The following is a 225278-nucleotide window of genomic DNA, read 5'->3' as shown; positions in this document are numbered from 1 at the left end:
GGCGATCGTGGCGATCGAGGACTTCCGCTTCTACCAGCACGGGGCGATCGACATCGAGGGCACGCTGCGCGCGCTCGCCACGAACCTGCGCTCCGGCGGGGTGAGTCAGGGCGGGTCCAGCATCACTCAGCAGTACGTCAAGCAGGTGCTGTTCAACGCGGCCACCACGGACGAGGATCGCCACGCGGCCCTGGAGGCGAGCTACGCGCGCAAGCTGAACGAGCTGCGGTACGCGATGGGCATCGAGGAGAAGTACACCAAGGACCAGATTCTTGCGAAATATCTGAACATCGCGTACTTCGGCGCGAGCGCGTACGGGGTGGAGGCGGCGGCCAAGCGCTTCTTCGGCACGCACGCGGCCGACCTGACCCTGCCGCAGGCGGCCACGCTGGCCGGCGCCGTCCAGGACCCGAACGCCACGGACCCCAACCTGGGCCGGGCGCAGCGCGACCGCCTGCTCAAGCGGCGCAACGTCGTCCTGGACCGGATGGCCGAGCTGGGCGAGATCACCGCGGATCAGGCGGCCGAGGCCAAGGCGGCCAAGCTCGGGTACAAGGGCACTCGCCTGCCCGGCGGCTGCGAGTCCAGCAAATATCCGTATTTTTGTCTTTATGTCCGCCAGGAGATTCTCCGCAATCCCGACTTCGGCCCCACCGCCGAGGCTCGGCTGGCCAGGCTCAACCGCGGCGGCCTGACGATCACGACCACCCTCGACCCCGGCATGCAGGCGGCCGCCGAGCAGGCCGTCGCCCGTTACGTGCACCCCTCCGACTCGCCGGTCGCGGCCCAGGCCCTGGTCCAGCCCGGTACGGGGGCGATCAGGGCGATGGCGGCCAGCCGGCGGTACGGGACGAAGGCGGCCAGGAACGAGATCTCGTACAACGTGGTCGCCGACACCGCGCACGGGGGCGGCATCGGGTTCCAGTCCGGCTCGACCATGAAGACGTTCACCCTGATTACCGCGCTGAAGCAGGGCATGAAGCTGGACGACGGGCTGGCAGCGGGGGCGGGTTACCGGGCGCCGTCGTACGCGACGTTCAAGAACTGCGCCGGACAGAGCATCGGCGACCCCGGCCACACCGTCACCAACGACGAGGGCTCCCCCGGCTGGAAGACGCTGCGCAGCGGCACCTGGAACTCGGTGAACACGTTCTTCATGGAACTGGAGGAGCGGGTCGGGCTCTGCGAGACGGTCAAGACGGCCAAGTCCCTGGGCGTGCGGCGGGCCGACGGGAAGAAACTGCAGGAGTACGAGACATTCACGCTCGGCATCAACGAGAGCGACCCGGTCACCATCGCGACCGCGTACGCGGCCATCGCGGCGCGGGGCGAGTACTGCGCGCCCATGGCCGTCACCCGGATCACCGGCCGCGACGGCGAGAGCACCCGTTACCGGCCCAAGTGCCGCCAGGCCCTCGACCCGGCCGTCGCGGACGCCACCGCCGAGGTCCTGTCGGGCGTGTTCACCAAGGGCACCATGCGCGGGGTCGGCGGCCTGGGCCGGGACGCGGCCGGCAAGACGGGCACCACGGACGACTACGCCTCGGCCTGGTTCGCCGGCTTCACCCCCGACCTGGCCGGCGCGGTGAGCCTCGGCGACCCCCGGGGCTCGCAGCGGTACAAGCTGACCGGGGTGACGATCGGCGGGCGGTACTACGGGTCGGTGCAGGGGGCGAGCATCCCCGGCCCGATCTGGCGGGACACGATGCTGTCGGCGCTGCGCGGGGTGCCTCCCACGGCGTTCACCCCGGTGGATCAGGCCCGCTTCGGGGGCTGCGCCGAGAGCTGCCGCCCGGAGAAGCAGGACCCTGAACCGACCCCTCTGGGGACCGCCACGCCCGAAACGCCCACCACGGGGGCACCCGTCACGGAGACGACCGCCCCGGCGGCGGAGACCCCGGAGATGACTCTGGACCCCGGCGACATCCTCAACTGACCGCCGACCGCGTCGGGGCGGGGCAGGCGATCAACGCGGCCGGCGTGCCGCCCGCGCCGGGGCGGGCGACCGACCCGCCTCGGCCCGGCGCCCTCCGGCTCGCGTCGTGTGGCGGCGTTCTCCGGCGCGCGGGGTGAGCGGGGGTCGGCCGGGGGCGCGTATCGTACAGCGTGACCTGCATCCTGCTCGTCGAGGACGACGACGTCATCCGCAAGACCGTCTCCATGGCGCTCGGACGCTACGGTTACCAGCTCGACACCGCCGCCGACGGGCTGAGCGGGCTGGAGGCGTTTCGCGGTGGCGGGCACGATCTGCTCGTGCTCGACGTGATGCTGCCCGAGCTGGACGGCATCAGCCTGTGCCGCCGGGTCAGGGAGTCCAGCCAGGTGCCGATCCTGATGATGTCGGCGCGGGGCGACTCGCTGGACGTGGTGTCCGGGCTGGAGGCGGGAGCCGACGACTATGTGGTCAAACCGGTCGACATCCCGGTGCTGGTGGCCCGGATCAGGTCGGTGCTGCGCCGCGCCGCCGCCCCGGCGGAACCGTCCGGCGGGCCGTCGTCCGGCGGGGCCTCGTCGGGTGGGGCCTCGTCCGGCGAGGCATCGTCCGGTGTGCTGAGGTTCGGCGAGCTGAGCGTGGATCCGGCCGCGCTGGAGGTGCGGCTCAGCGGGCGACTGGTCGAGCTGGCCCCGACCGAGATGCGGCTGCTGCTGGAGTTCGCCGCGCATCCGGGCATCGTGCTGGAGCGGGCCACGCTGCTGCGCGAGGTGTGGGACTACGGCTGGGACGGTGACAGCCGTGTCGTCGACCTGTGCGTGCAACGGCTGAGGAAGAAGATCGGCGCGGACCTGATCGAGACCGTGCGCGGATTCGGCTACAAGCTGCGCAGGTCATGAGACGGCGAACTGAGCGGGTCGTGAGACCGGGGTCGTTGCCAGGGCCGTCGTGGTGGACGGTGGCGGGGTCGTTGCCGGGATCGGCGCCATGGAAGGTGGCGGGGTAGGTGCCAGGGTCATTGCGGTGGAAGGTGGCGGCGCTGATCACGGTGGCCTGTTGCGCCGTCGCTGCCGTGGTCGGGGTGCTGGTGCACCGGATGACGTTGGAGCGCACGATGCGGCTGGGCGAAGGCCGGGCGCTGACGGACGTGGCCACGGTCGCGGCGCAGTACCGGACGGGCGCCGCCCCCGAGCAGCCCGTCCCGTGGACCGACTGGATCCGGGATCCGGCCGAGCTGCCCGCGGCCTTGCGCGCGCGGCTCCCCGCCGAGTCCCCCACCGAGTCCTCCACCGGGTCTCCCACCCGATCGCCCACCGACTCGCCGGCCTGGACGCCCGACGGGTCAGCCGTCACCTGGTACGACGACCAGAAGCCGGATCAGCCGTGGATGTGGGCGGCGCTGCGGGTGCAAGGCGGGTTCGTCGCCACGTCCAAGATCGACATGAGCTCGGACCTCGCGGGCCTGCGCGCACTCGACCGCGCCATGGTACTGGCCGCGCTGACCGCGCTCGCCGTGGTGGTACCGCTCTCGGCCCTCCTCGCCGAGCCGGCCAATCGGCGACTACGCCGGGTCGCCGTCACCGCCCGCCGGATCGCAGCCGGCGACCTGGACGCCCGCGTCGCCACAGCGAAGAGGGACGATTCGGAAGACCCGGACGAGATCGCCACGGTCAAGGGGCGGGGGCCCGGTCGGCGGGACGGGGTAGGCGCGACGAAGCGGCCCGGCCGGGGGGACGAGATCGCTGACATCGCCGTCGCCGTGGACTCGATGGCGGCGAGCCTGCAGCACCGCCTGCTGGCCGAGCAGCGGTTCACCGCCGACGTCGCGCACGACCTGCGCACCCCCATCATGGGCCTGGTCGCCGCCGTCGAGTTGCTGGACGAGGGTGAGGCGGCCGACCTGGTACGCGACCGCGTACAGGTACTGCGCTCCCTGGTCGAGGACCTGCTCGAAGTGTCCAGGCTGGACGCGGGCGCCGAGGTGGCCGATCACGTACGGGTGCCGCTGGCCGAGCTGGCGGCGCAGTCCGCGGCCCGGGTGGGCGTCGAGGCACGGGTGGTGATCCCGGACGGCGGCGAGCCGGTCGCCGTGACCGATCCGCGCCGTCTGGACCGGATCGTGGCCAACCTCGTGCTGAACGCCCGCCGCCACGGCGAGCCCCCGGTGCTGATCACCGTACGGGACCACCTGGTCGAGATCCGCGACCACGGCCCGGGTTACCCGCAGGAACTGCTGGCCGAGGGCCCGCGCCGCTTCCGCACCGGCGCCGCCGAACGCGGCCGGGGACACGGTCTCGGGCTCACGATCGCGCTGGGCCAGGCGGGTGTCATCGGCACGGAGCTGTCCCTGGCCAACGCCGAGGACGGCGGCGCGCTGGCCACCCTCCGTCTCCCCCGCCGGGATCCGGGCACCTCCTGATACAGGGTTGATACACGATCAAGCCGGTCCGGAGACACGGTCACGACGGGACGAACACATGGGCGGCGCAGCATGGCCGCCATGTCACGTTCATCCGCGTTCAAGCTGCCGGTCCGGCTGCCGCGCCTGCTGCCGGTCCTGACCGTCGTCCTGCTCGCGGTGAGCGGCCTGGCCGGCTGCGGAGCCGTGCCGCACGTCGCCGGCGCGACCGTCTCCGGCGTGTCCCTGCCATGGCCGGGCGAGGGGCAGGCGGCGGTCGAGGTGGAGGGGCTGGGCAGCCTGGGCGTCAGCGGCGAGGCGGAGCCGGTGCCGATCGCCAGCGTGACGAAGGTCATGACCGCGTACGTGATCCTGCGCCGCCACCCGCTGAAGCCCGGCGAGGACGGCCCGCTGGTCGAGGTGGACCGGACGGCCGCGGACGAGTCGTACTCGGGGCAGGAGTCCACCGTGCCGCTCCTTGAGGGGCGGCGGATCCGGCTGCGCCGCCTGCTGGAGCTGATGCTGGTGCCGTCGGGCAACAACGTGGCCCGCCTGCTGGCCCGCTGGGACGCCGGTTCGGAGGAACGCTTCGTCTCGCGGATGAACGCCGCCGCCCGCCGCCTGGGCATGGCCGCCACCATGTACACGGGAGCCAGCGGCAACGAGGACAGCACCGTCAGCACCGCCGCCGACCAGCTCGTGCTGGCCGGGGCGGCGATGCGCGACCCGGTGTTCCGTGCGGTGGTGGCGCAGGGCGACGCCGCCGTGCCGGGCGACGTCAGAAGGCTGCCCAACACGAACGCGCTGCTGAACCGGCACGGCGTCGTCGGCATCAAGACCGGCTCGGGCACGGCCGCAGGGGGCAACCTGATGTGGGCGTCCCGGGTGCGGGGCCGCCTGGTGCTGGGGGTGATCCTGGGTCAGGCGGCTGGAAGTGACCCGGTCACCGGCAAGACGGCCGCGCTGGAGGCGGGGGCGAGGATGAGCGCGGCGGTCGAGCGGTGGCTGCTCGAAACGACGACGGCCCAGGCCCACCCCGGCTCAGGGGCGGGCGCGGCGGCGGGCGATCCGGCTCACAAGTGAGCGCGGCGGCGGCTCACCCGTCTCGCGGGCGAGCGCGCCACCGCACAGCGCCACCGCACAGCGCCACAGCCCAGCGCCACCGCCCGGCAAGCGCCGCCGAGCGGCTACAGCTTGGTGTAGCAGGGCCCGTCGAACGTGTACGCCTGCGCCGTCGGCCCCACGAAGAAGTCCTTGGCGATCGTCACCCCCGTCGTCGCCTTGTCGTCCACCTTGTTGATCAACGTCTGCCGGAACACGGACGCCCCGCTGGCGTCGGCGTAGTTCCCCGCCTCGGGCGGCAGCATGCCCTCGTAGTCCACGCTGGTGAGCGTCTTCACCGCGGCGAGCAGCCCCTTCCTGCTGATGTCCCCGCCGGCGACCATCTTGTCCAGGGCGGCCTTCATCGGGTACGCCCACGCCCACCCCGAGGTGTAGCCGTCGTTCGGGGTCACGCCAGGCAGGGCATCGCGCATCGCCTTGTGGCCGGGGGTGTCGGCGTCCCAGGGCTTACCGGGGGCCGACTGCTCGTACAAGGCCTTCAGCGCGGGCGCGGCCGGCGACTGGAGAAGGGCGGGGTTCCAGGTGGGGCCGGTGCCGATGAAGCGGCCCTTGTAGCCGGCCGCCGCCGTCTGTCCGACGATCGTGGCGGCGTCCGCCGGGCCGGTGGTCAGGATGACCAGGTCGGGCTTGTTCTTGGTGATCTCGGTGATGGCCCGGCCCTGCTCGGTCGCGCCGGACGGCGTCTCGACGCTGGTGAACGTCAGCTTGTTGCGCTCGGCGGCCACCTTGGCGCCGGCCGCGGCGTCCGCGCCGTAGTCGCCGGCCAGGTGCACGGCCATGACCGACTTCGGCTTGTACGTCTCCACCGCGTAGTCCACCGAGTTCATCGCCTCCACGCAGTAGTTGGAGCCGGTCTCGATGATGACGTCCTCGAACTCCCAGGCCGAGGTCCAGGAGGCGGGGGCCGCGACGATGGAGTTCGCCTTGAGGTCGCCGATGATGGCGGCCGTGGTGGGCGAGCCGAGCGTCTGGGCCAGGCCCAGCACCTGGTCCTTGATCTCGTTGTAGACCTGCCGGTGCACCTCCGGGTTGTACTTGTTGTCCTTGACGTACCGGGTGACGTCCACCTCGTACCGGCCGCCGATGCCGCCCGCCTTGTTGACCCGGGCCCAGAACGCCTTCTGGGCGTCGGTGATCGGCACGGCCAGCGCGGCGAAGGGGCCGGAGGTGAGGTCGGAGACCGTGCCGAGGTAGATGCAGCCCTTCTTGGTGTCGACGGCGGACGGGCACGGTTCGGTGGTGACGCCCGGAGCCTGGGCGCCGCCCTTGCTGCCCTCGTCGTCCCCCCGGATGACGCCGCACGCGGACAGAAGGGCCACTATGGCGATACTCACCAGCACATAGCGACTCTTCATCAGGAATCCCTTCTGATCAGTACGAGAAAGGCCAGGACTTCCAGTAGTTGCGGACCCGGATCCACAGGCCGAACAGGCCCCGGGGCTCGAAGATGAGGAACAGCACGATCAGCAGCCCGTACAGGACGGTCTCGACCTGGAACACGTTCGGCGTCTGCGTGGTGTCGCCGCTGATGAACGGCACCAGCGCCGGCAGCGACCTGGTCACCGGCTGCAGCAGCGAGATGAACAGCGCGCCCGCGATGGCCCCCGACACCGTCGCCACCCCGCCGATCAGCACCATCGCGATGAACTGCACCGACAGCAGCAGGTTGAACGAGCCCGGCTCGACGTAGCCGGAGATCGTGTAGAGCAGGCCGCCCGCGCAGCCCGCGTAGAAGGAGGAGATGCCGAAGGCGAGCACCTTATACCTGGTCAGCGGCACTCCGATCACCGCGGCCGCGATGTCCCGGTCGCGGATGGCGGCGAAGGCGCGGCCGACGCGGGAGCGGGCCAGGTTGCGGGCGGCCACGGCGAAGACGATCAGCAGCGCCAGCATGAGTGTGTAGAGGACCTGCTCCTTGGTGCCGAACGGCCCGTCCTGGTCGAGGCGGACGCCGAGCAGCTCGGGCACCGCCGCCTCCCGGCCGACGCCTGGGCCGCCGGTCAGTTCCTGCCACTCCTTGAAGACGTGCTCGCCGAGGAAGACCAGCCCGAGCGTGACGACGGCCAGGTAGAGGCCGCGCAACCGGCCGGCCAGCGGCGCCACCAGCACCCCGGCCGCGGCGGCGACCAGGCCGGCGGCGGGCAGCCAGATCCAGACCTCCGCGATCCCGAAGCCGATGTTCTCGCCGTCCACCGGGCCGGAGAGCGCGGCGGCGGTGTACGCGCCGATGGCCACGAAGAACGCGTGCCCGAGCGAGACCTGACCCGCGTACCCGGTGACGATGTTGAGCCCGATCGCGCCGATGGCCAGCACGTACGCCCCGGCCAGCACCTCCAGCGACCGGTCCTGCAGCAGCACCGACAGCCCGAACGCCAGCGCCACCAGCAGCAGCGTCCACAGCCGCTTGGCGGGGGTGTCGAGCAGGGCCATGTCCTGGGCGTAGGAGGTGTAGAGCAGCGGCCGGCCGCGCACCCTCCGAGACCGGCCGGTCGGTATGTCTGGGGCGACGGATGCCGCCTCTTCCCGCGTCTCGGTCATACCCGTTCGACCTCCCGGGTCCCGAACAGCCCGTACGGTTTCACCAGCAGGACGATCAGCATCACCACGTACGGCGACACGATCGCGAAGTTCTGCCCCAGCCACGGCGCGAACTCCCCCTGGTACGACTGGAACAGCGACTCCACCACCCCCACGACGAGCCCGCCGGCCACCGCGCCGCCGAGCGAGTCGAGCCCGCCCACGATGATCGCCGGCAGCGCCTTCAGCGCGATCACCCAGGTCATCTGCTCGATCCCCTGGCCGGTGCCGACGAACATGCCGGCGATGGCGGCCAGGAATCCGGCCAGGCCCCACGACAGCGCGAAGACCGCGCCCACGGAGACCCCCTGCGCCAGCGCGGTCTCCTGGTCGAAGGCCGCCGCCCGCATGGCCAGCCCGTAGCGGGTGTGGCGGAAGAAGGCGAACAGCAGCGTGACGAGCACGGCGGTGACCACCATCATGGCCAGCCAGCGCGACTGCACGACCAGCGGGCCGAGCGACACCTGGGTGAACCCCCACGGGTCGCCGACCTGGCGCACGTCCCTGCCGATGAAGCCGTTGACCACCACCCGCACGACCACGTCGATCCCGAGCGTGATGATCGCCACGACGAAGACCGGCCGGCCCACCATCGGCCTGATCGCCACCCGTTCGATCGCCAGCGCGACACCGGCGATGAGCAGCGCCGACAGCAGCACGGCCAGGTAGAAGCCGGTCACCTCGGCCAGGTAGCTGACGGCGACCGCGCCGGCCAGCATGAGGGCGGGCTGGGCGAAGCTGATCACCCGCGTGGCCTTGTAAATGATCACGAAGCCGAGCGCGAGTAACGCGTAGACCGAGCCGTTGCCCAGCCCCCTGATCACCGTCTCCAGCAGGCCCTTCACCGGGCGTACATCCCTTCGACCAGGTCCTCGAAGAGCTTGGCCACGGCCGAGCGCTTGACCTTCTGGGTGGCGGTCAGCTCACCGTCCTCGTGGTCGAGCTCCTTCGGCAGGAACGCGAACCGCTTGATCTGCTCGACGTAGGCGAAGCGGGCGTTCACCTCGGTCACGACCCCCTGGACGAGCTCCCGCACCTCCGGTTTCTCCGACAGGTCCCGATACGTCGTGTACGGCAGCCCGCGCCGCCGCGCCCACTCCCCCACCGTGTCCGCCTCGATGCCGATCAGCGCCACCAGGTACGGCCGCTGGTCCCCGACGACCACGGCCTCCTTCAGGTACGGCGACGCCTTCAGGACGTTCTCGATCTCGCTCGGCGCGATGTTCTTGCCGCCGGCCGTGATGATGATGTCCTTCATCCGGTCGGTGATCCTGATGTGCGTGCCCTCGGCCCATTCGCCCACGTCGCCGGTGTGCAGCCAGCCGTCCTCGTCCAGCACGTCCGCCGTGGCGCGCGGGTTGCGCCAGTAGCCGGCGAAGTTGCCCGGATGCCGGGTCATGATCTCGCCGGTGGCCTCGTCGATCTTCACCTCGGCGCCGGGGTGCGGCTCGCCGACCGTGCCCAGGCGAACCCGTCCTGGACGGTTGGCGGTGGCGATGGCGGTGTTCTCGCTCATGCCGTACACCTCGTGCATGGGCAGGCCGATCCCCATGTAGAACTTGAGCACGTCCGGCGCGATCGGCGCGGCTCCGGAGGCGGCGTAACGCACGCGCCGCATGCCGAGCCGCTCGCGCAGCGCGCGGTAGCAGAGCAGCCAGCCCGCCCCGTACGCGGCCCGCGTCCAGAACGTGTGCCTGCCGCCGGTGCGCACCAGCGCGGTGCCGATGCGGTCGGCCACGCGCAGCCAGAACCGGGTCAGCGCCCGCTTGACCGGCGAGGCCGACTCCAGCCTGATGTCCACCTGGGCCAGCACCTTCTCCCAGATGCGCGGCACCCCGAACAGGATCGTCGGCTGCACCTCGCGCAGGTTGGCCTGGACGGTGTCGATGGACTCGGCGAAGTTCACCTGCACGCCGGCCGCCGCGTTGAACCAGACCGTGAACGCCCGCTCGGCCACGTGGCACAGCGGCAGGTACGACAGGATGAGATCGCGTTCCGACGGCGGCGGCGAGGCGAAACCGCCGCCCTCGACCAGGACGCGTACGGCGAACTCGACGTTCGCGACGGTCAGCATCACGCCTTTGGGCGGCCCGGTGGTGCCGGAGGTGTAGATGAGCGTCATCACGTCCGACGGGCGCGCCTCAGTCATCCGGCGCTCGACGGCGCCGGGGTGCGCGGCGCGGTGCCCGGCCCCGAGGGCGAGCAGCTCGGGCCAGGACATCAGGACGTCGTCGTCGTAGCGCCCGCGGATGCCGCGCGGCTCCAGATAGACGATCCGCCGCAGCTCGGGGCACTCGCCGAGGACGGACAGCGCCTTGTCCACCTGCTCCTGGTCCTCGGCGACGAGGATCTTCGCGCCCGAGTCGGCCAGCAGGTAGGCGACCTCGGCGGACGGGTTGGTCGGGTAGAGGCCGACCGTGATGGCCCGCACGGCGACCGCGCCCAGATCGGCGTACAGCCATTCGGGGCGGTTCTCCGCGTGCACGGCCACCCGGTCGCCCGGCTCGACGCCGAGCGCGAGCAGGGCGTGCGCGACCAGCTCCACCTGCGTCCAGTACGCGCCCCAGGTGACCTCCTGCCAGATGCCGAGGTCCTTGTGCCGCATGGCGACGGCCCCGGGATCGCGCGCGGCGCGCTCGCGCACCCTCGTGACGATGGTCGCCGTGGCCTGGGCCTCGGTCCGCACGCTCATGCCGTTCCTCCCAGGTACGCCTCGATGACCGCCGGGTCCCGCTGCACCTCCACCGGGGCGCCGAGCGCGACCTGGCGGCCGAAGTCGAGCACGAGCACCCGGTCGGCCAGGTCCATGACCAGCCCCATGTCGTGGTCCACGAGCACGACGGGGATGCCCAGCTCGTCTCGGATGTCCATGACGAACCTGGCCATGTCCTCGGTCTCCTCCAGGTTCATGCCGGCCACCGGCTCGTCCAGCAGGAGCAGCTTCGGCTCCATCGCCAGCGCGCGGCCCAGCTCCACCCGTTTCTGCACCCCGTACGGGAGCAGCCGCACGGGGTGACGGCGCCACGGCTCCAGTTCGAGGAAGTCGATGATGTCCTCGACCTTGGCGCGGGCGGCCAGCTCGGCCCGGCGGGCGCGGCCGTACCAGAGCAGGGCCGACAGCGCGCCGTAGCGGAAGTGGTGGTGGCGGCCGAGCATCAGGTTGTCCAGGACCGTCAGGTTGTGGAACAGCTCCACGTTCTGGAACGTCCTGGCCATCCCCATGGCGGCGATCTCGTGCGGGCGGCGGGCCAGCAGGTCCTCGCCGAGGAACGTGACCCGGCCGCTCTGGGGCCGGTAGACGCCGGACAGCACGTTGAAGATCGAGGTCTTGCCGGCGCCGTTCGGCCCGATGATGGCCAGCAGCTCCGCCTGGCGCACCTCGAAGGAGACCCCGTCCACGGCCTTGACCCCGGCGAAGCTCAGGTGCACGTCCTCGAAGGTCAGGAGAGCCATCGCTTCCTCCGCTTGTAGTGCTTGACCTCGCGGAAGGACCGGACGGCCCCCAGGTAGAACTCCTTGATGTCCTCGTCGGCGAGCAGTTCGCCGGCCGGCTTGTCCATGACGATCTTGCCGGTCTCCATGACGTAGCCGTGGGAGGCGATGGACAGGGCCATGGTGGCGTTCTGCTCGACCAGCAGGACCGTGGTGCCCTGGCGGTTGATCTCGACGATGAGGTCGCGGACCTGGCCGACCAGTGACGGCGCCAGGCCGAGACTGGGCTCGTCCAGCAGCAGGTACTTCGGGCCCGCCATGAGCGCGCGGCCGACGGCCAGCATCTGCTGCTCGCCGCCCGACAGGTAGCCCGAGACGCTTCTGCGCCGCTCGCGCAGCAGCGGGAAGAGGCCGTAGACGCGGTCCAGGTGGGACTCGCCCGCGGTGTGGCCGCCGACTTTGAGGTTCTCCTCGACGGTCAGCTCGGCCAGGATGCGGCGGCCCTCCATCACCTGGCTCACCCCGCGGCGGACGATCTGCGCCGGCCGCAGGTGGTGGATGGGCTCGCCCTCCAGCGTGACGCCGCCCTTGGTGATCTCGCCGTCGTGCACGCCGAGCAGGCCCGAAAGGGCTCGCAGCAGGGTGGTCTTGCCGGCGCCGTTCGCGCCGAGCAGGGCCACGATCGAGCCAGGCGGGACGCGGATGCTCACGCCGCGCAGCACGAGCATCACGTCGTCGTAGACGACCTCGAGGTTGCGTACCTCAAGCACGCGCGGCTCCTCGGGATTGTGTGGCCTGTGTCACTCCCCCCGATGACCTCAATGTCCACGTTCGCCCGCCCAGCGACAAGGGCCCCGGCCGAAATTCGAACGCGACTCTCGGCCTAGGATTTCGAGTATGGCAATTTGTGAGCATCTTTCTCAGGCCGCCGACCCCGCCGCCAGGACGCCCGACGGGTGCGAGGAGTGCCTGGCCCACGACGGCCGGTGGGTCCATCTGCGCCGGTGCCTGGAGTGCGGGCACATCGGGTGCTGCGACTCCTCGCCGGCCAAGCACGCCACGGCCCACTTCCACGAGAGCGGCCATCCGGTCGTGCAGTCCTACGAGCGCGGCGAGAACTGGCGGTGGTGCTTCGTCGACAGCCAGATGGGCTGACGCGCTGGGCCGGGGGCTCCTCCGGCCGCGTGTGTCAGCGTTCGAGGATGGCCTCTTCGAAGTCGAGCTGGGCCATCACTTCCCGCAGCACCTCGTCGTCGAGGCGGCGCTCGTCGCGCAGCCGGACGAAGACCTGGCGCTCGGCCTGCAGCATGTCGCGGCGCAGGCGGCGGTAGAGCGCGCTCGGTGTCTCCGCGCCGCCGGGGCCGGTGCCGCCGCCGAGGCGCTCCCACGCCGACAGGGAGCGCCGCCACGACTTCTCCCTGAGCTGGTCGATGACCTGTTTCTGGATCTGGTCGGGCTCGCCCTCCTGCTCGCCGACCAGCCGGTCGAGCTCCGCGAGCCCCGCTTCGAGCGCCGCCTGCTGGGCCGCCGCCTCCGCCAGGCGGTCGTCGTAGCGCTCCTGCTCGCTCGACACGCGCAGCCGCCTGATCAGCGCGGGGAACGTGGTGCCCTGGATGAGCAGCGTGCCGATGACCGTGGTGAACGTCAGGAACAGCAGCAGCGCCCGGTCCCTGGCCGGCACCGTGGGCGGGATGGCGAAGGCCGCCGCCAGCGACACCACGCCGCGCATGCCCGCCCAGCCGAGTATCACCGTCTCCGCCGCCGTCGGCCGCGTACGGCCGAGGAGCTTGAGCAGGTAGGTGTGGCCGAACATCCAGGCGAACCTGGCCACAATTGCGACCGCCAGCACCGCCCCGGCGTAACCCGCCACCTCCCAGGCCCCGTAGCCGGTGATGCCCTTGATCACGGTCACGAGCTGCAGCCCGATCAGCGCGAACACCACCGCTTCGAGGAAGAAGTCGGTGACCTTCCACACGGCATCGGACACCAGCCGGGTGCCGAACCCGCGCAGATGCATGCGATTGCCCAGGTAGAGGCCGACGATCACCACCGCGATCACGCCCGAGGCGTGCACGGACTCCGCCGCCAGGTAGGCGGCGAACGGGATCAGCAGCATCAGCGTGTTCTCCACCAGCGAGTCGCGCGTCCGCTGGAACAGCCACGCCAGCGCGAACGCCAGCACCAGCCCGATCACCACCCCGCCGGCGGCGGCGAACACGAACTCGCCCAGCCCTTCCCACACGCTGACCGCGCCGCCCAGCGCCGCCCCGATGGCCACCCGGTAGAGGGTGAGCGCGGTGGCGTCATTGAACAGGCTCTCGCCGATGAGGATCGTCAGCGCCCGGCGCGGCAGCCCCAGCCGCCGGCCGACCGCGACGGCGGCCACCGCGTCGGGCGGGGCGATGATGGCGCCGAGCGCGAACGCCAGCGCCAGCGGCAGGTCCGGCAGCATGAAGTTGACCAGCATCCCGACCACCGCCGTGGTGAACAGCACCAGCCCGACCGACAGCAGCCCCACCGACCGCCTGACGTCACGCAGGCGCAGGTAGGAGCTGTCGAGCGCGGCGGAGTAGAGCAGCGGCGGCAGGAACACGTAGAGCACCAGCTCGGGCTGCAGCGGCACCGCCGGCACCATGGGCGAGACCAGCAGCCCCGCGGCCACCAGCAGCAGCGGGGCCGGCCAGCCCATGCGCCTGGCGACGGCCGCCACGGCGATGGCGCCGGCGGCCACCAGCAGCAGTTGCAGGCCCATGGTCGATGTCAACGCCGCGCCCCTCCCACGCCCAGCCCGATGGGGTCGGGACCGCCCTTCGGAGCCACGGCTCCGCGGGGCTCGCTCCACGACTCGTGATCGGCCGCCGGGGCCAGCCCTGGCCCGATCGTCTCGCGGTGAGCGTACCCGGTGGGACGGGGTGAGCCGTCACCACTCCCTGCGGTCGCTTCTCTCGTGATAGTCGGGCTGGTCAGGACGCAGGCGCTCGCCCGTGGAGAACATGGGGTCCCCGACGTAGGGGCGGGACATGTCGTCGGGATGCTGCCCGGACGCGGGCGGGTACTGCTGGTCCGGCCGGCCGAGGGTCATCAGCGGGTCGACCGGGTTCGGCTGCTGAGGGCTCTGGTAGGAGCCGTAGTCGTCGTGGACCGGCGCCGGCTGCGGCGGCTGCGGGGCGGTGTGGCGGCGGCCCGCGCCGGGGATGCCGTGCATGGGCGTGCCCAGGCCCGCCGTGCTCTGCTGCGGCTGTGCCTGAGTCTGGGGCTGGGGGTGGGCCTGGGGGTGGGGCTGCTGGTAGGCGTCGGGGCGGCGGCCGCCGTACGGGTCGGAGGGATAGTCGGCGGCCGCGGGCGCCTGGTAGCGGTCGGCCGCCTGCGAGGGGAAGCCGAGCGGGTCGGTGCTCAGCGGGGCCTGGCGGCGCTGGTCGGAGCCGGGCATCTGGTAGACGGGCTCGTTGTCCACGTACTGAGGGCCGGTGAACGGCTCGGGCTGGACCTGCTGGGCGTAGGGGTGGGGGCCGCTGAGCGGGTCCTGGCCGTACTGGTGGGGTCCGCTGAGCGGATCGGAGGTGTACTGCGGGCCGCTGAAGGAGTCGCCGGCGTACTTCTGCTGGGGGCCGGTGGAGTCGACGTACTGGGGGCCGGTGAAGAGGTTGCGCGGCTCGCCGTACGCGGGGGTGCTGTCCCTGGAGGGGTCGGCGTAGCCGGTGTCGCGGGGGGCCGTCGTCTCGCCGTAGGAGGCCACCAGCTTGTCCTGGTGTGCCGCAGGGGTGCCCCTGGCCACGAGGACGTCGCTGGGCGACAGCGCCGCCGTGGGCCGCTCGTCGAGCTGCGGCTGCCGGGGCGGCTGCTGCCCGGGCTGCTGGCCCGGTTGCTGTCCGTGCTGGCCGGGGCGGTGGTAGGTGCCGGTGCCCGGCATGACCTCGGTGCCGGGTTCGGGCGCGGGCACGGCGGGCTGCTCGCCCGTGGCCTCCGCAAAGCCCTCGTCGAGGGTGTCGAGCAGCCGCCCGACGTCCTCCATCGGCATGCGGAAGCTCGCGGTGCACATCTCGCCGCGCCACAGGCTGAGGACCAGCGTGCCCTCATGCCACGTGACCCGGAGGCACCGCTCCTGACCTCGTGCATCGAAGAAGACTTCGCCGAACGACGGCAACGGGACAACTTCCGACATGGCAGACATACTGCTTTAACCAGCCTTTATTCGTCCACTCAACCCCGGAAAACCCTGTGTAACCGGCCTTCCCATCTACTCCCGGAACCCCTGTGGTCACAACCCGTGAAGACACTACGTCACCGGCTGGAGTTCCGATCGCCCAGTGTGCCACGCAACCCGGCGGGAGTTTTCGCGAACGCCAGGATGCGTCTGGCCGATCACACGGCGTTCGGCGCGGCGGCGCCGGAGAGCGGGTAGCGTTTACTGCCGTGCCGGACTCCCATCTCCCGTCAGTGGACGAACTGCTCAGCATCGTGGTCAAAGCTCTCGGAGGGAGCGAACGTCAGGGCCAGATCACCATGGTCCAGGCGGTGCAGAAGGCCATCGATACCGAGGAGCACCTGGCCGTCCAGGCCGGCACGGGCACCGGCAAGTCGCTGGCCTACCTGGTGCCCTCCATCCGCCACGCGATGGACAGCGACACCCCCGTGGTGATCTCCACGGCCACCATCGCGCTGCAGCGCCAGCTCGTCGACCGCGACCTGCCCCGGCTGTCGGAGGCGCTGGCCAAGGAGCTGCCGCACGAGCCGACGTTCGCCATTCTCAAGGGCCGCCGCAACTACCTGTGCCGCTACAAGGCCACGGCCGGCTGGCCCGAGGAGGACGAGCAGGACCAGCTGTTCGACCCGCGCGAGGTGAGCGCGACCGGCCGCATGGTGCAGCGCATCCAGGAGTGGGCCGAGGAGACCGAGACCGGCGACCGCGACGAGCTGGTGCCCGGCGTGAGCGAGCAGGCCTGGCGGCAGTTCTCCGTGAGCGCCCAGGAGTGCCTCGGCGCCAGCCGCTGCCCCTCGGGGGCCGAGTGCTTCGCCGAGCTGGCCAGGGCGCGGGCCGGCGAGGTCGACGTGGTGGTGACCAACCACGCGCTGATGGCCATCGACGCCATGGGCGAGCTGCCGGTGCTGCCCGAGCACGAGGTCGTGGTGGTCGACGAGGCCCACGAGCTGGTCGACCGGGTGACCTCCGTGGTGACCGGCGAGTTGTCGGAGTCGTCGGTGATGCTGGCGGTGCGCCGGGTCGGCCGGCTGATCGACCAGCCCCTCGCCGACCAGCTCATGGAGGCCGGCGAAGACCTCAAGGCACTGCTGGCCGCCGCGCCGCCCGGCCGCATCGACGAGCTGCCCCAGGTGCTCGGGCTGACGCTGCAGCTCATCCGCGACACCTCCTGGCGCTGCGTCACCGCCATGGGGCCGCGTAACGCCGACAAGGACGACCCCGACAAGGCCGGGCAGCGCAAGGCCGCGTTCAACGCCCTGGACGAGGTGCACGACACGGCGGTGCGCATGCTGGAGGCGTACGGCCACGACTCCGAGTCCGACCGCGCCGAGGTGGTCTGGCTCGACGCCGGCACCGACCGGCGCCCGCCGGCGCTGCGCGTCGCGCCGCTGAGCGTGAGCGGCATGCTGCGCGACAAGCTCTTCGGCGAGCGCACGGTCGTGCTCACCTCGGCCACGCTGGCGCTCGGCGGCACGTTCGACGCGCTGGCGGCGCAGTGGGGGCTCGGCGACGGCAAGGGCTGGCAGGGCCTCGACGTCGGCTCGCCGTTCGACCACCCGCGCGCGGGCATCCTGTACGTCGCCAAGCACCTGCCCCAGCCGGGCCGCGACGGGCTGCCGCAGCAGTACCTCGACGAGATCACCGAGCTGATCGAGGCGGCCGGGGGGCGCACGCTGGGTCTGTTCTCCTCGATGCGCGCGGCCAAGGCGGCCACCGAGGCGCTGCGCGACCGGCTGGACGTGCCGCTGCTGTGCCAGGGCGACGACTCGACGATGCTGCTGGTCAAGCAGTTCGCCGAGGACGAGCCGACCTGCCTGTTCGGCACGCTGTCGCTGTGGCAGGGCGTGGACGTGCCCGGGCCCTCGCTGCGGTTGGTCATCATCGACCGGGTGCCGTTCCCGCGCCCCGACGACCCGCTCACCTCGGCCAGGCAGCGGCACGTGGCGGCCAGGGGCGGCAACGGCTTCATGGCGGTGGCCGCCAATCACGCGGCGCTGCTGCTGGCCCAGGGGGTCGGGCGGCTGCTGCGCTCCCAGGACGACAAGGGCGTGATCGCGGTCCTGGATCCCCGGCTGGCGACCGCCCGCTACAGCGGCTTCCTGCTGGGCTCGCTGCCGCCGTTCTGGCGCACGACCGACCCGGCGGTCCCCCGGGCCGCACTCAAGCGCCTGGCCACCGAACCCGCCTGACCCGCGTCCCCGGGCCGTACCTGCGGCCCGGGAAAGGTGCCGGTCAGGACCAGGGGGCGAGGTCGGGGCGTTTGGGCAGGATGCCGTCGCCCGACGACACGCCGCGCAGGCGGCGCGACATCCACGGCACCAGGTGCTCGCGCATCCACTGGGCGTCCTCGCGCCGCCGGGCCCGAGGATCGACGGAACGCTCGGGCCAGTCCTTGCGCCAGTCCTCGAACGGCACGCCCAGCACGTCGAGCACCCGGGCCGCGACGAGCCGGTGACCGTCCTCGTTCATGTGCAGCCGGTCGGCGCTCCAGGCCCGCCAGTCGCGCAGCCCCTGCATGGACCACTGGTCGACGAGGCGGCACCCGTACAGGTCGGCGATGGAGCGCAGGTGCAGGTAGTAGATGGCGAATCGGCCGCGCAGGCGCCGCATCAGCGGCGTGTCACGCGGATCGACGCCGGTGAACAGCAGCACGTCGGCCCCGCCCGCGCGCAGGTCGCGCACGGCCCGCGCGAGGGTCTTGGCCATCACGTCGGGGTCGCTGCCCGGCCTGAGCAGGTCGTTGCCCCCGGCGCAGAAGCTGACCAGGTCGGCCCCCATCTCCACGGCCACCGGCACCTGCTCGGCCGCGACCTGGTCGAGGAGCTTGCCCCTGACGGCCAGGTTGGCGTAGCGGAAGGAGGGGTCGTCGGCGGCGAGCCGCTCGGCCACCCGGTCGGCCCAGCCCCGGTAGTGGCCGTCGGGACCGGGATCGTTCAGCCCTTCCGTGAAGCTGTCGCCGAGGGCGACGAAGGACTTGTAGTGCCTCATGAGGTGGTGTTCATCTCCGCGATAGCGTGCAGCGCAAGGACGTACGACTGTAGTCCGAAGCCCGCGATCGTGCCCGTCGCCACCCCGGCCACGACGGAGGTATGACGAAACTCTTCCCTGGCCGCGGGATTGGAGATGTGCACCTCGATGAGCGGGGCGGTGCGCTGGGCCACGGCGTCGCGCACGGCGTAGGAGTAGTGGGTGAAGGCGGCCGGGTTGAGCACCACCGGGATGCGCCCGTCGCACGCCTCGTGGATCCAGCCGATGAGCTCGGCCTCGGAGTCGGTCTGGCGCACGTCCACGTCGTGGCCGAGCTTGCCCGCGGTCTCGCGGCAGAGCTGGACGAGGTCCTCGTAGGTGGAGGCGCCGTAGACGCCGGGCTCGCGCTTGCCGAGCCGGCCGAGGTTGGGCCCGTTGAGTACGAGGATCATTCGGCGATCTCCTTGTAGGCGGCTTCGAGCAGCTCTTCCGCGGGGCCTTCGAGGCGGCCGGGCTCGGCCAGGCCGTCGAGCACGACGAAGCGCTGCTTGGCGCCGCGGCTCTTCTTGTCCAGGCGCATGTGGTCGCGCAGGCGCGGCCAGGCCTCGGCGCGGTAGGAGACGGGCAGGCCGACGCCGGTCAGGATGGCACGCGTGCGTTCGACGAGGTCGGCGCGGCCCGCCAGCCTGGACAGCTCGGCGGCGTAGACCATGCCGATGGCCACGGCCTCGCCGTGGCGGATGCCGTAGTGCTCGTCGCGCTCGATGGCGTGGCCGAGCGTGTGGCCGTAGTTGAGTATCTCGCGCAGCCCGGCCTCGTGCAGGTCGGCGCCCACGACGTCGGCCTTCACCCGGATCTTGCGCTCGATCAGCTCGCGGGTGTGGGGGCCGCCGGGGCGGGTGGCCGCCTCGGGGTCGGACTCGACCAGCCGCAGGATCTCCGGGTCGGCGATGAAGCCGCCCTTGATCACCTCGGCCAGGCCCGCCACGTAGTCGCGCCTCGGCATGCTGTCGAGCGTGGACAGCTCGCACAGCACGCCGGCGGGCGGCAGGAACGTGCCCACGAGGTTTTTGCCCTCGGCCGTGTCGATGCCGTTCTTGCCGCCGACCGCCGCGTCGACCATGGCCAGCAGCGTCGTCGGCACCAGCACGACCTGCACGCCGCGCAGCCACGTGGCCGCCACGAACCCGGCCAGGTCGGTCGTCGCTCCGCCGCCCACGCCGACCACGGCGTCGGACCTGGTGACGCCGTGGCGGCCCAGCTCGGACCAGAGCCGCGCGGCCACCTCGACGCTCTTGGCCCGCTCGCCGTCGGGCACGGTCAGCTCGACCACCTGGTAGCCGGCCTCGGACAGCGCCGCGCGGACCGGCCGGGAGATCTCCGGCAGCGTCTCGGGGCTGACCACCGCTACGGTGCGCACGCCGGGCTTGAAGAGCGTGGCCAGCTCGGCCAGCACGCCGGTGCCGACGACGACGTCGTAGGGGCTGTCGCCGCGCACGTGGATCCGCGTCGCGGTCACGAGGCCACCACCTTCACGCTCGCGATCACCCTGGCCTTCGCGGCGGGGCCCGCGCACGGACTCGTCATGCGCCCAGGCCCTTCACGATCTCGTCGGCCAGGTCGGCCGGCTCGCGCTTGTCGGTGACCACCGTCATGACGGCCAGCCGCTCGTAGATCGGGCGCCGCTCCTCCATCAGCTTCTTCAGCTGGCTGCGCGGGTTGAGCACCAGCAGCGGCCTGGCGGAGGCGAGCCCGACCCGCTGGATCGCGTCGGAGAGCCCGACCTGGAGGTAGACCACGTGCTGGCCCTGGAGCAGCGTCTGTGTCTCCGCGTGCAGCACGGCGCCGCCGCCGAGCGACAGGACGCCGTCGTGCTCGGCCAGCGCCCGGCGCACGGCGTCGTGCTCCAGCTCGCGGAAGCGCTCCTCGCCGTCCTCGACGAAGATGTCGGAGACGGGCTTGCCCGCCACGGCCTCGATGTCGGCGTCGGTGTCGCGGAACCCGACGCCGAGCCGCTCGGCCAGCAGCCGCCCGAGCGTGGTCTTGCCGGATCCGGGCGGCCCGATCAGCACAACCCTGCTCATATGTCGCTCACCATTCTCATCCGCACCGTGCTCAGTCGTCTCACCCGCACTGGCTCACTTGGCGCATCCGCGCCGGGCTTACTTGATCACCATGGAGGAGAGGTAGCCGGACAGGTTGCGGGCGACCTCCTCCACGGAGTCGCCGCCGAACTTCTCGATCGCCGCGTCGGCCAGCACCAGCGCCACCATCGCCTCGGCCACGATGCCGGCCGCGGGGACGGCGCACACGTCGGAGCGCTCGTGGTGGGCCTTGGCCGCCTCGCCGGTCTTGACGTCGATCGTGGCCAGCGCCCTCGGCACCGTCGAGATGGGCTTCATGGCGGCGCTGACCCGCAGGACCTCGCCGTTGCTCATGCCGCCCTCGACGCCGCCCGCGCGGTTGGTGATGCGGCGCACGCCGTCGTCGGTGGTGTATTCGATCTCGTCGTGGGCCTGGGAGCCGGGACGCCGTGCCGTCTCGAAGCCGTCGCCGACCGCCACGCCCTTGATCGCCTGGATGCCCATGAGCGCGCCGGCCAGCCTGGAGTCGAGCCTGCGGTCCCAGTGGGTGTAGCTGCCGAGGCCCGGCGGCAGGCCGTAGGCGAGCACCTCGACGACGCCGCCGAGCGTGTCGCCGTCCTTGTGCGCCTTGTCGATCACGGCGACCATCGCGGCGCTGCCCTCGGCGTCGGAGCAGCGCACCGGGTCGGCGTCGATCCTGGCCAGGTCGCCGGGGCCGGGCAGCACCGGGGACGGCGTGCGCGCGCCGCCGATCTCGGTCACGTGGCTGACGATGTCGACGCCGAGCGCCTGCTTGAGGAAGCGCCTGGCGACCTCGCCGAGCGCCACTCTGGCGGCGGTCTCGCGGGCGCTGGCCCGGTCGAGCACGTTGCGGGCGTCGTCGAAGCCGTATTTCTGCATGCCCGCCAGGTCGGCGTGGCCGGGGCGGGGGCGCGACCTGGGCGCGTTGCGGGCCAGGCCCTCCAGCTCGGCCGGGTCGACCGGGTCGGCCGACATGACCTTCTCCCACTTGGGCCACTCGGTGTTGCCGACGCGGACGGCGACCGGGCTGCCCATGGTGCGGCCGTGGCGGACGCCACCGGCGATCGTCACCTGGTCCTGCTCGAACTTCATCCGCGCCCCGCGACCGTAGCCGAGCCTGCGGCGGCGCAGGGCCTCGTCGATGGCGGACGTGGTCACCTCAACCCCGGCCGGCAGGCCTTCGAGGATGGCGACGAGTTCGGGGCCGTGGGACTCTCCGGCGGTCAACCAGCGCAACATGCGTACAAGTCTTCCACGTACCGCCTAGTGAGATGTCCCTCCGGTCACCATGCGAGACAGAGTGTCGTGAGCGCCCCCAGCAGCATGAAGGGGCCGAAGGGGAACTGCGTGTCCCGCGTGCCGCGGCCGGTCAGCAGCAGGGCCAGGCCGTAGAGGGCGGCGAGCAGCTGCCCGCAGAAGGCGGCCAGCACCACGGCCTGCCAGCCGAGCGCGCCGGCGGCCATGCCGATGAGCCCGGCCAGCTTGACGTCGCCGAACCCCATGGCCTGCGGCCTGACGAGCCAGAGCAGCCCGTACGCGGCCACCAGCGCCGCCCCGCCGGCCAGCGCCCTGGGCAGCTCGCCGGTCGGCAGCAGCGCGAGCGCGGTGATCGGGTACGCCGGCAGCGTGATCGCGTCGGGCAGCGTGCTGGTACGCCAGTCGATCACCGCCAGGGCGAGGCCGATGACGGCGAAGCACACGTAAGGGAGCCCCGCCCGCCACGCGACCAGCGCGGCCACCCCGGCGCACACCGGCTCCAAAGCGGGCCAGGACGGGGCGGGCGCGGGGAGGTCGTCGTAGGAGCGGGCCAGCGCCCTGATGCGGTCTCCGCAGAACAGGCCGATCAGCGCCATGAGTGCGACCACGCCGCCGACCATAACCCGCACACCCACCCACCCGCAGGCCACCCCGCAGAGTGAGCATGACCGCTCCGCTCCGCGAGTCCGGCCGCGCATCCCGCCCGGCCCAGAACCCGGGCCCGCCCCGCTCCGCCGGGAGCCCTGACACGGTCCCGCTCCGGCGCGTGTCGCACCGCATCGCCCGTCATCACACCCCGCCGGACACCGGCCTTGCCGATATCTGGACTTATCCGTTCTTGCGGGAGAACCAGCGGCGCCGGCGCGGGGCGGCGGGCGTCACCTTGGCCACTGTCACCCCGCTGAGCTCGCCCACGGTGCCGGACTCGACCGCGGCCAGCGCCGCCAGCACCTCGCCCTCGATCACGAACTGCACAGGCCCGGCCACGTCCACCACGACCGCCGCCGCCCGCTCCTGCACGGCGGCCTGGCAGACCTGCAGCGCGGTGGCCTGGATCGGCCGGGCGTCGGGCCGCCACCTGGTCAGCGCGTCGGTGCCGGTGAAGGCGAGCACCGCCTGCCTGCCGTCCTGCCCGACGAGCTTGGGCAGGGCCATCTCGCTCTCCTTCTCCTGCTTCAGGCCGTGCGCGCCGACCTCGGTCTCGGTCAGGAGCGCGACCACGGGCACGAGCAGCCGCGCGCCGGAGAGGGCGTTGAGGACCTCGGCGGGACCGGCCGTGCCCGCTTCGTACGCGGACAGGGCGGCGGCCACGGCGGGCGCCGCGGCGCCGTCGTCGTGGGGATCGAGGGGCTGCGGGATGCTCGGCACAACCTCCGAGACTACCGCTGCCCCAGGTCGGCGATGGCCGCGACCGGCCCGCCGCCGGATGGCCCCTGGTGCACGGCGGCCACCGAGACGAACACCGCCGGGTCGCCCGTGACCGAGGCCGCCACGCCGCCCACCGCCGCCTTGATCTGCCGGTGCCAGTGCACGTCGGAGTCGTCCAGCATGATGTTGCGCCGGCCGCGCACCCGCCCCGACGGGTCGGCCTCGCACTTCATGAACACGTTGACCAGCCGCCCGTCGAGGTCCGACGGGTGCGGGCGGTCGGGCAGCGCGAGCCCCGCGTCCCTGATGGCCTCCCAGATGCCGTCGGCGTCGAGTGCGTCCTTCATGACGCTGTGCCCGATGCGGTAGCGTCCGCCGATCCCGCGGACGTTCCCCACCAGCACGATCTGCGCCCGGTCCAGCTCGACGCCCGACGAGCACGAGGCGACGGAGGAGTAGAGCGACAGGTCCTTGTGGATCTGGTCGGCGCTCGGCGTCTCGATCTCGCCGAGCGCGACGGCGATGCCGAGCGCGGTGGTGGAGTTGGACAGGTCCATGGAGGGGCCGGTCTCCTCGATGGCGGTGTCCTGGCCACGGTTCTTGGCGTCGGTGATGGTGGCGAGGGTGAGCAGGGGCGTCTTGGTCTGTACGTAGTGCACGTCGCGCGGGTCGTCGATGCCGGCGATCTTCATGGCCTCGCGGACGCCCGCGGCGACCTTCTCCACCATGGCGGGCCTGCCGATGTCCTCGGGCAGGATGACCTCGCTCATCGCCACCCCGACCGACAGCCGCGGCTCGTCGGTGGCGGGGGCGTCGGCGGTGGTGGCGAAGATGGTGGCGTGGGGGCTCAGGATGCCGTCGGTGCCGCCCGACCACACCAGCGGCACGCTCTCCGGCGCCGGATGCCCGTGCTCGGCCAGCACCTCGCGGAAGGCGCGGTCGGCCAGGATGCGGGTGTAGTCGTTGACGCCGCCGTTGCCCTCGGTCTTGCCGACCACGGCCAGCACCCGCTCGGCCTCGATCACCCCGTCGGCGATGAGCCGCGACAGCCCCGAGGCGTCGGTGACGCTCTCGATCGGCACTTTGCGCACTTCGATGGGGTCCGGCATGCGTAGCCCTTTCTCCTGGCGGCGGTCCCCCACGCTACCGAGCCCGGTCGGCGGGGTTCATGGTCAATGTGTGCCCACGTAGTCCGCCGGTGATGTCAAGGTGCGCTCAGCGTCCGGCTCCGGGGGCGCGACGCCGGCCCGGGGGCCCTTGGGGCCCGGGGGTCCAGGGGTAGGGTCGCGGACGTGATTCGCGACGCGCACGTCAACGGGATCAAGCTCGTCTACCGGGAGGAAGGCGACCCCGCTGCTCCCCCGCTCCTGCTGCTCCACGGCCGGACCGCCGACCACAACGACTGGAACGGCATCACGCAGCGGTTCGCGGCCCGGCGCCATGTCTTCGTGCCCGACCTGAGGGGCCACGGGGCCAGCGACCGGCCGGGCTCGTACCCGCTGCCCGAGATGGCCGAGGACATCGCGGCGCTGCTCGACCACGTCGGCGCCGCGCGGGCGGCGGTGGTCGGGCACTCGCTCGGCGGCGTGGTCGCCTACCACCTCGCCATGCGCCATCCGGACCGGGTCGCGCGGCTCGTCCTGGAGGACCCGCCGCCCGCCCACCCTCTCACCGGGCGCGAGCCGATCGTGGAGGACGGGTCCACCGGGTTCGACTGGCGGATGATGCACGACACGGAACGGCAGATGCTGAACCCCGATCCGGCGTGGGCCGAGGGCCTGACCGGGATCACGGCGCCGACGCTGGTGCTGTCGGGGACGCTGAGCCCGTTCGAGCCCGACGTGGCGGCCCGCATCCCGGGCGCGCGGCTGGTCAGGATCGAGGCCGGGCACCTGATCCACATGGACGCCCGCAAGGAGTTCCTGAGCGTGGTGGAGGCGTTCCTCGACGAGTGAACGCGATCGGACGAAAAGGGACCAAAAGGGTGATGATGTGACCTTACCGTCACAATGATCAGGCATCGTGGAATGGTGCGAACCCGGCTCAGCGATCTCGTCAAGGACCGGCTGGGCACGTTCGGCCTGATGGCTCCCTCCATCGCGCAGTGCGCGGTCGGCGCCGCCCTGGCCTGGATCATCGCCACCCAGCTGCTCGGCCACTCCCATCCGTTCTTCGCCCCCATCTCCGTGCTGATCTGCGTGGGCGTCGGCCTCGGCCGGCGGCTGCGCCGGCTCGTCGAGCTGGTCGTCGGGGTCAGCCTGGGCGTCGGCGTGGGCGACCTGCTGGTGTCGTGGATCGGCTCGGGCGCCTGGCAGCTCGGGCTCGTGGTGGCGCTGGCCATGGCGGTGGCGGTGGTGCTGAACAGCGGCGCGCTGTTCGTCGCCCAGGCGGGCTCGTCGGCCGTGCTGGTGGCCGCCCTGGTGCCCGGCGAGGACGCGGGCGGCCTGGACCGGATGGCCGACGCGCTCACCGGCGGCGTCATCGGCATCGTGGCGGTGGCGCTGCTGCCCGCGAGCCCGTTCGCGATCGCGGCCAAGCACCTGTCGGGGGTGCTCGACGCGCTGTCTACAGTGATGGAACGGGCGGCGGAGGCGATCGAGAAGCGGGACGCGGACCTGGCGGCCGAGGCGCTGGACGAGGCGCGGGCCACGCAGGCGGCGGTGGAGGAGTTCGAGGAGGCGCTGGCGACCAGCAAGGAGATCGCGATGATCTCCCCGCTGCACTGGCACCGGCGCGCCCGCCTGGCCCGCTACGAGACCGCCGCGCTGCCGGTGGACCTGGCGCTGCGCAACGCGCGGGTGCTGAGCCGGCGCACCCTGGCCTCGCTCGGCGAGGCGAGCCCGCCGCCTGCCGCGCTGGCGGAGGCGATGCGCGAGGTCTCGGAGGCGGCGCTGCTGCTGCAGCTCGAACTCGGAGCCGGCCGGGAGCCGACGCTGGCCCAGCAGGCGCTGCTGGCCGTGGCGGCGCGAGAACGGCCTGACGGGCTGGGCTTCTCGGCGCACGTCATCATCGCGCAGCTGCGGTCGGTGGTCGTGGATCTGTTGCAGGCGACGGGGATGGGGCACGAGGAGGCGACGGCGGCGCTGACCCCCCTCGACGAGCCGAACGGCGCGACCGACGAGGCGGCCCAGCGGCGCTGAGCGTCACCCGGGAGGGGCCCCACCGGGTGAGCGAGGGCCCTCACGTGGCTGAGCGTCGTCCGCGGGCGGCCTCAGACGAAGGTGCGCAGCACGTCGGCGATCTCGTCCAGGTCGGTCATCTTGCCCGATGCGACCGCGATGACCAGGTCATACGCGGAGTCGTCGTCGACAGGATCGAGCTCTACTCCGTTCCTGGCCAGGAAGACGTAGGTCAGCAGCCAGCCCGCTCGCTTGTTGCCGTCGACGAACGGATGGTTGGTGACCACCGAGTGGAGCAGCGCGGCGGCCTTGACCATGAGGTCGGGATAGGCGTCCCGGCCGAACAAGGAGGTCTGGGGCCGCAGCAGAGCCGCATCGAAGAGCCCCAGGTCCCGGACTTCGATAGGCCCTCCGACGGCTCTGCGGGCGACGCGCAGCCCTTGCTCCAGGCTGATGTAGCTGGTCACTCGCCGAGCCTCCGCAATAGGTCGGCGAATCGCTGGGCGCCCTTCTCCGCCAGGGCGTCAGTGAGCTCGTCTTCCGAGACCCGCTGAAGGTAGTCGTCAATGGCCCGCAGGGCTATCTGCTGCATGCTCCGCCCTTCAGCCTCCGCGCGCTTGCGGAGGGCTTCGGTCTGCTCGTCGCTCAAGCGAAGGGTCATAGCCATGCCCCCATCGTAGACACGAGGTGGTATCACCGCGATACCATGACAGAGAGTTTATCTTCCGTCACGATGAGTCAAGACCGTCGCGGGCCGTTCAGGAGGACAGGCGCTTCAGCCGGGTGACCGCCTCGTCGATGACCTCGTCCTTCTTGCAGAAGGCGAACCGCACGAAATGCCGCCCCCGTTCCTGACGGTCGTAGAAGACCTGCGTCGGGATGGCCACCACCCCAGCCAGCTCGGGCAGCCGCCGGCTGAGCTCCAGCCCGTCGGAGAAGCCCAGCGGCCGGATGTCGGTCTGCACGAAGTACGTCCCCGCCGGCCGCAGCACCGAGAAGCCCGCCGCCGACAGCCCCTCCATCAGCCGGTCCCGTTTGTCCTGCAGCCCGGCCCTGAGCGCGGCCACCCACTCCAGCTCGTGCCGCAGCCCGTAGGCGACGGCGAGCTGCCACGGCGCGTTCGCGGTGAACGTGAGGAACTGCTTGACCGTCTGCACCGCGGTGACCAGCTCGGGAGGCGCGCACACCCAGCCCGTCTTCCAGCCGGTGACGGAGAACGTCTTGCCGGCCGAGGAGATCATCACCGTGCGCTCCCGCATGCCGGGCAGCGTGGCCATCGGGATGTGCTCGACCCCGTCGAAGGTCAGGTGCTCGTACACCTCGTCGGTGATGGCGATCAGCCCGTGCTCCTGGCAGAGCTCCGCGATGGCGGTCAGCTCGTCGCGGGTGAAGACGGTGCCGGTCGGGTTGTGCGGCGAGTTGACGAGCACGGCCCTGGTGCGCGGGGTGACGGCGGCGCGCAGCTCGGCCGGGTCGAAGGTGAAGCGGCCCTCGGAGGGGCGCAGCGTCACCGGCACCAGCCGGGCCTGGGCCAGCGCGATCGAGGCGGCGTAGGAGTCGTAGTAGGGCTCGAACGCGATCACCTCGTCGCCCGGCTCGCACAGCGCCAGGACGGTGGCCGCCACGGCCTCGGTGGCGCCCACCGTGACCAGGATCTCGCCCACGGGATCGTAGGAGAGCCCGTAGTGGGCGACCCGGTGCTCCGAGACCGCCTGCCGCAGCTCCAGCACCCCGGGGCCCGGCGGATACTGGTTCGCGCCCGCGCCGATGGCCTGGACGGCGCGGTCGAGCATCGCCGCGGGACCGTCGGTGTCGGGGAAACCCTGGCCGAGGTTGATCGATCCGGTCTGGACGGCGAGCGCGCTCATCTCCGCGAAAATCGTCGTGCCGAAGGCGCGCATCCTGGTAACAAGTGGTTCGGTCACGGCTCCACACTATTAGTCTCGTCGCGTGATCATTCGGGTCGTGCTCGCCCTCGCTCTGTCCGCGCCCCCCGTCATGACTCCTTCGGGACCCGCTCCGAGTGCCTGCCCGGTGCCCGTGCCCGCCCGTACGAGCTGCGCCTTCCTGGAGGTTCCCGAGCGCAGGGACGCCCCCCAACGCGAGATCCAGGTCGGGTACGCCGTGCACATGTCGGACGCGCCGGGCCGCAGACCCGACCCGATCGTCTACATGAGCGGCGGCCCCGGCTCGGCGTCCACGCAGCTCATCGGCTTCCTCTCACAGATGTTCCCCGACCGCGACGTGGTGACGATCGAGCAGCGCGGGAGCCGGTTCTCGCGGCCCGTGCTGGCCTGCCCCGAGACCGCGCAGGCGCTGCTCGGGAGGCTGCGCCGGCCGCCCGCGGACGTCGGCGCCGCCGCCGTCCGGTGCCGGGAGCGGCTGAGTGAGCAGGGCGTCGACCTGCGCGGCTACAACACGAAGGAGATCGCCGCCGACGTGGCCGCGCTGCGGCGGGAGCTGGGGTACGACACGTGGAACCTGTTCGGCGTCAGCTACTCCACCAGGGTCATGCTGGCCGCGGCCGCGGCCGACCCCGAGGGCGTGCGCTCACTGGTGCTCGACTCCTTCCTGCCCGAGGGCGTCGCCTGGTACGACGACCGTGACGGGAACCTGACCGACACCATGCGCCGCCTGGGCGTCGAGGACCGCTTCGCCGCCGTGCGCGAGCGGCTGAACCGTTCGCCCGCCCTGGTCCCGACGACGGATCCGCTGCTCGGCAGGGAGTTCACGGCGCGGATGAGCGGTGACGACGTGGCCGCGATCCTGGCCGAGGCGGTGCAGGAGAGCGACGTGGCGGCGGTGGCGCCCGCGCTGGTGAACGCGCTGGCGCGGGGCCGCGACGAGCTGCTTGCGCCGCTGGCCGACGCGGCGGGCGAGGGGCTGGTGTCGCACGAGTTCGGGCTGTATCACGCGGTGCAGTGCCAGGACGAGGTCCCGTTCAACACCTTCACCCCCGCGTCCCGGTTTTTCACGCTGAACGCCGACAAAGCGGTATGTGACGCCTGGCAGCTCCCCAAGGCCGCACCCGTGAACGCCACCACCAGGGCCCCCGTCTACGTACTCGGCGGCGCCGACGACCCGACCACCCCGCCCAGGACCGCGCGGCCCGCCGCCGAGGCCCTGCCCGCGGCCCGGTTCCAGGAGTTCGGCGGCGTCTCCCACGCCGTCTTCCTGACCAGCGCGTGCGCCCGCGCCAGGATCGTGGCGTTCGTCGCCGACCCCGCGTCGTACGCCGTCACCGCCTGCCCTGACGACCCGCGGGCCGCGCGGACGGGCGACCTGCACGTGACCGCGGCCCCGTACCTGATCTCGCGCTCGCCGTGGTTGGCCGCGCCCTTCGTCCTGTTCGCGCTCGTCTCCCTGGCTCAGCTCGTCTCGGGCGCGCTCAGGGGCAGGGCGGTGCGGGCCTTCGGGGGCCTGGCGGGCGTGGCGTTCACCGGGCTGATCACCGACTCGGTGCTGACCCTGGTGGCACGGAACGAGACCGCGCTCGCCGTCGGGCTCCCCGGCCTGGCCTGGCCGTACACGTGGATCGCCGTCGCCTCGGTGGTCCTGGGCGCCGCCGCGTTCCTCCACGAGCGCAAGCTGCGACTCCTCGCGGCGGCGGTCACCGGTGCCGGATTCCTCGTATGGTGGTTCACCTGGGTCCTGTGACGCGCATCCGTGAGCTCGACGCCCTCCGCGGTTTCGCGGTGGGTGGCATCATGCTGGTCAACACCTGGCAGCACACCGAGAAGAAGCCGCCCGTCCCGCTCGACTGGACGATCGAGGCGCTGTTCCAGAGCCGCTTCTACCCGATCTTCTCGATGCTGTTCGGCATCAGCTTCCTGCTGTTCCTGCGCGGCCACAGCCGCTGGACGCTGCTGAGCAGGCTGTTCTGGCTTTTCTGCATCGGCAAGTTGCAGCACCTGTTCTACGAGGGCGAGGTGCTGACCGACTACGCCTTCTACGGGGCGCTGGTGCTGCTGCCGGCCTCGTTCCTGCCGGGAGCCCTGCCGGTGCTGCTGCTGGGCGGGGTGGTGACGACGTGGGCGCTACTGCCTCCCGTGGGCGGCGGGGTGCTGCTGATCCCCGGGCTGTTCCTGCTCGGCATGGGGCTGTGGCGCCTGCGGCCGTCCAGAACGCTGCTGCTGCCGGGTTTCGCGACGGCAGCGGTGACCTCGGCGCTGCTGAGCGTGGGGTGGGTGCTGACGGACGAGTGGACCGTCTACAGCCTCGCGGCCCTGACGGGCGCGGCGGCGTACTGCCTGGGGCTGCTGCTCGCGCTGGGCCCGCGCCTGTCGGCGGTGCTGGAGCCGCTGGGCCGGATGGCGCTGACCAACTACGTCTCGGGCACGGCGGTGATCGTGCTGGCGAAACCGCTGCTGAACGCCGATCCGACCCGATGGGCGGTGGTCGCGCTGGCGGCGGTCACGATCGCCGCGCAGATCCTGTTCAGCCGATGGTGGCTCGGACGTCACAGGTACGGCCCCCTGGAGTGGGTGTGGCGGTGCCTGACCTTGTTCCGGCCGATGCCCAACCGGCTAGAGTCGAGCCGTGACCAGAATCGCCCTCTGCCAGATCCCGGTGTCCCCTGACCCGTCGGCCAACCTCAAGAGGGCCAGAGAGGCGCTGGCCGCGGCCGGTGACGCCGAGCTGGCGATCTTTCCAGAAGCCACGCTGACCCGTTACGGCAGGCGCATCACCGACCTGGCCGAGCCGCTGGACGGGCCGTTCGTGACGGGGCTGGCCGAGGCCGCCCGCGAGCACGGCACCGCGGTGATCGCCGGCGTGTTCGAGCCGGGCGACGGGCGGGTGCACAACACGGCCGTGGCCATCGACGCCCAGGGCGAGGTGCGGGCCGCGTACCGGAAGATCCACCTGTTCGACTCGTTCGGCGCGAAGGAGTCCGACCTGGTCGCGCCCGGCGCGGGGCCGGTCGTGGTGGAGCTGGCCGGGGTCAAGGTGGGGCTGGTCATCTGCTACGACATCCGCTTCCCCGAGCTGACCAGGGCGCTGGTCGACCAGGGGGCCGAGCTGTTCGCGGTGATCGCGGCGTGGGGCTCGGGCCCGCTCAAGGAGGACCACTGGGTGACCCTGGTCAGGGCCAGGGCGCTGGAGAACACCATGTGGACCGCGGCCGTCGGCCAGGCGCCCAATCCGGCCGAGTCGTCCGACGGGTTCGGGGTGGGCCGCAGCATGCTGGTCGACCCGATGGGCGTGGTCCGCGCCGACCTCGGCACCGGCCCCGGCGTGCGGGTCGTGGAGGTCGACCACGAGTGGACGGCGACCGCCCGCGCGACGCTTCCGTGCCTGGAACACCGCGTGCTGTAGGCCCTGGCGGTCCACCGGGGGGTAAAGCGATCGTAAAGTAGTAGCGTGAGCGGAACGCAGATGCAGAAGGTGGTCCCGCCGCGTCTGCTCGTGCCATATCTGTCGGGCAAGCGCACGGTCATCTCAGGCTACGTCTACCGGGTGCAGGACTGCGTCCGGCTGACCACCCCTGAGGCCCTCTACCACGGGCTCGACCTGTCCTTCGATGGATCGGAGCTGTTCCCCGAGGTGCCGGAGATCTATCTCATGCGCTGGCAGGCCCGCGACGTCGACACCTACGCGGTGCCGTACGGACCCCACATGGGGGGTGACTGGAGCGACGCGCCGCCCTTCGCCGGCAACGGGTTCACCACCTCGTCCGAGCACGTGGTGCCGCAGTTCCACACCGTCCCGATGCCGATCCCTGCGGGGGCCGAGATCATCCATGTCACCGAAGACGGCGAGCGGCCGTTCGCCGGCTACGACGGGCTGACCTGGCGGCCGTCCGCATGAGCGACGAGATCACGCCGGTCGCCTCCGGCTTCGTGGCCCGCTTCGGCGAGCGCACCCTGCCCGCCGCCCTCGGCCCCGGCAACGACGTGGTGCTGTTCAGCGAGGAAGAGCTCGACGGCTTCGAGCCCGCCTCCGGCTACTGGCGCCGGGTCGTGCCCAGGGCGCAGGTCGAGTGGCTGGTGCTGATCCGCACCGTGGGCGCGTTCGGCGGCGAGCCGTGCATCGTCCTCGACGAGGACGACGACGGGCTGCACATCGCCTACACCGGCCACAGCGGCATGAAGGCCGAGGCGCTCGGCTACTGGATGGTCGACCACGGCGCCTACGAGGTCGTGGTGCCCCGCGAGGAGGTCTTCTCGATCCGGGTCGAACGGATTCCGGTCCCCTAGTCAACCGGCCGCCGCCGCGGGTGTCTCTAGGGTGTGATCGAGACTGCGACCATGACGCAGCCGTCGTCCGCCGAGTTGTTCGCGGCCCACTACCACTCGCTGGTACGGCTGGCCGGGCTGCTCGGCGCGGATGACCCCGAGGACATCGCCCAGGAGGCGTTCTCCCGGCTGCACACCAGACGGCTGCGCGACGACGGGGCCGCCCTGGCCTACCTGCGCTCGACCGTCTGCAACCTGACCCGTAACCGCCTGCGCCACCTGCGCCTCGTCCGGCTGCGCCGCCCCGACCCGCCGGAGCCCGTACGCAGCAGCGAGCAAGCCGTCCTGGTCTCCGAGGAGCACAGGGAACTGCTCGCGGCCGTGGACCGCCTGCCGCGCCGCCAGCGCGAGGCGCTCGTCCTGCGTTACTGGCTGGACCTGTCGGAACGCGAGATCGCCGATGCCATGGGCGTCTCGCCGGGATCGGTGAAGACCCACGCCAGCCGGGCGCTGGCGGCCCTGGGCCGGGCGCTGAAGGAGGATGACCGGTGAACGAGCTGGAAGAGCGGCTGCGGGCCGCGTTCGACGCCCGGGCGCAGACCTTCGAGACCCGGCCGGACGCCTGGGCCCGCATGCGGGAGCGCCGCCCGTGGCGGCGCCTGGCCGGCCGCACGCTGGTCGCCGCGGTGCCGGTGACGCTGCTGGCAGCGCTGGTGACAGCGCTGGTGACGGGGCTCGTGCCTGTATGGCTCGGCGGAGGACGGGACGGGGACGCGGCGTCCGACGCCGACGCCGTGCACGAACGGCTCATGCAGGACAGGACCGCGGCCGGCGAAGAGGTCACCGTGGACAACCCGACGGAGGACCGGCCGCTGCGGCTCTGGTTCGCCACGGCGAAGGCGGGCTACCGCGAGCTGTGCTTCGTCGTGGAGGGGGCCGACCTGGACCCGTACGGCGGCTGTTCGCCCATCACGGACGAGGTGATCACCGAGGGCTGGTTCGTCGGCAGCACCCTGCGGGACGGAGCCGAGACCGCCATGGACTGGGGGGTGGCACTGCCGGGCGTGGGAGGCGTCACCGGCGTCGCCGCCGACGGCGAGAAGTTCTCCGGGACGGTGCTGCGGCCCGAGGGCGCGCCGTACCGGCTCTGGACCGTGACCTACCCGGCCCGGCACGCGATGGCGAAGATCGAACTCGTGGACGACCAGGGCCGGGCCCTGGGCGAGGAGTCACGCGAGCGGCTCACAGGGCAGCAGCTCGGCACGGCCGCCGGCGCGCCCGTGGACCTGCCCGCCGGGGTCACGGCGCGGCCGTACCGGCAGGGCCGGGACACCGAGGTGACCTGGTCACGGCACGGCGCGCACCTGGCGTCGGCGCCGGTGAAAGCGCTGGCACGGAACGCGGTCATCCCGGGCATGGAGGAGAACGTGATCACGGGCATCGCCCGCGCGGATGTCGCCAGGGTCACGATCACCTTCCCCGGCGGCGCCTCGAACGATTTCGTGACCCGGCCCGATCCTTGGGGCCTCGGCGTGGCGCTGTTCGCCGGGGAGAACCCCGTGGGCGCCTGGCGGGAGGGCTCCGAGGTGGTCGCCTTCGACGCGGGCGGGGCCGAGCTCTGGCGCCAGACCGACAAGGAGGGCGCCGTGGCGGACGCCATCCCCGCCGCCGGTGAGGTGATGACGCTCCCGGGCGGCCTGCGTACCTGGTTCAGCGATGCCGTGGGCCCGGGCAGGACGACGATCTGCCTGTCAGGAGACTCCTCGCCAGGGGGCGGTGTGAGGTGCCAGGGCGGCGCCACGAAGAACTCGCCGCATCCGCTGAAGGCGGTCACCTACCTGCCGGCGCCGGGCTCCACCACGTACATCGGAGTGGCCGGCGAGAGCTGGGAGTCGGTGCGGGCGGTGCTGTCCGACGGGCGCCGGCTCGACGCGGCCTTCCTGCGCGGCAAGGGCACACCGGCCCGGATCTGGCACGTCACGGTCCCGAACGGCGACGCGGTGCTCGTCGGCTTCACGGTGCGGACGAAGGACGGGCGCGTCGACCGGTATCCGGAGACGAACCCCTCCTGCGGGCGCAAGGCCGTGGGGACGGAGGCCGGCCGCCAGAGCCTGGCCGCGGGGGTGACGGTCCTGGTCGCCGAGCCGAGCTGCCTGGCCTTCTTCGAGCACGGCGAGCCGTCGCCGTCGCTGCCCGGGCCGCTGCCCGGCGAGAGGCTGAGCGACCTGCTCACCGCCGAACGGCCGGTGCGCTGGTCCTACGGCGCCACCGCCTGGTACGGCTACGGCCCCGCCGGCACGGCCAGGGTCGAGCTGCGCACCTCCAACGGCCTCACCGTGACCATGGACGCCGTGCCCGACCAGTGGGACCAGGGCGTCACGCTGTTCGCGGCGCCGATCCCGAAGGGCGCCCAGTTCGCGGCCGGCATGTCCATCACGGGCTACGACGCCGCCGGCACGAAGCTGTGGCAGGACGGGCCCATGACGCAGGACAAGCCCTCCTAGCCGAGGTTGCGGAAGCGGGCCTGGCGGGCCGTGAAACGGTCCGCCGGGCTCACCCGCAGCAGTTGCGCGATCTCGTACTCCAGCGCCCGCCCCACCCGCTCACAGAACTGCCTGGGCTCGTAGGCGGCGTCGGGCACCTCGGGGATGACCCGGTCCACGATGCCGTCGCGGCGCAGGTCGGTGGCGCGGATGCGCTGCGCCTGGGCGATCTCGGGGGCGAAGTCGACCGAGCGGTAGAGGATGGCCGAGGCGCCCTCGGGCGGCAGCGGCGACAGCCAGGCGTGCTGCGCGCACAGCACCCGGTCGGCGGGCAGCAGCGCCAGCGCGGCGCCGCCCGCGCCCTCGCCGAGCAGCAGGCAGACGGTCGGCGCGTCGAGCATGACCAGCTCGGCCAGGCAGCGGGCGATCTCGGCGGCCAGCCCGCCCTCCTCGGCCGCCTTCGACAGGTCGGCCCCCGCCGTGTCGACCACGGTGACCAGGGGCAGCCCGAGCTCGGCGGCCAGCCGCATGCCGCGCCTGGCCACGCGCAGCCCGGCGGGGCCGAGCGGCGAGTTGGTGCGCTGGAGCCGCCGGTCCTGGCCGAGCACCACGGCCGGCGCGGTGCCGAACCTGGCCAGCGCCAGCAGCAACCCTGGCTCGTTCTCGCCCTCCCCCGTGCCGCTGAGCGGGGTCACGTCGGAGGCGGCGAGCTTGAGCAGCGTACGGACGCCCGGCCGGTCGTCGCGGCGGGAACGGGTGATCGCCTCCCACGCTTCCACCGGCCGCAGGTCCTCCTCTGGCGGCTCGCCCGCGACGATGCCGGACTTGTCGGCGGCGAGCACGGCCAGCGCCCTGATGGCGATCTCCCGCGCGTCGCCGGCCGAGACGACCGCGTCGAGCAGGCCCTTGCGGTGCAGGTTCTCCGAGACCTGGACGCCCTCGGGGAACGGGTAGCCGTGCAGCGACTCGAACACCCTCGGCCCCATGAACCCGATCAGCGCCTCAGGCTCGGCCGCCGTGACGTGCCCGAGCGAGCCCCAGGACGCGAACACCCCGCCCGTCGTCGGATGGCGCAGGTAGACGAGGTAGGGCAGGCCGACCGCCCGGTGCGCCTGGATCACCGCGGTGATCTTCACCATCTGGACGAACGCGAGCGCGCCCTCCTGCATGCGGGTCCCGCCCGAGGCCGGCGCGGCCAGCATGGGCAGCCCCTCGCGGGTGGCCCGCTCGACGGCCGCGGTGAACCGCTCGGCCGCGGCGACCCCGATCGAGCCCGCCATGAAGGAGAACTCGCACGCGGCGACGGCCACCCTGCGGCCGTCGAGCAGCCCCTCACCGGTGATCACGGCCTCGTCGTAGCCGGACTTGACGCGGGCCGCGGCCAGCTCGTCGGCGTAGGAGGAGCCGGGCTCGGCCGGATCGGCGGGCGGCACGTCCCACGACTTCCACGACCCCCGGTCGAGGACCGTGTCGATCAGTGTGCGCGCGTCCGGACGGCTCACTATCGCTCCCTAGTTGTCGGTCAACGCTGAAATGTTGACGCACGAGCGCCCTCGACGGTGCCGCCGATTTCCGATCATCGTTCACGTTCTTCCAGCCAGGCGAGCACCGCGTCGCCGTCCTGGCCGAGCATGGGCGGCGCGGTGTGCTCGATCCCGGTCAGCCCGTCGAACCGCAGCGGCGGCCCTGGCAGCTCGATCTTGCCCAGTACGGGGTGCTCCACCTCGACGACCAGGCCCTGCGAGCGGGTTTGGTCCCAGGTGTAGACCTCGTCCAGCGACCTGATCGCGCCCGCCGGCACGCCCGCCTCGCCGAGCCTGGCCAGCCAGTGGGCGCGGTCGTGGGCTCCGAGGGCCTTCTCCATGTCGGCGGCGAGTTCGTCGCGGTGCTCGAACCGGTCCCTGTTGGTGGCGTAGCGCGCCTGGGCCGGGTCGATGCCGAGCAGCGCGGCCACCTTGCGCCACTGGCCCTCGTTCGCGGCGGCGATCTGCAGCATGCCGTCGGCGCAGCGGAAGGCGCCGTAGGGGGTGATGGAGGCGTGGTGGTTGCCGCTCGCGGCGGGCACCTTGCCGCCGACCGTCCAGGCGGTGCCGTGGTAGGAGTGGACGCCGGTGATCGCGGCGAGCAGCGAGGTGCGCACCACCCTGCCCCTGCCGGTGCGCTCGCGCTCGTAGAGGGCGCCGGCCACGCCGTACGCGCCGTGGATGCCGGCCAGCAGGTCGGCGATGGAGGCGCCGACGCGGTAGGGCTCGTCGGCCGATGGCCCGGTCAGCGACATCAGGCCGCCCTCCCCCTGGGCGATCTGGTCGTAGCCGGGGCGGCCCCCTTCCGGGCCGTCGTGGCCGAAGCCGGTGATCGACAGGATGACCAGGCGCGGGTTGAGCTCGTGCAGGCGCTCGACGGAGAAGCCGAGGCGGTCGAGCACACCGGTACGGAAGTTCTCGACGAGCACGTCGCTCTGGCGCACGAGGCGTTCGATGAGCTCTTTGCCCTCGGCGGACTTCAGATCGACGGCGATGGACTGCTTGTTGCGGTTGGCTGCCAGGAAATAAGTGGAAATTTCGCTATCAGGCCCGACGAAGGGCGGCCCCCAGCCGCGTGACTCGTCGCCCCCGTCCGGATGCTCTACCTTGATCACCCGAGCGCCCAGGTCACCGAGCATCTGCGCGGCGTGCGGGCCGGCCAGGGCCCTGGACAGATCGAGCACGACGATGTCACCGAGGGGTCCGAGCAAGATCCAGCCTCCTCCTTGCGTTCGGGGTGAAAGAACATTCTCTCAGGAGGCCGCCCCGCGTCACCTACCCTGGGTCGATGATTGAGCCGGCCGAGCGCATCAGGCGCCTGCGGCCCTCGTGCGGTCCCGTGCGCCTCGTCGCCGTGGACGGGCCTGCGGGGGCGGGCAAGACGACGTTCGCGAATCGGCTGGCGGCCGACCTGGGCTGCCAGGTCGTGCACAGCGACGACTTCCCCGTGCCGTGGGAGGAGGGGCCTGGCGCCTGGTTCCACGCCCTGGAGGCCCAGGTGCTGGAGCCGCTGCGGAACGGCCTGCCCGGCGGTTTCCGCAGGTACGACTGGGTGCGCGGGACGTACGCCGAGGAGGTCGCCGTGCCCGTGGCGCCCGTTCTGGTCGTCGAGGGCGTCGGCACGGCGCGGGCGTCGGTGGCGGAGCTGCTGGCCTACGTCGTGTGGGTGGAGGCCGGTGAGACGGTACGGCTGCGGCGCGTGCTGGAGCGGGACGGGCCGGAGCTGGAGCCCCGGTGGCGGGAATGGTTCAAGGCCGAACAGGCATGGTTCGCCGCCGATCGCACCCGCGAACGCGCCGATCTCGTCGTCGAAACGTGATGTGTCCTCAAGGCCAAGGGGCGAGGTGGGTGATGTCGTTGAAGCTGACGAGCTCGAACCCGGCGCCGCCGGTGTGCCAGATCGAGACGGACGCGTTCAGCACGGGCGCGAAGTCCAGCACCGCCGCGAGCTCCGCGTCGGGACCCCCGGCGATGACGTGGCGCAGCCCGAGCACCACCGAGTCGTGCGCGACGATCAGCACCCGCCGCCCGTCCGCGCGCCCGTCCAGGTCGTGCACGAAGGCGCGGAGCCTGAGCACGACGTCGGCGAGCGACTCGCCGCCTGGCGGCCGGTAGGAGTATTCGCCCTCGGATCGCCTGCGGGCCAGCTCCTCGGGGAACCGTTCGCCGATCGCGGCCAGGTTGTAGGGCGCGAGCAGCCCCGCCTCCTGGTCCCTGAGCCGTTCGTCCACGGTGACGGGCGGCGGCGGGCCGCCCCACGACGCCAGGGCCAGCTCCCAGGTGTCGAGCGCGCGCCGGTAGGGCGAGCACCAGACCAGCTCGGGCACCTCTCCGGGAGGCAGGGCGGCGAGCAGCCGGCCGAGCGCCGCCGCCTGGGCCCGGCCCAGCCCGGTCAGGCCCACCTCGTCGTCGCCGCGTTCGTAGACGAGCGGCGTGTCGCCGGCCCGCTGGTAGGCCAGGTTGGCCTCGCTCTCCCCGTGTCGTACCGCCATGATCCGCGCGACGCCCATGCTCTCATCCTCACACGCCGCCGTTCACCCCCGGCCGAGCGAGCCGGACCGCCCGGCATATCGTGATCCCATGAGTGTTGTCGCGGTTCTCGGAGCCGGGCTCATGGGGCTGCCCATGGCCCGCAATCTGGCCGGGGCGGGCCTGCGCGTGCGCGCGTGGAACCGTACCAGGGACAAGGCCCTGCCGCTGGAGGCCGACGGCGTGGTGGTCGCGGACTCGCCGGCCGGGGCGGTCGAGGGCGCCGACGTCATCGTCACCATGCTGAGCGACGGTGACGCCGTGCACGACGCGATCTCCGCCGCCGCGCCGGGGCTGCGGCCCGGGCAGGTGTGGGCGCAGATGAGCACGGTCGGCGTCGACGCGGTCGGGCGGCTGGCCGCGCTGGCCGGGGCGCACGGGCTGACGTTCGTGGACGCGCCGGTGCAGGGCACCAGGCAACCGGCGGAGCAGGGCAAGCTGGTCATCCTGGCGGCGGGTCCGCAGGCGGCCAGGCAGGCGCTGGAGCCGGTGTTCGCGGCGGTCGGGCAGCGGACGCTCTGGCTCGGCGAGGACGGCTCCGGCGGCGCGGGCACCAAGCTGAAGATGGCCACGGTCAGCGTCGGCATCTCGATGACCGCCGTCATCGCCGAGGCGCTCTCCCTGGCAGAGGGGCTCGGGCTCGATCCCGACCTGGTGCGGCAGGTGATCGCCGGCGGGCCGATGGACAGCGCGTACTTCCAGGCCAAGTCGAAGGCCCTCCTGGAGGGCGACTTCACGCCGTCCTTCTCGGTGCGCAACGCCGAGAAGGACACCCGCCTCATCACCAGGGCGGGCGAGACGGCCGGGGTCAGGCTCGACCTGGTGGCCGCCGCCGGCGAGCGCTTCCGCCGGGCCGAGGCGGCCGGGCACGGCGACGAGGACATGGCGGCGACGTACTTCGCCGCCTTCGACCCCGAGCGGGACACGCGACCGGACGGGCCGTGAGGGGCGGGCCCGCGCGGCTCGGGCACGCCCCTTAGAGCTCGTCCACGTCCGCGTGCGGCCGGCCGCCGGAGAGCTTGGCGTAGCCGGGGCCCCGGTCGAAGAAGCGGTCGGCCGGGGGCCGCAGGCGGGCGCGGAGCTCGGCCGTGCCCTGCTCGTCGATGCGGTCGCCGTCGAGCACCACGCCGTAGTCGCCGAGGGCCCCGGCGATCGACACCTTCCCGTCGCGCACGTCTGCCGCCACCGCGCGGGGGTCGCGGTCGTACGGGGAGCCCCAGCCGCCGCCACCGGTGGTGCGGATCCTGATCAGCTCGCCCGCCTGCACCTGGTGGTCGTCGACCAGCCCCTCCATCTCCTTGCCCGCGATCTCGACGCGGAACGGCCGCCCGGCCAGGCCGCCGTTGACGCCCCAGCAGGACAGGATCGAGCGGTCGGCGATCGACATGTACGACGCGTCGCGCAACATCCGGATGTGCTTGTCGTAGCCGAGCCCGCCCCGGTACATCCCCGGCCCGCCGGAGTCGCAGGCCAGCGCCAGCCGCTCGACCCGGAACGGCCACCTGGCCTCGGCGAACTCGACCGGGATGTTGCGCGAGTCGGGCACCACGTGGATGGTGTCCTCGCCGTCGGCGTACCAGCGCCCGCCCGAGCCGCCGCCCAGGACCTCCCGCATCAGGTACGGGGCCCCTTCCGCGTCGACGCCGTGGACGCCGGTGTAGCGGATGGTCTCCTGGTCGGCCGGCATGCGCCCGCCGGTCGCCTTGGCCAGCACGCCCGCCAGCACGCCGAGCAGGCGCAGGATGACGAACGTGCGGGCGTTGGTGGGCGCGGGGAAGACCGGGGTGAGCAGCGTGCCCTTCTCCGGGAAGATCATCTTGATCAGCGGCACGACGCCCTCGTTGACGTCCAGCTCCGCCATGCGCTCCGGCGTGTCGGCCAGGTTGCGCAGCACCGGGGCCAGCCACTTCTTCAGGAACACCCCGTCGGCGTAGTCGCCCGCGTGGTTGATCGGCCCCTTGGCCTGCGGCGAGGTGCCGGTGAAGTCGATGGTCAGCGGCGAGTCGGCGGCGTGGTCGACGGTGAGCGTGATGCGCTGGGCGTGCAGGCGGGGCTCGTCCACGCCGTCGTGCTCGGCGTAGTCCTCCCACACGTACGTGCCCTCGGGGATCTTGGCCAGCAGCTCCCTGCGGAACGTCTCGGTCGTCTTGTCGATGATGGCGTCGAAGCACTCCTGCACGGCCTGCTTGCCGTAGCGTTCGAACAGCTCACCGAGCCGCCGCGCGCCCATCAGGCAGGCCGAGCACTCCGCGTCCAGGTCGCCCGCCAGCGAGTCGGGCATGCGCGAGTTGCGCGTCATGATGCGCAGCGCGGCCTCGTTGGGCTCGCCGGCGTCCCACAGCTTGATCGGCGGGACCATCAGGCCCTCTTCGTAGACCGAACGGGCATGGGAGGGCATGGAGCCGGGGACCGCGCCGCCGATGTCGTCGTGGTGGCCGAACGCCTGCACGAACGCGACCACCTCGTCCTCGTGGAAGACGGGCACGGTGACGCACAGGTCGGGCAGGTGACCGATGCCGCCTTCCGACAGGTAGACGTCGTTGTGGAAGTAGACGTCGCCCGGCTTCATCGTCTCGATCGGGAAGTCGCGCACGACGGGCTGGACGAGCGCGCTGTAGGAGCGGCCGGTGAGCTTGCGCAGGCGGGCGTCGTGGATGCCCGCGCGGAAGTCGTGGGCGTCGCGGATCATCGGCGAGCGGGCCGTACGCGCGATGGCGGTCTCGACCTCCTTCTCGACGGAGGCCAGCGTGCCTTCCACGATCTCCACCAGGATGGGATCAGTCACGACTTATCTCCACATTTCCGTATTCGTCCACCTTTGCCGTGAAGCCCGGATGGATCGGAATCGTCGAGCCGTACTCCTCGATCACCGCGGGCCCCTGCACCGTGGCGCCGGGCCCGAGCGCGGAGCGCTGGTGGATCGGGGTGTCGCGAGTCTCGTCGAAGTGCACGGGACGGACCGAGGTGGCCCCGTCGCCGGCCTTCTCCAGCCGCCTGATGACCGGGCGGGTGATGGGGCCGATGCCGGAGACGCGCAGGTTGACCCATTCGACGCCGTGGCGCGGGTCGTCGCGGTAGGCGTAGCCGTAGAGCTTCTCGTGGGCCTCGTGGAAGCGGGAGACCACCTCGGCCTGCCACTCGTCGTCGATCTCGCCGGCGGGGGCGGGCACGCGGACCTCGTACGCCTGGCCGTAGTACCGCAGATCGGCGCTGCGCTGGTAGACCGGGTCGGCGAAGCCCTCGCGGTCGAGGGCCTCGCCCGCCTGATGCTCCAGGTCGTGGAAGATCTCGACGGCCTTGCCGAGCGAGAGGTCGCGGGTGACGTACGTACGGACGTAGTCGTTCTTGACGTCCACCGTGAGCAGCCCGAACGCCGAGACGTTGCCCGGGTCGCGCGGGACGATCACGGACGGCAGGCCCAGGATGTCGATCAGCCGGCACGCCAGCAGCGGCCCGGAACCGCCGAAGGTCACCAGCGGGAAGTCCCGCACGTCCAGCCCGCGCTTGACGGTGAGCTGCCTGATGGCGTTGCTCTGGTTGAACGCGCTGATCTCCAGGATCCCGGTCGCCGTGCGCTCGGGGGTGAGGCCGAGCTTGTCGGCCAGCGCCTTGACGCCGGTGCGCGCGGCCTCGACGTCCAGCGGGATCTCCCCGCCGAGCAGGTGGGGCGGGACCCGGCCGAGGAACACGTGCGCGTCCGTCACCGTCACCTCGGTCCCGCCCTTGCCGTAGCAGAGCGGGCCGGGGTCGGCGCCCGCGGACTTGGGCCCGACCTTGAGCGTGCCCTCGGGCGAGATCCAGGCGATCGAGCCGCCGCCGGCGCCGACCGTGATGATGTCGATCATCGGGATCTTGCACGGGTAGCGGCCGACGGAGCCCTCGGTGGTGATGGACGGCTCGCCGTCGATCACCACGGCCACGTCGGTCGAGGTGCCGCCGCCGTCGAGGGTGATCACCGACTCGTGCCCGGCCGTCGAGGCGATGAGCGCCGCGCCGAGCGCGCCGGCCGCCGGGCCCGACAGGACCGTGGTGATGGGCTGGTTGACGACCTCGCGGGCGGACAGGATGCCGCCGTTGGACTTCATCACCGAGAACGGCTTGCCGAGCCGGGTGGACAGGTTGGCGATGTAGCCGCGCATGGCCGGCTTGACGGCGGCGTCGACCAGGGTGGTGACCGAGCGCTCGTACTCGCGGTATTCGCGCAGCACGTCGCTCGACAACGAGATCACCGCCTCCGGGTGCTCGCGCCACAGCACCTCGCGCATGCGGCGCTCGTGCTCGGGGTTGGCGTAGGAGTGCAGGAAGCAGACCCCGATCGCGGTGATGCCCTTGGCGCGGAACCAGCGGGCCACCTCCACGGCCTGCTCCTCGGAGAACGGCCACACCTCGTCGCCCCGGTGGTCGAGCCGCCCGCCGACGGTCCTGACCAGGTGCACGGGAACGATCCTCGGCGGTTTGACCCAGAAGTAGGAGTTGCCGTAGCCGTCGGGCACGCTCTGCCTGGCGATCTCCAGGATGAACTCGAACCCCTCGGTCGTGATGAACCCGAGGCTTTCGATCCGGTCTTCCAGCAGGCGGTTCGTGGCCACGGTGGTGCCGTGCACGATGGCGCCGGCGTCGAGCCGGCCCAGCTTCTCGATGCCCGCGAGAAACCCGTCGGCCGGGTTCGCGGGGGTCGAGGGGGTCTTCGTGGTGAGGATCTCACCGGTCTCCTCGTCCACCGCCACAATGTCGGTGAACGTTCCTCCGGTGTCGACACCGATACGGACGCTACGCATGACTCCTCAGCTTCGGCGCCGGCCGAGCACTTCGTCGATGACTCGGGGCGCGTTCTGTGTGCCGACGTAGGCCGCCAGCCTGACCACCATCTCCTGGGAACGGGCCAGCTCGGCCTCCACCCTCGCCTTTCCTGACTGCCCCGCCTGAACGCCGAAGTATGCCCCGATAATGGTACCGATCACCCCCGCGACTCCCGCGAAGAGCGCGGCGAACTCCCCGGTGGCGAACACGGCGGCGCCGAAGGCGACCAGGACCGCGAGGATACCCGCCACGACCACGAGGAAGCCGTACCGCCATCGGGTGGCGTCCGCCTGGGCGGCCGTGAGGTCGTCCGGGGTCATCATCGCGTCGAGCGACTCCGGCCGGGACGGGGAATTGTCGGTGACCACTGATTCCTCCAGATACTCAGGGGACAAAATGTCCCACGAGGTCATGGGACAAGCCAAGCCACTAAGCTGGCGGCCCGTGACTGAACTGTCTGCCTTGTCCGCCGTGCCCTCTGGAGCCAGGGATGCCGTACTGAAGTTCTACTTCGGCCCCATGGACTGCGGGAAGTCCACGCTGGCGCTCCAGATGAACTACAACCACGGACGGCAGGGCCGGCGTGGCCTCGTGCTGACCAAGCACGACCGCTCCGGCGGCCCGAAGGTGACCAGCAGGATAGGGCTCGGCCTTGAGGCCATCGAGGTGGTGGACTCCCTCGACCTGGTCCGGCTGGTGACCGCGCACGACCGCGTCGACTACCTCATCTGCGACGAGGCCTGCTTCTACACCGTCGAGCAGATCGAGCAGCTGGCCGACCTGGTGGACGGCCACGGCGTGGACGTCTACGCCTTCGGGCTGGCCTCGGACTTCAGGTCGGTGATGTTCCCGGCCGCGCAGCGGCTGTTCGAGCTGGCCGACGAGGTGTGCCGGCTGCAGGTCGAGGTGCTGTGCTGGTGCGGGCGGCCCGGCCAGCTGAACGCCAGGATCGTGGGCGGGGCGATGGCGCGTACCGGCGAGCAGGTGGTGATCGGCGACACCGACGCCGCGCACGTGCGCTATCAGGTGTTGTGCCGCCGCCACCACCGGGCAGGCCGGCTCGGGGAGGGCGCGCTCAGCCCGCTGGAGGCGGGACCAGGCGCTCCAGGACGTCTCTGAGGAGCCCGGCGTCGCCGCCGGACAGCGAGGACAGGAACTCCTCCTCCGCCGCGTCCACGGCGATCCTGGCCACGCCCAGCGTCTCGTGCCCGCGCTCCGTCGGCTCGACCACGTTCTTGCGCCGGTCGTCGGGGTGCGGGCGGCGGCGCACGAGGTCCTTGCGCTCCAGCGCGTCGACCATCGCCACCATCGTGGTGCGGTCGATCCCGAGCCGCCTGGCCGCGTCGAGCTGCGACATCGGCGCGGGCGAGTCGAGCAGCGCGAGCACTGCGAACTCACGCCCGTCGATCCCGTACGGCTCCAGCGCCGCTCCCGTCAGCTCGGTCAGGCGCAGGTTGGCGTGCTTGAGCAGATAACCAAGGCGACGTCTCGACACCCTGCGATTCTCCCACCCGTCTCCCACCCATCTCCACCCGCCGAGAACTCCGGCGACGCTCAGACCGCGCAGACGCCGTCGTCGTCGCAGCCTTCGGCCGGCGCGGCAAGCTGGGTGATCGGCGTCTGGCCGGTACGCTCGGCCACCTCGTCGATCGCGGCGGCGAAGGCGTCGACCGGCTGCGCGCCCGACACGGCGTACTTGCCCTCGAACAGGAACAGCGGCACCCCGCTGATGCCGAGCGAGCGGGCCCTGGCCAGCTGCTCGCGCACCTCCTCTGCCCCCTCTCCCGTGTCGGTCACGCCCACCTCGGCGGCCAGCTCGGCCAGCACACCGGCGTCGGCCACGTCGCGGCCCTCGGTGAAGTAGGCGCGGAACAGCCGCTCGGCCATCTCCTCGCCGAGCCCCTGCCGGCCGGCCACCTCGATGAGGCGGTGGGCCCGCACGGTGGTCGAGTTGAGCGCCCGGTCGTAGTCGAGCTCCAGGCCCTCCTCGGCGGCGGTGCCGACGACCCGCTCGATCATCTGGCGGGCGTTGGGCCCGAACTTGCGCTCCATCGACGGGATCAGCGGCTCGCCCTTCGCCGGGGCGTCCGGGTTGAGCTGGAACGGCCGCATCGTCACCTCGATCGAGCCGCCCTTGTCACGGAACCGCTCGGCGGCCTTGGTGAACCTGGCGTGGCCGATGTAGCACCACGGGCACACGACGTCAGAGAAAATCTCCACCTTCATGTCGGCCTCAACCGCCGCCGCCCGCCGTTGATTCCTATCCCGTGCTTCCTATCCGGCGGCCAGTTCCTCCAGCCGGTACGGCAGGTACGCGGAATCGTCGACCAGCGCCGAAGCCCCGCGCCACCAGCCGAACCACTCACCGCTGCGCCACATCCAGTCCACCCGCTCGATGGCGGCCACCACGTCGCCCACGGTCCGCCAGCTCTCGCCGAGCTGCTCGCGGGTGGCCCCGTGGCGCATCGCCCACGCGCGCAGCACGTCCGCGGCGGCGGAGGACACCTCGCGCGCGTAGGGGTCGGGGCTCTCCCCCGGCAGCCGGTGCGGCCCGAGCCCGGCCGCCACGCCCCAGCTCCACTGGGCCTCGGCCGGGCGGGAGTAACGCAGCGACTGGAAGTCGAGGTTGGAGCCGAGCTCCTCGTCGGCCCTGCGGGCGACGACCGCGTCGAGCCTGCCGCCCGCGTCGAAGTGCACGACGAGCCGCTGACCCGGCCGGACGTCAGGCGGCAGGTCGAAGCGGTCCTCGGCCTGCCAGGAGTTGAGGTCGACCTGCGCGACGGGCGCGCCCCAGAGCTGGTCCGCGGCGTCGTCGGCGATCCAGGCGGCGAGCATCTCCAGCGCGGTCAGATCGGTCCACGGCTCGATCGCGACGGCCGTGCGCACCACCTCGTCGGGCGCGGGCAGCTTGCCGCCCCTGGACCTGCCCCACCACTCCTCGCCCAGCTCCCGGGTGCCGACCAGCAGCGCGGCGATGGCGGCCAGCTCCGCCGAGCGCCTGGTGAGCTGGGCGCCGAGGGCCAGGTCGAGCGTGCGCCTGGTGCGGTCGTCGCCGAGCACGGGGCGCACGTCGCCGATCAGCATCTCGGCCGTCGGGCGGTCCTCGCCCAGCAGGTTGTGTACGACTCGCCTGGCCTCGGTCCGTGCGTCTTCAGCATGTGCCTGCCGCATACCGCCACGCTACGCCGGGAGATCCTTTTCCGCGAGAGTCCGCGACGCCACCACCCTCAGGCGTCGCGCCGCCATCCGCGCCCGAGCAGCCAGCCCACCGCCGCCCCCGCGAGCGCGACGCCCGCGCCCATGCCGAAGGAGGCCAGCATCACCCACGGGCGGGTCTCGGCGTGCCGCGCGGCGGGCCGCTCATAAACCGTCCCCGCCGCTCCCGCCGCCCCCGCTGCTCGCTGCGCCTGCACGGGCTGGGCGGGATCGCCGGGCCGGTCCTGCTGGGCGAGCGCGCCCGGCGCGGCAGGCGTGGCGGGCGTGACGGTCGTGCCGTTGGGCACGGGCTCGCAGATCTCGGCGGGCGCGCGCAGGTGCTCATCGACGGCCGAGAAGAACTCCGCCGCCGTCCGCCTGGCCGCCGCGCCCAGCATCCGCTGCCCGACCCCGCCGATCATGCCGCCGATCACGGCCTCGGCGTCGTAGTCGACCCGCGTCCCGCCGTCGACCTCGCTCAGCCGGACCTGGACGGTCGCGTCCACGGTCCCCGGCGCGCCCTGCCCGCACGCCCGCAGCGTGAAGCTCTCCGGCGCCAGCGGGTCGCCCAGCGAGACCTCTCCCTGGTAGACGCCCTTAATGGAGGCCACCCCCGCGTTGACCGTCATCCGGTACGTGTCCGGCCCCGTCTCCTCCAGCCGCTCGCATCCCGGAATGGTGCGCACCAGCACCTCCGGATCCCGCAGTGCCGTCCACGCCTGGTCCCTGTTCACGCCGATCACGGCGCTGCCCGCCACCTTCATGGGGCCACTTTAGGCAGACGGGGACGGCCCGATAAGGGCAACACCTGCCAGACGCGGGCCCGGCGCCATGATCAGGACTGGCAAGATGGTGCCCCATGCGCAGGGGGCGGAGGACGTACGGGGTGATCGGCGGGCCGATCGGCGCGGCCGCCGGACGGGCGGTCGGCGGGGCGTATCTCGTGATCCTGGCGGCCTGCGCGCCGGCGGGGACCGGCACCGGCGCATCCGGATCGGCGACCCCGACGACTCCCGCGAAGGCACCCTCCACAGCACCCTCTTCCGGACAGCCGACCGGCGAGCCGCCGGCCGGCCCGCCCGGTGTGAAACCCCGGGCGGGTGAGGTGCGCCCGATCGAGCACGACGGCGACCTCCCGCCCGTGATCAGCTCCCTCCCCACCAAGCGCAAGGTCGTCTTCCTGACCATCGACGACGGCTGGGAGCAGGACCCCGGCTTCGCCGCGCAGATCCGCGACCAGCGCATCCCGGTCACGGCCTTCGCCATGCGCGACGCGGTCGAGGCCAAGGGCACCCCGGACGAGGCGGGCGGCCGGGCCCGTTACGTCGGCGCCGGCAAGTGGGGATATTTCCGGCAACTGCGGGACGCGGGGGTCCCCGTCGAGAACCACACCCTCACCCATCCCGACCTCCGCCTCCTCGGCCGCGACGCCCAGCGGAGGGAGATCTGCGGCGCCGCCAAGCTCATCGGCAAGCAGGTCGGCACGCGGCCCACGCTGTTCCGCCCGCCGTTCGGCGCCTACAACACCGACACGCTCATGGCCGCCAGGAGCTGCGGCGTGACGGCCGTGCTGCTGTGGACCGCGACCGTGCAGCCGGGCGGCAAGATCGCCTACCAGGTGCCCGACAAGCGGCTGCGCCCCGGCGACATCCTGCTGATGCACTTCCGCCCGAACCTCGCGAGGGACTTCCGCGTCCTGGTCGGCAAGATCCGGCGGCGCGGCTACGAGCTGGGGAACCTTCAGGCGTACCTGGCCGCCGCCCGGATTCGCTGAGGTCCGCCGCACGGCGTACCCGCTTGTCAGCCCGGCGGGGGACGCGCAGGAGGGCCCGCACGCGCGATCCTCGACAGCGATCAGAAATCCAGCAAAAAGGGATGTGACCAAGAACGCATCCCATTGCTCTACAGCTTGTAGTACTACTGGGGGTAGATGTACTACAGCTTGTAGAGCTCAGGGAGTCGGCGGGGAGTATGGACGCACTAGACCTTGCGCGGTGGCAGTTCGGGGTGACCACCGTCTACCACTTTCTGTTCGTGCCCTTGACCATCGGTCTCGGGATCTTCGTGGCCGGCCTGCAGACGGCCTGGCACCGCACGGGCAAGGAGCAGTACCTGACGCTGACGAAGTTCTTCGGAAAGCTGTTCCTGATCAACTTCGCCATGGGCGTGGTGACCGGCATCGTGCAGGAGTTCCAGTTCGGGATGAACTGGAGCGAGTACTCCGTCTTCGTGGGCGACGTCTTCGGGGCGCCGCTGGCCATGGAGGCGCTGCTGGCGTTCTTCATGGAGTCGACGTTCCTGGGCCTGTGGATCTTCGGCTGGGACCGGCTGCCGAAGCGGGCGCACCTGGCCTGCATCTGGGCGGCGGCCATCGGCTCCAACATCTCGGCCTACTTCATCCTCGCGGCCAACGCCTGGATGAAGCACCCGGTGGGCTACGAGGTCGTGGACGGCAGGGCCAGGATGACCGACCTGTGGGCGGTGCTGACCAACTCCACGGCGCTGGCCCAGGTCCCGCACGTGATCGGGGCGGCGTTCATCGTGGCGGGCGGGTTCGTGCTGGCGGTGTGCGGTTACTGGATGTTGCGGACGCGGCGTACCGGCGGGGGCGAGATGTGGCGCGGCGCGGCCCGCGCGGCGCTGGTGATGACGGCCGTCGCGGGAGTGCTCGTCGCGGCCACCGGCGACACCTCCGCCAAGCTCATGTACGAGCAGCAACCGATGAAGCTGGCCTCGGCCGAGGGCCTCGAACGCGACACCGCCGCAGCGCCGTTCAGCCTCGCCCCCGGCATCGAGATCCCCGCCGTGCTCAGCTTCCTGGCCACGAACGACCCGGGCGCCACCGTCCAGGGCATCGAGGACCTGCAGCGGCGCTTCGAGCGGCAGTTCGGCCCCGGCGACTACCGGCCGGACCAGACGATCGTGTTCTGGTCGTTCCGGGTGATGATCGTGTTCGGGCTGTCCACGGTGGGCCTGTCGGTGCTCGGGCTGTGGCTGACCCGCCGCCGGCGTCCCTTCCCCGTGTGGCTCTCGCGGGCGCTGCTGGCGTCGCTGCCGCTGCCACTGGTCGCGGTGACCGCCGGCTGGCTGCTCAGCGAGATCGGCCGCCAGCCGTGGACGGTCGCCGGCGAGCTGCTGACGGCCTCCAGCGTGTCGCCGGGCGTCTCCCTGGCCGAGGTGGCCACCTCGCTGACCCTCTTCACCCTTCTCTACAGCGCGCTTGCGGTGGCCGAGACCGTGCTGCTGACCAGGCACGTCCGCACGGGCGTTGCGGAACGGGCGCCGCTGCCCGCGGCCGAGCGGCGCGAGCCGTCCCTGATGTACTGAGGAGCAGACAATGATCGAGTTGTGGTTCGCCGTCATCGCCTTCCTCTGGACCGGCTACTTCGTCCTTGAGGGCTTCGACTTCGGCGTCGGCATGGTGGCGCCGCTGGTGAGCAGGAACGGCGAGGAGCAGCGCGCCGGCCTGGCGACCATCGGCCCGGTGTGGGACGGCAACGAGGTGTGGCTGATCACCGCGGTCGGCGCCATGTTCGCCGCCTTCCCCGTCTGGTACGCGGGTCTGTTCAGCTCCTTCTACCTGCCCGTGACGCTGGTCCTGGCCGGGCTGATCGTGCGCGGCGTCGGGCTGGAGTGGCGCGGCAAGGTGACGCACCCGGTCTGGTGCGACCTCGGCATCGTGGTGGGCAGCGCGCTCCCGGCGTTCCTGTGGGGTGCGATCTTCGCCTCGCTGCTGTTCGGCGGCGTCGCCCCCGCCCTGCTCGGCGGCGCGTTCACGCTGGCGGTGTGCGCACTGCACGGCGCGGTCTTCCTGGCGCTGCGGACCACGGGCCCGGTGCGCCGCCGCGCGCGGACCGTCGCCATGGCCGCCGGCGCCGTGACGATCCCGGTGGCCGTCTTCGCCCTGTCGGGCCTGGGCACGGCTCCGGCCCTGGCCGCGATGGCGGCGCTGGCCGCGGCCACGGCGCTGATCTGGCGGCGCAGGGAGGGCTGGGCGTTCACGGCCACGGCGGGCGCGATCGTGCTGACCACGCTGGCGGTCTTCATGGAGCTGCGGGTACGGCCGCTGCCGGGGCTGACCCTGGCCGAGGCGGCCTCCGGCGACTACACGCTGACCATGCTGACCTGGATCGGGCTGATCACGCTGCCGTTCATCATGGTCTACCAGGGGTGGACGTACTGGGTGTTCAGGAAGCGGATCAAGGTGCCCGCCTGACCCACGACGGACGCTCAACCGGCGGGGGCGCCTCCCAGGTAGAGGCGGCCCAGCCGGGGGTCGGCGGCCAGGTCGCGGGCCGGGCCGGTGATGTGCACCCGGCCGAGGTCCAGCACGCAGCCGAGATCGGCCATCTCCAGCGCCCTGCGCGCGTTCTGCTCCACCAGCAGCACCGCCACGCCGGTCCTGCGCATGAGGTCGATCTGGTCGAAGACCACCTGCGTGTTGCGCGGGTCGAGGCCCATCGACGGCTCGTCGAGCAGCACCACGGACGGCTCCAGCATCAGCGCGCGGGCGAACTCGACCTGCTTCTGCTGCCCACCGGACAGCAGCCCCGCCATGCCGCCCCACCGTTCGCGCACCACGGGGAACAGGTCCTTGACCACCTCGATCCGCTCTTTCAGCCGGGCCTGGTCGCGGACGGTGAACCCGCCGAGCCGCACGTTCTCGGCCACGGTCATCTCGCGGAACACGCTGTGCCCCTGCAGCACGTGGGCCAGGCCCAGCCCGAGCAGCCGCTGCGGCGACAGGCCCGTCACGTCCCTGCCGGCCAGCAGCACCCGGCCCGACCTGGGCGCGAGCAGGCCGCTGGCCACCTTGAGCGCGGTGGACTTGCCCGCGCCGTTGGGGCCGACGAGGCAGACGACCTCACCGGCGCGGACGGTCACGTTCAGCCCGCGCAGCACGGGCGCGCCCCTGCCGTACCCGGCCACCACGTCATCCAAGGCCAGCACGGGCTCAGACACCGTTTCAGACACCGTTTCAGACACCGAGATACGCCTCCAGCACCCGCGGGTCCTCCCGCACCTCGGCGGGCGGCCCCTCGGCGATGGGCGCGCCGCGGTCGAAGACGATCACGTGGTCGCACATGCCCATCACCATGTCCATGTTGTGCTCCACGACCAGGAACGTGCGGCCCTCGGCGTTGAGGTCGCGGACGAGGCCGGTGATCCGGTCGATCAGCGCCGGGTTGACCCCGCCCGCGGGCTCGTCGAGCAGCACCAGGTCCGGCTCGGCCATGAGCACGGCGGCCAGTTCGAGCAGTTTCTGCTGGCCGTAGGACAGGTCGCGGGCCTCGGCCTCCTCCAGGTGCTCGATGCCCATGCGGCGCAGCCAGTGGCGGGCCCGTTCCATCTCGCCCGCGTCGCGCAGCCCCGCCATCAGCTCGCGCAGCCGGGTGCGACGGACCGCGACCAGCATGTTCTCCAGCACGGTCAGGCGCGGGAAGACGCGGCAGAGCTGGAAGGTGCGGCCGATGCCCGCGTGGGCGATCCGGTGCGGCGAGTGCCGGGTGATCTCCCTGTCGCGGTAGAGCACCCGCCCGGAGTCCGGCCTGATCAGGCCGGTCACGATGTTGAAGAACGTCGTCTTGCCCGAGCCGTTCGGCCCGATCAGGCCGTTGATCGCGCCGTCGCGCAGCTCGACGGTGACGCCGTTCACGGCCAGCACGCCGCCGAACGACTTCGTCAGCCCCTCCGTCCGCAGCGAGCTCATGACGAGACCCCATGCAGCCGCTGGTCCGCGCTCTCGTCGGGGATGGACGGACCCGCCCGCCGCCGGGTGAACCTGGCCAGGATGCCCTCCGGCATGAACAGCACCACCAGCACGAGCACCAGCCCCGTCGCGGTCAGGTGGATCTGCGTCTCGCCCAGCGCGATCAGGAAGTACTCCCCCGCCGGGGCCACGATGAGCGCGCCGAGCAGCGGCCCGAGCAGGTGCCTGACGCCGCCGAGCAGGCTCATGAGCACCATGTACGAGCCGATCAGGATGGAGAAGACGAAGATCGGGTCGAGGCTGCCGAACCAGAGCGCGTACAGGCCGCCGGCCAGCGCCACGAACAGGGCGGACAGGGCGAAGGCCGCCACCTTGTACGCCCCCGTCGGCACCCCCAGCGACTCGGCCTTGTCCTCGTCCTCCCTGATGGCCCGCAGCCCCGCGCCGAAGCGGGAACGGGAGATCTGCCACCAGGCCAGCAGCGCGACCCCGAGCAGCGCCAGGAACAGGTAGAAGAAGACCAGGTGCGTCTGGCCCCTGTGCAGGTCGGGGAAGGGCGAGGGCACCTGGAGGCCGGTGGAGCCGCCGGTCAGCGAGCGCCAGCCCTGCACGACGAGGTTCATCATCGACACGAGCGCGATGGAGACGATCACGAACGAGGCGCCGCGCACGCGTACCGCCGCGATCCCGACGCCGACGGCGAACACCGTGACCAGCAGCGCCGAGACCGGCAGGGCGACGAGCCAGGGCACGTCCAGGCGCACGACCAGCAGCCCGGTGCCGTACGCGCCCAGCCCGAAGAAGGCCGAGTGGCCGAGCGAGACGTAGCCGGTGAAGCCGCCGAGCAGGTTCCAGGAGGTGGCCATGGCGGCGTACATGACGGTCAGCGCGCCCGCGTACACCAGGTAGTAGTTGGGCACCAGCCACGGATAGGCGATCGCCAACACAGTGATCATCAGGGGGGCCAGCAGGGGCAGACCTCTTCTAGAAACGGTGCGCAAGCCGGCCTCCGAAGAACCCCTGGGGGCGGACGAGCAGGGCCAGGAAGAGGAAGACGTAGAACATCATGGTGGCCCAGGTGGCGTCCACGGTCACCAGCACGACACCCTCGACCACGCCGAGCAGCACGGCCGCGAGCGCGGCGCCGGTCACGCTGCCCAGGCCGCCGACCACGATGACGGCCATGAGCTTGCCGATCCAGACCCAGTGGGAGGCGGGGAAGAACGGCGTGATCAGCGCCAGCACCGTGCCGCCCACGGCGGCCGTGGCCAGGCCCACGCCGAAGCCGTAGCCGGCCACGCGCTCGGTCTGGATCCCAACCAGCCTGGCCGCCTCGCGGTGCTGGATCGTGGCCCGCAGCGCCTGCCCGAATTTGCTCCTGACCAGCACCGCGAACAGCACGGCCAGGGTGAGCCCGGCCACGCCAAAGGCGATGATCTTGTCGTACGGGAGGTGCACGCCGGCCACGGTGAGCGAGCGGGTGGCGTAGTCCATGCTGACCGACTTGTAGGAGCCCGTGTAGAACGTGCCGAGCAGCCCTTCGATGGTCAGCGCGAGCCCGAAGGTCAGCAGCACCGACATCATCGCCACGTTCTCCGGCGCCAGGCGGGCGATGAGCAGCCGCTGCACCGCCACGCCCAGCACGAAGAAGAGCGGCACGGTCACCGGCAGCGCCAGGAACGGATCCACACCGAACACGGTGTGCGCGGTGTAGGTCAGGTAGGCACCCAGGAACAGGAACGCCGGGTGCGCCACCATGACCACCCGCATCACGCCGAAGTACAGCGACAGGCCGGAGGCCAGCAGCGCGTAGAGCCCGCCGGTCAGCACGCCCAGGGCCAGGCCCTGCGCGAGCAGGCTCACCACGGCTTCTTCGGGTAGACGATGCCGGCGGTCTTCGCCTGCTCGGGCAGCACGATCTCGACCTTGCCGTTCACGTACTGCTGGATCATGTGCGCCTGCTCGGGCCGGCCCTTGTCGTCGAACGACAGCGGCCCCACGACGGTGTCGAACGTGGCCTGCCCGATGTGCGCGGTCAGCTTGTCCTGGCACTCCTTGGACGGGTCCGCGCACTTGGCCGCGTTCACGGCCGCCTCGACGATCTGGCCGACGGTGTAGCCGTTGGCCGCGTCCTCGTTGGCGTCGCCGCCGAACATCTCCTTGTAGCGCTTGACCAGGTCCTGGTTGCCGGTGAACGTGGCGGTGGCCGACCAGCCGACGGGCGAGATGACGTGCTCGGCCGCCCCCTTCACCGCGGCGGGGAACTCCGCCAGCGTCGGCCCCGTCGAGAACGCGGCCAGCTTCGGCTGCACCTTGAGCTCCTGCAGCGCCCGCACCAGGCCGACCGAGTCCTCGAACTGCGTGCCGCCCACGACCAGGTCGGGCTTGGCCGCGGCGATCTTCGCGGCGATGGGGGCGAAGTCGGTGGTCTCCGGCGGGTACACCTCGTCCACGACCGTCTTGATCCCGGCCGCGGCCAGCTTGTCGCGCAGCCCGTACGCGGTGCCCTGGGCGAACGGGTCGTCCAGGCTCGCGTACGCCGCCGTCTTCGGCCGCTGGTCGGCGGGCAGCTTGGTGAGGTAGTCGGCCAGATAGTTGTAGTGGTCGCTCGCGATGGCGGGGGCGGCGTAGAAGAGCCGCTTGAAGCCCTGCTCGAACACCTCGGCGGCGGCGCCGGCGGGCTCCACGAACAGCATGCCGTACGACTCGGCGACCTTCGCCGCCGGGATGACCAGGCGCGAGGAGAACGGCCCGAAGACCAGGTCCACCTTGTCCTGGGTGATGAGCGACTCGTAGTCGGAGCTGACCCGGTTGGGGTCGGAGGCGTCGTCGCGGAAGATCAGCTCGACCTTCCTGCCGAGCAGGCCGCCCTTGGCGTTCACCCGGTCGGCCCAGACCTGGTAGCCCTCCTGGATGCCCTTGCCCGGCTCGGAGAAGTCGCCGGTGAGCGGGAGGGAGACGCCGATCCGCACCGATCCCTTCTGCTGTCCCGGCGACTGCGCCGCGCCGGGTTCGTCGGTCTTCGCGCAAGCGGTGAGCGCCAGCGCGCAGAGGGAGATGATCGCCAGGCCCTTGCTTACTCTTGCCATCGAGGAGACCCCCGTCAGAAGAGGCGAGCGAAAGCGCTTTCGTAAGCGCTTTCGGTTACGATTACACGGGATCTCGCCCCATACAAGGGGGTACGCACCGCATGGCAGAACGCCCTTCCCCGCGGCCTTCCCCACCCGACGCCCTTGTTGGCCCTCGCACGGCCGCCCCGCCTGGCGCGCTTCCCGGCGATCTGCCCGGTCCGCCGCGCCTGATCGACGTGGCCAGGGCGGCCGGGGTGTCGCTGGCCACCGCCTCGCGGGCGATGACCGGCAGCGCCGGGGTGAGCCCCCGGGTCGCCGCGCACGTGCAGGCCATCGCCGCCCAGGTGGGGTACGTGCCCAACAGCCACGCGCGGGCGCTGGCCGGCGGGCAGGCGTCCATGGTCGGGCTGGTCGTGCACGACGTGGGCGACCCGTACTTCGGCGAGATCGCGCGGGGCGTGCTGCGCGAGACGGACAGCCGCGGCTACCTGGCGCTGATCAGCCAGACCGAGCGCGACCCGCGCGCCGAGCTGGCCAGGATCCGCGCGCTGCGGGCGCACCGGGTGACCTCGATCGTGCTGGCCGGCTCGGGCTACGTGGACGCGCGCACCGAGACCGACATCGCGGCCGAGCTGCGCTCGTTCACCGCGGCGGGCGGGCGGGTCGCGGTGATCGGCCGGCACCACCTGCCGGTGGACGCGGTGCTGCCCGACAACGCCGCCGGCGGCGCGACCCTCATGCGTCACCTGCTCGACCTGGGCCACCGCCGGCTCGGCGTGCTCGGCGGCCCGGCCAACCTGACCACGGTCGAGGACCGGCTGGCCGGGCTGCGCACCGCGTACGGAGCGGCCGGGCTCGACTGGGCGTCGGTGCCGGTCGTGCACGGGGACTTCACCCGCGAAGGCGGCGCGGCGGCCACGGCCCGGCTGGTGCGCGCCCACCCTGAGCTGACGGCGGTGGTCGCGCTCAACGACCCGATGGCGGTGGGTGCGCTGTCGTGGCTGCTCAACCACGGGCGGCGGGTGCCGGAGGAGATCTCGGTGGCCGGGTTCGACGACGTGCCGGTGGCCAGGGACGTCTACCCGGCGCTGACCACGGTCAGGCTGCCCATGGTCGGCATGGGCAGGCAGGCCCTGGAGCTGGTGCTCAAGCCGCCCGCCACCCGGCCGCGCCGCCGCCGTACCCGGCACGAGCTGGTCGTCAGAGCCTCCACGGCCGCACCGCGCCCCTGAGAGAGAGTCGGGTGCGGTACGGAAACGCGCCGGCCACCGGATTCACGGTCCGGTGGCTGGAAGCGTGCGTCAGCCGACGACCTTCATCTGCTTCGTCCGGTGGTCGGTGAGGTGCAGGTCGCCGCCGAGCCGTTCCTTGAGCAGGTCGAGCACCTTGCGGCTGGACAGGACCGTCCAGAGGTTGCCCACCAGGTGCGGGTTGTACTCGGGAGCTGCGTCCATCCAGGCGTCCTTGCCTGACTGGCTGGCGAACGTCGTGACGAAGAACTCGCCGTCCGGTGTCCGGCAGAAACCCGTGCGGATCTCGGCGGCGTCGACCTGCATGCGAGGCGTGCAGCCGACCTTGGCGGAGATCTGCTCGACCGTGAGCGGCGCGGCGACGGCCAGCTTGCCGGCGGACGCGACGTAGCCGCCGCTCCCTGAGGAGCAGCCGGCGACCAGCGCCGCCAGCAGCGCGACAGCGGTCAGGCGGGGAATTGTCGTCATGAGCGGGGGTACGCGGCCCTTCCTACCTCGGTTCAGACTCATACCGTCCGGATATTCGGCCGGTTATCCGGGCCCGGCTACTTCGGCGCAGGCGTCTTGGAGACCCGGTGGTCGGTCAGGTGCAGGTCGCCGTTGAGCGGGCCCTTGATCGTCTCAAGCACCTGCAACGGCCCCAGCACGGTCCACTTGGGTCCGACCAGATGGGGGTTGTACTCGGGAGCCCGGTCCATCCACTCGTCCTTGAGCTTCTCCGTCTTGAACGTGTTGACGAAGAACTCACCGTCCTGGGTCTTGCAGTACGCCGTACGGACCTCGTCGGCGTCGACCTGCATCTTGGGCTTGCAGCCGACCTTCTCGGAGATCTGCTCGATCGTGAGCGGAGCGGGGTTGGGGGGCTGGTTCTTGCCTGCTGCGACGTAGTCGCTCCAGCCGCCCCCTGAGGAACAGCCGGCGACCAGTCCGGCCAGCAGCGCGAAAGCGGCCAGACGTGGAAATGTCGTCATGTGCGAGGGTACGCAGGCCCGCCCGGCGCGGTTCACCACCGGACGACACCGGTTCGCCATCGGTTCGCCACGGGTACGCCGCCGGGCACTCCAGACTCACCTCAGCACGACGCACCCGCGCGCTTCGAGCCGGGCCAGCACCTGCGGCTCGCCGTCCAGCTTGTTCCACCGCAGATCGAGTTTCTCCAGGTCAGGCAGAGTGTCCGGAAGCTCGCGCAGCCGGTTGTTACGCAGGTCGAGCTGCTTCAGCCCGGCGGGCAGCGACTCCGGCAGCCGGCCGAGCCGGTTGTCGCGGAGGTCGAGCACCTTCAGACCTTCCGGCAGCCGCCCGGGCAGCTCCCGCAGCCGGTTGCCCTGGAGATGCAGCTCGCGCAGCCGGGGCAGATCGCCGATCGTGTCCGGCAGGGACTCCAGCCGGTTGCCGTAGAGCCGCAGCTCCACCAGCGACGCCATGGAGCCGAGCGAGGCGGGCAGGCGGGTGAGCCGGTTGTCGGTCAGGTTGAGGTAGGCCAGCCGGTCGAGCCGCCCGATCGACTCCGGCACCTCGGTGAACAGGTTGTCGCTGAGGTAGAGGTAGTCGGTCAGCGGCAGGTCGCCGAGCTCGGCCGGGATCTCGGTGAGCCGGTTGTGGCCGAGGTCGAGCATGCGCAGCCGGGACAGGGCGCCGATGCCCGCGGGAAGCTCGGTGAGCGCGTTCTGGGCCACGTTGAGCGATTCGAGGCCGGTCAGCTTCCAGAGCGTGTCCGGGAGCGTGGTGAGGCCGTTCGCGCCCGCTGCCAAGTGCCTGAGCGTCGCGGGCAGCCGGTCGGGGAGCTCGGCGAGGCGGTTGCCGTACAGGAAGAGGCTCTCCAGGCGCGGCGGGCAGGCGGGGAAGGACGTCAGCGCGTTGCCGTCGAGGTGGAGCGCGCGCAGCGTGGTCAGCCCGGACAGGTCGGGCAGCGTGCGCAGGCCGTTGCCGTCGAGGCGCAGCTCCTCCAGCGCGGCGAGCCCGGCCACCCGTTCCGGCACCTCGGCGATCTCGTTCCAGGCCAGGTCGATCAGGCGGACGTCATCGGGCACGTCGGGAAAGACGGTCAGACCGGAGTCGGGGGCACGCATGCCGCCGATCATCCCACCCCGATGAGCGCATGCCGCTCATCTCGTCGGCACATCTCGTCGGCACATCTCGTCGGCGCAGGCTCACCGGCCGTGGCGCCGCCTCGCCTCGAACAGCTCGGACGGCGAGATCGGCATGCGGTCGATCGCGAAGCCCTCGGCGTCCTCGATCGCCGAGGCGATGACGGCCGAGACGGGGATCACGCCGGCCTCGCCCGCGCCCTTGATGCCGAGCGGGTTGAGCGGCGACGGCGTCTCCAGGTGGTCGGTCTCGACGCGCGGCACCTCGGTGGCGTACGGCATCAGGAAGTCCATGAAGGAGGCGTTGACGAGCTGGCCGTGCTGGTCGTAGACCATGCGCTCGTACAGGGCGCCGCCGATGCCCTGGGCGACGCCGCCGTGGATCTGCCCCTCGACGATCATGGGGTTGATCAGCCGGCCGCAGTCGTGCACGACCGCGTACCGCACGACCTTGATCTCGGCGGTGTCGGGGTCGGTCTCGACGATCGCGGCGTGCATGCCGGCCGCGAACGTGGACCTGATCGGCGAGTAGTAGTCGCGTCCCTCCAGCCCCGGTTCCTCGCCCTCGGCCACCGGCGGCCGGTCGGGTGAGGCCGTGCCGGAGAACTGGGTGGCCTTGGCCGTCTCCTCGTCGAAGGCGTACCGCAGCGGGTTGGCCAGCACCGCGACCGTGGACAGCGGGATGGACGCGGAGGGCGTGCCGGCCACGTGCACGAGGCCGTCGGCGATGTCGAGGTCGGCCGGGTCGGCCTCCAGGGCGTCGGCGGCGATGCGCAGCGCCTTCTCGCGCACCTTGCGGCAGGCCAGGGCGATGGCGTTGCCGCTGACCACGGCCGCGCGCGAGGCGAACGTGCCGACCGCGTACCCGAACCTGCGGGTGTCGCCGGTGACCACGCTGACGCGCTCGATGGGCACGCCCAGCTCGGTCGCCGCGATCTGGGCGAAGGCCGTCTCGTGGCCCTGTCCCTGCGAGGTGAGGCCGGTGGAGACGTGCACCCGGCCGTCGGAGGTGATCTGCACGTGCCCGCCCTCGTACGGGCCGACGCCGGTGCCCTCGACGTAGCAGCCGATCCCGATGCCCCTGCCGGGACGCCGTTCGAAGGAGTCCCAGCCGATGAGCTCCTTGATCATGCGGAGCATCTCGGGGTAGTCGCCGCTGTCGTAGATGAGCGGCCGACCGTCCTGGAAGATCATCCCCTGGTCGTACGGGAACTCCTCGGGGCGGATGAAGTTGGCCTCCCTGACGGCGGTGCGGTCCTTGCCCAGATGATGGGCGATCTTGTCCATCGTGCGTTCCATGCAGAACACGCCCTGCGGCCGCCCGGCCCCCCGGTAGGGGGTGACCTGCACGGTGTTGGTGTAGACGGCGGTGAACTCGACCCGGTAGGCGCCCACCCGGTACGGCCCCAGCAGCTGCGTGGAGGTGACGATCGGCACGATGATCCCGTACGGCGTGTAGGCGCCGTGATCGTGCAGGATCGTGACGTCCAGTCCCAGAACGCGCCCTTCGTCGTCGAACCCCACCCGCACGTGCTGCACCTGCGCCCGCTCGTGCGCGGAGGAGATGAAGTGCTCGCGCCGGTCCTCGGCCCACTTGACCTCGCGCCCGAGCGTCATCGCCGCCCAGGGGACGAGCACCTCCTCCGGCCACGGGTGCACGATCTTGACCCCGAAGCCGCCGCCCACATCGGGCGCGATCACCTCGACGTGGGGCAGCGGCAGGCCGAGCGTGGCGGCCACCGCCATGCGGACGCTGGTGGAGGTCTGGGTGCTGGAGTAGACGCGCAGGTCGCGGCCGTCCCAGCGGGCGTACACGCCGCGGCCCTCCAGCGGCATGCTGGCGCTGCGCTCGATGTCGAGCCGGAAGTCCAGCGTGTGCGGCGCGGCTTCGATCGCCTCCCTGGCGCCGTGCCCGCCGGGCAACGCGACCTCCTGGACGAGGTGCGCGCCGACGTTGCCCGGCACGTCCTCGTGCACGAGCTGGGCCCCGTGAACCGCCTCCTCCAGGCCGACGACCGGCTTGAGCAGCTCGTAGTCGACCTCGATGAGCGCGCAGGCGTCCTCGGCGGCGTACCGGTCGGCGGCCACCACCATGACCACCGGCTCGCCGACGTGCCTGACGATCTCCTTGGCCAGGGGGTAGGCGGTGCGCCCGTGGGTGAGCGCCGGGTGCGGGATGAGCAGCGGCAGCGCCCGGCCGACCCGTTCGGGCAGGTCCTCCCAGGTGTAGACGGCGACGAGGCCCTCCACGTCGAGCGCGGGGCCGACGTCGATGTCGCGGATGCGGGCGTGGGCGTGCGGCGAGCGCACGAACGCCGCCGCCAGCGCCTCCCGGCCCAGGTCGTCGAGGTAGCGCCCCTGCCCGGTGAGCAGCCGCGGATCCTCGCGCCGCTGGACGGGCTCGCCGAACAGCTTCGTCGTCATGCTTCCTCCGCCTGCAGCTCGGCGGCCCGGTGGACGGCCTTGACGATGTTCTGGTAGCCGGTGCAGCGGCACAGGTTGCCGGAGATGCCCTCGATCACCTCGTCGTCCGTCGGGACCGGATTGTCGGCCAGCAGGGCCGTCACCGTGCACAGGAAGCCCGGCGTGCAGAACCCGCACTGCAGCCCGTGGCACTCGGCGAAGGCCCGCTGCACCGCCGAGAGCCGGCCGTCGCTCCCGGCCAGCCCCTCGACGGTGGTGATCTCGGCCCCGTCCACGGTCACGGCGAACGTCAGGCACGAACGCACCGGCCGGCCTTCGAGCAGCACCGTGCAGCAGCCGCAGACTCCGTGCTCGCAGCCCACGTGGGTGCCGGTCAGGCCGAGGTCGTGGCGCAGGCAGTCGGACAGCAGGCGGCGCGCGGGGACGCGGACCCGCCTGGGGGTGCCGTTCACGACGAGGGTGATCTCATGCTCCACGGGCCGCCGCCCCTTCCCGCGCCGCGTTCCGCAGCGCCCGCTCGGCCAGCACGCCCACCAGGTGACCGCGGTAGGCGGCCGTGGCGTGGATGTCCTCTTCCGGATCGGTCGCCTCGCGTACGAGGGCCGCCGCCGCCTTCCAGTCGGCCCGCTCCACGGGCCCCACGTCGCCCAGGTCGACCACGACGGGCCCGGCGCCGACCCCGACGCACGCGGCCCGCGCGCGGGCCGTGCCGTCCGCGCCGACCGTGACCACCGCGCACACGCCCGCCAGCGCGTAGTCGCCGTGCCTGCGGCTCACCTCCTCGAACGCGGCGCCGCTCCCCTCCGGCAGCGCCGGGAAGAACGCCGACACGGCCAGCTCGTCCGGGCGCAGCGCCGACTCCATGGGGCCGACGAAGAACTCCTCCGCCGGCACCTCCCGCAGCACGGGCCCGCCGTTCGCCGTCTCCCAGCGGGCCGCGAGCACGCTGCCGCGCAGCACGGCCAGCACGGCGGGCAGCTCGGCCGCCGGGTCGGCGTGCACGAGGCTGCCCACCACCGTGCCCCGGTTGCGGATCACGGGGTGGGCGACCAGCTTGAGCGCGCGGGTGAGCAGCGGATGGGCCATGGCCCGCTCGACCTCGGCGTGCCTGGCCAGCGCGCCCACCTTCACCCCCTCCGGGGTGACCTCGGTCGCGCCGAGCCCGTGGACGCGGTTGATGTCCACGAGGTGGGCGGGCGCCGCCAGCCGCATGTTGAGCATCGGGATGAGGCTCTGGCCTCCGGCCAGCACCTTGCCGTCCACCTCGGCGAGGGTCCGCAGCGCCCCGCTGAGGTCGCGGGGCGCGTGGTACTCGAAGGGCGACGGCTTCACCCGGCCTCGCTCCTGGCGGGCTCGGGACTGCGGCCGGCGATGGCGCGCAGCAGGTGGTATCCGCCCAGCACCACGATCGTGCCGAGCGCGATGCCCTCAAGGGTGAAGTCTCCGCCGATGAAGTGGCTCACAGGTCCGATGGCCAGGATGATGCCCGCTCCGGTCGGAACCATGTTCACGGGATCGGCGAAGTCCACCTTATTCTCGATCCAGATCTTCGCGCCGAGCAGGCCGATCATGCCGTACAGGATCACGGTCACGCCGCCGAGCACGCCGCCGGGCGTGGCCGCGACCAGCGCCCCGAACTTCGGGCAGAGGCCGAACAGGATCGCGATGATCCCGGCGATGTAGTAGGCGGCCGTCGAGTAGACCTTGGTGGCCGCCATCACGCCGATGTTCTCAGCGTACGTGGTCGTCGGCGATCCGCCGACGGCACTGGTCAGCACGGTCGCGACGCCGTCGGCCGTCACCGCCCGCCCCACGTACGGGTCCAGGTCCGTGCCGGTCATCTCCCCCACGGCCTTCACATGCCCGATGTTCTCCGCGATCAACGCGATCACGGCGGGAAGGACCAGCAGCACGGCCGAGGTCTTGAAGTCGGGCGCGTGGAAGCTGGGCAGCCCGAACCAGGGCGCGGAGGACACGGCGTCGAAGCTGACCCGGTCGTGCGGGAAGGCCGTCGCCACGCAGTACGTGCCCTCCGCTGGGCAGGCCGCCCCCGCCGCGTCACGCAGGTTGGCCCCCGGCAGCACCGACGTGACCGGTCCCGCGGTGATGTCCAGCAGCCACGACAGGACGAACCCGGCGACCAGCCCGATCAGCACGCCGACGCGGCCGATGAACCCCTTGAACGCCACGATCACCACGAACGTGATGACCATCGTGACGAGCGCCATCCAGTGGTCCTGCGGCCAGTAGACGTCCGCCACCACGAACGCCAGCCCGAACCCGATCAGCATCACCACCGCGCCGGTGACCACGGGCGGGAAGACGCGGTGGATGATGTCCACGCCGAGGAAGTGGATGGCCAGCCCGGCCAGCGCCAGCACGAACCCGGCGACCAGGATCGCGCCGGTCACGACGGCGTCCGCGCCCGCCGTGTCGCCGCCGGCGGCGGCCCTGATGGCGAACACGCCGCCCACGAAGGACGCGCTGGTGCCCAGGTAGCTGGGCACCTTTCCCTTCACGATCAGCAGGAACAGGATCGTCGCGACGCCCGACATCATCACGGCGACGTTCGGGTCCAGCCCCATCACCAGGGGGAACACGAACGTCGCGCCGAACATCGCGATCACGTGCTGCGCCCCGAACCCCACCATCCGGGGCCAGCTCAGTCTTTCGTCGGGTTTGACCACCTCGCCCGGGGCGAGGTGTTTGCCGTCACCGTGTCTGGTCCATCCCACAACCATGCGAGCCCCTCTTGTACTGGGCGGTTGGGCCGGCGGCACGCTCCGCTTGCGGGCACATTAGGCCCGACGGCACGCGCCTACACGGGCATGATCTGCCAAATCTGACCGGCAGACCAGGGTGAACCTCGCGCACATGAGAAGTGTCGGCGTGTGAGGGGGGCTCGCAGGGGCTCGCGGTGGCGTGTGGGGGACCGACACGCGGGGGACCGGCCTACTGGCGGTCGTCCTGCCGGCGGGTGACGCGCAGCAGGTGGTACCCGGCCAGCAGCACGATGGTGCCCAGCGCGATCCCGCTCAGCGCGAACGTGCCGGTGATCGGCAGCGCGACGGGCCCGATGGCGCAGATGATCCCGGCCCCGACGGGCACCAGATTGACCGGGTCCGACAGGTTCACCCGGTTCTCGATCCAGATCTTGGCGCCGAGCAGGCCGATCATGCCGTACAGGATGGTCGTGACGCCGCCCAGCACACCGCCGGGGGTCGCCGCGACGAGCGCCCCGAACTTGGGGCAGAGCCCGAACAGGATCGCGATGACGGCCGCGATGTAGTAGGCGGCCGTCGAGTACACCCGGGTGGCCGCCATGACCCCGATGTTCTCCGCGTACGTCGTGGTCGCGGGACCGCCGACGGACGTGGCCACGACCGTGCCGACACCGTCGGCCATGACCGCCCGCCCCATGTAGGCGTCCACGTCGGCCCCGGTCATCTCCCCCACGGCCTTGACGTGCCCCACGTTCTCGGCGATCAGCGCGATCACCACGGGCAGAACCAGCACGATCGCCGACACCTCGAACACGGGCCCGTGCAGCGACGGCAGCCCGATCCAGTCGGCCTGCGCGACGCCCTCCAGGTTCACCCGGAAGTGCTCGGTGACCCGCCCGCTGTCGTCCGGCGCCAGGATCCGGCCGCCGACGAGGTCCCATCCCCACGACAGCACGAACCCGAACACGAGCCCGAGCAGCACCCCGATCCGGCCCAGGAAGCCGCGGAACACCCCGATGAACACAAACGTGGCCGCCATCGTCAGCAGCGCCACCCACGGGTCCTTGGGCCAGTAGACGTCCGCCGCCACGTACGCCATCCCGAACCCGATCAGCATCACCACGCCGCCGGTGACGATCGGCGGGAAGACCCGGTGGATCACGCCCACGCCCAGCCGGTGGATCGCGTACCCGCACAGGGCCAGCACGACGCCCACGACCAGCAGCGCCCCGGTGACGGTCGCGTCGCCGCCCCCGGCCGCCCTGATCGCCACCACGGCCCCGACGAAGGACGCGCTCGACCCCACGTAGCTCGGGATCTTGCCCTTCACGATCAGCAGGAACAGGATCGTCGCCACGCCGGACATCATCACGGCCAGGTTGGCGTCGAGCCCCATGACGAGCGGGAACACGAAGGTCGCGCCGAACATGGCGATGACGTGCTGCGCCCCGATCCCGACCATCCTGGGCCAGCTCAGGCGCTCGTCCGGCTTGACCACCTCACCCGGCGTCAGGCGCTTCCCATCGCCGTGCACCTTCCACCCGAACGCCACGCCCGCACCCCGATCTCCCGCCTGACCAGCGGATTCGTCTCCCTGACTCATGTCGGAGAGCACAATAAGGGGTGCGCGTTCAGTTCCAGTACGCCGGGCTGCCCGCTCGGTGCGTTTCCGGCGCGCCCGATGTCCGCCGCGTTCACTCCACCCGGATCGAGAAGCCTTCCCCGCTCACGACCTGCCCCGCCCGGATCTTGGCTCGCTTGCGCAGCTCGACTTCCCCGTCCACCGAGACCATCCCCTCGGCGATGAGGTGTTTGGCCATGCCGCCCGTCTCCGTGATCCCGCAGTACTTCAGCAGGTCGCACAGCGGGATGTAGTCAGAGCGCAGTTCGAAGTCCACGACGCCCCAGCCTAGACGCAGGCTAGATGCCCCGCATGCGCAGCACGTGCAGCGCCAGGGTCAGGTTGAGCCGCAGGTGGGGGTCGTCGGTGAAGTTGCCGAGCAGCCGTTCCAGCTTGCCGATCCGGTAGCGGAGCGTGTTGTAGTGGAAGTGCAGCCGCCGCGCCGTCTCGGCCACGTTCAGGTTGGTCTCCAGCAGCACCTGGAGGGTGCGCCGCAGGTCGGCGTTCTCGGCGTCGTCGTCGGAGGCCAGCGGCCCGAGCGTCTCCCGTACGAACGCGTGCAGTTCGTCGGTGTCGTTGACCAGCGACAGCAGCCGGTACACGCCGAGCTGGTCGAAGTGGGCAACGGCTCCGGGCCCGTGCAGCTGCCGGCCGACCCTGGCCGCCTTGAGCGCCTGCGAGTACGCCTCCGGCAGCGTCGCCGCCCCGGGGCTGGGCCGGGAGGTGCCGGTGGAGAAGGTGGCGGGCGGCACGTCGGCGAAGGCCGAGGCGGCGTCCTTGGCCACCCTGGCGGCGTCGATGCCGGCGTCCACCACGGCCACCACCTCGTGGGAGAACCCGGCCACCGCGCCGCGCGGGTCGTGCCGCCTGATCGCGGCCGTCCAGCAGGACACCAGCCGGTCCTGGGCACTGCGCTCGTCGCCGTCCGGGTCCAGCTCGGCCACCAGGACGGTCACCGTACGCGCCAGGTCCCAGCCGAACGCCCTGGCCCTGGCCGTGATCCGCTCGGCGGTGCCGGCCCGGCCGGTGAGCACGTCGCGCAGGAAGTCGGCCCGGTACTTGCTCTCGACGGCGTTGACCGCCTCCTGCCGGGTGACGACGAGCGCGGCGACGGTGGCGGCACGTTCCAGGATGCCGACGTCGCTGGTGCTGATCGCCCCCGACGGGCTGTAGGCGACGATCCTGCCGTGGTGGTGGCCGCCGGCCAGGACGGGCACCGAGGCGAAAGAGCGCACCCGGCCGCCCGCGGGCGAGAGCGGCGGGCCCTCGCGGGAGATCGACTCGCGCAGCACCTTCACGTGCTCGGCGGCCCCGGCGGTGGCCAGCACGCCGCCCGAGCCGTCCACGGCCGCCACCGACACGTCGAGCAGCTGGGCCACCTCGGCGGCGACCTCGTTCAGCCCACCCCCGGCCAGCACCACCTGCACCAGCGCCCGGTGAGCCTCCTCCGCCCTGGCCAGCACGGCGGCCTGGCGGTTGAGGATGTCGGTCAGCACCTGGTTGAGGATGTCGTCGAAGCCGACGTCGTTCGGCAGCAGGATGAGGGGGAAGCCGAGCCGGTCGGCCTGCTCGACCATCTCGTCGGGCAGTTCGTCCACGTACCGGCCGAGTTTGATGGCCAGCGCGGCCAGGCCGCGCTCGTCCAGGTCGGCGACCAGCCGGCCGAGCGACTGGGGGGTGTTGCGCAGCGGGTAGCCGGTGGTGAGCAGCAGCTCGTGCGGTTTGACCCAGGCCAGGATGTCGGGCACTTCCATGACGTTGAGCCGCTGCACGATGCGGCCCAGCCCGCTCTCCCCCGCGATCAGCCGGGCGTCGGCGAGGGTGGACACGCCGAGCACCTCGCCGACGGACACGCCGTGGATGATCGTGCCGGTGCTGGCGAGACGGACGGGGGGCTCCATGCAGAGATTGTGAACCCACAAGCGGTCTGTCAGGAAGAGCCAACCTTCCCGCTGACTGTTGGCAAATTTACCCGTACGGAGGGTTCACCGGCCGTTCTACGGTCAGGACCAAGGTCGGTTGGGAGGTCTGGTGACCGTCAGTACTCATGCTCGGCGTACCCGCGTCCACGTGTCCGGCGCGGCCAGTACGGCGGTGCGCCCTGTCCTCGAGTCCCAGCGGCGCCCGGCCCGGGTGCTGGCCGCGTTCCCCGCGGGCGTGTACCTGGAGGTCAGGACCGATCTGGAGCCGTCCGTGATCGCCGTGATCACCGGCGAGGCCACCCGGCTGCCCAATTCCGTGCTGCTGTCGACGCCGCTGCCCCATCTCACGGTGGGTGACGAGGCGACGGTGGGCGACCGCACGATCGATCTGGGGCCGCTGAGCCTGAGCGTACGGCGATGGTGGGATCCCGCCCCGCCTCTGGGACGGCTCGATCCGGCCCGCCTGGCGGACGCGGAGGCCGCACTGGCCGATCCGCCGGGCGCCGGGCTGGCCGGCGACGAGGCGGTGGAGTTGCTCGCCGACAGCTGCGCCAAGGGCTGGCTGCTGGGCGCGGTGACGGCGGCGGAGCGGCTGGTCGGGCTCGGGCCGGGGCTGACGCCTAGCGGTGACGACGTGCTGGCCGGGCTGCTGGTGACGCTGCGGCACCTGGGCCGAGCTGCGCGGGCCGAGCGGCCGGTGTGGCTGGCCGGCTGGCTGGCGGCGACCGTCACGTTCGACGCGCGGACGCGGACGACGCCGCTGTCCGCCACGCTGCTGCACTGCGCGGCCAGGGGCGAGGCCAGCCCCGAGGTGATCGCGGTGCTGCGCGGCATCGCGGGCAGACAGGCGCTCGAACCGGCCCTGCGCCGGCTGCACCGGCTCGGCCACACCTCGGGCGCCGACCTGGCCCAGGGCGTCGCGATCGGCGTGCGGGCCGTGCGGTCGCTGAGCGGGGCCCGATGAACGGCCTGCCCCAGGCGGTGCTCGTACGGAGAGGGACCTACCACGACTCGGTGACGCTGATGCGGGTCAGCCGGGCGCTGTCGGAGCTGCCCGGCGTGCACGCGGCCATGGTCGCCATGGCGACCGAGCTCAACGTGTCGATCCTGCGGGAGATGGGCTTCGGCGTGCCTGAGGCGGAGCCGGGCGACCTCGTGATCGCCGTACGGGCGCGCGACACGGACGCGGCGGTCGAGGAGGCCGACCGGCAGCTGACCGCGGCGCCCCGGCCCGGGGAGACCTCCGACGAGCAGCCGCCGCTGACCACCCGCTCGGCCGCCGCGCGCGGCCCCGCCGATCTCGTCCTGGTCTCGACCCCGGGCGAGTACGCCTTCTTCGAGGCCCTCGACGCCGTCGAGGCCGGCCTGAACGTGATGATCTTCAGCGACGGCGTCCCCGTCGAGCGGGAGCGCCTGCTCAAGGAGTGGGCCGAGGCGAAAGACGTCCTGGTCATGGGTCCCGACTGCGGCACCGCCGTGATCGCGGGCGCGGGCCTGGGCTTCGCGAACGTCCTGACGCCCGGCCCCGTCGGCGTGGTCGCCGCGTCGGGCACCGGCGCGCAGCAGGTGACGTGCCTGCTCGACCGGGCCGGCACCGGCGTGAGCCACGTGCTCGGCGTGGGCGGCAGGGACCTGTCGGCCGAGGTGGGCGGGCTGTCGGCGCGGCGGGCGCTGCGCCTGCTCGACGACGACCCGGGCACCGAGCTGATCGTGCTGATCTCCAAGCCGCCTGCCCCCGAGGTGGCGCGGGCCATCGAGGAGTTGCCGCTGCGCACGCCCGTGGTGCGGGCCCTGCTCGGGCCGGGCGCGCCCGATCTGACGGAGGCGGCCGAGCAGGCGCTGCGCGCGCTCGGCCGGCCCGTCCCCGAGTGGCCGTCCTGGCCCGCCTGGCGCGGCGGCCGGGCCACACCGGAACGGATCAAGGGTCTGTACGCCGGCGGCACCCTGAGCGTGGAGGCCGCGGCGGTGGCCGGCGCCGGGGACTCCGGTGACTTCGTCGACTTCGGTGATGACGCCTACACCAGGGGCAGGGCGCATCCGATGATCGATCCCGCGCTGCGCGTGGAGGCGCTGGGGCGGGTCGAGGCGACGGACGTGGTGCTCATGGACGTCGTCCTGGGCCACGGCGCCGACCCCGATCCGGCCGCCTCGCTCGCCCATCCGATCGCCCGCAGCCCCGCCACCGTCGTGGTCGCCCTGATCGGCACCGAGGGCGATCCGCAGGACCTGCACCGCCAGGCGGGCGCCTTCCGCGAGGCGGGCGCGGCCGTCTTCCTGTCCAACGCCCAGGCCGCCCGCCACGCCAGGAGCCTCCTTTGACCTCTTTGCTCGACGCCCCGCCCCGGGTGATCACCGTCGGCGCGGGGCTGCTGGACGAGGCGCTGCGGGCGCAGGCCGTGCCGACGACGCCGGTCGCCTGGCGCCCGCCGCTGCCCGGCACCGCGGAAGACCTGGCCACGGTGCTGGCCGACCCGCGCAGGCACGAGGCGAACGAGCGGGCCGTGGCCCGGCTCGTCTCCGCCCGCCCGCACCTGGTGGGCGTGCGGCGCGCGTCCGAGGTGCTCGGCGAGGGCGTGTTCCTGCACGCGGGCCCGCCGATCACCTGGGAGCGCGCGTCGGGCCCAATGCGCGGCGCGCTGATCGGCGCGATGCTGCTGGAGGACCTGGCGGCCGACGAGCGCGACGCCGCCGACCGGCTCGCGGCGGGCGCGGTCGAACTCCGCCCGTGCCACGAGCACGCCGCCGTCGGCCCGATGGCGGGCGTGGTGAGCCCGTCCATGTGGCTGTTCGAGGTACGCGACGACGAGCACGGCGGCACCGCGTACTGCTCGCTGAACGAGGGCCTGGGCAAGGTCCTGCGTTACGGCGCGTACGGGCCCGAGGTGCTGGAGCGGCTGCGCTGGATGGACGCGGTGCTCGGCCCGTCACTGGCGGGCGCGCTTGAGCGTACGGGCCCGATCGACCTGCGCTGGCTGATGGCGCAGGCCCTGCAGATGGGCGACGATCTGCACAACCGCAACCGCGCCGCCACCTCACTGCTGCTGCGCGAGCTGGCCCCCGCCGTGGTCGAGGCCGCCCCGTCCGACGCCGCGGCGGTGCTCCGCTTCATCCACGGCAACGACCACTTCTTCCTCAACGCCGGCATGGCCGCGGCCAAGGCGGCCACGGACGCGGCCCGCGACGTCCCCGGCTCGTCCCTGGTCGTCGCCATGGCGCGGAACGGCACCGACTTCGGCATCCAGGTGTCGGGGCTGGGCGGGCGCTGGTTCACCGGGCCCGCGGGCGTGCCCGACGGGCTCTACCTCGGCTCGTACGGCCCCGCCGACGCCAACCCGGACATCGGCGACTCCACGATCACGGAGACGTCGGGGGTGGGCGGGTTCGCGATGGCGGCGTCACCGGCGATCGTGCGGTTCGTCGGCGGCGAGGTGGCGGCCGCGGTGCGGGCCACCCGTTCCATGTACGAGATCACGCTGGCCGAACATCCCGCCTTCCAGATTCCCGGCCTCGGTTTCCGCGGCACGCCGGTCGGCATCGACGTCACCCTCGTGGCGCGGACGGGCCTGCTGCCCGTGGTCAACACGGGAATCGCGGGCCGGGTCGCCGGGACGGGGCAGGTCGGGGCGGGGCTGGTCGAGCCGCCGGTGGAGGCGTTCACCAGCGCGCTGCACGCGCTGGCCGAGGCGATTAAGTGATCCTTTTTGATATCCGACATATCACCACGTCGGAACTCATGTAAGGCAACATCACCTTCCCTTGCGCATTCGCCGCCGATATCGTAACCATCCTCATAATCTGCAAGTAGCGTGGAAACGCACGTGACGGATGAGGCGAGATGGGGGCGGGAACATGGCAGCCGACCGCTTGCTCAGCGGGCCCGGCTCAGAGGGAGGTGCCACGGGGGGCGCTTCGCAGAGCCAGGGACGCCTGATCGGCAGGCGCTACCGACTGATGTCGCCCGTCGGCAGAGGCGGCATGGGCATGGTGTGGCACGCTCATGACGTGCTGCTCGACCGGGACGTGGCGGTCAAGGAGCTGATCCTCCCCTACGGTCTCGACCACGCCGGCAAGCAGGTCGCCCACCGGCGCATGCTGCGTGAGGCCCGGTCGGCCGCGCGGCTGACGCATCCCGGCATCGTGACCGTTCACGACGTCGTCGAGGAGGACGGCCGCCCCTGGATCGTGATGGAGCTGGTCCGGGCCTGGTCCCTGGAGCAGGCCGTACGCCAGAGCGGGCCGCTGCCGGTGATCCAGGCCGCCGAGATCGGCATCCGGGTGCTCGACGCGGTGCGGCACGCGCACGCCGCCGGGATCCTGCACCGCGACATCAAGCCGGGCAACGTGCTGCTCACCTCGGACCGGGTGGTGCTGACCGACTTCGGCATCGCGGCCATCGAGGGCGACGTCACGATCACGCAGACCGGGCTGCTCATGGGCTCGCCCGCGTACATCCCGCCTGAGCGCCTGTCCGGCCAGCCGATCACGCAGGCGGCAGACCTGTGGTCGTTCGGCGCCACCCTGTACGCCGCCGTCGAGGGCCGCCCGCCCTACGAGGGGCCCGACCCGGTCGCGGTGCTCGGCTCCGTGCTCACCCAGGACCCGATCACGCCGCAGCGGGCCGGCTCGCTGCTGCCGGTGATCGAGGGGCTGCTGCTCAAGGACCCGGCGCGACGGCTGACCTCGGCCCAGGTCATCGAGATGCTGGAGGCGGTGCTGCGCGCGCACGGCGCCCCGCGCCCCCGTGCGACGGAGACGCTGCCCAGCCAGTCCGACCCCACTCCCGCGGGGCTGCTGCCGCCGCTGGAGACCCCGTCGGGGCCGATGCCCTCACGGATCGTGGAGACGCCCTCGGGTCCGGTACGCGTGCCGTACGACCCGCAGGGCAACCCGTCCGGCGGCTACTCGATGCCGCCCTACGAGGGTCTGACGAGCCCGTCGGCCGGCCACCGTACCGACCAGCTGCCGCAGTTGCCGCGCACGCCCGGCGCCCCCGGCGCCCCTTCCGGCCCGCGTCCCGGCACGTACGACTCGCTCGCGAGCAACTCGGGCGGGTACGACTCCCTGGCGAGCTCCTCCGGCCCCTACGACTCCTTGGCAAGCAACTCGGGCCCGTACGACTCCCTGGCGAGCAACTCGTACGACTCCTTCGCGAGCTCCTCCGGCCCGTACGACTCGCTCGCGAGCACGTCGGGCCCGGCCGGGATGCCCTTCGGCGCTCCCCCCGGACCCAGGCAGGGCCGGCACCCGGACGACGACCTGGACAGCCCGGCCTGGCCGCGTCCCCAGCCGATCCTGCCGCTGACCAGCGACAGCCGTACCTCCGGCGCCACCCCCTGGCCGCTGGCCTCGCCCGACGACCTGCGCGAGCAGTCGCGCGGCCTGTCGCGCGACATCGGCCGCGACCGCCTGACCACGCTGCCCAGCGCCACCCCGCGCGCGGGCAAGAGCCGGCGCAGGAGCGACGAGGACGACGGCCCCTGGGTGCGCGACGGCCGGCCCACCCCGCTGACGATCATCGGCTCCCTGCTGGCGCTGACCGTCGTGACGGGCGCCGTGCTGATCATCCTGACCGGCGGATCGCCGACGGCGCCCCCCGCGACGACCGCCGTCGCCACGGGCGCCGCCACGTCGGGCGTCTCGCCCCTGAAGGCGGACGAGGGGCCGTCCAGCGCGCCCGAGGGGTACACGATGCACACGGGCGCCGGTTTCGCCGCCGCCGCGCCCGCGAGCTGGAAGCCTGGCGACGACGGCGACAGGTCCACCTTCACCGGGCCGAAGGACTCCGGGATGCGGATCGTCGTGGAGAAGGCCACGCCGCAGTCCGACGGCGGGCTGACGGCGCTGGGCCGGCAGGAGGCGGACGGCGGGCTGGAGAGCTACATCCAGGTGCAGCTCCAGAGCGTGGACTACCGCGACTGGCAGGCCGCCGACTGGGAGTACACCTACACCACGCCCAGCGGTGTCCCCATGCACGCGCTGACCAGGTACGTCTCGATCGACAAGAAGGCCGCGTTCAAGATCACGTTCGATCTGCCCGAGCTCAAGTGGGACGACCAGGCCGGCACCCGTGAGGTGTTCCTGAACACGTTCCGGCAGGCCTGACGTATTGCACTGACCATTCCAAAACGGGTAGCGTGCCTCTCGTGGCACGACCGAGGAAGTTCGAGGAGACACGGGCGGTCGAGGCGGCCATGCGCGCGTTCTGGGACGCGGGCTACGAGGCCACCTCGACACAAGACCTGTGCGCCGCGACCGGCCTCGGGCGCAGCAGCATCTACAACACCTTCGCGAGCAAGCACGACCTGTTCGAGAAGGCGCTGCGGCACTACACGGGCTGGCGCAACGCGGAGTTCGCCGAGCTGATGGCGAGCGAAGTGCCGGTCAAGGAGAAGATCAAGACGCTGCTGTGGTGGTCGGTCGACCCCGACCCCGACGAACCGGCCGGCTGCCTGGTGATCAACACGCTGGTCGAGCTGGCCCCGCACGACCCGCACATCGCCGACCTGCTGCGCCGCGACACCGACCTCCGGGTCCAGGCCATCAGGTCCGCCCTCGAGACCGCCCGGCTGTGCGGCGAGATCGGCGCTGACAAGGACCCGCTGGCCCTGGCCCACTTCGTCACCGCCACGATCAACGGCCTGGGAGTGGCCAACAGGGGCGGGGCGAGCCGGGCCGCGCTCGAGTCGATCGCGAACGTCGCGCTGGGCGCGATCTGATTTTCTGCTGCCCTTGTTTTGTACTGATCAATCTAAAATTGAGGAGGTCGCCATGCCGTTGGCGGTCTACATCCTGGGACTCTCCATCTTCGCCCAGGGCACGTCCGAGCTGATGCTGGCCGGGCTGATCCCCGTGCTGTCCGAGGATCTGGGCGTCTCCGTGCCGGAGGCGGGGCTGCTGATCTCGGCGTTCGCGTTGGGGATGCTGGTGGGCGCGCCGGTGCTGGCCATCGCCACCTCGCGCTGGCCGCGCCGTACGGTGCTGCTGGCGTTCACCGCGATCTTCGTGCTCACCCACGTCGTCGCCGCGCTGACGTCGAGCTACGGCGTGCTGTTCGCCACCCGCGTTGCAGGAGCCTTCGTGTACGCGGGCTTCTGGGCCGTGGCGGCGAGCACCGCGATCGGCCTGGTGCCCGTCAACGCCCGGGCCAAGGCGATGAGCGTGCTGGCCGGCGGGCTGACGGTGGCGACCGTGCTCGGCCTGTCCGCCGGGACGATGATCGGCCAGCACCTGGGCTGGCGGGCGGCCTTCTGGACGGTCGCCGCGATGTCGGCCCTGGCCGGAATCGGCGTCTTCGTCACCATCCCGGGCGGCCGCCCGCAGCCCGCCACGAAGCAGCCCGCGACGCCGGGCGCCGCTCCGGGCACGGCTCCCGGCACGGTTTCGGACGCCGCTCACAACCACGCCTCTGATGCCGCTCCCGGCCCGGCCTCCGGGATCGTCGCCGAGTTGCGGGTGCTGGCCCGGCCCGCGCTCTGGCTGGCGTACGCGACCACCGCCATCACCACGGCCGCTCTCCTGGCCTCGTTCAGCTACCTGAGCGCCCTGCTCATCAGCACCACCGGCCTGGACGCCGCCTGGGTGCCCGCCGTCCTCGCCCTGTACGGCGTGGGCTCGCTGATCGGCATCACCATCGGCGGCCGGATCGCCGACGCCCGCCCCTTCCCCCTCCTGTACGCCGGCATCACCGGCGTCATCCTGACCTCGGCCGCCCTGGCCGCCTCCGCGACCACGGCCCTGATCGCCATCCCGCTGATCTTCCTGCTCGGCGCGTTCGGCTTCGGCACCAACCCCGCGCTGAACGCCCGCCCCTTCGCCCTGGCCAGGAACGCCCCCACGCTGGCCGCGGCGGTGAACGTCTCCGCCTTCAACGTCGGCATCACCGTGGGCCCCTGGCTGGGCGGCCTGGCCATCGGGGCGGGCCTCGGCTACGCCTCGGTGGCCTGGATCGGCGCGGCGATCGGGGTGGTGGCCCTGGCCGCCGTGGTGCTCGCCGCGGCGCTGCACCGCCGGGTTCCGGTCACGCCGGAAACCGCCGGGGCAGGTCCGATACGGTCGGCCGTATGAGGCTGGCGAGCATCTCCTTCTATCCCGTCAAGTCCACGGCCGGACATGAGGTCACCACGGCCGAGGTGGAGCCGTGGGGCCTGGCGGGCGACCGGCGCTACCTCGTCACCGGCGCGAACGGCGAGGTCCTCACCGCCCGCGTGGAGCCGCGCCTGCTGGCCTGCGTCGCCCGCCTCGACGGCGACGCGCTCACCCTGACGGGGCCGCACGCTCCGCCGCTGCCGGTCTCGCCCGCCACGTGGCGTTCCACCGTGCAGGTGTGGGCCACCCGGGTCGAGCTGACCGACTGCGGCGACGCGGCGGCGGAGTGGCTGAGCGCGCTGGTGGGGCGGCCGGTCCGGCTCAAGTGGCTGGACGACCCCACGCGGCGCCCCGTCAATCCCGCCTACGGCCGCCCCGGCGACCGGGTGAGCCTGGCCGACGGCTATCCCCTGCTGCTCACCTCGGCCGCCTCGCTCGCCCGGCTCAACGACTGGATCGCCGAGACGGCCCTGGAGCGGGGCGAGGAGCCGCCCGCGCCGCTGCCCATGCGCCGGTTCCGGCCGAACGTCGTGATCGACGGGGCGATCGACGGGGTGACGGAGCCGTTCGCCGAGGACGAGTGGAAGCGGCTGCGCATCGGCGAGGTGGAGTTCCGGGTGACCAAGCGGTGCGACCGCTGCGTGATGACCACGGTCGACACCTCCACGTTCACCAAGGGCGTGGAGCCCATCAGGACGCTGGCCCGGTTCCGCCGATGGGAGGGGAAGGTCTGGTTCGGCGTCAACCTGATCCCGGACGGGCCCGGCCGGCTCGCCACGGGTGACCCCGTCACCGTTTTCTAACGAAAAATGCCGCTTTCCCGATAGAAATTCATTCACCGTCCTTTTTGGGGCGATGTTAGGGGTTATGCGAGACTTCACGGGTGACGAGTGCCCCCACGAAGCCCGCAGTCTCCTCATCTGACCGAATCATCCGCGTCCAGCGGCGCACCCTGATGGTGCTCTCGGCGGCGCAGATCGTCGGCGGGGTGGGGGTGGCCGTCGGGCTCGCGCTCAGCTCGGTCGTCGTCGACGAACTGTCCGGCTCCACGGTGATCAGCGGCTTCGCCGGCACGGCCACCGTGCTCGGCGCGGCGCTGCTGGCCCTGCCCACGGCCAGGGCGTCGGGTCAGGGCGGGCGCCGGGCGGGGCTGTCGCTGGCGTACCTGGCGGCGCTGGCCGGGTGCGCGATCTCGGTGCTGGCGATCAGCCTGCGCGCGTGGCCGCTGCTGCTGGCCGGGCTGGTCCTGGTGGGCGGCGGCAGCGCGGCCAGCCTGGCCTCCCGCTACTCCGCCACGGACCTGTCGCCCAAGGACCGCTCGGCCCGGCACCTGTCACTGGTCGTCTGGGCCTCCACGATCGGCTCCGTGGCCGGTCCGAACCTGGCCAAGCCCGCCGACCAGATCGGCATGCGGCTCGGGCTGGTGGAGAAGGCGGGGCCGTTCGCGTTCGCGGCGCTGGCCTTCGCGCTGGCGCTCGTCGTCGTCATCGGCTTCCTCCGCCCCGACCCGCTCAAGCTGGCCCGCGAGCTGAACGGCACCGGCGACCCGGGGCCCGGCCGTAACCGGACGATCAGGACCGCGTGGCTGACCCTGCGCACGACCCCGATGGCCCGCCGCGCCCTGGTCATGATCGCGGTCAGCCACACGGCGATGGTCTCCGTCATGTCCATGACTCCGGTCAAACTTCACCACGACGGCTCGAACCTGGACGTCATCGGCCTCGTGATCAGCCTGCACATCGCCGGCATGTACGTGCTGTCGCCCGTCGTCGGCTGGCTGGCCGACAAGGCGGGCAAGGTGCCGGTGCTGGTGCTCGGCATGGCGCTGCTGCTGAGCGCCGCCGCGCTGGCCGGCACGGCCGGGCACCGGGTGTGGCAGGTCACGGCGGCGCTGGTGCTGCTCGGCCTCGGCTGGTCCTGCGGCCTGGTGGCCGGCTCCGCGCTGGTCTCGGAGTCGGTCCCGCTGGAGGGCCGCCCCGCCGTCCAGGGCCTGTCGGACCTGCTCATGAACGTCTGCGGCGCCACCGGGACGATCGTCGCCGGGGCGATCGTCGGCATGCTGGGCTACGGCATGCTGGGCCTGGTCGTGGGCATCATGGTCGCCGCCGCAGGCCTGTGGCTCACCGCCGTCTGGCGCCGCCCTGCCCCCGATCCCGTCTGACCCCACCCGGGGGTTATTTGGCGTCCGCGTAGGAGGAGACCGCCACCGCCTCCATCGGGAACCGTACCGGCGTCTGCCCGAACAGCAGCCGGCTCGCCTCGGCCGCGGACTCGGTCACCGCCGCCATCACCTCCGCCGCCTGCTCCGCCGGGCAGTGCACCATCACCTCGTCATGCTGGAAGAACACCAGCCTGGCCGGCTCGGGCAGCCGCCCCCGCAGCACCGCCAGCAGCGCCAGGGCCCACTCCGCCGCCGTGCCCTGCACCACGAAGTTGCGGGTGAAGCGCCCCCTGTCTCTGGCCGCGCGCCCGCCCTCGGGCCCGGACACCAGCTCCTTCCACCGCGCCGACGGCGGCGGGCTGGTGCGGCCCAGCCAGGAGCGGACGATCCGGCCCTCCTCCCCGGCCTTCGCCGCGTCCTCCACGAACTGGTACGCCTTCGGGAAGCGCTGGCGCATCACGGCCAGCAGTTTGGAGGCGTCGCCGCTGGTGCCGCCGTACATGGCGGAGAGCATCGCGATCTTGGCGTTGTCGCGCTCGCCCCCGAACGCCTGCGCCAGCGCGGAGTAGAGGTCGATCTCGCCCGCCGCCCTGGCCAGCCCCACGTCGCCGGCCATCGCGGCGAGCACCCTGGGCTCCAGCTGCGCCGCGTCGGCGACGACGAGCACCCAGCCCTCGTCGGCCATCACCACGCGCCGCATCACCTTGGGGATCTGCAGCGCCCCTCCCCCGCTGGTGGCCCACCGCCCGGACACGACCCCGCCCACCACGTATTCGGGCCTGAACCGCCCGCCGCGCACCCACTGGTCGGCCCACGCCCACCCGTGCGCGCTGAACAGCCGCGCCAGCTCCTTGTAGGCCAGCAGCGGCGTGACCGCCGGATGGTCGATCCGCTTCAGCTCCCACGACCTGGTCGTCTTCAGCTCCACCCCCGCGCCCTTGAACGCCTTGACCAGCTGCTGCACCGAGTCGGGGTTGACCGGCTGGCCGAACGCCGCCGCCACCTCGCCGGCCAGCGCCTGCAGCTTGGCCGGGCGCATGCCGTGGACGGGACGCGGCCCGAGCAGCTCGGTCAGCAACGCGTCGTGCACGTCGCGGCGCCAGGGCATGCCCGCCTGCGTCATCTCGGCCGCCACCAGCGCGCCCGCCGACTCGGCCGCCACCAGCAGCCGGAATCTGCCCGGCTCGGGCAGCGCCGCGATCCTGGCGAGCTGGCCGGCCAGCACCTCGGCCACCGCCTCCGCGCCGAGCGGCTCGGGCGCGAACAGCGTGCCGGGCGCGTTCGGCTGCTCATCCGGCACGGGCAGGCCGTGCAGCCTGGCGTGGGCGGCCCTGGCCGAGCGGGGCTCGCCGTAGCGGCCCTCGGCGGCCAGCAGCAGCCCCTCGGTGAGGGCGAGGTCGTGGCAGCGTGCCACCCGCACGCCGCTCTCCAGCAGCGGCGGGTACGCCTCCCGCGTGTCGGCCCACACCCACCGGGGCCCCCGGGCCGCCTCGATCTCACGCACGGCTTCGGCCATCCCGCTGGGGGGACCGTCGGCGGGAAGCCCCGACGTGTCCCCGACCGGCAGCAGCCTCTCCCCCGCGACCACGACGTGCACGAGGTCAAGAGTGCCAAACGCCTCCGACAGAAAGCCCGCCAGGTGCCCGCCAGGTGCCCGTCGCGTGCCCGTCGCGTGCCCATCAGGTGCCCATCAGACGGTCAGCGGGATGCGCACCTCGTCCTCCAGCGGCGGGTCCAGCTCCTGCCCCAGGCACCCCGTGGCCCCGAAGCACCGCAGGGTGAGCTCTTCACCGGTCACCGTGACGTGCAGGAACTGCTTGAAGAACGGCGGCGTGTCCCAGTCGGACAGCTCGGACAGGAACCGGTGGAACACCTTGTCCACCGGCAGCCGCAGCGGCCACGGCCAGGCCCCGAGCAGCCGGGCCGCCCACCGCATCCGCTGGGTGATCCGCACGGGCCCGGCCATGGTCCTGACCGGCTCGTTCCCGACGTGCTCCGACGTGATGCAGGCCGCCTCGGACGGCGTCAGGTAGAGCCACCTCATCCGCAGCCGCTTGGCGTAGAGCTGGCTGTAGAAGGACAGCGAGTCGCCGCGCAGCGGGTAGCACCTGAAGTCGTCCTCGTGCACGCCGGCCACGTCCACCCGGCCGATGATGTGAGTGGCGTGCATGAACGCGCCGCCGCCGCCCGTCACGACGTACTGGATCACCCTGCCGTCGTCCAGCCTGACCGGGTAGCGCTGGTAGTTGTGCACGTCGCCGCCGATGGCCGCGACGTACCGGTGCGCCGGGTCGCGCACGATGTCGTCGATCGTCCCGCCGCCCTCCAGCCGCGACGGCTTGTAGACGTTGCCGGTGTAGATCGGCTTGCCGGTGACGAGGATCTTCGGCCGCGGGTCGCGCGAGACGCGCCGCAGCCACTCGGTCTGGGCCCGGTCGATCACGTTGCGGATGCCGGTGTCGACGCCCACGACGAGCAGGCTGTCGCTCTCGATCACCCAGTACGGTCCCGGCTGCGCCGCCGGCGGGCTCGCCTGCTGCGACGGCCTGCCCCGCAGCGTGCGCGCCTCGGCCAGAGCGGCCTCGTCGATCGTCTCCGGCTTGCGCCACAGCAGCCCGCGCAGCCCCCGGTCCGGCTTCGGCTTCAGCGGCGGCGCGTCGCAGAAGACCCGCATGAAGCCGCCGAGCCCGTCGTACCAGTCGTGGTTGCCGGGGATGGCGTAGATCGGGGCGTCATAGGCCTGGTACGGACGGAAGAACTTGTCGCCGTATTCGTTGCCCGATCCCGTCGGATAGATCACATCGCTGGCGATGACCGCGAAGGACGTCTTTTCCCCGATTTTCAGCAGGCCCGGAACAACGGCGTACTGCGATGCGTCTCCCTCACCCGTATCGCCCAGCAACAGGAAAGTGAAATCTCCCCCTACCGGCGGCTTGATGCGAAATTCCTGGTCAATCCCCCGCGCTTCCTGCGCCTCAACCCAGCGCGCGCGGACCTGTCCTGAAGGATCACCGAACAAGCCCGCCAGGATCTCGTTGCGCGAGAGCCAGAGCGTTCGTAAATTGAGCCAGGAAAAACCACGGCGGTCCGGTCTGAGCTGCGCGAACGTCCCCGTCTGCGCACAGGCCCATCCGGCGCCCTCCTCAGAGATCCGGGACGACGACTGCTTTCCTCGTTCGGCCGCAACTTCCACCATGACCACATCTTTACGGTGATCTACCATTCGCGCATCCTGAACGCTCCGTACCGTAAGGAACACACAAGGTGCGCAATGGTGTAGCCTCACCCCCCAAGCAAGCGGTTGGGACCGCCCAGGGAGGCTCCCATGACCCGTAACGGCCCGGACGACGCGACCCGGAAGGGCACTTCGGAAATGGACGCCATCGTAGGTCTGCTGGCATTCGCCCAGACCCGGCCGCGCTGGAGCGGCAGCGCCGCCCTGGACAGCGCGAGTCAGGCGATCGCCAGGAGCAGGGCGCTGGCGGGAAAGTCCCCCGGCGAGTACACCGAACTGCTCGCCCGCTGCCTGCGCACGACCGCCGGGCTGCAGTTGCGATGGGGCCGGGCGACGGAGGCGCTGCCGCTCGCGCAGGAGGCGGTGGCCGTCGCCCGCTCGATCGGCGGCGGGCCGCTGGTGCTCTCGCTGGTCTGCCTGGCCACGGCCCTGGAAGCCCTGCACCGCTACAGCGAGGCCGCCGCCACCATGGCCGAGGCCGAGCGGATCCCCCGCACCGACTGACCCGCCCCGGCTTCCCGCCCGGAGGCGGGTCGCCGGCGCGGGGTTCCGGACGCGACCGGTCGCGGACGCGGGGGCGGGCGCGGGCCGCGGACGCGAGCTACGGGCGCGGGACGGGACTACGGAGGCGGGGGGATGAGGACGCCGGGGTTGAGGATGCCGGCCGGGTCGAGCTCGGCCTTGACCGCGCGCAGGACGGCCGAGCCGAGCGGGCCGATCTCGGCGCCGTACGCGTCGCGGTGGTCGCGGCCCACGCCGTGGTGGTGGGTGATGGTGCCGCCCGCCTCGACGATGGCCGCGTTCACCGCCGTCTTGGCCCGCTGCCACTGCGCGACGGGGTCGGCGTCCTGCGGGGTGACGACGGTGAAGTACAGCGAGGCGCCGGTCTCGTACACGTGCGAGATGTGGCACATGACGAGCGGCGGGTGCGCCGGGCCCAGCGCGCCGAGCAGCGCGAGCCTGACGGCGTCGTAGAGCCGGGGCAGGTTCGACCAGAACCCGGCCGTCTCCAGCGTCTCCACGGTGGCGCCGGCCGCGAGCAGGGAGTCGCGCAGGTACGGCGCGGAGAAGCGGCCGCGCTCCCACGCCCGCCCCGGCTCAGGCCCGAGCGGCTCACCGCCCATGCGCGCCAGCACGGCCGACGCGGCGGCGTGCCGCGCCCCGATCGCCGCCCCCTCATACCCGGCGATCAGCAGACACCCGGACCCGCCAGCGCCATCGGAGCCGCCCGAGCCGTCGGGCCCACCGGCGCCATCGGAGCCGCCCGAGCCGATCGAGTCCGGCTTGGCCAGGCCGATCAGGGTCTCGGTCTCGTCCGAGAGCCGGAGCACCGCCGGCAGCGGCCCCTCCTGGGCGAGCGCCCGTACGGCGGCCGAGCCGGCCGTGAACGACGGGAACCGCCAGCCCTCGTAGCGGCGCTCGGCCGGCGCCCGCCGCACGCGCAGCCGCAGCGACGTGATGACCCCGAAGGCGCCCTCCGAGCCGAGCACGAGCTGGCGCAGGTCGGGCCCGGCCGCCGACTTGGGCGCCCGGCCGAGGTCGAGCGTGCCCGACGGGGTGGCCAGGGTGAGACCGACGACCATGTCGTCGAAGCGGCCGTACCCGGCGGAGGCCTGCCCGCTGGATCGGGCCGCGGCGAACCCGCCGAGCGTGGCGTACTCGTACGACTGGGGGAAGTGTCCGAGCGTCAGCCCGTGCCCGGCCAGCAGCCGCTCGGCGTCGGGAGCCCGCACCCCTGGCTCGAACTCGGCCACCATCGACTCGGCGTCCACCGACCGCAGCCGGTCGAGCCGCCCCAGGTCGAGCGCGATCACCCCAGCGAAACCGGACCCCGCGGCGGCGCGCTCGGCGGGGCGCTCGGCGGGGCGCTCGGCGGGGCGCTCGGCGGCGAGCCCGCCGACCACCGAGGTGCCGCCGCCGAAGGGCACGACCGCGATCCGCTCCCGCGAGCAGAGCCGCAGCAGCTCGGCCGCCTCCTCGTGCGAGCCGGGCAGCACCACCGCGTCGGGCGCGGCCGAGCCGTCGCCGGCGCGCATGAGCAGCAGGTCTGGGGTGGACTTGCCACGCGTGTGCCTGACCCGGTCCTCGTGGCCGGTCCGCACGTTCGCGGCTCCGGCGATCTCCGCGAGCGCCTTGAGCAGCGGCTCGGGGAGAGCGACCGGCGCGAGCCGCACCGACTCCAAGCCGGCGGCGGGGGTGGCGGGCGCGCGTACGCCGAGCAGGTCGCGCAGCAGCCCCCGGACGCTCTCGGGCAGCTCGCGCGCCTGGGCGGGGTCGCCCCAGCCGGACCACGACATCGGTTCTCCAGTCACGCATACACTGTGACACATGACGTCGATTCGTCACAACGATGAGGTTCTGGACGCGGCCCGCGACTGCGTGCTCGCCTACGGCGTGCGCAGGACGACGCTCACGGACGTGGCGCGCAGGGCCGGGGTGTCGCGGATGACGCTCTACCGCCGCTGGCCCGACGTGCGCACGCTGGTGGCCGATGTGATGACCAGGGAATGGGTACGGGTGGTCGAGGGGCTGGACACCTCCGACCCGGTACGCGCGGTCGTGGCGGGCGTCAGGGGGCTGCGCGGGCACCCGCTGTGGCGCAAGATCGTGGAGGCGGACCCTGAACTGCTCGTGCCGTATCTGCTCGACCGGCGCGGTGCCACCCACGAGGCGGTGCTGGAGGTGCTGGAGCCGGTCGTCGGCGACGCGCGCAGGGCCAGGGCGGTGCTGCTGGTCGCCCAGTCGTTCCTGCTGTCCGCCCCGACCATGCTCGACCCCGTGACGCTCGACGAGCTCGACGACGAGCTCGCCGCCCTGCTGGAGGCCTACCTTGGATAGCTCGCTGAACGCCGCCAGACGATCCCGTGAGCTGCGCCGGGTCGCCGAGGAACGGGTGGACGTGCTGGTGGTGGGGCTGGGCGCGACGGGCGCGGGCGCCGCGCTCGATGCCGCCTCACGGGGGTTGAGCGTAGCGGCGATCGACGCGCACGACCTGGCTTTCGGCACGTCCAGGTGGAGCTCCAAGATGGCGCACGGCGGGCTGCGCTACCTGGCCAAGGGTCAGGTGGACGTCGCGTACGAGAGCGCGGTCGAGCGCGGGATCCTGCTCCGCAGGACGGCTCCGCACCTGGTGAAGGCGCACCCGTACATGCTGCCGCTGACCCGGGCGGTGTCGCGCAGGCAGGCGGCGCTGGTGATGGCCGGCTACCGGATGGGCGACGGGCTGCGGGCCGCGGCGCGCACCTCCCGCCGGCTCCTGCCGGGCCCTTCCCGGCTGAGCGCGGCCCGCGCCCGCACACTGTCGCCCGTGCTGGCCTCCGACGGGCTGCGCGGCGCGCTGCTGTCGTGGGACGGGCGGCTGCTCGACGACGCCCGCCTGGTGGTGGCGATCGCGCGGACCGCCGCCGGGCACGGCGCCCGGGTGCTGACCAGGTGCCGGGCGCTGCGGCTGACCGGTACGGGCGCGGACGTGCGCGACGAGCTGACCGGCGAGGAGTTCACGATCCGGGCCAGGGTGGTGATCAACGCCACCGGGGTGTGGGCGGGCACCCTCGACCCGGCGGTGGAGCTGCGCCCGTCCCGCGGCACGCACCTGGTGCTCGAACCTGGCACGCTGCCGGGGCAGATCGCGGGCATGCACCTGCCGATCCCCGGTGAGAGCAACCGGTTCGCGCTCGTGCTGCCGCAGCGCGACGGCCGCGTCCACGTCGGGCTCACGGACGAGCCGCTGGAGGGGCCGATCCCCGACGTGCCCGAGGCGCCCGAGAAGGACGTCAGAGCGCTCCTGGAGGTGCTGAACGGGGTTCTTGAGGCTCCGGTGACCAGAGAGGCGGTCGCGGGCGTCTACGCGGGCCTCAGGCCGCTTCTGGCGGCCGACGGGCGGACGGCCGACCTGTCCAGGAGGCACGCGGTGCTCACGGACGGCGGCGTGGTGACCGTGGTGGGAGGCAAACTGACGACATATCGGCGCATGGCCGAGGACGCGGTGGATCGAGCGATCTCGTACGGGAACCTCCGGGCCGGGCGGTGCCGTACCCGCAAGATCCCGCTCGCGGGCGCGGGCCCGGTGCCGTCAGGGGCGCCGGCGCGCCTGGCCGAGCGCTACGGCGCGGAGGCCGCGGCCGTGCAGCAGCTCGTCAAGGAGCACCAGGAGGAGGTCGGGCTCGGCCTCACCGAGGGCGACCTGCTCTGGTCGGCGCTGCACGAGGGGGCGCTCGACGAGGGCGACCTGCTCGACAGGCGGACCAGGATCGGCCTGGTCCGGAGGGACAGGGACCGCGCCCTGCCGGCGACACGGGCCGTACTCGATCGAATCTCGTCCGCCTGACCCATCCGATCCGTTAGGTTAGTCTTACCTAAGTCGGATCGGGGAAAGGACAGGCACGTTGGCGAGGGGCTGCGAGCATCCGGCGGGATGCCACACAGGGGAGGTGCCCACGCTGGCGAGTGCCACCGTGGGAGCCAGGCTGTGGCTGCTCATCGAATACACCGGAGCCTGGCCTTCGCGCCTGGAAACGCTCGAACTTCCGGGAAAAATCTCAGAACTCGTCCGCCGGGCGCTCGAACGCGGTATCCGGCCCCAGCTGATCCGCCGTCCCGGGAGGCGAACCCGCCCGCAGGAGCAGGGGATCCGTGTGCTAGTGGCCTACGCGGCGGGGCCGAACCCCTGGCTGGCCTCGGGTGTCGTCGCAGGTCCCGACGATCTTGACCTGGACGCGCTGGTGGCGGGAGTGGTCCCGGAGTCCTGCATACTTGAAGACGAGCCGGTATTTCTGGTCTGCACGCACGCCAAGCGCAATGTGTGCTGCGCCCGCATTGGACTACCCCTCGCTCGGTCACTGGCGGAAAACCTGCCGGACAGAGTATGGGAAACGTCACACGTTGGCGGCGATCGGTACGCCGCCAACCTCGTGTGCTTGCCACACGGAATTTTCTACGGCAGCATGTCTCAGGCTGCTGCGTTGGCAGCGGCTAACGCGTACCGGTCGGGCGAGGTCATTCTCGACCGCTACCGGGGACGCGCAGGCATCCCTGAGCCATTGCAGGCCGTCGAGCACTTCGCCCGAGCCCATACGGGAGAGTGCTCCGTCGGCGCGGTGGCCGTGGAATCCTCCAGGACGGACGGCGACGTCACCGAAGCCATTGTGCGCATCGGCGACGTCCGGCTCCAGGTTGTGGTCGAGCCATCGGCGTTCACGGCGCCGTGTGGCACCGCTTCGGCTTGCGCCGAGACGATCACCACCTACCGGCTGGTTTCGCTGGACAGGCTCACGCCTGTGCGGTACGCCACGCCCGCTCTCGCCTGAGCAGGGAACATCACGGCCCTACGTTGCGTTGGAACAGTGACGCCAAAAGCGTCCAATGCGGCTCAATTACCGAAATACCTCTCACGAAGGTGGTTTTCTCATGTCTCAGGTACGTCGGCAGCTCGCCCGCCCGCGCCCCAGCTGGGGTTGGCAGGATGATGCCGCGTGCCGGGGTGAGGACCTCGTGCTCTTCTTCGGCCCCGACGGGGAGCGGCAGCCCGAGCGTGACGTACGAGAGCGGAAGGCCAAGGCGATCTGCGCCCAGTGCCCTGTCCGCAACGAGTGCCTTGATTACGCGCTCTCCCGGCCGGAGAAGTACGGCACGTGGGGCGGTCTCAACGAGGACGAGCGGGCGAGCGAGCGTCGCCGTCGCATGCGCCGCGCGGCCAGCGCCGGCATCTCCGCCGCCTGACACACCCGGCAGCGTCACCATCGCGTGATCACGCAGTTGTCCCGATGAACCAGAGCCTGGCCAGCCAAGCGCAGGCTCTGGCGAACCCGGTCGGGACAACTGCCTGATCAGGCGACCACAGTCAGAAACCCCCGGCTCTACCGGGGGTGGCACATGAAACGGACCGCGGGCGCCAGCCGCGGTCCGAAGTCATTTCCAGGGTCGTTCCCGGGCTCATTCATGGGGTCGTCGCCCCGGGCTTCGGCTCGCCACGGGTCGAGCGGGGCGTGCCGCTAGGGTGCCTGACATGTCGGCATCTGATACCGCACCAGTGACCGCGGACGACCTGGACGAGATCGTGCGTCTGGCCGTCGCGGTCCTCGCGGACACCACCGAGCCCGCCTGGAACGCCAAGGCGGGCGACCTCGAATGGACCTGCTGGGAGACCGCCGAGCACCTGGCCGACGACCTGTTCGCCTACGCCGTCCAGCTCGGCCTCACCACGGGGCCGCTGGACGTCTACATCCCCTTCGCCGCCCAGAGCCGCCGCTCCGGCGGGCCGCGCAACTCCGTGCACGCCGACCGGGCCTCGGGCGTCAGCGGGCTGATGCAGGTGCTGCAGTCGAGCGGCGCGCTGCTGAGCGCGATGGTGCGCACGGCGCCTCCACACGCGCGCGCCCACCACGTCTTCGGGCCGGCGGACGCTGAGTCCTCGGCCGCGATGGGCCTGGTGGAGACCCTGGTGCACACCCACGACCTGGCTCAGGGCCTGGGGCTCGGCTGGAATCCGCCCGGAGAGATCTGCGCGCGGGTGCTGAACCGGCTCTTCCCCGATGCCCCGCGCGACACCGAGCCATGGGCCACGCTGCTGTGGGCCACGGGCCGCGCCGAACTTCCCGGACGTCCGCGCCTGACACGGTGGCGCTGGCACAACGAACCGCCGTCACAGACTCCGTGACCGAAACCCGTCGCCGATACGACCGTAACCAGCGACGGCGTGGCCGCGTCAGACGATGAGGTCGTCGAACTCCCCGTCCTTGGCCCCCAGGACGAACGCGGTGATTTCCGCCTGGGTGTAGACCAGGGCGGGCCCTTCGGGGAAGCGTGAGTTGCGCATGGCGATCTCCCCGGTGGGCAGGTTCGCGACCTCGACGCAGTTCCCGTTCGGATTGCTCCGCTTGCTCTTGCGCCAGACGACGGGAAGGCGGCCGGCGGACGTTCCGTTGTGGAACTCATGCATGGGGACGGCTCCTCGCGATCTTACGGATGCACGTGCATCCGCGTTTGCGAGCTGACAATACGGCAGCACGAAGAACTCCATATACCGGACGACCAAAAATCACGGTATGGAGTGGATCACAGGGATATACGGGAACTCATCCAGAGATGAGCCGCTCCAGGAAGCGCCTGGTCGCCTTCGGCTCCTCCGCCTGGATGCTGAGCCGGTCCATGACCTCCATGTACTGGTCGGAGTCGGCGGGTTTGTCCAGGTAGAGGGCGCTGGTGAGCTGCTCCATGTAGACGACGTCGGGCAGCTCCCGCTCGGGGAAGCGCAGGATGCTGAACGGCCCGCCGGCCGCCGCGTGACCGCCGCGGTCGAACGGCATGATCTGCACCGTGATGTTCCGCTCGGCCGTCAGGTCGAGCAGGTGGGCGATCTGCCCGCGCATCGTCTCCGGGCCGCCCAGGGTGCGGCGCACGACGGCCTCGTCGATCACCGCCCAGATCGTCAGGCCGCTCTCCAGCCGCTTCTGCCGCGTCGTGCGCAGCGTCACCCGGCGGTCCAGCTCGGCCCTGGACGCCTTCTCGTGGGCCAGCTCGATCACCGCCCTGGCGTAGGCGGGGGTCTGCAGCAGGCCGGGGACGAACTGGTTCTCGTACGTACGGATGCTGGACGCGGCCCCCTCCAGACCGATGTAGACCTCGAACCAGGAGGGCAGCAGGTCGCCGTACTGGTGCCACCAGCCAGGGGCGTTGGCCTGCTTGGCCAGGGCGAGCAGAGGCTCGCGCTCGGCCGGGTCGGTGACGCCGTAGAGGGTCAGCAGGTCGGCCACGTCGCGCTGCTTGAAGCTGACCTGGCCGAGCTCCAGCCGGCTGATCTTTGCGTGAGATGCGCGAATCGAGTATCCGGCGTCCTCGCGCGAGATACCCTGCTCCGTACGGAGCCTGCGCAGTTGGGTCCCGAGCAGGATCCGCAGCACTGTCGGGCTTCCCGGCGAATGGCGGAGAAGCTGCCCTTCCGCGCTCTGTGCGCTCACTGCACCGCTCCTAGGTCATCTGCACGTGCAGATGCGATTCGCATCCGTAAACTATGAAAAGTCTTGCATCGGTAAGCGCTCCCCGTAAAGATGGGCATTGGATCACCAGACCGCGCTTCGGGGGCCAGGATGACGACTTTCGACGCTCGGCCGCAAGCCGCCACCGGCACCCGGCCACCAGGATGGCTGTCGCCCATTCTGGTGGAAGGACGCGCCGGGGAGTGTGATGCCGTCTTCCCCTTCCACCAGCGCACCGCTCTCGAACCCGCCTGCGTGGCCATGGCGCGGCGCTTCGTCGACCAGACGCTCGGCTCCTGGGGCGCGCTCGACCTGGCCTTCGACACCCAGCTGGTGGTCTCCGAGCTGGTGACCAACGCGATGCGGCACGGCGGCGGCGCCGCGCAGTTACGGCTGGTCTCGCACGAGGCGCAGCTCGCGTGCGTGGTGACCGACCGCAGCCGGACCGTCCCCGTGACCTCGGCGCCCGACGTGTTCTCCGAGTACGGGCGCGGGCTGCGGCTCGTGGACGCCCTCTGCACGACGTGGGGGTGGCTCTCCCCCGGCGGCTCGCACAAGGTCGTCTGGGCCGTCATCGCCGGCTGACCGGCACGAGAAGGCCCAGCCCCGGGAGCCCAGTCCCGAAAAGCCTCCTTCCCGGCCAGGCTCGGTCCGGGAAACCTCCGTCGCGGGAGCCTCAGCCCCTGTCCAGCAGGCGCAGGACGTCGGCGTCGGTGAGCTGTTCGAAGTGCTCGTACCACTGGCCGACCGCCCTGAAGTCGATCGGCGTGAGCAGCACCACCACCTCGTCGGCCTCCGCGCGCAGCGACTCGACGGTGTCCGTGGCCCCGACGGGGACAGCCAGCGTCACCTTCGCCGGCCGGGCCCTGGCGACCGCCCGCAGCGCCGCCCGCGCGGTGCTGCCCGTGGCCAGGCCGTCGTCCACCACGATCACCTCCCGGCCTTCGAGCGGGGGCAGCGGCCGATCGCCGCGATAGGCGCGGACCCGGCGGGCCAGCTCGCGCCGTTCGTGCTCCACCACGTGCGCCACGGACTCGGGCGTCAGGCCCAGGCGGTTCAGCAGCGTCAGGTCGAACACCGGCTCGCCGCCCTCGGCTATCGCCCCGACGCCCAGCTCGGGCGTCGGGGGATAGCCGATCTTCCTGGTCACCAGCACGTCGAGCGGCGCGCCGAGGGCCCGCGCGATGGGCGCGGCCACCGCCACGCCCCCGCGCGGCAGGGCCAGGATCACGGGGTCGTGCGCGTCCTGCAGCCGTTCGGCCAGCAGGGCCCCCGCTTCGGCCCGGTCCGCGAAGTACTCCATGACCTGTGCTTACCCGCTGACGGCCGCTCCTCGCCTCCGCTCATTCCCGCGATCGGCGATGCCTTTCACGGGCGCCACAGCGAGCCACAGCGAGCCACAGCGAGCCACAGCGAGCCACAGCGAGCCACAGGGAGCCACAGGGAGCCACAGGGAGCAGGCTACGGGCGGTTGCGGCCCGAGCGGCGCATCTCCTTGGTGATCACCTTCCACTTGTTCTGCTGCTCCTTGCGCAGTCGCGCGTCGGTCCTTGAGGCCATCCAGGCGGCCTCCCGCTGGAGCTTGCGCCAGCTCTCCAGCCGCCGCTCCGGCAGCTCGCCGCTCTCCAGGGCGGCCAGCACCGCGCAGCCGGGCTCGCCGTTGTGGCCGCAGTCGCCGAACCTGCACCGCTCGGCCAGCGCCTCGATGTCGGCGAAGACGAGGTCGACCCCCTGGCCGATGTCGTAGAGGCCCACCCGGCGGATGCCGGGCGTGTCGATGATCAGCCCGCCGCCGGGCAGCGGGATCAGCTCCCTGTGCACGGTGGTGTGCCGGCCGCGCCCGTCGGCCGCGCGTACGTGCTGGGTCTCCATGACGCCGTCGCCGGCCAGCGCGTTGACGAGAGTGGACTTGCCCGCGCCCGACGGGCCCAGGATGACGGCGGTGCGCGAGCCGCCGAGGTAGGAGGCGGCCAGCTCGACGCCGTCGCCGTGCAGCGAGGAGACGGCGTGCACGTCGACACCGGGCGCGGCGACGCGGACGTCGTCGAGCAGGCCGTCGAGGCCGTCTTCGAACAGGTCGGACTTGGTGATGAGCACGACGGGCGTGCCGCCGGACTCCCAGGCCAGGGCGACCAGGCGCTCGATGCGGCCGAGGTCGGCGAAGTCGGTCGAGTGCATCGACGGCTCGGCCACGAAGACGACGTCGACGTTGGCCGCGAGCACCTGGCCCTGGCCGTCGCCCGACAGGCCCCCGACGGAGTCGCGGCTGACGCCGCCCCGGACGAAGGCGGTGCTCCTCGGCAGGACCTCGTCGAGCTCGTAGCGGCCCTCGGGGAGCCATCGGAGCGCGACCCAGTCGCCGACGCACGGCAGTGCGACCGGGTCGGCGGCGGAGGCGCGGCGCACGCGGGCGCCGTATTTGGCGTGATGCTGGCCGTCAGCGGCGATCACCTCGGCGGCGCCGCGGTCGATGCGGGCCACGCGGGCGGGGACGGTTTCGGCCGGCAGCTCGGCGGCGCGCAGGTCGCTCCAGCCGAGCAGGGAAAGGTCGTGAGACAACGCGATGAACCTTTGTTTCGAGAAGGAAGAGGAAAAGGGCTGCTCAGGTGAGCGCCCGGAGGTGGACTGACGGCACGCTGAAAACGGCGACCCGCATAGGTCCTCACCTCCTCGATCTCGAACTGTCGTCGGGGCGACTCTACGCAGACTGCCGCCACCGATGCAATCGCATTATCTTCCGCGATTCGTTGAACCGCCCCCTGGCCACTGGCCGTACCACCTCCCGACGGACTGAGAAAGGGGAATGATGCGAATAAGCACGTATCCCCCGCCCTCGGCCGAGGAAGCCGCCCCGATGGGGAAGCCGCGCCTACGCCACTGGATCCGGCGCGTGCGCCCGGATGACGAGGTGGTCGTGTCCGCGCTCTACCGGGAATATCACAGGCCGCTGCTGGCATTCGTGATCCGGCTGACCGCGGGCGATCGGCAGTGGGCGGAAGACGTGGTGCAGGAGACCATGATCAGAGCGTGGCGCAGTGCGGAGCGGCTCGACCCGGATTCTGTCTCGCTGATGCCCTGGCTCGCCACGGTCGCCAGACGTATCGTGATCGATGACCGGCGACGCCGGGATGCCCGGCCGCGGGAGTCGGGCGACGGAGCGCTGGAGAGCATGCCCGTGCCGGACGAGATGGAAGGACTGCTGCACCAGGTGGTCGTGTCCGAGGCGCTGAAGGCGTTGTCGCCGGCCCACCGCGAGATCCTCAACGAGACGATCCTGCGGGACCGGTCGGTCAACGACGCCGCCAAGGCGCTCGGCATCCCGGTGGGCACCGTGAAGTCCCGGGTTTACTACGCCGTACGCGCGTTGCGGATCGCACTTGAGGAGAGGGGGGTGACGGCGTGACTTCGAGAGTCGAGCACACGGATGTGGGGGCCTACGCGCTCGGATTGCTGGACGAGGACGACAGGCTGGCCTTCGAGGCCCACCTCCTCGGCTGCTCACAGTGCCGGTACGAACTGTCCGACCTGGCCGGCGTGGCCAACGTGCTGCACGGGATCGGACCCGTCCATGATCTCGGCCCCCCTACCGTTGACCTCCCCTCCGGCGGGGAGGACGACGTGGTCGGCCTGCTCCGGCGCAAGAAGGCGGCCGACAGGCGGACGCGCAGGGGGACGTTCGTGATCGGGATGGCGGCCGCGGTCACGCTGGTGGCGGGCGGCCTGACGATCGGCACGCAGCTCGACGCGGGAGAGGCGGCGCCGGTCGCGCAGGGTCACGGCGGCCACATGAGCACCGACATGGGCCCGGCCGAGCAGTTCTACACCGAGGGCCGCCCCATCGAGGGCAAGGGCGTCGACGGGGTGACGGGCGGGCTGGTCGTGGAGTCCAAGGGGTGGGGCACGCACGCGGCGCTCAAGCTGTCCGGAGTGAAGGGGCCGCTGGAGTGCGAGCTGATCTCCGTCGGCAAGTCGGGTGAGCGCCGGGTGATGACCGGGTGGTCCGTACCTCCAGCCGGGTACGGAGTGCCGGGATCGCCGACGCCGCTCTACATGCACGGCGGCAGCGCGACGCCGCTGAAGGACATCGACCACTTCGAGGTGGTCACCTCGGCAGGTAAGAAGTTGCTCACCGTCCAGGCCTGACCGGTTCACGGGAAGCCCTTCCACCGCTGGTGGGAGGGCTTTCTCGATTTATCGGGCGAATTCGCGAAATATGCGCGAGACGGGGTGAACCCGCCCCGCTCCGGGCGCGTACTGCCTGCCGTACTGACCGGAATATCAAAGTCCTTGACGAGGTGCCGTAATGTCCAAGCGAAGAATCCTGGTCCCCGCGCTGCTGGCGGCGGGAGCGCTCCTCGCCGGGCCGGTGAGCCCGGCGCAGGCCGCCGCCGACGACGTCTATCTCGCGGCCGGTCTGCGCGGCGCCGGCGAGGTCGGAACCCCTGGCGACGCGGACGGCGCCTCGACGGTCGTGCTCAGGATCAGCGGGAACCAGGTCACGTTCGCGGCCCGGTGGAACGGGATCGGCGTGCCCACCGCGGGCCGCGTGCACGCGGGCGCCAAGGGCACGGAAGGCGACGTCCGGCTCGACTTACTTCCCGGGTCACTGCCCGGCTCCGCGCTGGGCGTGACCGGCACCGTCACCGCCGCCGCCGACGTGGTCAGCGCGCTCGTCGAGAACCCCGGCGGCTTCTACGCCAACCTGTACGACGCCGCCCACCCCAAGGGCGCGGTACGCGGCCAGTTCCACCGGCTCAGCAGGCCGGTCGACCTCAACGGCGTCCTGCACGGCGGCGACCAGGCCACGCTCTCCGCCCGGACCGGGGGCGAGTCGGGCGGACAGGCCACCTGGTGGCTGCGTCCCGGCGGCTCCTCGATCGCCTACACCGTCACCTGGTCGGGCCTCGGCCGCATCACGGGCGGGCACCTGCACAAGGGCACGCCGGGGCGGCACGGCGCCGTGGCGGCGGAGCTGTTCACCGTTCCCCGTGGGCTGCCCGCGAACGTGACCGGCGTCACCGGGGAGACGCCGGTCGCCCCGAAGGTGGCCAAGCGCATCGCCGCGGGCCCCGGCGCGTACTACGCCGACCTGCGTACCGCCGAACTCGGCGACGGCGCGGCCCCGGGCCGGCTGTCGGGCGCGGCCTTCACCCATCCGCGCGGGTTCACCGCCGAGGTGCTGCGCGGCAGCCAGATCTACGCCTGCACGCAGCTTCCCGCGGGCGGCTTCGGCTTCACCCAGCTCGGCGTGACGGCCCAGCTCCGGCGCGGCATCGACCACTCGTTCGTCACGCCCGCCTCCGGGCCGCCGCAGTGGGTCGCCCCCGACGGCAGCGCGGTGCGCGGTGCGGTGTTCTCCAGGACGCCGAACGGTGCGCACATCCCGGAGCTCGTCCTCGACGCCACGCAGGCGGGCGCGGGCACCGGGCTGCTGGCCCAGGCCACGCAGATCCTGCGGCTGAACACCACGGGCGGCGTCGCCCCGGCCGGCGCGTGCGAGCCGGGCGCCGAGGTGAGCGTCCCGTACGGGGCCGACTACGTCTTCCTCGGCTGAGGCGAGACGAGACGAGACGAGGCCGAGCTAGGGAGAGCAGAGCGAGGCCGTAGGGGGACGGTTCTGTCCCGTCCCCCGAACGGCCGTTCCGGCCGATCCGGCCTGGTCAGCCGGTCGGCCGCCGCGACGGGGTACTCCGGCCACCCCGGTCGCGACCAGCGCCCCGCCGCACACAGGAGCCCGTGCGGCGGGGCGCTCCGCCGCATCCGGCCGGAGTCCGCAAAGCCCGCTCCTCACACCCGGCCGGAGCCCCGGCACCGGGTCACACCAGGGCGGAGGCGTCCGAGACCGGGAAGAGGCAGGCGGCCGTGTGGCCGGGGTCCTCCTGGGCGGCCAGCGGCGGCCGGGTGTGCGCGCACTCGTCGCGGGCGGCCGGGCACCGCGTGCGGAAGCTGCACCCGGACGGCGGGTCGGCGGGCGACGGCGGGTCGCCCCTGAGCACGATGCGCCGCCGCGTCCGCTCCACCTTCGGGTCGGCGACGGGCGCCGCCGACAGCAGGCTGTGCGTGTACGGATGCCGCGGCGCGGTGAACAGCGTCTCGGTGTCGGCCAGCTCGACGATCCGGCCCAGGTTCATGACGGCGACGCGGGTGGCGATCTGCCGCATGATCGACAGGTCGTGGGAGACGAACAGGTACGTCAGCCCCCGTTCGGCCTGCAGCCGCTTCATCAGATTGATGATCTGCGCCTGGATGGAGACGTCGAGCGCGCTGACCGGCTCGTCGCAGATGACCAGTTTCGGCTCCAGCGCGAGGGCTCTGGCGATGCCGATGCGCTGCCGCTGCCCGCCGGAGAACTCGTGCGGGAACCGGTCCTGGCTGCCCGCCTCCAGCCCGACGGCGTCGAGCAGTTCGGCCACGCGGTCGCGGGCGGCGGCCGAGCGGCGGCGCACCCGGCCGTGGGTGATCAGGGGCTCGGCGACGATGTCGCCCACGCGCATGCGGGGGTTCAGGCTGGCGTACGGGTCCTGGAGGACGACCTGCATGTCCTCGCGCACGGACAGCAGCTCCCGCTGCCGCAGCCCGAGCAGCTCCTTGCCGTCGAACCAGATCTCGCCCCCGCTGGCCTCCACCAGCCGCAGGATGAGCCGGGTCAGCGTGGTCTTGCCGCAGCCCGACTCACCGACCAGCCCGAGCGTCTCGCCGGGGCGCACGTCGAACGAGACGTCGTCCACGGCGACCACCCCCGAGCGGAACTCCTTGCGTACGCCGCGCAACGACAGCAGCGGCTGCTCGGCCATCAGAGACTCCCTTCCAGCAGGCAGGCGGCGCTGTGTCCCGGCGCGCGCTCGGTCAGCGGCGGCACCGTCGCGGAGCACTCGGGCATGGCCAGCGCGCACCGGGGATGGAACGCGCAGCCGCCCGGCGGCGAGAACAGATTCGGCGGGCTGCCGGGGATCGGGTCGAGCGCGGCGCCGCCGGGGACGTCGGAGCGGGGCATGGACCGCAGCAGCGCCCTCGTGTACGGCATCCTGGGCGCCGCGAACACCTCGTCCACGGCGGCCAGCTCGACCGGGCGCCCCCCGTACATGACCAGGACCCGGTCCGCGCAGCGGGCCACCACGCCGAGGTCGTGCGTGATGAGCACGATCGCCATCCCGAAGCGTTCCTGCAGCCCGGCGAGCAGCTCCATGATCTGCGCCTGGACGGTCACGTCGAGCGCGGTCGTGGGCTCGTCGGCGATCAGCACCTTGGGCCGGCAGGCCAGCGCGATGGCGATCATCACGCGCTGCCGCATGCCGCCGGAGAACTGGTGCGGGTACTCCCCCGCCCGCTGCTCGGGGTTGGGGATGCCGACCTCGCGCAGCGCCTGGACGGCCTGGGCGCGGGCCTGCGACCTGGACAGGCCCTGGTGCAGGCGGAGGGATTCGGCGATCTGCGCCCCGACCGTCTTGAGCGGGTTGAGGCTGGTCATCGGGTCCTGGAAGACCATGGCGATCTCGTTGCCGCGGATCGCGCGCATCTCCCGTTCCGACAGCTTCAGCAGGTCACGGCCGCCCGACAGGATCTCGCCGCCGGTGTAGTGGCAGGGCGGGGTGGGGTGCAGGCGCAGGATCGACAGGGCGGTCGCGGTCTTGCCGCTGCCCGACTCGCCGACGACGGCCAGGGTCTCGCCCGCCTTGACCGACAGGGACACGCCGTTGACCGGTTTGACCGTGCCGGCGTCCAGGCGGAACTCGACGTGCAGGTCGTTGATCTCCAGCACGCTGCTCATGCGATCGCCTCCGGGCTCGGGCGGGCGGTGCCGGTCATACGAGGCCCTCCCTGAAGATGCGCAGCAGCTCGGCCGGGTCGGCCTGGACGGTGCCGGCCGGCGGGCGGGCCGCCTGGGCGAGGGCGGAGGGCTGCTTGAGCGCGCCGCCCGTCACCACGCTGACCACCGTGTCGCTCTCCGACACCCAGCCCTGGGCGCGGGCGCGCAGCAGGGCGGCGGTGGAGGCGGCGGCGGACGGCTCGGCCAGGACGCCCTCCTCGCCGAGCAGCCGCATGGCCTCGAACAGGTCGTTGTCGTCCACGGCGACCACCCGGCCGCCGGATTCGTAGACGGCGCGCAGCACGCGCGAGCCGCCCTGGATGGGGGCGTCACCGGCGATGCTCTGGGCCACGGTCTTGTTGGCGTCACCGTGGCGTCCCGCGACCGGCTTGCCCTCGGCGAAGGCGCGCACGAGCGGGGCCGAGGCGGCCGGCTGGACGCCGACCATCTTCGGCAGCCGGTCGATCAGGCCCAGTTCGCGCAGCTCGCGAAAGCCCTTCCAGGCGCCGTAGAGGCCGCCGCCGGTGCCGACGGGGTGCACCATCACGTCGGGCGCGCGCCAGCCGAGCGCCTCGCAGATCTCGTACGCGTACGTCTTCATCCCCTCGTGCCGCACCGGGTTGATGAAGTTGACGAAGCAGTAGAAACCCGCCTCCGACAGGGCGCTCACCCCGGCGAAGATCTCCAGGCTTGAGCGGTAACGCAGCCGCAGCACACGGGCGCCGCTGAGGCTGATGGCGGCGATCTTGGACTCGTTGGCCACGTCCTCGACCAGGACCGTGGCCTCGATACCGGCTCTGGCGGCGTACGCGGCGAAGGAGGCGCCGGCGTTGCCCGAGCTGTAGGTGAACGCCTGTTTGACGTCCAGCGCCCGGGCGAAGCCGACGGCGACGGAGAAGCCGCGGTCCTTGAAGCTGCCCGTGGGCATGAGGGTGTCGTTCTTGATCAGCAGGTTGGGCAGGCCCACGTGGCGGCCGAGCCTCCTGGTGGGCATCAGCGGGGTGTCACCCTCGCCCAGGTAGAGGGGCTCGGCGCCGCGCGGCAGCGGAAGCAGATCCGACCACCGCCACAGGCCGAGGTCACGGCGGGCGGCGGCCCGCTCCGTGATCCGGCGGGGGTCGGCGGGGCCGAGGTCGTAGCCGATCTCCAGCAGGCCCCCGCACGCCTCGCAGAGGAGGGCGGGCTTGTCCAGCGAGAAGGTGGCGTGGCAGTCGTCGCACTTGTAGTGGGTGGCGAGGTTCATCGATGGTATGCCTTCGGGTCGGCGACGTCGCGGAGCAGGTCGCCGGTGACGTTGATCGCGAGTGTGGTCATCATGATGGCAGCGCCGCTGAAGACCGCGATCCACCACGCCCCGCGCAGATAGAGCTGGCCGTCGGCGAGCATGCTGCCCCACGTCGGGACGCTGGGCGGCACGCCGAGTCCCAGATAGCTGAGCGACGCCTCCGCGACGATCATCGCGGCCACCTGGAGCGTGCCGATGGTGGCCAGGGGGGCGACGATGTTCGGCAGCAGGTGGCGCACCATGATCTGCGGGCCGGTGTCGCCGATCGCCCTGGCCGCGGTGACGAACTCGCGCTCCCTGAGCGAGAGCACCTCGGCGCGGACCACGCGGGCGTACGACACCCAGCCGGTCAGGCCGAGCACGAGGATCAGGAAGAGCAGGCTCGGGCCGAGCACCGCGATGATGGCCAGGGCCAGCAGGATCGAGGGGAAGGCGAGCTGCACGTCCGCCAGGCGCATGAAGACCTGCTCGCGCCAGCCCCGGTAGTAGCCGCTGACGACTCCGACGGCCGCGCCGACCACGCCCGACAGAAGCGTGGCGGCCAGGCCGACGAGGAGGGAGACGCGGGTGCCGTACATGACCCGGCTGAGCACGTCGCGGCCGAGCTTGTCGGTGCCGAGCAGGTAGCCGGGCTCGCTGCCGTCCATCCAGAACGGCGGGCGCAGCTTCAGCTGCAGGTTCTGCAGGTTGGGGTCGTGCGGCGCGATCAGCGGCGCGAAGATCCCGACGAGGACGACGAGCCCGATGATTCCCACGGCGACCTTGGCGGCGTGGTTGCGGCGCAGGGCGCGCAGGGTTGCGGTGAGCATCAGGACAGCCTCACGCGGGGGTCGAGCAGAGCATAGGACAGGTCCACGATGAGGTTCACGATGACGAACACGGCCGCCAGGAACAGCACCGTGGCCTGCATGAGCGGATAGTCGCGGTACGTGATCGCCTCGACGGTCAGCCGGCCGATGCCCGGCCAGGAGAAGACCTGCTCGGTGAGGATGGCCCCGCCGAGCAGGCTGCCGACCTCCAGGCCGACCACGGTGACGACCGGCAGCGAGGCGTTGCGCAGGCCGTGCGCGGTGACCGCCTTGAGGCCGGACAGGCCCTTGGCCCTGGCGGTGCGGATGTAGTCCTCGCCGAGCACGTCGATCAGCGACGAGCGCAGCAGCCTGGCGATCATCGCGGCCGAGTAGAGGCCGAGCGTGATCGCGGGCAGCACCAGGTGGGCCGGCGAGCCGGTGCCCGAGGCGGGCAGCCACTGCAGGTTCACCGCGAAGATCAGGATGAGCAGGATGCCGACCCAGAACGCCGGCGTGGACTGGCCGACCAGGACCGAGGCCATGACCGAGGTGTCGGTCGCGCTGCCCCTCCTGACCGCGGCCACGATCCCGGCCGGGATCGAGACGATCAGGGTGAACGCCATCGCGGCCACGGCCAGGTCGATCGTGAGCGGCAGGCGCTCCATGATGACCTCGAACGCGGGGCGGTGGAAGAACACCGACTGGCCGAAGTCCAGGCCGAGCAGGCCCGTCATGTACGAGACGTACTGGTCGAGCAGCGGCCGGTCGAAGCCCAGGCTCGCCCGCAGCGCGCGCTCCTGCTCGACGGTGGCCTCGGGCGGCAGCATCTGCTGCACCGGGTCGCCGGCCAGCCTGACGATGAAGAACGCCACCGTGGCCACGCAGAACAGCACGAGCAGGGTGTGGCCGACCCTCTTGCCGATGAAACCGATCATGAGGTGGCGAGTTTGGCGGTCGCCATGGCGAGGGTGCCGTTGGCGTTCGTCTTCCACTGGACCCGGTCGCTGACGGCGTACAGGATGCTCGCCTGATACAGGTAGAGGAACGGCGACTCCTCGATCATCAGCTTCTGCAGCGCGGTGAACGCCTCCTGCCGGGTGTCCGGGTCCACCGACTGCTCTTCGGTGTCGATGAGCTTGTCGGCCTGCGGGTTGTTCCAGCGGCTCTGGCGGCGGTCGTGGCGGACGAACGACTGCAGGTTGCTGGAGGCGTCCATGGTCCAGCCGGAGTTGCCGACGAAATACATCTCGCCCAGCGCCTTACGGTTGTCCGAAACCAGGCGGCCCTTGAACGTGGCCGGGTCGAGCAGCGACACCTCCGCCTTGACGCCGACCGCGGCGAGCTGGCCGGAGATGGCCTGCGCGATGTCCTTGTCGGCGGTGGAGGACGACAGCTTGAGGCTGAAGCCGCCGGAGTGTCCCGCCTCGGCCAGTAGGCTCTTGGCCTTGGCCACGTCGTGCTGGAACGGCCGCACGGAGGCGTCGAAGCCGAACGCCTGCTTCGGGATGAGTGTCGGGGTGCGCTCGGCGGCGCCGTTGAGCACCGACGTGATCAGGGTGTCCACGTCGAGGGCGTGGTTGAGCGCCTGGCGCACCCGCTTGTCCTTCAGCGGGCCCTCTTCTGTGTCGAGCGAGACGAAGAACGTGCGCACGCCCGGCGAGGTGACGACCTTGAACCCCGGCGCGTCACCGAGCTGCTGGGCGGCGTCGGGGGTCAGGCCGGTCACGATGTCCAGCTCGCCGGACTGCAGCGCGGCCAGCGACGACGACGGGTCCGGCATGACCTTGAAGGTGAGCTGCTCGACGGAGGGCTTGCCGTTCCAGTACTTCGGGTTCGCCTTGAGCGTGATCTGGCTGTCGCGCTGCCACTGCTCGAACGTGAACGGCCCGGTGCCGACCGGGTGTTCGGCGAAGACCTGGTCGCCCTTCTCCTTGATGTACTTCGGCGGCACGATCACCCCGCCGAACAGCGACAGCTTGGCCGGCAGGATCGGGTCGGGCTCCTTGGTGACCAGGTCCACGGTGTGGGTGTCGATCACCTTGGCGCCGGTGACCAGGCGCAGCTCCACGATCGGGGACTGCGTGGCGGGGTCGATGAGGCGCTCGATGCTGTAGGCCACGGCGGCGGCGTCGCACGGCTCGCCGTTGTGGAAGGTCACGTTCTTACGCAGGTGGAAGCGCCAGGTCTTGTCGTCCTTCGACTCCCACCGCTCGGCCAGTCCTCCGACCAGCTGGTCGCCGGTGTCCCTGACGGTGAGCGTGTCGAAGACGTTGATCAGCACGTTCATGGAGGGCAGGTCGCCCTGCTTGTGCGGATCGAGGGTGGTGGCATCCGCGGCCAGCGAGACCCGCAGCGCGGACGCGGCGGCGCCCTGGCCGCCGGTCGATGGCTTGGTGCTGGCGCAGGCTCCTAGGGAGAGCGCCGCCGCGGCGAGGCCGCCGAGCTTGAACAGATCCCGGCGGGTCGGCAATTCGCGGACGGACATGAATCCCGCCTCCCTTTCTTACGTTTCACATGGTGAAATCTCGTATCACGTGGTTGAATATGGCTCGTTTCGGTTATGTCCGTCAAGCCTTTTGGGTCAGGTGACAATGAACTCGGTGGAGAAGACCCTGGTCGTGCTGGGGGCACTGGCCGGCCACGACCAGCCGCGCCGCCTGGCCGACATCGCCCTGCGGACCGGCATCAACAAGACGACCGTGCACCGGATTCTGCAGATCTTCATCGCGCAGGGGTACGCCGTCTCGCACGGCGACGGCACCTACGCCTCGGGCCCGGCGATCCTCGCGCTGGCCGGGGCGGCGCTCACCGATCGCGACATGACCACGCTGGTCCGGCCGATCCTGGAGAACCTGCAGCGCAACACCACGCACACGGTGCACTTCGCGATCCGCAGCGGCTCGTCGGCCGTCTACCTGGCCAAGGTGGAGTCGCAGCAGCCGTACCGGATGGCCTCGCGGGTCGGGACGCAGATCGCGCTGCACTGCACGGCGATCGGCAAGGCGATCCTGGCGCACCTGCCCGAGGAGCAGGTGCGCGCCGTGCTGGCGGCCACCGCGCCGCTGATCAGCAACACGCCGAAGACGATCGTCGAGCCCGAGCTGCTGATGGCCGAACTGGAGGAGGTGCGCCGGCGCGGGTACGCGGTCGACGACGAGGAGAACGAGACCAACGTGCGGTGCGTCGGGGCGGTCGTCCACGACGCGGCCGGCACGGCGGTGGGCGCGGTCAGCGTGGCGGGGCTGACCCTCAACCTGAACGAGGACGACGTGCCGCTGCTCGGCCCGCTGGTGGTGGCCGCCGCCGCCCGGGTCTCGGCGGCGCTGGGGAGGAACACATGACGGTGCCGCATTCGGCGAGGTGGGTTTTGACGCGGGCGAGAGAGGAGCGCGCGTTCTCGGGGGCCGCGTGGGCGTGGGGCCGTTCGGCCGGCCCGGTCGAGCTCGGCACCCTCGGCACGCTGAGCTGGGACGGCGACCCGGTCGGCACGGACACCCTGTGGGACCTCGCCTCGGTCACCAAACCGATCGTCGGCCTGGCGGTCATGGCGCTGGTGGAGTCGGGCGAGCTGACCCTGGACGACCGGATCGCCCACCACCTGCCGCGTTACGCGGGCACCGACAAGGCGGACATCACCGTGTCCGAGCTGCTCACCCACACCTCCCGCATCCCAGGTCAGCAGCCCCTCTACCGCCGCTTCCCGACGCGGGAGAAGCTGCTGGACGCCCTCGTGGACCTGCCGCTCCGCCCGGAGCCGGGGATGGAGTACAGCTCCCAGGGCTTCATGATCCTCGGGCTGATCGCGGAGAGCGCCTCGGGAACGTCCCTGGACCGGCTCGTACGCGACCGGATCACCGCGCCGCTGGCCATGGACGCCACGACCTTCGTGCTCCCCGAGCCGGACCGGGCCAGGGCGGCGGCCACCGAGGACTGCCCGTGGCGCGGCCGGGTCGTCCAGGGCACGGTGCACGACGAGAACGCCGAGGTGCTCGGCGGCGTGGCCGGTCACGCGGGCATGTTCGGCACGGTGTCCGACCTGGCCCGGCTGGGCCGCTGGCTGTGCCGGGGCGGCGGCGGCCCGCTCGCGCCGCGCACGCTGAGCGTGATGACCGGCACCCGGCTGCTCGGCCGCACGCTGGCCTGGCAGGCGCACGAGCCGCCGCTGAGCAGCGGCGGCGACCTGCTCACCGCGGCGGCTTACGGGCACAACGGCTTCACGGGGACGAGCCTGTGGGTGGACCCTGAGCTGGACTTCTTCGCGGTGCTGCTGACCAACCGGGTGCACCCGACGCGCGACTCGGACGCGATCGGCCGCATCCGCAGAACCTTCCACAACGCCGCCGTCACGGAGGCGCTGTCATGACCCGGAACGCGTCCGAGGATCTGGCGAACACACCCGTGCGCGTGATCGGCTCCCCGACTCCGGCCCGCCTGACGGTCTCCGGCGGAACCGCACGACTGAACCCTGAACCGAATGACGCCCCGGCAGCCGAAGAGGCCGGGGAACTGTGGGCGGGACCCGGATGGGTGGACCTTCATGCCCACGTCTACGACGCGATGACCGAGATCAGCCTGCCACCCGACCGAGTGGGCCTCGACGCGGGCGTGCACGTGCTGGCCGACGCGGGCAGCGCCGGGCAGGCGACCATCGACGGCCTGGTCCGCTACGTCCTGCCCACGGCCAGGACCCGGGTGCGGGCCTGGCTGAACATCGGCTCCCACGGCCTGGTCCACCTGCGGGAGACCGCCGACCCGTCGTTCGTCGACGTGGACGCCACCCTGGCCGCCATCGAGCGGCACCGGGACGTGGTGTGCGGGGTGAAGGTGCGTTCCAGCGGCCTGATCGTGGGCGCGATGGGCCTGCAGCCGCTCCAGCTCGGCCGCCTGGTCGCCAGGGAGGCGGGCCTGCCGCTGCTGGTCCACGTGGGCGAGGCGCCGCCGCTGATCGACGACGTGCTCGACCTGCTGGACACCGGCGACGTGGTCACCCACTGCTACCACGGCAAGACCGGCACGCCATGGACGGCGGGCGGCGCCCCGGCCCCGTCGCTGGCCCGCGCGCTGGACCGGGGCGTGCTGATGGACGTGGGTCACGGGGCGGCCAGCTTCAGCTTCGAGGTGGCGTCCCGCGCGCTCGCGGCCGGCTTCCCACCGCACACGATCAGCACGGACGTCCACGTCCGCAACATCAGCGGCCCGGTACACGACCTGGCCACCACGATCACGAAGCTGATGGCCTGCGGAATGCCCCTGGAGGAAGCGATCGACGCGGTCACACGACGACCACGCGAAATCCTCCGAATGCCGGAACCGTGGCTAGCCCCCGACGGCACGATCCACCACGCGACGCTCTTCCACGTCACCACCACGGCCCCGAAGAACCGCGTCTACAGGGACGCCAAGGGCGACACCCTGACCCCGAAACAGCACATCATCCCGGTGGCCACCATCAAAAACGGCACCATCACCAGGACGAGCGGCTGAACAACCGTCGGCGGGCAGAGAGAACCGCCGTCACGGCCAACGTCGCGCCGTGACGGCGGCCGACCACGTGCGGGTCAGAGGCCGTCACCCTGGAGGCCCTCAACCCCGTGCGGCGGGCGGCGCCAAGCCGGCACCGCCGTAACCTATAAAGATTGTGGCTTTTAAAGGCCGGGAGCAGGGAACTGCGCAGTGAGCTCGCTCACCTCGTGGTGGACACGGGCAATAACAGACTCAGCATCACCCTTGGCGAGCGCGGTGACGACCTCGTCCATCCAGGCGCCGATCTGGCGCATCTCGGCCTCGCCCATGCCGCGCGACGTCACCGACGGCGTGCCGATGCGGATGCCGGACGGGTCGAACGGCTTGCGCGTGTCGAACGGCACCGTGTTGTAGTTGGTCTCCAGGCCCGCGCGGTCGAGCGCCTGGGCGGCGGGCTTGCCGCCGATGCCCTTGGGCGTGAGGTCGAGCAGGATGAGGTGGTTGTCGGTGCCGCCGGAGACCAGGTCGAACCCGCGCGAGGCGAGCTCGTCTGCCAGGGTCTTGGCGTTGGCGACCACCTGGTGGGCGTAGTCGCGGAACGACGGCTGGGCGGCCTCGTGCAGCGCGACCGCGATGGCGGCGGTGGTGTGGTTGTGCGGGCCGCCCTGGAGGCCGGGGAAGACGGCCTTCCTGAGCGCGGTGGCGTGCTCGTCGCTGGTGGCCATGAGCATGGCGCCGCGCGGGCCGCGCAGCGTCTTGTGCGTGGTCGTGGAGATCACGTCGGCGTGGCCGACCGGCGACGGGTGGGCGCCGCCCGCGACCAGGCCGGCGATGTGGGCGATGTCGGCGGCCAGTACGGCGCCGACCTCGCGGGCGATCGAGGCGAAGCCCTCGAAGTCGATCGTGCGCGGGATGGCGGTGCCGCCGCAGAAGATCAGCTTGGGCCGGTGCTCCAGCGCCAGCTGCCGGACCTCGTCGAGGTCGATGCGGCCGGTGTCCTTGCGCACGCCGTAGCGGACCGGGTTGAACCACTTGCCGGTGGCCGAGACGGACCAGCCGTGGGTGAGGTGGCCGCCGAACGGCAGGCCCATGCCCATGACGGTGTCGCCGGGCTCCAGGAAGGCCATGTAGACGGCGAGGTTGGCGGGCGAGCCGGAGTAGGGCTGCACGTTGGCGTGGTTGACGCCGAACAGGGCCTTGGCCCGCTCGATGGCCACGGTCTCGATCTGGTCGATGACCTGCTGGCCCTCGTAGTAACGCTTGCCCGCGTAGCCCTCGGAGTATTTGTTGGTCAGCACGGTGCCGGTGGCCTCGAGCACGGCCTTCGACACGTAGTTCTCGGACGCGATCAGCTTGACGGTGTCGGACTGACGACGCTCTTCCGCCTTGATGAGCTCGGCGATCTGCGGGTCGACGCTAGCGAGAGAACTCATGACTCTCCTGTCATCGTTGACGAATTGCGAAGACCCAGGCGCACGGCCTCCGCTCCTTTCGCTCCCCGGTGGTCGATCCCACCCAATGCGCCAGTCGCGTCACGCCTAGACGATAGCGGATGCGGGCAGGCGCTCATCGCCTCGTGATCAGGAGCGGCGCCCTATTTGGCGCGGCCCACGCCGGGCCAGAGCCGGTCGACCTCCGCGTTCAATATCGCCCCGATGAGCACGGCCAGCGCGGTGATGTAGAGCCACAGCAGCAGTGCGATCGGCGCCGCCAGCGACCCGTACACCGAGACGGGCGAGAACCAGGCGGCCAGCACCGCGCGCAGCACCGCCGCGCACAGGATCCACAGGAACAGCGCCAGGATGGCCCCGGGCAGCTCGCGGTACCACTTGGTGCGCACCGGCACGCTCACGTGGTAGAGCACGGTGAGGAAGAGCACCGAGCCGATGATGACGACCGGCCAGTAGAGCAGGTCGATGAGGATGCCGTAGTCGGCAGGCAGGGCGTCCTTGATCAGGGTCGGGCCGACGACGAGGATCGGCATGACGATGATCCCGATGATCAGCCCGATGACGTAGAGGCCGAAGGACATCAGCCGGGTGCGGATGATGCCGCGCTCCTCCCCCAGCCCGTAGGCGACGGAGATGAGGTCGACGTAGACGTAGAGCGCCCTGGAGCCGGACCAGAGCGACAGCAGGAAGCCCAGCGAGATGATCGACACCTTGCCGGCGTCGTCGCTCAGCACGTCGGTGATGAGCGGGTTGATCACCTTGTTGAGCGCGTCGTCGGTGAACAGCAGCCCGGCCTGCTCGATCACCCAGCTCTTCACCTGAGTGACGACCGTGGGGCCCAGCCAGGTGCCGAGCTTGCCCAGCACGCCGATCAGGCCCAGCACGAACGGCGGCAGCGACAGCAGCGCGAAGAACGCGGCCTCACCGGCCAGGCCGGTCACCCGGTAGGTGACGCCGGCGTTGGTGGACGCGCGCACGATCGCCCACGACTTGGTGTCGAGCACCCAGTTGAGCCGCGCGCGGGCATGGGAGACCAGGCCGCGCTTGGGCCGGGCAGGCGCATCGGTGGACGTCATGGCACCCAACGGTTATTCGCAGTGACTCTTCGGCACAGCTTACGTCCCCCGCGCCACCTCTAGCGGCCCAGTCGCCGTCAGTCGTGGCCAGACGGCGGTCAGTCGGTGGTCAGTCGTTGTCGACGATGCGCGCGCCCAGGGGAAGGAGGGAGACGGGGATGAGCTTGAGGTTGGCCACGCCCATGGGGATGCCGATGATGGAGATGAACAGCGGGATCGAGGTCACCACGTGCCCGATGGCCAGCCAGATGCCGGCCACCACGCACCAGATGACGTTGCCGAGCAGGGAGAAGACGCCCGCGTCCGGGTCGCGCACGACCGTCCGGCCGAACGGCCACAGCGCGTACGCCGCGATCCTGAACGAGGCGATCCCGAAGGGGATCGTCACGATCAGGATGCAGCAGATGACGCCGGCCAGCGCGTAGCCCAGGGCCAGCCAGACGCCCGCGAACACCAGCCAGATGACGTTGAGGATTGTGCGCATGCTCACAGCATGTCACCGATCATGAGGCCGGCGTCATCCGGCGGAACCCTGGCCTCACCCCGACTTGGGCGCCCGTCCCTTCCCAGGGCCGCCGGCGAACGCCTGGGCGATCTCCATCCAGGCCCGCGCGGGGCCGGGGGTGGTCTCCAGGCCGGTGTCCGACAGGTGGATGCGCTGGGTCACGACCAGGCAGAAGTCGAGGATCGTCCCACGGACGACGTCGGCGGCCTCCTCCGGCCCCGCCGTCCACGTGCCGCCGCCTGGCAGGCTCAGCTCCACCCGTACGGGCTCCTCGGGGACGGGCAGTGCGCGCACGGCGAAACTGTAGGGCCGGGCCCTGAAGCCGATCGTCGCCACGTGCCTCAGCCGCTCCGTCGGCTCCCTGACCACGCCGAGCGCGTCGGCGACGTCCTGGCCGTGCGCCCACGTCTCCATGAGCCGCGCGGTCGCGAACGAGGCCGCCGACATCCGCTGCCCGAACCACGGGAGCCGGTCACGGGCGTCGAGCGTGGCGAACACCTCAAGGGCGCGGGCACGGGAGGCGCCGAACCAGGCGTGCAACTCGCCCGGCGGCATCCCCCGCGTCGCCTCGGCGACGTCGTCCACGGAGCCGAACCGGCCGAGCAGCGCGTCGTAGCCGGCTGAGTCGGTGGCGGCGAGCACGGCCGCGTCGTCGAACCAGGCGAGGTGGCTCACCTGGTCACGGATCGCCCACCCCTCGGCGGGGGTGGGCCGCTCCCAGTCGTCGTCCCGCAGGGGCTGGAGCAGTTCTTCGAAGGAGGCGGTCTCGGCACGCAGGTCGCCGAGCAATTCGGCCATGAGGTCCATAATGCAAGCGTGATCTGCGAGAGCTGCAAGGACAAGCGTCACGAGGACTGCCGCGGCGGCTCATGGTGCGACTGCCAGCACAAGACGGAGGAGCAGCCCCAGGAGTCGGATCTGGACTGGCCACGCCAGGGGTGAACCATCCCACACTCTGGACCCCGTCTTGGACATCCCGGACAGCCGGAGTAATCTCGAACCATGCCAGCGGACCCCATGCTCGTCGGTCGACGCCACGTCGATCTTCAGCGTGTCCGCAGTGCCATCTGTTGCGACGCCCGCTAACTCACTTGTTTCTCTACCGCTGAGCGCGTCGCATTCTTCCTCTCCAGCCCTGCCCTCGATGATGAGGCCAGGTGGGAACACCGCGCGCGCCCATGAATCGAAGGACGCGCAATGAGCACCCCTGCCAGCCGCACTCCTGCCAGCCGGCACCACAAACGCCCGCGCGGCGAAGGCCAGTGGGCCCTCGGCTACCGCGAGCCGCTCAACAAGAACGAAGAGAACAAGAAGAACGACGACGGCCTCAACGTCCGCCAACGGATCATCGACATCTACTCCAAGCGGGGCTTCGACTCGATCGACCCGGCCGACCTGCGCGGGCGCATGCGCTGGTACGGCCTCTACACGCAGCGCAGGCCCGGCATCGACGGCGGCAAGACCGCCATCCTGGAGCCCGAGGAGCTCGACGACCGCTACTTCATGCTGCGCGTGCGCATCGACGGCGGCCAGCTCGACCTGGCCCAGCTCCGTGCGATCGCCGACATCTCCAACGAGTACGCCCGCGGCACCGCCGACATCACCGACCGCCAGAACATCCAGCTGCACTGGATCGAGATCGAGTCGGTGCCCGACATCTGGGAGCGGCTGGAGGCCGTCGGCCTGTCCACCACCGAGGCGTGCGGCGACACCCCGCGCGTGATCATGGGCTGCCCGCTCGCCGGGATCGACACCGACGAGGTGATCGACGCCTCAGACCAGATCACGGAGATCTACGACCGGGTCGTCGGCAACCCGGCCTACTCCAACCTGCCGCGCAAGTTCAAGACGGCGCTGAGCGGCTGCCCGGCGCACTGCACGGTGCACGAGATCAACGACATCGCGTTCGTCGGCGTGGTCAACGAGCAGGGTGAGGCCGGCTTCGACCTGTGGGTCGGCGGCGGGCTGTCCACCAACCCGATGCTGGCCAAGCGGCTCGGCGTGTTCGTCAGCCCCGACAAGGCCGCCGACGTCCACGAGGGTGTCGTCGGGATCTTCCGCGACTACGGCTACCGGCGGCTGCGCCACCGGGCCCGGATCAAGTTCCTGGTCAACGACTGGGGGCCGGAGAAGTTCCGCGAGGTCCTGGAGACCGAATACCTCAAGGAGCGGCTGCCCGACGGGCCCGCGCCCGAGCTGCCCCGCGGCAACCGGCGCGACCACGTGGGCGTCTTCCCGCAGAAGGACGGCAACTTCTACGTCGGCTTCGCGCCCAAGGTGGGCCGGGTCGACGGCGACACCCTGCACCGGATCGCCGACATCGCCGAACGGCACGGCTCCGACCGGGTCCGCACCACGGTCGAGCAGAAGATGGTCGTCCTCGACATCGCGCCCGACCGGGTCGACTCCGTCGTGGCCGAGCTGGAGGCGGCCGACCTCCAGGTCAACCCGTCCACCTTCCGCCGCCAGACGATGGCCTGCACCGGCATCGAATACTGCAAGCTCGCCATCGTCGAGACCAAGGCCACCGCCATGGACCTGATCGACGAGCTGGAGCGGCGCCTGCCCGACTTCCAGGAGCCGCTGACCATCAACGTCAACGGCTGCCCCAACTCCTGCGCCCGCATCCAGGTGGCCGACATCGGCCTGAAGGGCCAGCTCGTCGTGGACGAGAACGGCGACCAGGTCGAGGGCTACCAGATCCACCTCGGCGGCTCGCTCGGCACCAACGCCGGGTTCGGCAGGAAGGTGCGCGGCCTCAAGACCACCGCCAAGGCGCTGCCCGACTACGTGTCGCGCGTCGTGTCCAACTACGACAGCCAGAAGAAGGAAGGCGAATCGTTCGCCGACTGGGTCCAGCGAGCAGACGAGGCCGACCTGAAATGACCACACGAGCGGTCCCCTTCCACTGCCCCTACTGCGGCGACGAGGACCTCGAGCCCTACCAGGGCGACGGCGGCTGGTACTGCCGCGCCTGCGCTCGTGCCTTCAAGCTGAAATTCCTGGGAATCGGAGTGAAGATATGACGCTGGCCGACATCGAGATCGGGTTGAGAGAGCAGCGCGACGCGCTCGACCTTCAGGACATCGTCGAGTCCGCCGCGCTGTTCCTGGAGGGCGCCCCCGCCCGCGAGATCATCCGCTGGGCGGCGGCCACGTTCGGCGACCGGCTGTGCCTGACCTCCTCGATGAGCGACGCCCTCCTCATCGACCTGGTGAGCAGGGTCAAACCCGGCGTGGACGTGTTGTTCATCGACACCGGCTACCACTTCGCCGAGACGATCGGCACGCGGGACGCCGTGCGGCAGGTCTATGACGTCAATGTGATCGACATCAAGCCGTCGCGGACGGTCGAGGAGCAGGACCGCGACCTCGGCCCCCGCCTGTTCGGCCGCAACCCCGACCTGTGCTGCTACCTGCGCAAGGTCGAGCCGCTCAACCGGGCGCTCGAACCGTACCTGGCGTGGATCTCCGGCATCCGCCGCGACGAGGCGACCAGCAGGACCGGCACCAAGGTCGTGGAGTGGGACGCCAAGCGGCAGATGGTGAAGGTCAACCCGATCGCGGCCTGGACACAGGAGGACGTCGACAACTACATCGCCGACAACGGGGTGCTGATCAACCCGTTGCACTATGACAACTACCCTTCGATCGGCTGCGCCCCGTGCACGCGGCAGGTCGCCGAGGGTGAGGATCCGCGCAGCGGACGCTGGGCGGGCCTGGGGAAGGTCGAATGCGGCATTCACCTGTGATCCCCAGTGGGGGACCCGTCCCGTTGGCAGGCGGGACGGCCCCCGGCGGCGTGCCACTGGTGGCGGTGGCCCACGGGTCGCGAGACCCGCGCGCCGCCGCCACCGTGGCCGCCTTGCTCGGCCAGGTGCCGCTGGACGTCAGGGTGGCCTATCTCGACCACAGCGCTCCCACGCTCGGCCAGGCGCTGCGCGGCCTGGAGCGGGCCGTGGTGCTGCCGCTGCTGCTCACCGAGGCCTATCACAGCCGGGTGGACCTGCCGGCCGCGCTCAACGAGGTGCGCGCCCGCGAGCCGCGCCTGCTCGTCCACTACGGCCGCACGCTCGGGCCGCATCCGGCGCTGCGCTCGGCGCTCGAACGGCGGCTGACCGAGGCGGGCGTGACCGTGGGCGACCCTGAGACGGCCGTGGTGCTGGTCTCGGCGGGTTCCAGTGACGCCAGGGCGAACGGGGTCGTCGCCGCGCTGGCGCGGGGCTGGCGGCGTTCCGGCTGGTGGACCGTCACGGCCGCGTACGCCTCCGCCGCCCGTCCCTCCCCCGCCGAGGCCGTGGCCGCGCTGCGGCGGGCGGGAGCGCCGAGAGTGGTCGTGGCCCCCTACCTGCTGGCTCCCGGCTACTTCGCCGACAAGGTGCGGCGCGAGACGCTGGAGGCGGGCGCCGAGGTGGTGGCCGACGTGCTCGGGCCCGCGCCCGAGCTGGTGGACGTGCTGCTGGAACGGTACGAGGCGGCCCAGCGGCAACCGGTGCCCCTGGCGGGCTGACCCGCGGGCCGATCGCGGCTTTCCGGCTCAGTAGCCTCGGCCCAGGTCGCGGTGGGCGTCGCGGATCTGCCTGTTCAGCTCGCGGGTGTCGGCGCGCAGCTGGCGGCCCAGCTCGCGCCAGTCCTCGCCGTGCAGCCGCCGCCAGTGCTCGCGCCAGGCGGTGAGGCGGCGCTGGAGCGGCTGGGCGTACGAGTCGCCGACCACCTTGACGTCACCCATGATCGCGTACGCCTGCACCCGCACCACCGGCACGTTCATGCCCGGAGGCGCCTGGTCCACCTTGACCTTCTTGTCGCCCATGATCGCCATGCCGTCGAGGTCCACGTTCACCCCGTCGGGGACGATGATCTTGACGTCGCCCATCACGGAGACCGCCAGGATCTCCACCCGGTCGGTGCGCACCTCGGCCTCGCGCAGGTCGAGCACGACGTCGCCCATCACCGCGACGGCCCCGAGCTCCTGATCGATGCGCCACGTGCCGCGCCGCTTGGAGTCGCCCATGACGCCGACGAACCACCGCCGCTTCCTGCCCTCCTGGGGCACGGCGGGAGCGGGGGCGGGCGTGCCGGCCGCGGGCAGGTCCTGGGTGAGCAGAGCCAGCTCGGCGTGGGTGGTGGCGGTGTAGGCCGCCTCCGTCCTGTCCGTCAGCTCGACGAGTGAGAGCCGGCCCTCGACCGAGGCGACACGGAGCTGCTCGACGACGGCCTCGCGCTCGGCGTCCGACGCGCGGAGCTCACCAGGATCAGTCATACTCGCAACATATCGCGTTTCGAGCGCCTTGAAGCTCCTACTTTGGTAGGAATCACGACACCCTGCGAACGATGCAGGTTCGGCATCGTCATTGAACCCCGGCGGGGGCCGGGTGCGTACCACGCCATGACACGGGGCCCTGGCTTGGTCCGGGGCGCGGCCGGACCAGGCTAGGGTCCCTGTCATGCATGAGGAACAGCTCTACCGCGCGGCGATGAACGGCGAGATCGAGACCGTCGGCAAGCTGCTCGCCTCCGGCGCCGATCCCAACACGCCCAGCGAGGGCGAGGAGGGCGGGCTGCCGCTGTGCGCGGCCGCCGCCAGGGACCGCACAGAGGTGGCCAGGGCGCTGCTCGACGCCGGCGCCCAGGTCGACGGCCGGGAGGACGGCGGCTGGACGGCGCTGCTCTGGGCCGCCACCAACGGACAGGCCGCGGTCGCCCGGATGCTGATCGAGGCGGGCGCCGACGTGGATGTCACCAACGACGACGGCGACACCCCGCTCGCGCTGGCCGCCAGGCGAGGCGCGCTGGGCGTGGTGCAGGTGCTGCTGGAGGCCGGGGCCGACCACGAGAAGTACGACGGCGAAGGCGACTCCCCGCTGGAGATCGCCAGTGCCTGGGTGGGCGTGCACCTGGAGAGCGCGCTGATGGACCAGTTCGAGCAGGACGACTGGGAATACGTCGTGGCCCGCCAGTACGCCAAGGACGGCACCGAGCTGATCACCGTGGCCGGACGCTCGGCCGACGGCTCCGAGAGCGACCAGGTGCAGGCCCAGCGCGGCCACGCGGCCGTCGCGACGCTCCTGGAGGACGCGGCGGGCGTCTACACCCCGATCGAGCGGCTCGTGGCGCGGGCCCTGGCCCACCGCGACATCGACGAGGACGCCGAGACCTGGTGGATCGTGGCCGACACGCTGAACAAGCGGGGCGACGAGGAGACGTACGACGCGCTGACCCGGCTGTGCCTGAGCGAGGACGCGAGGGAGCGGGAGTTCGGGGTCGACGCCATCTCCCAGTTCGGGTTCACCGAGGACGGGGAGAAGCCGTACCTCGACCGGACCCTGCCGCTGCTGCAGAAGATGGTCACCACGGAGAGCAACCCGCAGGTGCTGCGCTCGGTTCTGGCGGGGCTGGGGCACCAGGGCGATCCGCGGGCGCTGCCGTACGTGCTCGACGTCATCGGGCGGCCCGGTCACAAGCGCACGATGACCGACCCGATCGCGCTGGCCGACGTGCTGCCGCCGGACGACGAGGAGGGGCTGGCGCTGCTCATCTCGATGACCGAGGACGACGACTCCGAGATCCGCGACTGGGCCACCGCCGGGGTCGCCGGACTGGCCGCCGACACGCCCGGGATCAGGGAGGCGCTGGCGGCCCGGCTGAGCGACACCGACCTGCGCACGGTGGCCGAGGCGACCCGCGGGCTGGCCCTGCGCGGCGACGAACGGGCCGCGCAGGGGGTCGAGCGGGTGCTGGCGGAGAGCGACGACGAGTATGCCAGGGAGCTCGTCACCCGCCCCGCCGGCGAATAAGGCCGGTAGAGGCCCGTACGGCCCGTCAGCGAGCCCCGGCGCCTGGTCTCCCGGACGGACCGCCGGCGAGCCCGCGGCGCCGCCCGCCGGGCCGTCGCGGCTGTCAGTCGCCGTTGAGCACGCGGACCACCCAGTCGAGGGTCCCCGTGCTCAACGCCTCCTCGGCCAGCCGCTTGCCCGTCGTGGTCGTGAGCGCGGCCAGGGAGCTGTCGATCCAGCCCTGCACGTTCTGGTGCCCCTGCTCGCGGTATTCGACGGCCTGGATGAGGCACTCCAGCTTGTCGGCGTCGCGCGCGCAGACGGCCTCCAGGCTGGCCTTCTCCTCGTACTCGCCGACCGCGTCGCCGACCATGTCGGCCACCTCCGCCGGCACGCCCCGCATCTGGTCCGCGGTGACGTCCTCGTTGGAGGGCGGCTTGAGGTAGCGCTTGCCGATGTACGGGATGTCGGTGATGCGGGTTTCCTGCGTGTCGTGGAACAGGCTCATGAACGCGGCCCGCTCCGGGTCGGCCCCTTCCAGCCTGGCGATCACACTGGCGATGACGGCGGCGCGGAAGGAGTGCTCGGCGATGCTCTCGGGGTCGCGTACGCCCGCCACCAGCCAACCGGTCCGCTTGTAGCGCTTGAGCAGCCCGAACTCGTACAGCAGGCCCGCAAGACCTGTCACTTCGTCCGCCACGAGGACCCCCCTCTCGTCATGAGCCGAGCCTAGACGACGACCTCCGCGATCACCGGCCACCACCCCGGCCGTCGCTCCGGTCGTTCTGCTGAAATGACGGGCGCGCCGGCGATTCCCGCTATGAACCCCCAACAAGCGGTCAAATCTCCGCCGTTCACCAGGGAGCAGCGATATTCGGAAATCACGCTTTTGCGGGATATGCGGTAAATGACGCGGCAAAAGCTCTTTCAAGGGCCGGAAAGGGCGGGGGCCGAGAGGAGGATGTCCCTGGCCAGAGAGAGGTCTCCCTCCAGTTCCGCGGGAAAGTCCCCCGGGTCTCCCCTGCCACCGAGCAGGAAGCAGAACGTCACCACGTCCGCCGTGATGCGCACGTCCGGCTCGCCCGGCTCGGTGTCGGCGACGCCCAGGGCGACCCGCCACTCACCGCCGCCCGCACCCGTCAGCGTCACGTGCGCCGTGCGGCCGGTGCCGTCCATGCCGGACATGAACATCGTGAGGGGCAGCAGGCGGGCGCACAGGTCGGCCTGGAGATGGATGTGGCCGGCGACGGGGTCGGGCAGCCGGATCTCGGCCATCTGGGCCGCGTCGGCCGTGTGGATCCACGTCTCCAGGCTCCTGGCCAGGATGTGGTCGCTCGCCACCACCTCAAGGCCGTCCAGCGTGGTCAGGGTGGTGGGCGGCAGCTCGGCCAGGTGGCGGCAGAGGGCGTCGGCCTGGGCGCGCCAGTCCCTCCTGGTCTGTTCGGGGCTGCGGGCACGTTCGTAGGCTTGGAGGTCGTTCGTCCGGCTCGTCGAGTCGGGCGCGCCGATCGGCGGGCCCAGCACGGGAGCTCCGACGGAGGCGGCCAGCAGGCTGTCCTTGGCGGCCAGGTGGGCGACGAGCTCCTGCAGCGTCCAGCCCTCGACGATGACGCGCGACCAGTCGTCCTCCGCGGCCGAGGCCAGCAGGGCGTCCATGGCGGCCACGCGGCCGGCGTACGGCTCGGCCCAGGCGGCGGTGGGGGCCGCGGGCCTGCGCCGGGCCCTGGCCCCGGACAGGAGCTGGGGTCGCAACGAGTGGGCCGGCACCGCCGGGTCCTCCATCATCGCGTCCAGATAGAGACGCTCGACGGGGTCCATCACACCTCTTCCTGCGCGTGCGTGGACGCTGGGCACGTGTGCGGCGGCCCCGCGTCCGTAAGACTGCTTCCCGCGTGCGCGAACACCGGCCGCGCGTACGGCGATCCCGCCTGCGGCGATCCCGTCTGCGGCGATCCCGTCTGCGGCGATCCCGTCTGCGCCGGGCGCGCGTGCGGCGATCCCGCGTCCGGCGTGCCGTTCGCGGGCGCGAACGCCCGCCCGGCGTGCGGCGGCGCGGTGTTCATCACACTTCCTCCTCGGCGAGCGCGTCCGCCAGGCGCCGCAGCGCCAGCCGGATGCGCGATTTGGCCGTGCCCTCCGGCACGCCCAGTTCCTCTCCGACCTGCCGGTAGGTCCTGCCGCCGAAGTACGCCAGCTCGACCGCTTCCCGCAGGCCGTCGGGTAACGACGTGACCGCCTGCCGGACCCGTTCCGCCTCGTCGGCGGCGAGCACGGTGTCCTCCAGCCGCACGGGCTCGCGTTCGAACAATCTCGGGCCGAGCGCCGAGACCCTCCTGCGCTCCTCGGCGCGTACGTGATCGACCGCGCGCCGGTGGGCGATCGTGGCCAGCCAGGCACGCAGCGTGCCCCGTTCCGGGTCGTAGGCCAAAGGCCGCTCCCAGAAGACGAGGAACACCTCCTGCGTGATGTCCTCGGCGATCACCCGGTCCCTGGTGACCCGCAGGGAGAGACCGAAGATCAGCGAGGAGAGCCGATCGTAGACCTCACCCAGAGCGGACTCATCGCCGCCGACCACTCGCTGATGCAGCAGGCGGTCGTCGTACGGTGCCTCCACTGGCACCACACTCCCGTTTAATCCGGACCAAGGCGGCGGGTGCGCCGCGACCCGAGCATGTCATTATTCGCGGCAAATGTAGAGCCGGATGACGGTCGGCGTGCCTGTTTCGCCGCGCGATAAGGTCGGAAGTCCATACAGGAGGGAGCACAACGCCATGGCCACCACACGCACCGCTACCACACAGTGGAAAGGCGCCTTGCTCGACGGTTCGGGCACCGTGTCGCTCGACACGTCGGGAGTCGGCACGTTCGAGGTTTCCTGGCCGTCCAGAGCCGAGGCGGCCAACGGCAAGACCTCGCCCGAGGAGCTGATCGCCGCCGCCCACTCGTCCTGCTTCTCGATGGCGCTGTCCCACGGGCTGGCCGGGGCCGGCACGCCGCCGGAGTCGCTGCGCACGAGCGCCGACGTCACGTTCCAGCCGGGTGAGGGCATCACGGGCATCGTGCTCACCGTGCAGGGTCACGTGCCCGGCCTCACGGCCGAGCAGTTCCAGGAGGCCGCCGAGACGGCCAAGGCGAACTGCCCGGTGAGCAAGGCGCTGACGGGCACGACGATCACGCTCAAGGCCGAGCTGCTCTAGCCTCCCGCCCGCCACGGAGCCCCTCCCGACGTGGGGTTCCGTGGCTCGCGAGCGAAGCGATCGAGCCATAACAAGACCAAGACCGCTTCAGCGTGCGACAATTGGGCCACATGCGTGAGGTCTGGCCGGGCGAGCCCTATCCACTCGGCGGCACCTGGGATGGCGTTGGCACCAGTTTCTCGGTGTTCTCCGAGGTCGCCGAGCGGGTCGAGTTGTGCCTTTTCCACGATGACGGCTCCGAGGAGCGCGTCGAACTGCCCGAGGTCGACGGGTTCGTCTGGCATGGCTACCTGCCGGGTATCCAGCCGGGTCAGCGCTACGGCTATCGCGTCCACGGGCCCAACGAGCCGTCCCACGGCCACCGGTGCAACCCGGCCAAGCTGCTGCTCGACCCCTACGCCAAGGCCATCGACGGTGAGCTGACCTGGAACCAGGCGCTGTTCCCCTACTACTTCACCGATCCGACCAGGCGCAACACCGAGGACAGCGCGCCCTACATGCCGAAGAACGTGGTGATCAATCCGTTCTTCGAGTGGGGCAACGACCGGCTGCCGCGCATCCCGTACCACGAGACCGTGATCTACGAGGCCCACGTGCGCGGGCTCACCATGCGCCACCCCGACGTGCCGCCCGACCTGCGCGGCACGTACGCCGGCATCGGGCATCCCGCGATCATCGAGCACCTGCTGTCGATCGGGGTGACGGCGGTCGAGCTGATGCCGGTGCACCACTACGTTCCCGAGCACTTCCTGGTCGCGCGCGGGCTGACGAACTACTGGGGCTACAACACCATGGCCTACCTGGCGCCCCACGGCCGCTACTCCAGCGCGGGGACGCGGGGGCAGCAGGTGCTGGAGTTCAAGGCCATGGTGCGGGCGCTGCACGAGGCGGGCATCGAGGTCATCCTCGACGTGGTCTACAACCACACGGCCGAGGGCGACCACATGGGGCCCACGCTGGGCTTCAGGGGCATCGACAACGCCGCCTACTACCGGCTGCACGACGGCGACCGGCGCTACTACCTCGACTACACCGGCTGCGGCAACTCGCTCAACGTGCGCTCGCCGCACGCGCTGCAGCTCATCATGGACTCCCTGCGTTACTGGGTGCTGGAGATGCACGTCGACGGGTTCCGCTTCGACCTGGCCTCGGCGCTGGCCAGGGAGCTGCACGACGTCGACCGGCTGAGCGCGTTCTTCGACCTGATCCAGCAGGATCCGGTGATCTCGCAGGTCAAGCTGATCGCCGAGCCGTGGGACGTCGGTCCAGGCGGCTACCAGGTCGGGAACTTTCCGCCCCTGTGGACGGAGTGGAACGGCAAATATCGCGACATCGTACGAGATTTCTGGCGGGGCACCCACTCGGCCCTGCCCGAGTTCGCCTCCCGCCTGACCGGCTCCGCCGACCTGTACGAGTCCTCCGGCCGCCGCCCCGTCGCCTCGATCAACTTCGTCACCTGCCACGACGGCTTCACCCTCGCCGACCTGGTCTCCTACGACCACAAGCACAACGAGGACAACGGCGAGGACAACCGCGACGGCACCAACGACAACCGCTCCTGGAACTGCGGCGCGGAGGGCCCGGTCGAGGACCCGGAGATCGTCACGCTGCGCCGCCGCCAGCGCCGCAACTTCCTGGCCACGCTGTTCCTGTCGCAGGGCGTGCCCATGCTGTCCCACGGCGACGAGATCGGCCGCACCCAGCGCGGCAACAACAACGCCTACTGCCAGGACAACGAGCTGGCCTGGGTCGACTGGTCGATGGTGCGGCCCGAGTCCGATCTGCTCGACTTCGTCCGCGCGCTGTCGAAGCTGCGCCGCGAGCATCCCGTCTTCCAGCGCCGCCGCTTCTTCCACGGCCGCCACCCCGACAACGGCAAGCGGGACCTGGTCTGGCTCACGCCCGGCGGGCGCGAGATGACGGCGGGCGACTGGCACATCAGCTACGCCAAGTCGCTGATGGTCTATCTGAACGGCGAGGCGATCACCGAGCCGGGGCCGCGCGGCGAGCGGATCGTCGACGACTCCTTCCTGCTGCTGATCAACGCCCACCACGAGAACATGCCGTTTACGCTGCCCGGCGAGGAGTTCGGCACGGCGTGGCTGCCGGTGCTCGACACCAACCACGACACGGTCGAGGACGCGTTCCTCGACGAGCGCTGGCTGCCCAACGCCGTGGTGGCCGTCACGGCCCGCTCGCTCCAGGTGCTGCGCCAGCCCAGACAGCCCAACCCCTGACCAGAGGCCCCGCGCTCCCCTCGGGGTTGATTGTCGGTGCGGTGTGCCAAGGTAGAGGAGTGCGGCGCATCTATCCCGACATACAGGACAACCCGGACATCGTGCAGGCGTACGCCTATCCCGAGGGCCGTCCGTGGCTGCGGCTCAACATGGTGTCCAGCGCCGACGGCGCGGCCTGGCTCGACGGGCGCTCCGGCGGGCTGTCCAGCAAGGGTGACAAGCGCATCTTCCAGACCCTGCGCGGCCTGGCCGACGTCATCGTCGCGGGGGCCGCGACCGTCCGCAAGGAGAAGTACGGCCCGGTGCCGCCGCGCGAGTGGTGGGCGGAGATCAGGCGGGGCCGGCCCGAGGTGCCGCCGATCGCCGTGATCACCCGCAGCCTCGATCTCGACCTCGACGGCGAGCTGTTCACCAGCGCGCCCAGCAGGACCATCGTGATCACCTGCGAGGCCGCCCCGCACGAGCGGCGCAAGACGGCGGCCGAGCGGTCCGACCTGATCGTGGCCGGCGAGCAGGGCGTCGACCTGCGGCGGGCGGTGGCCGCGCTGCACGACCGGGGCCTGACCAGGGTGCTGTGCGAGGGCGGCCCCCGGATCAACGCCCAGCTCTCGGCCGACGGCCTGGTCGACGAGCTGTGCCTGACGATCAGCCCGCTGCTGGTCGGGGGCGGCGCGGCCCGCATCCAGAACGGCGAGCCGGCCCAGACGGCACTTGAACTCAGTCAGGTGCTGGAAGAGGAGGGGGTCCTCTTCTGCAAGTACACGAGGGAGCAGAGCCATGACCGACCGGACGCCGAGCCCGACTCCGGAGCCTGACCTGGACGCGACCACGCCGCCGGAGGCCGATGCGGACGCGACCGCACCTGCGGCGGCGCCGTCACCGAAGGCTCAGGCGGCCGAGAAGGCCGCACCGGAGCCTGAAGCCGAGCCGGAGCCGGTGCCCAATCTGCCGGTGCGGCCGCCGGTGGCGCCGATGCTGGCCAAGCCGGTCAAGGCCATGCCCAAGCAGGACGGCACGCTGTTCTACGAGCCGAAGTGGGACGGCTTCCGCTGCATCGTCTTCCGCGACGGCGACGAGGTCTACCTGGGCAGCCGCAACGAGCGTCCGTTCACGCGCTACTTCCCCGAGCTGGTCGAGGCGGTGCGGGCCGAGCTGCCCGACAAGGTCGTCGTGGACGGCGAGATCGTGCTGCCCATGGGCTCCCAGCTCGACTTCGACGCGCTGCAGCAGCGCATCCACCCGGCCAAGTCGCGGGTGACCATGCTGTCGGAGCGCACACCCGCCCAGTTCGTCGCCTTCGACCTGCTGGCGGTGGGCGACGAGTCGCTGCTTGAGGCGCCGTTCGCGGAGCGGCGGGCCCGGCTGGAGCAGCTCTTCCCCGAGGACAAGAGCGGGTCCGTCCGGCTCACACCGGTCACGACCAACGAGGAGCAGGCGGGCGAGTGGTTCGAGATGTTCGAGGGGGCCGGGCTCGACGGCATCATCGTCAAGCCGGGTGACCAGCCGTACGTGCCCGACAAGCGCACGATGTTCAAGGTCAAGCACGAACGCACCGCCGACGTCGTGATCTGCGGCTACCGGGAGCACAAGTCGGGTCCGATCGTGGGCTCGCTGCTGCTCGGCCTCTACGGCGACGACGGGCGGCTGCATCACGTGGGCGTGGCGGCCTCGTTCCCGATGAAGCGCAGGGCCGAGCTGGTCGAGGAGATCAGGCCGTACCTCGCCGAGCTGAGCGAGCATCCCTGGGGCCACTGGGCCGAGCAGGCGACGGCCAACGCCGGCCAGCCGGCCGCCGGGCCCGCGACGGGCGGGCAGCGGGTGCCCGGGGCGGTGTCGCGGTGGAACGCCAAGAAGGACCTGTCGTTCATCCCGCTGCGGCCCGAGCTGGTGATCGAGGTGGCCTACGACCAGATGGAGGGCGACCGGTTCCGGCACACCGCGCAGTTCCGACGGTGGCGGCCCGACCGTACGCCCGAATCATGCACGTATGAGCAGTTGGAGCGTCCAGTCAGTTACAACCTCGATGACATCCTTGCCCGATAGCCGATAATCCCGTTATATCTCGACATATGACTACTGGGGATGAACTACGAGCCGCCGTGTCCGCGCGTCGCGACCTCGGGCCGGAGTTCGAGGACGCGGTCGTGGAGTCGTTCCTCGACCGGATGGGCACCGAGATCGACCGGCGGGTGGACGAACGCGTGGCCCAGCTCACCCCGGAGGCCGGCAAGGCGGCCCGCTCGGGACCGACGGAGGCGCAGCGACTGGCCCTGGCCATCATCTCGATGGCCCTGGGCACGATCATGACCCTGGTCCTGATCTTCGCGGACCGGGCCAACGGGCTCTTCTGGATCTGGCTCGGGATCGTCATAGTGAACGGGATCTACAACTCCGGCAAGAAGAGCTGACCCGACACGTGTGACCCGGCAGCCGGCCGGGTGCTCGGCAAGCCCGCACTGCCGAGCCGTCCCTCGCGCGTGATCGGGTGCTCGGCAGGCCCGCACCCCTCGCGCGTGATGAGAGCTCTCAGCTGAGAGCCTTGAGGTTGACCACCCAGATGACATCGCCCGCGCTTCTCGCCAGGAGCCGCCGGCCGGTGCCGGAGGGCGGGACTTCGTGCGAGCCCGGCGGGTCGAAGCCGGCGCTCGCTCCCGTGGTGAGGTCGAACAGCCGCCGCCCGTCGTCCAGGACGGCGAACCGGTTCAGGGCCGGGGGCTCCGTACTGGCGCCGGGCAGCGGCACCGTCCGTGAGCCGTCCGTCCGCCGGGCGAACGGCTTGCCCGCCCTGTCTTCGCGGATGCACCAGTCGGACGAGCACAGGTGCAGCGGAGCATGCAGGCACGCGGACGACGCGCACAGATCTGCCGCCAGTCGCCGCTTCTCTCCCGTCACGACATTGAGCAACTCGGCCGGTTCCTGACCGAGGACGGCAGGCTCGGTCGCGAGCATCACCCACGGCAGGTCCAGCGCGAGGGCGTTCTCGGCGCCGGGTATCGGCTGGGGCGGGCCGCCGGTGAGTGCCGTTCGACGGGCGCCGGCTCCGTCGAGCATGATCAGGTCGTCGCCGATGAGGTCGAAGGGGCCCCCGAGCGTCGGCGGCAGCTTGCGCGGCGTGCCCCCGGGCAGCGGCACCGTCCAGTACTCGGGGAGACCGAGCTTCCTGAGTGCTGAATCCGCCTGCTCCAGCGCTCTGTCGACGGGATCGGCCGGCCTGCTCTTCCGCTCGGCGTCGCCCTGCTGGACGTTGACCTTCCAGACGACGTGCCGTTCGTTGGCTCGTACGTCGCGGATGTCGACCGGGGCGGGCAGTCGCACCACGGGAGTGATCTCGCCGGTGGACGCGTCATACCTGTCGAAGCCGCGTTCGGTGACCAGCAACAACCGGTGAGCGTCTATCGCCTCGATTCCCTCGTACGTGTGGCCGTCCGGGGAACGGGCCGGAACCTTCACGGTCGCCCGGGTGACGCGTTCGGCCAGGTTCGACGCGGTGGGGCCGGGTGTCGCCGCCGGCAGGGATGTCAGCGAAGCCGGCCTGACCACGGCGGTGACGACGCCCACGACGACGGCGACGGCGCACGCGGCCAGGGCCGCTCCGGCGCGGCGGCGCCTGCGGCGGCGGCGCAGGGCGTCGATTCCGGCGAGCAGATCCTCGGGCGGCCCGCACTTGGCCGCCGCGTTCAGCGTTTTCGTCAGCTCATCCTCGAACATCGATGTCCCCTGCGTGTTCGCGGTTCCAACCGGTCTTGAGCTTGTCGAGCGCCCGTGCGGCCTGGCTGCGCACCGTGCCCCTGGACACCCCCAGCGCATCGGCGATCTCCTCGTCGGAGAGGTCGCAGTAGTAGCGCAGGACGATGACCGCGCGCTGGCGCGGGGGTAATCGCGTCACCAGGCGCCACAGCCCCGGTTCGCCGTCGAAGCGGGCGATGTCGGCGTCGGCGATGCCCTCTTCGGGAACTCTGCCGACCAGACGTTCCCGCTTGATCCGGCGCCAGGCGCTGATGTGCAGCCGCGCCATGGTGATGCGGACGAATCCTTCGGGGTCCTGCTTCTTGCGCACCCTCGACCAGGAGCCGCTGAGTTTCAGCAGCGCCTCCTGGGCCAGGTCGGCGGCATCGTGCGGGTTGCCGGTGAGCACGAGCCCGTAGCGCAGCAAGGCGGGCCCGCGGATCTGTACGAACTCCGTCATACTCCCCGGCTGCTCCACATCCGTCACCTTTCATCTCTTTCCCGCCCAGGACGCGAGGCGAGACCCTGGCTGTTGCACATTCCAGGGAACGAGATGCATCTGTGATGCCGGGCTACCTGGCCGAGCTCAGGCGTCCAGCCAGATGAGGCCGGCGAAGCGGCCGCCTGGGCGTTCGCGGCGGTGGGAGTAGAGCTCCTCCGACTCGATCGTGCAGCGTGCGTCGTGGCGTACGTCGGGGACGCCCGCCGCCCGGAGCTGGGACTCGATGCCGGCCCGCAGGTCGAGTGCGGGAGTCTCCCAGGAGGTGGTGGACCAGGTGGCGGGCACCTTCGCGGCGACCTGTTCGCGCAGGTCGGCGGGCACCTCGTAGCAGCGGCCGCACGCGCCGGGGCCGATCATGGCGGCCATCCTGCCGGGCTCCGCGCCCTTGGCGGCCATCGCCTCCACCAGGGCCGTGGCGATGCCCGCCTCGGTGCCGGGGCGGCCGGAGTGGGCGGCGCCGATCATGCCCGCCACGGGGTCGGCCACCAGGACGGCGGGGCAGTCGGCCCCGAGTGAGGCCAGCGCCAGGCGGGGCTCGGTGGTGAACACGCCGTCGAGCATGGGCGGGTCGTCGCCGAACGGCTCGCTGACGTACGCCACGTCGGCGCTGTGGACCTGGCGCATGAACACGATGGCGCGCACGCCCAGCTCGGCCGCCACGCCCTCGCGGTTGGCCCGCACGGCGGCCGGGTCGTCGCCGACCATGCCGCCGAGGTTGCGCGTGCCGTAGGGCGGGGCGCTGACCCCTCCGTTGCGGTCGGTGATGGCGACGTGGACACCGGGGGCGAGCTGCATGCCTCCGATCTTAGGCCGAGGATGAGGTCCGGTCCGGCGCCACCCGGATCAGTGGCCCTCCCAAGTCATCTGCTGCTTGGTGAGGAAGGCGGGGACGGCTCTGTGGAAGTCGTCGCTGCCGAAGACCGTGGCCACGATGTCGTCCCCGTCCGGCACATTCGCCACCCGCAGCCGCCTGACCGCCTCCTTGGCCGCCCACATCGACAGCGGCGCGTGCGAGAGCAGCCGCTCCTCCGTCTCCGTCTGCCGGTCTGCGAGCTCCTCAGGCTGGCAGACCTCGCCCACGAAGCCGGCCGCGTGGGCCTCCTCGGCGGTGAACATGCGGGCCCGCATCAGCATGTCCAGGGTTCTGGCGGGGCCGAGATGGTGGACGAGCAGCGAGTACGTGTTCATGGACAGGCAGTTGCCGAGCGTCCTCGCGATGGGAACGCCGAACCTCGATCCCGGCACGGACAGGCGCAGATCACAGGCGGCGGCCACGATGAGGCCCGCGCCCACGCAGTAGCCCTGGACGACGGCCAGGGTGGGCACCTTGACGCTTTCGAGGCGGCCGATGATGCGCTCGACCTTGCGCTCGTAGGCGACGCCGTCCTCCCCGTCGGTGAAGGCGGCGAACTGGGCGATGTCCGTTCCGGCGACGAACGCCCGCCCGCCGGCCCCCGAGATCGTGAGCAGCTTGATGCCGGGGTCGGCGTCGGCGCGTTCGCAGGCGTCGTAGAGGCCGTCCCACATGGCCCAGGTCAGCGCGTTGTGCTGGGCGGGGCGGTTGAACACCACCCGCAGCACGGGCCCGTCGGTGGTGACGATCAGTTCGCTCACACGATCTCCTTCGGGGTGGCGGATTGGGCCGCCGCGCCTTCGGCGAGCAGCCGGTCGATCTCCCGCTCGGTCAGGCCGCACTCGCGCAGCACCTCGACGGTGTCCGCGCCGAGCGGCGGCCCGGCGGTCCCGCGCCTGGTGGGCGTGCCGGAGAAGCGCATGGCCGAGCCGAGCTGGCGTACGGGGCCCATCTCGGGATGCTCGGCATCCCAGAAGAAGCGCCGCCGGGTGAGGTGATCGTCGGTGAACACCTGCGCGTAGTCGGCGATGGGCGCGCAGGGCACGCCGGAGGCTTCGAGCACGGCGACGACGTCGGCCGTGGTGCGCCGCGTGGTGACCTGTTCGATGGCGGGGATGAGCTCGTGGCGCAGGCCGTGCCGGTCGTGGGCGTCGGCGTAGCGTTCGTCGGCGAGCAGGTGGGGCAGGCCGAGCGCGGTGCACAGGCCGTGCCAGGTCTTGGGGGTGACCGCGCCGACCGTGCACCAGCCGTCCGCGGTCCTGATGGCCTGGTACGGCGCCGTGCTCTGGTGCGCCGAGCCGAGCGGCCGGCCGGTCTCGCCGGTGGCGAAATACCTGCCCGCCTCCCAGATGGCGAGTGACACGGCCGACTCCAGCAGCGACACGTCCACGTGCTGGCCCCGGCCGGTCAGGGCGCGGGCGTGCAGGGCGGAGACGGCGCCGAGGGCTGCGTAAAGGCCGCAGGCGAGGTCCGCGACGGGCACGCCGACCTTGACCGGGTCGCCACCTGGCATGCCGGTGACGCTCATGAGGCCGCCGCGGGCCTGAGCCATGATGTCCAGCCCCGGCAGATCGGCCAGGGGGCCGTCCTGGCCCCAGCCGGAGGCGGAGACGTACACGAGGCCGGGGTTGAGCTCGCTGAGGTCGGCGTAGCCGAATCCGAGCTTGCGCATGGCGCCGGGGCGCAGGTTCTCGACCAGCACGTCCGCCTCCCGGATCAGGCGGAGGAAGGCGGCGGCGCCGGACTCCGCCTTGAGGTCGAGGGCGAGCGATCGTTTGTTCCTGTTGAGCCGGGCGAAGGGGGAGCTGTGGCCGGCCGTGAACGGGCCGATGGCGCGTACCTGGTCGCCGCCGTGGGGATGCTCGACCTTGATGACAGTGGCGCCCAGGTCGGCGAGTTGCATCGTCGCGAAGGGGGCGGCCATGAACACGCCCACCTCGACGACTCGGACACCGGAGAGCGGACTGGTCATGGGGTATGAAACCTCACTTCAGCCGGGTCTGATCTATTGTCTCCATAAGACCGGCAAAAGGGACAGAGATCCACCCGCTCGGCCGCGCCGAAGTGATCCATGACGAGGAGGCTTCCCGATGACCAGCCTGGCCGAGCTCCACGCGCTGATGGAGCGCCTGGGGCACCCGGTGGTGCCCGCGCAGAAACCCGCCGCTCCCGTGACGTCGCGCTTCCCGGACGGGGCTTCGTACCGGTTCGAGATCCCCAGCGTCGAGGGGCCCGAGGTGCTGGAGGCGGTGGTCGCCGAGGCCGACCGGCTCGGCGTGCCGGTCGCGAGAACCTCGCAGGGCAGCGGCGTGATGATGCTGACGGACGATGAGATCGGGCGGATGGCCAGGCTCGGCGCAGAGCGGAGCATCGAGGTCAACCTGTTCCTCGGGCCGAGAGCCGCCTGGGACACCGGCGGCCAGGCCAAGCTCACCCAGGCCGTGGGCGCGGCGGCGCGCGGGAACGCGATGGTCGCCGCCTGCCTGGCCGACGCGCTGCGGGCTTGCTCGCTGGGCATCCGCAGCCTGCTCGTGGGCGATCTCGGCACCCTGGACGTGCTGCGGGAGCTCAAGGCGGACGGGACGCTGCCGCCGAACCTGGTGCTGAAGACGTCCGTGCTGATGCCGCTCACGAACGGGCCGACCGCCGCCGTCTACGAGCGGCTCGGCGCGACCACGGTCAACGTGGGCACCGACCTCACCGTGCCGCACCTGGCCGAGATCCGCGCGGCGACCGGGCTGCCGATCGATCTCTACCTGGAGGTGCCGGATGATCAGGGTGGGTTCGTCCGGTTCTACGAGGCGGTGGAGATCGTCCGGGCCGCCGCTCCCGTCTACCTGAAGATGGGCCTGCGCAACGCGCCCAACATCTACCCCTCCGGCGGCCATCTGGGAGTGGTGCCGAAGGAGCTGGGCCGCGAGCGGGTCCGGCGGGCGGCGCTGGTGCAGCGGCTGATCGAGCAGCTCGATCCCGAGCTGGCCAAGCCGTCCCAGACCTCCGACCTCGGCGTACCGGAGCCGTAGCCCGGCCCGTTTCGACCGCAGCCCGGCCCGGCTCGACCGCGGCCCGGCTCAGTCGTGCAGGCGGTGGACCGTGAGCGGGCCGCCGCCCCAGCGGCCGATCGCCTCCTCGTCGGCGAAGGCCAGCACCCGCATCATGTTGCCGCCGTCGCTCGCCTCCACACTGCGCCGCAGCCGGGCGGCGTGGGCGGGCGACAGTTTGGTGGTGCCGGCCTCGACCGTGTCGCCGTAGTGGTGGGCGAAGGCGGCGCCGGCGAACCCGGTGCGGGCCAGCAGCGTGCGCACGGTCTGCGGGGAGTAGAACATCAGGTGGTTCTTGGTGAAGCCGCTCCACTTCGACCCGTACGCCTTGAGCAGCAGCGAGCGGGCGTTCACGGTCAAAATGAGCAGCACCCCGCCGGGCGCCAGCAGGCTCCTGAACCGCTGGAAGTCCTCAAGCGGCCGGGGCAGGTGCGCGAGCACCGACCACAGCGTGATCACGTCGAACCCGCCGGCGGCGATCTCCGGCACGTCCTGCGGCGCGCCGAAGTAGGTACGGGCCCGGCTCAGCCGCTCGTTGGCCTGGGCCACCGACTCGGGCGACAGGTCCACGCCGTAGGCGTCGAAGCCGCGCTGCTCGGCCAGTTCGAGGAAGAGGCCGACACCCGAGCCGAAGTCGAGCAGCCGCCGCTCCTTGCCCTCGTCGAACACGGGCGACATCGCCTTCATGGTCAGGTCGTAGCGGCGCTGCCGGTTGGCGGCGTACTTGCCGGTCAGGAAGGTGCTGTAGCCGGTGGAGTACAGGTCGCCGAGGCGTTCGGGCCTGACGTTGGGGTTGCGGTAGAGGAAGCCGCAGGCGGGGCAGCGGACGACGTGGTAGCGCCAGCCCTTGCCGCCGGTCGGCTCGAAGAGCGGCTGCTGGCGAGACTCCCCGCACATCATGCAGTCGAGGAACTCCTCGATCTCGCCCAGCGGGCGCAGCCGTTCGTAGGCGGCGCGCGACATGATCGGCGCGCGGCCGGTCAGCCGGCGCCACTGCGCCTCGCGGATGAGCCGCTCTCCCGGCCGCACGTAGACCCGCTGCGCCCAGGGGACGCGGTCGTAACGGGAGCCGTAGGCCAGTTTGGCCAGGAATCTGTTGGTCATCGCCACCACCCTTCGTGCGGTTGTGCCCGGGCCGTCCCTATCTAAGCGTCCGCGTTCGGGCGCTTTACGTGATCTTTTGTGATTCCTCCGCCCTGGCTCCGCGAATCGAGCAAGCATATGCTTGGTCGCGTGCCTGACTACCGCAACCTGATCGGCGGCGAGCTGGTCCCCGCCGCACGCCAGATGGACACCGTCAACCCCGCCACCGGCGAGCCATGGGCCCGTATCCCCGCCAGCGGCGCCGCCGAGGCCGAGGCGGCCGTCGCCGCGGCCACCCGCGCCTTCCCCGCCTGGTCGGCGCTGCCCGCGGCGGCCAGGGCCCACGTCCTGCGCAAGGTGTCGGAGCTGTTCGGCCGGCACGCCCAGGAGCTGGCCGAGCTGGAGACGCGCGACAACGGCAGGATCCTGCGCGACACGCTGAAGCGGGACCTGCCGGGGATGGCGTACCTGTGGCAACTGGCCGCCGGGCAGTGCCTCGACGCGGTCAAGGGCGACACGGTCGTACTCGGGCCGGACGCACTCGGGCTGACGCGGCGCGAGCCGTACGGGGTGGCGGTCTGCATCATCCCGTGGAACTCCCCCATCTCGACCTTCTCGGCCAAGGCCGCGTACGCGCTGGCCGCCGGGAACACGGTGATCGTCAAGCCGGCCGAGCAGGCGAGCGCGTCGGTGCTGCGGCTGGGCGAGCTGCTGGCCGACGTCTTCCCGCCCGGCGTGCTCAACATCGTCAGCGGCCTGGGCGAGGAGGTCGGCGACGCCCTCGTACGCCACCGCGGCGTGGGCAAGGTCAGCCTCACCGGCTCGACCGAGACCGGCCGGGCCATCACCAGGGCCTCGGCCGACGCGCTGAAGCCGCTGACGTTCGAGCTGGGCGGCAAGTCACCCAACATCGTCTTCCCCGACGCCGACCTGGACGCCGCCACCCAGGGCGTCACCGTGAACTCCGTCTACACGGGCAACGCGGGACAGGTGTGCGTGGCGGGCTCACGCATCCTCATCCACCGCTCGATCTGGTCGGAGATGCTCGGCCGGATCGAGCGCGCCTGCGCGGACCTGGTCCTGGGCGACCCGCTGGACCTGGCGACGACGATGGGGCCGATCGTGTCGGCCGGGCAGTACGAGCGGGTGACGTCGTACCTGGAGCTGGCCGAGAAGGAGGGCGCGCGGCTCGTCTTCGGCGGGCGGAGCGGCGCCGAGGTGGTGCCTGAGCTGCCCGGCGGCTACTGGGTGGCGCCCACGCTCTACACGAGCGAGGACAACGCGCTGCGGGTCTGCCAGGAGGAGATCTTCGGGCCGGTGGCGGTGGCGCTGCCGTTCTCGACCGACGAGGAGGCGCTGGCGATCGCGAACGACTCACCGTACGGGCTGGCGGCCGGCGTGTGGACCCGCGACCTGGGCCGGGCCCACCGCTTCGTCCGCGATCTGCGCAGCGGCACGGTGTGGGTGAACACCTTCCGCCAGATGCCTCCGGGGCTGCCGTTCGGCGGGGTCAAGGACAGCGGGTACGGCCACGATTCGGTGCTCGAGTACACCCGGGAAAAGGCAGCCATTATCCAGATCTAGTCGGATACATTTACCCCTCATGAGCGAGGGGATCAAGGACACGTCAGGGCTGTCTGAAGCGGCCGCACAGTCCCGGGCATCGGTGCTGCGCAGCCGGGCCGAATCGTACATCGCCCTGTCACGGCACGACGCCGCGATCGCGGATCTGACCGAGTCGATCGCGCTGGTGCCGGACAACGCCAGGGCCTGGCGGCTGCGCGGGGAGAGCCATCGCGTGATCGAACGGTACGAAACCGCGCTCGACGACTTCGACGAGGCACTGAAACTGGAGCCGGACAGCGCGTACGCCCTGGGCTCGCGCGGCCAGACCTACGCCGCCATGGGCCGCCTGGAGGAGGCGATGGCCGACTTCGAGCACGCGCTCACGCTGTCGCCCGACTCCCTGTGGATCCTGGAAGCGAAGGCCGACGCCCTGGTGGACCTGGACCGGCTGGACGAGGCCCTGGCCGAGCACGGCAAGATCATCGCGTTGAACGAGGAACTGGCGTACTCGTGGGTCGCCCGCGGCGACCTCTACCAGCGGATGAACCTCTACGCGGAGGCGATCGACGACTACACCAAGGCCCTGGAGGCCGACCCCGACTACGTGCGGGCGCTGAGCCGCAGGGGCGAGGCGCTGCGGATGGCCGACCGCTACGAGGAGGCGCTGAAGGACCTCAACCGGGCGCTGGAGCTCGACCCCGGCAACGACCGGGCGCTCGGGAGCCGGGGCGCGGTGCTGAGCGAGCTGGGCGACAACGAGGCGGCGCTGAAGGACCTCGACGCCGCGATCGAGCTGGATCCCGACTACATCTGGGCCTACCGGGTGCGGGGCGAGATCTTCCAGGAGCTGGACCGGCACGAGGAGGCGGTGGCCGACTTCACCCGGGCGCTGCACCTCGAAACCGACGACTGACGCCCGTCACGCGGCGCCCCCGTACCCGCCTTTTACGTGGGGCAGCCCCGTACCCGCCGGTCACAGGAGGTGGTCCCGTACCCGCCGGGGCCGCGGGCGTACCGCGGCTCCGGCGGGGCGGGATCACAGGGCCAGCAGGGCGCTGACCGGCAGGCGGGTGTCCGACAGCGGGCGCATGGCGATGCGCAGCAGCGCCAGCGCGTTGTCGTCGCCCGCGATGCGGTTGGCGCTGAGCCCGCCGCAGGACTGGCAGCAGTGGATGATCAGCCACTCCCCGTCCCCGCGCACGGACACGCTCAGCGCCGCCATCCTGCCCCGGCACTCTGCCCGCCGATCCCCCGGGATCCGGTGGTCGACGTGCAGACTGGTCAGGCAGTTCGGGCAGTGGTTGCGGTGCGCGGTGCCGGGCGCGAGCATCGGCACGTCCAGCCGGCACCCGACGCAGCGGAACGCGTCCACGTGGAAGAGCTCTTTACGTCGCTGGGGCCGTTCCCGGCCCGGGTTCCTCCTCGGCATGTCACAGATCACCGAACGCCTCTAGCGGGAACGGCGGCTGCGCCAGCGGCCTGACGGCCATGCGCATGAGGATGAGCTGGTTGTCGTCCCCGCAGATGGGGTTGGACGTCAGCTCCCCGCACCGGGTGCAGCGATGGATGACCATCCATTCGCCGGTGCGCAGGACGGCGATCGAGATCGGGAGCATGCGTGATCTGCACTCGTCCCGCAGGTGCAGCGAGTGCAGGCAGCTCGGGCAGTGGTTGCGGCGGGCGCCGTCGGGTGCGACCGCGGCGACGGTCAGGCCGCAGCGTACGCACGGGAATGTCTCGGTGTTCGCGAGCGAACGAGGTTTTCCGTCGGTGGACAACCTGGGTACTCCTTGCCGGAATGTCATCTTTGACGAGAGTTCGCGAAGGTTGCGAGAAGGTTCGCGAAATGGCAGCAAGGAAGCGCCCGAGCGGGCCTCGCGGGGCACGCCGGTGGAAGGGCGGACGGATGTGGTGACGCCTTACGGGGTCGGGATCCGCCTGTGGGTACGGCGAGGCGCGCTGGGCGCGGTGCCGGGCATAGACCCCTCCCCTGCGGGCGTGACTGCCCGGAAGCTCCACTGAACGGACACGGCGAGCGTAACGAGGCATGACGTCCGGTCGCCAGCCATTTTTGTGGAGATGAGCGGAATGATGTTCTAGATTCGGCCCATGGGCATCGGGCTGACCGAGGAACACGTCGAGCTGGCCGCCTCCGTACGCGGCCTGGCCGGCCGGGACCGCAGCCACGCGGCCCTGGCCGGGCAGGGGCTGCTGGGGCTGCACCTGGACGAGGAGTGCGGCGGGCAGGGGTACGGCCTGCTGGAGCTGTGCGTGGCGCTGGAGGCGCTGGCCGAACGGCAGGTCGGCGGGGCGTACCTGCCGTCCGTGCTGGCGTCGGCGGCGCTGGCGTGGGCGGACGGCGCCCGTCCGCTGACCGGCGAGGCGCGTCCGCTCACCGGCGAGGCGCGTTCGCTGACCGCCGACGTGCGGGCCCTGATAGGCGGCCTCGCCGACGGCGCCCTGACCGCCGCCGTAGCCATGGGGCCACCCACGGACCAGGGCTTTCTGGCGCTCGGGTCGGCGGAGGCGGATCTGTACCTCGTTCCGGTCGAAGGTGAGGGCGGGGCGTGGGCGGTGCTCGATCGCGGCGACGCCAGCGCCGAGCCCGCCGACGGCGTCGATCTCGACCGGCCGCTCTGCTCGGTGACCGCGCGGACCGTGCCCGCCGCCCGGGTGCTCGGCGACGTTCCGGTACGGGAGCTCGCGGCCGTCCTGCTCGGCGCGGACGCGTGCGGCGTGGCGGAGTGGGCCGTGACGACGGCGGCCGAGCACGCCAAGGTCCGCGAGCAGTTCGGGCGGCCGATCGGGCAGTTCCAGGGCGTCAAGCACCGGGTGGCCGACGCCCTGGTGACACTGGAACAGGCCAGAGCCGCCGTGTGGGACGCCGCCAGAGCCCTCGACGAGCACCGCGCCGACAGCGCCCAGGACCACGCCCCAGACAGCGACACAGGAAACAGCACGACCGGCGACACCGCCGGCACCCCGGACAGCCACCACGACCGGCACTCAGACGGCGGCGCGGCCCCGTCCGGTGGGAATGCCGGGAGCGGCCGGCAGGCCGAGCTGCGAGGTGAGTCCGGGATGTGCGATGAGGCGCGGCTGGCTGTGAGCGTGGCGGCGGTGCTGGCGCCTGATGCCGCTGTCCGGTGTGCGGCGGATGCGATTCAGGTGCTCGGCGGCATGGGGTACACGTTCGAGCACGACGCCCACCGTTACTACCGCAGAGCGTTGTCCGACCGCATGCTCACCGGCGACCCCGGCCCGTGGGCGGAGGAGACGGCGCGGCTGGCGGTGGCGGGCGTGCGGCGGCGGATGGAGCCGGACCTGCCGGAGGAGGCCGCCGCGCTCAGGGACCGGATCAGGGCCGAGGCGGCATCGCTGCGAGCCGAGGAGCCGGTGGCCAGGCGCGGCCGGTTCGCGCGTGAGGGATGGCTGATGCCGTACCTGCCGCGTCCCTGGGGCCGGGACGCCGGGCCGCTCGAACAGGTGATCATCCACCAGGAGTTCCGCGACCTGCGCCGACCGAACCTGGGCATCGCCGCCTGGGCGGTCCCGTCCATCGTCCGGTACGGCACCCGCGAGCAGCAGGAACGGTTCCTGCCCGGCACGTTCACCGGTGAGATCGTGTGGTGCCAGCTCTTCAGCGAGCCCGGCGCCGGCTCCGACCTGGCGGGGCTGACGACGAAGGCGGAACGGGTGGAGGGCGGCTGGTCGCTGACCGGCCAGAAGATCTGGACATCCCTCGCACAGTACGCACATTGGGGCATCTGCCTGGCCCGCACCTCCCCCGACCGGCCCAAGCACGACGGCATCTCCTACTTCCTGGTGGACATGGCCTCCCCGGGCGTCACCGTCAAACCGCTCAAGGAGATCAACGGGGACGAGATCTTCAACGAGGTCTTCCTCGACGCCGTCTTCGTACCGGACGACCTGGTGGTGGGGGCGGTGAACGACGGCTGGCGGGTGGCCCGCGACACGCTCTCCCACGAACGCGTCGCGCTCGGCGACTCCTGGGGCCCTGGATCGCGGCACACGGACATGGCCGCGCTCATCGCCCGCCTGCCCGAGCTCCGCCAGGCGCAGCGCGAGCGCGCGGGCCGGCTGTGGGCCGAGGGTCAGGCCATCTCGGCGCTCGGGCTACGGGTGACGCTCACCCAACTGTCAGACGCCCAGCCGCCAGGCTCTCCGCAGCCGGACTCCCCTCCATCAGGCTCCCAGCCTCCAAGCTCCCGGCAATCGGGCTCCCGGCAGTCGAGCGCGGGGGGCCGGGGCACCGCCTCCAGTGTGCGCAAGCTGCTCGGCATGCGGCACTCCCAGGAGATCTCGGAGTTCTGCTGGTCGCTCGCGCCCGCCGACCCGTACTGGAACCGCATGATCCTCACCACCCGAGCGTTCACGATCGGCGGCGGCACGACGGAGGTCCAGCTCAACATCATCGCCGAACGCGCCCTGGGCCTGCCTCGGGATCCGTGATCAGTCCTTGAGCCGGTACGGGGCCGCGAGGTGGGCGTACACGATCGTGTTGTCCGCGTAGCTGTGCGCCCGCCGGTCGAACGTGCCGCCGCAGGTCACCAGCCGCAGCCCGGGGTAGGCGAGCTTGGCGTAGACCTTCTTGGCGGGAAATGTGCGCTTCGGGGTGTGCTCGACCTTGTCCACGACGAAGACGGCCACCGAGCGATCGGCGCGCAGCACCTGCACCTGGTCGCCGCGCCTGACCTCCTTGAGCCGGGCGAAGACGGCCGGCCCCGAGCGCGTGTCCAGGTGGCCGGTGATCACGGCGGCGCCGCGCTGTCCGGGGACGGGGCCGTAGCGGTACCAGCCGGCCAGGTCGGGAGGGTCGAACGGCGGGTTCTCGATGGCGCCCTCCGCGTCCAGGCCCAGCTCCATGAGGGGCGCGGCCACGCCGATGGAGGGGATGTAGACGGCGGTGGGCTTGGCCGCCTTCATGGGCCTGGCCACCTTCGACAGCGGCACGTCCATGATCGGCAGGTCGCTCGCCGCCGGTCCTGGGGCTTTGTCCTGCCAGGCGACGGGTGCGGGGTCCGTACCGCCGTCCAGCGCACCGGCGATCCCCAGCCCGATCAGCGCCATCCCGGCCAGCGACACGACCACCGCCGCACCCGCGATCAGCCGAGCTCCCGCCGCCCGCCGAGCTCGCGTTCCGGTATCCAGCCCGGCATACGGCCCGGTGTCCGACCTGGTATCCGGCCCAGTAGCCGGCATCGCGTCCGACAGGCGACGCCGGGCGGGCTCTGACTGCGGGAACGGCGACGCGGGTGGCGGTGGTGGTGGCGGAGGTGGCGGTGGCGGTGGCGGTGGCGGCATGCTAACCGCCACCGCCGCCGGCCCGGCCGGAGGCGTCGCGTTCGCGTCTTCTGGCGAGGCTCTGGAGTTGCCCGTTGTGCACCTCGGCCACCCATTCCCAGCCGGCCCTGGCCGACGGGCCGACCCGAGGGTCGCTCGGCTCGCGGCCCTCGCGCAGGGCGAGCACGTACGCCCGGTCCAGCTCGATCCGCGCACGCACCTGACCGGGCCCGCCGACCGACCCGTGACCGGGGACGACGAACTCGACGCCGTCCGCCACGTCCTCCAGCAGCCGCAGCGCGGACAGGTAGTCCTCGATCGGGTCGGCCCCGTCCTCGACGTCGAGCATCGGGACCAGGACGTCGGACAGCATGTCGCCGGCGACGAGGACCCCGCGTTCCTCGATGAACAGCGCCGCATGGCCGGGGGCGTGCGCCTGGTGCTCGATGATCCGGACCCGGGGGCCGTCCCAGGGAACCTGCTCCGTCCCGGTGGGCAGGGCGGTGATGTCGCCGAGCAGGTCCGTCGGGACCTGCCCGGCGATCTCCGTCTCGCTCAGGTGGTCGGCGACCCGCGCCTTGGCCTCCGGGCTGGACAGTTGCTCGCGGACGGCCTCCGCGCAGCGGGCCGTGCCGTAGCGAGGAGCCGTGCCGAACGCCGGGTGCCAGAGGACGTGATCCCAGTCCGGATGCGTCGCGAAGCCCGCCACGACGCTCTGTCCCGCGCCGGACAGGTCGTTCGCGAGGCAGGCCAGTTCGTGGTGCTGGATCCCGGGGTCGATGAGCAGCACGCCGTCGCGGCCGTGCACGACGACGCCGTTGGTCTGGACGAACTCGCTCTCGTGGACCAGCACACCCGCTGCGACCTGCCTCAGCACGAGGGCTCCTTCCCCAGACGGACATTTCGAAGCCGCGCCATCCGAGGGCCGCGCTATTCGGGCGGTGCGGGCCGGCTCGTGCGGCGGGCGGCGAAGCCGGCCAGGCCCGCACCGGCCAGGAGCGCCGCGCCGCCCACCGCGAACGGCCACACCGGCCCGCCGCTCGCGGCGAGCGCGCCACCGCCCGTCTCGGGATGCCCCTTCGGCACCCTGTGCTCCTCCTCGCCCGCCGGCCGCCATGGCGGTTCGCTCTCCCGTGTGCCCGGCCGTGAGCCCTCCCGCGTGGGCGGCTCCGACCAGGACTCCTCGTGCTGAGGGGCGCTCGACCAGGAGTCCGAGGGGCGATCCTGAGGGGACTCGCCCGGCTGGGGGCCGCCGGACGGCTCGTCGCAGAGCAGCGGCAGTGGAAGCAGGCAGACGACCTCCGTGCCGGGCACCTGCCGGCCGGGGTCCACGGCGCCGGCGAGAGCGGGACCGGAGAGAGTAGGCGCAGAGAGAGCAGGCGCAGAGAGGGTGGAGGCGGCGGAGGCGGTGCCCAGACCCGCCGCGAGGCTCACTCCCGCGACCGCGAAGGCGGTCACCGCTCCAGCCGCTGCGAGACGTCGCGCTCTTGCCATGGGAAGGCTCCAGACTCGATTGTCGCCCCCCGACGCACATGAGAGCCTGGCGAATTATTAGACCGCCAGTCAAGTAATGTGACCGAAGTGAAACCAGCCGACCACGGAGGGTTCGGCGACCCTCAGGTGTCGGACCGGGCCTTGCTGGGCTGCACCCGCTTCGGCTCTCCCGGCATCTTCGGATAGTTGGGCGGATAGGGCATGTCGCCCCGATCGTCCTCGGCGTACATCTCCAGGAGGCGCTCGATCGAGTACGCCTGGTCGTCGATGGCCGCGTGCACGTCGCCCACCTTCGCGAACCGGACCGGCACCGTGCGCAGGTCGAAGTCGCGCGGGTCGGCGTCCTCCAGCTCCTCCCAGGTCAGCGGAGTCGAGACGGGGGCGTGCGGCTGAGCCCTGACCGAGTAGGCGCTGGCCACCGTGCGGTCCCTGGCGTTCTGGTTGAAGTCGATGAACACCCGCTCGCCGCGCTCCTCCTTCCACCACGCCGTGGTGACCAGGCTCGGGTCACGCGCCTCGACCGCCCTGGCCAGGGCGATGCCGGCGTGACGTACCTGGATGAAGTCCCAGCGCGGCTCGATCCGCACGGCGATGTGCACGCCGCGGTTGCCCGAGGTCTTCACGAACCCGGTGATGCCCAGCTCGCCGAGCACGTCCCTGGTCAGGAACGCCGCCCGGCGCGCCGCGTCGAACTCCAGGCCCGGCTGCGGGTCCAGGTCGACGCGCAGCTCGTCGGGGTGCTCGACGTCGGCCGCGCGCACCTGCCAGGGGTGGAAGTCGATGGTGCCGAGGTTGGCGCAGTAGGCGATGGCCGCCACCTCGGTGACCCGCAGGGACTGTGCCGTACGGCCGCTCGGGAAGGTCACGGTCACGGACTGGAGCCAGTCGGGATGCTTGGGCGGCATCCGCTTCTGGTAGATCGCCTCGGTCTGTACGCCATCGGGATGGCGCTTGAGGTTGGTGGGCCGGTCCTTGAGCGCCCGGAGGGCCCCCTCGCCGACGCTCACGTAGTACTCGACCAGTTCCCGCTTGGTCGCGCCGATCTCAGGAAAGTAGACCTTGTCGGGATTGGTGACCTTGACGGTCCTCTCTCCCACCTCGAGCTCTATGTACGGCGATGCCATGCCCCCGAACCTACCCTGCCCACGCCCTCCACTCCGTGAAGAGCGGGCAGTGCCACCAGACGCCATCGCTCAACCGGCAGTGCGGACGGCCGAACGCCGTCGATGGCGGACCTGCGGGGTGGGCCCGTCCCGGAGCCGCCTCGGTGGCGGGACCGGGGGCTCGACGGGACGGGCCGCTGAGAGCGTCCGCCGCCGTTCCGGGCGCTGGCGCGCCACCCGGCCGGCCGTTCCGATCCCCAGCGGCGCCAGCACGGGCGTGGGCTGTGCCGCTCGGCGGATCTGCGGACGATCTCACCCCTTCACAGGAGGCGATGACACCCCCATGCCTACAAAGACGCGAATTCACCCCAGAACGGATGCTTCACCCTCTGGAGATCTCTTTTTGCCCGATCTCGTATTCTGGGTCCATGGACAAGGTGGTCAAGAGCGAGGCCGAATGGCGGTCCGAACTGTCGCCCGAGGAGTTCCACGTCCTCAGGGAGGCCGGGACCGAGCGCCCGTTCACGGGGGAGTACGTCGACACCAAGACCGAGGGGGTCTACTCGTGCCGCGCCTGCGGTGCCGAGTTGTTCCGATCGGACACGAAGTTCGAGTCACACTGCGGCTGGCCGAGTTTCTTCGAGCCGTCCGAAACCGAGTCGGTGCGGCTGATCGAGGATCGCAGTCTCGGCATGGTCCGTACGGAGGTGCGGTGCGCGCGGTGCGACTCGCATCTGGGGCACGTCTTCCACGGCGAGGGCTACCCGACGCCGACGGACGATCGCTACTGCATCAACTCCGTCTCGCTCCGCCTCGAACCCAAGCAGTGATCACGTAGCGACAGCGCGTATCGATCGCCTCTCACGGGTACGAGTGCCGCGTGCGGTTTGTACATCTTCGCCACCGCTGGGTGACGATCGAGACCATCGGTCGGGTCATCACCCAGCGGTGTGACGTGTGCGCGAAAACCCGCGTCCGCGTCCGCTGACCGGTCATCCCGGCGCCGGGTGGGTGACGCGGCAGCTGCGGTCGGAGCGGCCGAGGATGTTGGCGAGCACCGGGTTGCCGTTCCCGCCGAACTCCGCCTGGACGAACACGACCGGGTCGGCGACCCCGCGCTCATGCATGTAGGCAAGGCCGCGCTCGCACAGGGTGATCGCGGTCAAGGAATTGTCCGCCGTCTCCGGCAGGTCCGTATAAATGCGCAAATATCCGCCGACTGTGCGAATGTCCTTGAGGCGTTTCATCGCCTTGTCGCCCGGGCCCCAGTTGGCACGGAAGTACCGCGCCGCCTCCTGATCGGTGTGCCGGGACGGCCCGTCGGCCTTGTACCCCTCCCCGTCCGCCGGATCCGGCCCTCCGGCCAGCACGTCCTCCGCCGATGTGCTGCCCGCGACCAACCCGGGATCGGCGGCCCCGCCCTCCCGCGCGGCGTCCCCCTGCACAGCACCTTCCCGCCCGGTGCCTCCCTGCGCCGGGCCCGCTTGCGCTGGATCCGCCTGCCCGGTGGGCCCGGACGCTTGAGCTCTGGGCGCCTGCCGCGTCTCGGCCCCCGCACTCGCCACACCCTTGCCTGGCTCCTCGGGCGAACCGCCACCGCCCACCGTCGGCGAGCCACCCAGCCCGGCCGCAGGCGAGCCGTCAGCCCCACCCGGCAGCCCGTCCTCCCGCACCATCGCTCCAGGCGACCTGTCTGCAAACCCGAAGGCCAGAGCCGCGCCGCCCTCTCCGCGCCACGCCCCGCCGAACGCCCCGTTCACCCCGAGCAACCCAGCGGCCCCACCCGCCAGCACCAGCACCCCCGCCACCAACCGCAACCGCCTCCGGCCCCGCCCTCGCGCCCGCCGCGCCCGCCCGTTCCCACGCCGTCCCGCCGCATGCCGTCCCGCCGCATGCCGTCCGGCCGGTCGTCGTTCTCGTCTTTCCGGCTCTGCCACCCCGTCCTCCGGTTCCCCGTTGGAACGTGCCACCCCGCGTACGCCCAACGACCAAGAGATTTCCCCTGATTGTGACAAAGGGGATAGATCAATTCAGTGGGATCGCCAACATGGGTCTTGCTGGGTACGAATCCGGCCACCAGACTTCGCTTGTGTCGACGGACGAGATCCTGAAATGTCGCAATCTGCGGAAGACGTTCGGTGATCTCGTCGCCGTGGACGACGTCAGTTTCACCATCACGGCGGGCGAGACCTACGGCCTGCTCGGCCCCAACGGCGCCGGCAAGACCACCACGATCTCCATGATCGCCGGCATCCTGGCCCGCGACGGCGGCGACGTGTTCGTCTGCGGCCGCCCTCACAGCACCTCCAGCGCCTGGGGCAAGCGCCGCATCGGATACGTCCCCCAGGACCTGGCCCTCTACCCCGACCTCAGCGCCCGCGAGAACCTGCGCTTCTTCGCCCGCCTGTACGCGCTCGGCCGCGCCGAGGCCCGTACCAGGATCGAGGAGGTGCTGCGGGTCGTCGGCCTGACCGACCGGGCGAAGGACCCCGTCAAGGACTTCTCCGGCGGCATGAAGCGGCGGCTCAACATCGGCGTGGGCCTGCTGCACCGCCCTCCCCTGCTGATCCTCGACGAGCCCACCGCCGGCGTCGATCCGCAGAGCCGCAACGCGATCCTGGAGAGCGTCGCCGCGCTGACCGGCGAGGGCGTCGCGGTGCTGTACACCACGCATTACATGGAGGAGGCCGAACGGCTCTGCGACCGCATCGGCATCCTCGACCTGGGCCGGATCAGGGCCGAGGGCACCCGGCGGGAGCTGGTCGGCCTGGTGGGCGAGCTGGACCGGATCACGCTGACGGCCGACGGGACGCGACCCGTACCGGAGCTGGAGGCCCTGCCCGAGGTGCGCGAGGTCGGCGTGCGGGAGGGCCGGCTCGACGTGATGGTGGAGGACGCGCGCAGCGCGCTGCCCCGGGTCCTGGCGGCGGCCACCGAGGCCGGCGTGGTCGTGCGCGCGGTGGAGGTGCACGAGCCGAACCTGGAGTCGGTCTTCCTGCATCTCACCGGCAAGGCGTTACGGGACTGACGTGGGGCCGCTGCTGCTCATCACCGCCAAGGACCTGCGTCAGCGGGTCAGGGACAGGTCGCTGTTCCTGCTGGCCCTCGTGGTGGCGTTCGGGCTGGCGGCGATCTTCAGCGTGGTCTTCAGCGGCGTCGACCGGCAGGAGACGGCCACGTTCGCGGTGGCCGACCAGGACGGGGAGCAGATCGCGCGCACGTTCACCGAACAGGTGCTGGCCCCGCTGGAACGGCGGCGGGTGCTCAGGCTCAGGACGGCGGCCACCGAGCAGGAGGCGCGTGACCTGATCGCGCGCGGCCAGGCCCGCGCCGCCTACGTCATCCCGGCCGGGTTCAGCCGTGCCGTGCTGAGCGGGCGGCCTGCCACGCTGCGGGTGCTCGGGGACGCGAACGCCCCGATCGGCTCGTTCGTGGCCCGCTCGGTCGCGGACGCGTTCGCGGCCGAGGTCCGGTACGTGCAGGTGGCGCTGGCGGTCAGGGGCGGCGGCTCCCCGCAGGAGGCCGCCGCCGTGCCCGCGCCCGTCACGCTGGAGGACCTGACGGCCGAGCGCCGGCAGTTGTCGCTGGCGGAGAGCTTCTCGGCCGGTATCGCGGTGTTCTTCCTGTTCTTCACCGTACAGTTCGGGTTCAGCTCGATCCTGGACGAACGCCGCGACGGCACGCTTGCCAGGCTGCTGGCCGCGCCGGTCCCCCGCGCCACGATCGCCTTCGGCAAACTGCTGAGCGGCGTGGTCGTCGGCGTGATGAGCATGACCGTGCTGGTCGTCGCCTCGTCGCTGCTGCTGGGCGCCCGCTGGGGCCACCCGCTCGGCGTCGGGCTGCTCGTCGTGGCGGGCGTGCTGGCGGCCACCGGGGTGATGGCCCTGGTCGCGACCGTGGCGCGGAGCACCGAGCAGGCCCAGAACGGGCAGGCCGTGGTGGCGGTGCTGCTCGGCGTGCTGGGCGGCGTCTTCATCCCGTTCCAGCAGCTGGGTGAGACGTTCGCGACGCTGAGCCTGCTCACCCCGCACCGGTGGTTCCTCCAGGGGCTGGCCGACCTGCACGGCGAGCACGCGCCCGTGCTGGCCCCGGTGCCGACGCTGGCGCTGCTGGGGTTCGCCGCGGTGACCACCGGGATCGCGCTGACGAGGCTGAGAAGGATGCTGCGCCCATGATCGCCATCGCCTGGGTGAACCTGGTCAGGCTCTTCATGGCCCGCGCCAACCTCTTCTTCGTGGTCGTCTTCCCGATCGTGCTGATCATGGTGCTGGGCCTGTCGTTCGGCTCGGGCTTCGTGCCCAGGCTCGGCGTCGCGGGCGACGCGGGCGCGCGGGCGGCCGAGCTGGTGGCGGCGCTGGAGCGGTCCGGGCGGATGGAGGTCGTCCGGGTCGGCGACGACGCCGAGGCCCGCGAACTGGTCGAGCGCGGCAGGCTCGCCGCGGCGCTGATCATCCCGGCGGGCTACGAGGGCGCCATGTCGGGCCGTGCCCGGGTGTCGCTGCCGCTGCTGAGCCGGAACGAGCCCTCCTCGCTACAACTGGGCGCCGCCGTGCGCTCGGTGGTGCAGCAGGTCGCGATGCCCGCCAGGGCCGCCGCGTACGCCCGCGACGGCTCCTTCGACCAGCGCCTGGCCAGGGCGGAGGCGGTCCGGGTGCCGGGCGTCACCGTGGCCTACGCCACCATCGGCGCCCCCGCGCAAACCGGGAGCGGCGACGGATTCGTCACCGCCGCGAGCACACAACTGCTGCTGTTCACGTTCCTCACCTCGCTGACCGGCGCGACGGCGCTGATCGAGACGAGGAGGTACGGCGTCTCGCGGCGCATGTACGCCACGCCGATGGCCATCGGCCGGATCCTGCTCGGCGAGGCGGCGGGGCGGGTGGCCGTGGCGCTGGCCCAGGGGCTGATCATCATGCTCGGCTCGGCGCTGCTGTTCGGCGTGCGCTGGGGCGACCCGCTCGGCGCGGCCGCGTTGCTGCTGGCGTTCTCGCTCGTCGGCGGCGGGGCCGGGATGCTGCTCGGGGCGGCGATGCGCACCGAGCAGCAGGCGCTCTCCCTCGGGCTGCTGCTCGGCCTGGGGCTGGGCGCGATCGGCGGCGCGATGGTGCCGCTCGACCTGCTGCCCGGCACGATGCGGCAGGTCGCGCACCTCACCCCGCACGCCTGGGCCATGGACGGCTTCGCCGAGCTGCTGGGCCGCGGCGGCACGATCGCCACCGTGCTGCCGCAGCTCGGCGTGCTGGCCGGGTACGCGGCCGCCCTGTTCGCACTCGGCGCGTGGCGGCTGCGCGCCGCGCTGACCCGTTGAGGTTCGCCGGCAAGGCCTGTCAGGGCAGGGCGGCGACGAGCTCCTGCACCGGCTTGCGGGCGCCGGTGTAGAACGGGATCTCCACGCGGGTGTGCCGACGCGCCTTCGCCGCCCGCAGCGTACGCATGAGGTCGACGATCCGGTGCAGCTCGTCGGCCTCGAACGCGAGCATCCACTCGTAGTCGTTGAGCGAGAAGCACGCCACCGTGTTGGCCCGCACGTCGGGATAGTCGCGCGCCATCCGGCCGTGCTCGGCCAGCATCGCCCGGCGCTCGGAGTCCTCCAGCAGATACCACTCGTAGGAGCGGACGAACGGATAGACGCTCACGTAGGCGCGCGGCTCCTCCTCGGCGAGGAAGGCCGGGATGTGCGACTTGTTGAACTCGGCCGGCCGGTGCAGCGCCATCGCCGACCAGGCGGGCCTGGTGCGCCGGCCCAGCTCCGTGCGGCGGAACCGGGAGTAGACGTCCTGGAGGTCCTCGGGCGTGGCAGCGTGCCACCAGAACATGAAGTCGGCGTCGGCCCGGAAGCCCGAGACGTCGTAGACCCCCCTGGTCACGACGTCCTTGCCGGCGGCCTGGTCGAGCAGCTCCTGGACCTCCGCCGCGAGGTTGTCGCGGTCGCCTGGGCACGGCTCGGTCAGCTGGAAGACCGACCACATCGTGTAACGGATCACCTGGTTGAGATCGCGGGCCTTCGGCCGCGGAGCGCCCTCTGTCATGGCTCCTATTCTCCTCCGCCGGTCAGGTGGTCCAGAATCCGGGCGGCGGCCGTACGCGCGGTGCCGATGCAGGCGGGGATGCCGATGCCGTCGTAGGCGGCGCCGCACACGGCCAGCCCCGGCTGCACGGCGACCGCGGCGCGCACCCTGGCCACCCGGTCGAGGTGGCCCACGTTGTACTGCGGCAGGCCGCCGCCCCAGCGCGTCACCCTGCTGTCGACCGGCAGGCCACGCACGCCCATCACGTCGGCCATCTCGGCCATGGCCAGGGAGACCAGCTCCGTGTCCTCGCGCTGGAGCAGGTGCTCCTCGCCGATCCTGCCGATCGAGCAGCGCAGGATCACCAGGTCCTTGGCCAGGTGGGGCCACTTCACCGAGCTGAACGTGACCGCCTTGACCGGCCGCCGCTCCACCGGCGGAACCAGGTACCCGCTGGAGGCGGGCGGCTCGGGGAAGGCGTCCACGGGATAGGCCAGGGTGACCACGGCCATGCTCGCGTACTGGATGCGGGCCAGCTCGGCGGAGGCCTTGGGCGCCTCGGCCTTGAGCAGCCTGGCCGCCGCCGGGCCCGGCGTGGCCACGATCACGGCGTCGGCCTCGATGATCTCCGGTCGCGGCACCGGGCCCGTCACCAGCCGCCAGCCGGTCTCGGTCCTGTGCAGCTCGCGTACGGTCACGCCGGTCCTGACCTCGGCCTCCGACGCCTTGGCGACCGCCTCGGGCAGGGAGCCGATGCCGTTCCGCAGCGACGTGAAGACGGGGCCGGCGTCCTTGGGCGCCTCCTCGACGAGCTGCCTGGCCGCGGTCAGCAGCGAGCGCTCAGAACGGGCCACCGCCGCCACCCGCGGCATCGTGGCCTCCAGTGAGAGCATGTCGGCGCGGCCCGCGTAGACGCCTCCGAGCAGCGGCTCGACCAGCCGGTCGACCACCTCGGCGCCCATCCTGGCGCGGATGTAGGCGGCCACGGACACGTCGGTGCGGACGAGGGTCGCGGGCAGGATCTGGTCGAGCGGCACGCGTACCAGGCCGCCGGGCGAGACGATGCCCGACTTGGCCAGCTCGGTCAGGTCGGACGGCACGCCCATGACCTGGCCCTTCGGCAGGTGGCGGAGCGTGCCCCTGGTGTAGACGGCCGAGCGCGTGGTGCCGGGGAGCACCAGGTCGTCACCGAGGCCGACCGCTCTGGCCAGCTCTTTCCCCTCGGGACGCCGGGCCAGCATGGCCTCCGCGCCGGCGTCCACGCTCACCCCGGCGACCTCCGAGGCGTACAGTTTGCCGCCGATGCGCGGCGAGCCCTCCAGGACCGTCACCTTGATCCGGTCGCCGGCGCCCTGGTGCAGATACCACGCGGCGGTCAGCCCGGAGATCCCCGCGCCGATGACGACCACGTGCGCCCGTTTCCCATCCACGCCTCCCGACGCTACCGCCTCACCCCGGTGCTCAGCTCTTCGGGCCGGTGATCTGACACAGTGATCTGAACGTGATGGTCCCGGTCAAACCGAGGCGGTGCAGGGGCCGTCATTAGGGCATGAGGAGAATCCGGTACGGCATCGCGTTATCGGCGGCCTGTGCCGCCCTGGCCTTGAGCGGTTGCGGGGGCGGGGGCGGGCTGGTCCAATCCGACTCGGGGAGCCAGGCCGCCGGCGCCCCTTCCCGGGAGTACGCGGCCCAGCGCGCTCCCCAGGACGCCGCCGCCCAGGACGGCGACGTGCGGGAGCAGGCGGCCCGGCCGCAGGCGGGGCGGGCCGGAGTGGCCGCCGATGTCAAGGTGACCCGGCAGGACCGGCAGGTCATCTACACGGGGAACATGACCGTACGGGCCAAGCAGGTGAGCACGGCCGCTCAGCAGGCCAAGCAGATCGTCACCGCCGCCGGCGGCTACCTGTCGCAGGAGCAGACGAGCTCGGCCAGCGACACCGAGGACTCCGCCACGCTGGAGTTCAAGATCCCGCCGGCGAAGTACGCCGAGGTGGTGGGCCGGTTCGGCAAGGAGCTGGGCAAGCAGCTGTCGATGCGGCAGGGCACCGAGGACGTCACGCTGAAGGTGGCCGACGTCGAGAGCCGGCTGAAGTCGGCCCAGGAGTCGCTGGAGTCGCTGCGCACGCTGCTGAAGAAGGCGGACACGATCGGCCAGGTGCTGCAGGTCGAGCGGGAGATCTCCACCCGGGAGGCCGACCTGGAGTCGTTGCAGGCGCAGCAGAAGGAGCTGGCCGCGCAGGTCTCGATGGCCACGCTGAGCCTGCAGCTGGTGGGCCCGGCGGCCGAGGTGGTGGATCCGGTGGAGGAGCCGGCCGGGTTCCTCGGCGGGCTGAAGTCCGGATGGAACGCACTGGTGTCGTTCACGAAGATCGCGCTGACCGTGATCGGGGCGCTGTTGCCGTGGCTGCTGTTCGCGTCGCCGCTGATCGCGCTGGTGGTCTGGCGCGTCCGGCGTGACCGCGCCCGGCGCCCCGCTCCCCCGTCCGGCCCGGCGCCGGCCCAGCACGCGGGCCGGCCCACGGAACCCGGCCCCTCGGAGCCGAGCCCCGAGGAGCCCGGCCCAGGCAAGGAGGCCGTCGAAGCCTGACCGCCCGGCGCGGCACGCTTGGCCGATGGGACCCGACCGGTCGTCGGGGGGACGTTCAGGCGGTGGGGGTGTGCTCGTGGACGAGGTCGGTGAGGCGCTTGAGCTGGTCGGGATCGGTCGAGGGCAGCACGCCGTGGCCCAGGTTGAACACGTGCCCCTCGGCCGCCTCGCCCCGCCGCAGCACCTCGCGCGCCTTGCGCTCGACCACCTCCCACGGCGCCAGCAGGATCGCCGGGTCGAGGTTGCCCTGCAGCGCCTTGCCGGGCCCGACCCGGCGGGCGGCCTCGTCGAGCGGCACCCGCCAGTCGACGCCCACGACGTCGGCCCCTGCCTCGCCGAGCACGCCGAGCAGCTCGCCGGTGCCCACGCCGAAGTGGATCCGCGGCACGCCGGCGACACCCTCGAAGATGCGCCGGGTGTAGGGGAGGATGAACTCGCGGTAGTCGTCAGGCGCCACCGCCCCCACCCAGGAGTCGAAGAGCTGCACGGCCGAGGCTCCGGCCGCGACCTGGATGCGCAGGTGTTCGAGGACGATGCCGGTCAACCGGTCCATGAGCGCGTGCCACAGCTCGGGGGCGCCGTACATCATGGCCTTGGTGCGGTCGTGGTTCTTGGACGGGCCGCCCTCGATCAGGTAGGAGCCGAGCGTGAACGGCGCGCCGGTGAAGCCGATGAGCGGGGTGGCGCCGAGCTCGCCGGTCAGCGCCTTAATGGCCTCGGTGACGTAGGGGATGTCGCCTGGCTCCAGCGGGCGCAGCGCCTCGATCCCCTTGGCGTCGCGGATCGGGTCGGCGATGACCGGGCCGACGCCCGGCTTGATGTCGAGGTCGATGCCGATGGCCTTGAGCGGCACCACGATGTCGCTGAAGAAGACGGCCGCGTCGACGCCGAGGCGACGGACCGGCTGCAGGGTGATCTCGACGATGAGGTCGGGCGTCGCGCACGCGGTGAGCATCGGCACGCCCGCACGGACCTTGTGGTATTCCGGCAGCGACCGCCCGGCCTGACGCATGTACCAGACAGGGGTGTGGGGCACGGGTTCGCGGCGGCAGGCGCGCAGGAAGGCGGAGTCGGCGAGGTTCACCAGACAAGGGTGCCACGGGCGGTGGCCGGTCACGACACCGGCGCGAGGTGTCGGAAAAAGATGCATTGGACACCCCAAATCATGATCAGATAGTCAGATGAAGGTTTACCGGTCTGCTCGGCATCGGCAGCGCACACGGGTCGAACACACCCCATGCCCGCCCAGAGAGCCGGTCTCGACTGGGCCAAATGTTGCCCAAGCCACCGCGCGGCATCGATTCAGCGACCACTTTCGGGACACGCCGAGCGCGTTGCGGGGAATTGTCAGCGGCTCGTGCCAACGTCGGAGCCACGACCCGAAGAAAGGCCCCGGTTCGATGACTCATGCGATGACCGCGTTGTGGAGTTCTCCAGAGCGCCGCAGTGAACGCTGCCCCGCCTGCGCCGACGAGCGGCCTTTCGAGCAGCCGCCGTGCCTCGACGGGCACGAGCCCGGCGAGTGCCCCGAGTGGGCCTGCCTCGGCTGCGGCCACGCGATCACGCTCGGCACCGTGGAGTCCACCCGCCCGGCACGCCAGCTGGTTACGGCAGCGGCTTGATCACGAAGGATGAGCACCCCCGTGGTCCCCTTCCACCCGTCTTCGACCTACGCTTCGGCTATGACGCTCGGTGACCAGCCGCCGCCCGCCGCGTTCACGCGTGCCGCGGCGAGCCTGCGGCAGGCCGAGGTGCGCCCGGAGATCGAGCTCGAAGACCTGCCCGCGCCGCAGCGGCTGGCCCCCTATTCCGCGGCCATCGGCGCGTCGGTCTACCGCGACGACGACGAGCTCGCGGTCGGCCGGCTGATCCTGCTCTACGACCCCGACGGCCAGCGCGGATGGGAGGGCCCGTTCCGGCTGGTGGCCTACGTCAGGGCCGACATGGAGCCGGAGATCACCTCCGACCCGCTGCTCGGGCCCGTCGCCTGGAGCTGGCTGACCGAAGCTCTCGACGCGCATCAAGCCGACTACTCGGCCGCTGGCGGTACGGTGACAAGAGCCGTTTCCGAGGGGTTCGGCAACAAGGCCGACGACCCGGTCACGACCGAGCTTGAGCTGCGGGCGTCGTGGTCACCCGCGCAGGAGGATCTGTCCGGCCACGTCGCCGCCTGGTGCGACCTGATGTGCGTGGCCGCGGGCATCCCGCCGCTCCCGCCCGACGTGGCCGCGCTGCCCCGCCGACGTGATGATCCGGAGAGTGACCGAACGAAGTGAGGGCACCAGTCAAGACAGCACGCGCGTCATGAGGTCGGTGAACTCATGACAGAAGAACGCACAGTGGAGCCACTGCTGGAGCCGCGCGAGGGCATCCCCCCCGTCGTCGCCGACGCCGCCGGGCTGGACGAGGTCGTGGCGCGTTTCGCCGCGGGCACGGGCCCGGTCGCGGTCGACGCCGAGCGCGCCTCCGGCTACCGCTACGGCAACCGCGCCTATCTCGTGCAGCTGCGCCGCGCCGGAGCCGGCACCGCGCTCATCGACCCGATCGGCTGCCCCGACCTGTCGGCGCTCGATCAGGCCGTGGCGGAGGCCGAGATCGTCCTGCACGCCGCGTCGCAGGACCTTCCGTGCCTGATGGAGGTGGGGTTCAAGCCGCGCGAGATGTTCGACACGGAGCTCGCGGGCCGGCTGCTCGGCTACGAGCGGGTAGGCCTCGGCACGATGGTCGAGACCGTGCTCGGGCTGCGGCTGGAGAAGGGCCATTCGGCGGCCGACTGGTCCACCAGGCCGCTGCCGGAAGACTGGCTGCGTTACGCGGCGCTCGACGTGGAGGTGCTGGTAGAGCTGCGCGACGTGCTCCACGGGGAGCTGGCGGATTCGGGCAAGCTGGAGTGGGCGCGCGAGGAGTTCGCCGCCGTGCTCGGCACCCCGCCGCCGGTGCCGCGCTCCGATCCGTGGCGCCGCACGTCGGGCATTCACAAGGTACGCAACGTCCGGGCCCTGGCGATCGTGCGGGAGCTGTGGACCATGCGCGACCAGATCGCCCGTGAGGCCGACCTCGCGCCGGGCCGGGTGCTGCCGGACTCCGCGATCGTCGCCGCCGCGCTGGAGGGCCCGCGCACGAAGAAGGCATTGACCGAAATTTCAGCATTCACCGGGCGAAGTGCGCGCAGGCACATGAACGACTGGCTCGCCGCGGTGGCCAGGGCCAGAAACCTGCCCGACCACCAGCTGCCCCAGCCCAGCACGCCCGGTGACGGCCCGCCTCCGCCCAACCGCTGGGCCGACCGCGACCCGGCCGCCGCCAAGCGCCTCGCCGCGGCCCGCGCGGTGGTCGCGGCGCTGGCCGACGAGCACCACATGCCCACCGAGAACCTGCTGCAGCCCGACGCCGTACGCAGGCTCACCTGGGAGCCGCCCGCCGAGATCACCGACGAGAGCGTGACCGCCCGGCTGCGCGAGCTCGGCGCCCGCGAGTGGCAGCTCTCCCTCGCCGCCCACCCCATCGCCAAGGCCCTGGCCAGGCTGGAGGTACGCGGCGGGCCCTAAGCTCGACACCGGGTGCACTCACCCGCGGTCGAGGCTCACCTGAGGTTCGCGCCACTTGACGCCCTCGGTGGCCCGGCCGTACCGTTCGGGAAAGCGCTTTCCATGTGAAGGGAACCTCATGAGCGTGCGCACCATCGGGGTCGTGATGAACGGCGTCACCGGGCGGATGGGCTACCGCCAGCATCTGGTCCGTTCGGTTCTGGCCATCAACGAGCAGGGCGGCGTCACGCTCTCGGACGGTTCCAGGGTCAAGCTCAGGCCCGTACTGGTCGGCCGCAACGCCGACAAGCTTTCTGATATCGCTACAAAGCATGACATTTCGGATTTCACCACCGACCTCGACGCGGCCCTCGCCTCCGACGACAACCTGATCTACTTCGACGCCCAGGTCACCAGCGCCCGGGTGAAGGCCGTGCTGAAGGCCATCGAGGCGGGCAAGCACATCTACGCCGAGAAGCCGACGGCCGAGTCGACGCAGGAGGCGCTCGCGCTGGCCGAGGCCGCTGCGGCCAAGGGCGTCAAGAACGGCGTGGTGCAGGACAAGCTCTTTCTCCCCGGCCTGCTCAAGCTGAAGCGGCTGATCGACGGCGGCTTCTTCGGCCGGATCCTGTCGGTGCGCGGCGAGTTCGGCTACTGGGTGTTCGAGGGCGACTGGCAGGAGGCCCAGCGCCCGTCGTGGAACTACCGCGCCGAGGACGGCGGCGGCATCGTGCTCGACATGTTCCCGCACTGGCACTACGTGCTGGAGAACCTGTTCGGCCGGGTCCGGTCCGTCTACGCCCAGGCCGTGACGCACATCCCGGAGCGGGTGGACGAGCAGGGCAACACGTACCAGGCGACCGCCGACGACGCCGCGTACGGGATCTTCGACCTTGAGGGCGGCATCGTCGCCCAGATCAACTCCTCCTGGACGGTTCGCGTCAACCGCGACGAACTGGTCGAGTTCCAGGTGGACGGCACGCACGGCAGTGCGGTGGCGGGCCTGCGCAACTGCCGCGCCCAGCACCGCTCGGCCACCCCGAAGCCCGTCTGGAACCCCGACCTCCCGGCCACGGCCCGCTTCCGCGACGGCTGGCAGGAGGTGCCGGACAACGCCGAGTTCGACAACGGCTTCAAGATCCAGTGGGAGGCGTTCATCCGCCACGTGCTGGAGGACGCGCCCTTCCCGAACGACTTCGCCTCGGGCGCCCGGGGCGTGCAGCTCGCCGAGCTGGGCCTGCGTTCGAACGCCGAGGGCCGCAGGATCGAGGTGCCGCAGCTGTGAGGATCGACCTGCCCTGCTTCGGGACGTACCCGCTGAGAGAGCCGGTGAGCTGGCCGGTCGTCGCGACGCCCGCCTCCAGCCGGATCGTGTACGCCGCCGCCCACGTCGTGGCCGATCCGCTGGGCGACAACACGCCCGGCTCCCCCGCGGCCGTGGACTGGGAGGCCACGCTGCGCTTCCGCCGCCACCTGTGGTCGCACGGCCTGCGCGTCGCCGACGCCATGGACACCGCGCAGCGCAACATGGGCCTGGACTGGGCGGCCACCAAGGAGCTCGTCCGGCGCAGCGCCGAGGAGGCCCGCGCGTACGGCGACCCGGCGACGCTGGTGTCCTGCGGCGCGGGCACCGACCACGCGCCCGATGCGGCCGACCTGAACACGATCACCGCCGCGTACGCCGAGCAGATCGAGACCGTCCAGTCGGCGGGCGCCGGCGTGATCGTCATGGCCTCCCGCCAGCTCGCGCGGGCCGCCTCGGGCCCGGCCGACTACCACCAGGTGTACGGCAAGCTGTTCGGCCTGACCGACCGCCCGGTGATCCTGCACTGGCTGGGCGAGATGTTCGATCCGAACCTGGCCGGCTACTGGGGCTCGCGCGACGTGGCGGCGGCCACGGACTCGTTCCTCGAACTGATCCACGCCCACGCCGCGATGGTGGACGGCGTGAAGGTGTCGCTGCTGGACGAGGAGCACGAGGTGGGGCTGCGCGCCGCGCTGCCCGAGGGCGTCAAGCTGTACACGGGTGACGACTTCAACTATCCGTCGCTGATCAGGTCGGGCTCGCACGCGCTGCTCGGCATCTTCGACGCCATCGCCCCGGCCGCCGCGGCGGCGCTGCGGGCGCTGGACACGGCAGAGACCGCGGGTGACGAGGCGGAGCGGGAACGGGCGCTGGCCGCGTACGAGGAGATCCTGGCCCCGACGGTGCCGCTGTCGCGGAAGATCTTCGAGGCGCCCACGTACAACTACAAGACCGGCATCGTCTTCCTGGCCTGGCTGAACGGCCACCAGGACGCGTTCGCCATGGTGAACGGCGCGCAATCGGCCCGCTCGCTGCGGCACCTGTCGGAGGTGTTCCGCCTGGCCGACCAGGCCGGGCTGCTGACCGACCAGGAGCTCGCCGTACGCCGCATGAAGGCGCTGCTGGAGGTGAACGGCCTGTGAGCCTGTCGCTGAACCAGTGGACGACCAGGCGATGGTCCCTGGCCGAGACCGTGGACGGCTGCGTACGGCACGGCCTTCCGGCGGTCGGGCTGTGGCGGGAGAAGGTGGCCGAACAGGGCCTCGCGGAAAGCGTCAAGCTGGTACGTTCCGCCGGGCTGCGGGTCTCGTCGTTGTGCCGGGGCGGCTTTCTCACGGGTGGCGGACTGCCCGGCGAAGAGGGGAAGAGGGCGTTCGCCCAGGCGCTGGAGGACAACCGGCGGGCCGTGGACGAGGCGGCGGAGCTTGAGGCGTCCTGCCTCGTGCTGGTGGTGGGCGGTCTGCCGGGAGTGCGGCCGGGCGAGGCGCTGCCCGCGACCGGGTTCACCCGTGATCTGGCCGGGGCCAGGGAACGGGTGGCCGAGGCGCTGGCGGAGCTGGCCCCGTACGCGGGTGAGCGCGGGGTCAAGCTGGCCCTGGAGCCGCTGCATCCGATCTACTGCCCGGACCGCGCCGTGCTGTCCACACTGGGGCAGGCGCTGGAGCTGAGCCTGCCCTTCCCCGAGGAGCAGGTCGGCGTGGTGGTGGACACCTTCCACGTGTGGTGGGACCCGAGGCTGTTCGAGGACATCGCGCGGGCCGGTCGCCGGATCGCCAGTTACCAGGTGTGCGACTACCTGCATCCGCTGCCCGAGGACGTGCTGCTCGGGCGGGGCATGATGGGTGACGGGGTGATCGACTTCCGGCCGATCACGGAGGCGGTGCTGGCCGCCGGATACACCGGGGACGTCGAGGTGGAGATCTTCAACGCCGACATCTGGGCGGCCGATCCCGACGAGGTCGTGGCCACGATGAAGACCCGCTACGCGGACGTCGTGCTCCCCTGAGCCCGGGCGCTGCGCCGGCCGGGGATCCGATGCCGGGCCCGGCGGCGGCCCCCGAGCTCCTGGGGGCCTGCCGTCACTCCGGCTTGTCCCAGACCAGCAGGTAACGGCGCAGCAGCAGGCGGCGGAGCCGGCAGCCGGGCAGCACCTCGCGGGCCAGCCGTTCGGTCTCGCCCCACGACAGCACCGGGGGCAGGGAGGGCACGCTCTTGCCCGGCCCGCTCTTCGGGCCGGGCCGGAGCCGCAGCCGCTGTCGAGCGCCGCTCGCAGCTCACGGCATGAGCTTCATCACCAGGCTCTGGTATTGACATCCTCCCCCTCTTGAAGGGAGGGGGATTCCCACGGTCACCCGTGAGGTTTCCTGTTTCATCGCCGGTCGCCCGCCCGAGAAAGGGATCTCTCGTTGAGGTCTTACACCAGCTCCACAGGCGTTTCGCCTCTCCGCCAGCCCGGCGGCGAGGGTATGTCCGATCGTTGCTCCGGCGGCTTGGTCATCGCCACCGTCGAACGCACTACCGAACCTCGCCGCTTCGCGCCGCGTTTCGACGGCAGTTCATCCAGCGGCGAATCGCCTGCCCCTGTCCTGCTCCGCAGGGGTCCGATTCCTCCCCCGCCTGAAGGCGCGGGTTCTTCGGAGGTTTCTGATGAACGTTGTGGTTCCTGTAGGGCTCGGACATTCGATCGCCATAGCGGCCGGGGGTTCGCCGGCTCCGGGCTTTCATCCCGTTCGTCTAGGTCCGTCGCGGGACACAAGGCCGGTCGCCAGGACGGTCGCTAGGACGGGAGCGTCACCGTGCCGGCGGCGCCGTCGACGGTGATCTCCTGGCCCGAGGTGATGCGGTGCGTGGCGTCGGCCACGCCGACGACCGCCGGGATGCCGTACTCCCTGGCCACCACCGACCCGTGCGACATCGCCCCGCCCATCTCCATCACCAGGCCGCCCGCCGTCAGGAACAGCGGCGTCCAGCCGGGGTCCGTCGAGGGGCAGACCAGGATCTCGCCCGGCTCCAGGTGCGCGCCGATCGGGTCGAGCACCACCCGGGCCACGCCGGTGACCGTGCCTGCCGAAGCCGGCGTGCCCGTCAGCGCGCCGTCGGCGGCGGGCTGGGCGAGGGCCTCGGGCTCCGTGCCGTCGGACAGCAGCACCCGGGGCACGTGCCGGCGCCGCCGCTCCCTCTCGTACGTCTCCCGTCGCCGCGCCACCAACTCCCGCAGGTCGGCGCCCGGGTCGAGCGCGGCCCGCGTCTCGCGCAGGTCGAGGAAGAACACGTCGCCGGCTGATTCCAGCACCCCGCGCCCGGCCAGGTGTTCCCCGACCACGAGCAGGCTGCTCCGGATCGCCGCCAGGGTCTTGACCAGGTAGAACTTGGGCAGCTCGCGCAGCCCGGCGTATCTGCGGGTGCGTCCGAGCCCGAAGCGCACGACGGCGGCGCGCCAGCGCCCCTTGAGCCGCGCCCGCGCCACCACGTGGGCGATGGCGGCCCGCGCCTCCCGCTCGCCTCTGGCGAACTGCGCGGCGGGCGCGAGGTCGGGGTCGCCGTCCATGCGCAGGTAGTTGGCCAGCACGCCGAGGATGTGGGCGGGCTCCTCCGACCATCGCGGCACGCCCAGGTCGATCTCGGCGACGCCGCGGTGGCCGTACTTGGCGAGGAAGGCGGTGATCTCGCGCTGGGCGACGGGCGGCAGCCGTTCCTCCCGGTAGCGTCGGACCAGCTCGGCCACCGTCAGCTCCTTGAACGGCTCCGGCTCGACCCGCGTGGCCAGGTGCCACAGTTCGAGGTCCATCTCCGTGGTCGGGTTGTGGGGCACGCTGCGCAGCACGTCGCCCATCTCGTTGATCGGCACGCCGGAGAGCCTGGACGCCAGCGCGAACAGGCCGTACCCGGTGACCGCGATCGGCATGACCGAGATGATCAGCGGGAACGTGCGGACGAGGACATGCTCGGCGTGGTCGAGGCGCTGCGCCGGGGTGGCCCAGTCGGGCACCCGCAGCCGCCGGTCGAGCTCCTCGCCGAGGCGGACCGTTAAGGCCAGCGCCCGCTCGGGCCTGGTGAGCGCCGTCAGGACGCGGGACGGCACGTGCACGTTCCTGATGAAACGGGCCAGACCGCGCAGGAACGGACGGCGGGAGGTGTGCGCCAGGGACAGGCGCGGGTCCTCGAACAGCCGCTCCATCACCGACACCGCGCGGGCCTCCCCCAGCGTCAGCGCGCGGGGCAGAATGGCGCGGCCGTTGCGGGAGCGTACGGCGGCGGTGAGGTCGAGCCACAGCCGCTCCCCCGAGCTCGTCAGGAAGGCGGCGCCGTCGAGCGGGTCGGCGGGCGCGTGCCCGGCCAGGCCCGCGCCACCGGCGCTGATCACCCGGAACGCCGCCTGCCCCATCGGGGTGAACGGGCCCATGACGCCCTGGGCGACGTTGACGGAGAAGAAGACCCGCAGGCCGGGACGGGGCCGCTCGGGCAGCGGGTAGAGCGTGGTGATGGGCCTGGCCTGGGTGAGCCAGAGCCGCCCTTCGTCGTCGATGGCCCATTCGGTGTCCTGCGGCGCGCCGTAGTGCCGCTCGACGCGGGTGCCCAGCTCGGCGAGCCGGAGCACCTCCTCGTCGGTCAGGCAGAGCCCGTCGTACGCGGTCTCGACCCGCTCGGTGCCGCCGCCCGGCAGGGAACGGATGGCCAGCCGCTTGTCCCCCGCGTGACGTTCGAGGATCCGGCCGTCGAAGACGAGGAAGCGGTCGGGGTTGACGGCGCCGGAGACGACCGCCTCGCCGAGCCCTGGACTGGCGTCGATCACGGCCTCGTGCCGCCGGCCCGTCACCGGGTTGGCGGTGAACATCACGCCCGCCACCCGCGCGTCCACCATCACCTGGACGACCACCGCGAGCCGCACGGCGGCGTGGTCGATGTCGTTGGACTCGCGGTAGGCCACCGCGCGGTCGGTCCACAGCGAGGCCCAGCAGCGGCGGACGGCGTCCACCACCGCCGACCCGCCCACCACGTTGAGGAAGGTGTCCTGCTGGCCGGCGAAGCTGGCGAACGGCAGGTCCTCGGCGGTGGCGGAGGAGCGCACCGCGACGGGCACGTCGTCGCCGAGCGCCGCGTAGGACTTCAGGATCTCCTCGTGCACGTCGTCCGGCACCGGCGCCTGGAGCAGGTGCCGCCTGGCCCGCGCGGCCAGGTCTTCGCCGCCGGTCTCAAGACCCTGCGCGACCTGCCGGTACGCCTCCGTGGTCAGCACCCAGCCGGGCGGCACGGGCAGGCCCGTCCTGGTCAGCTCGCCGAGGTTGGCCGCCTTGCCGCCTACCTCGGCGAGCATGCCCGCGTGGATCTCGGAGAACTCCAGAGCCGTCTTCATCGAATGCTCCCTGCCGGTTCAGCGTCGTTTCATCTCCAGTGTCACGCAGTCCGGCAAAGAATTCAACACATGATGAATCAACCGTGGCAGGGCGAGTCGTCGGTGGGTGAGTTGTCCTGGGGCGAGCCGTCCTAGGACGAGCCATCCGCGCGGGAGCCGTCCAGGGGTGAGCCGTCCAGGTCCCAGGCCGGGTCGAGGTCCACGCCTAGTGCGGCGAGGACCGTCGGGGCCACGTCCACCAGCCGCGGCCCCCGCAGCGGGCTCCCGCCCAGGTCCTCGCCCAGCCGGTTGGCGATCACGAAGACCGTGCGCTCCTCGTCGGAGGTGCCGCCGTGGCCGCCCGCGTCCACGTGCCCGTGGTCGGTGGTGACCAGCACGGTCCAGCGCTCGTCCGGGTACGAGGGCCGCGCCCGGATCGCGGCGAGCAGGCGGGCGAGGTAGGCGTCCTGGGCCTCCAGGGCCGCGGCGTACTCGGGGCAGTGGGGGCCGAGGTCGTGGGCCACCTCGTCGGTGTCGCCGAGGTAGACGAACGTGGCGTCCGGGTTACCGGTGCCCAGCAGGCGTTCGGCGGCCTCGGTGACCTGCTTGTCGGCCAGGGCCCAGCCGATGGCGTACCCGTCGAGGGCCAGGCGGTGATCGATCCCCGGGCCGAAGGCGCCGTGCTCGGCGAGGGCGGCCCAGGAGAAGAGGGCGGCGGTGGTGAGGGTGGGGCGGGCCAGCTTCACCCGCGTCAAGAAGTCCGGAAATTTCGTGAACTGGTGGCTCGCGAAACCGTTGTCCACGACGCCGTGTTTGTCGGGCCAGACACCGGTGGCGATCGACGACCACCCGGGGCCCGAGTCGGTACGCGACCGGATCACCCGGCCGCCGTCACCCGCCTCGGGACTCTTGGGCACGACCTCGCCGGGCGACTCGGTGCGCGGCGTGCCGGCCTCACCGTAGGGGAGGAGGCTGGTGCCGTACGCACCGGTGGACATGAGCGCCTTCAGAGTGGGCGCGGGCAGCTCCATGAGCCGGTCGTACCGCAGGCCGTCCATGCCGACGACGAGCACCTTGCTAGAGAATACGGACATCCCCCCATCTAAGCGCCCATCCCCACCGAAACCCATCCACCCACACCGAACGCCGACCGGCGGCTGACGAAACGCCCCGCGAACGGCGCATCCCACCCACGGAGAAGCTCAGTCGGCGATTTTCAGGGGGTGAATCGGCGTATCCACTCGGCGGCGCCCGGAAGGATCTCCTCGACCGGTGCCACCTGCGGATACCACGTTCGCTCCCACTCCAGCGACACCCAGCCGTCGAAGCCGGCCTCACGCAGCAGAGCGCCCGCCTCGTCCAGGGGCACCGACCCGGTCCACATGGGCACCGGCGTGGTGTCCTGCGCCGAGACGGCGTCCTTGATCTGCACATACGACAGGTACGGCGTCAGCTCGGCCAGCGACCGCGCCGGCGGTTCGCCGTGCCGCCACGGGTGGAGCAGGTCCCAGAGGGCGCCGGTGGTCTCGGGGCAGTCCGCCTCCGCGAGCAACCCGGCCACGGCGGCGCCGGTCGCCATGCTGTCGTGCGTCTCGACGAGCACGCGGCGGCCCAAGTCGGCGGCGGGTCCTGAGACCGCCTTGAGCCGCCGGGCGCCGACGGCCGGATCGTCGCCGCGCGGGAACACCCGTACACCGGGTGCACCAAGGTCGGCGGCCAGCCGCAGGTCGGCGAGGAGCGCCTCGATCACCGGCTCATCCGGCCCCGGCTCACATATACCGACATATCCGGCCAGCGCGGCGATCTCCAGCCCCGCCCCCTCGACCCGTCCGCGCACCGAGGCCCGCTCCTCGCGACCGAGTCCCGCGTGCACGCCGGTGTCCGGATGCAGCCGCAGCTCCAGCCCCTGGCAACCGTGCCCGGTCGCGATCTCGATAGCCCTGTCCAGCCCTTCGCCGGGCATCCCCAGCGTGCTGACCGCCAGCCTCACACCATTCTCCCCATCAACACAGCGCCTCCAGGCGGTCCACACCGGCCTTCATCACCAGCACGCCACCCTCCGAACAACCTCACCCGACCAAGAACGGGCCCGCCATGATCCCCTCGGCCACCCGCCATCTTCCTGGAGCGATGGTCGCCGGGGTCAGGGGAGTCTCCGGACGCTTTCCCGGAGGACGACCTCGCCGGCGACCTGTTCGACCACGATCGGGTCGTCCTCGTTCAGTGCCAGGACCAGCGCCCGCGCCCCCATGTCCTTCAGCGGCAGCCGTACGGTCGTCAGCGCGGGCACATGATCACGGAGCGTGACGATGTCGTCGAAACCGGCCACCGAGACGTCCTCCGGCACCCTGACCCCGCGCTCGCGGTAGGCCGCCAGCGCCCCCACCGCCATCACGTCGTTGACCGCGAACACGCACGTCGCGTCCCCGACCTGCTGCGCCGCCGCGTAGCCGCCGTCGCGGTCGAAGGGGCCGTGGATCACCTGCGGGGCGGGCAGGCCGAGCTCTGCGAGCGCGCCCGCGAAGCCGGCGCTCCGGTCGGCCGCCGTCACCAGGTGCGGCGGCCCGGCCAGCACCGCGAACCTCGTGTGCCCCAGCCCCGCCAGCGCCCTGGCCAGCTCGGCCGCGCCCTGCCGGTTGGCGGGGGCGACGGTGTCGACGCCGAGCAGGTCCTGGCCGACGCAGGCCGCCCTGCCGCCGCCCGCCTGGTAGCGGGCCAGTTCGTCGCGCAGCCGCCCGGTGACGCCGGGATCGGCGACGCGCGAGCCGACCAGCAGGACCGCGCGCACGCGCTGGGCGTGCAGCGTCGCCACGTACGCGATCTCCTGCTCGGGGTCGCGATGCGTCGTGCCCACCATGACCAGCAGCCCTTCGGTGGCCGCCGCCCGCATGGCGCCGTCGGCCAGGGCGGCGAAGTAGGGGTCGGTCAGGTCGTGGACGACGATGCCGATGACGTTGCTCGCCCCTCGGGCCAGCGTCTGGGCGGCGATGTTGGCCCGGTAGCCGAGTTCGTCCGCGGCCTGCTCGACGCGTGCCCGCAGGGCCGCGCCCACCTGGCGGGTGCTGCCGTTGAGCACCCGCGAAGCGGTCGCGAGCGAGACGCCCGCCTGCTTGGCGACGTCTTCCAGCGTGACCACGAGACCTCCCGGAAAGCGGTTTCCAAGTCTGCCAGACCGGCACCTGGATCCGCATCCTGCCACGCCCCGGCCCCCGTACAACAGGATGCCGCACCCCGGAAGGGACATCGCCCGTCACATCCGCGACAAAGCCCTCCGCCGCAACCGACTCGCCCAGAAGGACGCGCGTCCTCACGCTCATGACGACGCAGCCGACGGACGCCGGAAAGAACACAACCGGCCGCGCCCGTGAAGGGCGCGGCCGGCCTCACGTCATCGGGTCAGGCCCAGGGGAACAGGATGTCGAGCAGCCCCTTGCGCTCCTCCTGCGTCGGCGCGGGCACCGGTGCTTGCGTCGTCCCGGAGTCGGTCTCGGTCGGCGTCTGGCTGTCGTTGTCCGTCTGCTTGTCCGAGGTGTCGGTCTCGACCCCGTCGCCCCGGCTGTCGGTCTCGTTGATCCGGCCCTGCGGCTCACGGGTGGGCCGGTTGGTGGCCCTCGTGGTCGGCTTCGACTCGCGGGTGGCGGTCGGGCGGGCCGAAGGCTCCCGCGTCGCGGGCTGGCGGACCCGCTGCTGCGGCGTCGCCGGCACCGAGGCCCGCGGCTGGTCCGGCTGGTCGGTGGTCGTGTCCACGGGCTCGTCGTCGGCGGGCTCCTCGGACTCCTCCTCGACCGGCTCGTCCTCGGGCAGCGCCGACTCGGACGGGGTGTTCACCTCGCCAGCGCTCGCGCACTGGGCGCCCGAGCAGGGGTCGTCGGAGGACGTACCGGTGAGCATCCAGCCGGCGCCCACGCCGACGATGACGACCGCGACGGCCGCCACCAGCAGCACCCGTGTGCGGCGGCGCACCTCGCCTTCGCCCTTCGCGCGCCCGCCGTAGGAGTCCTTGCCGTCGCCGTCGTCGGTCCAGCCGGAGCCGAGGAAGCCGCGCTTGGGCCGGTCGTCGTCGAGGTCGTCGCGCTCGTCGCGGTCGCTGTCGTATCCGCGGTCCAGCGGGAGGTACGGGTTGTCGCTGTCGACCCGGTGCGGCCCGCTGAGCCCGTCGTCCAGGTCGTGCGGCCCGCTGGGCCCCCCGAAGTCGTGCGCTCCGCTCGGGCCGCCGAAGTCGTGGGCGCCGCTGGGCCCGCCGAAGTCGTGCGCGCCGCTCGGGCCACCGAGGTCGTAGCCCCCGGACGAGCCCAGCACGTCATGCGGACCGCTCGCGCCGCCCAGCGCGTCGCGGGAACCCGGTCCGTCCAGCACGTCATGGGGCCCGCCGAGCACGTCGTGCGGGTCAGGGGCGAGCAATCCCCTCGGCGGGGGGTCGTCGAGCACGTCACGCGGCCCGTCGATCGGTTGCGAGCCCTTGTCAAGAGGCAGGATGTAGGTCTCGTTGCCGACCACCTGGATAGCGGGTTGCTCGTCGGTGTCCTCGGTGCTCCACCGGGGGGACAGCACGTCACCCGTCATCAACTCCGGGTTTAACGGCCTACCCTGCCCATCCTCGTATGGCCTGTCGTTCTCGTCGCGCGCCACGGTGGAACCTCTCTAGTTCGAAATCAGACCGCGCCCCTTCCTACCATTACTTGTCGGGATATTTCACTTGTTTCGCTAGAATTACTCTCCGTAACATTCGCCCCAATGACGTTTCCCGTCACGTCTGTACGGGTAGGTAACGCCTTCACCCACACGGGTCAGTACGGGGTCACTTGCACGGGTTCGTGTTGCTGTCGACGACCCTGTCCTTGAGCGAGTCGGGAATCGCCGAGACGACCCGCACGCCGGGCCAATCCCTGCCGATGACGAGCTGGATGATCGGCCCGCCGGGCGCCTGGGCGGCCTTCGCCTTCCCCTTGTACGGCTGCGCCGTCAGCGGCCTGACCTTGCCCGCGACGGGCGTGCGCTTGTCCTTCGACAGCCGCGCGGCCACCGCGTCACCGTAGGCGGGGCCCTGCTCGGCGTCCTTCTTGGCATACCGTACGGCGGTCGTCGGGGTCAGGGCGGCGTTGCCCACCTGCGTGACCACGAACCCCTGGGCGGCCAGCTCGTCGGCCACCTGGAGCGCCTTGCCCTCCTCGCCGGTGGCGTTGAGCACCTGGAGGCGCACCTGCTTGTTCTCGATCTTCGGCGTGGACGGCTTGCCCGGGGTGGGGGCGGCGGTGACCTCGACGTCGTTGCGCACGCTCTCGAAGAAGTTGCTCGCCGCCGGCTCGGAGAACTGCACCCGCGCCTTGTCCTGCGGGTACTCCTCGATCGGCACCGTGATGCCCTTGAGCTCCTTGGCGGTCAGGCCCTTGACGCTGTTGGCGATCTCCAGCATCCGGTCGAGCGACAGGCCGTCGTCCACGGTCACGGCCTTGATGCCGGCCTGGAGGAAGTCGTTCAGCTTGCCCGGATCGGTGAGCAGGCCGCCGCTGGTGATCTCCTTCAGCACCTGGGTGAGGAAGATCTGCTGGCGGGTGATCCGGCTCAGGTCACTGCCGTCGCCCAGAGCGTAGCGGGTGCGTACGTACCCCAGCGCCTGCTCACCCTTCACCCGGTGCTTGCCCGGACCGAGCACGAGCTTGGCCTTCGGGTCGTTGACCGCCTTGGGCAGGCAGATCTCGATGCCGCCGATGGCGTCGATGATGCCCTTGAAGCCGGTGAAGTCCACCTTCACGAAGTGGTTGATCTTGATGCTGGTGAGGGATTCGAGGGTCTTGATCGTGCAGTTGATGCCGCCGTCGTTGAAGGCGGAGTTGATCTGACGGATGCCGGGGGTGAGCGCGGTGCCGTTCCTGGCCTTGCACGAGGGGATCAGCACCATGGAGTCGCGCGGGAAGCTGATCATGGTGGCGTTGTCGCGGTTGGGGGCGATGTGCAGGAGCATGATCGTGTCCGTGCGCTCCCCTGCGCCCACGGTCGTGGCGCCGTACTTCTGGTTGTTGCCGTCGCGGGAGTCGGAGCCGACGAGCAGGACGTTGAGCGCGCCGGTGTCGGGCGGCCGGCTGGGGCCGACGTCGATGGCGTCGCGGACGATCTGGCCTTCGAGGTAACGGTAGTAGCCGTAGCCGCCGAGCACCGAGGCCACCAGCACGATGGTCAGCCCCACGGCCACCCAGCCGAGCGGCGTCAGCGGGTTGCGCCGGGGCTCGGAACGGCGTCCTCCATGGTCCGGCGGAGGTAGGGGTGGCGCGACCCTGCGGCCAAGAACCGCCTCGTCCTGCTGCTCCCTCATGCGGTTCACCCCTCGCACCATGATCGCGAAGCATAGCCACAAACAGGCCCTCAAGAGGACAGGTCCCAGCATCTCGCGCCTACTTCGCTCCTCCATGATGGAACAGACCTGGCGTCCTGGGTACTCATGCGTCACCTCCATCGAGGGCTCCATCCAAAGCACGCGAATGCGGGGCGTCATGACGCACAGTGCCGTCATCATGACGTTCATGCTGTTGACCGAGATGGCGTCTCCCCCCGGCGCCAAGGAAATGGCGAGGCTGCGCGAGCGGGCCAGAGCCGGCCGGCGCGGCGCGTTCGTGGCGCTGGTCGCCTCGATCTCGCTGCTGGCCACCGCGCAGTTGATCGCCGACAGGGCTGCGACCAGGGAGCAGGTGCTGCCGCAGGCCCTGCTGTCCCTCGGCGTCTTCGCCGTCGCCGTGCCCGCGCTGGCGCTCACCCAGGTGGTGTGGGGTGTGCGCGCCCGCATGGTGCGGCGGCGCGAACATGAGCTGTACGCCTTCGTCCGCTCGGGCCGGGCCCGCCCGCTGACCCGGCTGGCCGTCGCCGCGGGCTGGACGGTGACGCTCCTGCTCGGCTGGACCGTGCCGCGCTTCTTCCGCGAGGCCGCCTGGTACACCTTCGCCGACGTGCTGGCCTGGACCGTCGAGGTCCTGTCGGTGGTGAGCGTGGCCGCGGGGGTGTTGTTCCTGCTGCTGTGGGCCCGCGACGTGGCCGGGGCCGTGACGCGCGCCCTGCGCTCGGGCGGCTCACCCGGCGATCCCTGGGACCCCGGCTTCGGCACGCGCCCGCGGAAGGGCGCGGTGCTCTGGACGGGCGCGGTCGTGGCGGTCGTGGCCCTGCTCGGGGCCCGCGCCCACCTCTGGGAGCCGGCCACCGGCACCGTCTACGTGCTGCTCGCCGCCGCGCTCGTCTGCGGAGTAGTTACTGACGAGTAGCATAGACACGGAACCCCTGCTAACAACGAGGAGCGAATCCGTGCCTTCCTCTCGTGACGTCGTGTTCGTCGACGGCGTGCGCACACCTTTCGGCAGGTCAGGGCCGAAGGGGCTGTACGCGGAGACCCGCGCGGACGACCTGGTCGTCCGCGTCATCCGCGAGCTCATCAGGCGTAACCCCAACCTGCCCCCCGAGCGCGTGGACGAGGTCGCCATCGCCGCGACCACCCAGATCGGCGACCAGGGCCTGACCATCGGCCGATCGGCGGCCGTGCTGGCCGGGCTGCCCAAGACGGTGCCCGGTTACGCGATCGACCGCATGTGCGCGGGCGCGATGACCGCGGTGACCACGGTCGCGGGCGGCATCGCGTTCGGCGCGTACGACATCGCCATCGCCGGCGGCGTCGAGCACATGGGCCGCCACCCCATGGGCGAGGGCGTCGACCCCAACCCGCGGTTCCTGTCGGAGAAGCTGGTCGACCCGAGCGCCCTGGTCATGGGCATGACGGCGGAGAACCTGCACGACCGCTATCCCACGATCACCAAGGAGCGCGCCGACGCGTACGCGGTGCTGTCGCAGGAGAAGGCGGCCAAGGCGTACGCCGACGACAAGATCCAGCCCGACCTGGTGCCGACCGCGATCAGGACGGCGGAGCGGGGCTGGGGCCTGGCCGTCGAGGACGAGGCCCCGAGGCCGGGCACCACGATGGAGGCGCTGGGCGGGCTCAAGACGCCGTTCCGGCCGCACGGCCACGTCACGGCCGGCAACTCCTCCGGCATCAACGACGGCGCCACCGGCTGCGTCGTGGCCGCCGCGAACATCGCGGAGGAGCTGGAGCTGGGGCCGAAGATGCGGCTGGTGTCGTACGCGTTCGCGGGCGTGGACCCCGAGGTGATGGGCGTGGGGCCGATCCCGTCCACCGAGCGGGCCCTGCGGCTGGCGGATCTCGACATCTCCGACATCGGGCTGTTCGAGATCAACGAGGCGTTCGCCGTCCAGGTGCTGGCGTTCCTGGAGCACTTCGGCATCGCCGACGACGATCCCCGCGTGAACGCCTACGGTGGCGCGATCGCCTACGGCCACCCGCTCGCCTCCTCGGGCGTACGGCTGATGACGCAGCTCGCGCGGCAGTTCGGCGAGCGTCCCGACGTGCGTTACGGCATCACCACGATGTGCGTCGGCATGGGCATGGGCGGCACCGTGATCTGGGAGAACCTCGCATGAGCAACGACACCAACGGCATGGACACCTGGCGTTCGCTGCTCAGCGAGCGCAACAGCGACGAGGTCGTCACCAAGGCGCTCGTGCGCGACGTACGGCTGCCGTACGGGGCCGGCACGATGGCGCTGATCACGCTGGACAACGGCTTCGACCACACCAAGCCGAGCACGTTCGGCCCGCACGGGCTGTTCGCGCTCAACGGCGCGCTGTCGGAGATCGCCCAGCGCACCGACCTGGCGGCCGTGGGCGTCACCGGCAAGCCGTTCGTGTTCGCCGTGGGGGCCGACCTCAAGGGCGCGGCGAGCCTGGCCACCCGGGAGGAGGCGCTGGCCATCGGCGCGCTCGGCCACCACGTCTTCCGGCGGCTGGGCGAGCTGGCGATCCCGTCGTTCGCGTTCGTGAACGGCGCGGCCATGGGCGGCGGGCTGGAGATCGCGCTGCACTGCAGATACCGGACGATCTCGGCGGGCGTGCCCGCGGTGGCGCTGCCGGAGTGTTTCCTCGGCCTGGTGCCTGGCTGGGGCGGCACGCAGCTGCTCCCCCGCCTGATCGGCCCGGCGAACGCGATCAAGCTGATCATCGAGAACCCGCTGTCGCAGAACCGCATGATCAAGGGCAAGGACGCGTACGCGCTGGGCGTCGCCGACGCGATGTTCGAGCCCGCCGACTTCCTGGAGGAGTCGCTGCGCTGGGCCGCCCGCGTGGTCAAGGGCGAGGTCACCGTGGAGCGGCCCGCCCGTGACGACGACTGGGCCAAGGCCGTCGGCGACGCTCGTTTCCTGGTGGACATGAAGCTGCGCGGCGCCTCGCCCGCCCCGTACCGTGCGCTCGACCTGATCGCGCTGGCCGAGACCGCCACCCGCGACGAGGGCTTCGCCGCCGAGGACGAGGCGCTGGCCGACCTGCTCATGAGCGATGAGCTGCGGGCCGGGCTCTACTCCTTCGACCTGGTGCAGCGCCGGGCCAAGCGGCCCGCGGGGGCGCCGGACGCCGCGCTGGCCCGCAAGATCACCAAGGTCGGCGTGGTCGGCGCGGGGCTCATGGCCTCGCAGATGGCGCTGCTGTTCGCCCGCCGCCTGGAGGTGCCGGTCGTGCTGACCGACCTCGACCAGGCCAGGCTGGACAAGGGCGTGGGTTACGTGCACGCCGAGGTGGACAAGCTGCTCGGCAAGGGCCGCGTGTCGCAGGACCAGGCCAACCGGCTGAAGTCGCTGGTGAGCGGCTCGCTGACGAAGGACGCCTTCGCTGACGCCGACTTCGTGATCGAGGCCGTGTTCGAGGACCTGGCGGTCAAGAAGCAGGTGTTCGCCGAGGTCGAAGCCGTGGTCTCGGCGCAGTGCGTGCTGGCCACCAACACCTCCTCGCTGTCGCTGACGGAGATGGGCGCGGACCTGGCGCATCCTGAGCGGCTGGTCGGCTTCCACTTCTTCAACCCGGTCGCGGTCATGCCACTGCTGGAGATCATCAGGGGCGCGGCGACGGACGACGCCACGCTGGCCACCGCGTTCGCCGTGGGCAAGGCGCTGAGGAAGTCGTCGGTGCTGGTCAAGGACGCTCCGGCGTTCGTGGTCAACCGGCTGCTGACCTGCTTCATGGGCGAGGTCGTCGCGGCCGTGGACGAGGGCACGCCGCTGGAGACCGCCGAGCACGCGCTCGACGGGCTCGGGCTGCCGATGACGCCGTTCGCGCTGCTGCAGCTCGTCGGGCCTGCGGTCGGCCTGCACGTGGCCGAAACGCTGCACGAGGCGTTCCCCGACCGCTTCGGCGTCTCGGAGAACATGGCCAAGCTGGTCGCCTCGGGCAAGCCGGGCGTCTACCGGCCGGACTTCACCCTCGATCAGGAGGCGGTGGCGCTCTTCGCGGGCGGCTCGTCTCCCTCCACGGCCGAGCAGGTGCGCGAGCGGGTGCTCGCCGCGCTGGCCAGGGAGATCCGCGTCATGCTGGACGAGGGCGTCGTGGCCGCCGCCCAGGACATCGACCTGTGCATGATCCTCGGCGCCGGCTGGCCGTTCCATCTGGGCGGGATCACGCCGTATCTCGACCGGACCGGCGTCGCCCGGCCGCGTTTCCTCGCGCCCGGTGTGGCCTCGCTGCCGGCCTGATTTTAAGGGCCTTTGAGGAGGCTCGCACGCGGGCCTCCTCACCTCCGCCCTGGCTCCGTCGTAGCGTATGGTGCCGTCCTACGAACGGAGAGTAACCATGATGAGAGCAGCAGGCACCCTCGCGCTCTGCGGCACCCTCCTGGCGGGCGCGTCGTCGCCCGCCCTGGCCGTCGCCCCGCCCCCCAAGGTGCAGCTCAAGATCGTCGACGCGGCCAAGAGCGGGGTGACGAAGACCGTCTGGCTGCACTGCGCGCCCGCCGGCGGCACCCACCCCAACGCCCGCGCGGCCTGCCGCCAGCTGGAGCGGGTCGGCGGCAAGCCGGCCGACCTCAACGTGCATCCGAACGCCGTCTGCACCAAGGAGCTCGCGCCGCACGCCGTCGTGGTCGTGGGCCGCTGGTACAGCTCGCGCGTGCAGTGGGCCAAGGTCTTCGCCAACGGCTGCCTGGTCCGCGCGGCCACCGGGGCGGTCGTCTCGCTCTGAGCACCCGCTGAGGGCCCGCCCCGGTGATCCCGGTCTCAGTGGCGGGCCTTCTGCCAGGGCATCGCGGTACGGCTGTGCCAGTAGCCGTAGGCGAAGTAGAGCACCACGCCGATGACCATCCAGATCAGGAACCGCAGCCAGGTCTGCACCGGCAGGTTGAGCATGAGGTAGAGGCAGGCCAGCACGGACAATGCCGGCAGCACCGGCACCAGCGGCGTCTTGAACGCCCGCGGCAGGTCCGGCCTGGTCCTGCGCAGGACGACCACGCCGATCGAGACCACCACGAACGCGAACAGCGTGCCGATGTTCACCAGTTCGGCCAGCTCGCCGAAGGAGACGAAGCCGGCCAGCGCCATCGTCACCACCCCGATGAGCGTCGTGAGCCGGGCCGGGGTGCCGAACTTGGGATGCACCTTCGCCATGGAGCGTGGCAGCAGCCCGTCACGGCACATCGCGAACAGCACCCGGGTCTGGCCCAGCAGCAGCACCAGCACCACGGTCGTCAGGCCGGCGATGGCGCCCAGGCCGATGATCGAGGCCAGCCAGGGCTGTCCGACCGCGGTGAAGGCGCCTGACAGGGGCGCCTCGGTGCTCAGCTCGCTGTAGTGCTGCATGCCGACGACGACGAGCGAGACGGCGACGTACAGGATCGTGCAGATCACCAGCGAGCCGATGATGCCGCGCGGCACGTCGCGCTGCGGATTGACGGTCTCCTCCGCGGCGGTGGCCACGATGTCGAAGCCGATGAAGGCGAAGAACACGATCGCCGCGGCGGAGAAGATGCCGATCACGCCGAACGCCACCGGCGTGATGCCGAACATCACCTGGAACAGCGGCGCCTCCAGCCCCTCCACGCGCGGGGTGGAGACCGCCTCGGGGATGAACGGCGTGTAGTTGGCGCCGTTGATGAAGAACAGCCCCGCCACGATGACCAGCAGCACCACGGCGACCTTGGTGATCACCAGGATCAGGTTGACCCGCGAGGACAGCTTGATCCCGGCCACCAGGACCGCGGTCAGGATCGCCACGATGGCGACGGCGGGGACGTTCACCACCGGATCGGCGCCGGCGATGGAGGGGGGCAGGTTCAGCCCGAACGTCGACAGCAGCGAGGCGAAGTAGCCCGACCAGCCGACCGCCACCACGGCCGCGGCCAGCGCCAGCTCCAGGATCAGGTCCCAGCCGATCACCCAGGCGGGGAACTCGCCCAGGGTGGCGAAGGAGAAGGTGTAGGCGGACCCGGCGACCGGGATGGTGGAGGCGAACTCGGCGTAGCACAGGGCCGCGAGTCCGCACACGATGCCGGCGACGACGAACGAGACGGCCACGGCGGGCCCGGCCGTCTCCTTGGCGACCTGTCCGGTCAGCACGAAGATCCCGGTGCCGACGATCACGCCGATGCCGAAGACCGTGAGGTCCGTGGCGGTCAGGCGCTTTCGCAGCTGATGTTCGGGGGCTTCGGTGTCGCGGATCGACTGCTCGACAGTCTTCGTGCGAAAGATGTCCACGATCTGCGATATTTCCCACACCCAGGGTGATCATGCCCGTAACCGGGTACAGGCTTGGATCACCTCAGGGCAGGGACAGGAGCGCGGGCCGGTGCAGCGGACCCGCGCGGGACGTCAGCGCTGGTGGTCAGTGGCGCTGGTCAGCGGCGGTGGTCAGCGGCGGTGGTCAGCGGCGGTGGTCAGCGGCGGGCGGGCTCTGCGGCGTTGCTGCGCCGAGCCACCGCCTCGGTGATCTGGCGGGCCAGGTCCTGGCCGGTCAGGCCGATCCGGCCGAGGATCTTGGCCCGCTTGGCGTGGTCGAGGAACTGCTGCGGGATGCCGTAGGTGCGTACCGGGACGTCGACGTCGGCATCGCGCAGCAGGCGGGCCACGGCGTCGCCCACGCCGCCGACGCGCCCGTTGTCCTCGACCACCGCGACCAGCTTGTGCGCGCCGGCGGCCAGGACGAGCGCCTCGTCGAGCGGCTTGACCCAGCGCGGGTCGACCACGGTGGCCGAGATGCCCTGGGCGTCGAGCAGGACCGCGGCGTCCATGCAGACCTGCGCCATCGGGCCCACGCCCACCAGCAGCACGTCGGGCTCGGCCTCGGCGGCCCGCAGCAGGTCCATCTCGCCCAGCTTGCCCACCGCCTCGATCGGCTCGGCGACCGGGCCCTTGGGGAAGCGCAGCACGGTGGGGCCGTCGGTGACCTCGACGGCCTCGCGCAGCAGCTCGGTCAGGCGGTCGCCGTCGCGCGGCACCGCGATGCCGAGCCCGGGGACGACCTGGAGGATCGACAGGTCCCACATGCCGTTGTGGCTGGCGCCGTCGTCGCCGGTGACGCCCGCCCGGTCGAGCACGACCGTGACCGGCAGGCGGTGCAGGGCGACATCCATGAGGAGCTGGTCGAAGGCACGGTTGAGGAAGGTGGCGTAGACGGCCACGATCGGGTGCAGGCCGCCGAGGGCGAGCCCGGCGGCGCTGGTCAGCGCGTGCTGCTCGGCGATGCCGACGTCGTAGATGCGGTCGGGGTAGGCCTCGGCGAAGGCGTTGAGGCCGGTCGGGTGGAGCATGGCGGCGGTGATCGCGACCAGGTCGTCACGCTCCTTGCCGAGCCGGACGAGCTCCTCGCTGAAGACGTTGGTCCAGATGCGGCCCTTGGGCTTCTCCGCGCCGGTGGCGCGGTCGAAGGCGCCGGGCGAGTGGAACTGGTCCTCGTCGTGGTTCTCCGCGGGGGTGTAGCCGCGGCCCTTCTGGGTGAGGGCGTGCACGATGACGGGGCCGCGGAAGTCGCGGGCCTGGCGCAGGGCCGCCTCCATGGCCTGCTCGTCGTGGCCGTCGATGGGGCCGACGTATTTGAGGCCGAGGTCCTCGAACATCACCTGCGGCGCCAGGACGTCTTTGACGCCCTTCTTGAAGCCGTGCAGGGCGTCGTAGAGGACGGGAACGTTGCCGATCTTGTCCTTGACGTATTCGAGGACGTCCTCGTAGCGGCGGTTGACCCGCAGCGAGGACAGGTGGGAGGCCAGGCCGCCGATCGTGGGCGAGTAGGAGCGGCCGTTGTCGTTGACCACGATCACGACCGGCAGATCCTTGATCGCGGCGATGTTGTTGAGCGCCTCCCAGGCCATGCCGCCGGTCAGGGCGCCGTCGCCGATCACCGCGACGGCGGTGCGGCCGGCGTCGCCCGAGGCGTCACGATCGCGGTGCAGCTTGAACGCCTTGGCCAGGCCGTCGGCGTAGGACAGCGCGGTCGAGGCGTGGGAGTTCTCCACGAAGTCGTGCTCGGACTCGGCCTGGCTGGGATAGCCGGACAGGCCGCCCTCCTGCTTGAGCGCCTCGAAGCCGGCGGCCCTGCCGGTGAGCAATTTATGCACGTACGACTGATGGCCGGTGTCCCAGATGATGGGGTCGCGGGGTGAGTCGAACACGCGGTGGAGGGCGATCGTGAGTTCGACCACACCGAGGTTGGGGCCCAGGTGTCCGCCGAACCTGGCGCAGGCGTCGACGAGGACATCACGGATCTCCCCCGCGAGCTGTGGCAGCTCCTCGACAGTGAGCCGTTTTACGTCCTGCGGTCCCTCGATCGAGCCCAGCAACCCGCTCACGGATCCGACCCCCTCTGCTCTTTTGCGCCGATCCCCAAGAGTCTAGTTCGCGGATGCCTCACTGACTCCATCGAGTCAAATCCACCCACATATGTCCGATCTTGACCTAGTCTTTCGGTACCTATGAACTCCGTCCCCAAAAGCAGACTCGCGACCCTTGTGGCCGCCATGCTGGCACTCGTCCTGGCAGCGACGGCTCTGGTGCTCGTTCTGGCGGACGTGGCCACGACGTCGGCGGCCCCCGTCAACGAGGGCCAGCAGCTCGCCTCACCGCCCGCCAAGCTGGCCGCCGACCGGAGACAGGGGGCCGGAGCGGCCGGCCGGTCCCGGGCGACGGCCAATCCCCTCTACAAGACCGGACGCCTCACCGACGTGAACTGCGCCCCCGGGGCGCTGCCCGCCGGGAGCATGGTGGCGTACCGGCGTTTCCTGACCCGCGTGACCTTCTGCCTGAACAAGGCGTGGGCGGCGCAGTTCCGCAAGGCGAAGATGCCCTTCGCCAAGCCGCGGCTGCGCATCATCACCAGGAAGATCAAGACGCCTTGCGGCGCGTGGAACACCGGCGCCGACGGCGTCTACTGCTCCACCGACCGCACGATGTACCTGATGATCAGCAAGTCCCAGCTGCGCAACCCGTTCCCGCTGGGCATCACCCGCCTGATCGCCCACGAGTACGGCCACCACGTGCAGCAGGTCTCCGGCATCTGGACCTACTACTGGTCCGCGCGCTCCGTCGCGGGCAAGGCCAAGCGCCTCCAGCTCTCGCGCAACTCCGAGCTGCAGGCCGAGTGCTTCTCCGCGGTCTTCATGAGCACGATGCGCGGCACCCCGCTCGTCACGGACGCCGACTGGGCGTACACGGTGGGCTGGTTCAGGAAGAACGGCGCCAAGGGCTGGCCGCAGAACGACCACGGCCGAGGACCGACGCAGGCGGCGTGGATGACGCGCGGGTTCAACCGCGGCACCCCCGGCTCCTGCAACACTTGGGCGGCCAATCCCCGAAATGTCACCTGATTGATCTTCTTTACCTGGAACTCCTTCTTTCATTAGGGTTCCGTCTCATGCGTATCCCCCGAACGGCGTTGCTGGCGGGTGCCCTGGCGAGCGTGCTCCTCGCCGGCACCGCCCACGCCGCCGCCTCCTCCTCGGCGCCCGCCTTCAAGGCGGCCTTAGCGAAGAACCCGATCTACAAGACGGGCAAGCTCGGCTACAAGACGTGCGACGAACCGGACGTCCAGAGCGCCGATCTGGACGAGGTCAGGGTCTACCTGGAGGGGGTGCTCGACTGCCTCGACGCCGCCTGGAAGCCCGTGGTCCAGCGCGCGGGCTTCACCTTCGGCAAGCCGACCCTGCGGCTGACCGGCAAGGCGGGCGTGCCGACCGGATGCGGCAAGTTCCCAGCCGGCGCCCAGGCGGTCTACTGCCCGACGAACAGGCGGATCACCTTCCTGGTGGAGCCGGGCACCGTGGAGGAGCCCAACGACCTGTGGCTGATGGTCGTGCTGGCCCACGAGTACGGTCACCACGTCCAGCGGCTCACCGGCATGCTCGGCGCGATGACGCGCTACAACGGGAAGAACGCGGCCCGGGTCCTGGACGAGTCGCGCCGGATCGAACTGCAGGCCGAGTGCCTGTCCGGGACGTTCGTCGGCAGTGTGTGGCACTCCCTGGGCCGCAAGGAGACCGACTTCACCTTCATCGCGAGGAGAGGCGGCAGCGGGTCCGTCCTGTCTCTCCTCGGCATCAAGGGCAAGGACCAGGCCCAGCAGACGCACGGCAGCGCAAAGAACATCGGCGCCTGGCTCACGCGGGGATACGACACCGAGTCGGCCGGCGGCTGCAACACCTTCAAGGCGCCCAAGTCGCAAGTGTCCTGAGCCCTCCACCGGGATCATGCGCGTTCTCCTCGCCTTCCTCGTAGCAGTGGTCACGTGCGTGGTCGCGGGACTGCTCCCGCCCGCACCCGCGCGGGCCGCGGCCAGGATCGGCCAGGGCGGGCTGCTGGGCTCGGCGGGCGGGGAGGTGGTGGCGCAGAAGTGCGCGGTCCCCGAGATCAGGCCGGGGAGCACGGCCTCGCTCCGGGCCTTCCACCGGGCGATGGCGGCATGCGCGGACCGCTTCTGGGCGGGCAGGTTCGCCGCCGCCGGGCTGGCGTACGACTCTCCCGGGGTCACGATCACCACGGGCGGCGACTCGGTCTGCGGGGCGATCACCAGCAGCGGGGCGCAGTACTGTCCCGAGCAGCGCACGATCGTCGTCCGGATCACCAAGGGCGACCTGCGGGATCCGTTTCGGATGAACCTGGCGCACTCCGTCGCGCACGAGTGGGGTCATCACGTGCAGCAGCTCATCGGGGTGCTGAACGCGCAGGCCGCCCTGTACGCGCCCGCCTCCAAGAGCGCGCGCAGGCTGCTCAGCCACCGGCTGGAGATGCAGGCCGAGTGCTTCGCCGGGGTCTTCTACAGCGCCACGCTCAAGTCGATCGGGCCGGACATCGGCTGGAAGGACTGGCTGGCGGCGGTGCGCTCGGCGAACGAGAGCGACATCCACGGCAAACCGCGCAACCTGGCGTCCTGGCAGGACCGGGGTTACCGGGGCGGGACCGCCGGGTTCTGCAACACCTGGACGGCCGGCGAGCACAAGGTCACCTGAACCCGCGACGGCCCCACGTCCGCACAATCCGGGTATTTCGCCGTAAGTCAGGGCGCGAGGCGTTCTCGCGGGTCAGGCGGTCACGCGGGCCAGGACCTCCAGCGGGTCGGCCAGGACGTGGGCGAAGGCCAGTTCGGCGGCCCCGACCAGGGTGGCCGCGTCGCCGAGGGCCGAGGTACGCAGCCGCAGCCGCTCACGCTGCGGCGCCATCGCGTGCAGGGCGAGCTGTGTCCGCACCTGCGCGGCCGACCCGAGGTAGATGTCGCGCAGAATGCCGCCGAAGACCACGATCTCCGGGTTGAAGATGTTCACCAGATTGGCCACGCCCAGCCCGAGCCAGTCGCCGACCCGGCTGAGCGCCTCCTGGGCCACGATGTCGCCCCGGTCGGCCGCCGCCACGACCGTGCGCACCGCGTCACGGCCGTGCTGCCCGGCCGCGACCCGCCCGGCCGACTCCAGCAGCGCCCGCTCCCCCACCTCGGCTTCGAGGCATCCGTGCGAGCCACAGCCGCAGGCGCGCCCGCCGGGGTTGACGACCATGTGGCCGACCTCGCCGCCGTAGCCGTCGTGGCCGCCGAGCAGGTGGCCGCCCGCGATGATGCCGCCGCCGATGCCGACGTCGCCGTGCAGGAAGATGAGGTCTCTGACGGCCGCCCCCACGCCGCGGCTGTGCTCGGCGAGCGCGGCCAGGTTGGCGTCGTTGCCCACGCTGACGGGCAGGCCGAGCCCGAGCCTGCGGGCCAGTTCGTCGCCGAACGGCACCTCGTCGGCCATCAGGTTGGGCCCGAACTTGATCACGCCGTCGCCCTTGCGCACGCCGCCCGAGACCGCCGCCGCCGCGCCGACGCAGACCGTGTCGTCCCTGGTCTTGCGGCGCATCTGCCGGGCGAACCCGGACAGCGTCCCGGCCAGCTCGTCCAGCTCGAACCGGTCGCGGTCGCGTACGCACTCCTTGCGGTCGAGGATCACCCCGCCCAGCCCCACGCGGGCCACGGCCAGCCTGTCGGGGCCCACGTCGAAGGCGAACACGTACACCCTGGCCGACTCGGGGCGCACCACGAGCGAGGGCCGGCCGGCCCGGCCCGTCTCTCGCGGCAGCTCCTCCCGCACCAGCCCCGCGGCGGTGAGGTCGGAGGTCAGGGCCATGATCGTGCTGCGGTTGAGCCCCATCTTCGCGGTCAGCTCGGCGCGCGAGATCGGCCCGCCCAGATGGACGTGGCGAAGCAGCGCGCCGAGGTTGTGGCGTCTGATGTCCTCTTGGGAGGGGCCGGCACGCATGGTCTGGGGTTCCTTCAGGGGCTGTGAGTCGCTGATCACCTTAGACCAGCGGCAGCCGCCCGCTTGCGTGCGAGGGCGTCGACTCCCGCCGCGAGCAGCAGCACAGACCCGGTGACCAGGTATTTCACGCTGGCCCCGTACCCCATCAGGCCCATCCCGTTCTCGATCACCGCCACCACGGCGCCGCCGAGCACGGCGTCGAGCACCCTGCCCTTGCCGCCGAACAGGCTGGTGCCGCCGATGACCGCCGCGCCGACCGCGTACAGCAGGACGGAGCTGCCGCCCGTGTTCGGGTCGACGGAGCTGGCCCTGGAGGCGGCCACGATGCCGCCGATCGCGGCCATCGAGGAGCAGATCACGAACGCGCTGATCTTGATCCGGTCGACCGGGATGCCGGCTCGCCTGGCCGCCTCGGTGTTGCCGCCGACCGCGTACAGGTGGCGTCCGAACCCGGTGCGGCGCAGCACCAGCGTCCACACGACCAGCAGCACCAGGATGATCGGCACCACGATCGGCACGCCGGTGAGCGAGACGAGCGCCGGGTTACGGCTGCGCTCCAGGTTGAGCGCGGCCACCGCGAGCCCGGCGAAGAGCGCCAGCATGCCGACGCGGAAGGCGATCAGCGACAGCGGGTCGGCGACCAGGCCGCGGCTCGCCCGCTTCCTGGCCCGCCTGAGCTGCACGCCGGCGAAGATCGCCACGCACGCCGCGTAGACGGCCCAGCCGAGCCAGGGCGGCAGGTTCTTGTTGGCGATGGCGACGATCACCTCGTCGCGGACGGAGATGTTCGTGCCCTCGTCCACCAGCACCAGGACCAGGCCCTGGAAGGCGAGGAACGCGGCCAGGGTGACCACGAACGACGGTATGCCGACCTTGGCGACCAGTGAGCCCAGCACCGTGCCGATGATCACGCCGGTGAGGATGGCCGCCGCCACGCAGACGTACCAGGGCAGACCCGCGCTGGCCAGGGTGACGGCGAGCACCGCCGCGCAGACGCCGCTGGCGAAGCCCGCGGACAGGTCGATCTCGCCGAGCAGCAGCACGAACACCAGGCCCATGGCGATGAGCGTGACGGCCGCGCCCTGCGTGAACAGGTTGGCGAAGTTGATCGCCGTGACGAAGGAGGGACGGGCGGCGGCGAAGACCGCGCAGAGCACGACCAGGCCGAGCACGGCCGGCAGCGCGCCCATGTCGCCGCCGCGCACCCGCTGGATGTAGGCGAGGAAGCTGTTCCTGATGGATGGGGCCTCCGCCGCCGTGACGATGGCCTCCCCGGGAAGTTCTTTGACCTTGTTCATGGGGTGACCCCGTTCTTGAGGCCCAGTTCGCCGCTGCGGCCGGAGGTGATCAGTTCGACGACCTGGGCGTGCGTGACGTCGGAGGTCTTGACCTGGGCGGCCATCCTGCCGAGGTAGAGCGCCGCGATGCGGTCGGAGACGGCGAACACGTCGTTCATGTTGTGCGAGATGAGCACGACGGCCAGGCCGGTGTCGGCCAGCCGGCGCACCAGCTCCAGCACCTGCGCGGTCTGGGCCACGCCCAGCGCCGCGGTCGGCTCGTCCAGGATGACGACCTTGCTGTTCCACAGCACGGCCTTGGCGATGGCCACGGTCTGCCGCTGGCCTCCCGAGAGGCTGGAGACCTGCTGCCTGATCGACTTCACCGTCCGTACGGACAGGCCGCTCAGGGTCTTCTCGGCCAGCTCCTCCATGCTGTCCTCGTCCAGCAGGATGCCGTTCTTGCGCTCCCTGCCGAGGAACATGTTCTGGACGATGTCGAGGTTGTCGCACAGGGCGAGGTCCTGGTAGACGATCTCGATGCCCAGCTCGCCCGCGTCGCGGGGACTGTGCACGTGGACCTCGGCGCCGTCGAAGAGCACCTGGCCCGAGTCGATCGGGTAGATCCCGCCGATGCACTTGACCAGGGTGGACTTGCCCGCGCCGTTGTCACCGACGAGCGCGGTGACCTGGCCGGGGTAGGCGGCGAACTCGACGTCGTGCAGGACCTTCACCGGACCGAAGCTCTTGTCGAGCCCGCGCACTTCAAGGAGGGGGTTCATGTGGCTCCCTAAACGGGGGTACGGCCGCGCTCGTGACGCGGGCCGTACCCCTGGGTGTTATTGAATGCCTGCCTCGGTGCACTTCTCGGCGAAGTCACCCTTGCAGAGTTCCTCCTTGGTGACGTAACCGTCGGCCACCACGTCCTTGACGTTGTCGAGGTAGATGGCCTGCGGCTCCATCAGCTCGGCGGGCACGTCCTGGTTCGTCTCCGGGTCCTTGACGCTGCCGCTGGCCGTGGGCTTCTCACCCTTGGCCAGGGACACGGCGAGCTTGGCCGCGGCGTCGGCCTCCTTCTTGACCGCCTTGTAGACGGTCATGCACTGGTCGCCGGCCAGGATGTTCTGCAGACCCTGGACGGTGGCGTCCTGACCCGTGACCGGGACCTTGCCGTTGAGGTTGTTCTTCCTCAGCACCGTGATGGCGGCGTTGCCGAGGCCGTCGTTGGCGGCCAGGACACCGGCGATCTTCGGCTGCTCGGTCAGCATCTGCTCGAAGATCGTGCCGGCCTGGGTATTGTCCCAGTCGGGCACGGACTGGTCGGGGCCCTTGACGTAATCGCCGGAGTCGAACTTCGGCTTCAGCACCCCGTCGTAGCCCTCCTTGAACAGGGTGGCGTTGTTGTCCGTCGGCGACCCGTTCAGGTAGGCGACGATGGGCTTTTCGACCTTCTTGTCGGTCAGGCACTTGCTGAGGCCTTCGCCCTGGAGCGTGCCGACCTTCGTGTTGTCGAAGCTGACGTAGTAGGCGGCGCCGCCACCGAGCGTCAGACGGTCGTAGTCGATCGTGGGCACGCCCTGAGACTTGGCCTTCTCGATCACCGTCTTGCCGGTGCCGCTGTCCAGGTTCACGATCATCAGGACGGTCGCGCCGTTGGTGATCATCTGGTCGGCGATGGTCTGGAACGCGGTCTTGTCGTTCTGCGCGTTCTGGATGTCGTACGCGACACCCGCCGCCTTGAACGCCTCTTCGAGGTACTTACGGTCAGCCGTCTCCCACCGGGCCGAGGACTTGCTGTCCGGCAGGATGACACCGATCTTGCCGGCCGCGGCGGCCGAGGAGGCCGGGGCGGACGAGGTCGACGTAGTGGTCTGGCCGCCGTCGCCCCCGCAGGCGGTGAGACCTAGTGCGAGCGCGGCTGCCGCGGCGGTCATGCTGAGGATCCCCTTGCGCATGGTGCAGGGTCCTTTCTTCCGGAGGGGCCCGGATGAATGTTGTTTGCGGCAACGTATTCCGGGATCGAGCGCATGGGAAGGGGGTCGCGGCGGCTAGTTTGTTGTTTCCGGTAACAATCCAGAAACGTCACCTCAATCCACCCGACGTCTGCCGGCAACCGTCCGGGGTGTCCAGCGCCGGTGGCACCGGCGCCGGCGCACTCGCGGTCGGACGCGTTCGTGAGGGCGCGGATGAAGACTTGGGTCCGCGCTGGAAGGGCTGCGGCCGATCCGACCCGCGATCCCCTGCCGCCGGCTCGTGGGGTGCGCGGGCCGTCCGGAGCGAGTGCGACCCCGGCCTGTGGGGGCGTCGGCCCTCCGGAGCAAGTACGACCTCGGTCTGCGGGTGGGTCGGCCCTCCGGAGCGAGTGCGACGTCGGTCTGCCTACAATCGAACGTCAACCGACAGTCCTGCGAGGTCCCATGCCATCTTCCGGTCACGAGCGGGCACCCCGTCCTGCGGTGCGGCCGCTCACCGCCGATGATCTCCCCTGGCTGGAGACGCTGTTCGCCGAGAGGTGGGGCGGGAGCGTCTCCGTGAGCCGCGGTGTCGCCCACGACACGACGGCGCTGCCCGGGGTCATCGCGGTGCTCGACGAACAACGGGTCGGCGTCGCCACCTACCGGATCGACGGCCGGGAGTGCGAGCTCGTGACGCTCGACTCCGTACGTGACGGCGCGGGCGTGGGCACCGCTCTCGTCGACGCCGTGGCCGGGGCGGCACGCGCCGAGGGCGTCGAACGGCTGTGGCTGATCACCACCAACGACAACCTGCGGGCGCTGCGCTTCTACCAGCGGTACGGCTTCGACCTCGTCGCCGTGCACCGTGACGCGGTCGCCCGGTCTCGCGCGCTCAAGCCGTCGATTCCCGAGATCGGGCTGGACGGAATCCCCATCCGGCACGAGCTCGAACTCGAACTCCCGCTGCCGCCCTCCCCCGGAAGCGGCGGGTGAGTCCCGACGACCGGCGACCGGCGAACGCGAACCGCCGCCACCGACGGATGAGAACTGCCGCTACTGGCAGGCGTGAACAGCCGTCGCCAGCGGGCGTGAACTGCTGCGGCCGGCGGGTGCGAGCTGATCGGTGATGCCGATCACCCCGTGACGTGGGCACCGCCCTCGCCACCTTCGTCGGCGGAGCGTTCGCGGCGACGGCACGCGGTCGCGTGCCGTGTCAGGGGAGCCAGCCCTGGGTGAGGGCGTTCTGGGCGATGAGGGCCAGGGCGGAGGCTGCGGCCACCACCAGCACCGCCGTCCGTGCGCGGCCGCCGTCGAGGTAGCGGCGCAGGCGTCCCGAGACCAGGAAGCCGAGCACCATCGGCACGATCAGCGCCGCTCCCGTCAGCAGGGCGCGGGCGGGTAGTTCGTCCACGTACGCGAGGATGGCCAGCGACTGGGCGGCGCTCAGGAAGAAGAACATCGCCAGTGTCGCCCGGATCTGCGGACCCTTGGCGCTCTGATAGACGAGACCGATCGGCGGGCCGCCGATGCCCGTGGCGGTGCCGGTGACGCCGGAGACGAAGCCGGCCGAGGTGATCGTGAACCCATTGCGCGGCACGCTCAGCGCCCGCCCGGTCAGCGCCACGGCGAGCAGCACCATGACCGCCACGAAGAGGCTCCTGGCCTGCACGGTGAAGGTGACGACGATGGCGCCTCCGATCACGCTGCCCGGCAGCCGGCCAAGCGCCGCGAACACGACCCCGCGCCAGTCAACCTTCCGCCATTCGACGGCCAGGGTGAACAGCGGCAGGACCAGGTTGACCACCTGTGCGGCGCCGGGCATGAGGTCGGGGACCAGCATGGTCAGCACCGGGACGGCGACCAGCCCGAGCCCGAAGCCCACCCCGCCCTGCACGATCGCGCCCGCGAAAACCGCCAATCCTCCGACAACCAGGACCAACGCCGCATCACCACCCATGCGGCAGAGTCAATCATCACACCGACCGGCGTCTTCCACCGTGTCACCGTGCTCTCGGTGCTCTCGGTGCTCTCGGTGCTCTCGGTGCTCTCGGTGCTCTCGGTGCTCTCGGTGCTCTCGGTGCTCTCGGTGCTCTGTGCTCGGTGCTCGGTGCTCGGTGCTCGGTGCTCGGTGCTCGGTGCTCGGTGCTCGGTGCTCGGTGCTCTCGGTGTACGCCGCGCGTCCCAGGCTGAGGCCGCGTGTCCTAGACAGGATCGCGTCCCAGGCGGGGGCCGCGTATCCCCGGCCGGCCCGCGCGGGCGTTCTTTCGACGGTTGTGCGCCGCCTGGGCCGCTCGTGGGCGCGTCTGACGACCGTACCGGGCGCCGGGGTGCCGGGCGCCCCGCGCACGGCCGAGAGACGCCTGTACGACGCCCTACGCGACGAGAAAGCCGCCCCGCGGGGGTTACCCGCGGAGCGGCTCTCAGGTGTCGGGTGGTTCCCCCGATACGGGCGCGTGAGGATCACGCCCAACCCCCAGCACGCAGGCCAAGGGCTTCCGGCCCCCGCCCGGCTCATGACCGGGCAGGGGCGAGGAAGACTCAGGTCACTTGGCGAGCAGCGAGCGCAGGACGTACTGCATGATGCCGCCGTGCCGGTAGTAGTCGGCCTCGCCGGGGGTGTCGATGCGGACGACCGCGTCGAACTCGACGTCGCCCGCCTTGACGTGCACCGTGCGCGGGATGCCGCCCTGGTTGAGCTCCTCGACGCCGGTGATGTCGAACGTCTCCTCGCCCGTCAGCCCCAGCGACGCGGCCGAGCCGCCCTCGGGGAACTGCAGCGGGAGCACGCCCATGCCGATCAGGTTGGAGCGGTGGATGCGCTCGTAGGACTCGGCGATGACCGCGCGCACGCCGAGCAGCGCCGTGCCCTTGGCCGCCCAGTCGCGCGAGGAGCCGGAGCCGTATTCCTTGCCCGCCAGCACCACCAGCGGGGTGCCGGCCGCGGCGTAGTTGACGGAGGCGTCGTAGATGAACGACACCGGCGCGTCGGGCTGGGTGAAGTCGCGGGTGTAGCCGCCCTCGGTGCCGGGCGCGATCTGGTTGCGCAGGCGGATGTTGGCGAACGTGCCGCGGATCATCACCTCGTGGTTGCCGCGCCGCGAGCCGTAGGAGTTGAAGTCCTTGACCTCGACGCCGTTGGCGCGCAGGTAGTCGGCGGCGGGGGTGCCGGGCTTGATGGAGCCGGCCGGGGAGATGTGGTCGGTGGTGACCGAGTCGCCGACCTTGACCAGGACGCGGGCGCCGGAGATGTCGGACACCGGCTCCGGCTTCTCCGGCATGCCGTCGAAGTAGGGGGCCTTGCGCACGTAGGTCGAGTCGGGGTCCCACTCGAAGGTGTTGCCCGTCGGGATCGGCAGCGAGCGCCAGTGATCGTCGCCCTTGAACACGTCGGCGTAGTCGCGCTCGAACATGTCGCGGCCGATCGAGGAGTGGACCACCGAGGCGATCTCCTCGGGCGAGGGCCAGATGTCGCGCAGGTAGACGGGTTCGCCGTCGGCGCCGAGGCCGAGCGGCTCGGTGTCGAGGTCGAGGTCCATGGTGCCGGCCAGCGCGTACGCCACGACGAGCGGCGGCGAGGCCAGGTAGTTCATCTTGACGTCGGGGTTGATCCGGCCCTCGAAGTTGCGGTTGCCGGACAGGACGGCGGTGACCGCGAGGTCGTTGGCCTGGATGGCGTCGGAGATCTCCGGCAGCAGCGGGCCGGAGTTGCCGATGCAGGTGGTGCAGCCGTAGCCGACGAGGTTGAAGCCGATCTTGTCGAGGTACGGCTGGAGGCCGGAGCGCTCGAAGTAGCCGGTGACGACCTGCGAGCCGGGGGCGAGCGAGGTCTTGACCCACGGCTTGCGGGTGAGCCCCTTGCCGACGGCGTTGCGGGCGAGCAGGGCCGCGCCGAGCATGACGTAGGGGTTGGAGGTGTTGGTGCAGGAGGTGATCGCGGCGATGGAGACGATGCCGTGGTCGATCTCGAACGTGCTGCCGTCGGCCAGCGTGACCGGGACCGGCTTGTGCGGCCGGACGCCGTTGGCGGTGGCGTTGGAGGCGGGCGCGTCGGAGGCGGGGAAGCTCTCCTCGACGGCCTCGTCGACGCCGTCGCTCACGTAGTTCTGGACGTCGTGCCGCCAGGCCCGCTTGGCGTCGGACAGCGCGATGCGGTCCTGCGGGCGCTTGGGGCCGGCGATCGACGGGACGACGGTGGCCAGGTCGAGCTCGATGTACTCGGAGAACACCGGCTCGGGCGAGGACGGGTCGAGCCAGAGGCCCTGCTCCTTGGCGTAGGCCTCGACGAGGGCGATCTGCTCCTCGGAACGGCCGGTCAGGCGCAGGTAGTCGACGGTCTGGCCGTCGATCGGGAAGATCGCGCAGGTGGAGCCGAACTCGGGGCTCATGTTGCCGATCGTGGCCCGGTCGGCCAGCGGCACGGAGGAGACGCCCTCGCCGTAGAACTCGACGAACTTGCCGACCACGCCGTGCTTGCGCAGGATCTCGGTGATCGTCAGCACCAGGTCGGTGGCGGTGGCCCCGGCGGGCAGCTTGCCGCTGAGCTTGAAGCCGACCACGCGCGGGATGAGCATGGAGATCGGCTGGCCGAGCATCGCGGCCTCGGCCTCGATGCCGCCGACGCCCCAGCCGAGCACGCCGATGCCGTTTTCCATCGTGGTGTGCGAGTCGGTGCCGACGCAGGTGTCGGGGTAGGCCCTGGTGACGCCGTCGGCGTCGCGGGTCATGACCACGCGGGCCAGGTGCTCGATGTTGACCTGGTGCACGATGCCGGTGCCGGGCGGGACGACCTTGAACTCGTCGAAGGCCGTCTGGCCCCAGCGCAGGAACTGGTAGCGCTCGCGGTTGCGCTCGTATTCGCGCTCGACGTTGCGCTGGAAGGCGTCGGGGTGGCCGAAGTAGTCGACGATGACCGAGTGGTCGATGACCATCTCGGCCGGCGCCAGCGGGTTGATCCGGGCGGCGTCGCCGCCGAGGTCGCGCACGGCCTCGCGCATGGTGGCCAGGTCGACCACGCAGGGCACGCCGGTGAAGTCCTGCATGATGACGCGGCCGGGCGTGAACTGGATCTCCACGCTGGGCGCCGCCTTGGGGTCCCAGCCGCCCAGCGCACGGATGTGGTCGGCCGTGACGTTGGCGCCGTCCTCGGTGCGGAGAAGGTTTTCCAGCAGGATCTTCAGGCTGTACGGGAGGCGTGCGGCGCCTTCTACGGCATTCAGCCGGAAGATCTCGTATGCCGCGTCGCCGACGCGTAGCGTGTCACGGCTGCCGAAGCTGTTCGCGGACACGGTGATTCGCCTCCTCCATCAGACATGTGTTCAACAGAATCCTGCCGCACTCCCTGACCGAGCAGTACGTTAGGTAAACCTAACTCGCAGGTGGCGGCGGATCTCTCGACGTCAAGATATCTCTAGAGTATCTCGACATCAAGTTAAACGGGTGCCAGCCGCCAGAAGAGCAGCCCGATGATCGCCACGGACAGGATCGGGGCCAGGATCTTCTGCTCGAACGTCCGACCCGTCTTGATGCCGATCTTCCACGGCAGCACGAACTTGGCCCCGAGCGGCCAGAGCACCGGGCAGCCCCGCTCGGTCATGCAGTCGCCGACGACGTGGATGAGGCAGCCGATCCCCACCGCCAGCCCCAGCCAGGCGTAACCCACGTCGAGAGAGCGGAAGACGGCGTAGAGCCCGGCGGTCATGCCGACGTTGACCATGGCGGACCCCATCTTGTTGCCCGGGATCCCCACGCCGACCGCGCGCAGGGCCAGGCCGATGAGCAGCACGACCATGATGTCGCGGCCTAAGGGATAGGCGTCGGCCAGGAAGTGCGCGCCGACCCCGATCGCCACCGCGAAGAGCAGCGAGTGAGTGGCCCCGCGATGGCCGCCGGACAGCCAGGCCACGGCCTTGCTGAGCGCCCATGTCACGGGCCCGAACGTCTGCGCGATCGTCGCGCTCGGGTGGTCGAGGTCGGGCAGCATCGCGGCGCCCGCGCAGATGATCGCCCCGGCGATCAGCTCGGCGGGACTGAGCGCGGTGGCCATGATCCCGGTTTCGATGAATCGTGACGACTCGTTGACCAATGGCAGAGCGGCGAGAGGCGGAGCCAGCCCCAGCCAGGCGATGGCCCCGGTCATCGCGTGAGAGTGCCCCATCATGATCGGGACTGTACGGCAAAGAACCGCTTGACGCGCCGCGGCGGGCCGGAACGCTCCACGGCCGACAGGGGAATGTCGCGCAAACGCAGACGAGGTCGTCTCCGCGGCGACAGCACCCCCCAGCCCTGCCGACGCGGAACGACCTCGTCTGCTCTACACAACGAGCGCCTCCCCAATCCTGTTCCCGGATTCCGCAACTTTTTCGTGATCTGGCTCACGTCCGCACCTCGCTTGCGAACGACATAGTATCGATATATCTTTGACGCATCGAGAACAGATCGCGATATAGGAGGAAGTAATGGTGCACAACATGGCAGCAGGGTCACCTTGGCCCGGCGCACATGACTACAAGCGCGCGGCCCGCGAGGCGTTCCGGGCCATGGCCGACGCCTTCGAGCAGGTCGGCGGCCACCACCACGGCGGCCCCCACGAGCGGCGCCAGCGCGGCAGGAGAGGCGGGCCCGGCCCGTTCGACTTCGGGCGCGGAGGTCCGTTCGGGCCAGAAGGCCCGTTCGGTCCTGGCGGCGGCCCGTGGGGCGGCGGCCACCGAGGCTGGGGCGGCAGGGGCCGTAAGGCCAAGCGGGGCGACGTGCGCGCCGCGATCCTGGCCCTGCTCTCCGAGCAGCCGCGCAACGGCTACCAGATCATCCAGGAGATCGCCGAGCGCAGCGAGGGCGGCTGGAAGCCCAGCCCCGGCGCCGTCTACCCGGCGCTGCAGCAGCTCACGGACGAGGGCCTGGTCGTCTCGGAGGAGAACGAGGGCCGCAAGACCTTCCGTCTGACCGACGAGGGCCGTAACTACATCGAGGCACACGCCGACGAAGTCCGCGCTCCCTGGGACGAGATGCGTCCGGACATCGACGACAACACCGCTGATCTCTGGCATATCGCCCGACAGTCGGCATTCGCCATGATGCAGGTTCTTCAGACCGGAAACGACGCACAAATCCGCGAAGCGCGTAAGACTCTGGTGGAGACCCGGCGCAAGCTCTACCAGATCCTGGCCGACGGCGACCCGGGCGAGGACTGAGCGACCGCTCGGGAGGACGAGGAGCCCAGGCATGGACAGCAGCGAACTCCGCATCGGCGACGCCGAGCGCGAGCAGACCATGGCCGCTCTGCGCGAGAACTTCGCGCAGGGCCGCCTGACCCACGAGGAGCTCGACGAGCGCCTCGACCGGACGCTGGCCGCCAAGACGGCCCGCGACCTGGCCCAGGTGACGGCCGACCTGCCGGGTCAGCAGCCCGCCTACCGCGAGCAGGCCTCACCGTACGCGCCGCCGGCCGACCCGTACGGCATGGGCGACTGGCGGGCGGCGATGCACGCCCACCGCAACCAGATGCGGGCCGTGCACCACGACCACCGCGAGATGCACCGCGCCGCCCGGCAGGCCTGGCGCGACGGGATGCGCATGCGTGGCCCGATGCGGGGGCCCATGAGAAGAGGGCACGGACCCCATCCCCTGGTGCCCGTGCTGTTCGTCCTCATGGTCCTCGGGCTGATCTTCGGCGGCTTCGGGGTGTTCAAGGCACTGCTGGTGGTGTGGCTGGGGGCACTGCTGTTCTCCCTGGTGCGCCGCCGTTTCCACCACCGCGGCTGACGGCCGCGCCCCGGTCGTTTTGGGCCTTGACCCGGTCAGAGGCTCACCTGATGATCTGGGCGGGTCTTCGACGCTAAGGGGAAATCCGCATGACCGAGCAGGGCACTCCGGTCCGCCAGACGAATCCGTTCGCCGCCGTCGCCGACGCCGACGGCCTCGTCCTGGATGTGCCGGAGTACCAGGCCCGGTTCGAACACGACCACGCGGCCTGCACGGAGCCGATGTGGAAGCTGGAGCGCGCGCAGGTCTTCTACGAGCCCGACGTGGCGAGCTGGCGGGCGATGATGGACGGCGACTGGGGGCGGTCGCTGGCGCTGATCGAGCGGGTGGCCGGGCCGCTGGCCGACTACTTCAGACACCGCCAGCCGGTCAGGCGGGTACGGGTGGTCGAGTTACCCATCACCGCCTACCTGCAGTGGGAGATGCACATCCTGGCGTTACGGGCCCGCGCGGGCTCCCCCTGCCGGACGGTGCCGGCCGAGCGCGTCGCCGCCCTCGAACCCCTGCCCGAGTTGGTGATCTTCTCTCCGTCCCTCATGTACGAGGTCCTCTACGACCAGCACGGCGGAGGCAGGGGCGGCCGGCGGATCACCGACACGGAGGTCGTCGGCCCCTGTCTGCGGGCGGTGCGGGCGCTGTTCGACGAGGGCGAGGAGGTGGGCGCCTTCCACGAGCGCGAGGTCGTGCCGCTCCCGCCGCCGATGATCACCGACGAGATGCGGGCCGCGCTGCCCGCCTACGCGCACCGAACCGAGGAGTTCAGGGTCTGACCGCACGACGCCGATGAGGGGGCGCTCCCGCCAGGAGCGCCCCCTCATCGGCGTTGACACGATTCGGTCAAGGTCGCATCCGTTGACCCAGATGTTGCAGTGTGACATTGTACTGCTTCAAGACAGCTTGTCACCTGCGGAAACATACGCACCATGAGATAGAGGTGCCTGTGAAATCACTGTCCATCCCCCGCCGGAGGCCGGCCATCGCCGCCGCCGCCGCGCTTCTGAGCCTCGCTCTCGCGGGCTGCAACTCCGACGTCTCCCAGGTCTACTCCTCCAGCGCCCCGCCCAGCGGCAAGACGGGCCCGGTGCGCATCGCTCTGCTCGCCTCCTCCAGCCAGAACGGCTTCAACAAGGCCGTCTACGACGGCGCCGTGGCCAGGGCCAAGGAGTACGGCGACGTCGAGGTCACCATCTTCGACGGCAAGTTCGACAGCCAGACCCAGTTCAACCAGGTCCAGAACGTCGCCAGTCAGGGCACCTACGACGGCATCGTGCTGGTGCCCAACGACAACGTGGGCATCGCGGCGGCGATCCCGGCCGCGGCCCAGGCCAAGATCCCGGTCGCCACCACGCTCTTCCCCGTCGGCCCCAAGCTGACCGAGCTGAAGCCGCAGGTCGAGGGCATCGTCTCCACCGTCGCGGCGAACACGGAGGAGAACTCCAAGAAGCTCGCAGAAGGCGTGGTGAAGTACTGCGAGGGCAAGGACCCGTGCCGGGTCGCGATCCTCATCGGCCAGCTCCAGTTCCCGTTCGACAACCTGCGCAACAAGGCCTACCGGTCGGTCCTGGACGGGCACGCCAACATCAAGGTCGTGGCCACGGGCCAGGGCAACTACGACCGCGACACCTCGCTCAAGGCCATGCAGAACATCCTCCAGGCCAACCCCAAACTCGACGTGCTGCTGTCCAACGCCGACCAGCAGACCATCGGGGCCCAGGTCGCGCTGGAGAGCGCCGGCGTCGACCTGACCAAGATGTACGTGACGGGCGGCGGCGGCAACCAGGAGGCCATCAAGCAGGTCCGCGCCGGCAAATGGGCGGCCGACCAGGTCGACTTCCCCAACAGCATGGGCAAGGCCGCGCTTGAACAGGTGGTGAACGCGGTGCGCGGCAAACCGGTCACGCCGGTCATCGACGCCAACACGCTGGGCCCCGTGCCGGTGATCGTCACCAAGGAGATCCTGGGCGAGCACCCCGACTTCCAGGGCGAGTGGGCCGATTGATGCAGGGCGCGACTCCGGCGGTCACCGTACGCGACCTGTCCGTCCGCTTCGGCTCCACGCAGGCGCTCGACTCGGTGTCGCTGTCCCTCGCCGAGGGCGAGGTGCACGGCCTGGTCGGCGAGAACGGCGCCGGCAAGTCCACGCTCGGCAAGGTCATCGGCGGGCTCTACCAGCCGGACTCCGGCGACCTTGAGGTGTTCGGCCGCCCGGTGCACCGCTGGGACACCAGGCGGGCGCAGGACGCCGGGGTGGTGATCATCGCCCAGGAGCTGTGCCTGGTCCCGGCCCTGACCGTGGCGGAGAACGTGTTCCTCGGCCGGGAGAGCCGCACGTTCGGCGTCCTGCACGCGGACCTGCGCGCCCGCTACCGGAACCTGGAGGAGCTCTGCGGCTTCGGGCTCCTGCCCGACGCGCCGGTCGGGACGCTGCCGATCGCCGATCAGCAGAAGGTCGAGATCATGCGGGCCCTGGCCCGCGAGGCGCGCGTCATCGTGATGGACGAGCCGACGTCGTCGCTGACCGCCGACGAGAGCGAGCGCCTGCACGAGATCATGCACTGGCTGCGCGAGCGCGGCACGACAGTCGTCTACGTCACCCACTTCCTGGACGACGTGCTCGGCAACTGCGACCGCGTCACGGTCATGCGGGACGGCCGGGTGATCAGGACGGCTCAGGCCGCGCAGGAGACCAAGGCGGGCCTGGTCGAGGCCATGCTCGGCGAGCCCGTCGACATGCTGCTGCCCGACCTGCCCGAAGCGCCGCCGCCGGAGACGGAGCCGGTGGCCGAGATGCGCGACGTGCGCGGCGCCGCCGTCAGGGGCGTGTCCCTGCGGGTCCGCCCCGGCGAGATCGTCGGGCTGGCCGGGCTGGTCGGCAGCGGGCGGACGGAGATCGCCCGGGCGCTCTTCGGCTGCGACCGGATCGAGTCGGGGCAGATGCTGTTCCGCGGCGAGCCGGTCACGGACGCCTCGCCCCGGGCGTCGATCGCCCGCGGCATGGCCATGATCCCCGAGGACCGCCGCGCCCAGGGCCTGGTGCTGCCGCGCCCGGTCCTGGAGAACGTCACCCTGCCGCACCTGGGCCGCTTCACCCGCGCCGGGGTGCTGTCACGCCGGACCGAGCGCGCCGCGGTGCGCGAGCTGGTCGAACGCCTCGGCGTACGCCCGGCCGCGCTCGACGGCGACATCTCGGTCTACTCCGGCGGCAACCAGCAGAAGGTGCTGTTCGCCAAATGGCTGCTCGGCCGCCCGGAGTTCCTCATCCTCGACGAGCCCACCAGAGGCGTGGACGTGGGCGCCAAGTCCCGCATCTACCAGCTCATCGTGGAGATCGCCGCGGCCGGCACCGGCATCCTGCTCATCTCCTCCGAACTGGAGGAGGTGGTCGGCCTCAGCCACCGGGTGCACCTCGTCCGCGGCGGCGCGGTCGTCGGCGAGGTGCCGGGGCCGGGCACGTCCGTGGACGAGATCCTGCAGCGCCTCTTCGAGGTCGAGCAGCCCCAGCCCGAGCAGCCGCCCGCCAACGAAACGGAAACCGGAGGAAGGCCATGACCGCCACCGCATCGGCGCGAGCGGGATCCGGCGTCAACGTGCCGGCCCTGGTCCGCCACTACGCCGTCCTGATCATGCTCGTGGCGCTGTTCGTGGTGCTGAGCGTCTCGACGTCGTCGTTCCTCACGCTCACGAACCTGCTGAACATCCTCAACCAGAACGCCCCGCTGGCGATCATCGCGGTGGCCGGGACGCTGGTCGTCATCTGCGGCGGCTTCGACCTGTCGACCGGGGCGATCTTCAGCGTCGCGAACGTGGTGGCCGCCTGGGTGGCGCTGCACCTGAACAGCCCCGTGCTCGGCCTGATCGCCGCGCCGCTGGCCGGCGCCGCGCTGGGCCTGGTGAACGGGGTGGCGATCACCCGGCTGCGGATCCACTCGTTCCTGGCGACGCTGGCCTCCAGCCTCGTGTACGCCGGGCTGGCGGTGCTGATCACCGGCGGGTTCCTGATCAGCGTCCAGGCCACCGGGTTCACCGCGCTCGGGCGCGGCGGGATCGGCCCGGTCTACTACGCGATCGTCATCCTGGCGCTCTTCGCCCTGCTGTCCGGATTTTTGCTGAACCGCACGGCTTTCGGGAGGTACGTCCTGTCCGTCGGCGGCAACGCCGAGGCCGCCGAGCTGTCCGGCATCCGGGTGAACCGGATCAAGCTCTACACGTTCCTCTACAGCGGCCTGGCCGCCGGCATCGCGGCCGCCATCGGGGTGTCGCGGATCGGCACCGGGCAGCCGCAGGCGGGCGACGGCATGCAGCTGCTGGCCATCGCGGCGGTCATCCTCGGCGGCACCAGCATCTACGGCGGCGTCGGCGCGATCTGGCGCTCGGTCTGCGGCGTGTACCTGCTGGCGCTGATCGACAACGGGTTCGACATCCTCAACGCGAACCCGTTCTTCAAGGACCTGACGACCGGTGTGGTCATCCTGGCCGCGGTCGCACTCAGCGTGGCGAGCAAACGCCGATGATCGAGCTGTCGGTCCTGGTGCTGCCCGACCGCGATCCCGCCGCCTTCGTCGCCGACGTACGGGCCGCGGAGGCGCTGGGCGTGCGCACCGTGTGGACCTACGACCATCTGACCTGGACCCCGCTGAAGGACCGGCCCTGGCACGCGGCCGTGCCGATGCTGGCGGCGGCGGCCGTGTCCACCTCCCGGGTACGCCTGGGCACGCAGGTGGCCACGCCCAACTACCGCCATCCGGTCACGTTCGCCAAGGAGATCATGACGCTCGACCACCTGAGCGGCGGCCGGCTGGAGATCGGCGTCGGGGACGGCGCGGAGGGCGCGGACGCCGCCGTGCTCGGCGACCCGCCGCGCTCGCTCGCGGAGCGGGCCGAGCGCTTCGCGGAATGGCTCGACCTGCTCGACCACCTGCTCACCCACGACGTCAGCACCGTCCACGGCCCGCGCTACAGCGCCGTCGAGGCCCACCAGATCCCCGGCTGCCTCCAGCGCCCGCGCGTGCCCCTGACCGTGGCCGCGACCGGGCCCCGCGCGATGGCGCTGGCCGCCAGGCACGGCCAGGCCTGGGTGACCTACGGCGCCTACCGCCGGCGGGACGAGGGCTTCCACGAGCTCACCCTGCACTGGCCGCGACCGGACGACGCGAGGGGGATGCCGTCCGGCGCGCTGGACCTCGTCGCGGTCACGCACCAATCATCCAGAAGGCCATCGAGGAAGGCGAAACGATGAGCAGGCTTGCGATCGACGTCGGCGGCACCTTCACCGACGTGGTGGAGCTGAACCCCGACACGGGCGCGCTCAGCTTCGGCAAGGTCCCCACCACGCCGGACGCGCCGGCCCGCGGCGTCATGGACGCCTTCGGCCTGGCCGAGTCCGGCACGCCGGCCATCACGATGTTCACGCACGGCACCACGCTGGGACTGAACGCGCTGCTCACCAGGACGGGAGCGCGCACCGCCGTCATCGGGACGAAGGGGTTCCGTGACGTCTACCTGCTCGGGCGCACCGACCGCAGGACGAACTACGACATCACCTACCGCAAGCCGCCCGCACTGCTGGACCGGTACGACACCTTCGAGGTGCGCGAGCGGTGCCGGTTCGACGGGAGCGTGCACACACCGTTCGACGACGAGGACGCCCGCCGGGTGGCCGCCGTCGTCGCCGAGCGCGGGTACGGCTCGGTCGCGGTGGCGTTCCTGCACTCCTACGCCAACCCTGAGCACGAGCTGCGCATGCGCGAGGTGCTGGCCGAGGTCGCGCCCGACGTGGCGGTCACGCTGTCGCACGAGCTGTCCAGGGAGTACCGCGAGTACGAACGGACCAGCACCGCCGTGCTGGACGCGTACGTCAAGCCGATCGTGCACCGCTACCTGCGCGAGCTGGAGGGTGAGCTGGAAGGCGGCGGCTTTCGCGGCCGGTTCCTGATGACCCGCTCCGGCGGCGGCGCGATGACCGCGCAGGCGGCCCGCGAGCAGCCGGTGAGCCTCATCCTGTCCGGCCCGGCGGGCGGCGTGATCGGCGCGGCGGCGCTGTCGAGACTGCTGGACGAGCCCAACCTGATCACCATCGACATGGGCGGCACCAGCCTCGACGCCTCGCTGATCCTCGACCACGAACCCGTCCTCTACCAGGGCGCGGAGTTCGAGGGGCTGCCGATCAACACCCCGTCGCTCTACATCCACACCATCGGCGCCGGCGGCGGCTCCATCGCCTGGCTGGACGAGGCGGACGCGCTGCAGGTCGGCCCGCAGAGCGCGGGCGCGGCGCCGGGACCGGCCTCGTACGGCAGGGGCGGCACCGCGCCCACGTTCACCGACGCCGCCCTCGTGCTGGGCCACCTCGGCTCGGACAGCCCGCTCGGCGGCAAGCTCGCCCTGGACCGCGAGCTGGCCGACAAGGCGCTGCAGCCCATCGCCACCCGGCTCGGCCTGGCCACCGAGGCGCTGGCCCGCGGCGTCGTGCAGATCTCCACCATGAAGATCATGGGCGCCGTCCGCGCGATCACGGTGGAGCTCGGGCGCGACCCGAAGGACTTCGCGCTGCTGTCCTTCGGCGGCGGAGGCGGCCTGGTGGCCGTCGAGGTCGCCAGGGAGCTGGGCATCTCGACCGTGATCGTGCCGCCGGGGCAGGGCGCGTTCTCCGCGTTCGGCATGCTGCTGGCCGACGTGCAGCACGACTTCGCCCGCACCGCCGTCACGCCGCTGGCCGCGCTCGACGCGACCGCCGCCGATGCCGTCTACCGGGAGATGGAGGCGGCGGCGGTCGAGCAGCTGGAGTCGGAGGGCTTCGGGCCGGACAGGCGCGCGCTGGTGCGCACGCTCGACGTGCGCTACCAGGGGCAGGAGCACTCGGTCACGGTCGCCTTCCCCAACGATCCGGCCACGTTCGCCGCCGCCGTGGAGTCCGCCTTCGCCGAGCTGCACGAGCGGCAGTACGGCCACACGATGGACGACCCGGTCGAGGTCACGACCCTGCGGCTGCGCGCCACCGGCACGGTCGACAAGCCCGAGCTGCCTACCGTGGCGGAACGCGCCTCCGGCGAGCCGCGGCCGGCCGGGACCCGCCGGGTCTACCTCTCACCGGACGAGCCGGCCGTCGAATACCGCGTCTACACGCGCGAGGAGCTGCTGGCGGGCGACCGCGTCGCCGGGCCCGCCGTGATCACCGAGCACACGGCCACGTCCGTCATCCACGCCGGCGACAGCCTGAGCGTCGGCCGCTACGGCGAACTGGTCATTTCCGTCAGCGACCGAACCGGGGGACAACAGTGAGCGAAACGATCATCACCGACTCCATCACCACTGAGATCATCCGGCACGGCCTGCTCGCCGCCGCCGACGAGATGGCCCGCAACCTGTGCCGCACCGCCTACAACACGGTGGTGTACGAGATCCACGACTACGGCATCGGCATCCACGACGCCCAGGGTGACGTGGTGGCCGACGCGCCGGGCATCGCGGTGTTCACCCGCGGCAACGACCACGGCATCAAGCGGGCGGTCGAGTTCCTCGGCCACGACGCGCTGGAGCCCGGCGACGTCTTCATCCTCAACTATCCGTACTGGGCCTCGGCCCACACCCTGGACCCGCTGGTCTTCGCGCCCATCCACCACGAGGACGAGCTGATCGGGTTCGCCTCCTGCCGCATCCACGTGCTGGACCTGAAGCAGAAGGACCCCGGGTACGTCCTGGACTCCACCGACATGTACCAGGAGGGCCTGTTCTTCCCGTGCTCGAAGCTCTACCGGCGCGGGGTGCAGAACGACGACGTGTTCAACATCGTCCGGTTCAACAGCCGGATGCCCGAGCGCACCATCGGCGACATCCAGGCGCAGGTCTCCGCGTGCGTGACCGGCGTGCGCCGCACCCAGCAGATCGCCGCCAAGTACGGCGCCGGCGTGCTGAGCGCCGCCATGGACGCGATCAACGACCACGGTGAGCGGCTGGCCCGGCTGGCCCTGGCCAAGCTGCCGAAGGGCACCTGGACGGCGCACGACTTCGTGGACAGCGACGGCGTGGACACCGACCGCCTGATCAAGATGAACGTCACCGTGACCATCGGCGACGACGAGATGGTGATCGACTGGACCGGCAGCGAGCGCGACGTCAAGGGCCCGATCAACCTGCCCGTCGGCCAGACCGAGGCGTTCTGCAGCCTCGTCTTCAAGGCGCTGACCACGCCGGACACCCCGGTCGTGGCGGGCAACTTCCGGCCGCTGCGGGTGGTCACCGAGCCAGGGTCGGTGATGCACGCCGTGCCGCCGATGCCGACGTTCACGCTGTGGACCGGGCTGCTCGGCGGCGAGGTCGTGCTGAAGGCGCTGGCCCAGGGCATGCCGGACCGCGTGCCCGCCTGCTCGGGCGGCGACGTGTGCTCGATGATGGGGCTCGGCGTCAGCCCGCGCACCGGCGAGGCGTGGCTGGAGGCCACCAACGAGGCCGTCGGGTTCGGCGGGCACGCGGGGGGCGACGGCGAGGACGGCATCATGCACCTGTCGGAGCCCGGCTGCCGCAACAACCCGGTGGAGGTGCTGGAGACCAAGTCGCCGATGTTCATCGAGTCGTACGGCTACCGTCCCGACAGCGGCGGACCCGGCCGGCACCGGGGTGGCGTCGGCGTCGGCCGTACGTACCGGTTCACCGCCCCCTCGACCGGCATCTGCCTGGTCTACAAGACCAGGACCAGGCCGTGGGCCATCGGCGACGGGATGCCCGGCGAGAGCAACCACGTCATCCTCAACCCCGGCACCGGCCGCGAGGTGGTGCAGGGCGGCAGCTACAACCGGCTGGAGGCGGACGAGGTGCTGGTCAACAACACCGGCGGCGGGGGCGGGTACGGGGACCCGTTCGAGCGCGAGCCGGGCCGGGTGGCCGCGGACGTCCGCAACGGGTTCGTCAGCGTGACGGCGGCGGCCCGCGACTACGGCGTGGCGGTGGACCCGGTCACGTTCGAGGTGGACGCGGAGGCCACCGGACGGCTGCGCGCCGGCCGCTGAGGGCACGCGGGCGCGAAAGGCGGGCCGGCCGCAGGGCATGCGCCCAAGGCGGGCCGGTCGCCGGGAGCATCCCGGCGACCGGCCTCCTCAGCAGGTGTCCAGCCGGGCGCAGGCCACGAAGTGGCCCGGATCGGCCTCGGCCAGGCCACCCGCGCCGCCGCCCCGCTCGTGGTAGAGGCAGGTCTCCACGGGCACGGCGTCGTCCCAGGTCTCGTGCAGGCGCGGCACCGCCGACAGCAGCTCGCGCGTGTACGGGTGCAGCGGGTCGCCGAAGACGCGCTCGGTCGGCCCCATCTCCACCACGCTCCCCCGCCGCAGCACCACCGTGCGCTCGGCGAGGTAGTTGCCGAGTGACAGGTCGTGCGTGATGTAGAGCACGCTCAGGCCCCTGATCTTCAGCTCGGCGAGCAGGTTGAGCACGTCGATCCGGGTGGAGGCGTCGAGCATGCTGGTGATCTCGTCGGCGACCAGCAGCTTGATGTCCAGCAGCAGCGCGCGGGCGATGAGCAGCCGCTGGAGCTGGCCGCCGCTGAGCTGGTGCGGATACTTGCCGAGCACCTGCCCGGGGTTGAGCCGCACGTCGCGCAGCGACTCCTCGACCTTGGCCGCCCACTCGGGCCCGGAGACGGACGAGTAGTACGCCTCCTTGATCATGGTGAACACCCGGTCGGCCTTGAAGACGGGGTTGAAGGAGCTGAACGGGTCCTGGAAGATGCCCTGGACCCGCCGGTAGTACTCCTTGCCCGCGCGCACCGGCAGCCCGTCGAAGGTGATGGAGCCGCTGGTGACCGGGTTGAGGCCGAGGATCATCCGGCCGATGGTGCTCTTGCCGCTGCCGCTCTCGCCGATCAGCGAGACGACCTCGCCGGGGACGACCTCGAAGCTCACCCCCTGCACGGCCGCGACGCTCTTGCCGCCGAAGGCGCCGATCCGGAATTCCTTGGTGACGTCGTCGAGTCTCAGCATCAGGCCTTCCAGCAGGCTACATGGTGGTCGGGGGCGAGCTCGGCCACCGGCGGCTCCTGCGCGCACTCCTCGCCCGCGATCGGGCAGCGGTCGCGGAACCGGCAGCCCGTGGGCGGGTCGAGCAGCGACGGCGGGCTGCCGGCGATGCCTTCGAGCCTGCGCTCGGCGTAGCGGACGCCGACCTCGGGCAGGGAGTCGAGCAGCAGCCGCGTGTACGGGTGCCGCGGCGCCTTGACGATCACGTCGGCCGGGGCCTTCTCGGCGAGTTTGCCCGCGTACATGACCATGATCGTGTCGGCGATGTGGTGGGTGAGCGCGATGTCGTGGGTGACGAAGATCATGCTCTTGACGTAGCCGCTGTCGCGGAAGCCGAGCAGCGCGCGGGCCACGGCCTTCTGCGTGGAGACGTCGAGCGCGGAGGTGACCTCGTCGGCGATCAGCAGGGACGGGTCGAGCAGGGTGGAGATGACCATCACCATGCGCTGCTTCATGCCGCCCGACAGCTCGATCGGGTAGCGGTCGAGCACCTCGCGGCGCAGCCCGACCTGGTCCATCCGGCGCTCCAGCTCGGCCGTGTCCAGGGTGGTGCCGCGCGATCTGAGCAGTTCGGTGACCATTCTGCGGATCTTGCGGGTGGGGTTGAGCGCGCTCATGGCGTACTGCGGGATGAGGGAGACCTCGCGGAAGCGGAAGTCGTTCATCCAGCGGTCGTCGTCGATCGGCAGCTCGTGGCCGTCGAGCGTGACCGTGCCGCCGACGCGGCGCATGCGCCCGTCCATCCGGATGAGCGACTTGCCCAGCGTGCTCTTGCCGCAGCCGGACTCGCCGACCAGGCCGAGTATCTCGCCGTCGCCGAGTTCGAAGGTCATGCCGTCGAGGGCGCGCACATCCCCCTTGAGCGTCCTGTAGTACACCCTCAGCTCGCTGACCTGCAGACTCATGTCACCCTCAGTTTCGGGTTGAAGACCTCGTCGAGCCCGACGTTGGCCACGTACAGGGCGCCCACGATGGCGGTGATGGCCGCTCCCGGCGGCACGAACCACCACCACATGCCGAGCTGGAGCGCGCTCCACTGGTTGGCGTTCTGCAACATCAGGCCGAGCGAGACCCCCTCGGTGGGGCCGAGGCCGATGAAGTCCAGCGAGGAGGCGATGAGCACGGATCCGCCGAACAGCAGGATGAACGTCATGAACAGGTAGGAGCTCATGTTCGGCGCGATCTCCCTGGCGATGATCTTGCCGGTGCCCGATCCGCTCATCCTGGCCAGGTCCACGAACTCGCGCGTACGCAGCGAGAACGTCTGCGCCCTGATCGCCCGCGCCGCCCACGGCCACTGCGTCAGCCCGATGAACAGGCCCTGCACGGCCACGCTGCGGATGCCCAGGTAGGCGTTGATGATCAGCAGCACGGCCAGCGTCGGGATGACCAGGATGACGTTGGTCAGCATGTTGAGCACCTCGTCCACGATCCCGCCGCGGTAGCCGGCCACGAAGCCGACGAACATGCCGATGACCGCCGCGATGCCGCCGCCGATCACGCCCACCACGAACGTGCTGCGCAGCCCGTGCACGAACTGCAGGAACACGTCCTGACCGAACGTGGTCGTGCCGAACCAGTGCTCGCCCGACGGCGGGCTCATGGGTCTGGTGCCGTAGTCGTTGGGCACCCCCGCGAACAGCAGCGGGCCGAACAGGCCGAGCAGGAGCAGCACGAGCACGATCCCGAACCCGGCCAGCAGTTTGCCGTTGCGCACCGCGAAGTAGAGCGCCTCGCGGCGCACGCCCGCCGGCTCGCGCGGGGCGACTTCCTGGATCGTCGTCATGCCTGGGCACCCGCCATTCCCGCCCTGGTACGCGGATCGACCACGACGTAGACGATGTCGATGATGAAGTTGGCGATCAGCACGCCGAGCACGATGAACAGGAACGTGCCCTGCAGCAGGAAGAAGTCCTTGTTCTGGATGGCCTTGAGAATCAGGCTGCCGAGCCCCGGATAGGCGAAGACGATCTCGGTGACCAGCGCCCCGGCCACCAGCACGCCCAGTTGGAGTGCCAGCCCGGTGATCTGGGGCAGGACGGCGTTGCGGAAGGCGTACCTGCGGATGAGCCTGGTGGGCGCGCCGAGCGCGGACAGGTAGCTGGAGTAGTCCGACTCCAGCTCATAGATGATCATGTTCCGCATGCCGATCGCCCAGCCGCCCAGCGCCACCAGGAACAGCGACAGGAACGGCAGCGTCCAGTGGTGCAGCAGGTCGAGCACGAACGTCCACGACCAGTTGGGCCGCATCGAGAAGCTGTAGCCGCCGGCCACCGGGAACCAGCCGAGCAGCACGCCGAACCCCCAGGCCAGCAGCACGGCCAGCCACATGTACGGCATCGCCGTCAGCACGTAGCCGACCGGCAGGACGGTGTTGTCGAGCAGCTTGCGGCGGGCGGCGTAGGCGCCGAACTGGTTGCCCACCACCCAGCTCAGCAGCACCGAGGGGACGATCAGCGCCAGCGTGTACGGCACCGCCTGGGTGATCACGTCGGCGACCGGCGTCGGGAAGAGCCAGATGCTGATCCCGAAGTCGCCCTGCGCCAGCGCGCCCCAGAAGTTGACGTACTGCTGCCACAGCGGCTGGTCCAGGCCGAACAGGTTGCTGTAGTAGGCCCGCATGGCCTCGACGGCCTGGGCGTTGGTGACGTTGGCCCGCGCGACCATGCTGGCGATCGGGTCGCCCGGCATGAAGCGCGGGATCATCCAGTTGACCGTGACGGCGACGAAGAAGGTCAGCCCATAAATGAGGAGTTTTCTACCGAAATAACGACGCACGTGTTTTTGTCTCCGGGAGGGGCCCTCCGCCCCGGATCCCAGTGGCGGGTCTCGGGGCGGAGGGCCGGAGGATTCGTCCGGTCAGGTCGTCACGAGCCGGAGGGCTGCAGCTGGGTGAGCGTCTCGAAACCGCCCAGTTCCAGCCAGTTGCGCCACATCACGGCACCGGTCTTGGGCGCGCCGCCCGCGGCGGACGGCCAGTTCTTCCACACGCTGGTGCTGGACTGGGCCCACAGGCCGTTGTACCAGAGCGGGATGATCGGCATGTCGTCCAGATGGATCTTCTGCAGCTCCGAGATGATCTTCTGCATGCCGGCGGTGTCGTCGGTCTTGACCTGGTCGAGCTGCTCGACCAGCTCCCAGGCCTTCTTGTTCTCGTAGCGGGCGAAGTTGACCGTGTTCTGCTGCTTCTGGATCGGCAGCTGGAACATGTACTCGTAGTAGGTGTACGGGGAGTTCGACAGCTGCCGCTCGTTGTTGATGAGCAGGTCGAAGTCGCCCTTGGCCCGCTGCTCGACCAGGGCGTTGAAGTCGGGGAAGTCGGGCGTGATCTGGATGCCCACGGTCTTGGCGCTGGCGGAGATCGACCGGGCCGACTCCATCCAGTCGGTCCAGCCGGACGGGACGATGAGGCTCAGGCTGATCTTGGAGCCGTCCTTGTTCTCGACGTACCCGTCGCCGTCGCCGTCCTTGTAGCCCGCGTCCGCCAGCAGCTTCTTGGCCTTGGCCGCGTCGAAGGTGAAGCCGGAGGATGAGACCACGTTCTGGTCCACGTACTTGTCCCACTGGGGCAGCAGGCCGGTCGGGCTGGCGGCCTTGACCAGGTTGCCGTACACGCCTTCGACGATCTTCTTGACGTCCACGGAGGCGGCCAGCGCCTTGCGGAAGGCCGGGTCGTCCATCGGCTTCTTGGTGGTGTTGGGCACCAGCCAGGCGGTGTTGGCCGAGAGCATGTAAGGGGGCTCGTTGTAGTACGTGGTCAGCCCGAAGTTGCCCTGCACCAGGTTGGCCACGCCGGGCAGGAAGTTGTTGCTGAGGTCGAGCCCCTTCTGCAGCAGCATGCCCATCGCGACCTCGTTGCTCGGGGTGGCGATGTCGACGATGTAGCGCGGCTTGGGCTCCATGCCGAGCGCCGACTTGCCCCACCAGTCGTCGCGCCGCTGCAGCACCACGCGGTCCTGGTCCTTGCTGAGGAACTTGTACGAGCCCGTGCCCACCGGGTTCTCGTTGATGCCGTCGAGCACCTCCTGCTCAGAGCGGCCCTTCCAGACGTGCTCGGGGACGATCGAGCGGCTGTAGAGCATGAAGTCCCACTGCTGGTAGTTCGCCTTGGAGAAGGTGAACTTCACCGTCTGATCGTCGGTGGCCTCGACCGACTTCAGCCAGTTCCACAGGTGGTGGTACGGGATCGTCTCCATCTTGCCGAGCTCGAAGGAGAAGGCGACGTCCTTGGCGGTGAACGGCTGGCCGTCGGACCACTTGATCCCCGGCCGGAGCTTGACCTCGTACGTGGTGTCGCCGGTCCAGGCGCCGCTCGCCGCCAGCCACGGGCTCAGCTTGGCCGCGGTGGTGTCGTAGTGGAACAGCGTCTCGTACACCAGGCCCTTCGTGCCGACGGCCGAGTCCCATTCCCTGATGGGGTTGAAGTTGGGCGGCGGCCCCCACTGCGTGCCCGTGGTGTAGAGCGTCTCGTTGCGCGGCAACTGGTCGGGGTTGGCCACGGCGCCCTGGCTCTGCGGCTGGGAGGCCGGCGGGGTCGGCGTGGATCCGCCGCCGGTGCAGGCCGCGGCGAGCAGACCCGCCGCCACGAGCGGAATCAAGATCCGAGCCCGGTTACGCATCGCTTCTCTCCTTCCTCCGCGCACGGCGCGAAGGTTCGCAGATCTGGCTAGACACCCCGATGGGACGACCTCCGCCGGGCCGACCTGGGAGCGCTCCCAAGACTGAGGCGAAAGCCGGTGAGCGATCATTTTTCGGTAGATGGATGAGGACTGAGGGATCCGCTGAACCGGATAAGTACCGCGAACGTAAATTCCACGTGACCGCGCCGTCAAGAGCCGTGACGTTTTCGAGACGTGCTCCGGCAAACGCTCTCAACGGCCGGGATCCCCTCTGTGCAGGCACGATGCGGAACGGCCCGATTGACCGGTTCAACCCTTGGCGATCTTGCCAACCACGCGAGGTAGTCCGCCGTCCTACTTCTGTCACATATGCCAGAAAGGACTCAATGGTGAGACTTGTCCCCACAGCCGTCGCCACGATCGTGGCGATGGCGACGCTCGGCACGGCGCCGGCCCAGGCCGCGGCTCCCCGGCTGAAGATCGCGAAGATCTTCTACGACTCCCCGGGGGCCGACAGCCGCTCCAACAGCTCGCTGAACGCCGAGTACGTCACCCTGCTCAACACCACCAAGCGGGCTCTCAAGCTCAAGGGGTGGAGCGTACGGGACAAGACGGGTTACACCTACACGTTCATGGCCAGCGTCGTCCTGAAGGCCAGGAAGCGGATCACCCTCCGCTCCGGCCGGGGCACGGACGCGAACGGCCCGGGCGGCCGCATCGTGCACTGGAACCGCGACCGGTACGTCTGGAACAACGACCAGGACACCGCCTACGTCCGCGATCCCAAGGGCAGGCTCGTCGACTCGTGCTCCTACAAGGCCAGCACCGGGTCCGCCTCCGTCGGCTGCTGACCGCTCGCCGCCCGCAGGGGCTCCCTGCGGGCGGCGGGCCGTGCCGGGCTGGACGACCCTGGCAGACGTCCTCCGGGCACTTTCGCAAAAGCGGTCACACCAGCCGGGTGACCTTGCCGGTGTCGAGCGAGTAATACCCGCCCACGATCTTGAGCTTCCGGTCGGCGATGCGCGAGGCGAGCAGTTTGTCGGCCTTGAGGTCGGCCACGACCTTGGTGGTGTTGATCCGGATCATCCGGTCCACGTCCCCGCGGGCCAGCTCATAGGCCGGTCGCAGGTCGGTGACGATGCGTTGCAGGTGGCCGGGAAGCTTCTCGCCCTCCTTGAGGGCGTGGGCGGCGGCGGTGACCGCGCCGCAGCGCTGGTGGCCGAGCACCACGATCGCAGGTGTGTCCAGTTCGGCGGGGCCGTACTCGATGGCGCCGGCGACGAGGGGGTCGACGGTCTGGGCGGCGCTGCGTACGGTGAGGATGTCGCCGATCCCCACGTCGAAGACGATCTCCGGGGGGACGCGGGAGTCGATGCAGGTGACGACCACCGCGTACGGTTCCTGCTTCCTGGCGACCTCCGCGCGGCGGCCGAGGTCCTGGTGGGGACGGGTGGAGGCGTCGGCGGCCCAGCGCCGGTTGCCCTCGCGCAGCTTCGCCCACGCCTCGTCCGGGGTGGCGGGCCGGCGCGCGGAGGGTTGTGCGAGGCCGCGCGCCGGCCCGCCGTCTAACAGGACCCCTCCGGCGGCCAGTCCGGTGGCGAGTAGTACCGCACGACGGCCCATGATCTTCTTAGACATGGGATCCAGTATGCAGTACACCGTATGTGCCTTGACTGCCGGGGGCCGTCCTTCTCAGGCACGGCAGGGGCCTGCCTCGTACCTGCTACTCGCACAGCGTGACGGTCTCGGCGTCGCACTTGTCGGTGCCGTCGCCGCCGTTGGCGCTGTCCAGCCCGGCGGCCCCGATCAGGACGTCGTCGCCCGCGAGCCCCGCCAGGCGGTCGTCGCCGTCCTGACCGGCTGCCAGGTCCACGGCCGTGCCGCCGACGAAGGTGTCGGAACCCGCCCCGAGCGCCACCCGCGAGCGCAGCGTGGTCCGGTTCCTGACGTCGTCGTCGCCGTCCCCGGTGCTCACCGCGATGAGGGTGACGCCGGTGGCCGGGCAGGCCGACTGGTTCTTGCTGACCGCCACGCACGGAGCGGCCGGGATCACCACGTCGCCGTCGTTCTGGACGATCAGCCGGTTCCCTGCCTGCGCGACCGAGATGCCGTCGGACGCGGCGCCCGAGACGATCTGCAGCACCCCGCCCGACACGCTCACGTTGGTGGTGGCGTGGGCCGGCCCGGCCACCGCCATCAGCGCGGCGGCCAGCGCCGCCCCCGCGGTGAGCGCGCGCACCCCGTGCCGTCGCAGGACGGTGGCTCTGGAGCGGCGCTCTGTCCCCCGTGTCGTACTCATGTATCCCCCTCTGTCGGATGACAGGCCGCCGCGATCGGCGACCGGAGACGAGTACAACGCGGAACGGGACCTGCCCTCAGTGCCGGACCGGACAGGCCGTCTGTGGCGTTTTACCTGTCCGCGGGGTGATCAGAGCCAGCCCATGCGCTGGGCCGTGCGGATGGCCTCCAGCCGGTTCTGGGCGTTGAGCTTGGTCATGGCGCTGGACAGGTAGTTGCGCACGGTGCCCTCGGTCAGGTGCAGCTCGGCCGCGATCCTGGAGATCGTGGCCCCGTCGCCGGCCAGGCGCAGCGCGTCGCGCTCGCGTTCGGTCAGCGGGCTGTCGCCGGCGGCCATCGCGGCGGCGGCCAGCTCCGCGTCCAGGTAGCGGCCGCCCGACTGGACCTTGCGGATGGCCATGGCCAGCTCCTCGGCCGAGGCGTCCTTGCCGAGGAAGCCGCTGACGCCCGCCGCCATGGCCCGGCGCAGGTAACCGGGGCGGCCCAGGCTCGTCAGGATGACGATCTTGCACTGGGAGCTGATCCGCTCGGCCGCGCTCAGCCCGTCCATGCCGGGCATCTCGATGTCGAGCACGGCCACGTCGGGCCGGTGTTCGGCGACGGCGGCCACGACCTCGTCACCCCTGCCCACCTGGGCGACGACCTCGATGCCGTCCTCCAGGTCGAGCAGGGCCGCGATGGCCCCGCGGATCAGGTGCTCGTCGTCGGCCAGCAGCACGCGTGTGGTCATGCCGGCACCGCCGCCCTGAGCCGGTAGCGGCCGTCCGCGGTGGGCTCGGCCTCCAGGGTGCCGCCCGCCGCGCGTACCCGCTGGGCCAGCCCCGCCAGGCCGTTGGGCGCGTGTTCGCCCGCGGGCCCGCTCACGCCGTCGTTCGACATCTCCAGCACCCCATCCTCGATCGTGATCGTGCAGCGTTCGGCCCTGCTGTGCTTGAGGACGTTGGTCACGCCCTCGCGGACGACGGTGGCCAGCAGCGTCCGCGTCTCCGGTGGCAGCGCGCCGGTGTCGGCGCGCACGGTGCAGCGCACGCCGGCCGCCTCCAGCACCGCCCGTACGCTGGCCAGGACCTCGTCCAGGTCGATGGCCCGGTAGTTCTGCACGGCGGCGCGCACCTCGCGCAGCGACCGCCTGGCCAGGTCGCGCACCTCGAACATCTCGGCCGCGGCCGCATCCCGGTCGGAGGCGAGCGCCCCTTCGGCCCGCTCGGTCCGCCGCGCGACGTCGGCGAGGCTCTGGCCGAGCAGGTCGTTCAGGTCGCGGGCGAAGCGCAGCCGCTCCTCCGAGACCGCCAGTCTGGCCAGCGCCTCCTCACCCTCGTGCGCCTCCGTGGTCAGGCGCCAGAGCGCCAGGTTGGCCCACACCACGGCCAGGCAGATCACCGTGAACACGGTCTGGACCAGTATCAGCAGGGAGATGATCCACCCGCCGATCCACCACACGAACAGGTTGGCCAGCACGATCGAGGCGAAGGCCACCACGATGGCCACGCGCTTGCGGACGAAGGGCGCGAGCAGCCCCAGCCAGGTGGGGATCGCCCAGATCTGCGCGAAGATGACCAGCAGCGCCACGGCGAGCACGCCGGTGACCGCCAGCACGACGGTGGGCCGCCTGCCGCCCTGCACCGCGATCCGGAACGGACGGGTGCTGAGCACGTTGAAGGCGAGCAGCACGACGACGCCGCCCAGCACCGCGAGCGGCGGCATGCCCTGCTGCCAGTTGAGGTAGAAGGCGTAGTAGCCGAACAGGGGGAAGAACAGGATGATGTCCGTGCAGTAGACGATCAGCCAGCGGACCCTGGTCAGCTTGGAGGAGTTCCTGATCCGGTCCCACGCCTTCACGCCGGCACCGCCGCGCGCAGCAGGAACTCCCCGTCCTTGGTCGGCTCGGCGGAGAACGAGCCGCCGGCCGTGACCAGCCGCTCGGACAGGCCGCGCAGGCCGTTGCCGGGCGTGGCGGGTGCGGCGGGCCGCTCCCCCACCCCGTCGTTGACCATTTCGAGCACGCCCCCGTCGATCCTGATCGCGCACCGGGTGGCCGCGCTGTGCTTGAGGACGTTCGTGCCGCCCTCACGCACCGCCCAGGCCAGCAGCGTCCTGGCGTCCGGCGACAGGTCGTCGAGCCGGGTCTCGATCACGCAGCTCGCGCCCGCAGCCTCCAGCGCGGTGCGTACGCCCGCGAGCTCCTCCTCCAGGTCGAGCGCCCGGTAGTCGTGCACCGCCTGCTGCACCTCGAACAGCGACTTGCCTGCCAGCCGGCGCACCATGGCCATTTCAGCCGCGGCACGGTCGACATCCTCGGCGGCGTCCTTGGTGGCGAGCTTGGCGGCCAGTTCGCTCTTCAGCGTGATGACCGACAGGCTGCGGCCGAGCAGGTCGTGCAGGTCGCGGGCGAAGCGCAGCCGCTCTTCCGCTACGGCCAGCCGGGCCCTGGCCTCCCTGCTCTTGTGCGCGTCCCTGATCACCCACCAGAGCCAGCGCCACACCAGCATGCCCAGGACCATGATCGTGCAGTTGAAGGCCGCGACGGCCAGCAGGCCCGGCCACGTCTGCCAGTCCTGCGCGACGTAGGAGGACAGGAGCAGGACCACGGTCACCGCGAGCAGCACCGTCGGCCACGGCCGCAGATAGAGCGAGGCCAGCGCCACCCACAGCAGGGCCGCGTCCACCCACGTCGTCGTCATGTCGCTCGTGTGCGGCAGCACCGGCACCAGGGCGGCCGCGCAGGCCCCGCTGACCAGCAGCAGCGCCGACGGCCTCGGCCGGTGTTCGAAGGCCCGCCGCATCAGCACGGGGAAGATGCCGAAGGCGCCCATCAGCAGGAGGACGGCGAACACCGCCCTGAGCGGCGCCAGCCGTCCCTGGACCGTCATCACGACGCTCCAGGACGTGTACATGAGGAAGACCAACGCCATCGAGGCGTCCATCCAGTACAGCAGGAGCTTCTTCGCGGTCTCAGGACGTGTCGCCATCACGCCCTCCCCCGCCGCCTGAATCCTTCCCGGTCAGCGGAATCCTACCTATAGGACGAGGTACGCCAAAGAATGCGGGAAACGTCCGGCTCAGGGGTGACCCCGCGCAACGACAGCCAGGCCAGCCCGTGGTGGGCGGCGTAGGCGGCCAGCTTGCGGGCGTCGAGTTCGCTCAGGTCGTCCCGGCCCGCCAGCACCGGCGTCAGCGCGATGCGCCGCCATGCCTCGCCGGGCTCCGCCAGGCCCTGGGCCCGCGCGATCTGCTCTTCGGCCGCCCGAACGGCGGTGGCCACCCGGCCCAGGCGGGCGCCCCGTGTGGTGCGCGGCTCGATGGGGGCCAGCAGGTTGACGGTGGCGACCTCCGCGCCTGCCTGGCGGGTGGCGCGCAACATGGCCACGTCGCCGGGGGTGAGCCCGTCGTGCCGCAGCGGCAGCGTGAAGCTGACCCGGAGCCGCCGTTCGCGCTGCACGGCCTGGATGGCGCGGGCCCGGCGCAGCACGGCGGCCCTGTCGGCGCTGTCGCGGACCTCGAAGGCGAGCTCGGCGGCGTCGAAGGCCCCGACCACCCGGCGGTAGGCGGCGCTCAGGCCACCAGGCCTGGTGCAGGTGGCGGCCAGTTCGCGGCCTGCCGGGCCGCCGAGCACGGGGGCCGCGTCGCCGCCCATGGCTCTGAGCCTGGCGAGCCGGCCCGCCATCGGGCTCCTGCGGGGGCCGGCCTGGCCGCTCCACCTGGGCGAGCAGCCGTCGCCGCCGGCGACGAGGTGGCCGAGCGCGTACCGGCGGACCCCGGTGCGGCGGGACTCGGCGGGCAGGTCGATGCCCGGCTGCCTGGCCAGGTCCACAAAGCCGACGAACCCGACAAACCCTGCGGGCGGCTCGCCGGCCTGGTCCGGTAAGGGCGCGGGCGTGGCGGGCGGGCGCGCGGCGGGCGGGCGTGACGGGGAGACGGCGCCCGCCGGGAGCATCCTGATCGCCACGGCGGTGGCGGTGGCGAGCAGAAGGGCTCCGAGCAGGGCGAGCGGGCGCGGGAGCGTGCCCGGCTCCCTCTTGTGCCGAGACATGTGGCCACCCCAGGTGGTCGATCGGCTACGGAACGGCGCTGGCGGGTGGAACGCTAGCAACCCCGCGCGGCGGCGCGCGGGCCTTTTCCGGTACGCGTCCGTTGTGTGCGGATAATGTGCACATGAAGTTGCGGATCTTCACCGAACCTCAGCAGGGCTCCACGTACGACGACCTGCTGTCCGTCGCCCAGGCCACCGAACGGCTGGGTTTCGACGCTTTCTTCCGTTCTGACCACTATTCGCGCATCAACCCCGGCGACCCGGGCGCCGGCTCGTCCGACGCCTGGATCACCCTGGCCGGCCTGGCCCGCGAGACGTCCAGGATCCGCCTGGGCACGCTGGTGACACCGGCCACGTTCCGGCTGCCGGGGCCGCTGGCGATCAGCGTGGCCGGGGTGGACCAGATGAGCGGTGGCCGGGTGGAGCTGGGTCTCGGCACCGGCTGGTTCGACGCCGAGCACGCGGCGTACGGCATCCCGTTCCCGCCGGTGGGCGAGCGGTTCGCCCGGTTCGAGGAGCAGCTGGAGATCATCACCGGCCTGTGGACGGCGGAGAAGGACTACTCCTTCGAGGGCAGCTACTACCGGCTGGCCGACTCGCCCGCGCTGCCCAAGCCGGTGCAGTCGCCGCGCCCGCCGATCATCATCGGGGGCTTCGGGACCAAGCGCACGCCCCGGCTGGCGGCCACGTACGCGGACGAGTACAACCTGCCGTTCCACACCCTGGCCGACACCGGCGCGGCCTTCGACCGGGTGCGCGCGGCGTGCGAGCAGACCGGGCGCACGCTGACACTGTCGGTGGCGCAGACCACCGTGGTCGGGGCCGACGAGGCCGAGATCGAGCGGCGCGCCGCCGCCATCGGCGAGGACGCGGGACGGCTGCGCGAGAACGGCCTGGCGGGCACCCCAGCCGAGGTCGTGGAGAAGATCGGGAAGTTCGCCGAGCTGGGGGCGGACCGGTTCTACCTGCAGATCCTCGATCTGCAGGACCTGGAGCACCTGGAGCTGATCGCCGCCGAGGTGCTGCCGCACGTGGAGTAATCGATTGGACACTTCGCGGCGTTACGGCAGACTTGGCCCGTGCTGCTGACGATATCGACCACTGGCTCGACCCCTGGCAGGCCCGCGACCGATCTTGGTTTCCTCCTGCACAAGCATCCTGAGCGCGTGCAGGAGTTCGGGCACTCATTCGGCACGGCCACGGTGTTCTATCCCGAGGCGGGCGACGAGCGCTGCACGGCCGCGCTCCTGCTGGAGGTCGACCCGATCGCGCTGGTCAGGTCACGCGGCAAGAACTCGCCCGACTTCACCCTGTCGCAGTACGTCAACGACCGGCCCTACGCGGCCTCCTCGCTGCTGTCCGTGGCGCTGGCCGACGTCTTCAGGACGGCTCGGGCGGGCCGCTGCAAGGCCCGGCCCGAGCTGCCCGGCCGGCCGCTGCCGCTGGAGCTGCGCCTGCCCGCGCTGCCCTGCCGGGGCGGCCCCGAGCTGGCGCGGCGGCTGTTCGAGCCGCTCGGCTGGGAGGTGGACGCCCGGCCGGCGCCGCTGGACGAGGGCTTCCCCGAATGGGGCGACTCCCGCTATGTCGGGCTGACCCTGCGCGGCACCGCACTCCTGTCCGACGCGCTCAACCACCTGTACGTGCTGCTGCCGGTCCTCGACGACGCCAAGCACTACTGGATCGCGCAGGACGAGGTCGACAAGCTCATCAGGGCGGGCGAGGGCTGGCTGCACGGCCATCCGGAGCGCGGCCTGATCTCCCGGCGCTACCTCGGCCGGCGCTGGGCCCTGGCGCGTACGGCGCTGTCGCGGCTGGCGGAGCTGGGCGACGAGGTGGAGGAGGAACTGGAGCCCGCGGTCGAGGAGGACGCCCCGGCCGAGACCACCGCCTCCGACGAGGCGGCCGCCGCCGAAGCCGAGGCCGCCGCCTCCGAAGCAGCCACCTCCGGCGAAGCCGCCTCCAGGGAAGCCGGGGCCGCCGTATCGGAAGCCGAGACCGCCTCCGTACCGGAAGGTGAGGCCGCAGCGGGCCCGGGGGCCAAACCGAAGCCGCTCAACCTCAAGCGGCGCGAGGCCGTGCTGGCCAAGCTGGAGGAGCTCGGCGCGTCCAGCGTGATCGACCTCGGCTGCGGCCAGGGCGAGCTGGTCGGCGCGCTGCTGTCCCGGCCCAGGTTCACGAAGGTCGGCGGCATGGACGTCTCGCCGATGGCGCTCACCATCGCCGCCCGCAAGCTGCGCCTGGAACGCATGCCCGACGCCAAGCGCGCCCGGCTCACCCTGTTCCAGGGCGCGCTCACCTACACCGACAAGCGGATGACCGGCTACGACGCCGCCGTCCTGATGGAGGTGATCGAGCACGTCGACCCGCCGCGCCTGCCCGCGCTCGAACGAGTCGTGTTCGGCCACGCCAAGCCCCTCCACGTGCTCGTCACCACCCCCAACATCGAGCACAACGTCCGCTACGAGTTCCTGACCGGCCTGCGTCACCCCGACCACCGCTTCGAGTGGACCAGGGCCGAGTTCGCCGCCTGGGCCGCCCGGGTCGCGGACCGCTACGGCTACCAGGTCGCCTTCGAACCGGTCGGCGACGACGACCCCGAAGTCGGCCCGCCCACCCAGATGGGAGTGTTCACCCGTGATCAGCGTTCCTGAGCTCTCCCTCGTGGTGCTCGTCGGTGTCTCCGGCAGCGGCAAGTCCACGTTCGCGAGCAAGCACTTCAAGCCCACCCAGGTCATCTCCTCCGACTACTGCCGCGGCCTGGTCTCCGACGACGTCAACGACCAGTCGGCCACCCCGGCGGCCTTCGACCTGCTGCACCACATCGTCGGCGTGCGCCTGGCCAGGGGCCTGTTCACGGTGGTCGACGCGACCAACGTCCAATACCAGGCCCGCAGGAGCCTGATCGACCTGGCCAAGCGCCACGACGTGCTGGCCGACGCGATCGTCCTCGACGTGCCCGAGGAGCTGGCGATCGAGCGCAACGCCGGCCGGCCGGAGCGCGACTTCGGCGCCGGCGTGGTGATCCGGCAGCGCAAGGACCTGCGCCGCTCGCTCGGCAAGATCCAGCGGGACGGGTTCCGCCGGGTGCACATGCTGCGGGGCACCGAGGAGATCGACCAGGCCGTGATCACGTACGAGAAGGCGTGGTCCGACCGGACGGAGCTGACCGGCCCGTTCGACATCATCGGCGACGTGCACGGCTGCCGCTCGGAGCTGGAGACGCTGCTGCGCGAGCTGGGCTGGCGCTTCGACGGGCCGCTGCCGCGCCATCCCGAGGGCCGCACGGCCGTGTTCGTCGGCGACCTGGTGGACCGGGGCCCCGACACGCCGGGCGTGCTGCGCCTGGTCATGGACCTGGTCGAGGCCGGCACCGCGATCTGCGTGTCGGGCAACCACGAGCAGAAGCTGGTGCGCGCACTCAACGGCCGCAAGGTCACCGTCGCGCACGGCTTGCAGGAGTCGCTCGACCAGCTCGCCGCGCAGCCGCCCGAGTTCGTGGAGCGGGCCAGGACGTTCATGGACGGCCTGCTCAGCCACTACCGGCTCGACGGCGGCCGGCTGGTGGTCGCGCACGCCGGCCTGAAGGAGGCCTACCACGGCCGCGCCTCCGGCCGGGTGCGCTCGTTCGCCCTGTACGGCGACACGACCGGCGAGACCGACGAGTACGGCCTGCCGGTGCGCTACCCGTGGGCCGACGAATACCGGGGCCGGGCCATGGTCGTCTACGGCCACACGCCCACGACCAGGCCGGAGTGGGTCAACAACACGATCTGCCTCGACACCGGCGCCGTGTTCGGCGGCCATCTGACCGCGCTGCGCTACCCGGAGCGCGAGATCGTCCAGGTTCCGGCGGAGAAGGTGTGGTACGCGCCGGCCAAGCCGCTCGGCGACGCGGCCCGCGACCCCGGCATGCTCGACATCGACGACGTGATCGGCACCCGGCACGTGGAGACGCGCTTCGCCACCACGGTCAAGGTCAGGGAGGAGAACTCCGCCGCCGCGCTGGAAGTCATGAGCCGCTTCGCGGTCGACCCGCGCTGGCTGGTCTACCTGCCGCCGACCATGGCCCCGCCGGAGACCTCCCGGCTCGACGGCTACCTGGAGCACCCGCACGAGGCGTTCGAGGAGTTCGCCGGCGCCGGGGTGGGCGAGGTCGTGTGCGAGGAGAAGCACATGGGCTCGCGGGCCGTGGCCGTGCTGTGCCGCACTCCCGAGGTGGCCCAGGCCAGGTTCGGGGTGGGCGACGGGAGCGCGGGCGCCCTCTACACCCGTACCGGGCGGCCGTTCTTCGCCGACACCGGACCGCTGATCGACCGGCTGCGTGAGGCGTGCGAGCCGCTCTGGGCTGAGCTGGGCTCCGACTGGGTGGTGCTCGACTGCGAACTGCTGCCCTGGTCGGCGAAGGCGGGCGAGCTGATCAGGTCACAGTACGCCTCCGTCGGGGCGGCGGCCCGCGCCGCGCTGCCCGAGGCGGTCGCGGCGCTGGAGGCGGCGGCCGGGCGCGGCCTGGGTGTGAGCGAGCTGCTCGACCGCACCCGGCGCCGTACCGGCAACGCTGCCCTGTTCCGCGACGCCTACGCGCGTTACTGCTGGCCGGTCGACGGCCTGGAGGGGATCAAGGTGGCGCCGTTCCAGATCCTGGCCTGCGAGGGGCGGGCCACGGCGCTGGAGCCGCACGCCTGGCACCTGTCCACGCTGGCGCTGCTCGACTCGCCGCTGATCACCACGACCCGGCACGTCTTCGTCACCCTCGGCTCCCCCGAGTCGCGGGCCGAGGCGACCGCCTGGTGGGAGGAGCTGACGGCGGCCGGCGGGGAGGGCATGGTGGTCAAACCCGCCGTGCCCACGCCCGGCCGGGTGCAGCCGGGGGTGAAGGTGCGCGGGCGCGAATACCTGCGCATCATCTACGGCCCCGACTACACCGAGTCGCTCGACGTGCTGCGCCGGCGTTTCCTCGGCAAGAAGCGCTCCCTGGCGCTGCGCGAGTACGCGCTCGGCCTGGAGGCGCTGTCGCGGCTGGCCGACGGCGAGGCGGGCTGGCGGGTGCACGAGCCGGTCTTCGCCGTGCTGGCGCTGGAATCGGAGCCGGTCGACCCGCGCCTGTGATGCGAATACGAGGGTGATCGCAGGGTAGTTCCCCGACCATTCAGGGGAAGGACCGGCATGGCTACTCAGTACACCCATAACGAGCATCTCGGTCATGTCGTGTTCATCACGGCGGCGGCCGCGATCGGCGGGTTCCTGTTCGGCTACGACAGCTCCGTCATCAACGGTGCGGTGGTCGGGATCCAGCAGCACTTCCGGGTGGGCGCGGTCGAGATCGGGTTCGTGGTGGCCATCGCGCTGCTGGGCTCGGCCCTGGGCGCCTGGGCCGGCGGCGGGCTGGCCGACCGGTGGGGGCGTACGCGCTCGATGCAGATGGCGGCGATCCTGTTCGCGATCAGCTCGATCGGCCAGATGTTGCCGTTCGCGGTCTGGGACCTGGCGTTCTGGCGGGTGGTCGCGGGCTTCGCGATCGGTATGGCGTCGGTGCTCGGGCCCGCGTACATCGCCGAGGTGGCCCCGCCCGCCTACCGGGGGCGGCTGGGATCGTTCCAGCAGCTCGCCATCGTGCTCGGGATCGCGGTGTCGCAGCTGGTCAACTACGTGATCGCGCAGCTGGCCGGGGGCAAGGTCAACAACGTGCTGCTCGGTCTTGAGGCCTGGCAGTGGATGCTGGGCGCCTGCGTCGTACCGGCCCTGCTGTATCTGCTGTTCGCCCTGAACATCCCCGAGTCGCCGCGCTACCTGATCATGGCGGGCCGCACCCAGCAGGCGCGCCAGGTGCTGGCCGAGGTCGAGGGCGACGACGTGGACCTCGACTCCCGCATCTCGGAGATCCAGAACGTGCTGCGCACCGAACGGGTCCCCGGGCTGAAGGACCTGCGCGGCAGCGCGCTGGGGCTGCTGCCGATCGTGTGGATCGGCATCGTGCTCTCGGCCTTCCAGCAGTTCGTCGGCATCAACGTGATCTTCTACTACTCGTCCGTGCTGTGGCAGTCGGTCGGCATCAACCAGAGCGACTCGCTGCTGATCAGCTTCTCCAGCTCGATCATCAACATCATCGGCACGTTCATCGCGATCTCGCTGGTCGACCGGATCGGACGCAAGCCGCTGCTCATGATCGGCTCGGCCGGCATGGCGATCTCGCTGGCCACTGCGGCGTGGGCGTTCAGCTTCGCCGGGGGCGCGGGCGAACCGGTCACCCTTCCCGCCGTGCAGGGCGCCGTCGCCCTCATCGCCGCGAACCTGTTCGTGCTGTTCTTCGCGCTGTCGTGGGGCGTGGTGGTCTGGGTGCTGCTCGGCGAGATGTTCCCCAACCGCATCCGCGCCGCCGCCCTGGGCGTCGCGGCGGCGGCCCAGTGGATCGCCAACTGGCTGATCACCGTGTCGTTCCCGGCCATGTCGGAGTGGAATCTGCCGCTGACGTACGCCATCTACGCCCTGTTCGCCCTGCTGTCGTTCCTCTTCGTGACCAAGTGGGTCAGGGAGACCAAGGGCCGCAAACTCGAAGACATGGGCTAGTCTCCGGCACGTGCTCGACGACGTTCTCGGCCCCTCGCTCGACGTGCTGTTCTGCGGCATCAACCCCGGCCTGATGTCCGAGGCCACCGGCCGCCACTTCGCGCGGCCGGGCAACCGCTTCTGGCCGGCGCTGCACCTGTCCGGTTTCACGCCGCGCCTGCTGGCTCCGTCGGAGCAGCACCTGCTGCCCTCGTACGGGCTGGGCATCACCAACATCGTGCCCCGGGCCAGCGCCAAGGCGTCGGAGCTGACCAGGGATGAGCTGGCGCGGGGCGGGGCCGAGCTGGCCGTGAAGGTGGCCCAGGTGGGCCCCAAGGTGCTGGCCGTGCTCGGCATCTCGGCCTACCGTACGGCCTTCGCCCGCCCCAAGTCGGTCATCGGGCCGCAGGACGAGCTGGTCGGCGGGGTCCGGGTGTGGGTGCTGCCGAACCCGAGCGGCCTCAACGCCCACTGGACGGTCGCCACGATCGCCGGGGAGATGGCCCGCCTGCGCGCATCTCTGTGACCATGGTTCCGCCTGCCACGTGACGGCGCTTAAGTGACGGCGCTCAGGTGACGGCGCTCAGGTGACGGCGGCGCTGCGTGTGGCAGCGCCTTTCGTGACGGCGCGGGCTCGCCGGCGAGGGTCAGGGTGAGGGTGCTGCTTGGTTCCGGCGGGTTGTGCGCCCGCCGGGCCCTGTCCGCGCTCGCCGGTGAGCCCGGCCGTCCGCGCGCGTCCACATCGAGGACGGGCGCGGCGTGCGTCCCCTGTGCGTCAGCGTGCGGCGAAGTCCTGGGTCCAGTAGATCTTGCCCTTGGAGTCCTTCACCGCGCCGACGCCGATGAGGTTGTACTTGCAGTTCATGATGTTCGCCTTGTGGCCGGAGCTGTTCATCCAGGCCTGGACGACCAAGGCGGGGCTCGTCTGTCCTGCGGCGATGTTCTCGGCCCAGCCGGAGCCGCCGGTGAAGCCGGCGCCCTTGATGCGGTCGAGGAAGCTGCGCCCGTCCTGCGAGGTGTGGCTGAAGTAGTTCTTGGCCGCCATGTCGGCGGAGTGCCCGTGAGCCGCCTCGCGCAGCTGCGGGTCGTGCTTGAGAGCCGAGCAGCCGCCCTTGGCGCGCTCGGCGTTGGTCAGCCTGACGACCTCGTTCTCCTCGGCCGAACCCACGCCGCCGGACGCCGGAGGCGGGGTGGTGGGGGTGCGGGTGGGCGTGGGGGTGACCGTGCGGGTCGGCGTGGGGACCGGTGTCCCGGGCGACGTCGCGCTCGGGGAGGGCGTCGGAACGCCGCTGCCCGGGGTGCAGGCCAGCCTGACGGCCCGCGACTTGACGGTGCGCCCGCGGTAGTCGGTCGCGGTCGCGTAGTAGGTGCCGGGGACGCAGGGCAGCGCCAGCGTGAGCCGGCCCTTCCTGGTGGCGCCGCTCTTGACGACCCGGTCGGGACCGGGGACGGCCCGCTGGATGCGAATGCGCAGCAGCGCCGGGGTGAAACAGCCACGGCGGGCGGCCGACGTCTGGATCTTCAAGGTGTCGCTGACGCTCGGCTTGAGCACGCTGACGCGACACCGCGCCGCCTCCGTCGTCGCGGCGGCCTCGGCCGCGCTCACGGGTGCGGCGATCGCGGCCAGGCTGACGGCTGCGGCGAGTACCCCAAGGGGTCTACGCATAGGGGTCTTCCTCCAGTTGCGGTAGACGCTGGATGGCACCGCATTCTGTCGGGACCGATACTGATTTGTCATCAAAACTGGGACATTTTCCTAAAGCGGAAGTAAACCCGAGTGACGACTGAGGCGTCTGCGCAGTCCACAGGGTGTGGACCGGAACCCCGGCGGGCACGCGTGAAACGGCCCCCGCACCACAGGTGCGGGGGCCGGGGTCACGGCGCGATCACGTGAGCCGAATCACTCGCGGTCGAGCAGCGCCACGCACTCCACGTGATGGGTCATCGGGAAGGCGTCGAAGGCCCGCAGATCGGACAGCGCGTACCCGCGCTCGCCCAGCCAGGCCAGGTCGCGGGCCAGCGTGGCCGGGTCGCAGGAGACGTACACGATGCGCAGGGCCTCCAGCGAGGCGATCCGGTCGACCACGTCGCGGCCCAGCCCGGCCCTGGGCGGGTCGACCACGACGAGGTCGGCCCGTTCGATCTGGAAGCGGTCGAGCGCCTCCTCCACGCGCCCTCGCTCGATCTTGGCCTGCGGCAGGTCGCGCAGGTTGGCGCGGGCGTCGCGGACGGCCGCGGCCTCCGACTCCAGCCCGAACACCGCCCCCTCGGGCCCCACGGCCTCGGCCAGCCCGGCCGCGAACAGCCCGACCCCGCAGTAGAGGTCGAGCGCCCACTCCCCCGGCTCCGGCGCCGCGTACGCCAGCACCGCGTCCAGCAGCGTCTCCGCGGCCCCTGGATGCACCTGCCAGAAGCCGCTGCCCGCGACCCGGAACTCCCGGTCGCCCACCTGCTCGTGCAGCACCCCCGAGCCGCGCCGGGGCACCGTGCGGCCCTTGCCCTGGTCGAGCAGGATCGAGGCGGGCGCCTCCAGGTCGGGCACGGTCACGCTGCGCCGGGGCCTGGGCGCGACCACCACGGCCCGGTCGCCGCCCGAGGAGGCGATGACCTCGACCCCGGCGGCCCCCGGCCACAGGTGCTCCTCCACGCCGACCGCCTCCACCTCGGGGTGGGCGATCAGGCAGGCGTCGACGACCTCGATATCGTGCGAACGGTGCCGGCGGAAGCCCAGCTCACCCCCCGGCGTGGCGGCGAACTGTACCCGCGTGCGCCAGCCGAGCCCGTCCTTCGCGCCCGGCACCTCCTCGACCACGACCTCGCGCTCGATGCCCGCCAGCCGATGCAACTGCTCGGCCACGACCTGCGCCTTCAGCCGCCGCTGTGCCTCGGGCGTGGCGTGCTGCCAGTCGCAGCCGCCGCAGCGCCCCGGCCCCGCGTACGGGCACGGCGGCACCACCCGGTCGGGCGATGCCTCCAGGATCTCCACGGCGTCGGCCCGCAGGAAGCGGGTGGTCTCCTCGGTCACCTCGGCGATCACCCGCTCGCCCGGCAGGGCATGCCGGACGAACACCACCCGCCCTTCGTGGCGCGCCACACACCAGCCGCCGTGGGCGACCGGACCTACCGTCAGCTCGAGAGATGCCTGTTCCACACCCGACACCCTAGCGTCCACCCGCTATGACCACTTATCCGACTTGGTCCACTACTCTAGGTGACCGTGGACAGGTCGAGGGTGGTGCGACGGCGGCTCGGCTTCGGCGGCACGCTGCTGGCCACGCTGTTCGCCTGCGCCTCGCTGACGCCGTCGCTGCTGCCGCGCACCTGGCTCTACCAGGGCGTGATGGGGGCGGTGACCGGCATCCTCGGTTACGCGGCCGGCGCCGGGCTGGGGGCCCTCGGGCGGGCCGTGATCCCGTACCGGCCGCCGGAGCGGTGGCGGCGGATCGCCTGGCAGGTCCTGCTCGGCGTGTGCGCGGGGCTGATCGTGGTGTCGCTGTCGTACAGCCTGGACTGGCAGCGCGACCTGCGGGCGCTCATGGGCATGGACACGGAGATCGCCTGGTTCCCGCCGCTGATCCTGGGCGTGACGCTGGCGCTGTTCGCGGCGGCCCTGCTGACCGCCCGCCTGGTCCGGCTGGGCGGGCGGCGGCTGAACGCCTGGCTCGACCGGTACGTCCCCGTCTACGTCGGCCACGCCATCGGCGTGCTCGTCATCGGCCTGCTGGTGGCGGTCGTGGCCAACGACGTGCTGTTCAACGGGTTCGTGGCCAGGATGAGCGACATCTCGTCCGTGGCCAACGAGGGCACCCATCCCGGCGTGCGCAGGCCCGTGTCGGCGTACGTGTCGGGCGGGCCTGGCTCGCTCGTCACCTGGGAGTCGCTCGGCAGGGAGGGCCGCCGCTTCACCGGCACCGCCGCGACCCCGGCCCGGCTCACCGCCTTCTCGGGACGGCCGGCCACCGAGCCCATCAGGGTTTACATCGGACTTGACAGCACCACGTCGCCGCGGTCCCAGGCGGCGCTCGCGGTACGCGAACTGGAACGCACAGGAGCCTTCGACCGACCGGTGCTGGCCGTGCTGGGTACCACCGGGACCGGCTGGGTGGACCCGCGCATCGCCGACACCCTGGAGTACCTGTACGACGGGCGCTCGGCCATGGTCGCGCTGCAGTACTCCTACCTGCCGAGCTGGGTGTCGTTCCTGGTCGACCGGGACAAGGCGGCGGCTTCAGGGCGGGCGCTGTTCGAGGCCGTACGCGAGCGGTGGGCCCGGCTGCCCGCCGGGTCGCGGCCGAAGCTGGTGCTGTCGGGCGAGAGCCTGGGGTCGTACCAGATGGAGAAGTCCTTCCGCGACCTGCGCGACCTCGTGGCCAGAGCGGACGGCGCGGTGTTCGTGGGCCCGCCGAACGCCAACCCCATCTGGAGCCACCTCACCGCCGCCCGCGACCCCGGCAGCCCCGTCTGGCGGCCCGTCTACCAGCGCGGCAGGACAGCCAGGTTCGCCCAGTATCCGGTGGATCTGTCCAGGCCGGGCACACCCTGGCCACCGCCGCGCGTGGTCTATCTGCAGAACGCCTCCGACCCCGTGGTGTGGTGGTCGCCGCGGCTCATCTACCGCAGGCCGGCCTGGCTGGAGGGCCCGCGGGGGCCGGGCGTGAACCCGCAGATGAACTGGTTCCCGCTGGTCACGTTCTGGCAGGTGCTGGTGGACATGGCGGTGGCGCTCGACGTGCCGCCAGGGCACGGCCACCGCTACGGCGCCAACATCGTGGACGGCTGGGCCGCCGTCGCCGCGCCGCCGGACTGGAACGCCGGCGACACGCGGCGCCTGCGCGCGTTGATCAGCGCGAGGTGATCTGACCGTCGTCCTTGACAGTCCGGTGCCACGGACGGCGCACGGCCCCGGGCGCGAACGGCTCGGGCCGGCCGAGCAGCCGGTCGGAGGAGTGCAGCTGCCACGGCACGCTGGTCACCATGACCCCCGGTTTGAACAGCAGCCGCGCCTTCAGGCGCAGCGCGCTCTGGTTGTGCAGCAGGTGCTCCCACCAGTGGCCGACCACGTACTCGGGGATGAAGACGGTCACCACGTCGCGCGGCGAGCGCCTGCGCAGGGTCTTGACGTAGTCGATGATCGGCTGCGTGATCTCGCGGTAGGGGGAGTCGAGCATCTTGAGCGGCACCGGGATGCCGCGCCGCTCCCACTCCTCCTGCAGCTTGCGGGCCTCCTCGCCCTCGACGCCGACGGTGATCGCCTCCAGCGTGGAGGGCCGGGTGGCTCGGGCGTACGCGATCGCGCGCATGGTCGGCTTGTGGATCTTCGAGACCAGCACGATCGCGTGGTTGCGCGCGGGCAGCATGGCCGGCTCGTAGTCCTCGGTGAGCTCCAGCTCGGCCGCCACGTTGTCGTAGTGACGCCTGATGCCCTTCATCATGAGGAACAGGATCGGCATGGCGATCACCACGATCCACGCGCCGACCAGGAACTTCGTCAGCAGCACGACGATCAGCACCAGCCCCGTCATCACGCCGCCGAAGAAGTTGATCACGCGCGAGCGGTGCATCTGGTGCCGCGCCTTGGGATCGGTCTCGGTCTTCAGGTGGCGGGTCCAGTGGATGACCATGCCGGTCTGACTGAGTGTGAAGGAGACGAAGACGCCGACGATGTAGAGGTTCAGCAGGCGGCTGACGTCGGCGTCGAACCCCCACAGCAGCAGGCAGGCCGCCGCGGCCAGGATGATGATGCCGTTGGAGAAGGCCAGCCGGTCGCCGCGCGTGTGCAGCTGGCGTGGCAGGTAGCGGTCCTGGGCCAGGATCGAGCCGAGCACGGGGAAGCCGTTGAAGGCGGTGTTGGCGGCCAGGAAGAGGATCAGCGCCGTCACCGCCGAGATGAACACGAACGGCAGCGAGCCGCCCCCGAACACCGCGTCGGCCACCTGGGAGATGATCGGCTGCTGGTAGTAGCCGGGCCCGACGGGCGTGCCGTCCGGCCGCAGCAGGTCCTCGGCGACCACGGACGGCTCGGCCACCTTCACCCCCGAGGCCAGGCCGAGCGCGATGATGCCGCCGAACATGGTGATCGCGACCAGGCCCATCATGAGCAGCGTGGTGGCGGCGTTCTTGCTCTTGGGCTTCCTGAACGCGGGCACGCCGTTGCTGATGGCCTCGACCCCGGTCAGCGCGGCGCAGCCGGAGGAGAACGCCCGCAGCACCAGGAAGGCCGCGGCGAAGGCGGTCAGGTTGGTCTGCTCGGGCGCGATGCTGAAGTGGGCGCTCGGCGCCCGGATCTCCTCCCCCAGCACCAGTAGCCGGAAGCCGCCCCAGGCGATGAGGAACAGCACGGAGAACATGAACGCGTATGTGGGGATGGCGAAGGCGGCGCCGGACTCGCGGATGCCGCGCAGGTTCACCACGGTGAGCAGGACGACGATGGCGATGGCGACGGCCGGCTTGTGCTGGCCCACGAACGGGATCGTGGCGCCCACGTAGTCGACGCCGTTGGCCACCGACACCGCGACGGTCAGCACGTAGTCGACCATCAGGGCGCTGGCGACGGTGAGCCCGGCGTTCTTGCCGAGGTTGGTGGTGGCGACCTCGTAGTCGCCGCCGCCGCTGGGGTAGGCGTGCACGTTCTGCCGGTACGACGCCACCACGGTGAGCATCACGACCACGACGGCGACCGCGACCCAGGTGCTGAAGGCGTAGAAGGAGACGCCGGCGAGCGACAGGATGACGAGAATCTCCTGCGGCGCGTAGGCCACGGAGGAGAGCGCGTCACTGGCGAAGACCGGCAGGGCGATCCGTTTGGGGAGGAGTTGCTCGTGGAGCTGCCCGCTGCGCAGGGCGCGCCCCACGAGCAAGCGTTTGACAAGATCTGTTACCTTCGCCACGTAACCAGATGCTAGCCCCACGCCGACGACCTAAACGAGGCGCTCCCCCATCGGTCCATACTGGTGTCGAGCAACCGGCCGACCGCGGAAGTGCGGGGGGAAATGCATATAGTGATCATGGGGTGTGGCCGGGTCGGATCGACCCTCGCCCACATCCTCGAAGACAGCGGACATTCCGTCGCCATCATCGACCGTGACCCGCAGGCGTTCCGCCGCCTGCGCGCCGGCTTCCGGGGTCGGCGGGTGACCGGCGTGGGCTTCGATCGCGACGTGCTCACCGAGGCCGGCATCGAGTCCGCCACCGCCTACGTCGCGGTCTCCAGCGGAGACAACTCCAACATCATCTCCGCCCGGGTGGCCCGCGAGACGTTCGGCGTCGACAACGTGGTGGCCCGCATCTACGACCCCCGCAGGGCCGAGGTCTACCAGCGGCTGGGCATCCCCACCGTGGCCACCGTGCGCTGGACCGCCGACCAGATCATGCGCCGCATCCTGCCCGAGGGCGCCGAACCGCTCTGGCGCGACCCCTCCGGCACCGTCGTGCTCGCCGAGGTCACCGTCCACCCGTCCTGGATCGGCACCCGCGTCCACGACCTCGAAGCCGCCGCCAGGGCGCGCGTCGCCTTCATCAACCGTATCGGCGAGGCCGTGACCATCGCGGACGACACCGTGGTGCAGGAGGGCGACGTGCTGCACGTCATCGCCGCAGAGAGCGACATGGATCGGATCAACAAGGTGCTCGCCGCGGCACCGGAAGAGGACCACTGATGCGCGTCGCCATCGCCGGAGCAGGCGCCGTGGGCCGCTCCATCGCGGCCGAGCTCCTGGAGAACGGCCACCAGGTCCTGCTCATCGACGTCGACCCCCGAGCCATCAAGATCGACAGTGTGCCGCGCGCCGAGTGGCTGCTGGCCGACGCCTGCGAGATCGCCTCGCTCGACGAGGCCGGCCTGAACAACTGCCACGTCGTCGTCGCCTCCTCCGGCGACGACAAGGTCAACCTGGTCGTCTCCCTGCTGGCCAAGACCGAATACGGCGTGCCGCGCGTGGTCGCCAGGATCAACCACCCCAACAACGAGTGGCTGTTCAACGAGTCGTGGGGCGTCGACGTCGCCGTCTCCACGCCGCGCCTGCTGAGCGCGCTGGTCGAGGAGGCGGTGAGCGTCGGCGACCTGGTCCGGCTGATGACCTTCCGCCAGGGCCAGGCGAACCTGGTGGAACTGACCCTGGCGGACGACGCGCCGGTGGTGGGGCAGCGGGCGGGCTCGGTGCCCTGGCCGGTGGACTCGGCGCTCGTGGCCATCCTGCGGGAGGGCCGGGTGCTGGTCCCGACGGCGGACGATCCGCTGGAGGCGGGGGACGAACTGCTCTTCGTCGCCAACCAGGAGGTGGAGCAGGAGCTGGCCCACCTCCTCTCGCAGCACTGACTTTCGCAGCACTGACTTTCGCAGCACTGACTTTCGCAGCACTGACTTTCGCAGCACTGACTTTCGGAGCGCTGAGCGAGCCCGGCTCCCCCCCCGCTGGGGGAGCCGAACGTGGCGATGCCGGTTCAGGGTTCGGGGTTCAGGCGAAGAAGTCGATCAAGGTGCGGGTCATCCATTCGGGCGCTTCCTCAGGCAGGAAATGCGCCGCACCCGGTGCGATAGCGCCGGTGGTGTTCGAGGCGACCTGCCGCACCGCCTGCTCGACGCCATCGCCCATGCCGTGTTCGCCCCCGATGGCCAGAACCGGAATGTCCAGCGGCCCCTCGGCGGCCAGCGCGACCACCTGGTCCCCGGACTCTCCCGCGCGGTAGAACTCGAAGCTCGCGCGCAAGGCGGCGGGGTCGCGCAGGGCATCGACGTAGACGTCGACCGCAGCTTGTGGGATGGCCTCGGGAGACGCGGCCTTGGTGGCGAACTGGTAACCGAAGTAGATCTCCTCGCGGCCCGACACCATGCGCTCGTTGATCTCGGCCAGGCGGTTGAAGACGAAGTGCCAGGCCAGCTCGTTGACCTCGGGAGGCATGAGCAGCGGGGGCATCGGGGTGAAGCCGGCGAGGACGGCTTCGGCCAGCACCAGCTTGCTCACCCGGTCGCGATGGCGGGCGGCGAGCACGTAGCCGACCATCATCCCCATGTCGTAGCCCGCGACGTGAAAACGGTCGTGGCCCAAGGAGGTCATCAGGCCGGCCATGTCATCGGCCAGCGTGACCGCGTCGTACCCGCTGGCGGGCTTGCTGCTGGCACCCATGCCGCGCATGTCGGCGGCCACGACCGTGAAGTGCTCGGCGAGAGCGGGCATCACCAGCCGCCAGCCGTACCAGAACTGCGGCCACGCCGGCAGCAACAGCAACGCCGGGCCGGACCCGCCGACCACGGCATGCAGTTCGACGCCTTTGACGTCGACAGTGCGGCTGGTGAAGATCTCGCCGAATCCGGCGGGCAGGTGTGGGACGGCGTCTGTGGTGAAAGGCATCGGTGTCTCCTCGTACCGGACTCAGCCATAAGTGGATGAGTCATCCGTTTCACCGTAGCATAAACGGATAAAGTATCTGTTTATGCCGTGGGTATGACCGCCCCGCCGTCATGGAGCCCGGCCTCAGGCGTGCGGGTCGTCCTTGCCGAGCGACAGGCCGTGCTCGTTCGCGAAGACCCGGCGGCACAGGCCGTGGCAGAACCCGTACACGGTGCCCTCGTGGACGAGCGTCAGGGCGGAGTCGCCGAGCTCGACGCCCATGCCGCAGATCGGGTCGATCACCCTGCCGGGCGGCTGCTCCGGCACGGGGGCACGCAGCGCGGCGCCGTCACGGTAGGGGCGTGAGACCAGCTCCGTGAGGTCCAGGCTGCTCATGGACCGGCCGTAGATCCCGATGCCGCCCTCGGTGACGCCCTCCGTGAGGATGATCGCGTGCGGTTGGCGCCGCACCCGGTCCGGGTCGCGCCCCGCGGCCCGTTCGGTCTCACCGAGGGCCTCGGTGACGACGCGCACGACGTGCTCGCACATGTCCTTGCGCCACGACGCGGGAACGGTCACGCGGACCACGTAGCGCGGCGGGTCCGCTGGGTCCGCCGCCGGCCGCTCGCCGAGCACCCACGTGGCCGGCTCGTGCAGGAGCACCTGCGTGATCGTGCGCTGGGCGTCGATGATCTCGATGGCGTGGCTGTCGTCCTCGACCATCAGCCTGTCGATGAGCCCGCGGCCCAGCGCCTGGCGTTCGTCCTCGCTCAGCGCGTTCCTGGGCACGAAAACCTCGATGAGCAGCATCGCGCGTTCAACCCCTTCAACCGGACGTCCGGACGGACCTCCAGCATGCCCCGTAGGGGTATATGACGGCATCACGCAGCAGATGCATTGATTTTGTACTGCGAGCGAAGTATTCACGGCCCGACCCGCGTCCTCTCTGTCGTGTCTACCGTTTATACAAGCAGATACAACTAGTAGACGTGTGCAATCGACAACGTCTAGTATTCCCATGTGACGCTGCGTCGCTGATCGACCACGAATCACTCATCACTTCACCGCATCCCCGCTTCCCAGCGGTCGGCGGAGCGGTGCCCACAGCCGGGTGCCCCTCCCCCCTGCCGACCGCCGTCCCGCCACGCCCTGCGGCATCTCCGTGCCCGCAGCACGAACGACCTTGGAGGTCGGCTTGGCCATTGAGGAGTACCACGGACTACACGCCGAACCGCCGGAGCGGGGCTCCGAGAAGATCGTCTGGTATCCCGTCACGGCCAGGCATCCCTCGGTGCGGGTCAAGGCCCACACATGCGAGGCGGAGCCGGTGGTGTACGAGCTGTGCGCCGCGGGCGGCCTGATGCACATCCGCCGGACCGACCGGAGGGGCAAGGAGGTCGTGGTCACGGAGACCAACTGGGTCAA

The 225278-nt window shown here is 71.3% G+C and carries 210 protein-coding genes and 1 riboswitch (2 of these 211 only partly in view); of the genes, 96 read left to right on the top strand and 114 right to left on the bottom strand.

Annotated features, from left to right (window positions below):
• The 4 genes from AB0C27_RS17440 to AB0C27_RS17425 all read left to right on the top strand — a co-directional run.
• A protein-coding gene (locus tag AB0C27_RS17440; RefSeq protein ID WP_357844666.1) for a transglycosylase domain-containing protein crosses the window boundary here: on the top strand, positions 1-1936 show its 3' portion. Its footprint begins 275 nt before the window's first position; 1936 of the gene's 2211 nt are visible here — the last part of the coding sequence; its start codon lies off the left edge, out of view; it ends in the stop codon at positions 1934-1936.
• 170 nt (positions 1937-2106) lie between these two features.
• Positions 2107-2832, top strand: coding sequence for a two-component system response regulator CseB (gene cseB, locus AB0C27_RS17435; RefSeq protein ID WP_357844663.1), 726 nt, complete (start codon positions 2107-2109; stop codon positions 2830-2832).
• Positions 2833-2939: 107 nt separating this feature from the next.
• The gene (locus AB0C27_RS17430) at positions 2940-4352 is read left to right on the top strand and encodes an ATP-binding protein (RefSeq protein ID WP_357844660.1); all 1413 of its coding nucleotides are present in this window, start codon (positions 2940-2942) and stop codon (positions 4350-4352) included.
• An 81-nt stretch (positions 4353-4433) separates the two neighbouring features.
• On the top strand, positions 4434-5414 hold the full coding sequence (locus AB0C27_RS17425) for a hypothetical protein (RefSeq protein WP_357844657.1): 981 nt from the start codon (positions 4434-4436) through the stop codon (positions 5412-5414).
• A 104-nt stretch (positions 5415-5518) separates the two neighbouring features.
• On the opposite strand, the gene AB0C27_RS17420 is transcribed toward AB0C27_RS17425, so the two are convergent.
• The 6 genes from AB0C27_RS17420 to AB0C27_RS17395 are packed head-to-tail and all read right to left on the bottom strand — an operon-like array spanning position 5519 to position 12232.
• Positions 5519-6808, bottom strand: coding sequence for an ABC transporter substrate-binding protein (locus tag AB0C27_RS17420; protein ID WP_357844654.1), 1290 nt, complete (start codon positions 6806-6808; stop codon positions 5519-5521).
• A 16-nt stretch (positions 6809-6824) separates the two neighbouring features.
• Positions 6825-7991, bottom strand: a complete 1167-nt coding sequence (locus AB0C27_RS17415; protein ID WP_357844651.1) for a branched-chain amino acid ABC transporter permease — start codon at positions 7989-7991, stop codon at positions 6825-6827.
• On the bottom strand, positions 7988-8875 hold the full coding sequence (locus AB0C27_RS17410) for a branched-chain amino acid ABC transporter permease (protein WP_346110662.1): 888 nt from the start codon (positions 8873-8875) through the stop codon (positions 7988-7990). The genes AB0C27_RS17415 and AB0C27_RS17410 overlap by 4 nt, the downstream gene beginning before the upstream one ends.
• A complete protein-coding gene (locus tag AB0C27_RS17405; protein WP_357844648.1) occupies positions 8872-10722 on the bottom strand; it encodes an AMP-binding protein in 1851 nt (616 codons plus the stop codon). Before AB0C27_RS17405 ends, AB0C27_RS17410 begins: the two co-directional genes overlap by 4 nt.
• On the bottom strand, positions 10719-11483 hold the full coding sequence (locus tag AB0C27_RS17400; RefSeq protein WP_357844645.1) for an ABC transporter ATP-binding protein: 765 nt from the start codon (positions 11481-11483) through the stop codon (positions 10719-10721). The genes AB0C27_RS17405 and AB0C27_RS17400 overlap by 4 nt, the downstream gene beginning before the upstream one ends.
• Positions 11471-12232 (bottom strand): ABC transporter ATP-binding protein, encoded by a 762-nt coding sequence (locus AB0C27_RS17395; protein WP_346110659.1) that lies wholly within the window; start codon positions 12230-12232, stop codon positions 11471-11473. Before AB0C27_RS17395 ends, AB0C27_RS17400 begins: the two co-directional genes overlap by 13 nt.
• A 127-nt stretch (positions 12233-12359) precedes the next feature.
• Between AB0C27_RS17395 and AB0C27_RS17390 the strand changes: the two genes are divergently transcribed.
• Entirely contained in the window at positions 12360-12617 is a 258-nt protein-coding gene (locus tag AB0C27_RS17390) for a UBP-type zinc finger domain-containing protein (protein WP_326638317.1), read from the top strand.
• 34 nt (positions 12618-12651) lie between these two features.
• Here the strand turns inward: AB0C27_RS17390 and AB0C27_RS17385 are convergent, their stop codons facing one another.
• The gene (locus tag AB0C27_RS17385; RefSeq protein ID WP_357844641.1) at positions 12652-14226 is read right to left on the bottom strand and encodes a Na+/H+ antiporter; all 1575 of its coding nucleotides are present in this window, start codon (positions 14224-14226) and stop codon (positions 12652-12654) included.
• A gap of 156 nt (positions 14227-14382) precedes the next feature.
• On the bottom strand, positions 14383-15624 hold the full coding sequence (locus tag AB0C27_RS17380) for a hypothetical protein (RefSeq protein ID WP_357844638.1): 1242 nt from the start codon (positions 15622-15624) through the stop codon (positions 14383-14385).
• A gap of 251 nt (positions 15625-15875) precedes the next feature.
• Between AB0C27_RS17380 and AB0C27_RS17375 the strand changes: the two genes are divergently transcribed.
• Positions 15876-17852: an ATP-dependent DNA helicase gene (locus AB0C27_RS17375; protein ID WP_357844635.1), complete on the top strand. Its 1977-nt coding sequence runs from the start codon at positions 15876-15878 to the stop codon at positions 17850-17852.
• 43 nt (positions 17853-17895) lie between these two features.
• Here the strand turns inward: AB0C27_RS17375 and AB0C27_RS17370 are convergent, their stop codons facing one another.
• The 8 genes from AB0C27_RS17370 to AB0C27_RS17335 all read right to left on the bottom strand — a co-directional run bounded on the left by AB0C27_RS17370 (position 17896) and on the right by AB0C27_RS17335 (position 24469).
• The gene (locus tag AB0C27_RS17370; protein ID WP_106234358.1) at positions 17896-18651 is read right to left on the bottom strand and encodes an SGNH/GDSL hydrolase family protein; all 756 of its coding nucleotides are present in this window, start codon (positions 18649-18651) and stop codon (positions 17896-17898) included.
• A complete protein-coding gene (aroQ, locus tag AB0C27_RS17365) occupies positions 18648-19082 on the bottom strand; it encodes a type II 3-dehydroquinate dehydratase (protein WP_357844631.1) in 435 nt (144 codons plus the stop codon). The genes AB0C27_RS17370 and aroQ overlap by 4 nt, the downstream gene beginning before the upstream one ends.
• The gene (aroB, locus tag AB0C27_RS17360) at positions 19079-20149 is read right to left on the bottom strand and encodes a 3-dehydroquinate synthase (protein WP_357844628.1); all 1071 of its coding nucleotides are present in this window, start codon (positions 20147-20149) and stop codon (positions 19079-19081) included. Before aroB ends, aroQ begins: the two co-directional genes overlap by 4 nt.
• Before the next feature lie 64 nt (positions 20150-20213).
• Positions 20214-20714 carry a shikimate kinase gene (locus AB0C27_RS17355; RefSeq protein ID WP_346110651.1) on the bottom strand — a complete coding sequence of 167 codons (501 nt, stop codon included), beginning with the start codon at positions 20712-20714 and terminating at the stop codon, positions 20214-20216.
• A gap of 78 nt (positions 20715-20792) precedes the next feature.
• Positions 20793-21974, bottom strand: coding sequence for a chorismate synthase (aroC, locus tag AB0C27_RS17350; protein WP_357844624.1), 1182 nt, complete (start codon positions 21972-21974; stop codon positions 20793-20795).
• Positions 21975-22018: 44 nt separating this feature from the next.
• The gene (locus tag AB0C27_RS17345; protein WP_357844621.1) at positions 22019-22600 is read right to left on the bottom strand and encodes an A24 family peptidase; all 582 of its coding nucleotides are present in this window, start codon (positions 22598-22600) and stop codon (positions 22019-22021) included.
• Positions 22601-22820: 220 nt separating this feature from the next.
• On the bottom strand, positions 22821-23360 hold the full coding sequence (locus AB0C27_RS17340) for an SseB family protein (RefSeq protein WP_357844618.1): 540 nt from the start codon (positions 23358-23360) through the stop codon (positions 22821-22823).
• A gap of 11 nt (positions 23361-23371) precedes the next feature.
• Positions 23372-24469, bottom strand: a complete 1098-nt coding sequence (locus tag AB0C27_RS17335; protein WP_357844615.1) for a ring-opening amidohydrolase — start codon at positions 24467-24469, stop codon at positions 23372-23374.
• 183 nt (positions 24470-24652) lie between these two features.
• Between AB0C27_RS17335 and AB0C27_RS17330 the strand changes: the two genes are divergently transcribed.
• Both AB0C27_RS17330 and AB0C27_RS17325 read left to right on the top strand, forming a co-directional pair.
• Complete coding sequence (locus AB0C27_RS17330; RefSeq protein WP_357844612.1) at positions 24653-25315, top strand: alpha/beta fold hydrolase; 663 nt, start codon at positions 24653-24655, stop codon at positions 25313-25315.
• A gap of 75 nt (positions 25316-25390) precedes the next feature.
• Entirely contained in the window at positions 25391-26500 is a 1110-nt protein-coding gene (locus AB0C27_RS17325; protein WP_357844609.1) for an FUSC family protein, read from the top strand.
• 71 nt (positions 26501-26571) lie between these two features.
• On the opposite strand, the gene AB0C27_RS17320 is transcribed toward AB0C27_RS17325, so the two are convergent.
• The 3 genes from AB0C27_RS17320 to AB0C27_RS17310 form a co-directional block, all read right to left on the bottom strand.
• The gene (locus AB0C27_RS17320) at positions 26572-26946 is read right to left on the bottom strand and encodes a type II toxin-antitoxin system death-on-curing family toxin (protein WP_357844606.1); all 375 of its coding nucleotides are present in this window, start codon (positions 26944-26946) and stop codon (positions 26572-26574) included.
• The gene (locus AB0C27_RS17315; protein WP_357844603.1) at positions 26943-27146 is read right to left on the bottom strand and encodes a DUF1778 domain-containing protein; all 204 of its coding nucleotides are present in this window, start codon (positions 27144-27146) and stop codon (positions 26943-26945) included. The genes AB0C27_RS17320 and AB0C27_RS17315 overlap by 4 nt, the downstream gene beginning before the upstream one ends.
• Before the next feature lie 91 nt (positions 27147-27237).
• Entirely contained in the window at positions 27238-28404 is a 1167-nt protein-coding gene (locus AB0C27_RS17310; protein WP_357844600.1) for a pyridoxal phosphate-dependent aminotransferase, read from the bottom strand.
• A gap of 25 nt (positions 28405-28429) precedes the next feature.
• Here AB0C27_RS17310 and AB0C27_RS17305 point away from each other — a divergent pair, with 25 nt between their 5' ends.
• The 7 genes from AB0C27_RS17305 to AB0C27_RS17275 are packed head-to-tail and all read left to right on the top strand — an operon-like array spanning position 28430 to position 35159.
• Entirely contained in the window at positions 28430-30136 is a 1707-nt protein-coding gene (locus tag AB0C27_RS17305) for an alpha/beta fold hydrolase (protein WP_357844597.1), read from the top strand.
• Entirely contained in the window at positions 30133-31059 is a 927-nt protein-coding gene (locus AB0C27_RS17300; RefSeq protein WP_357844594.1) for a DUF418 domain-containing protein, read from the top strand. Before AB0C27_RS17305 ends, AB0C27_RS17300 begins: the two co-directional genes overlap by 4 nt.
• Positions 31019-31795, top strand: a complete 777-nt coding sequence (locus tag AB0C27_RS17295) for a carbon-nitrogen hydrolase family protein (RefSeq protein WP_357844591.1) — start codon at positions 31019-31021, stop codon at positions 31793-31795. Before AB0C27_RS17300 ends, AB0C27_RS17295 begins: the two co-directional genes overlap by 41 nt.
• Positions 31796-31840: 45 nt before the next feature.
• Entirely contained in the window at positions 31841-32287 is a 447-nt protein-coding gene (locus AB0C27_RS17290) for a hypothetical protein (RefSeq protein WP_357844588.1), read from the top strand.
• Positions 32284-32676 (top strand): hypothetical protein, encoded by a 393-nt coding sequence (locus tag AB0C27_RS17285; RefSeq protein WP_346110638.1) that lies wholly within the window; start codon positions 32284-32286, stop codon positions 32674-32676. The genes AB0C27_RS17290 and AB0C27_RS17285 overlap by 4 nt, the downstream gene beginning before the upstream one ends.
• Positions 32677-32727: 51 nt before the next feature.
• Positions 32728-33207 (top strand): sigma-70 family RNA polymerase sigma factor, encoded by a 480-nt coding sequence (locus AB0C27_RS17280; protein ID WP_357844585.1) that lies wholly within the window; start codon positions 32728-32730, stop codon positions 33205-33207.
• Positions 33204-35159 carry a hypothetical protein gene (locus AB0C27_RS17275; protein ID WP_357844582.1) on the top strand — a complete coding sequence of 652 codons (1956 nt, stop codon included), beginning with the start codon at positions 33204-33206 and terminating at the stop codon, positions 35157-35159. The genes AB0C27_RS17280 and AB0C27_RS17275 overlap by 4 nt, the downstream gene beginning before the upstream one ends.
• On the opposite strand, the gene AB0C27_RS17270 is transcribed toward AB0C27_RS17275, so the two are convergent.
• Together AB0C27_RS17270 and AB0C27_RS17265 are read right to left on the bottom strand one after the other, a co-directional pair.
• Complete coding sequence (locus AB0C27_RS17270) at positions 35156-36640, bottom strand: carboxyl transferase domain-containing protein (protein ID WP_357844580.1); 1485 nt, start codon at positions 36638-36640, stop codon at positions 35156-35158. The genes AB0C27_RS17275 and AB0C27_RS17270 overlap by 4 nt on opposite strands.
• 74 nt (positions 36641-36714) lie before the next feature.
• Positions 36715-37872, bottom strand: coding sequence for a CoA transferase (locus tag AB0C27_RS17265; protein WP_357844577.1), 1158 nt, complete (start codon positions 37870-37872; stop codon positions 36715-36717).
• 77 nt (positions 37873-37949) lie between these two features.
• Here AB0C27_RS17265 and AB0C27_RS17260 point away from each other — a divergent pair, with 77 nt between their 5' ends.
• Positions 37950-38480 carry a hypothetical protein gene (locus AB0C27_RS17260; protein WP_357844574.1) on the top strand — a complete coding sequence of 177 codons (531 nt, stop codon included), beginning with the start codon at positions 37950-37952 and terminating at the stop codon, positions 38478-38480.
• Positions 38481-38487: 7 nt separating this feature from the next.
• On the opposite strand, the gene AB0C27_RS17255 is transcribed toward AB0C27_RS17260, so the two are convergent.
• Positions 38488-39171: a histidine phosphatase family protein gene (locus AB0C27_RS17255; RefSeq protein ID WP_357844571.1), complete on the bottom strand. Its 684-nt coding sequence runs from the start codon at positions 39169-39171 to the stop codon at positions 38488-38490.
• A gap of 70 nt (positions 39172-39241) precedes the next feature.
• Between AB0C27_RS17255 and AB0C27_RS17250 the strand changes: the two genes are divergently transcribed.
• Positions 39242-40135, top strand: coding sequence for an NAD(P)-dependent oxidoreductase (locus AB0C27_RS17250; protein WP_357844569.1), 894 nt, complete (start codon positions 39242-39244; stop codon positions 40133-40135).
• 31 nt (positions 40136-40166) lie between these two features.
• Here the strand turns inward: AB0C27_RS17250 and AB0C27_RS17245 are convergent, their stop codons facing one another.
• From AB0C27_RS17245 to AB0C27_RS17235, 3 genes are read right to left on the bottom strand one after another with little or no spacing between them, the layout of a single operon-like run.
• The gene (locus AB0C27_RS17245; RefSeq protein WP_357844566.1) at positions 40167-41975 is read right to left on the bottom strand and encodes a hydantoinase B/oxoprolinase family protein; all 1809 of its coding nucleotides are present in this window, start codon (positions 41973-41975) and stop codon (positions 40167-40169) included.
• Positions 41968-43968: a hydantoinase/oxoprolinase family protein gene (locus tag AB0C27_RS17240; protein ID WP_357844563.1), complete on the bottom strand. Its 2001-nt coding sequence runs from the start codon at positions 43966-43968 to the stop codon at positions 41968-41970. The genes AB0C27_RS17245 and AB0C27_RS17240 overlap by 8 nt, the downstream gene beginning before the upstream one ends.
• 6 nt (positions 43969-43974) lie before the next feature.
• Positions 43975-44358, bottom strand: coding sequence for a hypothetical protein (locus AB0C27_RS17235; RefSeq protein WP_357844560.1), 384 nt, complete (start codon positions 44356-44358; stop codon positions 43975-43977).
• Positions 44359-44434: 76 nt separating this feature from the next.
• Between AB0C27_RS17235 and AB0C27_RS17230 the strand changes: the two genes are divergently transcribed.
• Positions 44435-45109 (top strand): thymidine kinase, encoded by a 675-nt coding sequence (locus tag AB0C27_RS17230; RefSeq protein WP_357844557.1) that lies wholly within the window; start codon positions 44435-44437, stop codon positions 45107-45109.
• Here AB0C27_RS17230 and AB0C27_RS17225 read toward each other — a convergent pair.
• The 4 genes from AB0C27_RS17225 to AB0C27_RS17210 are packed head-to-tail and all read right to left on the bottom strand — an operon-like array spanning position 45066 to position 47949.
• Positions 45066-45485 carry a MarR family transcriptional regulator gene (locus tag AB0C27_RS17225; RefSeq protein ID WP_346110626.1) on the bottom strand — a complete coding sequence of 140 codons (420 nt, stop codon included), beginning with the start codon at positions 45483-45485 and terminating at the stop codon, positions 45066-45068. The genes AB0C27_RS17230 and AB0C27_RS17225 overlap by 44 nt on opposite strands.
• Before the next feature lie 59 nt (positions 45486-45544).
• On the bottom strand, positions 45545-46216 hold the full coding sequence (locus AB0C27_RS17220; protein ID WP_357844553.1) for a DsbA family oxidoreductase: 672 nt from the start codon (positions 46214-46216) through the stop codon (positions 45545-45547).
• Between the two features lie 48 nt (positions 46217-46264).
• Complete coding sequence (locus tag AB0C27_RS17215) at positions 46265-47161, bottom strand: hypothetical protein (protein WP_357844550.1); 897 nt, start codon at positions 47159-47161, stop codon at positions 46265-46267.
• Between the two features lie 56 nt (positions 47162-47217).
• The gene (locus tag AB0C27_RS17210; RefSeq protein ID WP_357844547.1) at positions 47218-47949 is read right to left on the bottom strand and encodes a carbon monoxide dehydrogenase subunit G; all 732 of its coding nucleotides are present in this window, start codon (positions 47947-47949) and stop codon (positions 47218-47220) included.
• A gap of 95 nt (positions 47950-48044) precedes the next feature.
• Between AB0C27_RS17210 and AB0C27_RS17205 the strand changes: the two genes are divergently transcribed.
• The 3 genes from AB0C27_RS17205 to cydB all read left to right on the top strand — a co-directional run bounded on the left by AB0C27_RS17205 (position 48045) and on the right by cydB (position 51401).
• Positions 48045-48959, top strand: coding sequence for a polysaccharide deacetylase family protein (locus AB0C27_RS17205; RefSeq protein ID WP_357844545.1), 915 nt, complete (start codon positions 48045-48047; stop codon positions 48957-48959).
• A 197-nt stretch (positions 48960-49156) separates the two neighbouring features.
• Positions 49157-50512, top strand: coding sequence for a cytochrome ubiquinol oxidase subunit I (locus AB0C27_RS17200; protein WP_357844542.1), 1356 nt, complete (start codon positions 49157-49159; stop codon positions 50510-50512).
• Positions 50513-50522: 10 nt separating this feature from the next.
• The gene (cydB, locus tag AB0C27_RS17195) at positions 50523-51401 is read left to right on the top strand and encodes a cytochrome d ubiquinol oxidase subunit II (protein WP_357844539.1); all 879 of its coding nucleotides are present in this window, start codon (positions 50523-50525) and stop codon (positions 51399-51401) included.
• 14 nt (positions 51402-51415) lie between these two features.
• Here the strand turns inward: cydB and AB0C27_RS17190 are convergent, their stop codons facing one another.
• The 5 genes from AB0C27_RS17190 to AB0C27_RS17170 are packed head-to-tail and all read right to left on the bottom strand — an operon-like array spanning position 51416 to position 55984.
• Positions 51416-52147, bottom strand: coding sequence for an ABC transporter ATP-binding protein (locus tag AB0C27_RS17190; RefSeq protein WP_357844536.1), 732 nt, complete (start codon positions 52145-52147; stop codon positions 51416-51418).
• Between the two features lie 16 nt (positions 52148-52163).
• On the bottom strand, positions 52164-52895 hold the full coding sequence (locus AB0C27_RS17185) for an ABC transporter ATP-binding protein (protein ID WP_357844532.1): 732 nt from the start codon (positions 52893-52895) through the stop codon (positions 52164-52166).
• Positions 52892-53851, bottom strand: coding sequence for a branched-chain amino acid ABC transporter permease (locus AB0C27_RS17180; protein WP_357844529.1), 960 nt, complete (start codon positions 53849-53851; stop codon positions 52892-52894). The genes AB0C27_RS17185 and AB0C27_RS17180 overlap by 4 nt, the downstream gene beginning before the upstream one ends.
• Positions 53852-53879: 28 nt before the next feature.
• Positions 53880-54758: a branched-chain amino acid ABC transporter permease gene (locus AB0C27_RS17175; RefSeq protein ID WP_357844525.1), complete on the bottom strand. Its 879-nt coding sequence runs from the start codon at positions 54756-54758 to the stop codon at positions 53880-53882.
• Positions 54755-55984 (bottom strand): amino acid ABC transporter substrate-binding protein, encoded by a 1230-nt coding sequence (locus tag AB0C27_RS17170; protein WP_357844522.1) that lies wholly within the window; start codon positions 55982-55984, stop codon positions 54755-54757. Before AB0C27_RS17170 ends, AB0C27_RS17175 begins: the two co-directional genes overlap by 4 nt.
• A gap of 101 nt (positions 55985-56085) precedes the next feature.
• Here AB0C27_RS17170 and AB0C27_RS17165 point away from each other — a divergent pair, with 101 nt between their 5' ends.
• The gene (locus tag AB0C27_RS17165; RefSeq protein ID WP_357844519.1) at positions 56086-57198 is read left to right on the top strand and encodes a LacI family DNA-binding transcriptional regulator; all 1113 of its coding nucleotides are present in this window, start codon (positions 56086-56088) and stop codon (positions 57196-57198) included.
• Positions 57199-57267: 69 nt separating this feature from the next.
• Here AB0C27_RS17165 and AB0C27_RS17160 read toward each other — a convergent pair whose 3' ends face one another.
• The 10 genes from AB0C27_RS17160 to AB0C27_RS17115 form a co-directional block, all read right to left on the bottom strand.
• Positions 57268-57684 (bottom strand): hypothetical protein, encoded by a 417-nt coding sequence (locus tag AB0C27_RS17160; protein ID WP_357844516.1) that lies wholly within the window; start codon positions 57682-57684, stop codon positions 57268-57270.
• 77 nt (positions 57685-57761) lie between these two features.
• The gene (locus AB0C27_RS17155) at positions 57762-58187 is read right to left on the bottom strand and encodes a hypothetical protein (protein WP_357844513.1); all 426 of its coding nucleotides are present in this window, start codon (positions 58185-58187) and stop codon (positions 57762-57764) included.
• Between the two features lie 96 nt (positions 58188-58283).
• Positions 58284-59285 (bottom strand): hypothetical protein, encoded by a 1002-nt coding sequence (locus AB0C27_RS17150; RefSeq protein ID WP_357844510.1) that lies wholly within the window; start codon positions 59283-59285, stop codon positions 58284-58286.
• 81 nt (positions 59286-59366) lie between these two features.
• Positions 59367-61727 (bottom strand): aerobic carbon-monoxide dehydrogenase large subunit, encoded by a 2361-nt coding sequence (cutA, locus tag AB0C27_RS17145; protein ID WP_357844507.1) that lies wholly within the window; start codon positions 61725-61727, stop codon positions 59367-59369.
• A complete protein-coding gene (locus tag AB0C27_RS17140; RefSeq protein WP_357844504.1) occupies positions 61724-62203 on the bottom strand; it encodes a (2Fe-2S)-binding protein in 480 nt (159 codons plus the stop codon). The genes cutA and AB0C27_RS17140 overlap by 4 nt, the downstream gene beginning before the upstream one ends.
• Positions 62193-63059 (bottom strand): FAD binding domain-containing protein, encoded by an 867-nt coding sequence (locus AB0C27_RS17135; protein WP_357844501.1) that lies wholly within the window; start codon positions 63057-63059, stop codon positions 62193-62195. Before AB0C27_RS17135 ends, AB0C27_RS17140 begins: the two co-directional genes overlap by 11 nt.
• Complete coding sequence (locus tag AB0C27_RS17130) at positions 63056-64468, bottom strand: solute carrier family 23 protein (RefSeq protein WP_357844498.1); 1413 nt, start codon at positions 64466-64468, stop codon at positions 63056-63058. The genes AB0C27_RS17135 and AB0C27_RS17130 overlap by 4 nt, the downstream gene beginning before the upstream one ends.
• Before the next feature lie 211 nt (positions 64469-64679).
• Entirely contained in the window at positions 64680-66002 is a 1323-nt protein-coding gene (locus AB0C27_RS17125; RefSeq protein WP_357844495.1) for a solute carrier family 23 protein, read from the bottom strand.
• A 142-nt stretch (positions 66003-66144) separates the two neighbouring features.
• Positions 66145-66348 (bottom strand): RNA-binding S4 domain-containing protein, encoded by a 204-nt coding sequence (locus AB0C27_RS17120; RefSeq protein WP_357844493.1) that lies wholly within the window; start codon positions 66346-66348, stop codon positions 66145-66147.
• A 22-nt stretch (positions 66349-66370) separates the two neighbouring features.
• Positions 66371-67972: a PucR family transcriptional regulator ligand-binding domain-containing protein gene (locus AB0C27_RS17115; protein ID WP_346111616.1), complete on the bottom strand. Its 1602-nt coding sequence runs from the start codon at positions 67970-67972 to the stop codon at positions 66371-66373.
• 130 nt (positions 67973-68102) lie between these two features.
• On the opposite strand from AB0C27_RS17115, the gene AB0C27_RS17110 reads away from it, so the two are divergent.
• The 8 genes from AB0C27_RS17110 to AB0C27_RS17075 all read left to right on the top strand — a co-directional run bounded on the left by AB0C27_RS17110 (position 68103) and on the right by AB0C27_RS17075 (position 78239).
• Complete coding sequence (locus AB0C27_RS17110) at positions 68103-68957, top strand: DUF2877 domain-containing protein (RefSeq protein WP_357844489.1); 855 nt, start codon at positions 68103-68105, stop codon at positions 68955-68957.
• Positions 68954-70312: an FdrA family protein gene (locus AB0C27_RS17105; RefSeq protein WP_357844487.1), complete on the top strand. Its 1359-nt coding sequence runs from the start codon at positions 68954-68956 to the stop codon at positions 70310-70312. Before AB0C27_RS17110 ends, AB0C27_RS17105 begins: the two co-directional genes overlap by 4 nt.
• The gene (locus tag AB0C27_RS17100; RefSeq protein ID WP_357844484.1) at positions 70309-71688 is read left to right on the top strand and encodes a DUF1116 domain-containing protein; all 1380 of its coding nucleotides are present in this window, start codon (positions 70309-70311) and stop codon (positions 71686-71688) included. Before AB0C27_RS17105 ends, AB0C27_RS17100 begins: the two co-directional genes overlap by 4 nt.
• A gap of 130 nt (positions 71689-71818) precedes the next feature.
• Positions 71819-74095, top strand: a complete 2277-nt coding sequence (locus AB0C27_RS17095; RefSeq protein ID WP_357844481.1) for a protein kinase — start codon at positions 71819-71821, stop codon at positions 74093-74095.
• A gap of 41 nt (positions 74096-74136) precedes the next feature.
• Positions 74137-74709, top strand: coding sequence for a TetR/AcrR family transcriptional regulator (locus tag AB0C27_RS17090; RefSeq protein WP_357844478.1), 573 nt, complete (start codon positions 74137-74139; stop codon positions 74707-74709).
• Between the two features lie 52 nt (positions 74710-74761).
• Positions 74762-76057: an MFS transporter gene (locus tag AB0C27_RS17085; protein ID WP_357844475.1), complete on the top strand. Its 1296-nt coding sequence runs from the start codon at positions 74762-74764 to the stop codon at positions 76055-76057.
• Positions 76054-76881: an MOSC N-terminal beta barrel domain-containing protein gene (locus tag AB0C27_RS17080; protein ID WP_357844472.1), complete on the top strand. Its 828-nt coding sequence runs from the start codon at positions 76054-76056 to the stop codon at positions 76879-76881. Before AB0C27_RS17085 ends, AB0C27_RS17080 begins: the two co-directional genes overlap by 4 nt.
• Positions 76882-76961: 80 nt before the next feature.
• Positions 76962-78239 (top strand): MFS transporter, encoded by a 1278-nt coding sequence (locus tag AB0C27_RS17075; RefSeq protein ID WP_357844469.1) that lies wholly within the window; start codon positions 76962-76964, stop codon positions 78237-78239.
• A gap of 13 nt (positions 78240-78252) precedes the next feature.
• Here AB0C27_RS17075 and AB0C27_RS17070 read toward each other — a convergent pair whose 3' ends face one another.
• Both AB0C27_RS17070 and AB0C27_RS17065 read right to left on the bottom strand, forming a co-directional pair.
• A complete protein-coding gene (locus AB0C27_RS17070; RefSeq protein WP_357845284.1) occupies positions 78253-79755 on the bottom strand; it encodes a bifunctional 3'-5' exonuclease/DNA polymerase in 1503 nt (500 codons plus the stop codon).
• 174 nt (positions 79756-79929) lie between these two features.
• Positions 79930-81141 (bottom strand): metallophosphoesterase, encoded by a 1212-nt coding sequence (locus AB0C27_RS17065; protein WP_357844466.1) that lies wholly within the window; start codon positions 81139-81141, stop codon positions 79930-79932.
• 423 nt (positions 81142-81564) lie between these two features.
• On the opposite strand from AB0C27_RS17065, the gene AB0C27_RS17060 reads away from it, so the two are divergent.
• Complete coding sequence (locus AB0C27_RS17060) at positions 81565-81978, top strand: tetratricopeptide repeat protein (RefSeq protein WP_357844463.1); 414 nt, start codon at positions 81565-81567, stop codon at positions 81976-81978.
• Positions 81979-82094: 116 nt separating this feature from the next.
• Here the strand turns inward: AB0C27_RS17060 and AB0C27_RS17055 are convergent, their stop codons facing one another.
• Positions 82095-83771 (bottom strand): FAD-binding oxidoreductase, encoded by a 1677-nt coding sequence (locus AB0C27_RS17055; protein ID WP_357845282.1) that lies wholly within the window; start codon positions 83769-83771, stop codon positions 82095-82097.
• Between the two features lie 31 nt (positions 83772-83802).
• On the opposite strand from AB0C27_RS17055, the gene AB0C27_RS17050 reads away from it, so the two are divergent.
• The 5 genes from AB0C27_RS17050 (at position 83803) to AB0C27_RS17030 (ending at position 88129) form a co-directional block, all read left to right on the top strand.
• The gene (locus tag AB0C27_RS17050; RefSeq protein WP_357844460.1) at positions 83803-84312 is read left to right on the top strand and encodes a TetR/AcrR family transcriptional regulator; all 510 of its coding nucleotides are present in this window, start codon (positions 83803-83805) and stop codon (positions 84310-84312) included.
• Positions 84305-85801 carry a glycerol-3-phosphate dehydrogenase/oxidase gene (locus AB0C27_RS17045; RefSeq protein WP_357844457.1) on the top strand — a complete coding sequence of 499 codons (1497 nt, stop codon included), beginning with the start codon at positions 84305-84307 and terminating at the stop codon, positions 85799-85801. The genes AB0C27_RS17050 and AB0C27_RS17045 overlap by 8 nt, the downstream gene beginning before the upstream one ends.
• Positions 85802-85904: 103 nt before the next feature.
• A complete protein-coding gene (locus tag AB0C27_RS17040; RefSeq protein ID WP_357844454.1) occupies positions 85905-86780 on the top strand; it encodes a sucrase ferredoxin in 876 nt (291 codons plus the stop codon).
• Positions 86781-86880: 100 nt separating this feature from the next.
• On the top strand, positions 86881-87192 hold the full coding sequence (locus tag AB0C27_RS17035; RefSeq protein ID WP_080036407.1) for a WhiB family transcriptional regulator: 312 nt from the start codon (positions 86881-86883) through the stop codon (positions 87190-87192).
• Positions 87193-87478: 286 nt separating this feature from the next.
• Entirely contained in the window at positions 87479-88129 is a 651-nt protein-coding gene (locus AB0C27_RS17030; RefSeq protein WP_357844451.1) for a maleylpyruvate isomerase N-terminal domain-containing protein, read from the top strand.
• Positions 88130-88177: 48 nt separating this feature from the next.
• On the opposite strand, the gene AB0C27_RS17025 is transcribed toward AB0C27_RS17030, so the two are convergent.
• Positions 88178-88411, bottom strand: a complete 234-nt coding sequence (locus AB0C27_RS17025; RefSeq protein WP_106234268.1) for a DUF397 domain-containing protein — start codon at positions 88409-88411, stop codon at positions 88178-88180.
• 136 nt (positions 88412-88547) lie between these two features.
• Positions 88548-89429 (bottom strand): helix-turn-helix transcriptional regulator, encoded by an 882-nt coding sequence (locus AB0C27_RS17020; protein WP_357844447.1) that lies wholly within the window; start codon positions 89427-89429, stop codon positions 88548-88550.
• Positions 89430-89558: 129 nt separating this feature from the next.
• Here AB0C27_RS17020 and AB0C27_RS17015 point away from each other — a divergent pair, with 129 nt between their 5' ends.
• Positions 89559-90032 (top strand): ATP-binding protein, encoded by a 474-nt coding sequence (locus AB0C27_RS17015; RefSeq protein WP_357844444.1) that lies wholly within the window; start codon positions 89559-89561, stop codon positions 90030-90032.
• Between the two features lie 91 nt (positions 90033-90123).
• On the opposite strand, the gene AB0C27_RS17010 is transcribed toward AB0C27_RS17015, so the two are convergent.
• Both AB0C27_RS17010 and rsgA read right to left on the bottom strand, forming a co-directional pair.
• Entirely contained in the window at positions 90124-90750 is a 627-nt protein-coding gene (locus AB0C27_RS17010; RefSeq protein WP_357844441.1) for a phosphoribosyltransferase family protein, read from the bottom strand.
• A gap of 158 nt (positions 90751-90908) precedes the next feature.
• A complete protein-coding gene (gene rsgA / locus AB0C27_RS17005; RefSeq protein ID WP_357844438.1) occupies positions 90909-92006 on the bottom strand; it encodes a ribosome small subunit-dependent GTPase A in 1098 nt (365 codons plus the stop codon).
• A gap of 295 nt (positions 92007-92301) precedes the next feature.
• On the opposite strand from rsgA, the gene AB0C27_RS17000 reads away from it, so the two are divergent.
• The 3 genes from AB0C27_RS17000 (at position 92302) to AB0C27_RS16990 (ending at position 95001) form a co-directional block, all read left to right on the top strand.
• On the top strand, positions 92302-92850 hold the full coding sequence (locus AB0C27_RS17000) for a sigma-70 family RNA polymerase sigma factor (RefSeq protein WP_357844435.1): 549 nt from the start codon (positions 92302-92304) through the stop codon (positions 92848-92850).
• Entirely contained in the window at positions 92847-93590 is a 744-nt protein-coding gene (locus AB0C27_RS16995; RefSeq protein WP_357844432.1) for a zf-HC2 domain-containing protein, read from the top strand. The genes AB0C27_RS17000 and AB0C27_RS16995 overlap by 4 nt, the downstream gene beginning before the upstream one ends.
• A gap of 160 nt (positions 93591-93750) precedes the next feature.
• Entirely contained in the window at positions 93751-95001 is a 1251-nt protein-coding gene (locus tag AB0C27_RS16990) for a CHRD domain-containing protein (protein WP_357844429.1), read from the top strand.
• 262 nt (positions 95002-95263) lie between these two features.
• Here AB0C27_RS16990 and AB0C27_RS16985 read toward each other — a convergent pair whose 3' ends face one another.
• The 6 genes from AB0C27_RS16985 to AB0C27_RS16960 are packed head-to-tail and all read right to left on the bottom strand — an operon-like array spanning position 95264 to position 101815.
• The gene (locus AB0C27_RS16985) at positions 95264-96241 is read right to left on the bottom strand and encodes an oligopeptide/dipeptide ABC transporter ATP-binding protein (protein WP_357844426.1); all 978 of its coding nucleotides are present in this window, start codon (positions 96239-96241) and stop codon (positions 95264-95266) included.
• The gene (locus AB0C27_RS16980; RefSeq protein ID WP_357844423.1) at positions 96241-97215 is read right to left on the bottom strand and encodes an ABC transporter ATP-binding protein; all 975 of its coding nucleotides are present in this window, start codon (positions 97213-97215) and stop codon (positions 96241-96243) included. Before AB0C27_RS16980 ends, AB0C27_RS16985 begins: the two co-directional genes overlap by 1 nt.
• A 34-nt stretch (positions 97216-97249) precedes the next feature.
• Positions 97250-98497 carry a threonine synthase gene (locus tag AB0C27_RS16975; protein WP_357844420.1) on the bottom strand — a complete coding sequence of 416 codons (1248 nt, stop codon included), beginning with the start codon at positions 98495-98497 and terminating at the stop codon, positions 97250-97252.
• Positions 98494-99348: an ABC transporter permease gene (locus AB0C27_RS16970; protein ID WP_357844417.1), complete on the bottom strand. Its 855-nt coding sequence runs from the start codon at positions 99346-99348 to the stop codon at positions 98494-98496. The genes AB0C27_RS16975 and AB0C27_RS16970 overlap by 4 nt, the downstream gene beginning before the upstream one ends.
• Positions 99348-100265: an ABC transporter permease gene (locus tag AB0C27_RS16965; protein WP_357844415.1), complete on the bottom strand. Its 918-nt coding sequence runs from the start codon at positions 100263-100265 to the stop codon at positions 99348-99350. Before AB0C27_RS16965 ends, AB0C27_RS16970 begins: the two co-directional genes overlap by 1 nt.
• A complete protein-coding gene (locus AB0C27_RS16960; RefSeq protein ID WP_357844412.1) occupies positions 100262-101815 on the bottom strand; it encodes an ABC transporter substrate-binding protein in 1554 nt (517 codons plus the stop codon). Before AB0C27_RS16960 ends, AB0C27_RS16965 begins: the two co-directional genes overlap by 4 nt.
• A gap of 115 nt (positions 101816-101930) precedes the next feature.
• On the opposite strand from AB0C27_RS16960, the gene AB0C27_RS16955 reads away from it, so the two are divergent.
• From AB0C27_RS16955 to AB0C27_RS16945, 3 genes are all read left to right on the top strand, one after another.
• Positions 101931-102671: an IclR family transcriptional regulator gene (locus AB0C27_RS16955; protein ID WP_357844409.1), complete on the top strand. Its 741-nt coding sequence runs from the start codon at positions 101931-101933 to the stop codon at positions 102669-102671.
• Between the two features lie 26 nt (positions 102672-102697).
• Complete coding sequence (locus AB0C27_RS16950) at positions 102698-103693, top strand: serine hydrolase domain-containing protein (protein ID WP_357844406.1); 996 nt, start codon at positions 102698-102700, stop codon at positions 103691-103693.
• Between the two features lie 164 nt (positions 103694-103857).
• Complete coding sequence (locus tag AB0C27_RS16945) at positions 103858-104814, top strand: hypothetical protein (RefSeq protein WP_357844403.1); 957 nt, start codon at positions 103858-103860, stop codon at positions 104812-104814.
• Positions 104815-104975: 161 nt separating this feature from the next.
• On the opposite strand, the gene glyA is transcribed toward AB0C27_RS16945, so the two are convergent.
• The 4 genes from glyA to AB0C27_RS16925 form a co-directional block, all read right to left on the bottom strand.
• The gene (glyA, locus tag AB0C27_RS16940) at positions 104976-106226 is read right to left on the bottom strand and encodes a serine hydroxymethyltransferase (RefSeq protein ID WP_357844400.1); all 1251 of its coding nucleotides are present in this window, start codon (positions 106224-106226) and stop codon (positions 104976-104978) included.
• Between the two features lie 25 nt (positions 106227-106251).
• A riboswitch (ZMP/ZTP riboswitch) is annotated at positions 106252-106334 on the bottom strand.
• A gap of 53 nt (positions 106335-106387) precedes the next feature.
• Complete coding sequence (locus AB0C27_RS16935) at positions 106388-107320, bottom strand: YihY/virulence factor BrkB family protein (RefSeq protein ID WP_357844397.1); 933 nt, start codon at positions 107318-107320, stop codon at positions 106388-106390.
• Between the two features lie 109 nt (positions 107321-107429).
• Positions 107430-107804, bottom strand: coding sequence for a YccF domain-containing protein (locus tag AB0C27_RS16930; RefSeq protein WP_357844394.1), 375 nt, complete (start codon positions 107802-107804; stop codon positions 107430-107432).
• Positions 107805-107858: 54 nt separating this feature from the next.
• Entirely contained in the window at positions 107859-108623 is a 765-nt protein-coding gene (locus AB0C27_RS16925) for a TIGR03084 family metal-binding protein (RefSeq protein WP_357844391.1), read from the bottom strand.
• An 18-nt stretch (positions 108624-108641) separates the two neighbouring features.
• Here AB0C27_RS16925 and AB0C27_RS16920 point away from each other — a divergent pair, with 18 nt between their 5' ends.
• The 5 genes from AB0C27_RS16920 to AB0C27_RS16900 all read left to right on the top strand — a co-directional run bounded on the left by AB0C27_RS16920 (position 108642) and on the right by AB0C27_RS16900 (position 112334).
• Positions 108642-108767 carry a hypothetical protein gene (locus AB0C27_RS16920; RefSeq protein WP_326638150.1) on the top strand — a complete coding sequence of 42 codons (126 nt, stop codon included), beginning with the start codon at positions 108642-108644 and terminating at the stop codon, positions 108765-108767.
• 60 nt (positions 108768-108827) lie between these two features.
• Complete coding sequence (locus AB0C27_RS16915) at positions 108828-108911, top strand: putative leader peptide (protein WP_311132608.1); 84 nt, start codon at positions 108828-108830, stop codon at positions 108909-108911.
• Positions 108912-109022: 111 nt separating this feature from the next.
• Positions 109023-110711, top strand: coding sequence for a nitrite/sulfite reductase (locus tag AB0C27_RS16910; RefSeq protein WP_357844388.1), 1689 nt, complete (start codon positions 109023-109025; stop codon positions 110709-110711).
• Between the two features lie 136 nt (positions 110712-110847).
• Positions 110848-111576 (top strand): phosphoadenylyl-sulfate reductase, encoded by a 729-nt coding sequence (locus tag AB0C27_RS16905; RefSeq protein WP_357844385.1) that lies wholly within the window; start codon positions 110848-110850, stop codon positions 111574-111576.
• Between the two features lie 23 nt (positions 111577-111599).
• A complete protein-coding gene (locus AB0C27_RS16900; protein ID WP_357844381.1) occupies positions 111600-112334 on the top strand; it encodes a sirohydrochlorin chelatase in 735 nt (244 codons plus the stop codon).
• Between the two features lie 27 nt (positions 112335-112361).
• On the opposite strand, the gene AB0C27_RS16895 is transcribed toward AB0C27_RS16900, so the two are convergent.
• The gene (locus AB0C27_RS16895; protein WP_357844378.1) at positions 112362-113084 is read right to left on the bottom strand and encodes a DUF1707 domain-containing protein; all 723 of its coding nucleotides are present in this window, start codon (positions 113082-113084) and stop codon (positions 112362-112364) included.
• A gap of 184 nt (positions 113085-113268) precedes the next feature.
• Here AB0C27_RS16895 and AB0C27_RS16890 point away from each other — a divergent pair, with 184 nt between their 5' ends.
• Positions 113269-114618 carry an ankyrin repeat domain-containing protein gene (locus AB0C27_RS16890; RefSeq protein WP_357844375.1) on the top strand — a complete coding sequence of 450 codons (1350 nt, stop codon included), beginning with the start codon at positions 113269-113271 and terminating at the stop codon, positions 114616-114618.
• 103 nt (positions 114619-114721) lie between these two features.
• Here AB0C27_RS16890 and AB0C27_RS16885 read toward each other — a convergent pair whose 3' ends face one another.
• From AB0C27_RS16885 to AB0C27_RS16870, 4 genes are all read right to left on the bottom strand, one after another.
• The gene (locus AB0C27_RS16885; RefSeq protein WP_346101114.1) at positions 114722-115297 is read right to left on the bottom strand and encodes an HD domain-containing protein; all 576 of its coding nucleotides are present in this window, start codon (positions 115295-115297) and stop codon (positions 114722-114724) included.
• Between the two features lie 227 nt (positions 115298-115524).
• The gene (locus AB0C27_RS16880; protein WP_357844371.1) at positions 115525-116415 is read right to left on the bottom strand and encodes a maleylpyruvate isomerase family mycothiol-dependent enzyme; all 891 of its coding nucleotides are present in this window, start codon (positions 116413-116415) and stop codon (positions 115525-115527) included.
• On the bottom strand, positions 116415-116660 hold the full coding sequence (locus tag AB0C27_RS16875; RefSeq protein ID WP_357844368.1) for a hypothetical protein: 246 nt from the start codon (positions 116658-116660) through the stop codon (positions 116415-116417). Before AB0C27_RS16875 ends, AB0C27_RS16880 begins: the two co-directional genes overlap by 1 nt.
• Positions 116660-117217: a sigma-70 family RNA polymerase sigma factor gene (locus AB0C27_RS16870; protein ID WP_219911586.1), complete on the bottom strand. Its 558-nt coding sequence runs from the start codon at positions 117215-117217 to the stop codon at positions 116660-116662. The genes AB0C27_RS16875 and AB0C27_RS16870 overlap by 1 nt, the downstream gene beginning before the upstream one ends.
• Positions 117218-117368: 151 nt before the next feature.
• Here AB0C27_RS16870 and AB0C27_RS16865 point away from each other — a divergent pair, with 151 nt between their 5' ends.
• The 5 genes from AB0C27_RS16865 (at position 117369) to AB0C27_RS16845 (ending at position 122439) form a co-directional block, all read left to right on the top strand.
• Positions 117369-117794 carry an OsmC family protein gene (locus AB0C27_RS16865; protein WP_346101117.1) on the top strand — a complete coding sequence of 142 codons (426 nt, stop codon included), beginning with the start codon at positions 117369-117371 and terminating at the stop codon, positions 117792-117794.
• A 110-nt stretch (positions 117795-117904) separates the two neighbouring features.
• Entirely contained in the window at positions 117905-120031 is a 2127-nt protein-coding gene (gene glgX, locus AB0C27_RS16860; RefSeq protein ID WP_357844363.1) for a glycogen debranching protein GlgX, read from the top strand.
• 59 nt (positions 120032-120090) lie between these two features.
• Entirely contained in the window at positions 120091-120846 is a 756-nt protein-coding gene (locus tag AB0C27_RS16855; RefSeq protein WP_357844360.1) for a pyrimidine reductase family protein, read from the top strand.
• Positions 120809-122074: an ATP-dependent DNA ligase gene (locus tag AB0C27_RS16850; protein WP_357844357.1), complete on the top strand. Its 1266-nt coding sequence runs from the start codon at positions 120809-120811 to the stop codon at positions 122072-122074. The genes AB0C27_RS16855 and AB0C27_RS16850 overlap by 38 nt, the downstream gene beginning before the upstream one ends.
• A gap of 26 nt (positions 122075-122100) precedes the next feature.
• Complete coding sequence (locus tag AB0C27_RS16845) at positions 122101-122439, top strand: hypothetical protein (RefSeq protein ID WP_357844354.1); 339 nt, start codon at positions 122101-122103, stop codon at positions 122437-122439.
• Positions 122440-122557: 118 nt separating this feature from the next.
• Here AB0C27_RS16845 and AB0C27_RS16840 read toward each other — a convergent pair whose 3' ends face one another.
• The 5 genes from AB0C27_RS16840 to AB0C27_RS16820 form a co-directional block, all read right to left on the bottom strand.
• Positions 122558-123739: a hypothetical protein gene (locus AB0C27_RS16840; protein ID WP_357844351.1), complete on the bottom strand. Its 1182-nt coding sequence runs from the start codon at positions 123737-123739 to the stop codon at positions 122558-122560.
• The gene (locus tag AB0C27_RS16835; RefSeq protein ID WP_357844349.1) at positions 123726-124217 is read right to left on the bottom strand and encodes a SigE family RNA polymerase sigma factor; all 492 of its coding nucleotides are present in this window, start codon (positions 124215-124217) and stop codon (positions 123726-123728) included. Before AB0C27_RS16835 ends, AB0C27_RS16840 begins: the two co-directional genes overlap by 14 nt.
• A gap of 126 nt (positions 124218-124343) precedes the next feature.
• Positions 124344-125054: a peptidoglycan editing factor PgeF gene (pgeF, locus tag AB0C27_RS16830; RefSeq protein WP_357844346.1), complete on the bottom strand. Its 711-nt coding sequence runs from the start codon at positions 125052-125054 to the stop codon at positions 124344-124346.
• A 48-nt stretch (positions 125055-125102) separates the two neighbouring features.
• Entirely contained in the window at positions 125103-125873 is a 771-nt protein-coding gene (locus AB0C27_RS16825; RefSeq protein WP_357844343.1) for an enoyl-CoA hydratase/isomerase family protein, read from the bottom strand.
• Entirely contained in the window at positions 125870-127084 is a 1215-nt protein-coding gene (locus tag AB0C27_RS16820) for a CaiB/BaiF CoA-transferase family protein (RefSeq protein WP_357844340.1), read from the bottom strand. Before AB0C27_RS16820 ends, AB0C27_RS16825 begins: the two co-directional genes overlap by 4 nt.
• A gap of 118 nt (positions 127085-127202) precedes the next feature.
• On the opposite strand from AB0C27_RS16820, the gene AB0C27_RS16815 reads away from it, so the two are divergent.
• The gene (locus tag AB0C27_RS16815) at positions 127203-128135 is read left to right on the top strand and encodes a U32 family peptidase (protein WP_357844336.1); all 933 of its coding nucleotides are present in this window, start codon (positions 127203-127205) and stop codon (positions 128133-128135) included.
• A 48-nt stretch (positions 128136-128183) separates the two neighbouring features.
• Here AB0C27_RS16815 and AB0C27_RS16810 read toward each other — a convergent pair whose 3' ends face one another.
• Positions 128184-129257 (bottom strand): class I SAM-dependent methyltransferase, encoded by a 1074-nt coding sequence (locus AB0C27_RS16810; protein WP_357844333.1) that lies wholly within the window; start codon positions 129255-129257, stop codon positions 128184-128186.
• A 129-nt stretch (positions 129258-129386) separates the two neighbouring features.
• Here AB0C27_RS16810 and AB0C27_RS16805 point away from each other — a divergent pair, with 129 nt between their 5' ends.
• Complete coding sequence (locus tag AB0C27_RS16805; RefSeq protein WP_357844330.1) at positions 129387-130820, top strand: aldehyde dehydrogenase family protein; 1434 nt, start codon at positions 129387-129389, stop codon at positions 130818-130820.
• Positions 130821-130839: 19 nt separating this feature from the next.
• Positions 130840-131715, top strand: coding sequence for a tetratricopeptide repeat protein (locus tag AB0C27_RS16800; protein ID WP_357844327.1), 876 nt, complete (start codon positions 130840-130842; stop codon positions 131713-131715).
• A gap of 123 nt (positions 131716-131838) precedes the next feature.
• Here the strand turns inward: AB0C27_RS16800 and AB0C27_RS16795 are convergent, their stop codons facing one another.
• The gene (locus tag AB0C27_RS16795) at positions 131839-132231 is read right to left on the bottom strand and encodes an RNHCP domain-containing protein (RefSeq protein WP_357844324.1); all 393 of its coding nucleotides are present in this window, start codon (positions 132229-132231) and stop codon (positions 131839-131841) included.
• Position 132232: 1 nt separating this feature from the next.
• A complete protein-coding gene (locus AB0C27_RS16790) occupies positions 132233-132580 on the bottom strand; it encodes an RNHCP domain-containing protein (RefSeq protein ID WP_245955453.1) in 348 nt (115 codons plus the stop codon).
• A gap of 331 nt (positions 132581-132911) precedes the next feature.
• On the opposite strand from AB0C27_RS16790, the gene AB0C27_RS16785 reads away from it, so the two are divergent.
• A complete protein-coding gene (locus tag AB0C27_RS16785) occupies positions 132912-135275 on the top strand; it encodes an acyl-CoA dehydrogenase (protein WP_357844321.1) in 2364 nt (787 codons plus the stop codon).
• On the opposite strand, the gene AB0C27_RS16780 is transcribed toward AB0C27_RS16785, so the two are convergent.
• The 4 genes from AB0C27_RS16780 to ligD all read right to left on the bottom strand — a co-directional run bounded on the left by AB0C27_RS16780 (position 135276) and on the right by ligD (position 138724).
• On the bottom strand, positions 135276-135914 hold the full coding sequence (locus tag AB0C27_RS16780; RefSeq protein WP_357844318.1) for a class F sortase: 639 nt from the start codon (positions 135912-135914) through the stop codon (positions 135276-135278).
• 214 nt (positions 135915-136128) lie between these two features.
• Positions 136129-136983, bottom strand: a complete 855-nt coding sequence (locus AB0C27_RS16775; protein WP_357844315.1) for an MBL fold metallo-hydrolase — start codon at positions 136981-136983, stop codon at positions 136129-136131.
• A 53-nt stretch (positions 136984-137036) separates the two neighbouring features.
• Complete coding sequence (locus AB0C27_RS16770; protein ID WP_357844311.1) at positions 137037-137564, bottom strand: hypothetical protein; 528 nt, start codon at positions 137562-137564, stop codon at positions 137037-137039.
• Positions 137565-137722: 158 nt separating this feature from the next.
• Complete coding sequence (ligD, locus tag AB0C27_RS16765) at positions 137723-138724, bottom strand: non-homologous end-joining DNA ligase (protein ID WP_357844308.1); 1002 nt, start codon at positions 138722-138724, stop codon at positions 137723-137725.
• A 407-nt stretch (positions 138725-139131) separates the two neighbouring features.
• Between ligD and msrB the strand changes: the two genes are divergently transcribed.
• Complete coding sequence (msrB, locus tag AB0C27_RS16760) at positions 139132-139533, top strand: peptide-methionine (R)-S-oxide reductase MsrB (RefSeq protein ID WP_357844305.1); 402 nt, start codon at positions 139132-139134, stop codon at positions 139531-139533.
• Positions 139534-139695: 162 nt separating this feature from the next.
• On the opposite strand, the gene AB0C27_RS16755 is transcribed toward msrB, so the two are convergent.
• Positions 139696-140148 carry a hypothetical protein gene (locus AB0C27_RS16755; RefSeq protein ID WP_357844302.1) on the bottom strand — a complete coding sequence of 151 codons (453 nt, stop codon included), beginning with the start codon at positions 140146-140148 and terminating at the stop codon, positions 139696-139698.
• A 644-nt stretch (positions 140149-140792) separates the two neighbouring features.
• Here AB0C27_RS16755 and AB0C27_RS16750 point away from each other — a divergent pair.
• From AB0C27_RS16750 to AB0C27_RS16740, 3 genes are read left to right on the top strand one after another with little or no spacing between them, the layout of a single operon-like run.
• The gene (locus AB0C27_RS16750; RefSeq protein ID WP_357844299.1) at positions 140793-141731 is read left to right on the top strand and encodes an ABC transporter ATP-binding protein; all 939 of its coding nucleotides are present in this window, start codon (positions 140793-140795) and stop codon (positions 141729-141731) included.
• 1 nt (position 141732) lies between these two features.
• Complete coding sequence (locus tag AB0C27_RS16745; RefSeq protein ID WP_357844296.1) at positions 141733-142878, top strand: ABC transporter permease; 1146 nt, start codon at positions 141733-141735, stop codon at positions 142876-142878.
• On the top strand, positions 142875-144011 hold the full coding sequence (locus AB0C27_RS16740) for an ABC transporter permease (RefSeq protein ID WP_357844293.1): 1137 nt from the start codon (positions 142875-142877) through the stop codon (positions 144009-144011). Before AB0C27_RS16745 ends, AB0C27_RS16740 begins: the two co-directional genes overlap by 4 nt.
• 19 nt (positions 144012-144030) lie before the next feature.
• On the opposite strand, the gene hemQ is transcribed toward AB0C27_RS16740, so the two are convergent.
• Complete coding sequence (gene hemQ, locus AB0C27_RS16735) at positions 144031-144732, bottom strand: hydrogen peroxide-dependent heme synthase (protein ID WP_346101140.1); 702 nt, start codon at positions 144730-144732, stop codon at positions 144031-144033.
• Between the two features lie 5 nt (positions 144733-144737).
• On the bottom strand, positions 144738-146141 hold the full coding sequence (gene hemG / locus AB0C27_RS16730; protein ID WP_357844290.1) for a protoporphyrinogen oxidase: 1404 nt from the start codon (positions 146139-146141) through the stop codon (positions 144738-144740).
• Between the two features lie 119 nt (positions 146142-146260).
• On the opposite strand from hemG, the gene AB0C27_RS16725 reads away from it, so the two are divergent.
• Complete coding sequence (locus AB0C27_RS16725; RefSeq protein WP_357844287.1) at positions 146261-147298, top strand: DUF4349 domain-containing protein; 1038 nt, start codon at positions 146261-146263, stop codon at positions 147296-147298.
• Positions 147299-147353: 55 nt separating this feature from the next.
• Here AB0C27_RS16725 and hemE read toward each other — a convergent pair whose 3' ends face one another.
• Positions 147354-148382 carry a uroporphyrinogen decarboxylase gene (gene hemE / locus AB0C27_RS16720; RefSeq protein ID WP_357844284.1) on the bottom strand — a complete coding sequence of 343 codons (1029 nt, stop codon included), beginning with the start codon at positions 148380-148382 and terminating at the stop codon, positions 147354-147356.
• Positions 148383-148710: 328 nt separating this feature from the next.
• Between hemE and AB0C27_RS16715 the strand changes: the two genes are divergently transcribed.
• The 6 genes from AB0C27_RS16715 (at position 148711) to AB0C27_RS16690 (ending at position 154136) form a co-directional block, all read left to right on the top strand.
• Positions 148711-148920, top strand: coding sequence for a hypothetical protein (locus AB0C27_RS16715; RefSeq protein WP_357844281.1), 210 nt, complete (start codon positions 148711-148713; stop codon positions 148918-148920).
• Positions 148921-148980: 60 nt separating this feature from the next.
• The gene (locus AB0C27_RS16710) at positions 148981-149574 is read left to right on the top strand and encodes a DUF3000 domain-containing protein (RefSeq protein WP_357844278.1); all 594 of its coding nucleotides are present in this window, start codon (positions 148981-148983) and stop codon (positions 149572-149574) included.
• A gap of 45 nt (positions 149575-149619) precedes the next feature.
• Positions 149620-150846: a ribonuclease D gene (locus AB0C27_RS16705; RefSeq protein WP_357844275.1), complete on the top strand. Its 1227-nt coding sequence runs from the start codon at positions 149620-149622 to the stop codon at positions 150844-150846.
• A gap of 118 nt (positions 150847-150964) precedes the next feature.
• On the top strand, positions 150965-152110 hold the full coding sequence (locus tag AB0C27_RS16700; protein ID WP_346101146.1) for a Gfo/Idh/MocA family oxidoreductase: 1146 nt from the start codon (positions 150965-150967) through the stop codon (positions 152108-152110).
• The gene (locus tag AB0C27_RS16695) at positions 152107-153273 is read left to right on the top strand and encodes a dihydrodipicolinate synthase family protein (protein ID WP_357844271.1); all 1167 of its coding nucleotides are present in this window, start codon (positions 152107-152109) and stop codon (positions 153271-153273) included. Before AB0C27_RS16700 ends, AB0C27_RS16695 begins: the two co-directional genes overlap by 4 nt.
• Positions 153270-154136, top strand: coding sequence for a sugar phosphate isomerase/epimerase (locus tag AB0C27_RS16690; protein ID WP_357844268.1), 867 nt, complete (start codon positions 153270-153272; stop codon positions 154134-154136). The genes AB0C27_RS16695 and AB0C27_RS16690 overlap by 4 nt, the downstream gene beginning before the upstream one ends.
• A 73-nt stretch (positions 154137-154209) precedes the next feature.
• On the opposite strand, the gene AB0C27_RS16685 is transcribed toward AB0C27_RS16690, so the two are convergent.
• From AB0C27_RS16685 to AB0C27_RS16655, 7 genes are all read right to left on the bottom strand, one after another.
• Positions 154210-154338, bottom strand: coding sequence for a hypothetical protein (locus AB0C27_RS16685; protein ID WP_357844265.1), 129 nt, complete (start codon positions 154336-154338; stop codon positions 154210-154212).
• Positions 154339-154907: 569 nt separating this feature from the next.
• Entirely contained in the window at positions 154908-157484 is a 2577-nt protein-coding gene (locus AB0C27_RS16680; protein WP_357844263.1) for a PEP/pyruvate-binding domain-containing protein, read from the bottom strand.
• Positions 157485-157615: 131 nt separating this feature from the next.
• Entirely contained in the window at positions 157616-158557 is a 942-nt protein-coding gene (locus AB0C27_RS16675) for an alkaline phosphatase family protein (RefSeq protein ID WP_357844260.1), read from the bottom strand.
• 122 nt (positions 158558-158679) lie between these two features.
• Positions 158680-159453 carry a TIM barrel protein gene (locus AB0C27_RS16670; protein ID WP_357844256.1) on the bottom strand — a complete coding sequence of 258 codons (774 nt, stop codon included), beginning with the start codon at positions 159451-159453 and terminating at the stop codon, positions 158680-158682.
• A gap of 153 nt (positions 159454-159606) precedes the next feature.
• Entirely contained in the window at positions 159607-160599 is a 993-nt protein-coding gene (locus tag AB0C27_RS16665; protein ID WP_357844253.1) for a LacI family DNA-binding transcriptional regulator, read from the bottom strand.
• 260 nt (positions 160600-160859) lie between these two features.
• Complete coding sequence (locus tag AB0C27_RS16660; RefSeq protein WP_357844250.1) at positions 160860-162026, bottom strand: hypothetical protein; 1167 nt, start codon at positions 162024-162026, stop codon at positions 160860-160862.
• Positions 162027-162261: 235 nt separating this feature from the next.
• Complete coding sequence (locus tag AB0C27_RS16655) at positions 162262-163773, bottom strand: LCP family protein (protein WP_357844247.1); 1512 nt, start codon at positions 163771-163773, stop codon at positions 162262-162264.
• A gap of 208 nt (positions 163774-163981) precedes the next feature.
• On the opposite strand from AB0C27_RS16655, the gene AB0C27_RS16650 reads away from it, so the two are divergent.
• The 4 genes from AB0C27_RS16650 to AB0C27_RS16635 all read left to right on the top strand — a co-directional run bounded on the left by AB0C27_RS16650 (position 163982) and on the right by AB0C27_RS16635 (position 168518).
• On the top strand, positions 163982-164710 hold the full coding sequence (locus AB0C27_RS16650; RefSeq protein ID WP_357844244.1) for a hypothetical protein: 729 nt from the start codon (positions 163982-163984) through the stop codon (positions 164708-164710).
• Between the two features lie 61 nt (positions 164711-164771).
• Positions 164772-165935 carry a thiolase family protein gene (locus AB0C27_RS16645; RefSeq protein ID WP_357845279.1) on the top strand — a complete coding sequence of 388 codons (1164 nt, stop codon included), beginning with the start codon at positions 164772-164774 and terminating at the stop codon, positions 165933-165935.
• Positions 165932-168034 (top strand): 3-hydroxyacyl-CoA dehydrogenase NAD-binding domain-containing protein, encoded by a 2103-nt coding sequence (locus AB0C27_RS16640; RefSeq protein ID WP_357844241.1) that lies wholly within the window; start codon positions 165932-165934, stop codon positions 168032-168034. Before AB0C27_RS16645 ends, AB0C27_RS16640 begins: the two co-directional genes overlap by 4 nt.
• A gap of 97 nt (positions 168035-168131) precedes the next feature.
• Positions 168132-168518 (top strand): SSI family serine proteinase inhibitor, encoded by a 387-nt coding sequence (locus AB0C27_RS16635; protein ID WP_346101158.1) that lies wholly within the window; start codon positions 168132-168134, stop codon positions 168516-168518.
• Between the two features lie 35 nt (positions 168519-168553).
• Here AB0C27_RS16635 and AB0C27_RS16630 read toward each other — a convergent pair whose 3' ends face one another.
• The gene (locus AB0C27_RS16630; RefSeq protein ID WP_357844238.1) at positions 168554-170026 is read right to left on the bottom strand and encodes an amino acid permease; all 1473 of its coding nucleotides are present in this window, start codon (positions 170024-170026) and stop codon (positions 168554-168556) included.
• 179 nt (positions 170027-170205) lie between these two features.
• Positions 170206-172104, bottom strand: coding sequence for a 1-deoxy-D-xylulose-5-phosphate synthase (dxs, locus tag AB0C27_RS16625; RefSeq protein ID WP_357845276.1), 1899 nt, complete (start codon positions 172102-172104; stop codon positions 170206-170208).
• A gap of 177 nt (positions 172105-172281) precedes the next feature.
• Between dxs and AB0C27_RS16620 the strand changes: the two genes are divergently transcribed.
• Genes AB0C27_RS16620 through AB0C27_RS16610 form a run of 3 tightly spaced genes read left to right on the top strand, consistent with a single transcriptional unit; the run spans position 172282 to position 174765 of the window.
• Positions 172282-173127 carry a neutral zinc metallopeptidase gene (locus AB0C27_RS16620; protein ID WP_357844235.1) on the top strand — a complete coding sequence of 282 codons (846 nt, stop codon included), beginning with the start codon at positions 172282-172284 and terminating at the stop codon, positions 173125-173127.
• Between the two features lie 47 nt (positions 173128-173174).
• The gene (locus AB0C27_RS16615) at positions 173175-173990 is read left to right on the top strand and encodes a neutral zinc metallopeptidase (protein ID WP_357844232.1); all 816 of its coding nucleotides are present in this window, start codon (positions 173175-173177) and stop codon (positions 173988-173990) included.
• 16 nt (positions 173991-174006) lie between these two features.
• Entirely contained in the window at positions 174007-174765 is a 759-nt protein-coding gene (locus AB0C27_RS16610) for a neutral zinc metallopeptidase (protein WP_357844229.1), read from the top strand.
• A 72-nt stretch (positions 174766-174837) separates the two neighbouring features.
• On the opposite strand, the gene AB0C27_RS16605 is transcribed toward AB0C27_RS16610, so the two are convergent.
• Genes AB0C27_RS16605 through AB0C27_RS16590 form a run of 4 tightly spaced genes read right to left on the bottom strand, consistent with a single transcriptional unit; the run spans position 174838 to position 179275 of the window.
• Positions 174838-176043 (bottom strand): ROK family transcriptional regulator, encoded by a 1206-nt coding sequence (locus tag AB0C27_RS16605; RefSeq protein ID WP_357844226.1) that lies wholly within the window; start codon positions 176041-176043, stop codon positions 174838-174840.
• 35 nt (positions 176044-176078) lie between these two features.
• Complete coding sequence (locus tag AB0C27_RS16600; RefSeq protein ID WP_357844223.1) at positions 176079-177341, bottom strand: ABC transporter permease; 1263 nt, start codon at positions 177339-177341, stop codon at positions 176079-176081.
• A complete protein-coding gene (locus AB0C27_RS16595; protein WP_357844221.1) occupies positions 177338-178102 on the bottom strand; it encodes an ATP-binding cassette domain-containing protein in 765 nt (254 codons plus the stop codon). Before AB0C27_RS16595 ends, AB0C27_RS16600 begins: the two co-directional genes overlap by 4 nt.
• Positions 178103-178159: 57 nt before the next feature.
• Positions 178160-179275, bottom strand: a complete 1116-nt coding sequence (locus tag AB0C27_RS16590) for a substrate-binding domain-containing protein (RefSeq protein WP_357844218.1) — start codon at positions 179273-179275, stop codon at positions 178160-178162.
• A 462-nt stretch (positions 179276-179737) separates the two neighbouring features.
• On the opposite strand from AB0C27_RS16590, the gene AB0C27_RS16585 reads away from it, so the two are divergent.
• Entirely contained in the window at positions 179738-180268 is a 531-nt protein-coding gene (locus AB0C27_RS16585; protein WP_357844215.1) for a GNAT family N-acetyltransferase, read from the top strand.
• 220 nt (positions 180269-180488) lie between these two features.
• Here AB0C27_RS16585 and AB0C27_RS16580 read toward each other — a convergent pair whose 3' ends face one another.
• The 3 genes from AB0C27_RS16580 to AB0C27_RS16570 form a co-directional block, all read right to left on the bottom strand.
• Positions 180489-181193, bottom strand: coding sequence for a sulfite exporter TauE/SafE family protein (locus AB0C27_RS16580; protein WP_357844212.1), 705 nt, complete (start codon positions 181191-181193; stop codon positions 180489-180491).
• 625 nt (positions 181194-181818) lie between these two features.
• The gene (acnA, locus tag AB0C27_RS16575) at positions 181819-184560 is read right to left on the bottom strand and encodes an aconitate hydratase AcnA (protein ID WP_357844209.1); all 2742 of its coding nucleotides are present in this window, start codon (positions 184558-184560) and stop codon (positions 181819-181821) included.
• Between the two features lie 143 nt (positions 184561-184703).
• Positions 184704-185432 carry a metal-dependent hydrolase gene (locus tag AB0C27_RS16570; RefSeq protein WP_357844206.1) on the bottom strand — a complete coding sequence of 243 codons (729 nt, stop codon included), beginning with the start codon at positions 185430-185432 and terminating at the stop codon, positions 184704-184706.
• Positions 185433-185742: 310 nt separating this feature from the next.
• Between AB0C27_RS16570 and AB0C27_RS16565 the strand changes: the two genes are divergently transcribed.
• The 9 genes from AB0C27_RS16565 (at position 185743) to AB0C27_RS16525 (ending at position 196035) form a co-directional block, all read left to right on the top strand.
• Positions 185743-186462, top strand: coding sequence for a PadR family transcriptional regulator (locus AB0C27_RS16565; protein ID WP_357844203.1), 720 nt, complete (start codon positions 185743-185745; stop codon positions 186460-186462).
• 31 nt (positions 186463-186493) lie between these two features.
• Positions 186494-187033 carry a DUF1707 domain-containing protein gene (locus tag AB0C27_RS16560; RefSeq protein WP_357844200.1) on the top strand — a complete coding sequence of 180 codons (540 nt, stop codon included), beginning with the start codon at positions 186494-186496 and terminating at the stop codon, positions 187031-187033.
• Positions 187034-187122: 89 nt separating this feature from the next.
• A complete protein-coding gene (locus tag AB0C27_RS16555; protein ID WP_357844197.1) occupies positions 187123-187803 on the top strand; it encodes a DUF6879 family protein in 681 nt (226 codons plus the stop codon).
• A gap of 170 nt (positions 187804-187973) precedes the next feature.
• On the top strand, positions 187974-189032 hold the full coding sequence (locus tag AB0C27_RS16550) for a sugar ABC transporter substrate-binding protein (RefSeq protein ID WP_357844194.1): 1059 nt from the start codon (positions 187974-187976) through the stop codon (positions 189030-189032).
• On the top strand, positions 189032-190582 hold the full coding sequence (locus AB0C27_RS16545) for a sugar ABC transporter ATP-binding protein (RefSeq protein WP_357844192.1): 1551 nt from the start codon (positions 189032-189034) through the stop codon (positions 190580-190582). The genes AB0C27_RS16550 and AB0C27_RS16545 overlap by 1 nt, the downstream gene beginning before the upstream one ends.
• Positions 190579-191544, top strand: coding sequence for an ABC transporter permease (locus AB0C27_RS16540; protein WP_106234126.1), 966 nt, complete (start codon positions 190579-190581; stop codon positions 191542-191544). The genes AB0C27_RS16545 and AB0C27_RS16540 overlap by 4 nt, the downstream gene beginning before the upstream one ends.
• A complete protein-coding gene (locus tag AB0C27_RS16535; protein WP_357844189.1) occupies positions 191541-192269 on the top strand; it encodes an LLM class flavin-dependent oxidoreductase in 729 nt (242 codons plus the stop codon). The genes AB0C27_RS16540 and AB0C27_RS16535 overlap by 4 nt, the downstream gene beginning before the upstream one ends.
• Positions 192266-194311 (top strand): hydantoinase/oxoprolinase family protein, encoded by a 2046-nt coding sequence (locus tag AB0C27_RS16530; RefSeq protein WP_357844186.1) that lies wholly within the window; start codon positions 192266-192268, stop codon positions 194309-194311. Before AB0C27_RS16535 ends, AB0C27_RS16530 begins: the two co-directional genes overlap by 4 nt.
• Positions 194308-196035, top strand: coding sequence for a hydantoinase B/oxoprolinase family protein (locus AB0C27_RS16525; RefSeq protein WP_357844183.1), 1728 nt, complete (start codon positions 194308-194310; stop codon positions 196033-196035). Before AB0C27_RS16530 ends, AB0C27_RS16525 begins: the two co-directional genes overlap by 4 nt.
• An 87-nt stretch (positions 196036-196122) precedes the next feature.
• On the opposite strand, the gene AB0C27_RS16520 is transcribed toward AB0C27_RS16525, so the two are convergent.
• The 5 genes from AB0C27_RS16520 to AB0C27_RS16500 form a co-directional block, all read right to left on the bottom strand.
• On the bottom strand, positions 196123-197001 hold the full coding sequence (locus tag AB0C27_RS16520; protein WP_357844180.1) for an ATP-binding cassette domain-containing protein: 879 nt from the start codon (positions 196999-197001) through the stop codon (positions 196123-196125).
• On the bottom strand, positions 197001-197942 hold the full coding sequence (locus AB0C27_RS16515) for an ABC transporter ATP-binding protein (protein ID WP_357844177.1): 942 nt from the start codon (positions 197940-197942) through the stop codon (positions 197001-197003). Before AB0C27_RS16515 ends, AB0C27_RS16520 begins: the two co-directional genes overlap by 1 nt.
• Positions 197939-198823 carry an ABC transporter permease gene (locus AB0C27_RS16510; RefSeq protein WP_357844174.1) on the bottom strand — a complete coding sequence of 295 codons (885 nt, stop codon included), beginning with the start codon at positions 198821-198823 and terminating at the stop codon, positions 197939-197941. Before AB0C27_RS16510 ends, AB0C27_RS16515 begins: the two co-directional genes overlap by 4 nt.
• On the bottom strand, positions 198820-199815 hold the full coding sequence (locus AB0C27_RS16505) for an ABC transporter permease (RefSeq protein ID WP_357844171.1): 996 nt from the start codon (positions 199813-199815) through the stop codon (positions 198820-198822). Before AB0C27_RS16505 ends, AB0C27_RS16510 begins: the two co-directional genes overlap by 4 nt.
• A gap of 89 nt (positions 199816-199904) precedes the next feature.
• On the bottom strand, positions 199905-201656 hold the full coding sequence (locus AB0C27_RS16500) for an ABC transporter substrate-binding protein (RefSeq protein ID WP_357844168.1): 1752 nt from the start codon (positions 201654-201656) through the stop codon (positions 199905-199907).
• Between the two features lie 386 nt (positions 201657-202042).
• Between AB0C27_RS16500 and AB0C27_RS16495 the strand changes: the two genes are divergently transcribed.
• On the top strand, positions 202043-202507 hold the full coding sequence (locus AB0C27_RS16495) for a lamin tail domain-containing protein (protein ID WP_357844165.1): 465 nt from the start codon (positions 202043-202045) through the stop codon (positions 202505-202507).
• A 94-nt stretch (positions 202508-202601) separates the two neighbouring features.
• On the opposite strand, the gene AB0C27_RS16490 is transcribed toward AB0C27_RS16495, so the two are convergent.
• The 6 genes from AB0C27_RS16490 to AB0C27_RS16465 all read right to left on the bottom strand — a co-directional run bounded on the left by AB0C27_RS16490 (position 202602) and on the right by AB0C27_RS16465 (position 207984).
• Entirely contained in the window at positions 202602-203294 is a 693-nt protein-coding gene (locus AB0C27_RS16490; protein ID WP_357844161.1) for a carbonic anhydrase, read from the bottom strand.
• A gap of 85 nt (positions 203295-203379) precedes the next feature.
• Positions 203380-203955: a hypothetical protein gene (locus tag AB0C27_RS16485; RefSeq protein WP_357844158.1), complete on the bottom strand. Its 576-nt coding sequence runs from the start codon at positions 203953-203955 to the stop codon at positions 203380-203382.
• 129 nt (positions 203956-204084) lie between these two features.
• Positions 204085-204684: a response regulator transcription factor gene (locus AB0C27_RS16480; RefSeq protein ID WP_357844155.1), complete on the bottom strand. Its 600-nt coding sequence runs from the start codon at positions 204682-204684 to the stop codon at positions 204085-204087.
• The gene (locus AB0C27_RS16475) at positions 204681-205793 is read right to left on the bottom strand and encodes a histidine kinase (protein ID WP_357844152.1); all 1113 of its coding nucleotides are present in this window, start codon (positions 205791-205793) and stop codon (positions 204681-204683) included. Before AB0C27_RS16475 ends, AB0C27_RS16480 begins: the two co-directional genes overlap by 4 nt.
• On the bottom strand, positions 205790-206923 hold the full coding sequence (locus AB0C27_RS16470; protein WP_357844149.1) for a histidine kinase: 1134 nt from the start codon (positions 206921-206923) through the stop codon (positions 205790-205792). The genes AB0C27_RS16475 and AB0C27_RS16470 overlap by 4 nt, the downstream gene beginning before the upstream one ends.
• Before the next feature lie 44 nt (positions 206924-206967).
• Positions 206968-207984 (bottom strand): hypothetical protein, encoded by a 1017-nt coding sequence (locus AB0C27_RS16465; RefSeq protein WP_357844146.1) that lies wholly within the window; start codon positions 207982-207984, stop codon positions 206968-206970.
• A gap of 122 nt (positions 207985-208106) precedes the next feature.
• Here AB0C27_RS16465 and AB0C27_RS16460 point away from each other — a divergent pair, with 122 nt between their 5' ends.
• The 5 genes from AB0C27_RS16460 to mug are packed head-to-tail and all read left to right on the top strand — an operon-like array spanning position 208107 to position 215053.
• Complete coding sequence (locus AB0C27_RS16460) at positions 208107-209024, top strand: LLM class F420-dependent oxidoreductase (protein ID WP_357844143.1); 918 nt, start codon at positions 208107-208109, stop codon at positions 209022-209024.
• Between the two features lie 39 nt (positions 209025-209063).
• A complete protein-coding gene (locus tag AB0C27_RS16455) occupies positions 209064-210635 on the top strand; it encodes a 3' terminal RNA ribose 2'-O-methyltransferase Hen1 (protein ID WP_357844140.1) in 1572 nt (523 codons plus the stop codon).
• Positions 210619-213090 carry a polynucleotide kinase-phosphatase gene (locus AB0C27_RS16450; protein WP_357844137.1) on the top strand — a complete coding sequence of 824 codons (2472 nt, stop codon included), beginning with the start codon at positions 210619-210621 and terminating at the stop codon, positions 213088-213090. Before AB0C27_RS16455 ends, AB0C27_RS16450 begins: the two co-directional genes overlap by 17 nt.
• A gap of 57 nt (positions 213091-213147) precedes the next feature.
• Complete coding sequence (locus tag AB0C27_RS16445; RefSeq protein ID WP_357844134.1) at positions 213148-214548, top strand: sugar porter family MFS transporter; 1401 nt, start codon at positions 213148-213150, stop codon at positions 214546-214548.
• Between the two features lie 10 nt (positions 214549-214558).
• Complete coding sequence (gene mug, locus AB0C27_RS16440; protein ID WP_357844132.1) at positions 214559-215053, top strand: G/U mismatch-specific DNA glycosylase; 495 nt, start codon at positions 214559-214561, stop codon at positions 215051-215053.
• 249 nt (positions 215054-215302) lie between these two features.
• Here the strand turns inward: mug and AB0C27_RS16435 are convergent, their stop codons facing one another.
• Together AB0C27_RS16435 and AB0C27_RS16430 are read right to left on the bottom strand one after the other, a co-directional pair.
• Positions 215303-216193 carry a CAP domain-containing protein gene (locus AB0C27_RS16435; protein ID WP_357844129.1) on the bottom strand — a complete coding sequence of 297 codons (891 nt, stop codon included), beginning with the start codon at positions 216191-216193 and terminating at the stop codon, positions 215303-215305.
• Positions 216194-216427: 234 nt separating this feature from the next.
• Positions 216428-217678, bottom strand: a complete 1251-nt coding sequence (locus tag AB0C27_RS16430; protein WP_357844126.1) for a class I SAM-dependent RNA methyltransferase — start codon at positions 217676-217678, stop codon at positions 216428-216430.
• 66 nt (positions 217679-217744) lie between these two features.
• Here AB0C27_RS16430 and AB0C27_RS16425 point away from each other — a divergent pair, with 66 nt between their 5' ends.
• Positions 217745-219382, top strand: coding sequence for an alpha/beta-hydrolase family protein (locus AB0C27_RS16425; RefSeq protein WP_357844123.1), 1638 nt, complete (start codon positions 217745-217747; stop codon positions 219380-219382).
• On the opposite strand, the gene AB0C27_RS16420 is transcribed toward AB0C27_RS16425, so the two are convergent.
• Complete coding sequence (locus AB0C27_RS16420) at positions 219369-221414, bottom strand: APC family permease (RefSeq protein WP_357844120.1); 2046 nt, start codon at positions 221412-221414, stop codon at positions 219369-219371. The genes AB0C27_RS16425 and AB0C27_RS16420 overlap by 14 nt on opposite strands.
• Before the next feature lie 102 nt (positions 221415-221516).
• Here AB0C27_RS16420 and AB0C27_RS16415 point away from each other — a divergent pair, with 102 nt between their 5' ends.
• A complete protein-coding gene (locus AB0C27_RS16415) occupies positions 221517-222182 on the top strand; it encodes a TrkA family potassium uptake protein (protein ID WP_357844117.1) in 666 nt (221 codons plus the stop codon).
• On the top strand, positions 222182-222841 hold the full coding sequence (locus AB0C27_RS16410) for a TrkA family potassium uptake protein (RefSeq protein WP_346101203.1): 660 nt from the start codon (positions 222182-222184) through the stop codon (positions 222839-222841). The genes AB0C27_RS16415 and AB0C27_RS16410 overlap by 1 nt, the downstream gene beginning before the upstream one ends.
• A 139-nt stretch (positions 222842-222980) precedes the next feature.
• Here the strand turns inward: AB0C27_RS16410 and AB0C27_RS16405 are convergent, their stop codons facing one another.
• Both AB0C27_RS16405 and AB0C27_RS16400 read right to left on the bottom strand, forming a co-directional pair.
• Positions 222981-223874, bottom strand: coding sequence for an alpha/beta hydrolase (locus AB0C27_RS16405; protein WP_357844113.1), 894 nt, complete (start codon positions 223872-223874; stop codon positions 222981-222983).
• A gap of 123 nt (positions 223875-223997) precedes the next feature.
• Entirely contained in the window at positions 223998-224663 is a 666-nt protein-coding gene (locus tag AB0C27_RS16400) for a hypothetical protein (RefSeq protein ID WP_357844110.1), read from the bottom strand.
• 385 nt (positions 224664-225048) lie between these two features.
• On the opposite strand from AB0C27_RS16400, the gene AB0C27_RS16395 reads away from it, so the two are divergent.
• Positions 225049-225278, top strand: partial view of a hypothetical protein gene (locus tag AB0C27_RS16395; protein ID WP_357844107.1) — the 5' portion only. The gene runs 55 nt beyond the window's last position; only the first 230 of its 285 coding nucleotides appear in the window; its start codon is at positions 225049-225051; its stop codon lies beyond the right edge, outside the window.

Origin of the sequence: Nonomuraea sp. NPDC048882 (genome assembly GCF_040649755.1) — a bacterium.
GTDB classification, from domain to species: Bacteria; Actinomycetota; Actinomycetes; order Streptosporangiales; family Streptosporangiaceae; genus Nonomuraea; species Nonomuraea maheshkhaliensis.
This window is presented reverse-complemented; position numbering and strand designations above follow the sequence as displayed.

What these genes read in the sequence shown, in the direction of transcription:
- AB0C27_RS17105 (WP_357844487.1), top strand. Translation starts at nt 68,954, where the DNA reads ATGAACGGCCTGCCCCAGGCGGTGCTCGTACGGAGAGGGACCTACCAC.
- AB0C27_RS16490 (WP_357844161.1), bottom strand. Translation starts at nt 203,294, where the DNA reads ATGTCTAAGAAGATCATGGGCCGTCGTGCGGTACTACTCGCCACCGGA.
- AB0C27_RS16970 (WP_357844417.1), bottom strand. Translation starts at nt 99,348, where the DNA reads ATGCTCACCGCAACCCTGCGCGCCCTGCGCCGCAACCACGCCGCCAAG.
- AB0C27_RS16880 (WP_357844371.1), bottom strand. Translation starts at nt 116,415, where the DNA reads ATGGACCCCGTCGAGCGTCTCTATCTGGACGCGATGATGGAGGACCCG.
- AB0C27_RS16890 (WP_357844375.1), top strand. Translation starts at nt 113,269, where the DNA reads ATGCATGAGGAACAGCTCTACCGCGCGGCGATGAACGGCGAGATCGAG.
- AB0C27_RS17070 (WP_357845284.1), bottom strand. Translation starts at nt 79,755, where the DNA reads ATGGCCGAAGCCGTGCGTGAGATCGAGGCGGCCCGGGGGCCCCGGTGG.
- AB0C27_RS16865 (WP_346101117.1), top strand. Translation starts at nt 117,369, where the DNA reads ATGGCCACCACACGCACCGCTACCACACAGTGGAAAGGCGCCTTGCTC.
- AB0C27_RS16545 (WP_357844192.1), top strand. Translation starts at nt 189,032, where the DNA reads ATGCAGGGCGCGACTCCGGCGGTCACCGTACGCGACCTGTCCGTCCGC.
- AB0C27_RS16905 (WP_357844385.1), top strand. Translation starts at nt 110,848, where the DNA reads ATGACGCTGGCCGACATCGAGATCGGGTTGAGAGAGCAGCGCGACGCG.
- AB0C27_RS17415 (WP_357844651.1), bottom strand. Translation starts at nt 7,991, where the DNA reads ATGACCGAGACGCGGGAAGAGGCGGCATCCGTCGCCCCAGACATACCG.
- AB0C27_RS16465 (WP_357844146.1), bottom strand. Translation starts at nt 207,984, where the DNA reads ATGTCTCGGCACAAGAGGGAGCCGGGCACGCTCCCGCGCCCGCTCGCC.
- AB0C27_RS16990 (WP_357844429.1), top strand. Translation starts at nt 93,751, where the DNA reads ATGTCCAAGCGAAGAATCCTGGTCCCCGCGCTGCTGGCGGCGGGAGCG.
- AB0C27_RS17050 (WP_357844460.1), top strand. Translation starts at nt 83,803, where the DNA reads ATGACGTCGATTCGTCACAACGATGAGGTTCTGGACGCGGCCCGCGAC.
- AB0C27_RS16410 (WP_346101203.1), top strand. Translation starts at nt 222,182, where the DNA reads ATGCGCGTCGCCATCGCCGGAGCAGGCGCCGTGGGCCGCTCCATCGCG.
- AB0C27_RS16565 (WP_357844203.1), top strand. Translation starts at nt 185,743, where the DNA reads ATGGCAGCAGGGTCACCTTGGCCCGGCGCACATGACTACAAGCGCGCG.
- AB0C27_RS16640 (WP_357844241.1), top strand. Translation starts at nt 165,932, where the DNA reads ATGAGCAACGACACCAACGGCATGGACACCTGGCGTTCGCTGCTCAGC.
- AB0C27_RS16560 (WP_357844200.1), top strand. Translation starts at nt 186,494, where the DNA reads ATGGACAGCAGCGAACTCCGCATCGGCGACGCCGAGCGCGAGCAGACC.
- AB0C27_RS17380 (WP_357844638.1), bottom strand. Translation starts at nt 15,624, where the DNA reads ATGTCGGAAGTTGTCCCGTTGCCGTCGTTCGGCGAAGTCTTCTTCGAT.
- AB0C27_RS16965 (WP_357844415.1), bottom strand. Translation starts at nt 100,265, where the DNA reads ATGATCGGTTTCATCGGCAAGAGGGTCGGCCACACCCTGCTCGTGCTG.
- AB0C27_RS16530 (WP_357844186.1), top strand. Translation starts at nt 192,266, where the DNA reads ATGAGCAGGCTTGCGATCGACGTCGGCGGCACCTTCACCGACGTGGTG.
- AB0C27_RS16705 (WP_357844275.1), top strand. Translation starts at nt 149,620, where the DNA reads ATGACAGAAGAACGCACAGTGGAGCCACTGCTGGAGCCGCGCGAGGGC.
- AB0C27_RS17055 (WP_357845282.1), bottom strand. Translation starts at nt 83,771, where the DNA reads ATGTCGTGGTCCGGCTGGGGCGACCCCGCCCAGGCGCGCGAGCTGCCC.
- AB0C27_RS17080 (WP_357844472.1), top strand. Translation starts at nt 76,054, where the DNA reads ATGAGGCTGGCGAGCATCTCCTTCTATCCCGTCAAGTCCACGGCCGGA.
- AB0C27_RS17370 (WP_106234358.1), bottom strand. Translation starts at nt 18,651, where the DNA reads ATGAGGCACTACAAGTCCTTCGTCGCCCTCGGCGACAGCTTCACGGAA.
- AB0C27_RS16415 (WP_357844117.1), top strand. Translation starts at nt 221,517, where the DNA reads ATGCATATAGTGATCATGGGGTGTGGCCGGGTCGGATCGACCCTCGCC.
- cutA (WP_357844507.1), bottom strand. Translation starts at nt 61,727, where the DNA reads ATGACGACGAAGCTGTTCGGCGAGCCCGTCCAGCGGCGCGAGGATCCG.
- AB0C27_RS17200 (WP_357844542.1), top strand. Translation starts at nt 49,157, where the DNA reads ATGGACGCACTAGACCTTGCGCGGTGGCAGTTCGGGGTGACCACCGTC.
- AB0C27_RS16810 (WP_357844333.1), bottom strand. Translation starts at nt 129,257, where the DNA reads ATGACCAACAGATTCCTGGCCAAACTGGCCTACGGCTCCCGTTACGAC.
- ligD (WP_357844308.1), bottom strand. Translation starts at nt 138,724, where the DNA reads ATGGCATCGCCGTACATAGAGCTCGAGGTGGGAGAGAGGACCGTCAAG.
- AB0C27_RS16850 (WP_357844357.1), top strand. Translation starts at nt 120,809, where the DNA reads ATGACCGACCGGACGCCGAGCCCGACTCCGGAGCCTGACCTGGACGCG.
- AB0C27_RS17170 (WP_357844522.1), bottom strand. Translation starts at nt 55,984, where the DNA reads ATGGCAAGAGTAAGCAAGGGCCTGGCGATCATCTCCCTCTGCGCGCTG.
- AB0C27_RS16500 (WP_357844168.1), bottom strand. Translation starts at nt 201,656, where the DNA reads ATGCGTAACCGGGCTCGGATCTTGATTCCGCTCGTGGCGGCGGGTCTG.
- AB0C27_RS16915 (WP_311132608.1), top strand. Translation starts at nt 108,828, where the DNA reads ATGCCAGCGGACCCCATGCTCGTCGGTCGACGCCACGTCGATCTTCAG.
- AB0C27_RS16795 (WP_357844324.1), bottom strand. Translation starts at nt 132,231, where the DNA reads ATGCCGAGGAGGAACCCGGGCCGGGAACGGCCCCAGCGACGTAAAGAG.
- AB0C27_RS17315 (WP_357844603.1), bottom strand. Translation starts at nt 27,146, where the DNA reads ATGGCTATGACCCTTCGCTTGAGCGACGAGCAGACCGAAGCCCTCCGC.
- AB0C27_RS17205 (WP_357844545.1), top strand. Translation starts at nt 48,045, where the DNA reads ATGCGCAGGGGGCGGAGGACGTACGGGGTGATCGGCGGGCCGATCGGC.
- AB0C27_RS16570 (WP_357844206.1), bottom strand. Translation starts at nt 185,432, where the DNA reads ATGATGGGGCACTCTCACGCGATGACCGGGGCCATCGCCTGGCTGGGG.
- AB0C27_RS16650 (WP_357844244.1), top strand. Translation starts at nt 163,982, where the DNA reads ATGCTGTTGACCGAGATGGCGTCTCCCCCCGGCGCCAAGGAAATGGCG.
- AB0C27_RS16405 (WP_357844113.1), bottom strand. Translation starts at nt 223,874, where the DNA reads ATGCCTTTCACCACAGACGCCGTCCCACACCTGCCCGCCGGATTCGGC.
- AB0C27_RS16895 (WP_357844378.1), bottom strand. Translation starts at nt 113,084, where the DNA reads ATGACTGATCCTGGTGAGCTCCGCGCGTCGGACGCCGAGCGCGAGGCC.
- AB0C27_RS16845 (WP_357844354.1), top strand. Translation starts at nt 122,101, where the DNA reads ATGACTACTGGGGATGAACTACGAGCCGCCGTGTCCGCGCGTCGCGAC.
- AB0C27_RS16445 (WP_357844134.1), top strand. Translation starts at nt 213,148, where the DNA reads ATGGCTACTCAGTACACCCATAACGAGCATCTCGGTCATGTCGTGTTC.
- AB0C27_RS17010 (WP_357844441.1), bottom strand. Translation starts at nt 90,750, where the DNA reads ATGGAGTACTTCGCGGACCGGGCCGAAGCGGGGGCCCTGCTGGCCGAA.
- AB0C27_RS16515 (WP_357844177.1), bottom strand. Translation starts at nt 197,942, where the DNA reads ATGAGTCTGCAGGTCAGCGAGCTGAGGGTGTACTACAGGACGCTCAAG.
- AB0C27_RS16875 (WP_357844368.1), bottom strand. Translation starts at nt 116,660, where the DNA reads ATGAACACCGCGCCGCCGCACGCCGGGCGGGCGTTCGCGCCCGCGAAC.
- AB0C27_RS16635 (WP_346101158.1), top strand. Translation starts at nt 168,132, where the DNA reads ATGATGAGAGCAGCAGGCACCCTCGCGCTCTGCGGCACCCTCCTGGCG.
- AB0C27_RS17425 (WP_357844657.1), top strand. Translation starts at nt 4,434, where the DNA reads ATGTCACGTTCATCCGCGTTCAAGCTGCCGGTCCGGCTGCCGCGCCTG.
- AB0C27_RS17280 (WP_357844585.1), top strand. Translation starts at nt 32,728, where the DNA reads ATGACGCAGCCGTCGTCCGCCGAGTTGTTCGCGGCCCACTACCACTCG.
- AB0C27_RS16540 (WP_106234126.1), top strand. Translation starts at nt 190,579, where the DNA reads ATGACCGCCACCGCATCGGCGCGAGCGGGATCCGGCGTCAACGTGCCG.
- AB0C27_RS16520 (WP_357844180.1), bottom strand. Translation starts at nt 197,001, where the DNA reads ATGCTGAGACTCGACGACGTCACCAAGGAATTCCGGATCGGCGCCTTC.
- AB0C27_RS17130 (WP_357844498.1), bottom strand. Translation starts at nt 64,468, where the DNA reads ATGGTTGTGGGATGGACCAGACACGGTGACGGCAAACACCTCGCCCCG.
- AB0C27_RS16590 (WP_357844218.1), bottom strand. Translation starts at nt 179,275, where the DNA reads ATGCGCAAGGGGATCCTCAGCATGACCGCCGCGGCAGCCGCGCTCGCA.
- AB0C27_RS16675 (WP_357844260.1), bottom strand. Translation starts at nt 158,557, where the DNA reads ATGTCCGTATTCTCTAGCAAGGTGCTCGTCGTCGGCATGGACGGCCTG.
- AB0C27_RS16925 (WP_357844391.1), bottom strand. Translation starts at nt 108,623, where the DNA reads ATGGCCGAATTGCTCGGCGACCTGCGTGCCGAGACCGCCTCCTTCGAA.
- AB0C27_RS17185 (WP_357844532.1), bottom strand. Translation starts at nt 52,895, where the DNA reads ATGAGCTCGCTGCGGACGGAGGGGCTGACGAAGTCGTTCGGCGGCGTG.
- AB0C27_RS17400 (WP_357844645.1), bottom strand. Translation starts at nt 11,483, where the DNA reads ATGGCTCTCCTGACCTTCGAGGACGTGCACCTGAGCTTCGCCGGGGTC.
- AB0C27_RS17095 (WP_357844481.1), top strand. Translation starts at nt 71,819, where the DNA reads ATGAGGCGAGATGGGGGCGGGAACATGGCAGCCGACCGCTTGCTCAGC.
- AB0C27_RS16495 (WP_357844165.1), top strand. Translation starts at nt 202,043, where the DNA reads ATGGTGAGACTTGTCCCCACAGCCGTCGCCACGATCGTGGCGATGGCG.
- AB0C27_RS17215 (WP_357844550.1), bottom strand. Translation starts at nt 47,161, where the DNA reads ATGCGGCAGGCACATGCTGAAGACGCACGGACCGAGGCCAGGCGAGTC.
- AB0C27_RS16975 (WP_357844420.1), bottom strand. Translation starts at nt 98,497, where the DNA reads ATGAACCTCGCCACCCACTACAAGTGCGACGACTGCCACGCCACCTTC.
- AB0C27_RS16725 (WP_357844287.1), top strand. Translation starts at nt 146,261, where the DNA reads ATGAGGAGAATCCGGTACGGCATCGCGTTATCGGCGGCCTGTGCCGCC.
- AB0C27_RS17210 (WP_357844547.1), bottom strand. Translation starts at nt 47,949, where the DNA reads ATGAAGGTGGCGGGCAGCGCCGTGATCGGCGTGAACAGGGACCAGGCG.
- AB0C27_RS16820 (WP_357844340.1), bottom strand. Translation starts at nt 127,084, where the DNA reads ATGACCAGTCCGCTCTCCGGTGTCCGAGTCGTCGAGGTGGGCGTGTTC.
- AB0C27_RS16615 (WP_357844232.1), top strand. Translation starts at nt 173,175, where the DNA reads ATGCGTATCCCCCGAACGGCGTTGCTGGCGGGTGCCCTGGCGAGCGTG.
- AB0C27_RS17250 (WP_357844569.1), top strand. Translation starts at nt 39,242, where the DNA reads ATGAGTGTTGTCGCGGTTCTCGGAGCCGGGCTCATGGGGCTGCCCATG.
- AB0C27_RS17085 (WP_357844475.1), top strand. Translation starts at nt 74,762, where the DNA reads ATGCCGTTGGCGGTCTACATCCTGGGACTCTCCATCTTCGCCCAGGGC.
- aroC (WP_357844624.1), bottom strand. Translation starts at nt 21,974, where the DNA reads ATGTTGCGCTGGTTGACCGCCGGAGAGTCCCACGGCCCCGAACTCGTC.
- AB0C27_RS16840 (WP_357844351.1), bottom strand. Translation starts at nt 123,739, where the DNA reads ATGTTCGAGGATGAGCTGACGAAAACGCTGAACGCGGCGGCCAAGTGC.
- cydB (WP_357844539.1), top strand. Translation starts at nt 50,523, where the DNA reads ATGATCGAGTTGTGGTTCGCCGTCATCGCCTTCCTCTGGACCGGCTAC.
- glyA (WP_357844400.1), bottom strand. Translation starts at nt 106,226, where the DNA reads ATGAGTTCTCTCGCTAGCGTCGACCCGCAGATCGCCGAGCTCATCAAG.
- AB0C27_RS17015 (WP_357844444.1), top strand. Translation starts at nt 89,559, where the DNA reads ATGACGACTTTCGACGCTCGGCCGCAAGCCGCCACCGGCACCCGGCCA.
- AB0C27_RS16660 (WP_357844250.1), bottom strand. Translation starts at nt 162,026, where the DNA reads ATGACGGGTGACGTGCTGTCCCCCCGGTGGAGCACCGAGGACACCGAC.
- AB0C27_RS17420 (WP_357844654.1), bottom strand. Translation starts at nt 6,808, where the DNA reads ATGAAGAGTCGCTATGTGCTGGTGAGTATCGCCATAGTGGCCCTTCTG.
- AB0C27_RS17335 (WP_357844615.1), bottom strand. Translation starts at nt 24,469, where the DNA reads ATGCCGGACCCCATCGAAGTGCGCAAAGTGCCGATCGAGAGCGTCACC.
- AB0C27_RS17220 (WP_357844553.1), bottom strand. Translation starts at nt 46,216, where the DNA reads ATGAAGGTGGAGATTTTCTCTGACGTCGTGTGCCCGTGGTGCTACATC.
- AB0C27_RS16700 (WP_346101146.1), top strand. Translation starts at nt 150,965, where the DNA reads ATGAGCGTGCGCACCATCGGGGTCGTGATGAACGGCGTCACCGGGCGG.
- AB0C27_RS17390 (WP_326638317.1), top strand. Translation starts at nt 12,360, where the DNA reads ATGGCAATTTGTGAGCATCTTTCTCAGGCCGCCGACCCCGCCGCCAGG.
- AB0C27_RS16620 (WP_357844235.1), top strand. Translation starts at nt 172,282, where the DNA reads ATGCTGGCACTCGTCCTGGCAGCGACGGCTCTGGTGCTCGTTCTGGCG.
- AB0C27_RS16535 (WP_357844189.1), top strand. Translation starts at nt 191,541, where the DNA reads ATGATCGAGCTGTCGGTCCTGGTGCTGCCCGACCGCGATCCCGCCGCC.
- AB0C27_RS16400 (WP_357844110.1), bottom strand. Translation starts at nt 224,663, where the DNA reads ATGCTGCTCATCGAGGTTTTCGTGCCCAGGAACGCGCTGAGCGAGGAC.
- AB0C27_RS17285 (WP_346110638.1), top strand. Translation starts at nt 32,284, where the DNA reads ATGAGCGACGAGATCACGCCGGTCGCCTCCGGCTTCGTGGCCCGCTTC.
- AB0C27_RS16460 (WP_357844143.1), top strand. Translation starts at nt 208,107, where the DNA reads ATGAAGTTGCGGATCTTCACCGAACCTCAGCAGGGCTCCACGTACGAC.
- AB0C27_RS16510 (WP_357844174.1), bottom strand. Translation starts at nt 198,823, where the DNA reads ATGACGACGATCCAGGAAGTCGCCCCGCGCGAGCCGGCGGGCGTGCGC.
- AB0C27_RS16610 (WP_357844229.1), top strand. Translation starts at nt 174,007, where the DNA reads ATGCGCGTTCTCCTCGCCTTCCTCGTAGCAGTGGTCACGTGCGTGGTC.
- AB0C27_RS16595 (WP_357844221.1), bottom strand. Translation starts at nt 178,102, where the DNA reads ATGAACCCCCTCCTTGAAGTGCGCGGGCTCGACAAGAGCTTCGGTCCG.
- AB0C27_RS17150 (WP_357844510.1), bottom strand. Translation starts at nt 59,285, where the DNA reads ATGCGTGCCCCCGACTCCGGTCTGACCGTCTTTCCCGACGTGCCCGAT.
- AB0C27_RS16800 (WP_357844327.1), top strand. Translation starts at nt 130,840, where the DNA reads ATGAGCGAGGGGATCAAGGACACGTCAGGGCTGTCTGAAGCGGCCGCA.
- AB0C27_RS17025 (WP_106234268.1), bottom strand. Translation starts at nt 88,411, where the DNA reads ATGCATGAGTTCCACAACGGAACGTCCGCCGGCCGCCTTCCCGTCGTC.
- AB0C27_RS17240 (WP_357844563.1), bottom strand. Translation starts at nt 43,968, where the DNA reads ATGCGTAGCGTCCGTATCGGTGTCGACACCGGAGGAACGTTCACCGAC.
- AB0C27_RS16480 (WP_357844155.1), bottom strand. Translation starts at nt 204,684, where the DNA reads ATGACCACACGCGTGCTGCTGGCCGACGACGAGCACCTGATCCGCGGG.
- AB0C27_RS17180 (WP_357844529.1), bottom strand. Translation starts at nt 53,851, where the DNA reads ATGATCACTGTGTTGGCGATCGCCTATCCGTGGCTGGTGCCCAACTAC.
- AB0C27_RS17255 (WP_357844571.1), bottom strand. Translation starts at nt 39,171, where the DNA reads ATGGGCGTCGCGCGGATCATGGCGGTACGACACGGGGAGAGCGAGGCC.
- AB0C27_RS17260 (WP_357844574.1), top strand. Translation starts at nt 37,950, where the DNA reads ATGATTGAGCCGGCCGAGCGCATCAGGCGCCTGCGGCCCTCGTGCGGT.
- msrB (WP_357844305.1), top strand. Translation starts at nt 139,132, where the DNA reads ATGGACAAGGTGGTCAAGAGCGAGGCCGAATGGCGGTCCGAACTGTCG.
- AB0C27_RS16715 (WP_357844281.1), top strand. Translation starts at nt 148,711, where the DNA reads ATGACCGCGTTGTGGAGTTCTCCAGAGCGCCGCAGTGAACGCTGCCCC.
- AB0C27_RS16935 (WP_357844397.1), bottom strand. Translation starts at nt 107,320, where the DNA reads ATGACGTCCACCGATGCGCCTGCCCGGCCCAAGCGCGGCCTGGTCTCC.
- AB0C27_RS16815 (WP_357844336.1), top strand. Translation starts at nt 127,203, where the DNA reads ATGACCAGCCTGGCCGAGCTCCACGCGCTGATGGAGCGCCTGGGGCAC.
- AB0C27_RS16835 (WP_357844349.1), bottom strand. Translation starts at nt 124,217, where the DNA reads ATGACGGAGTTCGTACAGATCCGCGGGCCCGCCTTGCTGCGCTACGGG.
- AB0C27_RS17060 (WP_357844463.1), top strand. Translation starts at nt 81,565, where the DNA reads ATGACCCGTAACGGCCCGGACGACGCGACCCGGAAGGGCACTTCGGAA.
- AB0C27_RS17405 (WP_357844648.1), bottom strand. Translation starts at nt 10,722, where the DNA reads ATGAGCGTGCGGACCGAGGCCCAGGCCACGGCGACCATCGTCACGAGG.
- AB0C27_RS17355 (WP_346110651.1), bottom strand. Translation starts at nt 20,714, where the DNA reads ATGAGCAGGGTTGTGCTGATCGGGCCGCCCGGATCCGGCAAGACCACG.
- AB0C27_RS17155 (WP_357844513.1), bottom strand. Translation starts at nt 58,187, where the DNA reads ATGACGACATTTCCACGTCTGGCCGCTTTCGCGCTGCTGGCCGGACTG.
- AB0C27_RS17165 (WP_357844519.1), top strand. Translation starts at nt 56,086, where the DNA reads ATGGCAGAACGCCCTTCCCCGCGGCCTTCCCCACCCGACGCCCTTGTT.
- AB0C27_RS16710 (WP_357844278.1), top strand. Translation starts at nt 148,981, where the DNA reads ATGACGCTCGGTGACCAGCCGCCGCCCGCCGCGTTCACGCGTGCCGCG.
- hemQ (WP_346101140.1), bottom strand. Translation starts at nt 144,732, where the DNA reads ATGACAGAGGGCGCTCCGCGGCCGAAGGCCCGCGATCTCAACCAGGTG.
- AB0C27_RS16655 (WP_357844247.1), bottom strand. Translation starts at nt 163,773, where the DNA reads ATGAGGGAGCAGCAGGACGAGGCGGTTCTTGGCCGCAGGGTCGCGCCA.
- AB0C27_RS16470 (WP_357844149.1), bottom strand. Translation starts at nt 206,923, where the DNA reads ATGGCGACACGTCCTGAGACCGCGAAGAAGCTCCTGCTGTACTGGATG.
- AB0C27_RS16605 (WP_357844226.1), bottom strand. Translation starts at nt 176,043, where the DNA reads ATGCGTGCCGGCCCCTCCCAAGAGGACATCAGACGCCACAACCTCGGC.
- AB0C27_RS16435 (WP_357844129.1), bottom strand. Translation starts at nt 216,193, where the DNA reads ATGCGTAGACCCCTTGGGGTACTCGCCGCAGCCGTCAGCCTGGCCGCG.
- AB0C27_RS16485 (WP_357844158.1), bottom strand. Translation starts at nt 203,955, where the DNA reads ATGAGTACGACACGGGGGACAGAGCGCCGCTCCAGAGCCACCGTCCTG.
- AB0C27_RS16600 (WP_357844223.1), bottom strand. Translation starts at nt 177,341, where the DNA reads ATGAACAAGGTCAAAGAACTTCCCGGGGAGGCCATCGTCACGGCGGCG.
- AB0C27_RS16930 (WP_357844394.1), bottom strand. Translation starts at nt 107,804, where the DNA reads ATGCGCACAATCCTCAACGTCATCTGGCTGGTGTTCGCGGGCGTCTGG.
- AB0C27_RS16555 (WP_357844197.1), top strand. Translation starts at nt 187,123, where the DNA reads ATGACCGAGCAGGGCACTCCGGTCCGCCAGACGAATCCGTTCGCCGCC.
- AB0C27_RS16985 (WP_357844426.1), bottom strand. Translation starts at nt 96,241, where the DNA reads ATGGCCGAGCAGCCGCTGCTGTCGTTGCGCGGCGTACGCAAGGAGTTC.
- AB0C27_RS16910 (WP_357844388.1), top strand. Translation starts at nt 109,023, where the DNA reads ATGAGCACCCCTGCCAGCCGCACTCCTGCCAGCCGGCACCACAAACGC.
- pgeF (WP_357844346.1), bottom strand. Translation starts at nt 125,054, where the DNA reads ATGCAGCTCGCCCCCGGTGTCCACGTCGCCATCACCGACCGCAACGGA.
- AB0C27_RS17115 (WP_346111616.1), bottom strand. Translation starts at nt 67,972, where the DNA reads ATGGAGCCCCCCGTCCGTCTCGCCAGCACCGGCACGATCATCCACGGC.
- glgX (WP_357844363.1), top strand. Translation starts at nt 117,905, where the DNA reads ATGCGTGAGGTCTGGCCGGGCGAGCCCTATCCACTCGGCGGCACCTGG.
- AB0C27_RS17000 (WP_357844435.1), top strand. Translation starts at nt 92,302, where the DNA reads ATGGGGAAGCCGCGCCTACGCCACTGGATCCGGCGCGTGCGCCCGGAT.
- AB0C27_RS16740 (WP_357844293.1), top strand. Translation starts at nt 142,875, where the DNA reads ATGATCGCCATCGCCTGGGTGAACCTGGTCAGGCTCTTCATGGCCCGC.
- AB0C27_RS17035 (WP_080036407.1), top strand. Translation starts at nt 86,881, where the DNA reads ATGTCTCAGGTACGTCGGCAGCTCGCCCGCCCGCGCCCCAGCTGGGGT.
- AB0C27_RS17030 (WP_357844451.1), top strand. Translation starts at nt 87,479, where the DNA reads ATGTCGGCATCTGATACCGCACCAGTGACCGCGGACGACCTGGACGAG.
- AB0C27_RS17160 (WP_357844516.1), bottom strand. Translation starts at nt 57,684, where the DNA reads ATGACGACAATTCCCCGCCTGACCGCTGTCGCGCTGCTGGCGGCGCTG.
- AB0C27_RS16960 (WP_357844412.1), bottom strand. Translation starts at nt 101,815, where the DNA reads ATGTCCGTCCGCGAATTGCCGACCCGCCGGGATCTGTTCAAGCTCGGC.
- AB0C27_RS16680 (WP_357844263.1), bottom strand. Translation starts at nt 157,484, where the DNA reads ATGAAGACGGCTCTGGAGTTCTCCGAGATCCACGCGGGCATGCTCGCC.
- AB0C27_RS16785 (WP_357844321.1), top strand. Translation starts at nt 132,912, where the DNA reads ATGGGCATCGGGCTGACCGAGGAACACGTCGAGCTGGCCGCCTCCGTA.
- AB0C27_RS16585 (WP_357844215.1), top strand. Translation starts at nt 179,738, where the DNA reads ATGCCATCTTCCGGTCACGAGCGGGCACCCCGTCCTGCGGTGCGGCCG.
- AB0C27_RS16980 (WP_357844423.1), bottom strand. Translation starts at nt 97,215, where the DNA reads ATGAGCAGCGTGCTGGAGATCAACGACCTGCACGTCGAGTTCCGCCTG.
- aroQ (WP_357844631.1), bottom strand. Translation starts at nt 19,082, where the DNA reads ATGATCCTCGTACTCAACGGGCCCAACCTCGGCCGGCTCGGCAAGCGC.